This window comes from Marinobacter sp. M5B, assembly GCF_042604615.1.
Taxonomy (GTDB): Bacteria; Pseudomonadota; Gammaproteobacteria; order Pseudomonadales; family Oleiphilaceae; genus Marinobacter; species Marinobacter salarius.
In genome coordinates this window covers 864,444-1,095,129 of record NZ_CP156894.1, presented here as the reverse complement: position 1 = coordinate 1,095,129, position 230,686 = coordinate 864,444, and the positions used below count along the sequence as shown (strand labels likewise).

Annotated in this window: 207 protein-coding genes, 8 tRNA genes, 3 rRNA genes and 1 riboswitch (2 of these 219 only partly in view); of the genes, 65 read left to right on the top strand and 153 right to left on the bottom strand. The window is 56.7% G+C overall.

Going from position 1 to position 230,686, the window contains the following annotated elements; genetic code table 11:
• The 4 genes from proB to rplU form a co-directional block, all read right to left on the bottom strand.
• On the bottom strand, nucleotides 1-1,080 hold the 5' portion of the coding sequence (proB, locus tag AAGD24_RS04945) for a glutamate 5-kinase (RefSeq protein ID WP_075195678.1). Its footprint begins 45 nt before the window's first position; only the first 1,080 of its 1,125 coding nucleotides appear in the window; the start codon lies at nucleotides 1,078-1,080; its stop codon lies off the left edge, out of view.
• A gap of 164 nt (nucleotides 1,081-1,244) precedes the next feature.
• Nucleotides 1,245-2,432, bottom strand: a complete 1,188-nt coding sequence (gene cgtA, locus AAGD24_RS04940; RefSeq protein ID WP_075195677.1) for an Obg family GTPase CgtA — start codon at nucleotides 2,430-2,432, stop codon at nucleotides 1,245-1,247.
• Between the two features lie 137 nt (nucleotides 2,433-2,569).
• Nucleotides 2,570-2,830, bottom strand: coding sequence for a 50S ribosomal protein L27 (gene rpmA, locus AAGD24_RS04935; RefSeq protein WP_007155544.1), 261 nt, complete (start codon nucleotides 2,828-2,830; stop codon nucleotides 2,570-2,572).
• Nucleotides 2,831-2,866: 36 nt separating this feature from the next.
• On the bottom strand, nucleotides 2,867-3,178 hold the full coding sequence (gene rplU, locus AAGD24_RS04930; RefSeq protein ID WP_036203642.1) for a 50S ribosomal protein L21: 312 nt from the start codon (nucleotides 3,176-3,178) through the stop codon (nucleotides 2,867-2,869).
• Nucleotides 3,179-3,408: 230 nt separating this feature from the next.
• Here rplU and ispB point away from each other — a divergent pair, with 230 nt between their 5' ends.
• The gene (ispB, locus tag AAGD24_RS04925; protein ID WP_036203639.1) at nucleotides 3,409-4,377 is read left to right on the top strand and encodes an octaprenyl diphosphate synthase; all 969 of its coding nucleotides are present in this window, start codon (nucleotides 3,409-3,411) and stop codon (nucleotides 4,375-4,377) included.
• A 16-nt stretch (nucleotides 4,378-4,393) separates the two neighbouring features.
• Here ispB and AAGD24_RS04920 read toward each other — a convergent pair whose 3' ends face one another.
• Nucleotides 4,394-5,395, bottom strand: a complete 1,002-nt coding sequence (locus tag AAGD24_RS04920; protein ID WP_136634066.1) for a glutathione S-transferase family protein — start codon at nucleotides 5,393-5,395, stop codon at nucleotides 4,394-4,396.
• A gap of 278 nt (nucleotides 5,396-5,673) precedes the next feature.
• Here AAGD24_RS04920 and AAGD24_RS04915 point away from each other — a divergent pair, with 278 nt between their 5' ends.
• Nucleotides 5,674-6,585, top strand: coding sequence for a LysR substrate-binding domain-containing protein (locus AAGD24_RS04915; protein WP_075195674.1), 912 nt, complete (start codon nucleotides 5,674-5,676; stop codon nucleotides 6,583-6,585).
• A 121-nt stretch (nucleotides 6,586-6,706) separates the two neighbouring features.
• Nucleotides 6,707-8,233: a wax ester/triacylglycerol synthase family O-acyltransferase gene (locus AAGD24_RS04910; protein ID WP_136633156.1), complete on the top strand. Its 1,527-nt coding sequence runs from the start codon at nucleotides 6,707-6,709 to the stop codon at nucleotides 8,231-8,233.
• Between the two features lie 49 nt (nucleotides 8,234-8,282).
• Here the strand turns inward: AAGD24_RS04910 and AAGD24_RS04905 are convergent, their stop codons facing one another.
• Nucleotides 8,283-8,966, bottom strand: a complete 684-nt coding sequence (locus AAGD24_RS04905; protein ID WP_075195672.1) for a DUF2057 family protein — start codon at nucleotides 8,964-8,966, stop codon at nucleotides 8,283-8,285.
• Nucleotides 8,967-9,235: 269 nt separating this feature from the next.
• Between AAGD24_RS04905 and AAGD24_RS04900 the strand changes: the two genes are divergently transcribed.
• Nucleotides 9,236-9,439, top strand: coding sequence for a DUF6316 family protein (locus AAGD24_RS04900; protein ID WP_027830997.1), 204 nt, complete (start codon nucleotides 9,236-9,238; stop codon nucleotides 9,437-9,439).
• A gap of 31 nt (nucleotides 9,440-9,470) precedes the next feature.
• On the opposite strand, the gene AAGD24_RS04895 is transcribed toward AAGD24_RS04900, so the two are convergent.
• The 8 genes from AAGD24_RS04895 to glyA form a co-directional block, all read right to left on the bottom strand.
• Nucleotides 9,471-9,998 (bottom strand): phosphatidylglycerophosphatase A, encoded by a 528-nt coding sequence (locus tag AAGD24_RS04895; RefSeq protein ID WP_036203625.1) that lies wholly within the window; start codon nucleotides 9,996-9,998, stop codon nucleotides 9,471-9,473.
• A 3-nt stretch (nucleotides 9,999-10,001) separates the two neighbouring features.
• Nucleotides 10,002-10,952: a thiamine-phosphate kinase gene (thiL, locus tag AAGD24_RS04890; protein ID WP_379866717.1), complete on the bottom strand. Its 951-nt coding sequence runs from the start codon at nucleotides 10,950-10,952 to the stop codon at nucleotides 10,002-10,004.
• Nucleotides 10,953-10,955: 3 nt separating this feature from the next.
• Complete coding sequence (gene nusB / locus AAGD24_RS04885; protein WP_036203620.1) at nucleotides 10,956-11,432, bottom strand: transcription antitermination factor NusB; 477 nt, start codon at nucleotides 11,430-11,432, stop codon at nucleotides 10,956-10,958.
• Nucleotides 11,432-11,908, bottom strand: coding sequence for a 6,7-dimethyl-8-ribityllumazine synthase (ribE, locus tag AAGD24_RS04880; RefSeq protein WP_007155554.1), 477 nt, complete (start codon nucleotides 11,906-11,908; stop codon nucleotides 11,432-11,434). Before ribE ends, nusB begins: the two co-directional genes overlap by 1 nt.
• 54 nt (nucleotides 11,909-11,962) lie before the next feature.
• Nucleotides 11,963-13,078: a bifunctional 3,4-dihydroxy-2-butanone-4-phosphate synthase/GTP cyclohydrolase II gene (gene ribBA / locus AAGD24_RS04875; protein WP_007155555.1), complete on the bottom strand. Its 1,116-nt coding sequence runs from the start codon at nucleotides 13,076-13,078 to the stop codon at nucleotides 11,963-11,965.
• A gap of 68 nt (nucleotides 13,079-13,146) precedes the next feature.
• Entirely contained in the window at nucleotides 13,147-14,262 is a 1,116-nt protein-coding gene (gene ribD / locus AAGD24_RS04870) for a bifunctional diaminohydroxyphosphoribosylaminopyrimidine deaminase/5-amino-6-(5-phosphoribosylamino)uracil reductase RibD (protein WP_036203617.1), read from the bottom strand.
• Nucleotides 14,259-14,777, bottom strand: coding sequence for a transcriptional regulator NrdR (gene nrdR / locus AAGD24_RS04865; protein WP_007155557.1), 519 nt, complete (start codon nucleotides 14,775-14,777; stop codon nucleotides 14,259-14,261). Before nrdR ends, ribD begins: the two co-directional genes overlap by 4 nt.
• Before the next feature lie 66 nt (nucleotides 14,778-14,843).
• Nucleotides 14,844-16,100: a serine hydroxymethyltransferase gene (gene glyA, locus AAGD24_RS04860; RefSeq protein WP_036203614.1), complete on the bottom strand. Its 1,257-nt coding sequence runs from the start codon at nucleotides 16,098-16,100 to the stop codon at nucleotides 14,844-14,846.
• 366 nt (nucleotides 16,101-16,466) lie between these two features.
• Here glyA and ettA point away from each other — a divergent pair, with 366 nt between their 5' ends.
• Together ettA and radA are read left to right on the top strand one after the other, a co-directional pair.
• Nucleotides 16,467-18,128: an energy-dependent translational throttle protein EttA gene (gene ettA, locus AAGD24_RS04855; RefSeq protein ID WP_036203610.1), complete on the top strand. Its 1,662-nt coding sequence runs from the start codon at nucleotides 16,467-16,469 to the stop codon at nucleotides 18,126-18,128.
• Nucleotides 18,128-19,507, top strand: coding sequence for a DNA repair protein RadA (gene radA / locus AAGD24_RS04850; RefSeq protein WP_036203607.1), 1,380 nt, complete (start codon nucleotides 18,128-18,130; stop codon nucleotides 19,505-19,507). The genes ettA and radA overlap by 1 nt, the downstream gene beginning before the upstream one ends.
• A 178-nt stretch (nucleotides 19,508-19,685) precedes the next feature.
• On the opposite strand, the gene AAGD24_RS04845 is transcribed toward radA, so the two are convergent.
• The 13 genes from AAGD24_RS04845 to AAGD24_RS04785 form a co-directional block, all read right to left on the bottom strand.
• Nucleotides 19,686-20,054: a PilZ domain-containing protein gene (locus AAGD24_RS04845; RefSeq protein WP_036203604.1), complete on the bottom strand. Its 369-nt coding sequence runs from the start codon at nucleotides 20,052-20,054 to the stop codon at nucleotides 19,686-19,688.
• A gap of 243 nt (nucleotides 20,055-20,297) precedes the next feature.
• Entirely contained in the window at nucleotides 20,298-21,362 is a 1,065-nt protein-coding gene (gene hemE, locus AAGD24_RS04840) for a uroporphyrinogen decarboxylase (RefSeq protein ID WP_136633842.1), read from the bottom strand.
• Between the two features lie 122 nt (nucleotides 21,363-21,484).
• Nucleotides 21,485-22,903 carry a glutamate synthase subunit beta gene (locus tag AAGD24_RS04835; protein ID WP_007154607.1) on the bottom strand — a complete coding sequence of 473 codons (1,419 nt, stop codon included), beginning with the start codon at nucleotides 22,901-22,903 and terminating at the stop codon, nucleotides 21,485-21,487.
• Nucleotides 22,904-22,980: 77 nt separating this feature from the next.
• Entirely contained in the window at nucleotides 22,981-27,429 is a 4,449-nt protein-coding gene (gene gltB / locus AAGD24_RS04830) for a glutamate synthase large subunit (RefSeq protein WP_199480878.1), read from the bottom strand.
• Nucleotides 27,430-27,684: 255 nt separating this feature from the next.
• Entirely contained in the window at nucleotides 27,685-27,879 is a 195-nt protein-coding gene (locus AAGD24_RS04825; protein ID WP_379866712.1) for an SPOR domain-containing protein, read from the bottom strand.
• A gap of 61 nt (nucleotides 27,880-27,940) precedes the next feature.
• Nucleotides 27,941-29,323: an AAA family ATPase gene (locus tag AAGD24_RS04820; protein WP_379866710.1), complete on the bottom strand. Its 1,383-nt coding sequence runs from the start codon at nucleotides 29,321-29,323 to the stop codon at nucleotides 27,941-27,943.
• A gap of 29 nt (nucleotides 29,324-29,352) precedes the next feature.
• On the bottom strand, nucleotides 29,353-30,447 hold the full coding sequence (gene aroB, locus AAGD24_RS04815; RefSeq protein ID WP_075195818.1) for a 3-dehydroquinate synthase: 1,095 nt from the start codon (nucleotides 30,445-30,447) through the stop codon (nucleotides 29,353-29,355).
• Nucleotides 30,440-31,006: a shikimate kinase AroK gene (gene aroK, locus AAGD24_RS04810; RefSeq protein WP_036203590.1), complete on the bottom strand. Its 567-nt coding sequence runs from the start codon at nucleotides 31,004-31,006 to the stop codon at nucleotides 30,440-30,442. The genes aroB and aroK overlap by 8 nt, the downstream gene beginning before the upstream one ends.
• A 130-nt stretch (nucleotides 31,007-31,136) precedes the next feature.
• Nucleotides 31,137-33,218 (bottom strand): type IV pilus secretin PilQ, encoded by a 2,082-nt coding sequence (gene pilQ, locus AAGD24_RS04805; RefSeq protein WP_177190642.1) that lies wholly within the window; start codon nucleotides 33,216-33,218, stop codon nucleotides 31,137-31,139.
• Between the two features lie 66 nt (nucleotides 33,219-33,284).
• The gene (locus tag AAGD24_RS04800; RefSeq protein ID WP_036203584.1) at nucleotides 33,285-33,833 is read right to left on the bottom strand and encodes a pilus assembly protein PilP; all 549 of its coding nucleotides are present in this window, start codon (nucleotides 33,831-33,833) and stop codon (nucleotides 33,285-33,287) included.
• Between the two features lie 2 nt (nucleotides 33,834-33,835).
• Complete coding sequence (locus tag AAGD24_RS04795) at nucleotides 33,836-34,447, bottom strand: type 4a pilus biogenesis protein PilO (protein WP_379866708.1); 612 nt, start codon at nucleotides 34,445-34,447, stop codon at nucleotides 33,836-33,838.
• Nucleotides 34,447-35,010, bottom strand: a complete 564-nt coding sequence (locus AAGD24_RS04790) for a PilN domain-containing protein (protein WP_041335802.1) — start codon at nucleotides 35,008-35,010, stop codon at nucleotides 34,447-34,449. The genes AAGD24_RS04795 and AAGD24_RS04790 overlap by 1 nt, the downstream gene beginning before the upstream one ends.
• Nucleotides 35,010-36,074 (bottom strand): pilus assembly protein PilM, encoded by a 1,065-nt coding sequence (locus AAGD24_RS04785; RefSeq protein WP_036203576.1) that lies wholly within the window; start codon nucleotides 36,072-36,074, stop codon nucleotides 35,010-35,012. Before AAGD24_RS04785 ends, AAGD24_RS04790 begins: the two co-directional genes overlap by 1 nt.
• Nucleotides 36,075-36,288: 214 nt before the next feature.
• Here AAGD24_RS04785 and AAGD24_RS04780 point away from each other — a divergent pair, with 214 nt between their 5' ends.
• Nucleotides 36,289-38,775 carry a penicillin-binding protein 1A gene (locus AAGD24_RS04780; protein ID WP_036203572.1) on the top strand — a complete coding sequence of 829 codons (2,487 nt, stop codon included), beginning with the start codon at nucleotides 36,289-36,291 and terminating at the stop codon, nucleotides 38,773-38,775.
• A 93-nt stretch (nucleotides 38,776-38,868) separates the two neighbouring features.
• Here the strand turns inward: AAGD24_RS04780 and AAGD24_RS04775 are convergent, their stop codons facing one another.
• Nucleotides 38,869-40,134, bottom strand: a complete 1,266-nt coding sequence (locus AAGD24_RS04775) for a malic enzyme-like NAD(P)-binding protein (protein ID WP_036203569.1) — start codon at nucleotides 40,132-40,134, stop codon at nucleotides 38,869-38,871.
• A gap of 232 nt (nucleotides 40,135-40,366) precedes the next feature.
• On the bottom strand, nucleotides 40,367-40,588 hold the full coding sequence (gene rpmE, locus AAGD24_RS04770; protein WP_007154619.1) for a 50S ribosomal protein L31: 222 nt from the start codon (nucleotides 40,586-40,588) through the stop codon (nucleotides 40,367-40,369).
• A gap of 260 nt (nucleotides 40,589-40,848) precedes the next feature.
• Here rpmE and AAGD24_RS04765 point away from each other — a divergent pair, with 260 nt between their 5' ends.
• The 6 genes from AAGD24_RS04765 (at nucleotide 40,849) to hslU (ending at nucleotide 49,638) form a co-directional block, all read left to right on the top strand.
• Nucleotides 40,849-43,029, top strand: coding sequence for a primosomal protein N' (locus AAGD24_RS04765; protein WP_199480809.1), 2,181 nt, complete (start codon nucleotides 40,849-40,851; stop codon nucleotides 43,027-43,029).
• 209 nt (nucleotides 43,030-43,238) lie between these two features.
• Nucleotides 43,239-45,128, top strand: a complete 1,890-nt coding sequence (locus AAGD24_RS04760; RefSeq protein WP_157665621.1) for an Ig-like domain-containing protein — start codon at nucleotides 43,239-43,241, stop codon at nucleotides 45,126-45,128.
• 167 nt (nucleotides 45,129-45,295) lie between these two features.
• The gene (gene argS, locus AAGD24_RS04755; RefSeq protein WP_136633767.1) at nucleotides 45,296-46,981 is read left to right on the top strand and encodes an arginine--tRNA ligase; all 1,686 of its coding nucleotides are present in this window, start codon (nucleotides 45,296-45,298) and stop codon (nucleotides 46,979-46,981) included.
• Nucleotides 46,982-47,036: 55 nt separating this feature from the next.
• A complete protein-coding gene (locus AAGD24_RS04750) occupies nucleotides 47,037-47,669 on the top strand; it encodes an SPOR domain-containing protein (protein ID WP_228210926.1) in 633 nt (210 codons plus the stop codon).
• 97 nt (nucleotides 47,670-47,766) lie between these two features.
• A complete protein-coding gene (hslV, locus tag AAGD24_RS04745) occupies nucleotides 47,767-48,297 on the top strand; it encodes an ATP-dependent protease subunit HslV (protein WP_007154624.1) in 531 nt (176 codons plus the stop codon).
• Nucleotides 48,298-48,309: 12 nt separating this feature from the next.
• On the top strand, nucleotides 48,310-49,638 hold the full coding sequence (gene hslU / locus AAGD24_RS04740) for an ATP-dependent protease ATPase subunit HslU (RefSeq protein WP_228210927.1): 1,329 nt from the start codon (nucleotides 48,310-48,312) through the stop codon (nucleotides 49,636-49,638).
• A 58-nt stretch (nucleotides 49,639-49,696) separates the two neighbouring features.
• Here hslU and AAGD24_RS04735 read toward each other — a convergent pair whose 3' ends face one another.
• From AAGD24_RS04735 to AAGD24_RS04725, 3 genes are all read right to left on the bottom strand, one after another.
• Nucleotides 49,697-50,941 (bottom strand): patatin-like phospholipase family protein, encoded by a 1,245-nt coding sequence (locus AAGD24_RS04735; protein ID WP_136633764.1) that lies wholly within the window; start codon nucleotides 50,939-50,941, stop codon nucleotides 49,697-49,699.
• A gap of 97 nt (nucleotides 50,942-51,038) precedes the next feature.
• A complete protein-coding gene (gene ptsP, locus AAGD24_RS04730) occupies nucleotides 51,039-53,345 on the bottom strand; it encodes a phosphoenolpyruvate--protein phosphotransferase (protein ID WP_199480858.1) in 2,307 nt (768 codons plus the stop codon).
• A gap of 15 nt (nucleotides 53,346-53,360) precedes the next feature.
• The gene (locus tag AAGD24_RS04725) at nucleotides 53,361-53,891 is read right to left on the bottom strand and encodes an RNA pyrophosphohydrolase (RefSeq protein ID WP_036203550.1); all 531 of its coding nucleotides are present in this window, start codon (nucleotides 53,889-53,891) and stop codon (nucleotides 53,361-53,363) included.
• A 174-nt stretch (nucleotides 53,892-54,065) separates the two neighbouring features.
• Between AAGD24_RS04725 and AAGD24_RS04720 the strand changes: the two genes are divergently transcribed.
• Nucleotides 54,066-54,722 (top strand): HAD family phosphatase, encoded by a 657-nt coding sequence (locus AAGD24_RS04720; RefSeq protein WP_136633319.1) that lies wholly within the window; start codon nucleotides 54,066-54,068, stop codon nucleotides 54,720-54,722.
• 215 nt (nucleotides 54,723-54,937) lie between these two features.
• Here the strand turns inward: AAGD24_RS04720 and AAGD24_RS04715 are convergent, their stop codons facing one another.
• The 3 genes from AAGD24_RS04715 to AAGD24_RS04705 all read right to left on the bottom strand — a co-directional run bounded on the left by AAGD24_RS04715 (nucleotide 54,938) and on the right by AAGD24_RS04705 (nucleotide 57,715).
• Complete coding sequence (locus AAGD24_RS04715; protein WP_085681604.1) at nucleotides 54,938-56,134, bottom strand: class I SAM-dependent rRNA methyltransferase; 1,197 nt, start codon at nucleotides 56,132-56,134, stop codon at nucleotides 54,938-54,940.
• Nucleotides 56,135-56,332: 198 nt separating this feature from the next.
• A complete protein-coding gene (gene gcvH / locus AAGD24_RS04710) occupies nucleotides 56,333-56,725 on the bottom strand; it encodes a glycine cleavage system protein GcvH (RefSeq protein WP_036203540.1) in 393 nt (130 codons plus the stop codon).
• Between the two features lie 93 nt (nucleotides 56,726-56,818).
• On the bottom strand, nucleotides 56,819-57,715 hold the full coding sequence (locus AAGD24_RS04705; RefSeq protein ID WP_036203537.1) for a LysR family transcriptional regulator: 897 nt from the start codon (nucleotides 57,713-57,715) through the stop codon (nucleotides 56,819-56,821).
• Between the two features lie 109 nt (nucleotides 57,716-57,824).
• Here AAGD24_RS04705 and metE point away from each other — a divergent pair, with 109 nt between their 5' ends.
• Complete coding sequence (gene metE / locus AAGD24_RS04700) at nucleotides 57,825-60,098, top strand: 5-methyltetrahydropteroyltriglutamate--homocysteine S-methyltransferase (protein ID WP_379866703.1); 2,274 nt, start codon at nucleotides 57,825-57,827, stop codon at nucleotides 60,096-60,098.
• 31 nt (nucleotides 60,099-60,129) lie between these two features.
• Here the strand turns inward: metE and AAGD24_RS04695 are convergent, their stop codons facing one another.
• The 7 genes from AAGD24_RS04695 to thiC all read right to left on the bottom strand — a co-directional run bounded on the left by AAGD24_RS04695 (nucleotide 60,130) and on the right by thiC (nucleotide 71,267).
• A complete protein-coding gene (locus AAGD24_RS04695) occupies nucleotides 60,130-61,218 on the bottom strand; it encodes a hypothetical protein (protein WP_126810594.1) in 1,089 nt (362 codons plus the stop codon).
• A complete protein-coding gene (locus tag AAGD24_RS04690) occupies nucleotides 61,215-64,565 on the bottom strand; it encodes a toxin VasX (protein ID WP_379866701.1) in 3,351 nt (1,116 codons plus the stop codon). The genes AAGD24_RS04695 and AAGD24_RS04690 overlap by 4 nt, the downstream gene beginning before the upstream one ends.
• Nucleotides 64,562-66,763: a type VI secretion system Vgr family protein gene (locus tag AAGD24_RS04685; protein WP_379866699.1), complete on the bottom strand. Its 2,202-nt coding sequence runs from the start codon at nucleotides 66,761-66,763 to the stop codon at nucleotides 64,562-64,564. Before AAGD24_RS04685 ends, AAGD24_RS04690 begins: the two co-directional genes overlap by 4 nt.
• Before the next feature lie 108 nt (nucleotides 66,764-66,871).
• Complete coding sequence (gene cpdA / locus AAGD24_RS04680; protein ID WP_075195815.1) at nucleotides 66,872-67,678, bottom strand: 3',5'-cyclic-AMP phosphodiesterase; 807 nt, start codon at nucleotides 67,676-67,678, stop codon at nucleotides 66,872-66,874.
• Between the two features lie 195 nt (nucleotides 67,679-67,873).
• Nucleotides 67,874-68,359 carry a DUF1249 domain-containing protein gene (locus AAGD24_RS04675; protein WP_036203520.1) on the bottom strand — a complete coding sequence of 162 codons (486 nt, stop codon included), beginning with the start codon at nucleotides 68,357-68,359 and terminating at the stop codon, nucleotides 67,874-67,876.
• A gap of 1 nt (nucleotide 68,360) precedes the next feature.
• Nucleotides 68,361-68,978, bottom strand: coding sequence for an NUDIX domain-containing protein (locus AAGD24_RS04670; protein ID WP_228210935.1), 618 nt, complete (start codon nucleotides 68,976-68,978; stop codon nucleotides 68,361-68,363).
• 411 nt (nucleotides 68,979-69,389) lie between these two features.
• Nucleotides 69,390-71,267: a phosphomethylpyrimidine synthase ThiC gene (gene thiC, locus AAGD24_RS04665; protein ID WP_085681608.1), complete on the bottom strand. Its 1,878-nt coding sequence runs from the start codon at nucleotides 71,265-71,267 to the stop codon at nucleotides 69,390-69,392.
• A 74-nt stretch (nucleotides 71,268-71,341) separates the two neighbouring features.
• Nucleotides 71,342-71,456: riboswitch (TPP riboswitch) on the bottom strand.
• 158 nt (nucleotides 71,457-71,614) lie between these two features.
• Here thiC and AAGD24_RS04660 point away from each other — a divergent pair.
• Nucleotides 71,615-72,994, top strand: a complete 1,380-nt coding sequence (locus AAGD24_RS04660; protein ID WP_228210936.1) for a TolC family outer membrane protein — start codon at nucleotides 71,615-71,617, stop codon at nucleotides 72,992-72,994.
• 61 nt (nucleotides 72,995-73,055) lie between these two features.
• Here AAGD24_RS04660 and waaA read toward each other — a convergent pair whose 3' ends face one another.
• Nucleotides 73,056-74,324 (bottom strand): lipid IV(A) 3-deoxy-D-manno-octulosonic acid transferase, encoded by a 1,269-nt coding sequence (gene waaA, locus AAGD24_RS04655; RefSeq protein ID WP_126810596.1) that lies wholly within the window; start codon nucleotides 74,322-74,324, stop codon nucleotides 73,056-73,058.
• A 172-nt stretch (nucleotides 74,325-74,496) separates the two neighbouring features.
• Between waaA and lpxL the strand changes: the two genes are divergently transcribed.
• Genes lpxL through AAGD24_RS04635 form a run of 4 tightly spaced genes read left to right on the top strand, consistent with a single transcriptional unit; the run spans nucleotide 74,497 to nucleotide 78,562 of the window.
• Nucleotides 74,497-75,447, top strand: coding sequence for an LpxL/LpxP family Kdo(2)-lipid IV(A) lauroyl/palmitoleoyl acyltransferase (gene lpxL / locus AAGD24_RS04650; protein ID WP_085681611.1), 951 nt, complete (start codon nucleotides 74,497-74,499; stop codon nucleotides 75,445-75,447).
• Entirely contained in the window at nucleotides 75,448-76,395 is a 948-nt protein-coding gene (locus AAGD24_RS04645; RefSeq protein ID WP_085681612.1) for a mitochondrial fission ELM1 family protein, read from the top strand.
• A complete protein-coding gene (locus AAGD24_RS04640) occupies nucleotides 76,392-77,507 on the top strand; it encodes a glycosyltransferase family 4 protein (RefSeq protein WP_136634094.1) in 1,116 nt (371 codons plus the stop codon). Before AAGD24_RS04645 ends, AAGD24_RS04640 begins: the two co-directional genes overlap by 4 nt.
• Nucleotides 77,504-78,562 (top strand): glycosyltransferase, encoded by a 1,059-nt coding sequence (locus AAGD24_RS04635; RefSeq protein ID WP_136634095.1) that lies wholly within the window; start codon nucleotides 77,504-77,506, stop codon nucleotides 78,560-78,562. Before AAGD24_RS04640 ends, AAGD24_RS04635 begins: the two co-directional genes overlap by 4 nt.
• Here the strand turns inward: AAGD24_RS04635 and AAGD24_RS04630 are convergent.
• Nucleotides 78,486-79,196: an SGNH/GDSL hydrolase family protein gene (locus tag AAGD24_RS04630; protein WP_136634096.1), complete on the bottom strand. Its 711-nt coding sequence runs from the start codon at nucleotides 79,194-79,196 to the stop codon at nucleotides 78,486-78,488. The genes AAGD24_RS04635 and AAGD24_RS04630 overlap by 77 nt on opposite strands.
• Nucleotides 79,197-79,256: 60 nt before the next feature.
• On the opposite strand from AAGD24_RS04630, the gene AAGD24_RS04625 reads away from it, so the two are divergent.
• The 5 genes from AAGD24_RS04625 (at nucleotide 79,257) to AAGD24_RS04605 (ending at nucleotide 83,970) form a co-directional block, all read left to right on the top strand.
• Nucleotides 79,257-79,925 carry a YrbL family protein gene (locus AAGD24_RS04625; protein ID WP_136634097.1) on the top strand — a complete coding sequence of 223 codons (669 nt, stop codon included), beginning with the start codon at nucleotides 79,257-79,259 and terminating at the stop codon, nucleotides 79,923-79,925.
• 91 nt (nucleotides 79,926-80,016) lie between these two features.
• Nucleotides 80,017-80,925 (top strand): lysophospholipid acyltransferase family protein, encoded by a 909-nt coding sequence (locus tag AAGD24_RS04620; protein WP_379866695.1) that lies wholly within the window; start codon nucleotides 80,017-80,019, stop codon nucleotides 80,923-80,925.
• Between the two features lie 111 nt (nucleotides 80,926-81,036).
• Nucleotides 81,037-81,867 (top strand): glycosyltransferase family 2 protein, encoded by an 831-nt coding sequence (locus AAGD24_RS04615; RefSeq protein WP_085681618.1) that lies wholly within the window; start codon nucleotides 81,037-81,039, stop codon nucleotides 81,865-81,867.
• A complete protein-coding gene (locus AAGD24_RS04610; RefSeq protein ID WP_136634099.1) occupies nucleotides 81,864-83,045 on the top strand; it encodes a glycosyltransferase in 1,182 nt (393 codons plus the stop codon). The genes AAGD24_RS04615 and AAGD24_RS04610 overlap by 4 nt, the downstream gene beginning before the upstream one ends.
• Complete coding sequence (locus tag AAGD24_RS04605; RefSeq protein ID WP_379866694.1) at nucleotides 83,038-83,970, top strand: sulfotransferase family protein; 933 nt, start codon at nucleotides 83,038-83,040, stop codon at nucleotides 83,968-83,970. The genes AAGD24_RS04610 and AAGD24_RS04605 overlap by 8 nt, the downstream gene beginning before the upstream one ends.
• On the opposite strand, the gene AAGD24_RS04600 is transcribed toward AAGD24_RS04605, so the two are convergent.
• Genes AAGD24_RS04600 through AAGD24_RS04590 form a run of 3 tightly spaced genes read right to left on the bottom strand, consistent with a single transcriptional unit; the run spans nucleotide 83,949 to nucleotide 88,451 of the window.
• Nucleotides 83,949-84,731, bottom strand: coding sequence for an NTP transferase domain-containing protein (locus AAGD24_RS04600; RefSeq protein WP_136634101.1), 783 nt, complete (start codon nucleotides 84,729-84,731; stop codon nucleotides 83,949-83,951). The two genes, AAGD24_RS04605 and AAGD24_RS04600, sit on opposite strands and share 22 nt — an antisense overlap.
• On the bottom strand, nucleotides 84,719-85,366 hold the full coding sequence (locus AAGD24_RS04595; RefSeq protein ID WP_228210938.1) for a gamma-glutamyl-gamma-aminobutyrate hydrolase family protein: 648 nt from the start codon (nucleotides 85,364-85,366) through the stop codon (nucleotides 84,719-84,721). Before AAGD24_RS04595 ends, AAGD24_RS04600 begins: the two co-directional genes overlap by 13 nt.
• Nucleotide 85,367: 1 nt before the next feature.
• A complete protein-coding gene (locus AAGD24_RS04590; RefSeq protein ID WP_228210939.1) occupies nucleotides 85,368-88,451 on the bottom strand; it encodes a PEP/pyruvate-binding domain-containing protein in 3,084 nt (1,027 codons plus the stop codon).
• 105 nt (nucleotides 88,452-88,556) lie between these two features.
• Between AAGD24_RS04590 and AAGD24_RS04585 the strand changes: the two genes are divergently transcribed.
• Entirely contained in the window at nucleotides 88,557-89,222 is a 666-nt protein-coding gene (locus AAGD24_RS04585; protein WP_228210940.1) for a hypothetical protein, read from the top strand.
• A 5-nt stretch (nucleotides 89,223-89,227) separates the two neighbouring features.
• On the opposite strand, the gene AAGD24_RS04580 is transcribed toward AAGD24_RS04585, so the two are convergent.
• Nucleotides 89,228-90,121: a glycosyltransferase family A protein gene (locus AAGD24_RS04580; protein WP_228210941.1), complete on the bottom strand. Its 894-nt coding sequence runs from the start codon at nucleotides 90,119-90,121 to the stop codon at nucleotides 89,228-89,230.
• A 156-nt stretch (nucleotides 90,122-90,277) separates the two neighbouring features.
• Here AAGD24_RS04580 and AAGD24_RS04575 point away from each other — a divergent pair, with 156 nt between their 5' ends.
• Nucleotides 90,278-90,958 carry a sulfotransferase family 2 domain-containing protein gene (locus AAGD24_RS04575; RefSeq protein WP_085681625.1) on the top strand — a complete coding sequence of 227 codons (681 nt, stop codon included), beginning with the start codon at nucleotides 90,278-90,280 and terminating at the stop codon, nucleotides 90,956-90,958.
• A gap of 31 nt (nucleotides 90,959-90,989) precedes the next feature.
• A complete protein-coding gene (locus tag AAGD24_RS04570) occupies nucleotides 90,990-91,778 on the top strand; it encodes a glycosyltransferase family 25 protein (protein WP_379866691.1) in 789 nt (262 codons plus the stop codon).
• A 13-nt stretch (nucleotides 91,779-91,791) separates the two neighbouring features.
• Here the strand turns inward: AAGD24_RS04570 and AAGD24_RS04565 are convergent, their stop codons facing one another.
• From AAGD24_RS04565 to AAGD24_RS04555, 3 genes are read right to left on the bottom strand one after another with little or no spacing between them, the layout of a single operon-like run.
• Nucleotides 91,792-93,156: an O-antigen ligase family protein gene (locus AAGD24_RS04565; protein WP_379866689.1), complete on the bottom strand. Its 1,365-nt coding sequence runs from the start codon at nucleotides 93,154-93,156 to the stop codon at nucleotides 91,792-91,794.
• Between the two features lie 48 nt (nucleotides 93,157-93,204).
• Nucleotides 93,205-93,888 carry a hypothetical protein gene (locus tag AAGD24_RS04560; protein ID WP_085681628.1) on the bottom strand — a complete coding sequence of 228 codons (684 nt, stop codon included), beginning with the start codon at nucleotides 93,886-93,888 and terminating at the stop codon, nucleotides 93,205-93,207.
• A gap of 27 nt (nucleotides 93,889-93,915) precedes the next feature.
• Nucleotides 93,916-94,650 carry a 3-deoxy-D-manno-octulosonic acid kinase gene (locus tag AAGD24_RS04555; protein WP_379866688.1) on the bottom strand — a complete coding sequence of 245 codons (735 nt, stop codon included), beginning with the start codon at nucleotides 94,648-94,650 and terminating at the stop codon, nucleotides 93,916-93,918.
• 146 nt (nucleotides 94,651-94,796) lie between these two features.
• On the opposite strand from AAGD24_RS04555, the gene AAGD24_RS04550 reads away from it, so the two are divergent.
• Nucleotides 94,797-95,825 (top strand): glycosyltransferase family 9 protein, encoded by a 1,029-nt coding sequence (locus AAGD24_RS04550; protein WP_126813035.1) that lies wholly within the window; start codon nucleotides 94,797-94,799, stop codon nucleotides 95,823-95,825.
• 96 nt (nucleotides 95,826-95,921) lie between these two features.
• On the opposite strand, the gene AAGD24_RS04545 is transcribed toward AAGD24_RS04550, so the two are convergent.
• From AAGD24_RS04545 to glnE, 3 genes are all read right to left on the bottom strand, one after another.
• Complete coding sequence (locus AAGD24_RS04545; RefSeq protein ID WP_126810614.1) at nucleotides 95,922-96,326, bottom strand: DUF6165 family protein; 405 nt, start codon at nucleotides 96,324-96,326, stop codon at nucleotides 95,922-95,924.
• A gap of 37 nt (nucleotides 96,327-96,363) precedes the next feature.
• A complete protein-coding gene (locus AAGD24_RS04540; protein ID WP_041336053.1) occupies nucleotides 96,364-97,290 on the bottom strand; it encodes a branched-chain amino acid transaminase in 927 nt (308 codons plus the stop codon).
• Between the two features lie 98 nt (nucleotides 97,291-97,388).
• Entirely contained in the window at nucleotides 97,389-100,295 is a 2,907-nt protein-coding gene (gene glnE / locus AAGD24_RS04535; RefSeq protein ID WP_379866686.1) for a bifunctional [glutamate--ammonia ligase]-adenylyl-L-tyrosine phosphorylase/[glutamate--ammonia-ligase] adenylyltransferase, read from the bottom strand.
• An 81-nt stretch (nucleotides 100,296-100,376) separates the two neighbouring features.
• Between glnE and AAGD24_RS04530 the strand changes: the two genes are divergently transcribed.
• On the top strand, nucleotides 100,377-101,555 hold the full coding sequence (locus AAGD24_RS04530) for a potassium channel family protein (RefSeq protein ID WP_085681632.1): 1,179 nt from the start codon (nucleotides 100,377-100,379) through the stop codon (nucleotides 101,553-101,555).
• Nucleotide 101,556: 1 nt separating this feature from the next.
• On the opposite strand, the gene AAGD24_RS04525 is transcribed toward AAGD24_RS04530, so the two are convergent.
• The 5 genes from AAGD24_RS04525 to typA form a co-directional block, all read right to left on the bottom strand.
• Nucleotides 101,557-102,414 carry a CYTH domain-containing protein gene (locus AAGD24_RS04525; protein ID WP_085681633.1) on the bottom strand — a complete coding sequence of 286 codons (858 nt, stop codon included), beginning with the start codon at nucleotides 102,412-102,414 and terminating at the stop codon, nucleotides 101,557-101,559.
• A gap of 103 nt (nucleotides 102,415-102,517) precedes the next feature.
• The gene (locus tag AAGD24_RS04520; protein WP_085681634.1) at nucleotides 102,518-103,525 is read right to left on the bottom strand and encodes a porin; all 1,008 of its coding nucleotides are present in this window, start codon (nucleotides 103,523-103,525) and stop codon (nucleotides 102,518-102,520) included.
• Nucleotides 103,526-104,023: 498 nt separating this feature from the next.
• Nucleotides 104,024-104,488, bottom strand: coding sequence for a D-aminoacyl-tRNA deacylase (gene dtd, locus AAGD24_RS04515; protein ID WP_085681635.1), 465 nt, complete (start codon nucleotides 104,486-104,488; stop codon nucleotides 104,024-104,026).
• A gap of 81 nt (nucleotides 104,489-104,569) precedes the next feature.
• Nucleotides 104,570-105,532 carry a prolyl aminopeptidase gene (gene pip / locus AAGD24_RS04510; protein ID WP_379866683.1) on the bottom strand — a complete coding sequence of 321 codons (963 nt, stop codon included), beginning with the start codon at nucleotides 105,530-105,532 and terminating at the stop codon, nucleotides 104,570-104,572.
• 99 nt (nucleotides 105,533-105,631) lie between these two features.
• Complete coding sequence (typA, locus tag AAGD24_RS04505) at nucleotides 105,632-107,443, bottom strand: translational GTPase TypA (protein ID WP_036203432.1); 1,812 nt, start codon at nucleotides 107,441-107,443, stop codon at nucleotides 105,632-105,634.
• A gap of 558 nt (nucleotides 107,444-108,001) precedes the next feature.
• Between typA and glnA the strand changes: the two genes are divergently transcribed.
• The 4 genes from glnA (at nucleotide 108,002) to ntrC (ending at nucleotide 112,946) form a co-directional block, all read left to right on the top strand.
• Complete coding sequence (gene glnA / locus AAGD24_RS04500) at nucleotides 108,002-109,405, top strand: glutamate--ammonia ligase (RefSeq protein WP_036203429.1); 1,404 nt, start codon at nucleotides 108,002-108,004, stop codon at nucleotides 109,403-109,405.
• 175 nt (nucleotides 109,406-109,580) lie between these two features.
• Entirely contained in the window at nucleotides 109,581-110,111 is a 531-nt protein-coding gene (locus tag AAGD24_RS04495) for a DUF4124 domain-containing protein (protein WP_036203426.1), read from the top strand.
• A gap of 328 nt (nucleotides 110,112-110,439) precedes the next feature.
• Complete coding sequence (gene glnL, locus AAGD24_RS04490; protein WP_036203423.1) at nucleotides 110,440-111,522, top strand: nitrogen regulation protein NR(II); 1,083 nt, start codon at nucleotides 110,440-110,442, stop codon at nucleotides 111,520-111,522.
• A complete protein-coding gene (ntrC, locus tag AAGD24_RS04485; RefSeq protein WP_305937482.1) occupies nucleotides 111,519-112,946 on the top strand; it encodes a nitrogen regulation protein NR(I) in 1,428 nt (475 codons plus the stop codon). The genes glnL and ntrC overlap by 4 nt, the downstream gene beginning before the upstream one ends.
• Nucleotides 112,947-112,957: 11 nt before the next feature.
• Here the strand turns inward: ntrC and AAGD24_RS04480 are convergent, their stop codons facing one another.
• The 19 genes from AAGD24_RS04480 to AAGD24_RS04390 all read right to left on the bottom strand — a co-directional run bounded on the left by AAGD24_RS04480 (nucleotide 112,958) and on the right by AAGD24_RS04390 (nucleotide 132,002).
• Nucleotides 112,958-116,731, bottom strand: coding sequence for a DUF6701 domain-containing protein (locus AAGD24_RS04480; protein WP_379866680.1), 3,774 nt, complete (start codon nucleotides 116,729-116,731; stop codon nucleotides 112,958-112,960).
• Nucleotides 116,728-117,141 (bottom strand): hypothetical protein, encoded by a 414-nt coding sequence (locus AAGD24_RS04475; protein ID WP_379866679.1) that lies wholly within the window; start codon nucleotides 117,139-117,141, stop codon nucleotides 116,728-116,730. The genes AAGD24_RS04480 and AAGD24_RS04475 overlap by 4 nt, the downstream gene beginning before the upstream one ends.
• On the bottom strand, nucleotides 117,131-117,910 hold the full coding sequence (locus AAGD24_RS04470) for a type II secretion system protein J (protein ID WP_379866677.1): 780 nt from the start codon (nucleotides 117,908-117,910) through the stop codon (nucleotides 117,131-117,133). Before AAGD24_RS04470 ends, AAGD24_RS04475 begins: the two co-directional genes overlap by 11 nt.
• Nucleotides 117,910-118,410 (bottom strand): type II secretion system protein, encoded by a 501-nt coding sequence (locus tag AAGD24_RS04465; protein WP_085681641.1) that lies wholly within the window; start codon nucleotides 118,408-118,410, stop codon nucleotides 117,910-117,912. The genes AAGD24_RS04470 and AAGD24_RS04465 overlap by 1 nt, the downstream gene beginning before the upstream one ends.
• On the bottom strand, nucleotides 118,410-118,856 hold the full coding sequence (locus AAGD24_RS04460) for a type IV pilin protein (RefSeq protein ID WP_305937486.1): 447 nt from the start codon (nucleotides 118,854-118,856) through the stop codon (nucleotides 118,410-118,412). Before AAGD24_RS04460 ends, AAGD24_RS04465 begins: the two co-directional genes overlap by 1 nt.
• A 99-nt stretch (nucleotides 118,857-118,955) precedes the next feature.
• Nucleotides 118,956-119,426 (bottom strand): type II secretion system protein, encoded by a 471-nt coding sequence (locus AAGD24_RS04455; protein WP_085681643.1) that lies wholly within the window; start codon nucleotides 119,424-119,426, stop codon nucleotides 118,956-118,958.
• Between the two features lie 33 nt (nucleotides 119,427-119,459).
• On the bottom strand, nucleotides 119,460-119,969 hold the full coding sequence (locus AAGD24_RS04450; RefSeq protein WP_379866675.1) for a Tfp pilus assembly protein FimT/FimU: 510 nt from the start codon (nucleotides 119,967-119,969) through the stop codon (nucleotides 119,460-119,462).
• A gap of 34 nt (nucleotides 119,970-120,003) precedes the next feature.
• Nucleotides 120,004-120,585, bottom strand: a complete 582-nt coding sequence (locus tag AAGD24_RS04445; protein ID WP_051946555.1) for a hypothetical protein — start codon at nucleotides 120,583-120,585, stop codon at nucleotides 120,004-120,006.
• Nucleotides 120,586-121,815, bottom strand: coding sequence for a type II secretion system F family protein (locus AAGD24_RS04440; protein ID WP_379866673.1), 1,230 nt, complete (start codon nucleotides 121,813-121,815; stop codon nucleotides 120,586-120,588).
• Complete coding sequence (locus AAGD24_RS04435; protein ID WP_036203396.1) at nucleotides 121,815-123,611, bottom strand: GspE/PulE family protein; 1,797 nt, start codon at nucleotides 123,609-123,611, stop codon at nucleotides 121,815-121,817. The genes AAGD24_RS04440 and AAGD24_RS04435 overlap by 1 nt, the downstream gene beginning before the upstream one ends.
• Before the next feature lie 3 nt (nucleotides 123,612-123,614).
• A complete protein-coding gene (locus AAGD24_RS04430; RefSeq protein ID WP_085681644.1) occupies nucleotides 123,615-124,793 on the bottom strand; it encodes a tetratricopeptide repeat protein in 1,179 nt (392 codons plus the stop codon).
• Nucleotides 124,790-125,629, bottom strand: coding sequence for an ExeA family protein (locus AAGD24_RS04425; RefSeq protein ID WP_036203392.1), 840 nt, complete (start codon nucleotides 125,627-125,629; stop codon nucleotides 124,790-124,792). The genes AAGD24_RS04430 and AAGD24_RS04425 overlap by 4 nt, the downstream gene beginning before the upstream one ends.
• A gap of 1 nt (nucleotide 125,630) precedes the next feature.
• Nucleotides 125,631-127,367, bottom strand: a complete 1,737-nt coding sequence (gene mshL, locus AAGD24_RS04420; RefSeq protein ID WP_379866671.1) for a pilus (MSHA type) biogenesis protein MshL — start codon at nucleotides 127,365-127,367, stop codon at nucleotides 125,631-125,633.
• Nucleotides 127,364-127,675: a hypothetical protein gene (locus AAGD24_RS04415; protein ID WP_085681645.1), complete on the bottom strand. Its 312-nt coding sequence runs from the start codon at nucleotides 127,673-127,675 to the stop codon at nucleotides 127,364-127,366. Before AAGD24_RS04415 ends, mshL begins: the two co-directional genes overlap by 4 nt.
• Before the next feature lies 1 nt (nucleotide 127,676).
• Entirely contained in the window at nucleotides 127,677-128,375 is a 699-nt protein-coding gene (gene gspM, locus AAGD24_RS04410) for a type II secretion system protein GspM (protein WP_379866669.1), read from the bottom strand.
• Nucleotides 128,372-128,980, bottom strand: a complete 609-nt coding sequence (locus AAGD24_RS04405; protein ID WP_036203379.1) for a PilN domain-containing protein — start codon at nucleotides 128,978-128,980, stop codon at nucleotides 128,372-128,374. The genes gspM and AAGD24_RS04405 overlap by 4 nt, the downstream gene beginning before the upstream one ends.
• Nucleotides 128,977-129,885 (bottom strand): biogenesis protein MshI, encoded by a 909-nt coding sequence (locus AAGD24_RS04400; protein WP_199480604.1) that lies wholly within the window; start codon nucleotides 129,883-129,885, stop codon nucleotides 128,977-128,979. The genes AAGD24_RS04405 and AAGD24_RS04400 overlap by 4 nt, the downstream gene beginning before the upstream one ends.
• Before the next feature lie 160 nt (nucleotides 129,886-130,045).
• Entirely contained in the window at nucleotides 130,046-130,573 is a 528-nt protein-coding gene (ssb, locus tag AAGD24_RS04395; RefSeq protein WP_075195655.1) for a single-stranded DNA-binding protein, read from the bottom strand.
• Nucleotides 130,574-130,631: 58 nt separating this feature from the next.
• Entirely contained in the window at nucleotides 130,632-132,002 is a 1,371-nt protein-coding gene (locus tag AAGD24_RS04390; RefSeq protein WP_379866667.1) for an MFS transporter, read from the bottom strand.
• A 195-nt stretch (nucleotides 132,003-132,197) separates the two neighbouring features.
• Here AAGD24_RS04390 and uvrA point away from each other — a divergent pair, with 195 nt between their 5' ends.
• Nucleotides 132,198-135,029, top strand: coding sequence for an excinuclease ABC subunit UvrA (gene uvrA, locus AAGD24_RS04385; protein WP_085681647.1), 2,832 nt, complete (start codon nucleotides 132,198-132,200; stop codon nucleotides 135,027-135,029).
• 73 nt (nucleotides 135,030-135,102) lie between these two features.
• Here the strand turns inward: uvrA and rplQ are convergent, their stop codons facing one another.
• The 59 genes from rplQ to tyrS form a co-directional block, all read right to left on the bottom strand.
• A complete protein-coding gene (gene rplQ / locus AAGD24_RS04380) occupies nucleotides 135,103-135,501 on the bottom strand; it encodes a 50S ribosomal protein L17 (protein ID WP_007153989.1) in 399 nt (132 codons plus the stop codon).
• A gap of 33 nt (nucleotides 135,502-135,534) precedes the next feature.
• Entirely contained in the window at nucleotides 135,535-136,539 is a 1,005-nt protein-coding gene (locus AAGD24_RS04375) for a DNA-directed RNA polymerase subunit alpha (protein WP_036203352.1), read from the bottom strand.
• Between the two features lie 35 nt (nucleotides 136,540-136,574).
• Nucleotides 136,575-137,195 (bottom strand): 30S ribosomal protein S4, encoded by a 621-nt coding sequence (rpsD, locus tag AAGD24_RS04370; RefSeq protein ID WP_007153991.1) that lies wholly within the window; start codon nucleotides 137,193-137,195, stop codon nucleotides 136,575-136,577.
• Nucleotides 137,196-137,213: 18 nt separating this feature from the next.
• Complete coding sequence (rpsK, locus tag AAGD24_RS04365) at nucleotides 137,214-137,603, bottom strand: 30S ribosomal protein S11 (RefSeq protein ID WP_007153992.1); 390 nt, start codon at nucleotides 137,601-137,603, stop codon at nucleotides 137,214-137,216.
• A gap of 13 nt (nucleotides 137,604-137,616) precedes the next feature.
• Nucleotides 137,617-137,973, bottom strand: a complete 357-nt coding sequence (gene rpsM, locus AAGD24_RS04360) for a 30S ribosomal protein S13 (protein ID WP_007153993.1) — start codon at nucleotides 137,971-137,973, stop codon at nucleotides 137,617-137,619.
• Nucleotides 137,974-138,114: 141 nt separating this feature from the next.
• Nucleotides 138,115-138,228, bottom strand: coding sequence for a 50S ribosomal protein L36 (gene rpmJ, locus AAGD24_RS04355; RefSeq protein ID WP_008174902.1), 114 nt, complete (start codon nucleotides 138,226-138,228; stop codon nucleotides 138,115-138,117).
• A gap of 30 nt (nucleotides 138,229-138,258) precedes the next feature.
• Nucleotides 138,259-139,581 carry a preprotein translocase subunit SecY gene (secY, locus tag AAGD24_RS04350; protein ID WP_379866663.1) on the bottom strand — a complete coding sequence of 441 codons (1,323 nt, stop codon included), beginning with the start codon at nucleotides 139,579-139,581 and terminating at the stop codon, nucleotides 138,259-138,261.
• A 17-nt stretch (nucleotides 139,582-139,598) separates the two neighbouring features.
• On the bottom strand, nucleotides 139,599-140,033 hold the full coding sequence (gene rplO, locus AAGD24_RS04345; protein ID WP_007153996.1) for a 50S ribosomal protein L15: 435 nt from the start codon (nucleotides 140,031-140,033) through the stop codon (nucleotides 139,599-139,601).
• A 1-nt stretch (nucleotide 140,034) separates the two neighbouring features.
• Nucleotides 140,035-140,223 (bottom strand): 50S ribosomal protein L30, encoded by a 189-nt coding sequence (rpmD, locus tag AAGD24_RS04340; protein WP_007153997.1) that lies wholly within the window; start codon nucleotides 140,221-140,223, stop codon nucleotides 140,035-140,037.
• 4 nt (nucleotides 140,224-140,227) lie between these two features.
• Nucleotides 140,228-140,728: a 30S ribosomal protein S5 gene (rpsE, locus tag AAGD24_RS04335; RefSeq protein ID WP_007153998.1), complete on the bottom strand. Its 501-nt coding sequence runs from the start codon at nucleotides 140,726-140,728 to the stop codon at nucleotides 140,228-140,230.
• Between the two features lie 12 nt (nucleotides 140,729-140,740).
• Complete coding sequence (rplR, locus tag AAGD24_RS04330; protein ID WP_007153999.1) at nucleotides 140,741-141,088, bottom strand: 50S ribosomal protein L18; 348 nt, start codon at nucleotides 141,086-141,088, stop codon at nucleotides 140,741-140,743.
• 9 nt (nucleotides 141,089-141,097) lie between these two features.
• Nucleotides 141,098-141,631 carry a 50S ribosomal protein L6 gene (gene rplF, locus AAGD24_RS04325; protein WP_379866661.1) on the bottom strand — a complete coding sequence of 178 codons (534 nt, stop codon included), beginning with the start codon at nucleotides 141,629-141,631 and terminating at the stop codon, nucleotides 141,098-141,100.
• A gap of 9 nt (nucleotides 141,632-141,640) precedes the next feature.
• Entirely contained in the window at nucleotides 141,641-142,033 is a 393-nt protein-coding gene (rpsH, locus tag AAGD24_RS04320; RefSeq protein ID WP_007154001.1) for a 30S ribosomal protein S8, read from the bottom strand.
• A gap of 89 nt (nucleotides 142,034-142,122) precedes the next feature.
• On the bottom strand, nucleotides 142,123-142,428 hold the full coding sequence (gene rpsN / locus AAGD24_RS04315) for a 30S ribosomal protein S14 (protein ID WP_007154002.1): 306 nt from the start codon (nucleotides 142,426-142,428) through the stop codon (nucleotides 142,123-142,125).
• A 12-nt stretch (nucleotides 142,429-142,440) separates the two neighbouring features.
• Nucleotides 142,441-142,980: a 50S ribosomal protein L5 gene (gene rplE / locus AAGD24_RS04310; RefSeq protein WP_036203346.1), complete on the bottom strand. Its 540-nt coding sequence runs from the start codon at nucleotides 142,978-142,980 to the stop codon at nucleotides 142,441-142,443.
• Nucleotides 142,981-142,995: 15 nt separating this feature from the next.
• Nucleotides 142,996-143,316, bottom strand: a complete 321-nt coding sequence (rplX, locus tag AAGD24_RS04305; protein ID WP_007154004.1) for a 50S ribosomal protein L24 — start codon at nucleotides 143,314-143,316, stop codon at nucleotides 142,996-142,998.
• A gap of 16 nt (nucleotides 143,317-143,332) precedes the next feature.
• Complete coding sequence (gene rplN, locus AAGD24_RS04300) at nucleotides 143,333-143,701, bottom strand: 50S ribosomal protein L14 (RefSeq protein WP_007154005.1); 369 nt, start codon at nucleotides 143,699-143,701, stop codon at nucleotides 143,333-143,335.
• A 58-nt stretch (nucleotides 143,702-143,759) separates the two neighbouring features.
• Nucleotides 143,760-144,026, bottom strand: a complete 267-nt coding sequence (gene rpsQ, locus AAGD24_RS04295) for a 30S ribosomal protein S17 (protein WP_007154006.1) — start codon at nucleotides 144,024-144,026, stop codon at nucleotides 143,760-143,762.
• A 1-nt stretch (nucleotide 144,027) separates the two neighbouring features.
• Entirely contained in the window at nucleotides 144,028-144,219 is a 192-nt protein-coding gene (gene rpmC / locus AAGD24_RS04290) for a 50S ribosomal protein L29 (protein ID WP_007154007.1), read from the bottom strand.
• Nucleotides 144,219-144,632, bottom strand: a complete 414-nt coding sequence (rplP, locus tag AAGD24_RS04285; protein WP_007154008.1) for a 50S ribosomal protein L16 — start codon at nucleotides 144,630-144,632, stop codon at nucleotides 144,219-144,221. The genes rpmC and rplP overlap by 1 nt, the downstream gene beginning before the upstream one ends.
• 12 nt (nucleotides 144,633-144,644) lie before the next feature.
• The gene (gene rpsC, locus AAGD24_RS04280; protein WP_007154009.1) at nucleotides 144,645-145,328 is read right to left on the bottom strand and encodes a 30S ribosomal protein S3; all 684 of its coding nucleotides are present in this window, start codon (nucleotides 145,326-145,328) and stop codon (nucleotides 144,645-144,647) included.
• A gap of 11 nt (nucleotides 145,329-145,339) precedes the next feature.
• Nucleotides 145,340-145,672 (bottom strand): 50S ribosomal protein L22, encoded by a 333-nt coding sequence (gene rplV, locus AAGD24_RS04275; RefSeq protein ID WP_007154010.1) that lies wholly within the window; start codon nucleotides 145,670-145,672, stop codon nucleotides 145,340-145,342.
• Nucleotides 145,673-145,688: 16 nt separating this feature from the next.
• Entirely contained in the window at nucleotides 145,689-145,964 is a 276-nt protein-coding gene (rpsS, locus tag AAGD24_RS04270) for a 30S ribosomal protein S19 (RefSeq protein WP_007154011.1), read from the bottom strand.
• A 23-nt stretch (nucleotides 145,965-145,987) separates the two neighbouring features.
• Nucleotides 145,988-146,815 carry a 50S ribosomal protein L2 gene (gene rplB / locus AAGD24_RS04265; protein ID WP_007154012.1) on the bottom strand — a complete coding sequence of 276 codons (828 nt, stop codon included), beginning with the start codon at nucleotides 146,813-146,815 and terminating at the stop codon, nucleotides 145,988-145,990.
• A gap of 17 nt (nucleotides 146,816-146,832) precedes the next feature.
• A complete protein-coding gene (rplW, locus tag AAGD24_RS04260) occupies nucleotides 146,833-147,126 on the bottom strand; it encodes a 50S ribosomal protein L23 (RefSeq protein ID WP_007154014.1) in 294 nt (97 codons plus the stop codon).
• Entirely contained in the window at nucleotides 147,123-147,728 is a 606-nt protein-coding gene (gene rplD / locus AAGD24_RS04255; protein ID WP_379866656.1) for a 50S ribosomal protein L4, read from the bottom strand. The genes rplW and rplD overlap by 4 nt, the downstream gene beginning before the upstream one ends.
• 11 nt (nucleotides 147,729-147,739) lie before the next feature.
• Entirely contained in the window at nucleotides 147,740-148,378 is a 639-nt protein-coding gene (gene rplC, locus AAGD24_RS04250; protein WP_007154017.1) for a 50S ribosomal protein L3, read from the bottom strand.
• A gap of 73 nt (nucleotides 148,379-148,451) precedes the next feature.
• Entirely contained in the window at nucleotides 148,452-148,763 is a 312-nt protein-coding gene (rpsJ, locus tag AAGD24_RS04245; RefSeq protein ID WP_004580743.1) for a 30S ribosomal protein S10, read from the bottom strand.
• A gap of 187 nt (nucleotides 148,764-148,950) precedes the next feature.
• Entirely contained in the window at nucleotides 148,951-150,147 is a 1,197-nt protein-coding gene (gene tuf / locus AAGD24_RS04240) for an elongation factor Tu (RefSeq protein WP_085681648.1), read from the bottom strand.
• Between the two features lie 35 nt (nucleotides 150,148-150,182).
• Complete coding sequence (gene fusA / locus AAGD24_RS04235; RefSeq protein ID WP_036203343.1) at nucleotides 150,183-152,288, bottom strand: elongation factor G; 2,106 nt, start codon at nucleotides 152,286-152,288, stop codon at nucleotides 150,183-150,185.
• Between the two features lie 18 nt (nucleotides 152,289-152,306).
• A complete protein-coding gene (gene rpsG, locus AAGD24_RS04230; protein WP_036203340.1) occupies nucleotides 152,307-152,777 on the bottom strand; it encodes a 30S ribosomal protein S7 in 471 nt (156 codons plus the stop codon).
• A 113-nt stretch (nucleotides 152,778-152,890) separates the two neighbouring features.
• Nucleotides 152,891-153,265, bottom strand: coding sequence for a 30S ribosomal protein S12 (gene rpsL, locus AAGD24_RS04225; RefSeq protein WP_007154021.1), 375 nt, complete (start codon nucleotides 153,263-153,265; stop codon nucleotides 152,891-152,893).
• Between the two features lie 168 nt (nucleotides 153,266-153,433).
• The gene (gene rpoC / locus AAGD24_RS04220; RefSeq protein ID WP_036203337.1) at nucleotides 153,434-157,648 is read right to left on the bottom strand and encodes a DNA-directed RNA polymerase subunit beta'; all 4,215 of its coding nucleotides are present in this window, start codon (nucleotides 157,646-157,648) and stop codon (nucleotides 153,434-153,436) included.
• A gap of 77 nt (nucleotides 157,649-157,725) precedes the next feature.
• The gene (gene rpoB / locus AAGD24_RS04215; RefSeq protein WP_036205627.1) at nucleotides 157,726-161,802 is read right to left on the bottom strand and encodes a DNA-directed RNA polymerase subunit beta; all 4,077 of its coding nucleotides are present in this window, start codon (nucleotides 161,800-161,802) and stop codon (nucleotides 157,726-157,728) included.
• A gap of 242 nt (nucleotides 161,803-162,044) precedes the next feature.
• Nucleotides 162,045-162,422, bottom strand: a complete 378-nt coding sequence (gene rplL / locus AAGD24_RS04210; RefSeq protein ID WP_007154024.1) for a 50S ribosomal protein L7/L12 — start codon at nucleotides 162,420-162,422, stop codon at nucleotides 162,045-162,047.
• A gap of 39 nt (nucleotides 162,423-162,461) precedes the next feature.
• On the bottom strand, nucleotides 162,462-162,992 hold the full coding sequence (rplJ, locus tag AAGD24_RS04205; RefSeq protein ID WP_007154025.1) for a 50S ribosomal protein L10: 531 nt from the start codon (nucleotides 162,990-162,992) through the stop codon (nucleotides 162,462-162,464).
• Between the two features lie 226 nt (nucleotides 162,993-163,218).
• On the bottom strand, nucleotides 163,219-163,917 hold the full coding sequence (gene rplA / locus AAGD24_RS04200) for a 50S ribosomal protein L1 (protein WP_036203334.1): 699 nt from the start codon (nucleotides 163,915-163,917) through the stop codon (nucleotides 163,219-163,221).
• 1 nt (nucleotide 163,918) lies between these two features.
• Nucleotides 163,919-164,350: a 50S ribosomal protein L11 gene (gene rplK / locus AAGD24_RS04195; protein ID WP_007154027.1), complete on the bottom strand. Its 432-nt coding sequence runs from the start codon at nucleotides 164,348-164,350 to the stop codon at nucleotides 163,919-163,921.
• Between the two features lie 119 nt (nucleotides 164,351-164,469).
• The gene (gene nusG / locus AAGD24_RS04190; protein ID WP_036203331.1) at nucleotides 164,470-165,003 is read right to left on the bottom strand and encodes a transcription termination/antitermination protein NusG; all 534 of its coding nucleotides are present in this window, start codon (nucleotides 165,001-165,003) and stop codon (nucleotides 164,470-164,472) included.
• A 12-nt stretch (nucleotides 165,004-165,015) separates the two neighbouring features.
• Complete coding sequence (gene secE, locus AAGD24_RS04185; RefSeq protein ID WP_007154029.1) at nucleotides 165,016-165,384, bottom strand: preprotein translocase subunit SecE; 369 nt, start codon at nucleotides 165,382-165,384, stop codon at nucleotides 165,016-165,018.
• Nucleotides 165,385-165,417: 33 nt separating this feature from the next.
• A tRNA-Trp gene (locus AAGD24_RS04180) sits at nucleotides 165,418-165,493 on the bottom strand.
• A gap of 52 nt (nucleotides 165,494-165,545) precedes the next feature.
• On the bottom strand, nucleotides 165,546-166,742 hold the full coding sequence (tuf, locus tag AAGD24_RS04175) for an elongation factor Tu (RefSeq protein ID WP_007154018.1): 1,197 nt from the start codon (nucleotides 166,740-166,742) through the stop codon (nucleotides 165,546-165,548).
• 50 nt (nucleotides 166,743-166,792) lie between these two features.
• Nucleotides 166,793-166,868 (bottom strand) — tRNA-Thr (locus AAGD24_RS04170).
• Between the two features lie 18 nt (nucleotides 166,869-166,886).
• Nucleotides 166,887-166,961 (bottom strand) — tRNA-Gly (locus tag AAGD24_RS04165).
• A gap of 10 nt (nucleotides 166,962-166,971) precedes the next feature.
• Nucleotides 166,972-167,055: transfer RNA gene (locus AAGD24_RS04160), tRNA-Tyr, on the bottom strand.
• A gap of 40 nt (nucleotides 167,056-167,095) precedes the next feature.
• Nucleotides 167,096-167,171 (bottom strand) — tRNA-Thr (locus AAGD24_RS04155).
• Between the two features lie 31 nt (nucleotides 167,172-167,202).
• Nucleotides 167,203-167,937, bottom strand: a complete 735-nt coding sequence (locus tag AAGD24_RS04150; RefSeq protein WP_379866652.1) for a hypothetical protein — start codon at nucleotides 167,935-167,937, stop codon at nucleotides 167,203-167,205.
• Nucleotides 167,934-168,668: a type III pantothenate kinase gene (locus tag AAGD24_RS04145; RefSeq protein WP_379866650.1), complete on the bottom strand. Its 735-nt coding sequence runs from the start codon at nucleotides 168,666-168,668 to the stop codon at nucleotides 167,934-167,936. Before AAGD24_RS04145 ends, AAGD24_RS04150 begins: the two co-directional genes overlap by 4 nt.
• Nucleotides 168,665-169,633 (bottom strand): biotin--[acetyl-CoA-carboxylase] ligase, encoded by a 969-nt coding sequence (locus AAGD24_RS04140; RefSeq protein ID WP_036203322.1) that lies wholly within the window; start codon nucleotides 169,631-169,633, stop codon nucleotides 168,665-168,667. Before AAGD24_RS04140 ends, AAGD24_RS04145 begins: the two co-directional genes overlap by 4 nt.
• 109 nt (nucleotides 169,634-169,742) lie before the next feature.
• Nucleotides 169,743-172,142: a DUF6160 family protein gene (locus AAGD24_RS04135; RefSeq protein ID WP_379866648.1), complete on the bottom strand. Its 2,400-nt coding sequence runs from the start codon at nucleotides 172,140-172,142 to the stop codon at nucleotides 169,743-169,745.
• A gap of 9 nt (nucleotides 172,143-172,151) precedes the next feature.
• Nucleotides 172,152-172,700, bottom strand: coding sequence for a hypothetical protein (locus tag AAGD24_RS04130; protein ID WP_379866646.1), 549 nt, complete (start codon nucleotides 172,698-172,700; stop codon nucleotides 172,152-172,154).
• The gene (locus tag AAGD24_RS04125; protein ID WP_379866645.1) at nucleotides 172,697-173,788 is read right to left on the bottom strand and encodes a hypothetical protein; all 1,092 of its coding nucleotides are present in this window, start codon (nucleotides 173,786-173,788) and stop codon (nucleotides 172,697-172,699) included. Before AAGD24_RS04125 ends, AAGD24_RS04130 begins: the two co-directional genes overlap by 4 nt.
• Nucleotides 173,788-174,987, bottom strand: coding sequence for a hypothetical protein (locus AAGD24_RS04120; RefSeq protein WP_379866643.1), 1,200 nt, complete (start codon nucleotides 174,985-174,987; stop codon nucleotides 173,788-173,790). Before AAGD24_RS04120 ends, AAGD24_RS04125 begins: the two co-directional genes overlap by 1 nt.
• 253 nt (nucleotides 174,988-175,240) lie before the next feature.
• Nucleotides 175,241-175,356, bottom strand: a 5S ribosomal RNA gene (gene rrf / locus AAGD24_RS04115).
• Nucleotides 175,357-175,457: 101 nt separating this feature from the next.
• Nucleotides 175,458-178,353, bottom strand: a 23S ribosomal RNA gene (locus AAGD24_RS04110).
• A 359-nt stretch (nucleotides 178,354-178,712) separates the two neighbouring features.
• Nucleotides 178,713-178,788, bottom strand: a tRNA-Ala gene (locus AAGD24_RS04105).
• A 96-nt stretch (nucleotides 178,789-178,884) separates the two neighbouring features.
• Nucleotides 178,885-178,961: transfer RNA gene (locus AAGD24_RS04100), tRNA-Ile, on the bottom strand.
• A gap of 111 nt (nucleotides 178,962-179,072) precedes the next feature.
• Nucleotides 179,073-180,612, bottom strand: a 16S ribosomal RNA gene (locus tag AAGD24_RS04095).
• Together the 16S, 23S and 5S rRNA genes with 2 tRNA genes alongside form the textbook arrangement of a ribosomal RNA operon.
• Nucleotides 180,613-180,979: 367 nt before the next feature.
• Nucleotides 180,980-182,182, bottom strand: a complete 1,203-nt coding sequence (gene tyrS / locus AAGD24_RS04090) for a tyrosine--tRNA ligase (RefSeq protein ID WP_085681652.1) — start codon at nucleotides 182,180-182,182, stop codon at nucleotides 180,980-180,982.
• 306 nt (nucleotides 182,183-182,488) lie between these two features.
• Between tyrS and AAGD24_RS04085 the strand changes: the two genes are divergently transcribed.
• Nucleotides 182,489-183,910 (top strand): peptidoglycan DD-metalloendopeptidase family protein, encoded by a 1,422-nt coding sequence (locus tag AAGD24_RS04085; RefSeq protein WP_075195723.1) that lies wholly within the window; start codon nucleotides 182,489-182,491, stop codon nucleotides 183,908-183,910.
• A gap of 5 nt (nucleotides 183,911-183,915) precedes the next feature.
• Nucleotides 183,916-185,013 carry an anhydro-N-acetylmuramic acid kinase gene (locus AAGD24_RS04080; RefSeq protein ID WP_036203304.1) on the top strand — a complete coding sequence of 366 codons (1,098 nt, stop codon included), beginning with the start codon at nucleotides 183,916-183,918 and terminating at the stop codon, nucleotides 185,011-185,013.
• A gap of 9 nt (nucleotides 185,014-185,022) precedes the next feature.
• On the opposite strand, the gene erpA is transcribed toward AAGD24_RS04080, so the two are convergent.
• The 4 genes from erpA to argC all read right to left on the bottom strand — a co-directional run bounded on the left by erpA (nucleotide 185,023) and on the right by argC (nucleotide 187,703).
• Nucleotides 185,023-185,376, bottom strand: a complete 354-nt coding sequence (gene erpA / locus AAGD24_RS04075) for an iron-sulfur cluster insertion protein ErpA (protein ID WP_036203301.1) — start codon at nucleotides 185,374-185,376, stop codon at nucleotides 185,023-185,025.
• A 61-nt stretch (nucleotides 185,377-185,437) separates the two neighbouring features.
• A complete protein-coding gene (locus AAGD24_RS04070) occupies nucleotides 185,438-185,914 on the bottom strand; it encodes a polymer-forming cytoskeletal protein (protein WP_036203298.1) in 477 nt (158 codons plus the stop codon).
• A gap of 1 nt (nucleotide 185,915) precedes the next feature.
• Nucleotides 185,916-186,656, bottom strand: a complete 741-nt coding sequence (locus tag AAGD24_RS04065; protein WP_036203295.1) for a DUF6776 family protein — start codon at nucleotides 186,654-186,656, stop codon at nucleotides 185,916-185,918.
• A gap of 9 nt (nucleotides 186,657-186,665) precedes the next feature.
• Nucleotides 186,666-187,703, bottom strand: a complete 1,038-nt coding sequence (gene argC, locus AAGD24_RS04060) for an N-acetyl-gamma-glutamyl-phosphate reductase (protein WP_379866640.1) — start codon at nucleotides 187,701-187,703, stop codon at nucleotides 186,666-186,668.
• A gap of 133 nt (nucleotides 187,704-187,836) precedes the next feature.
• Between argC and AAGD24_RS04055 the strand changes: the two genes are divergently transcribed.
• The 6 genes from AAGD24_RS04055 to AAGD24_RS04030 all read left to right on the top strand — a co-directional run bounded on the left by AAGD24_RS04055 (nucleotide 187,837) and on the right by AAGD24_RS04030 (nucleotide 194,078).
• Nucleotides 187,837-189,615 (top strand): chloride channel protein, encoded by a 1,779-nt coding sequence (locus tag AAGD24_RS04055; RefSeq protein ID WP_075195698.1) that lies wholly within the window; start codon nucleotides 187,837-187,839, stop codon nucleotides 189,613-189,615.
• 3 nt (nucleotides 189,616-189,618) lie between these two features.
• A complete protein-coding gene (hemJ, locus tag AAGD24_RS04050; protein WP_151982850.1) occupies nucleotides 189,619-190,041 on the top strand; it encodes a protoporphyrinogen oxidase HemJ in 423 nt (140 codons plus the stop codon).
• A 98-nt stretch (nucleotides 190,042-190,139) separates the two neighbouring features.
• Nucleotides 190,140-190,841 (top strand): hydroxymethylpyrimidine/phosphomethylpyrimidine kinase, encoded by a 702-nt coding sequence (locus AAGD24_RS04045; protein WP_379866638.1) that lies wholly within the window; start codon nucleotides 190,140-190,142, stop codon nucleotides 190,839-190,841.
• On the top strand, nucleotides 190,829-191,542 hold the full coding sequence (gene thiE, locus AAGD24_RS04040) for a thiamine phosphate synthase (protein ID WP_178380786.1): 714 nt from the start codon (nucleotides 190,829-190,831) through the stop codon (nucleotides 191,540-191,542). Before AAGD24_RS04045 ends, thiE begins: the two co-directional genes overlap by 13 nt.
• A gap of 3 nt (nucleotides 191,543-191,545) precedes the next feature.
• Complete coding sequence (gene hemL, locus AAGD24_RS04035) at nucleotides 191,546-192,826, top strand: glutamate-1-semialdehyde 2,1-aminomutase (RefSeq protein WP_075195701.1); 1,281 nt, start codon at nucleotides 191,546-191,548, stop codon at nucleotides 192,824-192,826.
• 331 nt (nucleotides 192,827-193,157) lie between these two features.
• On the top strand, nucleotides 193,158-194,078 hold the full coding sequence (locus AAGD24_RS04030) for a triacylglycerol lipase (protein WP_151982854.1): 921 nt from the start codon (nucleotides 193,158-193,160) through the stop codon (nucleotides 194,076-194,078).
• Between the two features lie 41 nt (nucleotides 194,079-194,119).
• On the opposite strand, the gene AAGD24_RS04025 is transcribed toward AAGD24_RS04030, so the two are convergent.
• The 4 genes from AAGD24_RS04025 to AAGD24_RS04010 all read right to left on the bottom strand — a co-directional run bounded on the left by AAGD24_RS04025 (nucleotide 194,120) and on the right by AAGD24_RS04010 (nucleotide 197,200).
• Complete coding sequence (locus AAGD24_RS04025; RefSeq protein WP_036203273.1) at nucleotides 194,120-195,436, bottom strand: tetratricopeptide repeat protein; 1,317 nt, start codon at nucleotides 195,434-195,436, stop codon at nucleotides 194,120-194,122.
• Nucleotides 195,437-195,577: 141 nt separating this feature from the next.
• Nucleotides 195,578-195,976: a hypothetical protein gene (locus AAGD24_RS04020; RefSeq protein WP_051946549.1), complete on the bottom strand. Its 399-nt coding sequence runs from the start codon at nucleotides 195,974-195,976 to the stop codon at nucleotides 195,578-195,580.
• Nucleotides 195,973-196,680 (bottom strand): zf-HC2 domain-containing protein, encoded by a 708-nt coding sequence (locus tag AAGD24_RS04015; RefSeq protein ID WP_379866635.1) that lies wholly within the window; start codon nucleotides 196,678-196,680, stop codon nucleotides 195,973-195,975. The genes AAGD24_RS04020 and AAGD24_RS04015 overlap by 4 nt, the downstream gene beginning before the upstream one ends.
• A gap of 4 nt (nucleotides 196,681-196,684) precedes the next feature.
• Complete coding sequence (locus AAGD24_RS04010; protein ID WP_036203271.1) at nucleotides 196,685-197,200, bottom strand: RNA polymerase sigma factor; 516 nt, start codon at nucleotides 197,198-197,200, stop codon at nucleotides 196,685-196,687.
• A 307-nt stretch (nucleotides 197,201-197,507) separates the two neighbouring features.
• On the opposite strand from AAGD24_RS04010, the gene AAGD24_RS04005 reads away from it, so the two are divergent.
• Nucleotides 197,508-198,434: a DUF4382 domain-containing protein gene (locus AAGD24_RS04005; RefSeq protein WP_036203268.1), complete on the top strand. Its 927-nt coding sequence runs from the start codon at nucleotides 197,508-197,510 to the stop codon at nucleotides 198,432-198,434.
• Between the two features lie 56 nt (nucleotides 198,435-198,490).
• Here AAGD24_RS04005 and AAGD24_RS04000 read toward each other — a convergent pair whose 3' ends face one another.
• Both AAGD24_RS04000 and mrcB read right to left on the bottom strand, forming a co-directional pair.
• Nucleotides 198,491-199,066, bottom strand: a complete 576-nt coding sequence (locus AAGD24_RS04000) for a tetratricopeptide repeat protein (RefSeq protein ID WP_151982856.1) — start codon at nucleotides 199,064-199,066, stop codon at nucleotides 198,491-198,493.
• Entirely contained in the window at nucleotides 199,063-201,387 is a 2,325-nt protein-coding gene (mrcB, locus tag AAGD24_RS03995) for a penicillin-binding protein 1B (RefSeq protein WP_036205614.1), read from the bottom strand. The genes AAGD24_RS04000 and mrcB overlap by 4 nt, the downstream gene beginning before the upstream one ends.
• 80 nt (nucleotides 201,388-201,467) lie before the next feature.
• On the opposite strand from mrcB, the gene AAGD24_RS03990 reads away from it, so the two are divergent.
• Both AAGD24_RS03990 and AAGD24_RS03985 read left to right on the top strand, forming a co-directional pair.
• Entirely contained in the window at nucleotides 201,468-203,096 is a 1,629-nt protein-coding gene (locus AAGD24_RS03990) for an AAA family ATPase (RefSeq protein WP_379866633.1), read from the top strand.
• Nucleotides 203,097-203,163: 67 nt separating this feature from the next.
• Entirely contained in the window at nucleotides 203,164-203,520 is a 357-nt protein-coding gene (locus tag AAGD24_RS03985) for a pentapeptide repeat-containing protein (RefSeq protein ID WP_036203251.1), read from the top strand.
• A gap of 5 nt (nucleotides 203,521-203,525) precedes the next feature.
• Here AAGD24_RS03985 and sfsA read toward each other — a convergent pair whose 3' ends face one another.
• Entirely contained in the window at nucleotides 203,526-204,254 is a 729-nt protein-coding gene (sfsA, locus tag AAGD24_RS03980) for a DNA/RNA nuclease SfsA (protein ID WP_199480626.1), read from the bottom strand.
• 176 nt (nucleotides 204,255-204,430) lie between these two features.
• Between sfsA and dksA the strand changes: the two genes are divergently transcribed.
• The 10 genes from dksA to pgi all read left to right on the top strand — a co-directional run bounded on the left by dksA (nucleotide 204,431) and on the right by pgi (nucleotide 216,454).
• Nucleotides 204,431-204,871, top strand: coding sequence for an RNA polymerase-binding protein DksA (gene dksA, locus AAGD24_RS03975; RefSeq protein WP_036203245.1), 441 nt, complete (start codon nucleotides 204,431-204,433; stop codon nucleotides 204,869-204,871).
• A gap of 54 nt (nucleotides 204,872-204,925) precedes the next feature.
• The gene (gene gluQRS, locus AAGD24_RS03970) at nucleotides 204,926-205,798 is read left to right on the top strand and encodes a tRNA glutamyl-Q(34) synthetase GluQRS (protein WP_126810635.1); all 873 of its coding nucleotides are present in this window, start codon (nucleotides 204,926-204,928) and stop codon (nucleotides 205,796-205,798) included.
• 50 nt (nucleotides 205,799-205,848) lie between these two features.
• Nucleotides 205,849-206,025 carry a hypothetical protein gene (locus AAGD24_RS03965; RefSeq protein ID WP_007153470.1) on the top strand — a complete coding sequence of 59 codons (177 nt, stop codon included), beginning with the start codon at nucleotides 205,849-205,851 and terminating at the stop codon, nucleotides 206,023-206,025.
• Nucleotides 206,015-208,975: an ATP-binding protein gene (locus AAGD24_RS03960; protein ID WP_036203238.1), complete on the top strand. Its 2,961-nt coding sequence runs from the start codon at nucleotides 206,015-206,017 to the stop codon at nucleotides 208,973-208,975. The genes AAGD24_RS03965 and AAGD24_RS03960 overlap by 11 nt, the downstream gene beginning before the upstream one ends.
• A gap of 7 nt (nucleotides 208,976-208,982) precedes the next feature.
• The gene (locus AAGD24_RS03955) at nucleotides 208,983-210,392 is read left to right on the top strand and encodes a sigma-54 dependent transcriptional regulator (RefSeq protein WP_036203235.1); all 1,410 of its coding nucleotides are present in this window, start codon (nucleotides 208,983-208,985) and stop codon (nucleotides 210,390-210,392) included.
• A 745-nt stretch (nucleotides 210,393-211,137) separates the two neighbouring features.
• Nucleotides 211,138-212,481 (top strand): polynucleotide adenylyltransferase PcnB, encoded by a 1,344-nt coding sequence (gene pcnB, locus AAGD24_RS03950; RefSeq protein WP_041332651.1) that lies wholly within the window; start codon nucleotides 211,138-211,140, stop codon nucleotides 212,479-212,481.
• A 3-nt stretch (nucleotides 212,482-212,484) separates the two neighbouring features.
• Nucleotides 212,485-213,000: a 2-amino-4-hydroxy-6-hydroxymethyldihydropteridine diphosphokinase gene (gene folK / locus AAGD24_RS03945; protein WP_379866630.1), complete on the top strand. Its 516-nt coding sequence runs from the start codon at nucleotides 212,485-212,487 to the stop codon at nucleotides 212,998-213,000.
• Nucleotides 213,001-213,118: 118 nt separating this feature from the next.
• Nucleotides 213,119-213,913, top strand: coding sequence for a 3-methyl-2-oxobutanoate hydroxymethyltransferase (gene panB, locus AAGD24_RS03940; protein WP_041332649.1), 795 nt, complete (start codon nucleotides 213,119-213,121; stop codon nucleotides 213,911-213,913).
• On the top strand, nucleotides 213,910-214,758 hold the full coding sequence (gene panC / locus AAGD24_RS03935; protein ID WP_036203225.1) for a pantoate--beta-alanine ligase: 849 nt from the start codon (nucleotides 213,910-213,912) through the stop codon (nucleotides 214,756-214,758). Before panB ends, panC begins: the two co-directional genes overlap by 4 nt.
• Nucleotides 214,759-214,789: 31 nt before the next feature.
• Nucleotides 214,790-216,454 (top strand): glucose-6-phosphate isomerase, encoded by a 1,665-nt coding sequence (gene pgi, locus AAGD24_RS03930; RefSeq protein WP_228210382.1) that lies wholly within the window; start codon nucleotides 214,790-214,792, stop codon nucleotides 216,452-216,454.
• Between the two features lie 7 nt (nucleotides 216,455-216,461).
• Here pgi and folK (AAGD24_RS03925) read toward each other — a convergent pair whose 3' ends face one another.
• Both folK (AAGD24_RS03925) and folB read right to left on the bottom strand, forming a co-directional pair.
• Nucleotides 216,462-216,980, bottom strand: coding sequence for a 2-amino-4-hydroxy-6-hydroxymethyldihydropteridine diphosphokinase (gene folK / locus AAGD24_RS03925; protein ID WP_075195712.1), 519 nt, complete (start codon nucleotides 216,978-216,980; stop codon nucleotides 216,462-216,464).
• Complete coding sequence (gene folB, locus AAGD24_RS03920) at nucleotides 216,980-217,336, bottom strand: dihydroneopterin aldolase (protein ID WP_036203216.1); 357 nt, start codon at nucleotides 217,334-217,336, stop codon at nucleotides 216,980-216,982. The genes folK (AAGD24_RS03925) and folB overlap by 1 nt, the downstream gene beginning before the upstream one ends.
• A gap of 159 nt (nucleotides 217,337-217,495) precedes the next feature.
• On the opposite strand from folB, the gene plsY reads away from it, so the two are divergent.
• Complete coding sequence (plsY, locus tag AAGD24_RS03915) at nucleotides 217,496-218,089, top strand: glycerol-3-phosphate 1-O-acyltransferase PlsY (RefSeq protein ID WP_036203213.1); 594 nt, start codon at nucleotides 217,496-217,498, stop codon at nucleotides 218,087-218,089.
• Here plsY and tsaD read toward each other — a convergent pair.
• Nucleotides 218,086-219,141, bottom strand: a complete 1,056-nt coding sequence (gene tsaD / locus AAGD24_RS03910; RefSeq protein ID WP_228210381.1) for a tRNA (adenosine(37)-N6)-threonylcarbamoyltransferase complex transferase subunit TsaD — start codon at nucleotides 219,139-219,141, stop codon at nucleotides 218,086-218,088. The two genes, plsY and tsaD, sit on opposite strands and share 4 nt — an antisense overlap.
• Nucleotides 219,142-219,380: 239 nt before the next feature.
• On the opposite strand from tsaD, the gene rpsU reads away from it, so the two are divergent.
• From rpsU to AAGD24_RS03890, 4 genes are all read left to right on the top strand, one after another.
• Complete coding sequence (gene rpsU, locus AAGD24_RS03905; protein WP_007153483.1) at nucleotides 219,381-219,596, top strand: 30S ribosomal protein S21; 216 nt, start codon at nucleotides 219,381-219,383, stop codon at nucleotides 219,594-219,596.
• Between the two features lie 152 nt (nucleotides 219,597-219,748).
• On the top strand, nucleotides 219,749-221,482 hold the full coding sequence (gene dnaG / locus AAGD24_RS03900; RefSeq protein ID WP_228210380.1) for a DNA primase: 1,734 nt from the start codon (nucleotides 219,749-219,751) through the stop codon (nucleotides 221,480-221,482).
• Nucleotides 221,483-221,662: 180 nt separating this feature from the next.
• Nucleotides 221,663-223,513 (top strand): RNA polymerase sigma factor RpoD, encoded by a 1,851-nt coding sequence (gene rpoD / locus AAGD24_RS03895; protein WP_036203209.1) that lies wholly within the window; start codon nucleotides 221,663-221,665, stop codon nucleotides 223,511-223,513.
• Nucleotides 223,514-223,627: 114 nt separating this feature from the next.
• Nucleotides 223,628-223,704: transfer RNA gene (locus AAGD24_RS03890), tRNA-Ile, on the top strand.
• Nucleotides 223,705-223,721: 17 nt separating this feature from the next.
• On the opposite strand, the gene AAGD24_RS03885 is transcribed toward AAGD24_RS03890, so the two are convergent.
• Both AAGD24_RS03885 and AAGD24_RS03880 read right to left on the bottom strand, forming a co-directional pair.
• Nucleotides 223,722-224,054: a tRNA-binding protein gene (locus tag AAGD24_RS03885; protein ID WP_228210358.1), complete on the bottom strand. Its 333-nt coding sequence runs from the start codon at nucleotides 224,052-224,054 to the stop codon at nucleotides 223,722-223,724.
• A gap of 34 nt (nucleotides 224,055-224,088) precedes the next feature.
• The gene (locus AAGD24_RS03880) at nucleotides 224,089-224,769 is read right to left on the bottom strand and encodes a glutathione S-transferase family protein (protein ID WP_379866627.1); all 681 of its coding nucleotides are present in this window, start codon (nucleotides 224,767-224,769) and stop codon (nucleotides 224,089-224,091) included.
• Nucleotides 224,770-224,879: 110 nt separating this feature from the next.
• Here AAGD24_RS03880 and AAGD24_RS03875 point away from each other — a divergent pair, with 110 nt between their 5' ends.
• The 4 genes from AAGD24_RS03875 to AAGD24_RS03860 form a co-directional block, all read left to right on the top strand.
• Complete coding sequence (locus AAGD24_RS03875) at nucleotides 224,880-225,116, top strand: TIGR02647 family protein (RefSeq protein WP_036203201.1); 237 nt, start codon at nucleotides 224,880-224,882, stop codon at nucleotides 225,114-225,116.
• Between the two features lie 162 nt (nucleotides 225,117-225,278).
• Nucleotides 225,279-225,869, top strand: a complete 591-nt coding sequence (locus AAGD24_RS03870) for a PEP-CTERM sorting domain-containing protein (protein WP_379866625.1) — start codon at nucleotides 225,279-225,281, stop codon at nucleotides 225,867-225,869.
• 343 nt (nucleotides 225,870-226,212) lie between these two features.
• On the top strand, nucleotides 226,213-227,550 hold the full coding sequence (gene aupA, locus AAGD24_RS03865; RefSeq protein ID WP_041332641.1) for an alkane uptake protein AupA: 1,338 nt from the start codon (nucleotides 226,213-226,215) through the stop codon (nucleotides 227,548-227,550).
• Nucleotides 227,551-227,563: 13 nt separating this feature from the next.
• A protein-coding gene (locus AAGD24_RS03860) for an Ig-like domain-containing protein (protein WP_379866623.1) crosses the window boundary here: on the top strand, nucleotides 227,564-230,686 show its 5' portion. It continues 33 nt past the right edge of the window; only the first 3,123 of its 3,156 coding nucleotides appear in the window; its start codon is at nucleotides 227,564-227,566; the stop codon falls past the right edge of the window.

Here is a 230,686-nt window from a genome sequence, read left to right as displayed (position 1 = left end):
GATGTAACCCAGAACCTCTGTTATACGGTTGCTGGAGCGGCCAGCGATGGCTCTGGCTTCGTCAGCATCGTAATTGACCAGGCCGCGGGCGATTTCTTTGCCGCTTTCGTCGACGCAGGAGACCATTTCACCCCGACGGAACTGACCGGAAACGCTTTTTACGCCAACCGGTAAAAGACTGCGACCACCGCGGCAGAGGACGTTGACCGCGCCCTGATCAAGGGTGAGCTTGCCGCGGGTCTGGAGATGGCTGGCGAGCCACTGCTTGCGGGCGGCGATTCGACCCTGTTCGGGGAGCAGCAGGGTGCCGATGCTGTCGCCGTCGCGCAGGCGAGAGATGGCTTTTTCGATTCTGCCGCCGACGATGACGGTGAAGGCGCCGGATCGGGCAGCCAGGCGGGCGGCACGGACCTTTGTTTGCATTCCGCCGCGGCCCAGCACGCCAGCACCACCACCCGCCATGGCATCGAGCTCGGTGTCGCTGGCGCGCCGTTCGTCGACCAGCTGGGCATCGGGATTTTTGCGGGGGTCTTTGTCGAACAGGCCGAGCTGGTCGGTGAGGATGATCAATCCGTCGGCTTCGATCAGGTTGGCCACCAGCGCGCCCAAGGTGTCGTTGTCGCCAAAACGGATTTCGTCGGTGACAACGGTGTCGTTTTCGTTAACGATGGGCACCACGCCGAAATCGAGCAGCGCTCTCAAGGTGCTACGGGCATTGAGGTAGCGCTTGCGATCAGAAAGGTCATCGTGGGTCAGCAGGACTTGTGCGGTGTGCAAATCATGTCGTTTGAACTGGGCTTCCCAGGTCTGCACCAGCCCCATCTGACCAACGGCGGCTGCAGCCTGAAGTTCATGCAGTTGCTCAGGGCGAACTGTCCAACCCAGCCGGCTCATGCCTTCAGCCACAGAACCCGACGACACCACCACCACTTCAACGCCAGCAGTGACCAGCTCTGCAATCTGGTCCACCCACAACCCGAGAGCAGCAACATCCAGACCTCTGCCATCGTTGGTTAGCAAGGCGCTTCCGATTTTTATTACCAGGCGACGGGCATGACGTAATTGGGTGCGTGTACTCATTACATTCCAGCTCAGGGAGCGGACAGGCGGGGGCCTTGCTGGCGGATACGCGGTGAATACGTCCATGTACGCTCGACAAAAACATCCATGTTTTTGTCGATCCACCAGCAAGGCCCCCGCCTGTCCGACAATACTTTGGCAGTTAACTCTGACGACATAACCCGCTACTCAGGCGCGTAGACCACTTCTACATCGTAATCATCGTCATCGAAGTCGTCGTCATCCTGACGGGCTTCGCGGCGGATCTGCCGCTCGGCTTCAATTCTCGCTCGCGCCTCTTCGTCCATTTTCCGGCGGCGCGCAGCTTCGCGCTCGGCAAACTCGGGGTTCTCCGCTTCTTCCTGGGCCTGATCTTCTATCCAGCGCATGACAGCTTGAGTCAACGGCTTGGTGCCTTCGCCGCTGAGTGCGGAGATGCTGAATACAGGACCTTTCCAGTCAAGTTCATCGATGATGGCCCGACAGTGCGCCTCACGGTCTTCTTCAGAGACCATATCTACTTTGTTCAGAACCAGCCAACGCTCGCGACTGGCGAGGGTTTCGCTGAATTTTTCCAGCTCGTGCTCAATCGCACGTACGCTTTCTACTGGCGAAGACCCGTCGTAAGGCGCCACGTCCACGAGATGCAGCAGCAAGCGTGTGCGCACCAGGTGCTTGAGGAAACGGATTCCCAGCCCTGCGCCTTCCGCCGCACCTTCAATCAAGCCCGGAATATCAGCAATAACGAAACTCTGATGAGCCTGCACGCTGACCACACCAAGATTGGGCACCAGGGTGGTGAACGGATAGTCCGCCACCTTGGGGCGGGCAGCTGACACGGAACGGATAAAGGTAGACTTACCGGCATTGGGCATACCCAGAAGACCGACATCCGCCAGTACCTTCAGCTCCAGCCTCAGGTTGCGAAGCTCACCCTCGGAGCCTTTTGTAGTCTGACGCGGGGCGCGGTTGACCGAGGACTTGAAGCGAGTGTTACCCAGCCCGTGAAAACCGGCCTGGGCCACCTTCAGGCGCTCCCCGGCACGAGTCAGATCCCCCAGCACTTCGTGGGTATCCATATCCACAACCGTAGTGCCTACCGGCACCGGCAACACCAAGTCGTCGCCCTTGATGCCAGTGCAGTTGCGGCCTGAGCCCGGCTGGCCATTCTCGGCTTTGTGTTTACGCTGGAACCGGTAATCGATCAGTGTATTGAGCGCACTGTCGGCCTCCAGATACACAGAGCCACCGTCGCCACCGTCACCACCATCGGGTCCGCCTTTGGGCACGTATTTTTCACGACGGAAACTCAGGCAACCATGGCCGCCCTTGCCCGCTTCTACAATGATGGTGGCTTCGTCTACGAACTTCATCAATCAACCCTTTGCGCCCTGCGCATAAACTAAAAAGCCCCGCAGCCTCATGGAAGCTATGCGGGGCTCCAGGTGGCTCTGATATCAAATCATATCAGGGCCACCGAAGGTTCGACAGAACCCGAGATCGCCGCTGCTTACGCAGCCGGAACGATGCTCACGAACTTACGGTTCTCCGGACCCTTTACCTCAAACACGACCTGTCCGTTTGCAGTTGCAAACAGCGTGTGGTCCTTGCCAAGGCCAACGTTGTGACCCGGGTGGAAACGGGTGCCGCGCTGACGAACGATGATGCTGCCCGCGGATACAGTCTCGCCGCCGAAGCGCTTCACACCAAGTCGTTTCGACTCGGAATCGCGACCGTTACGGGTACTACCTGCTGCCTTTTTATGAGCCATTACAAGCCTCCTTATCTAAGGGGTTACTCGAGGGTCTTAGCCCTGGATACCCGTGATCTTGACTTCAGTAAACCACTGACGGTGGCCCTGACGCTTCATGGAATGCTTCCGACGACGGAACTTGATGATCTGGATCTTGTCGTGACGGCCGTGGCTAACCACTTCCGCAGTCACTTTGGCACCATCAACAACCGGTGCACCAACCTGAACCTTCTCACCATCAGCGATCAGCAGGACGCGGTCAAACTCGACGTTGCCGCCTGTTTCCACTTCCAGCTTTTCCAGCTTCAGAGTTTCGCCTTCTTTTACACGGTGCTGTTTACCACCGCTAACAATAACTGCGTACATTAACGTTCTCCGCGATTGACCCATCCCTGCTCTTATCCACCTGGTTCTAAGGGAAGCGCTTCGGCAACCCTATAGCAGGGAGCGCAGGTTGGGATGAGTTGGGCGCGTGATTGTACGAAAACCGCCGCCGCTTTACAAGCCAAGTTGACACCGATCACAGCAATACCTAGCATTGCGGCACCCGCCTATTTTTCCAACGAAAACACCAGACAAGGGATCGGACCAGCCGCATGACAGCCCAGCGTATTTACGACACCGTCGCGGACGACTTCAGCCGCGTCAACGACCTGATCATCAAACGGCTGTCATCCGACGTTCCCCTGGTGGAGAAAATCGCCCAATACATTATTGAAAGTGGTGGTAAGCGCCTGAGGCCATTACTGGTTTTACTCTCAAGCCGAGCCCTGGGCTATGAAAGGGACGATCACCTGAAACTCGCTGCGGTCATCGAGTTCCTGCACACCGCGACGCTCCTGCACGATGATGTGGTGGACACCTCGGACATGCGTCGCGGCCGCAGTACCGCCAATGCGCGCTGGGGGAACGCACCCAGCGTACTGGTAGGTGATTTCCTCTACGCCCGGGCCTTCGAGATGATGGTGGAGCTCCAGAATCTGAAAATCATGGATGTGCTGTCTCACGCCACGGCTGTAATTGCCGAAGGGGAAGTCCTTCAATTGATGAACGTTAAAAACCCGGACGTTAGCGAAGACAAGTACATGGAAGTGATTCACAACAAGACCGCCATGCTGTTCGAAGCAGCCTCCCACACCGGCGCGCTGCTCGCCGGTGCAAATGACGATCAGGAGCGGGCTATGAGCGCCTATGGCAAACACCTGGGCCTAGCGTTCCAACTGGTGGATGATGTACTGGATTACCGCGGCGATGCGGAAGCCATGGGCAAGAATGTTGGCGACGACCTGGCCGAGGGCAAACCCACCCTGCCACTGATTTACGCTATGGCCAACGGCAGTAATGATGAGAAGCAGCTCATACGCCAGGCTGTCCGCAAAGGTGGACTGGAGGACCTACCCAGTATCCTCGATATCGTGAACCGTTCGGGCGCACTGGAATACACCATGGAACGCGCGAAAGCAGAAGCCCAGGCAGCCCTCGACTGCCTGAAAGACATTCCCGAATCTGATCACCGGGATGCGCTTACGCTACTGACCGAAGTTGCGGTCGCTCGGGTCAGCTGATCATCCCCAAACAGCCCTAGCCCTCAAAATCAGGCCCCAGCGCTTCCCGCTTGTGGGCCGATGTAAAATCCAACCTTGGCCCCTCCGGCACAATCTGTGTCGGATTGATCGTACGCTGACTCACGTAGTAGTGCCGCTTGATCTGCCGTATATCGACCGTATCTGCCACACCGGGTACTTGATAAAGATCCCGGACATAACCGGAAAGTGCCGGAAAGTCCGCAATTCTCTGACGATTGCACTTGAAGTGACTGAAATACACAGCATCGAATCGAATCAACGTGGTAAACAACCGCCAATCCGCTTCCGTTAAGCGGTTACCAGCCAGATAACGCTGCCCCGAGAGGCGCTCCTCCAGCCAGTCGAGAGACTCAAACAACGCCCCGTATGCCTCCTCGTATTTATCCTGGGCAGTCGCAAATCCAGCCTTATAAACACCGTTGTTCACCGTGTGATAAACCCGCTCGTTCACCCCATCGATCTCATCGTGAAGTTCTTCCGGGTGAAAGTCCAAGTCACTCCGGACACCATCCAGCCCATCGAATGCCGAGTTAAACATGCGGATAATATCCGCCGATTCATTACTGACAATTGTCTGCTTTTGCTTGTCCCACAGCGTCGGTACCGTCACCCGCCCGGAATAATCGGGCGCCGCTTTCAGATACACCTCGTACATGAAGCGCTTACCATTGGCCGAGTCCCGATGCGCCTCTTCATCCGGTCGGAACTCCCAGCCATTCTCCAGCATATCCGGATGCACAACCGACACCGAGATATGCTTCTCCAGCCCCTTCAGTGCCCGGAAAATCAACGTCCGATGGGCCCAGGGACACGCCATCGACACATACAGGTGATACCGGCCTGACTCCGCCGGAAAACCGCCCTCCCCGGCGGGCCCCGGCGAGCCATCCGCCGTGACCCAGTTCCGGAACCGGGCGGCCTCACGCTCAAACTTGCCGCCGGTTTTCGAGGTGTCGTACCACTGATCATGCCATTTGCCGTCGACGAGAAGTCCCATAACCCTATACTCCTGAACCTTATGTTTTGAGAAGGCGGCTGCGATAGTTTGTGATCGCGTCAGGGATGGGTTGTAAAAACCGTGCATTGCCAAGGATGGCAATGCCGATCCCCCAGGGATGGGTTTACGGCGTGTTTTTACGACGCATCCCTGGCGTGATCTGACTCCGAGCCTTCAAATTTCTGAATAAGCCTTACATCTTTAACAGGAAGAATACCGGCCACCCTGCTACGCTCTCAAACAATCAATTCTGGCCAACACATTCAGATAATTCGAACATGCACACAGCCATCACCATAGACGCCCTCAAAGTCCTCGATGCCATCGACCGCAAAGGCAGCTTTGCCGGCGCCGCCAACGAACTCTTCCGCGTCCCTTCGGCAATCAGCTACACCGTCCAGAAACTCGAAGAAGACCTCAACGTCGCCATCTTCGACCGCACCGGCCACCGAGCAGCCCTCACCCCAGCCGGGCGCTATTTGCTGGAAGAGGGCCGCACCCTGCTGGAAGCTGCTGAAAACCTGGCCCACACCACCCGCCAGGTGGCCCAGGGCTGGGAAACCCGACTGCGAATCGGATTCAACTCCCTGCTACCGGCCGAGTGCCTGTTTCCCGCCGTAAAAGAGTTTTACGAACTCGGCGTGCCGGTGGAAGTGCAACTGGTGGAAGAAGTCTTCGCCGGCTCCTGGGATGCGCTGCAAAGCCGACGAATTGATCTGGTTGTTGGCGCCGATCAGGTGAGCAAACCTGCAGGCTCTTTCACCACAAAACCATTGGGAAACATGACGTTCGTCTACGCAGTAGCACCGGACCACCCTCTGACAAGGGCCTCTCAGCCATTAAAGGAGGAGGATATTGCTCGCTTCCCCGCAGCAGTAGCTGCAGATACTTCCCGCTCCTTGCCCCCCGGCCACGCCGGCATATTCCGCCGCCAGCGAACCGTGACCGTTGCCAATATCGACCAGAAGATCGCCGTACAAGAAACCGGCCTTGCCGTCGGTTGGCTCCCGGAAGCACGGGTGCGAGATCAACTGGCGAATGGCCGTTTGATAGCACTCAAAGTCCACGAACCCAGGCAGGCTATCCAGCTTCACCTGGCCCGCCACGCCGAGGACCAGGGCAAGGCTCTGATGTGGTTCTGGGAAAAGCTGGGAGACTCTCCAGACATTGCTGCCTGGCTGCAGCCCTGAATGATCGCCCAAAATAGTCCTGACTTCACAACACAGGCCTCCGGGGCAAAACGGCCAACAGAATAGTGGCGCAGTCGTTTATACTGCCCCCACGCAAGAACCTGTGAACGGAGCTCAAACCATGCGGCAGCTGTCGGAGCTGGATGCCTCATTCCTGTATCTGGAGTCGGAAACCGCCCCCATGCACATTGGCGGCATCTATCTTTTTGATGCCCGAGAACGCGACAAACCCCTGGCCTTCAGCACCTTCGTCGCCTATCTGCGAAGCCGGCTCCACGTGGTCCCCCTCTTCCGCCAGCGCCTGAAGGAAATACCCTTGCGGCTGGGGCGCCCCTACTGGATTGACGATCCAGACTTCAGTATTGAGCGGCACCTGGCTTATGTGAACCTCGGCAACCACGGCAAAGTCGACAGCCTGATGGGGCTGGCCTCGCGAATTCTGGAAGAACCGCTCAAACGGGATCGCCCGTTATGGCACATCACGTTCGTCGACGGATTCCAACTCGACGACGATGTAGACAGCAAGAGTTTCGCGCTCATCGTAAAACTGCATCATGCCGCCATTGATGCGTTCAGTGGCGAGGAAATCATTGGCAAACTTCTGGAATATTCACCGAAGGCGAGAGCGATAGAAACACCGCGACCCTGGTACCCACAGCCGGAACCGTCCGAAGAAAGGGTCATTCTCCAGACCGGTGCAAATCTGCTACGCAAACCCTTGCAAATGACGTCCCTCGCCATAAGTGCGGCCGAAGCCACTGCTCGCGGGCTTATACAAAAGCAGATGCGAAAGCTGCCGTTGCCGTTCCCCCTGTTTTCCGCACCTCACAGCCCGTTTAACCGCCAGATTACCGCCAACCGCAAGATCGTTTCCGCCAGCCTGGACCTGTCCAGGCTCAAGGCCATCAAGGCAACACTCGGTGATGTAACCCTGAACGACGTCGTCCTCGGCCTATGCGCTGAAACCTTAAGTCGATACCTGGACAAGAGCAATGCCACAACGGAACGCTCTCTGGTAGCGATGACACCCATTTCCGTGCGTTCAAGCAGCCTTCGCAAGGCCACCGGCAACCAGATGTCCGCCATGTTACTGGACCTGGCCACCACCGAGCCCAATCCCGCTGAGCGAATTCGGCGGATACACTGGAATGCGGTGGAATCCGAACCCTACCGTGAAGCCATTGCGGCAGACAGGCTGACAGAGCTCCTGCCCTCCACCATGCTGGCACTCTCCGCAAGACTGTATTCCGAACTGCAGATTGCGCAACGATACCAGCCGGTATTCAACCTCCCGATCACCAACGTACCCGGGCCACAAGTGCCGCTGTACTTACAAGGTTCACGGTTGGTGCGGCAGTTCAACTCCGCCCCCCTGTTCGACAGCATGGGATTGGTGATTGTTGCAGTGAGCTATCAGGGCAGTCTGACGATCAATTTCACCCTGTGCCCCGACGTAGTGGCTGACGGCGACTCACTGCCGGAACTGCTTGAAAACAGCCTGAAATCAATCGAATCGGCGGCTGAGACTTTGCCGCCGTATGAAGAAGACACGCGCGAATACCCCGACAGTCACCCGACTCTGACTGACGAGGCACTGAACGTCATGGAAGGTGCTCTGCGGAAAACGTTCAGGCGATTTCGTAACTGAACGGCAATGGCGAGCGGCAGGCGGAGCCGCCGCCCGTCAGGATTGCGGGTTACTCGAAGGCCCAACGCAGGAACGCCCGTCGCTCTTCCTCATTGGCCTGACCCCAAAGCGACTTGAGCTCACCCAGAGTACCCATCGAGTCGGCGCTCGCGCCTCCGACACTTTCTCCTTCGCCACCAGAGCCGACCGGCGCCCTTGCAGCAGTTCGAGTGCCGGCAGGTTGGCCATCCCAGGCGCTGGCGGTGGCTACAACATTACCGGACCCATCAACCACATCAGCAGTGAAATTATTGGCGAAAGCCTCGGCATCGCTTTTGTTGGCGGGAGGCTCGAAACTGAAACGGTAGGTATCACCCGCTTGCGCATTGATCATCACTGCCTGGGGCGCAGTTTCAACAACGTGCACTTTGGATTCGCCATTGCGGACCACGCCGCTCTTGGCCCAGATGGTCTTATAGGTAAACACAACCTGATTTTCGCCCGGTAAAAGCTCGTAATTCAGGGCCAGGTCATCCATTAGAAAGTTACCGAGTTTGCGACCATTCACCTGCTGCACCCGGATTTCACCCGGGGACTCGAGGACGGCGGCCTGCGAGGAATCCACGGCGTCCCCCTCCCAGGTTTGGACGTTGCTCATGGTAGAGCTGCATCCCGCCAGCAAAACCATGGCAACAAGGGCCATTGCACTGAATCGTACTTTCTTGAAAAAGACTAAAACGTGATAGATACTCATGCTATATCCTTGTGCTGTTCGCCAGCTTTCACCGGCGGATAATCACTTGTGGTTGAAAGGCATTTTGAAGAGTGGCCGAGCCAAGGGCAAGACATGCAGCCTGTTTACAGTAACCCGATGACACTCCGGTTACGGGGAAGGCATCAAGTCTACCCAAAAAATGTAAAAAAATGTTGAATTCGGCAGGAATTGATTTAATTTTAAACAGTCATAGAATTGAAATAGCGCCCACACGTGTCACAAATGCACTGAAGGGCTCAGGAGACAACATGGATACCCAACGTCGGTCCGGAGAAAACGGCCCCGCACCGTTCCGAAGCAGTCGGTTCTTCTGCGTCGGGAGCAAGTGGTATTTCACCACCCGGGAGGGCTTCGACAGCGGTCCTTTTGCCTCCCGGCAACGCGCAGAAACTGGCCTCAGGCGTTTCCTGCATGTAGTGCGACTTCTTCCGGAAGAGCAACAGGTCCACTGATAGGGACTGTCCTCCAGTCTCATAGCGATGCTCAGACAATGATCGGCATCAACCACCGGTCAATGGCGAGCAGGCACAGTAACGCCATGAAACCCGCCACGACATCGTCCACCATGATACCCAGCCCGCCCGGCAAGTACTCATCCAACCAACTAATCGGCCAGGGTTTGAGCACATCGAAAAGCCGAAACAACGTGAAAGCCATCAGAATGCCGTAAATGTTGTCCGGGATGAGTCCCAGCGCGATCCACATGCCCACAAACTCGTCCCAAACGATCCCCCCATGATCGTGGACCTTGAGATCGGCTGCCGTCTTGCCACACAACCAGATCCCAATCACGAAGGCCAGCAGGACAATTCCCCAGTAAGCCACGGGTGGCAACCAGGCAAAACAGAACCAGGCGGGAATCGCTGCAAGACTGCCCCAGGTACCAGGCGCCCTGGCCGCTGTACCGCTGCCAAACCCAAACGCCAACAGGTGGACCGGATTACGGAGAAACCCTGGCGGCAGCAGTGCTTCAGTGAGCTCGGGTTCCTGGAGGTTATCGTCGCTGCTCATGAATCAGTTCCTGAAATGGTCGTATCCTCCCGCTGACAGGCTCTCGATATGGTCACCCCAGTCAATGGTTACACCCTCCCCGGCAACGACCTCGCCAATAACGGTCAACTCCCGCCGGACATCCTCGGGGAGACTAGCCCAAACCTGCGGAGGCAGGGTAACGCATAACTCGTAATCGTCCCCGGCGTTCAACGCCAGGCCGGCAGCATTCTGACCCACAAGGCGCTTCAGGTGTTGCGACAGTGGCAACCGACTCGCATCGATACTGCCTGCAACTCCAGAGGCCTCGAGGATATGTCCCAGGTCTGCCACCAGACCGTCAGATACATCCACCGCTGCAGTGGCGTATCCCCGAAGAGCCCTGCCAAGCACAAGCCTGGGCTCTGGAAAATGGTACCTTCGCAGAGCCGCCTGCACGTCCGGCCCGGGATCATTATTCTCAAGGTGATCCAATGCCGCTCCAGCCTCTCCCAGCATACCGGAAACACAAATGTAATCTCCCACCTGGGCTCCAGACCTCAAGATGGCCCCACCTTTCGGTACCGTACCGTGAACCTGCACGCTCAGGGTCAGTGGGCCACGCGTGGTGTCGCCGCCAGCCAGCGACAGCCCAAAGCGTCTGGCCGCACTTGCCAATCCGTAGGCATAGGCGCTCAGCCAGTCTGGATCAGCATCGGGAAGGGTCAACGCGAGGGTAAAACACACCGGATCGGCCCCCATGGCGGCGAGATCACTCGCAGCCACGGCAAGGCTTCGCCAGCCCAGCTTTTCAGGATCGTAGTGGTGGGGAAAATGCACGCCCTCGACCAGGGCGTCCACCGAAAAGACCAGGTCCAGGCCTGGCTCAACACGCTGAATGGCGCAGTCGTCACCGGGGCCCAGCAGAACCGAGGAGGCATTTCCGACCTCGGCGATGGGGAAGAAATAACGGCGGATCAGCTCGAATTCACCCATCACTTAGCGGGGACGGGTCTCAGCCAGTCGCAGTCGGTGACTGAGCTTGTCCAGAAGGCTGTTGACGAACTTATGACCTTCGGTGCCACCAAACCTCTTGGCCATCTCGATGCCTTCGTTGATCACCACCTTGTATGGAACGTCCAGGCGATGTTTGAGCTCGTACGCGCCCAGGCGTACGATCGCCAGCTCAATGGCATCCACCTCATGGATCGGGCGATCGAGGAATGGCTCCAGTAGACGGTCTAACTCAGCCTGCTCCCGGTGAACCCCCCGGAGGAGATCGCGGAAATAGGCCGCATCTACCTTCGACATGTCGTTGTCGACGATGAATTCGGATTCGATATCGGTGATCGAGCTCTTGCTGAAGTGGCGCTGGTAAAGGCCTTGCATCGCAAGAGCCCGGGCTCTGCGTCTATCGCCTGCCTTAGGTTGGCCCGCGGGGGCCGGTTGCGCGGCACTGTCTTCCGATGCGCTCATTATTCACCCAGCTTTTTGAAGAGGCTGACCATTTCCAGGGCCGTAATCGCCGCTTCGGCGCCTTTGTTACCGGCTTTGGTACCGGCCCGCTCGATTGCCTGCTCGATGGAATCGACCGTTAACACGCCGAACGTCACCGGCACATCCGTTTCGAGACTAACCGCACCCAGACCGCTGGAGGCTTCGCCTGCCACATAGTCGAAATGTGGTGTACCACCCCGAATAACCGCACCCAGCGCAACAATCGCATCGTGGTTGCCGGTTTCCGCCACACGCTTGACCGCAAGCGGCATCTCATAGGCGCCGGGAACCCGTACAATCGTGATATCGGAATCGGCGATACCGTGACGACGCAGGGTATCAACCGCACCCTCCACCAGGCTCTCAACCACAAAACCGTTGAAACGACCGACAACCAGTGCGTATTTACCGCTGCAGTGAGTGAAATCGCCTTCTATTACTTTAATGTCTGCCATGCATGGCTCCTTCTTGGCAGCCCCGCCGTTACGATACGGGCCTGCCGGGGTTCATTATTCGGGTGTGTAGGGCACGTATTCCACAACTTCCAGCTCGAACCCGGAAATGGCAGAAAACTTGATGGGCGGGCTCAGCAGGCGCATTTTGCCAACACCGAGATCCCTCAGAATCTGTGAGCCGGTACCAACGGTAAAATAGACACCGGAGCTGCCCTTACCCGCGGACTTTTTATCCTGCTCGAAAAATTCGTGGATACGATCTTCAAGATTGTAGCTGTCTTCGGCGCTATTGAGCAGGACAACGACGCCGCGACCTTCACTCGCCACCTTCTCCAGAGCATGATGCAATGGCCAGCTACGGGAATCGGCGCGGCGGGCACCAAGCAGGTCACGCAGAGTATCGGTGATGTGCACACGCACCAGCACCGGGTCCTCGGCCGCAATATCCCCCATCACCATGGCCAGATGGGTGGAACCCTGGATATTGTCGCGATAGGTGCGCAAGTTGAATACACCGTACTCGGTATCCAGGTCGTACTGCTCAACGCACTCAATGGTGCGCTCGTTCAATGTCCGATAGTGGATCAGATCCGCAATCGTGCCGATCTTCAGGTCGTGAGTTTCGGCAAATTTTTCCAGATCTTCACGGCGGGCCATGGACCCATCGTCATTCATGATTTCGCAGATCACGCCGGCAGGCTCGCAGCCGGCGAGGGCTGCCAGATCACAGGATGCTTCGGTATGGCCGGCTCGGCTGAGCACCCCGCCCGGGTCCGACATCAGTGGGAAAATATGGCCTGGCTGAACCAGGTCAGACGCTTTTGCATCGCGGGCAACAGCAGCCTGGACAGTTCGCGCACGGTCGGCGGCAGAGATACCCGTCGTTACGCCTTCAGTCGCCTCAATGGAAAGGGTGAACTTGGTGCCAAAACCCGATGCATTCTGCTGCACCATCAACGGCAGGCCAAGCTGTTCGCAACGATGGCGCGTCATCGGCATGCAAATCAGCCCACGACCGAAGCGGGCCATGAAGTTGATAGCCTCTGGCGTACAGTGCTCTGCGGCCATCACCAGGTCACCTTCGTTTTCCCGGTCCTCATCGTCCATCAGGATAACCATCTTGCCCTGACGGATATCGTCGATAATGTCTTTAATGCTATTCAGTGCCATACCGTATTTGCATCCTGTTGGCCTGCCCGCCCGAGTGTCGGTGCCGGCAGCCATGAATTTAGTAACCGTTACCCCGGCGCGAGGATCAATCGCTGGTCCTCGCCCAGCTGACGGCGATCCAGCACTTTCCATTGCACCTTATCCGCCATGGATTCCAGTGGCAGATTGGCCGTGGGCCGGCCAGTGCTGCCCAGGAACACCGGCGCCTGGTAGAGCCATAGCTCATCTACCAGACGCTCGCTGATAAATGTACCGGCCAGCGTTGGACCAGCTTCCACCAACAATTCGTTGATGCCCAACTCCCCCAGTGAGTCGAGCAACTCGCGAACATCAATTCCATTATCCTTCCAGGCCACACCCGTCAGGCCCACGCCCAACGCGGCAAGGTCCTGTGCCGGCGCGGTTGCCAGTGTTGGGGAGGCGCAATACACCTGGACATTGCCACCCTGCAGGATCGTAGCGCCCGGGGGCGTACGCGCGTCCCGGTCCGCGATCACGCGCAGGGGCTGGCGGGACGGCTCCGTGGCGTCACCAATGTCACCCAATTCAGTCCGACGAACGGTCAGTGAAGGATTGTCAGCGAGAACCGTCCCCACCCCTGTCAGAATGGCATCGCTGATGGCCCTGAGACGCTGGACATCGCGGCGGGACTCCGAGCCGGTAATCCACTGACTTTCGCCGGAGGCCATGGCCGTCCTGCCGTCAAGGCTCGCAGCCATTTTAAGCCGGACATAGGGCCTGCCAACGTTCATTCGCTTCATAAAGCCGGGATTCAATCGCACGGCCTCTTCCGCCAGTAGGCCTTCCGTTACACGAATGCCTGCCTCACGGAGCATATCCAGGCCGCGACCGGATACCGAGGGATTGGGATCCTTGGTCGCCGCAAACACATGGGCGATGCCCGCTTCTATCAGCGCTTTGGCACAAGGCGGTGTACGGCCAAAATGACTGCAGGGCTCCAGCGTGACATAGGCCGTTGCGCCACGGGCATCCGGCCCAGCCAGGCTGAGTGCACGCGCTTCTGCGTGAGCCTCGCCCGCTCGCTCATGCCAGCCTTCGCCCAAAATCTTGCTGCCTCGGGCGATGACGCACCCCACCCGCGGGTTGGGATGCGTCGAATAGCGACCACGCCATGCAAGCTGCACCGCCCGTGCCATAAACGCCGTGTCCTGAGCGTCGATCATGCCTGCCCTTCGGAAGAATGGTTATCCGCCAGGGCCTTGGCTACATCCACCGGGTCTTCGCCCGAGGTCGCTGAAAGGCGCTCGATCTCTTCCTTGAACTCGTTGACGTCCTGAAAGCTGCGGTACACCGACGCGAAGCGCACGTAGGCCACTTTGTCCAATTGACGCAACTCCGTCATCACTTCTTCACCGAGTTGCATGGACTTGACCTCACGCTCGCCGGTCGCCCGCAACCGGAATCGGATGCGATTCAGTGCCGCCTCAATTTCCTCGATGCTCACCGGACGCTTCTCCAGGGCTTTCATCAGACCGGCCCGGAGCTTTTCCTCATCGAAAGGCTGACGGGTGCCGTCCTGCTTGACCACTCGAGGCATCACAAGCTCAGCCGACTCGAACGTTGTAAAACGCTCACGGCAGGACAGACACTCCCTGCGGCGACGCACCTGATCACCCTCGGCCACCAGCCGGGAGTCGATTACCTTGGTATCCGCTTCACCACAGAAAGGACAATGCATACTCAGAAGCTCCTGCAAACCATCGGGCCAGGCAAAAAGGCCTGCCCGAGGGCGCAATCAGGCTATTTAGCCGGCGTAAACCGGGAACCGCGAACACAGGCCTTCAACCTGCTCACGAACCCGGTCATTAACGGATTCATCTTCCAGGCTATCCAGGATATCGCACATCCAGCCAGCCAGATCACGACACTCGGACTCCCCGAAACCACGAGTGGTCACCGCGGGCGTACCGATGCGCAGGCCGGAGGTTACGAACGGCGAACGCGGATCGTTAGGTACTGCGTTCTTGTTCACGGTGATGTGCGCTCGGCCCAGGGCTGCGTCTGCATCCTTACCGGTGATGTCCTGCTTGATCAGGCTGACCAGGAACAGGTGATTCTCTGTACCACCGGAAATCACATCGAATCCGCGGGAGACAAACACCTCAGCCATGGCCTTGGCATTCTTGATCACCTGTTTCTGATACACCTTGAACTCGTCGCTCATGGCTTCCTTGAAACAAATCGCCTTGGCAGCAATAACGTGCATCAAGGGGCCGCCCTGGCCGCCAGGGAATACAGCGGAGTTAAGTTTCTTCTGCAAGTCGGCATCGTCACAGGCCAGGATCAAACCACCACGGGGGCCACGCAGGGTCTTATGGGTAGTCGTCGCAACCACGTGGGCATGAGGTATCGGGTCTGGATAAACACCAGCAGCCACTAGACCTGCCACGTGGGCCATGTCCACAAACAGGTAGGCGCCAACCTTATCGGCAATCGCGCGGAATCGGGCAAAGTCCAGCTCCTGGGAGTAGGCTGAGAAACCGGCGATGATCATCTTGGGTTTGTGCTCAACGGCAAGGCTTTCCACCTCATCGTAATCGATCAGCCCCGTGTCCGGGTTAAGGCCATACTGGACGGCGTTGTAGATCTTGCCGGAGAAGTTGACGCTGGCACCATGGGTCAGGTGCCCACCATGGGCCAGGCTCATGCCCAGAACCGTATCACCCGGCTTGAGCAGCGCCATGAATACGGCAGAGTTGGCCTGTGAGCCGGAATGCGGCTGCACATTGGCGTAGGCAGCACCAAACAGTTCTTTGGCCCGGCTGATGGCCAGGTCCTCGGCGATGTCGACAAACTCACAGCCGCCGTAATAACGTTTGCCGGGATAGCCTTCGGCATACTTATTGGTCAGCGCACTACCCTGGGCTTCCATCACCCGGGGACTGGTATAGTTCTCAGACGCGATCAGCTCGATATGAGCCTCCTGGCGTTTCTCTTCCGCCTGAATGGCGTTCCAGAGCTCGTCGTCAAAACCGGCGATTTTCATATCACGATTAAACATGGATGCGCTGCCCCTATGTGCTTAGCTGCCCGAAAAAATGGGCCGCTATTCTATCTTACAAATGGGTAAAAAATCACCCTTTATGCCGTCCGCAGATACCGACACGCCGCCGCCTGCGCTTTTTGCTCAATTGCTATCCCCGGTTGGTTTCGATACCTTACTCGGTCAATATTCATTGGTTGCGGCTACTAGCTATTGGCGTTACGGCCATCGGTCAGGGCGATCCGGGATACGCTGTGAATACGTCCCTGTACGCTCGACAAAATCATCCTTGATTTTGACGATCCCGGATCGCCCTGACCGACGGCCTTAGTCAGACACCATCAGTAATTCCGACACTTACACTCGCAAGAAGGATTCCGACACATGGCGCAATACGTATACACCATGAACCGCGTGGGCAAGGTGGTTCCGCCCAAGCGTGAAATCCTCAAAGACATTTCCCTGAGCTTTTTCCCAGGCGCGAAAATCGGCGTACTGGGCCTGAACGGCGCTGGTAAATCTACGTTGCTACGTATTATGGCCGGTATCGACCAGGATTACATTGGTGAGGCCCGCCCCCAACCCGGCATCAACGTCGGCTACCTGCCCCAGGAACCGGAACTGGACGACGCCAAGACCGTCAAGGAAATCGTCGATGAGGCGGTCTCGGGCGTCCATGACGCACTGGCGGAGCTGGATCAGGTCTATGCCGCCTATGCCGAGCCGGATGCCGACTTTGATGCCCTCGCCAAGAAACAGGGCGAACTGGAAGCCTTTATACAGGCTTCCGACGGCCACGATATTGAGCGCAAGATGGAAGTGGCGGCCGATGCCCTTCGCCTGCCGGCCTGGGACGCCATGGTAAAAAACCTCTCCGGCGGTGAGCGCCGCCGCGTGGCGCTTTGCCGTCTGCTGCTGTCCAGCCCGGACATGCTGTTGCTGGACGAGCCCACCAACCACCTGGATGCCGAATCTGTAGCCTGGTTGGAACGCTTCCTGCACGACTACACCGGCACCGTGGTTGCCATCACCCACGACCGCTACTTCCTGGACAACGTGGCCGGCTGGATTCTGGAGCTGGATCGTGGTCAGGGCATTCCGTTTGAGGGCAACTACAGCCAATGGCTGGAGAACAAGGAAAAACGCCTGGAAGTTGAAGCCAAACAGGAAGCGTCTCGCCAGAAGACCATCAAGCACGAGCTGGAATGGGTGCGCAGTAACGCCAAGGGCCGCCAGTCCAAGAGCAAGGCCCGCCTGGCCCGCTTCGAAGAAATGAGCTCCCAGGAATTCCAGAAGCGCAACGAAACTAACGAACTATACATCCCACCTGGCCCTCGCCTGGGTGACAAGGTGATTGAGATCGATGGCATCAGCAAGTCCTTCGATGACCGCCTGCTCTACGAAGACGTCTCGCTCAGTGTGCCCCCGGGTGCGATCGTTGGCATCATCGGTGGCAACGGCGCGGGCAAGTCCACGCTGTTCCGGATGATCGGCGACTACGACAAGCCCGATTCCGGCACCATCACAGTCGGTGAAACCGTAAAACTGGCCTACGTGGACCAGATGCGGGACCTGAACGGCGACAACACCGTCTGGGAAGAGCTCAGCGACGGCAACGATATTATCAAGATCGGTAACTACGAAACCCCGTCACGAGCCTATGTAGGTCGTTTCAACTTCAAGGGCTCCGACCAGCAGAAGCGTGTGGCCGACTTGTCGGGCGGTGAACGCAACCGCCTGCACCTGGCGAAACTGCTCAAGGAAGGTGGCAACGTGCTGCTGTTGGACGAACCGACCAACGATCTCGACGTGGAAACCCTGCGTGCCCTGGAGGAAGCCCTGCTCAACTTCCCAGGCTCCGCTTTGGTGATCTCGCACGACCGCTGGTTCCTGGACCGTGTGGCCACTCACATCCTGGCGTTTGAGGACGACGGTGAAGTGGTCTACTTCGAAGGCAACTTCAGCGAATACGATGAGGATCACAAGAAGCGGAAGGGCGACTCTGCCATGGTGCCCCAGCGCATGAAGTATAAGAAGCTGGCCTGATGGCAAAAGCAAAAACCGCCTATGTCTGCTCCGAATGCGGCGCAGATTATTCAAAGTGGCAGGGGCAATGCACCGCCTGCCAGGCCTGGAATACGATCAGCGAGGTCCGCGGCATCAGTGGCGGCAACGCCAAGGGTGCCCGCGGCGCCCGCTTTGAGGGCTTTGCGGGCAGTCTCTCAGAGGTAAAAAGCCTTGACGACGTCAGCCTTGCCGAACAGCCGCGCATCAGCTCCGGCATGCAGGAGTTTGACCGCGTTCTGGGCGGCGGGCTTGTGGAAGGTTCCGCCATCCTGATGGGCGGCCATCCTGGCGCTGGTAAGAGCACCCTCTTGCTTCAGGCGGTCTGCCACCTGGCGTCCAGCGTTCCAGCCCTGTACGTCACAGGCGAGGAATCGCTGCAACAGGTCGCCATGCGCGCCAAGCGCCTGGGGCTGCCCACCAAAGACCTGAAGATGCTCTCGGAAACGAGTGTCGAGCGGGTCATGCAGGTTGCCGAGGCTGAAAAGCCGCGCATTTTGGTGGTGGACAGTATCCAGGTTATGCATGTCGCCGAGTCGGAATCCGCTCCAGGCAGTGTCTCCCAGGTTCGCGAAAGCGCAGCTTACCTGACCCGCTTTGCCAAGCAGACCGGCACTATTCTATTCCTGGTGGGCCACGTTACCAAGGATGGCAGCCTGGCTGGGCCGAAAGTACTGGAGCATATGATCGACTGCTCCATCCTGCTGGAAGGCTCCAGCGATAGCCGTTACCGCACCCTGAGGGGCATCAAGAACCGCTTTGGCGCGGTTAACGAGTTGGGCGTGTTTGCGATGCTGGAACAGGGCCTGAAGGAAGTGAAGAACCCCAGTGCCATCTTCCTGAACCGCGGCGAGGAGGCAGCTCCCGGCAGCGTGGTGATGGTGGTCTGGGAAGGCACTCGGCCTATGCTGGTGGAGATTCAGGCGCTGGTGGATATGGCCCAGGGGGGATATCCGAGACGCGTTGCTGTGGGCCTGGATCAGAACCGGCTGGCGATGCTGCTGGCGGTGCTGCATCGCCATGGTGGCATGCATGTGTCGGATCAGGATGTGTTTGTGAATGTGGTGGGCGGCGTGAAGGTTAACGAGACCAGTGCGGATTTGGCGCTGCTTGCGGCCATCGTGTCGTCCTTCCGCGACCGTGCCCTGCCTCAGGATCTGGTGATCTTCGGTGAGGTTGGCCTTTCTGGTGAGATTCGGCCGGTGCCCAGTGGCCAAGAGCGCATTTACGAAGCTGCCAAGCATGGGTTTACCCGCGCTTTGGTGCCTAAGTCTAATGCGCCTCGTAAGGCTATTGAGGGGATGAAGGTTATTCCCGTGACCAAGCTTAGTGATGCGTTGTCGGCTTTGGAGGAGCTTTGAGACTTGGTTTCTAGCCTGGTTTTTTGGTGCCAGGCAGGATTGGAAGGGCCTTTCCAAAAAACGCTTCAAGCACATCCATGTGCGCTTGGGCTCCGCCATCCATGGCTCCGCACATTTTTGGAAAGGCCCTTCCAATCCTGCCTACCAGCTTCGCAGTTACCTCCGGAAATCCCTAGCCTCAATCAATCAGATGTGCAAACTCCCTCTCCAATAACGCTTGGTCCCCCAGATTCAGTTCCACCAGGCGTTTTAGGTGGGTCGCACTTTCAAGATCGATATATTGGCATTTGAACCCCAACCGCTCTTCCTCAATGTGCCGTAACTCCACCGCCATCACGATCCCGGTTTCGTGATCGTCGAGATGGATGATCACTTCGCAAGGCTGCTTCAGCGGAACCCTCCACTCCAACGGCCGCTTTACCAGTACGCCCTTCAGTGAAATATCCAACACCTCACTCACCCACACTTCGTCCTGCCAATGCAGTTCGCATTCGGCATCGAAGGAGATTCTGTGGAAGCGGCGTTTTTCGGGGGCTTTGGTTGGCAAGGGTTACTCCTGTTGACCGGTCTCGTCTGTTATGACTATAGACCGCACAGAAGCTTCTATCTAGCGCTAACACCAAACAGTGGCTCTGCGGAGCGTTAACGCAGAAGCCGGACAGAGGGCGGTTGTTGGGGCTTTCCAAAACCGTTGAGCGCCAGGGATGGCGCGACCGAGCCCTACATGGACGTATTTACGGGCGTGTTTTGGAAAGGCCCAACAACCGCCCGAAACCCCAAGATATCAATCTTACTGGTGATACTCCGGACTCAGCTCAGTCACCGCGCGAATAAACGCTCCGGCATGCTCCGGATCAACGTCCGGGGTAATGCCGTGCCCGAGGTTGAAGATATGGCCCGGGCCGGTGCCGTAGCGGGACAGGATATCGGCCACTTCCTGGCGAATCCGCTCCGGCGGCGCGTAAAGCATGGCCGGATCCATGTTGCCCTGCAGGGCAACCTGATCGCCAATGCGAGCACGGGCTTTGCCAATGTCCGTTGTCCAGTCCAGACCGACCGCGTCAGCACCGGATTCCGCTATCGACTCCAGCCACTGGCCGCCATTCTTTGTGAACAGGATAACGGGTACGCGACGCCCGTCGTTCTCTCGAATCAGGCCGGCGACGATTTTTTTCATGTAGTTGAGGGAAAACTCCTGATACGCCCAACTACTCAGCACGCCGCCCCAGGTATCGAAGATCTGGACCGCCTGGGCGCCGGCTCGAATCTGTCCGTTCAGGTAATCAATCACCGAATCCGCCAAATGGTCCAGCAACTGATGCATCACCTCCGGCTGGCCGTACATCAGCTTCTTGGCCTCGCGGAAGTCCTTGGAGGAACCACCTTCAATCATGTACGTGGCAAGCGTCCAGGGACTGCCAGAGAAGCCGATCAGCGGAACGCTGCCATTAAGTGCGCCACGGATGGTGGACACGGCATTCATCACGTAGTCCAGGTCTACTTCCGCATTGATTTTGGGCAACGCGGCTACGTCGGCAGCGGAGCGGACAGTGTTACGGAATTTCGGGCCCTCGCCAGTTTCGAAGTACAGGCCAAGCCCCAGCGCATCAGGAATGGTGAGGATGTCTGAAAACAGGATGGCAGCGTCCAGCGGGAACCGCTCCAACGGCTGTAACGTCACTTCACAGGCCAGCGGTGTGTTTTTGCACAGACTGAGAAAGTCTCCGGCTTTGGCCCGAGTCGCTCGGTATTCCGGCAGGTATCGACCTGCCTGGCGCATCATCCACACTGGCGTGCGATCAACGGGCTGACGCATCAGCGCACGCAGGAAACGGTCATTTTTCAGCTCGGTCATAGCATTCCCAGTCTGCTGTCTGTCAAAGTTTAGGAGGGCAATGATACCCGGTTTGTGGCAATAAAAAAGGGCGGCCCGCCGTCCGCAAGCCGCCCTTCCAACCCGGATGAAACCGGGGGCTGTCAGATATCCAGGTAATCCATGATACCTTCCGCCGCCTGGCGACCCTCCCAGATAGCCGTTACGACCAGATCCGAACCACGGACCATATCGCCACCGGCAAATATCTTGGGATTGCTGGTCTGGAAGCCGAACTCCACTTCCTCCGGAGCGCTGACACGGCCAGAGTCGTCGGTGTTTACCTTCAACTCGTCAAACCAGTCGGCCGGGCTCGGACGGAATCCGAAGGCCACCAGAACTGCATCGGCCGGAATCACTTCCTCACTGCCAGCGACCACTTCCGGACGACGGCGGCCGTTTTCGTCGGGCTCGCCGAGGCGAGTCTGAACCACCTTGACTCCCTCAACCCGGTCTTCGCCAATAATGGCGATCGGTTGACGGTTGAACATGAACTTAACGCCTTCTTCCTTGGCGTTGGACACTTCCCGGCGCGAGCCCGGCATGTTCTGTTCGTCACGACGGTAGGCACAGGTAACACTCGCTGCCTGTTGACGAATCGAGGTGCGGTTACAGTCCATGGCGGTATCGCCGCCGCCGAGCACAACCACTCGCTTGCCTTTCATGTCGATAAAATCGTCGGCGTCTTTCTCAAACCCAAGACGACGATTCACATTCGAGACCAGGAAGGGCAGTGCATCATGGACGCCTGGCAGATCTTCGCCCGGGAAACCGCCTTTCATGTAGGTGTAGGTTCCCATCCCCATAAAGACAGCGTCGTACTCCTCGAGGATGTCGGCCATCATCACGTCCTTGCCCACCTCCGTGGACAGGCGGAATTCTACGCCCATTTCCTCGAACACTTTGCGGCGACGGGTCATGACCGACTTCTCAAGCTTGAACTCGGGGATCCCGAAGGTCAGAAGGCCGCCAATTTCCGGGTAAATATCAAACACCACCGGCTTTACACCGTTGCGTACCAGAACGTCAGCACAGCCAAGGCCGGCCGGACCAGCACCGATCACTGCCACTTTTTTGTCGGTCCATTTGACGGCGGACATATCCGGCTTCCAGCCCAGAGCAAAGGCTGTATCGGTAATGTATTTTTCCACCGACCCGATGGTTACTGCGCCATAGCCGTCGTTCAGGGTACAGGCCCCTTCACACAGACGATCCTGGGGGCAAACGCGGCCACAGACTTCCGGCAGGGAGTTGGTCTGGTGACAGAGCTCAACTGCCCTCATGATGTTGCCTTCCGACACCAGCTTCAGCCAGTTCGGGATGTAGTTGTGTACCGGGCACTTCCACTCACAATACGGATTGCCGCATTCCAGGCAACGGTGCGATTGCGACGCGGCATTATCCTGGGTGAATGGATGGTAAATTTCACCAAACTCTTTTTTGCGCTTCTTTGCCGGTACTTTTTTCGGGTCGACACGCCCTACTTCGACAAACTGGAAGTCGTTACTCAGTCGTTCTTTCATTGTGACGCTCTCATCAGACTCAATTTCGACGCGGGCACAGCCTCTCCAGCAATGCCCTCTACCTGTTTCAACCGCCTTTACTCGGGACGCGCCCGGGTGCTGGCCAGCAGGCTGCGAAGGTTCGCCGCCTTGGGTTTGACCAGCCAGAAGCGGCCAATGTAGTCATCGAAATTGTCAAGAATATGCTCTGCCCACTCGCTCGCGGTTTCAGAAATATGCTCGCGGACCACACCGCGCAGGTGATTACGGTAGGACTCCATTTCCTCGCTGGATATCCGCTGAATCTCGACCAACTCATGGTTGTACTTGTCCACGAAGGTGTTGTTCAAGTCCAGCACGTAGGCAAAACCACCCGTCATGCCAGCACCGAAGTTGTGACCGGTGCTGCCAAGAACTGTGACCAAACCACCCGTCATGTATTCGCAGCAGTGATCGCCCACACCTTCTATCACCGCATGGGCGCCGGAGTTACGAACACCGAAGCGTTCACCGGCGGTGCCAGCGGCAAACAGTTTGCCACCGGTTGCACCATAGAGGCAGGTGTTACCTACGATCGAGGTATCCTGGGTTTTAAAGTCGCTTCCGGACGGTGGCCGGATAACCAACTTGCCACCGGTCATGCCTTTGCCGACATAGTCGTTGGCATCGCCTTCCAGAAGCAGGTTGAGACCGCCCACGTTCCAGACACCGAAGCTCTGGCCGGCGGTGCCAGTCAGATCCAGAGTGATGGGCGCCGAGACCATGCCCTGGTTGCCGTGCAACTGGGCAATCTCTCCGGACAGGCGAGCACCAATCGACCGGTCACAGTTGGTAACCCTGTAGGACCAGGTACCACCAGCCTTGCTGGCTATCGTATCCGCTGTGTCTTTCACCATCTGCTCGGCAAGCTTACCTTCATCAAACGGATGATTGCGCTCCACCTGACAGGTGTTGGGCTTGTCTGCCGGAATGTGGTCGTTAGACAACAGACGCGTCAGATCCAGCTTCTTCTGGCGCGGGGTGTCGCCGGGCAGACGCTCCAGCAGATCAACACGCCCTACTAGTTCTTCCAGGTTGCGAACGCCCAGCTTGGCCATCCACTCTCGGGTCTCGGTCGCAACGAACCGGAAGAAGTTCATCGCCATTTCAACGGTGCCTTTGAAGTGTTCTTCCCGCAGGTGCTCGTTTTGGGTCGCGACGCCGGTGGCACAGTTGTTCAGGTGACAGATACGCAGATACTTACAACCCAGAGCCACCATTGGCGTGGTGCCGAAACCGAAGCTTTCAGCGCCCAGAATAGCGCCCTTGACCACATCCAGACCGGTCTTGATACCGCCGTCCGTCTGCAAACGGATCTTGCCCCTCAGGTCGTTAGCGCGCAGCGCTTGCTGGGTTTCACTCAGGCCCAGTTCCCAGGGCGAGCCGGCGTAACGGATGGAGGTTAACGGGCTGGCCGCTGTACCACCGTCGTAGCCCGAAACCGTGATCAGATCGGCATAGGCTTTGGCCACACCAGCAGCGATGGTGCCTACACCAGGCTCCGACACCAGCTTTACAGACACCAGTGCGCTCGGGTTAACTTGCTTGAGATCGAAAATCAGCTGCGCCAGATCCTCGATCGAATAAATATCGTGGTGCGGTGGTGGCGAAATCAGCGTCACACCGGGCACTGAGTAGCGCAGGCGGGCAATCAGGTCATTGACCTTGCCACCGGGTAGCTGACCGCCCTCACCGGGCTTGGCACCCTGGGCCACCTTGATCTGCATGACATCGGCACTGCGCAGGTACTCAGCGGTGACGCCGAAGCGGCCAGACGCCACCTGTTTGATCTTGGAACGTTTCTCCGTGCCATAACGGGCCGGATCTTCCCCGCCTTCACCGGAGTTGGAACGACCACCCAAGGTGTTCATTGCTACCGCCAGGGCTTCGTGAGCCTCCGGAGACAACGCACCCAAGGACATGGCCGCCGAGTCGAAGCGCGGGAAGATATTCTCCACTGGCTCCACCTCGGACAGATCAATCGCCTTGATATCCTTGCGGAACCCAAGAAGGTCCCTAAGCGTGGACACCGGGCGCTCGTTTACCAGCCCGGCGTACTCCATGTACTGCCCGTAATCACCACTGGTCACGGCTTCCTGGAGCTTACCCACTACATCCGGGTTGAAAGCGTGGTACTCCTGACCGTGGACATACTTCAACAGGCCACCCTGGGTGATGGGCTTGCGATGCTTCCAGGCCACCGCCGCCAGCTGTTCCTGATCCTGCTGGAAATCAAAGAAGCCGGCGCCCTGGATACGGCTGGGAACACCTTTGAAACACAGGTCCACCACATCATCTGCCAGGCCAATCGCCTCAAATAGCTGCGCCCCCCGGTAGGAGGTGATGGTGGAGATCCCCATCTTGGACAGGATCTTCAGCAGGCCCTTGTTGACACCCTTGCGATAGTTGTTCTTCGCATCAATGGGGTCCATCATCAGTTCGCCGGTGCGAATCAGGTCGTTAAGCACCTGGTAGGCCAGGTACGGATAGACCGCCGTAGCGCCAAAGCCAAACAACACAGCAAACTGGTGCGGGTCGCGGGCCCAACCGGTTTCAACCAGGATGTTGGAGTCACACCGGAGGCCTTTCTTGACCAGGTGATGGTGAACGGCGCCCGTTGCCATCATGGCATTGACCGGCAGCTCACCCTCTTTCAGATCCTTGTCGGTCAGGATCAGGATCACCTTGCCGTTGCGGACTGCCTGCTCAGCCTCGTCGCACACGTTACGCACAGCCTGCTCAAGCCCCATTTCCGGGCTGTAGCTCATGTTGATCCGAGCAACTTCGAATCCGGGCCGATCATTGTTGGCGATCTTCAGGTACTTGGCCGGCGAGAGCACCGGCGTTGTCAGGATGATGCGGTTAGCGTGCTCCGGCGTTTCCTCGAACACGTTACGCTCCGCGCCAATACACGTCTCCAGGGACATCACGATGGACTCCCGAAGCGGATCGATGGCCGGGTTGGTCACCTGGGCAAATTTCTGACGGAAGTAGTCAGCCACGTGCCTGACACGGCTCGAGAGCACGGCCATGGGCGTATCGTCCCCCATCGACCCTACTGCTTCCTGGCCGTTCTCAGCCAGAGGGCGCAGAACCTGGTCACGCTCCTCGTAGGAGACCATGAACATTTTCTGGTGTATATGGAGCTCGTCGGACTGCATCAGCTTGAAGTCAGGTGTGTCCTGATTCAGCGTGGTTTCAACCCGCAGGGAGTTCTCCCGCAGCCAGCGCTTGTAGGGCTGGGCCGACTTCAGGCGATTATCCACGTCTTTCGTATGCAGGACTTCGCCGGACTCGGTATCAATAGCAAGCATTTGCCCCGGACCGACACGTCCCTTGGCCACCACGTCTTCGGGCTTATAGTCGTAAGTGCCGATCTCGGACGCCAGGGTAATGAAGTCGTCTTTGGTGATTACCCAACGAGCCGGGCGAAGTCCGTTCCGATCCAGCATACAGACGGCGTAGCGACCGTCGGAGAGAACCAGGCCGGCTGGCCCATCCCACGGTTCCATATGCATGGAGTTGTACTCATAGAATGCCCGCAACTCGGAATCCATGGTATCCACATTCTGCCAGGCAGGCGGGATCATCATTCTCACGGCACGGAACAGGTCGACACCACCGGCCAGCAGTACTTCCAGCATATTGTCCATGCTGGAGGAATCTGAGCCCGTCAGGTTAACCAGCGGCTGCAGCGTCTGTAGGTCCGGCAATTCCGGTGCGCTGAATTTGGCGGCACGGGCAATCGCCCAGTTACGGTTGCCGTCAACGGTATTGATCTCGCCATTGTGGGCGAGATAGCGGAACGGCTGCGCCAGCGGCCAACGCGGCATGGTGTTTGTGGAAAAGCGCTGGTGGAAGACACAGATAGCGGTCTGCAGGTCCGGATCGCCCAGATCCTTGTAGAAGTTCGCCAGGTCCGCCGGCATCATCAGGCCCTTGTAAGCCAATGTTCGGTGAGACAGGCTACAGATATAGAATTCGGAGTCATCGGCCATGTCCCGCTCAGCGTGGCGGCGCCCAACAAACAGCGAGATGGCGAATTCCTGCTCGGTTTTACCGGCGGGAACCACAAACACCTGCTCAATCCAGGGCAAACAGTCGAGCGCCATCGGCCCAAGGCAGCTGTCGTCCGTTGGCACCTTCCGCCAACCCATGATTTCCAGGCCCTGCTCTGCGAGGCGCTTTTCCACGGCAGCACGGCCGGCAGCGGCCTTGTTCTCGTCCGGGTTAAGGAATACCTGGCCCACAGCGAACAGCTCTTCAGGCTCCTTGCCAAATTCCGCTTTGGCGGCCTTGCGCAAAAAGGCATCCGGGCTCTGGATCAGGAGGCCACAACCATCGCCGGTCTTTCCGTCTGCAGCGATACCACCACGGTGGGTCATGCAGGTCAGTGACTCGATGGCAGTTTGCAACAACTTGTGGCTGGCCTCGCCCTTCATATGGGCGATCAGACCGAAGCCGCAGTTGTCCCTGAATTCGTCGGGATGATACAAACCTGTCATCATAAGCGTTCTCTCGCGTAGAAATGCTTTTCAATCAAAGGGTTATTTGCATACAGACAATTAACTCACCCTTCGACACTGAAAATGGGGGCTGGCTATTTTACACGCGTAGAAATACGTACTCAAACCAAAGCGTTTTTATTTTAGGGGGCAAGCACGTTCAATACGAATGCTGCGCCAGACAGCGCACACCATAAAACAGAGAGTCAGGTTATTGTTTTTATAGAATAAAGCACGAAAAAAGGCAGGCACAGAAAATCAGAAATCGCGTGATTGCCTGATCCAGGGAGACTGGTCCCGCAGGGCCTGGGGAAGACGCTCAACTGCTTTTCGGGCCTCATCACGCGAGGAAAACTCGCCGTAGAAGCCAACAAACCAGTCCTGCCCCTGCCTTTGGGTCTGGGTGTAGAGTATACCGGAAATGGATTCGTACTGATCCATCAGATTCAGCACCGTTTGTTCCTGATTCCCAGCAATTAACTGAACTGTCCAGCCTTCACGCGCCCTTACGCTCTCAAGATCCACAAATGCAAATGGACGGGAGGGAGAGAAGCCGGGCTCTGGCTCTGGCTCTGGCTCTGGCTCTGGCTCTGGCTCTGGCTCTGGCTCTGGCTCTGGCTCTGGCTCTGGCTCTGGCTCTGGCTCTGGCTCTGGCTCTGGCTCTGGCTCTGGCTCTGGCTCTGGCTCTGGCTCTGGCTCTGGGCTCTGGCTCTGGCTCTGGCTCTGGCTCTGGCTCTGGCTCTGGCTCTGGCTCTGGCTCTGGCTCTGGCTCTGGCTCTGGCTCTGGCTCTGGCTCTGGCTCTGGCTCTGGCTCTGGCTCTGGCTCTGGCTCTGGCTCTGGAACAGCCTGATCAGATTCTTCCACGCTGGGCAACTTGGTCTCGACGACCGGTTCCGACAACTCTACATCGGTCTCAATCGGTTCAATATCCGGACTGTCAGGGCCGATGGTGATGCTTTTGCGTACGGTTTCCGGCTCAGGTTCTGACTGCTCCCTTGCAACAGAGTCGTCATACTGCTGCGATACAAGCCACCAGGAACCAGCGAGTATGACCAAGGCCAGCGCGGGCCAACGCAGATTAATCGGCATCGAAAACGTCCGCTTGGCGCCACCTCCGGTCGATGCCATATCCAACCATACGGCTGGTGTTACACGCTTGAGACGGGAAAAACTCCCCTGACTCAAACTGTGTAATTGTGACAATTTCCCTGGCGACAGCAACTCCTTGGGCTTACCACCAGCTCGGTGAATTCGGGGCTCGAGATAAGCGGCGACTTCTTCTTTTGTCAGTGGGCGAAGATGAACCTGATGCACGCCGGCACCGTCCCCTGACAACCCAAGCATCTCAATCAACCGCCCGCTGCCACTGAACACAGGAACCGCCGCCGCAGATCGATCTGCGGATTCAAAAGCAGAAAACAACAATCTCAGTAGCTCGGTGGGTGCACGATCCGCATCATCGATCAGCAGGACCATCCGCTGCCCCTTCCGAGCCCTGATTTCAGACCATCGGAAAAAGCCGTAAATGGCGTCACGCGCACCCTCGCCAGGATTCAACCCCTTGTGCGCAATACCGAGCAGCGCCCGTGACAGCGCCTGAGTACTCGTCAGCGCCGCAGCTGGCACCCGATGAAAATCCAGACGGGAAGACTCACTTCTCACCAGTTCCGCAAGCAACCGACTTTTGCCCGCCCCCACATCACCAGTGAGAAGCAAAGCGAGGTCACCAAAACCACAGAGGTGACGAAGCGTTTCCAGGGCGTGGTGGCGAGAGGCATCCGGAAAGAAGGGTGTTTCCATATCCAACGGATCGGCCCTTAACCCATAACGCTCCTGGAGTCGCGGAAACAAACCACCACCGTCATGACTATTGAGTCCTTCGTTGTTCACCGTCATTCCCTGCTTTATCCCAGATCAATACCTGTTCAGACTTCTCTACAAAAGCCCCGAAGCGTGGCATCCAGTTCTCGCCTATCCACCGCATCCGTCACCACAGCATCCCCGAGCCTGCGAAGGAGGACCAAGCGCAACGAACCATCCACATTCTTCTTGTCGACTGCCATCAATCGCAGAAAATCATCGGGAGACATCCCCGTGGGTGCAAGCGCCGGAAGCTTGGCTCTCTCGATAATGCGCACAACCCTGGCACGATCCTCTTCGGTGATCATACCCTGGCGCAAGGAAAGATCCGCAGCCATCATCATGCCAGTACCAACAGCCTCGCCGTGCAGCCAGTTGCCGTATCCAGCGAAGGTCTCAATGGCATGACCAAACGTGTGCCCAAGGTTGAGTATTGCCCGTAAACCACCTTCTCTTTCATCTTTTGCTACAACGTCCGCCTTGCAGGCGCATGAGCGATAGATAGCTTCCACCAGGGCTGTTGTTTCCAGATCAATGAGCGACGTAATTTCTTTCTCAAGCCAGGCCAGAAAATCGGTGTCCCGAATCAGGCCATACTTGATAACTTCCGCAAGGCCAGCAGACACCTCCCTTGGAGAAAGGCTCCTCAGACTGTCGGTATCGATCAGTACAACTTCCGGTTGGTGGAAGGCACCGATCATATTCTTGCCCAACGGGTGATTGATACCGGTCTTTCCTCCGACCGAGGAGTCCACCTGCGACAACAATGTCGTCGGGATCTGGATAAAAGAGACACCACGCTGGTAGGAAGCGGCGGCAAACCCGGTCATATCCCCAACCACGCCACCCCCCAAAGCAACCAGCGTGGTTTTGCGGGAGTGACGCTTCCCCAGCAAACCGTCGAAGATACGGTTTAGCGTCTGCCAATCCTTGTATTTTTCACCGTCTGGAAGCACAACCGTATCTACCTGCTTTCCAGGGAAACAGGCTCGGGCTGACTCAAGATACAAGGGCGCAACCGTTTCGTTGGTGACGATCATGACTTGTGAACCAGAGACAAAGGGACTCAGATCATAGCTACCCAGCAGCCCCTGACCGATAACGATTGGGTAACTTCGATCGCCCAGCTCAACCGTCAACTCCCGCAGTGAGTCACGCATGATTTCTGCCTTCCTTACGTATTTGCCTTTTGTGGCGAGGTGTCCTCGGATTAATCCGGTTCACCAATTGCCGTACGACCAGTCTGGGGCTCTTGCGGTCAGTAAACATGACGACATCGGCCAAGAGCGAATAGATAGGGTCCCGCACGGCAAACAGATTTCTAAGGACCGCCTCGGGGTCGTCATTCTGCAACAGGGGACGATTGCGATCCCGCCTCGTTCTTTCAACTTGCTGCTCAATCGAGGTTTTCAGGTACACCACGACGGAATCGCGTTTAAGATGCGCGTGATTCTCTTCTTTCATCACCGCGCCACCGCCCGTCGCCAGCACTGTCTGTGGATATTCCGACAGTTCAGCCAACATGGCCGTTTCACGATGCCGAAAGCCGTCTTCCCCTTCTACGTCGAAGATCCAGGGAATATTGGCGCCGCACCGCTCTTCAATAATCCGATCGGAATCGAGAAAGCGATAGCCCAGCTCTTTGGCCAGCATGCGACCAATTGTGCTTTTTCCCGCACCCATTGGGCCGACCAGGACAACTCGTTTTGGCAAGGACATAACTTCCGCTCATCTACATTCCGGCGCGTGAGAATATCACAGGGTAACGTTTTCCATAAGTTTCAGGAAATGAACCGACAAAAAAACCGCCGTGCGGAACACGGCGGTTTTTTTGTCGGATGCAACCCGATTACTGAATCAGGTCGCTCTTGATGATCTTCGGTGTGATGAAGATCAACAGCTCGCTACGCTCATCAACATGCTCGGTGCGCTTGAAGAGGCGGCCGAGGTAGGGAATATCACCCAGGAACGGAGTCTTGGTAGTCGTCGTAGTAACCTCTGACTGGAAAATACCGCCCAGAACGACGGTTTCGCCATTTCCAACCAACACCTGAGTGGTTACCTCATTAGTGTTGATGGCAGGAATACCGGCGGTCACTTCACCACGGGAGTCCTGATTAACCACCAGATCCATGATGATTTTGTCATCCGGGGTGATCTGAGGGGTTACTTCAAGAGCCAACGCCGCTTCCTTGAAAGATACTGACGTCGCACCGCTGGAAGAAGCCTCTTGATAAGGGATCTCCTCACCGGACTTAATCTTGGCGGTCTGGCGATCGGCAGTAACAACGCGGGGCTGGGAAACAACTTCCGCCTGCCCGTCACTCTCCAGTGCAGAGAGTTCCAGGTCCACAAGAAAATCATCACTGCCCAAACCGATGGCAAATGAGGAAGCACCTTGGCCGGTGACACCCAAATCTACCGCCAGAGCGTCCGGGAAAGTGATCGTGTTGTTGGTACCACCAGCGGCTTGACGCGCCTCCTCAACCGCGTTCTGCGAACCACCCACTGAGAAAACGTTATCACCACTGACATCGTAGGCGGCACCACCCCAACGAACACCGAGATTTTCGGCAACGTTGGTTTGCGCTCTTACAATTCGAGCCTCAATGGAAACCTGACGAACAGGAACATCCCAGGTCGAAACCAGGCGGCGAATTTCATCAAGCTTTTCCGAAGTTTCACGAACACTGATCGTGTTGGTACGCGCATCTGAAGAGACGAATCCCCGAGAGGAGATAAGTTCTTCATCCGCCCTAATCAGTTCAACGACATCGGCAGCCTTGGCGTAATTCACCTGAATGATATCCAGGCGAACCGGTGCGAGCTCAGCGATCTGCTTGGACGTCTCCAGCTCAAGCTTTTCACGGGCGGCGATTTCATCGGCCGGAGCAACCAGCAGTACGTTACCAATCTGACGCTTGTCCAATCCCTTGGTCTTAAGGATCAGGTCCAGAGCCTGGTCCCAGGGCACATTCTGCAAACGCAGCGTGATGCTGCCACTGACCGTATCGCTGGCAACAAGGTTCAGACCAGTAAAGTCGGCAATCAACTGCAATACCGAACGAACTTCGATGTCCTGGAAGTTGAGAGAGAGCTTGTCGCCGGTGTACGGGAACTTCTCCTCTCGACGAGACTCAGCTTCCTCTTCTGTCAGCCTTTCCACGCTGACGGTAAACTGCGAACCGGACTGGTAGGCAATGTAGTCGTAGTTGCCTTCCGGACGAATTTCCACAACCGCATTACCATCTTCCGTGTAGGTATCAACCCGGGTTACCGGTGTCGCGAAATCGGTAACATCAAGGCGGCGACGAAGATTGTCCGGCACACTGGTACCGTCCATCGTCAAGCGAATCTTGCCCCCGAGCTCGGACAGATCCACGGATGCATTGGCACTACCCAGATCTACAATCACGCGTCCTTCGCCATTCTGCCCACGCCTAAAATCGACTCCCGCCAGGTCGTTGCCTGCCGATGAGACCGACTGTCCTCCCGATGCAGTAGTCATCGGTGTAGAGGAAGAAGTCGAGCCTGACGCTGCGACACCACTACCCTGACTGCCGATTGTGACGACCAGGCTGTTCTGGGTACGCACCGTCTCATAGGGAGCCAGCTCTGCCAGGTTGAAGATCAGGCGAGTGCGATCCTTGGTTTCGACAACCGTCATGCTCTGGGCGTTACCTCCCCCGAGCGAGATGTTGCGACTGTCGAGACCGCTGGTCGTGTCCCGGAGGTCCACTGCGATTCTGGCAGGTCGCTCGATCGTGTACCCGGTCGGTTCTGGTGGCTGGCCGTCAAACGCCAGCGTCACCTCGACCCGATCCCCGGACAGCGACGAAAACGACACGTCTTCCAGCGTGACCGCATTGGCCAGGCCGGATAACAACCCAAAAGCAATCACGCCGACGTATACATTGAGTTTTCTGAACATCGCTAGCCTCGACCCCAAACTTTTTTGTTCATGCATGTTTCTTTCAATAATCATAATGCCGCTCCCTTAGCCCTCATTCTCATCCAGCGACAGCGAGCGTGGACGCTCGACCCACCCGCCCCGGCCATTGGGAACGATTTCAATCAGTTCAACCCGGGTTTCATTGACGCCAATAATCCGGCCGTAATTCTGCCCTACATAGTTTCCGGTGCGCACCCTATGAATGCCGCCCATACCATCCTTGATCAGGGCAAAAAGGCTCCCGGATGCGTCACTTAAAGTGCCTACCATAGAGAGTTCCTTCAAATCGAAATTTTCGAGAACCTCTCTCGGCCGATCCAGATCCGGCTCGATATCGCTTTCCGGTTCCTGATCAACCATTGTGAGCTGGATATCAATCGGCGGTTCGAAGGGCGCTCTGCGATCCGCTGCCGAATAGCTGAAAGCCTCATACGCCTTGAACTCTGGTAAGGGTTCGACATGCCCCCGAGGCTTAGCCCGAGTGTCCGCCATAAACTTGTCAAGATCGGAAAAACCACTTCCCTGGGAGCACGCAGTCAGGAAAGATACCAGACAAATACTCATCCAGGCTTTTATTGCATGCTGTCTCGCCATGCTCATTCTCCAGCCCGGTAGCGGTAGGTACGTGCAAGAACCTGCATATTCAGCTGCTCTCCATCACCGCCTGTTGGTGTTATCGTTAGGTCGTGCAACGTCACGATGCGAGGCAGACTTGCCACACTGCTCACAAACGTCGCCAATTCATGATAGGAGCCTGTAACCCGAATATTGATCGGTAGCTCTGCATAAAAGTCGCGCCGCTGCTCGCCTTGCAACTTAACCTCTTGAAGCTCAAGACCGCTGCCCAACGCTGTGTTGGTGATATCTTCAAGAAGTCCTGGCACCTCGGTTTCACTCGGCAACTGACGTACCAGTGCCCCGAAGGTCTCTTCCATTTCTTCCATTTGCGCCTTGAACACTTCCAGATTTGCTACTTGGTATGCCTTGTCTTCATAGCGTTTCCGTAACTCCTGCTCCGTCTTTTCGACTCGCTCCAGTTGAGCGTATTGGTCCTTGATGAAGAACCAATAACCACCGCCGAGAATCAGGCCAAAGATGATGATCGCCACGATGGCCTTGACTGGCGCAGGCCAGATGCCGGCATTATTGACATCCAAGTCGTTAATATCGAATTCATTGAGGCTTTTCAGTGAGTCCGCGAGGCTCATTACTTATCCCCCCCTTCGGGCTCTGGTGTTTGCTGCTTTACCGAAAGATTGAACTGACTGTACCCGGCACGTTGGTTATCGGCAGCAGACACATTTGACAGATTGGGATCAGTGAACCAGTCAGATTCCTCAAAACGCCTCATCAGCGCTGAAATCCGACTGTTGGATTCCGACATCCCAACAATCTCAACCCGCTCACTCTTTTTGGTAAGGCTAGTGTAGAAAAGCCCGTCCGGCAGCGTACGAACCAACTCATCAAAGACCCGCACGATAATCGGACGCTTACCCTGGAGATCCTGAATAACCTGCATCCGCGAAAGAAGCTCATCACGCTTGCGTTTAAGGTTTTCAATCTCCTTGATCTGCTTATCCAGCTGTTTGGTCGCGGTCTCGATGTAGGCGTTCCTGGATTCCTGGTAGGCAATACGGTTATCCATATCGGTTTTCCAGAGAAAGGTCAGACCAGCAGCAATAAAGGCCGCCCCCAGAATCATCACCACAAACTGTTTTTGCTTCTCCGCCCGGAGTTCTTCGCGCCAGGGTCTGAGGTTAATCTTTGCCATCAGTCAAAGCTCCTCATTGCCAGCCCACAGGCAATCATGAGTGAAGGCGCATCATTGCTCAGCGAAGACGCATTCACCCTTGATCCCACTGCCATGTCCGCGAACGGATTTGCAACCAGCGTGGGTGTGCCCGTTTTTTCCTCGACCATTTCTGTCAGCCCCTGGATAGATGCCGTGCCGCCAGCCAGAACTACGTAGTCAACCGCATTGTACTGGCTTGCGCCGAAGAAGAACTGCAGCGCCCTCGCAACCTGCTGAACTACCGCTTCCCGGAAAGGCGTCAGCACTTCGGAGTCGTAGTCATCGGGGAGGCCACCCTGCTTCTTGGCAAGGCCGGCCTCTTCAAGGGACAGACCATAACGACGCTGAATTTCCTCGGTGAGTTGTTTCCCCCCGAAAATCTGCTCGCGAGTGTAAACCGTCTTGCCTTCAGCCAACACGCTCAGTGTGGTCATGGTTGCGCCGATATCGACGATCGCCACAACGAGTTCTTCACCCTGGGAATCAAGCTGAGGCTCGATGAGGGCGTATGCCCGCTCGAGTGCGTATGCTTCGACGTCCACAATCTTGGTGGTCAAGGAAGCAATCTCCAGAGCGTCTTCCCGAATATCGACGTTTTCTTTGCGACACGCAGCCAGAAGTACATCGACCTGATCCGGGTTAGCCTCAGAGGGCCCCTGAACCTCGAAGTCGATTGCCACTTCATCCAACGGATAGGGAATATACTGATCGGCCTCGAGCGTGATCTGGTCTTCCATCTCAAACTCGTTAAGACCACCGTCCATCTGGATCAGCTTGGTAATAACGGCGGAACCGGAGACGGCCACAGCCACCTGCTTGACGCTCGTACGTGATTTGGACGCGACACGTTTGAGCACTTCGCCCACCGCCTCGACATCCGTGATGTTTTTCTCTACCACAGCATTGGCCGGTAGCGGCTCCACTGCGTAGCTCTCGACCTTGTAACGGTCGCCCTGCTTCGATAGTTCCAGTAACTTGACCGAGCTGGAACTGATATCCACGCCCAGCACCGAACTGGATTTTTTTCCTAACAATCCGAACACGCGCTCACCCTATACCTGGTTACATGCACCGGGTTATGAAAACTCCCGACGGAGTTCTTTCATATGTGTTTTTTATTTAAGAGAATTTCTTTAGTTTTCCGTCTACAATGCTCGTTCTTCTTTAATTGAGAAGCATTGCACCCGGGAAGCGGCTAGCCCTTCCTAAAGCAATTTCTCAAATGATAGACCTATATCCAACAGTTGTCAGAAAAAAATGTCTCATTTGTTGCGTACATCTCGCCTGTTTGCATGGCTCTTTCTCACTGGACTCAGTCTCGCCACAATCGTGGCGTCAGGATTTTACCTATATCTCCGCCCCGGATTGCCTCCTGTTGAGCAACTCCTGGACATCAAGTTGCAGACCCCATTGAGGGTCTACAGCGCAGACGACAAATTAATAGCAGAATTCGGTGAAAAGAGAAGGGCACCGGTCACAATAGAACAGATCCCTACAATTCAGTTACATGCCTTTATGGCAGCGGAGGACGCCCGTTTTTACGAACACTTCGGGGTCGACTTTAAAGGCCTGATGCGGGCTGCCATCGAACTGGTCTCCACCGGCGAGATCCAGTCCGGCGGCAGTACCATCACAATGCAGGTTGCAAAAAATTACTTTTTGTCACGCGATCGGACGTTTATTCGCAAGTTCAACGAGATACTTCTGGCTCTTCAGATCGAGCGTGAACTGGACAAAAACCGCATCATGGAGCTCTATCTCAACAAAATTTACCTGGGCAATCGAGCTTACGGCATTGCCGCCGCCGCCCAGGTTTATTACGACAAACCCGTGACCGAGCTTTCTCTGGCAGAAATGGCCATGCTTGCCGGGCTACCAAAAGCTCCCTCAGCCTATAATCCCCTGGCAAACCCCGAACGGGCACAGATCCGTCGTGACTGGATACTCGGTCGCATGCGCGACCTTCAATACATCACCAACGATGCCTATGAACTGGCGACCAACGCTCCGCTGACTGCAAGTTTTAACGCACCGTCCACTGAAGTTGATGCGGACCACGTTGCGGAAATGGCCCGGGCTGAGCTGGTCCGGCGGTTTGGCGATGCCGCCTACACCGACGGCTACGAAGTCAGACTGACTGTCGAGAGCGAGAAACAGCAGGAGGCGACCAGGGCACTCAGGGCCGGACTGGAAGCGTATGACCGGCGGCATGGCTTTCGCGGCCCCATTGGACAGGTGGATGAAGATCAGCTGAAACCGGACAACCTCGGCAACCTGATGGCGAATTACCCCCGCGTAGCCGAACTCGTGCCTGCAGTTGTAACCCGGGTAAGAGACAAAGACAGCGAAGTTGATCTTTACGCCCGCCAGCTTGGCGAGTCCGTAATGGCATTCTCCACAATGACCTGGGCCAAACGATACAAAACCGAAAACCTGACCGGGCCCGAACCAGAAAAGCCATCTGACGTGGTCACTGTGGGTGACATCGTTTATGTAAAGCCCATGGTGGTGATGACCCCAGAGCAGCCAAATGAATCTGACACCCAGGAGCAAAGCGATGAACAGCAAGCCCTGGATATCGCCGACGTCAGGCGCGTTGCCCTCTCCCAGGTACCCGAGGTGCAGGGCGCACTAATCTCCCTTGACGCAAAAACCGGCGCCATTGAAGCACTCGCCGGCGGATACAGCTTCAGCCAGAACAAATACAATCGCGCCACCCAGGCGAGAAGGCAGCCAGGCTCAACCTTCAAGCCATTCCTGTACCTGAGTGCGCTTGAAAGCGGCATGACACCCGCAACCATCTACAACGATGCACCTATAGTGTTTGACGACTCCGAACTGGAGACCACATGGCGCCCCCAGAACTCATCAGGACAGTTTTACGGCCCTACTCGCCTGAGAGAAGCCCTGTACCGGTCCCGCAACCTGGTGTCAGTACGCTTGCTTCGGGACCTGGGCATCCAGAACACCATAGACTACCTTGAGCAGCTTCAGATCCCCACGGAAGACATGCAAAAAGACCTGTCACTCTCATTGGGCAGCGGACTTCTGACACCAATGGACCTGGCCCGAGGGTTCGCAGTAATCGCCAACGGCGGCTACGATGTCGAGCCCTACCTCATCAGCCAGATTTCGGACATCAACAACGAAACAATCTTCGAAGCACCGGACGTCAAACTCTGCGATGAAAACTGCACAGAGAAACAGGAGAACAACTCCGACGACGAGAAAGAAGTTCGCATTGCCAGGCGTCTGGCCGATGAACGCTCGGTATACATCCTGCATTCCATGATGCGGGATGTAATCAGACGAGGCACCGGCCGACGCGCTCAGGCCCTGGGACGGGATGACATCAGCGGCAAAACCGGCACCACCAATGAACAGAGAGACACCTGGTTCGGCGGCTTCAACCATGACGTAGCCACCACAGTATGGGTTGGCTTTGATCAACCACAACCTCTTGGCCGCCGAGAGTTCGGCGCCAGCACTGCCCTGCCCGTCTGGCTTGATTACATGAAAGTGGCACTAAATGGCGAGCCATCGTCATTGATGGCGAGACCCAATGGCATCGTTAACATCCGCATCGACCCTGAAACAGGCCGGCGTGCAAGACCGGGACAAGAAGGCGCCATGTTCGAAATATTCCGCGAGGAAGATGCCCCGCCACCACTTGACCCACAAGATGATTCATCGGGTGGCAGTAACAATGGCAGCAGCGATGACCTGTCGAGACAGATCTTCTGACACCAGCAAGCTGGACGGGGAATTCCACCGACAAAAAAACCGGCGATTCAACAATCGCCGGTTTTTTTGTTTCCGAAACTCGATTGGGCTATATCAGATGATATCGTCCATCGATTTCAGTGGATAATGGGCCGGGTAGCCGTTACGAGCAACGCCTGAGTCAACCGCCGCGCGTGCGACTGCCGCCGGAACAACTTCCAGCAGGCGCACGTCCATCGGCTTGGGAATGATGTACTCCCGCCCAAACTCGAAACTTGCAACGTCATAGGCTTCACAGATTTCCTGCGGAACCGGCTCTTTCGCCAACTCGCGAATCGCATGAACCGCCGCCACTTTCATTTCTTCGTTGATCGCGGTCGCCCTCACGTCCAGAGCACCACGGAAAATGAACGGGAAGCCAAGCACGTTGTTCACCTGGTTCGGGTAGTCCGAGCGGCCCGTAGCCATGATCAGATCATCACGAGTAGCCAATGCCACTTCAGGACTGATCTCAGGATCCGGATTGGAACAGGCGAACACAATCGGATTCGGCGCCATGAGTTTTAGCTGCTCAGCACTCAACAGATCCGGGCCGGACAGACCAAGAAATACATCGGCACCGTCCATAGCGTCATCAAGCGTACGCTTGTCGGTCTCGTTGGCAAACATTGCCTTGTACTGGTTCAGGTCATCGCGACCGGAATGAATCACACCCTTGCGGTCCAGCATGTAGATGTTTTCGGACCGAACGCCACAGCTGATCAGCAGCTTCATGCAAGCGATAGCCGCTGCGCCAGCTCCGAGGCAAACCACTTTGGCTTCATCGATTTTCTTACCCTGCAACTCCAGGGCATTGATCATGCCCGCAGCTGTTACGATCGCGGTGCCATGCTGGTCATCATGGAAGATGGGTACACTGCACTTTTCGATCAGCGCGCGTTCGATTTCAAAGCACTCAGGGGCCTTAATGTCCTCAAGATTGATACCGCCGAAGGTATCAGCAATACGCTCGACCGTTTCAATGAATGCCTGGGGGCTTTCGGAATTGACTTCGATATCGAACACATCAATTCCAGCAAAGCGCTTGAACAGTACGCCTTTGCCTTCCATAACCGGCTTGCTCGCCAGCGGACCGAGGTTACCCAGACCGAGGATTGCAGTGCCGTCTGAAATCACGGCTACCAGGTTACCCTTGGCGGTATATTTGTATGCGTTCTCGGGGTCCTTAGCGATCTCGCGGACCGGCTCGGCAACCCCGGGGCTGTACGCCAGCGAAAGGTCGCGGGAGGTCTTGGTGGGCTTGGTGATTTCCACACTCAGCTTACCAGGCCGCGGCTTGGCGTGGTATTCAAGGGCTGCTTCTTTCAGATCTTGAGACATTGCCACTGTTCCGTTTGTCACGTTTAAGAGGTAATAAGCCACCGGGCCTTGCCCAGCGGAGCGCGACATTATGGCGCGAAGGACTGCATCAGACAAGGCCAGTTTGACCACTCGCTAATCAGTCAATACGGCTTTTTGCGTATACATTCGCATCAGACGCGCCCTTCAGGACGAGCCTGCAGATACAAAAAAAGCGCCTCGCAAGGCGCTTTTTTCATTATCAACATTCGAATCAGGCTTTCTTGCCACCGATGCGACCACCGAAACGCTTCTGGAAACGGTCGATACGGCCACCGGTATCCATCACTTTTTGCTTGCCTGTGTAGAACGGGTGACACTGGGAGCATACATCCAGAGTCAGGTCCTGAGTGAACGTGGAACGTGTCTTGAGAACATTACCGCAGGAACAGGTAGCGGTAATCTCGGCATACTTGGGGTGAATACCTTCTTTCATGGCGAACCTCTATCGGTCATGCCGCTACCAGATCACGGGACTGCCTGGTTTTCATAGCAATCCGGGTGTCGGGCACCGCATGTTTGAATCAATTGAGAAGACGGGGCACAATCATGCCCTGCCGGAAACAGACCGCGAATCTTACTTGCAAATGCGGTATCAGGCAAGCCCCGGACCGTCATATCATCCCGCCCGACACGGGACACGCCGGTTTTCAGCTCCTTAAAAGGATAGGCAGATACCGTGACACCTTCATCGCCATGGAGCCACATGTGCCCCGAACTGCGCGTATAGCATTGAACCGCCCTATCCGGCGGCTGTTCGATTATCTGGTGCCAGATCACATTGCACTGCAACCAGGCCAGCGTGTAACGGTCCCCTTCGGACGTCAATCGGCTACCGGGCTGGTGGTCGAAACAGACGCAAAACCACCGGAGGGCATCACCCTTAAACCCGTCCGGTCCGCTGCCGAGGCGTGGCCAGCACTGCCCCCGGAAACCTTTCGCCTTCTTAGCTGGGCATCTGATTACTATCAGCACCCACTAGGAGAGTGCCTTTTTACCGCACTACCACCAGCGCTCCGTCGCGGCAGACCTGCCGTGGAGAATGCCGATCCCTACTGGCAAGCCTGCGGCGATCCTGCGCTGCTGCCCGGCAACGCAACACGACAGAGAGAACTGCTGGCGTGGCTAAACCGCCAACCCGGCGGCGCAGGCAGCAAGCAGATTGTGCGGGCCGGTTTCACGCAGTCGCAAATCCGAAGCCTTCAGGAAAAAGAACTGATCCGCGAGATCACGCCACCCACCCCAGATGGCGTAACAGAGGAAACCCGGAATCGTATCCCCGTGCTGTCTCCAGCCCAACAAGAAGCCGCCAACCAACTTCCATCGCCAGACAACGGTTTCGCGACAGCGCTCCTATTTGGCATTACAGGCAGCGGGAAGACCGAGCTCTACCTTCATTACCTGAAGACTCACCTGGACGACCGGCACCAGGCGCTCGTCCTGGTACCTGAGATCAATCTGACACCGCAGACCGTAGCCCGCTTCCAGTTCTATTTCGGACCACGTATCGCAGTATGGCACTCGGCTCTAAAAGACAGCGAGCGGCTCTCGACCTGGCTGAGAATCCGCAATGGCGAGCCGGTCATCCTGATCGGCACTCGCTCAGCGGTATTGCTCCCCTTTACCGATCTGAAAACCATCGTCGTGGATGAGGAACACGACAGCTCCTATAAACAGGGGGAAGGGTTCCGCTATTCCGGCAGGGACACCGCGGTCTATCGCGCCCACCTGAACAATTGCCCCGTCATCCTCGGCTCGGCGACACCCTCCATGGAGTCATACCACAATGCCCTGTCTGGCAAATACGCCCTGATCCGACTCGAAGAAAGGGCCGGAAACGCCAGACCCCCAACCATCAAATTGCTGGATATCCGCAGCCGCCCCTTGGAAGGTGGCCTTTCCCGCCCTGCCCTGCAAGCCATCGAGAAATGCCTCAGCAATGGGCAACAGGCGTTGGTATTCGTGAATCGGAGAGGATTCGCTCCGGTCATGATGTGTTTCGACTGCGGCCATATGGTGGAGTGCCCCCACTGCGACACACGCTTGACTTACCACCGCCGCGACCGGGCCATGCGCTGCCACCACTGCGACTTCCAGACCGCCGCAACAGACCACTGCCCCAAATGTGACGGCGAGGCGTTCAAGCCCGTCGGCCAGGGCACTGAACGCACCGAGGACATTCTAACCTCACAGTTCCCAGACACGCCTGTTGTGCGGGTCGACCGGGATAGCACCCAGCGCAAAGGCAGCATCCAGGGCATCCTCGAAAAAGTAAACAGTGGGCGCCCTTGCATCTTGGTTGGTACACAAATGCTGGCCAAAGGCCATGACTTCCCGAACGTGACGCTGGTGATTGTCGTCAATGCCGATGGCGGACTGTTCAGCGTGGACTTCCGGGCTCCGGAACAGCTGATCCAGACCCTACTGCAAGTGAGCGGACGGGCCGGCCGAGGGAAAAAGTCTGGCGAGGTACTGGTTCAGACTTGCCATAGCGACCACCCCCTGCTGCACTCCCTGGCCGAGGGGCACTATCTCCCCGTTGCCGATCAACTGCTCACGGAACGCGAAACGGGGCAACTCCCCCCCTTTCGTGCAATGGCGATTTTCAGGGCAGAGGCTGAGACGATGGAAAAAAGCCTGCAGTTACTGGACACCATAAAACAACAAGCCCGCTACCAGCAGATAGAGATCTGGGGCCCCCTGCCCGCGCTGATTGCTCGCCGCGCTGATCGCCTTAGAGCTCAACTGGTTCTGCTTTGCAGTAATCGAAAGTACCTCAACCACACGCTCGGCGTTCTGTGTGAAACGCTGGACCAGAGCCGGCTTCCAGCCGGACTAAAATGGGCCATTGACGTAGACCCGCAGGAAACCGGTTAACTTACTCACCTCCCCTTTACTGAAGCCACGCATCAGATTACAAAGTTTTTCAAAAATGAATACCGATCAACATTGCATAGACGCATCCTGTGCTATGATTTTCAGCAAACTAATAATCAAACTTGTGAAAATACTTAAACTTGCGCATTTCAAGCAGGGAATGTGCTTCGAACTGGCCTTTGCTGTAACGGGAACTGGAGAAAATGATAATGTCAGGGAAACTCCTTGCACGTGCGTGCGCTATATTTTTAGCGCTAATATTGACGGCCTGCGGTGGCGACGATAATTCTAGCCCGCTCGCCGGCTCACCTGATGGAAGCGGCGGAAGCGGCGACCCCACGACACCTTCAGAGGATGCTGATGTCGGCACCGTTGAACTCATAGCCAACCCGGTTCGTCTGGACACATCCACCAACGCCAGCTCAAGCATTACCGCGCGAATCAAAGACTCGAACGGCATTCTTCTGCAGGATGTTCCAGTGAGTTTCAGTGCTAATAACGGCGGAACTCTGGAGGTAACCCAACAAATCACCGATCAGGCTGGCGTCGCATCCGCAACCCTAACGACCGACAGTGACCCAAGAAACAGAACAGTGACTGTGACCGCGCAGGCAGGAAGCGTCTCCCGATCACTCAACGTCGAAATATCGGGCACTTCGATTTCAATCTCAGGTCCCTCGTCTATTTCTCTCGGCGGCTCAGCCAATTACAGAGTGACGCTAGCAGACGCAGATGGCAGCGGCATTTCTGGACAACCGATAGCCCTTTCAACCAATCGGGGCACCCTGTCTGCATCCAACCTGACATCCTCCAGCAATGGCTCAGTTGACGTGCAACTGTCCGGCGGCAACACCGGAGGCACTGCAACCATTACAGCCTCAGCCTATAGCGGTAGCAGTCAGGTTTCTGCTACGCAGAATGTGGTCATTGCGGGAGACAGCTTCGCATTCACGGCCCCCGATACGGCTACCGAAGTAGACCTAGGAGTTGAGCAACAAGTCACAATTGAATGGCAGGTAGATGGAAATCCTGTAGCTGACGGAACTCAAGTACAGTTCTCCGCCACACGAGGCACTCTCAACCCACCAACTGGCCTTGTAACCACCAGCGGTGGAGAGGCGAGCATTGGCATTACCTCAACCAACTCTGGGACGACTACCGTAACGGCAACAGACCCAAACTCCGGCCTTTCTGCTGACCTTTCATTTGAATTTATCGCCAACACGCCGGACTCGATAAATCTTCAAGCATCGAAAACCCAGCTTGATCTGGGGGAAACCAGCGAGATTATCGCTGTAATTCGCGATGCATCTAACAACTTGGTAAAAAATCAGGAAATCAGCTTCCGCATCCTTGAAGACGGAAGCGGGGGCAACCTAAGCTCTAGCCTCGACGTAACTGACTCTCAGGGCCGTGCTTCCACAATCTATACCGCAGGATCAAACACCAGCGGTAGAGATGGCGTAGAAATTGAAGCTGTAGTGGATGGATCTATTTCAGATACTGTAACACTGACAGTAGCCCGGCAAGCACTTCGACTGGCTATCGGCACCGGCAATGAAATTGAAGAGCCTGACTCCGTTCGATACGTGAAAGAATATGTTGCAATCGTGACAGATGCCAATGGTGCACCGGTCGAAAACGCCAACATCGAATTGAGTGCGCTGCCGGTTGGTTATCGGAAAGGATCATATGCCGTCTCAACTGACGACAACTGGGTACTGTCCCCTTCAGACCCACAGTTTTGTGAGGCAGAGGACACAAATCAAAATGGTCAGCTCGACCCCGGCGAAGATGTCAATGGGAGCGAAAAACTTGAGCCCACCAACTCTGCAGCCACTAGCTCATCATCAATCACGTCTGCCAGTGATGGCTCCGCCAGCTTCTCTCTTCTCTACCCACAAAGCCATTGTAACTGGGTACAGATAGAACTGACGGCGACTGTTCGCGTAGGCGGATCGGAGAGTGTTGAAACATCCAGGTTCTACCTTTCATGCCTTGCTAGCGATCTCAGTAACACCGACATTTCGCCTCCCGGCGGCACTGAGGGCCTATATGGCGTAGCACAGGACTGTTCGGTAGACGACTTCACCAATTAAGAAGACACAGCCACTCTGGGGCCCAGGCTTGACTGAAAGCTGGGCCGGGCCCCAGAGCCACAATCATATTTGAGTCCCTCCACCCTTTCCTTGATAATACGTCTCTTCAGTTTCAGAGGGCGTCCCGCCCCGTAACCCACTCTCCGTATATCGAGTCATCCGACAGCATGAAAGAGACCGTATCCGAACTGCTCCAGTCTGCGCTGGCGACCCTGCAATCTGAAGGCACCTTGCCAGCAGATCAGACCTTCACACCACAGGTAGGCAACACCAAGGACAAATCTCACGGTGACTACGCCTGCAATATTGCTCTGGTCGCATCGAAGGCGGCGGGTTGCCCGCCACGAAAGCTGGCAGAGGCATTGGTGGAACGGTTGCCGGACAGCAGCGCTGTCGAGAAAGTTGAGATTGCAGGCCCCGGCTTTATCAACTTTTTCATGAGCACGGCCAGTGCCTTTGAGGTGGTTAACACCATTCTCGACAACGCCGGGCAGTACGGTCGTAACAACAACGGCAAGGGCGAGAAGGTCCAGGTGGAGTTTGTCTCCGCCAACCCCACCGGCCCCCTGCACGTGGGCCATGGCCGTGGTGCGGCTATTGGCGACTGCCTGAGTCGTTTGCTGGAAGCCAATGGTTACGAAGTCACCCGCGAGTTTTACTACAACGATGCAGGCGCGCAGATCAGCAATCTGGCGCTTTCAGTGCAGTCACGGGTGAAAGGGCTGACACCGGACGACGAAAACTGGCCGGCCGATGGCTACCGCGGTGACTACATCACCGATGTGGCCAATGCCTATCTCGCCGGCGAAACCGTTACCGCGGACGACCGGGAAGTCACCGGTAAAGCCGATCCGGACGATCAACAAGCCATCCAGGAGTTTGCGGTTGCCTACCTGCGTCGTGAGCAGGACCTGGACCTGAAAGCTTTTGGCGTGGAGTTCGACGTGTATTTCCTCGAGTCATCGCTGTACGAAGATGGCAAGGTAGAGGAAACCGTCGAGCGCCTGCAGGAAAACGGCTATACCTACGAACACGACGGCGCCATGTGGCTGAAAACCACCGAATTCGGCGACGACAAAGACCGCGTGATGCGCAAGAAGGATGGCGGCTATACCTATTTCCTGCCGGACGTGGCCTACCACCTGAACAAGTGGCAACGGGGTTTCACCACGGTTATCAATGAGCAGGGTGCCGACCACCACTCCACCGTCACACGGGTTCGTGCCGGCCTGCAAGCACTGAACGCCGACATCCCCCAGGATTGGCCAGATTACGTGCTTCACCAGATGGTGATGGTGACCCGGTCCGGGCAGGAAGTGAAGATTTCCAAGCGCGCAGGCAGTTACGTGACGGTCCGTGACCTGATCGACGAAGTGGGCCGCGACGCCACCCGTTTTTTCCTTGCGGCTCGCAGAGTCGACTCCCAGTTGACTTTCGATATCGATCTGGCCCGCTCCCAGACCAATGAAAACCCGGTCTATTACATTCAGTATGCCCATGCACGTATTTGCAGTGTGCTCAGAAAACTGAAAGAGGAAGGGGTTGAGCGCGGCCTGAACGAGTGCGTGGGAGATCTGTCCTTACTGACGCTCGACGAGGAAAAGGATCTCGCTAACCAGTTGGCCAAGTACCCCGAGCTTATAGAAAGTTCAGCCAAATTGCGGGAACCACATCACCTGACGCACTATCTCAGGGATCTTGCCGGGCAGTTCCACACCTACTACAACGCCCACAAAGTTCTGATCGAGGATACTGCTGTCCGGGACGCTCGCGTTTCCCTGTATCTTGCCGTGCGGCAGGTGATTGCCAATGGTCTCGATCTGCTTGGCGTGAGCGCTCCCGACGAAATGTAGCAAGTCAGGCTTCATGATCTGAATATTCAGGCACGCAACAGGAACTAACCCGGCCATGTCCCGAGACTATGCCCGCAAATCAAGAACGGCCAGCAAACCGGCAACATCAACAAAATCCGCGAGGCCTGCGCGTAAACAAAAGCAGTCCCCAAAACGCCCTGCTGCGGCCAAGTCACAGCGGGGCGGCTTGTCATTGAAGTGGATTCTGTCACTGGCAGCCGTGGGTGGTTTTATCGGCTTTATTGCCTATCTCAACTCACTTCCTACATCCGAGCCTCGCCAGGGTGAAAAAGCCACAACAGCCGAACCACCTGCGGTAAAGGAGAAGCCTTCGGAAACCGCCGCAAAAGAAAAACCCGGCTTTCGCTTTTACGACATGCTTCCTGACTCGGAGGTGGTTCCTCCCGAGGTCGAGGAATATACCCCTGGGCCAGGACAGCAAACGTTTGATTACCTGGTGCAGACGGGCTCTTTCCGACAACAGCAAGATGCAGAGAGGCAGCGGGCCGAAATCGCGTTCCAGGGCCTCCGTGCAAAGGTCAAACGCATCGACCTCGACAGCGGAAGCATCTGGTACCGCGTCAATGTAGGCCCCTTCACCTCTCGCAGCCAGATGAATGCGGCTATCGACAAGCTGGTCAATCTCAACATTCAGCCTCTGGTCAGGAAGATTCCCAAGGAGGGCTGAGCTGCCCTCCCGACTCTCTTTCCTCCCGCCCTTGAAAACCGCCCCCTCGCCTCCATAACTGCTGAATACCGTTTTCTATCAGGCAAATGGAGCCAGAATGACTACCATACTCTCTGTCAGGCGTGACGATGAAGTTGCCATGGGTGGCGACGGCCAGGTCTCCCTCGGCAATACCGTAATGAAGGGCAATGCCCGCAAGGTTCGCCGGCTCTATAACGACAAGGTGCTGGCCGGTTTTGCGGGTGGTACCGCCGACGCATTCACCCTGTTCGAGCGTTTTGAAGCCCAACTCGAGAAACACCAGGGCAACCTTACCCGCGCCGCTGTCGAACTGGCCAAAGACTGGCGAACGGACCGAGCTCTCCGCCGGCTGGAGGCCCTGCTGGCCGTTGCCGACAAAACCGCATCCCTCATCATTACCGGCAACGGCGATGTTATCGAACCAGAACAGGGATTGATCGCGATCGGCTCCGGCGGTCCGTTTGCACAGGCTTCCGCAAGAGCCCTGTTGGAAAACACTGACCTGAAAGCCAACGAGATTGTGGAGAAGGGCCTGGATATCGCGGCCGACATCTGCATCTACACCAACCACAATCGCACCCTCGAAGTGCTCTCAGCCAACGATTGATCCGGAGCTAGCATGTCTGCAATGACCCCCCATGAGATTGTCCACGAGCTCAACAAACACATCGTGGGCCAGGAAGAGGCCAAGCGTTCCGTAGCCATCGCCCTGCGCAACCGCTGGCGCAGGATGCAGCTGGACAGTGGTCTGCGCGAAGAGATCACACCAAAAAACATCCTTATGATCGGCCCCACCGGTGTGGGTAAAACTGAAATCGCACGCCGTCTTGCCAAACTGGCCGACGCCCCCTTTCTGAAAGTGGAAGCGACCAAGTTTACCGAAGTGGGCTATGTGGGCCGGGACGTCGAGTCCATTATCCGTGACCTGGCGGACATGGCCATCAAGATGCTGCGCGAGAAGGAAATGAAGCGCCACGAGCATCGCGCCATGGACGCCGCCGAGGAACGCATTCTGGATGCCCTGATCCCGCCACCCCGGGACTTCAAGGAAGACAGCCAGAAAACCGAAGACTCTTCCACCCGCCAGCTGTTCCGCAAGAAACTGCGCGAGGGCGAGCTGGACGACAAGGAAATCGAAATCGACCTGCGTAACAGCGGCGCCGGCGTTGAAATCATGGCACCTCCAGGCATGGAGGAGATGACCAGCCAGCTACAGAACATGTTCTCGAGCATGTCCTCTGATAAACGCAAGACCCGCAAGATGAAGGTCGCTGACGCCATGAAGCACGTTCGCGACGAGGAAGCCGCCAAACTGGTCAATGAAGAGGAAATCAAGCAGAAAGCCATCCAGACCGTCGAGCAGAATGGCATCGTCTTCATCGACGAAATCGACAAGGTGGCCAAGCGCTCCGAGAACACCTCATCCGATGTTTCCCGGGAAGGTGTGCAACGGGACCTACTGCCCCTGATCGAAGGCAGCACCGTCAGCACCAAGTATGGCTCCGTACGAACGGATCACATCCTGTTTATCGCGTCCGGCGCGTTTCACCTGTCGAAGCCGTCTGACCTGATCCCGGAATTACAGGGCCGCCTGCCGATCCGTGTTGAGCTGCAGGCACTGACCCCGGATGACTTCAAACGCATCCTCACGGAGCCAGATGCCTCTCTGGTACAGCAGTACGAGGCCCTGATGGGCACCGAGGGTGTCAAACTGACCTTCACAGAGGAGGCCATTGCCCGTATTGCGGAAGTCGCCTACAAGGTCAACGAAACCACGGAAAATATCGGTGCAAGACGCCTGCATACTGTGCTGGAACGACTGCTGGAGAGTCTGTCTTACGAGGCAGGTGATCAGGTCACCGACAGCTTCGAGGTTACCGCGGCGTTTGTGGACGAAAAACTGGGTGAGTTGGCTGAAGACGAAGATCTGAGCCGCTATATCCTGTGACCCGCAAGGGCAGGAAGGCCCGAACGTATCCTATTGGGGCGCGCGTTCTTCGCGCCCCCTACAAGGCCTTACTGAACAGCTCCGACACATTATCAAAGCCGGTTGCCAACTTTCCTTTCTGAGCCCGTTTCTTACGGCCTTTTGCCACATAAAGGGGCAGCATCTCACCGTACAGGCTGGTACTGATGGTGCGCTGCTCGTCTTCTAGTCGATCCCGACGCAGACGAATACCATACTTCGCAAGTTTAGGCTCCAACTCATCCGCACGGTTCAGCAGATCACGCCGCGTCATCTGGTAGGCATGCTCACACACCATCCGGCGGGACTGGAAACTGAACACATTGGAGAAGAACAGCTTGGCATCATCGCGGGTCGGCTCGAACAGCAGAATATCCTTGTCCGGGTAATCCCGGGTGTACTGCGCAATGCCCGATTGCATTCGGGAGTACACCATAGTGCGGAACATCTGGGACAGCAGGTTTGGCATACCCGACCGGGTCAGATCACCCGGCCCCATGGTACCGGCTCGCACAGCTGAGCTCGCATCAATGGGAACCTGTGGATTGACCGCGAAAACCAGATCCGCACCGTCCTCAAACGCCACGGAGGCATGCAACCCCTTTCTCAGAGTACCGTCCACGTAGTAACGCCCGTCGATAGTGACCGGAACATAGATGCCCGGAGACGAGGTACTCGCCTGAATCGCTTTTGATATGGGCACGTGATCAAAACCGGGGGCACCAAAGCAGACCGCCTCAGTGCTTTCCACATCCGCCGCAACAATATAAAGACTGCGCTTAAGCTGCCGGAAATCGTTGGTGCGACCAAGCATGGTAAAGGCCCGCTGCAGATACTCGTGCAGGCCTTCGTTATCGAAAAGGCCCGCAGGCGCAGCCTGCGCAAGAATCGTCAGCGCTTCCAGCAAGCTCTGGTCATAAGGGTTATTTACGAACCGTCGCACAGCCGTCGTCACCAGACCCGGAACCGCCAGCAAGCGACTGCCCAGTTCCCGGAACGCCGGGCGATAGAATACTTCCGGATGGAAGGGGTGCACTTCCGCTTCATTGCGCACAAAAATCCGACACAACTGGGCGGTGGTCATCTGGTTGGCCAGATTGGCCGCAACAAAGGAGCCCGCGTTCACGCCGACGTAAACATCAATATTATTGAAATCAAGGCCTTCCAGCGCCTCATCGAGCGCGCGCAATGCCCCGATTTCGTAGATACCTCCCAACGGGCCACCGCCGCCGAGGGCCAGGCCGATACGAGGTTCGGGCTTAATCGCTGTTGTGGTTGCCGTCATTCAATATCCCCATGCGGGTGCGGTTGGCTATTGTTTTCAACATTAGCAGCCAGTTTTAGAGTACACACCCTATATAGGACCAATTGGCTATACGCCTTCACGAAAGGGCCCTTTCGGCATGGGCAATGGCACTGGACTTGCCCGGGCGCAGATAGCGGCCAAATCCGGCATTGCGCAGGGCCAGATCCACACAACTCTTGATAACGTGCGGCGAATCCAGCAACAGCACATCTTCCAGTAGCTGTGCCGACCATTCGCGGCTAACACTGCGAATGACCGACTTGACCTTGGGCAGGCTTGCCGCGTTCATGGAGAGCGAATCGTAACCCATCGCCATCAACAGCAGCGCGCCGCCAGGGTCACCCGCCAGTTCACCGCAGATACCGACAGGCTTGCCGACCGCATGGGCGTCCTGTGCTACGCGCACCAGCGCCTGCAACACGGCGGGATGATAGGAATGGTACAGCTGCGCAACCCTGGGGTTGTTGCGATCCACCGCCAGCAGGTACTGGGTCAGGTCGTTTGAGCCAACAGAGAGGAAATCCACGCGATCCGCCAACTCGCGAATCTGATACACCGCCGCCGGAATCTCCACCATTACCCCGACCTTGGGCATATGGATGTTGTAACCTTCCTCCCTGACCTCATGATAAACCCGGTAAATCAGGTGGAGGGATTCTTCCACTTCTGAAATATTGCTGATCATCGGCAGCATGATCTGCAGATTGTTCAGGCCCTCACTCGCCTTGAGCATCGCCCTCACCTGAACCAGGAATATCTCTGGATGATCCAGGGTTACCCGGATACCGCGCCAACCCAGAAACGGGTTCTCTTCCTGGATCGGGAAGTACGTCAGCGCCTTATCGCCGCCGATGTCCAGCGTACGCATGGTGACAGGATTCGGGGCAAAGGCTTCCAGTTGCTCGCGGTAGTATTCGCGCTGTTCCTGTTCTGACGGGAACCGGTCCTTGATCATGAACGGCACTTCGGTGCGGTACAGACCGATACCTTCGGCACCGTGGCTCAGAGAGCGCACCACATCGGTCATCAAACCGGTATTCACCAGCAGCGACACGCGGTGGTTGTCGGTGGTTTCGCAAGGCAGGTCCCGCAGGGCTTCCAGCCCTTTGACCAACTCGTCTTCCTCGTCACAGATTTCCTGGTAGAAGTTCCTCAGGTCCGTGGAGGGTGACGCAAAAATCTGCCCTTCAAAGCCATCAACAATCAGGTCCTTGCCATCCAGTTGGTTGACCGGAATATCTACCAGACCCATGACCGTGGGCACCCCCATGGCACGTGCCAGGATGGCAACGTGGGAGTTGCTGGAGCCCTTGACCGACACCAAACCGACCAGTTGCCCTTTGGGCACTTCCCCGAGCATGGCCGGTGTCAGTTCTTCACTGACCAGGACCGTGTTCTCAGGGTAGACCGTGTCCTTCTGCTCACCTTCCTGCAAGTGGGACAACAAACGGCGGCCGAGATCCCGGATGTCGACAGCCCGCTCCTGCAGGTAGTGGTCGTCCATCATTTCAAAGTGACGAACGTACTGCTGAACCACCTGTTTCAGCGCGCCCTGGGCCCAGAAACCTTCCTTGATCCGGTTGCCCACCTCACCGGGCATTGCGTCATCGCCCAGCATACGCAAATAGACATCGAACAGAGCCTGCTCTTCCGGGCGAAGCTGGGAAGCGAGCCGGGCCGCCACCCGCTCAATATCTTCCCGAACCGCAGTTACCGCGCCATCAAACAGCGACAGTTCCAATTCAATATCATCGGTGGGCTTCTCAGGCACTACGTCCAGGTCGGCGGCAGGGTACACCACCACACCCTTGCCAATGGCAACGCCCGGCGCACCAGGCACACCACTGAAACTGACATCGGTCGCTTCTTCACCGGTCAGGGAAAGACCGCTGATGGCGCCCGTTGCCTCGCTGTGGGCGATAACGCCGGCCAATTGAGCCGAAACGGTAACCAGGAAGGCTTCTTCACCCTCGTCAAAGCAGCGCGAACTTTCCCGTTGCTGAACAACAAGAACACCAAGAACCCGGCGATGGTGAATGATAGGAACACCCAGGAACGAGCGGAAACGCTCTTCGCCAGTCTCAGGAAAGTAACGATAGCGGGGGTGGGATGGAGCATCTTCAAGGTTGATAGGCTCCTCCCGGGAGCCAACCAGACCAATCAGGCCCTCGGAATAAGCCAGGCTGACCTGCCCTACTGCTTGCTGGTACAAGCCTTCCGTGGCCATTAATATGTAGCGATTTGTGGCTGGATCAAGCAAATAAACCGAGCAAACCTCGGTATCCATGGCTTTCTGCACCCGCGAAACAATGACATCCAGCGCCTCCTGCAAATCGCGGGCACTGTTTACCTCTTGTACAAGACTTCGCAGTATGCTCAGCATGGCGGGTTCAATCCGTCATTTCTGTGTGTCCTTCGCGCGTCGGGAAGGCTCGCTCTGGCGCCACTGTTCCATGTTGTAAAACAGCCGCGGCGCGAGCTCTCGCAGCGCACGTCGATAGACCTCGCGTTTAAACGATACGACCTGCCCAAGCGGGTACCAGTAGCTAACCCACTGCCAGCCGTCGAATTCCGGCGAGTCCGTGCCGTCCACGCGTACCTGCGCATCCGGCGAAAGCATCCTCAGCAGGAACCATTTCTGTTTTTGTCCCACGCAGACCGGGTGCGAATTGTGGCGCACCATCCTGCGAGGGAGGCGGTATCTCAGCCAGCCACGGGTACAGCTGATGATTTCCACATCGCCTGTACCGAGACCAATTTCCTCCGCCAGTTCCCTGTAAAGGGCCTCTTCCGGTGATTCGTCGTGCTTGATACCACCTTGAGGGAACTGCCAGGAGTCCTGCCCTATTCGCCTTGCCCAGAGGACTTCCCCCCTGTGATTGGCCAGAATGATTCCGACGTTGGGTCTGAAACCGTCCGAATCGATCACGGCACAGTCCTCTTAAAAGTCGGTTGGCCGGATTAAAAATTCACCGGCCGGATTTATCCAAGTTGCTCTCATTCTTACAGAATCCCAAGGCTTCGGCAAACGAAGCCGACGGCGGCGCGTCATGCTAGACTGTTGCGCCTGTGACAGTCGTCGTTTTTGCCGGAGGTATCCAAGTTGACGCTCGCGATTTTTGATCTCGATAACACCCTGCTCGCCGGAGACAGTGACCACGCCTGGGGGGAATTCCTGGTGGAAGAGTCGATTGTGGATGCGGAGGAATACCGGCAGGCAAACGACCGCTTCTATGAGGAGTATCTGAATGGCGAGCTGGACATCATGCGCTACCTGAGCTTTGCCCTTCAGCCTCTTGCACGGCATGACACGGAACAGCTGCTGGCCTGGCGCGAACAGTTTATGGCGAAGAAAATCCAGCCTATGATGCTCGAAAAAGCCAAGGCATTGCTGGATAGCCACCGGGCCGATGGCCATACCTTGATGATCATCACTGCAACCAACCGGTTCGTTACCGAGCCAGTGGCTAAGCTGCTGGACATTGATCACCTGATTGCCACTGAGCCAGAGATGGTCAATGGGCGCTATACGGGGGAGGTTGCAGGTATTCCCAGCTTTCAGGACGGGAAGGTAGCCCGCCTGAATGACTGGCTGGAATCAACTGGAGAAAGTCTCGAGGGCGCCTGGTTCTATAGCGACTCCCACAACGATGCCCCCTTACTGCGCAAAGTCGCAAATCCGGTAGCGGTAGACCCGGATCCGACGCTTGAAAACATTGCGAAAGAAAATGGCTGGAAGATTATGAGCCTTCGCGGATAACTATCTGCCTATGTGCCCGGGAAGGACGCAGGGAGGGAGTGCCCGGGATACGCTGTAGATACGTCCATGTACGCTCGACAAAAACATCCATGTTTTTGACGATCCCGGGCACTCCCTCCCTGCGTCCTTCCCTAGCTTCCTTCGTGCAAATCCGCTACTTCTGAGTTTCATTCTCGGAGGCCAGATAGATCGCAGCTAAATCCAGAACCCCGACCTCAAAGAAACCCTGTCAATGACCGAACAAAACAGCTTTTAATATAGTCCGTCTCCGGAATCCCCGGTACTACCGGATGATCCGGCGCTTGATGGCCTTGCTCCAATAATTGAACAAACCGGTCAATCTTGCGGCCACTGCTGCGAATAATATCCGTCAGCTTCTCTTGGGACAGATGCATGGAGCAGGAAGCCGACACCAGTAGTCCATCCCGATCAAGCAACCGAAGTCCCAACTGGTTCAGGCGCGCATAAGCCTCTTCCCCAGCCTTCTGGTCACGCCGCCGGGGGATCAGTGCCGGCGGGTCGAGGACGACGATGTCGAACTTTTCCTTCTCATCGCACAGCGCTTTCAGGGCGTCGAAGGCATCACCCTCTATCGTCTCGATGTTATCAAGGCCATTGATCTTCGCATTGTGATGAACAGAGTCGATGGCACCAGAGGAACTGTCCACACAGGTCACCTGCGTAGCCCCGGCACAGGCAGCCTGGATACCCCAGCCACCTACGTAACTGAACACATCCAGCACACGCTTGCCCGGCGCATAGGCCTGCAGCCGCTGCCGGTTCATGCGGTGATCATAGAACCATCCCGTTTTCTGCCCCCCTTCCATGGGCACCTCGAATCGCACGCCATTCTCCTCAACCGGCAGGAGATCAATCTCCGGGCCATGGGCCTGCTCAACGTAAGTATCCAGCCCTTCTACCTTCCGCATCTTGCCGTCGTTCTTGAGGATAATCGCCCGCGGATGCGCCAACCGCTGCACCGCACGAACAACCGACTCCTTCATCTGCTCCATGCCGGCCGTGGAAATCTGAACCACCACCACATCATCAAACCGGTCAATCACCAGCCCGGAAAGCCCGTCACTGTCGCCAAACACCCAGCGATAAAACGGCTTGTCAAACAACCGCTCCCGCAGAGCCAGCGCCGTCTCCACCCGCTCGGTAAGCCTTTGCGGCGTCATGCCATGAGCGGCATTCCGGCTGATCAAACGGCCGCAGATCAGCGCATGCGGATTCACAAACACCGTGCCCATGGGTTTATCGTTGGCCGCGCGCAGTTCAGCCTGGGCTCCGGCTTCAAACTCGGTCAGCGGGGAGCGATGGGTATCCACTTCATTGCTGTAGACCCAAAGATGACCAGCCCGGAGCCTGCGCTCTGCGCCTTTGCGGAGGTATAAAACCGGAAAATTCATAAATAAACGCCTGAAGAAATAATATAAGGAAGGCTTTTCGAGACGAGTCCAGCACACAGGTTCGGAGATTAAGCTGGGCAGGCTTTCCAAAACTGTGCGGAGCCATGGATGGCGGAGCCCAAGCCGCACAAGGACGTCTTGAGGCGTGTTTTGGAAGGCCCTCCCGGCTTGGTCCTAACTCCGAAGCAATCCGCGGGGTCACTCCTCGGCAGCCACATGCTCCGCATAGGCCACAGAATCCATCAGGCCATCCAGCTCACCGGCATCCGCCAACCGCACCCGGAACAACCAGCCATCGCCATAAGGATCCTCATTCACCTTCTCAGGCTCATCCTCAAGGCTCTCATTGACCTCAATCACCTCACCGGTCACCGGACTGAACACATCCGACGCCGACTTCACCGACTCGGCAACACCCGCCTCTTCAGCACCAGTTACCGTCGAACCCACATCCGGAACACCAATAAAAACGATATCCCCCAGTTGATCCTGGGCAAAATCCGTGATTCCGACGGTTGCGGTGCCGTCGTCGGCCACACGCACCCACTGGTGCGTTTCAATGTATTTCAGATCTGCGGGTGTTTCGCTCATGGTCACATGTCCCCGATGAATAATTTCGCGCATTTTAACCGAAGAACGACGCCCCCGCGAACATCTCAACCAAAGTTGCGACGGATTCTAGCTTCAATCCAGCCCCCAGGTCGTTTCCCGCGCCATCGTCATGAACGACTGAAGATAGGCCACATCCACATCCCGCTCACGGAGGCCCAGGAAAATCTGCTTATCAATACCCTCCCGCCCCAGCCGTACCGGGCTGATCGGCATCTGATGGGCGTACTCTTCCACCAGCCATCGGGGTAGTGCCGATACCCCCCGCCCTGCCGCGACCATTTGCAGCATGATGTCCGTGGTTTCAATGGTCTTATGCCGGGCCGGGCTGCTGTGGGCCGGCACCAGAAACCGGGTATAAATATCCAGCCGCTCGGCATCGACCGGATAGGTAATAAGGGTCTCACTTTCAAGGTCCGACGGCTCCGCCCAAGGCCTGGAGGCCAGTGGGTGATCGCTCGGCACTACGAGAACCTGCTCGTAATCAAAGACCGGCTCGTACACGAGCCCCTTGCGGTGCAATGGGTCCGGCGTCACCAACACATCGATGTCGTAGCCAAACAAAGCACCGATACCACCAAACTGGAAGCGTTGCTTCACATCCACATCCACGCCAGGCCATTGCTCAAGATACGGCCCAACCACCTTGAGCAGCCACTGGTAACAAGGATGACATTCCATACCGATTCGCAGGCTGCCCCGCTGCCCTCGGGCAATCTGACCCACCAATTCCTCGGCATGCTCGAACTGCGGCAACAAACGATTCGCTAGTGACAGCAAATACAACCCGGATTGAGTTGGCCGCAGTTTACGGCCTTCACGCACCCACACGGGCGTTCCCAGCTGCTGCTCCAGCTTCTTCATGGCATGACTGAGGGCAGACTGGGTGAGGCACAGCGCGTCCGCCGCCGCCGTCAATGAGCCGCTCCGATCCACTTCACGGACGATCTCCAGATGATTGCGTTCTATCATTGGCCGGCCTTACTTGAAAATAATTCATGGATTCATGAGATTTTACCATTATTTTTCATGGCAGTTCAGCACTAGCCTTGATGACCTGAATGACGACAGGAGATTCATCATGGTAACCACCCATAACCTAGGCTTTCCCAGGATTGGCCAACGTCGCGAACTCAAATTTGCCCTTGAGGGCTATTGGAAAGGCGAGTTAAGCGAAGACAACCTACAGCAAACCGCGGCAGGGCTTCGCGCCAGCAACTGGCGACACCAACGCCCGCTCACGCTGGCACCGGTCGGTGACTTCTCGCTCTATGACCAGGTGCTGGACATGAGCGCCACACTCGGTAACCTGCCACAGCGCGCCGGCACAGCCGATGACAACGAACTCAACCGCTACTTCCGCATTGCCCGTGGCCGGTCCCCGGCTGATGACGATTGCTGCGGCGTGCATGCCGGCGAAATGACCAAGTGGTTTGACACCAACTACCACTATATTGTGCCGGAATTCGAGGCGGACACGCGGTTCAGCCTGAATCCCACACGCTTGCTGGAACAGCTGGCTGAGGCCAGGGCCGTAGGCGTCAACGCCAAGCCGGTTATCATCGGCCCCGTCACCTATCTCTGGCTTGGTAAATCCAAGGACGACACAGACCGGCTCAGCCTGCTGGAAGACTTGCTACCGGTCTATGCGGAGCTGCTGCAGCTTCTTGCCGACAATGGCGCAGAGTGGGTGCAGATTGACGAGCCCATCCTGGTGACCGACCTGGGAGGCGATTGGCGGCACGCCCTGAACCTGGCTTACCACAACCTCAAGGCAAGCCCGGTAAAACTGTTGCTGACCACCTACTTCGGCCAACTGCGGGAAAACCTGCAACTGGCCTGTGAGCTGCCGGTTGCCGGCCTGCACCTGGATGCGACAAACGCCCGTGACGAAGTGTCCCGCGTGACGGACTGGCTGCCGGGGCACAAGGTTCTCTCACTGGGCGTGATCGACGGTCGCAATATCTGGAAAACCGACCTGGAAGCCACCCTCGACTGGCTGGAACCGGTTTATCAGAAGCTGCGTGAACGACTCTGGATTGCGCCATCCTGCTCACTTCTCCATGTGCCGGTAGACCTGGACAACGAAACCACCATGGACCCGGAGATACGCTCCTGGCTGGCCTTTGCGCGGCAAAAGCTGGAAGAACTGCAGCTGTTGGCCACGGCACTTACCGATGGCCAGGATGCGGTGGCCCGGGAACTGAAGAGCAATGCAGACGCCATACTCAGCCGCAGGAACTCAACCCGCGTGACGGACCCACAGGTTCGCGAGGCGGTCGCGGCGATCACGCCTGAGCTGGGTCAACGCAAGAGCAGCTACCAGCAGCGCTCGGCGATCCAGGCAAGCCACCTGAAGCTGCCGCGCTACCCCACAACCACTATCGGCTCGTTCCCCCAGACCAAGGATATCCGCCAAACACGGCTCAAATTTCGTAAGGGTGAGCTCGCACCCGAGGAATATCACGAGCGAATCCGCGCAGAAATCCGCCACTGCGTTGAGGAACAGGAACAGTTGGGGCTGGACGTGCTGGTCCACGGCGAGGCGGAACGTAACGACATGGTGGAGTACTTCGGCGAGCAACTGGAAGGCTACGTGTTCAGCCGCTTCGGCTGGGTACAGTCCTACGGTTCCCGCTGCGTGAAACCGCCCATCCTGTTCGGTGATATCTCCCGGCCCAAGGCCATGACCGTGGAATGGATTCGCTACGCCCAGTCCCTGACCGACAAACCCCTCAAAGGCATGCTCACCGGCCCGGTCACCATCCTCAACTGGTCCTTCGTGCGCGATGACCAGCCCCGGAAAGACACCTGCCTGCAACTGGCACTGGCGATCCGCGAGGAAGTACTGGACCTGGAACAGGCTGGCGTGAACATCATTCAGATTGACGAAGCCGCCCTTCGCGAAGGCCTGCCCCTGCGCCAGAGCGACTGGGAGACCTACCTGGACTGGGCCATCGAAGCCTTCCGGATTACTGCCAATGGCGTGAAGGACGAAACCCAGATACACACCCATATGTGCTATTCGGAATTCAACGACATCATCGAAGCCATCGCCCGCATGGATGCCGATGTCATCACCATAGAAACCTCCCGGTCTGACATGGAGCTGCTGGATGCTTTCAAGGGCTTCCAATATCCCAATGATATTGGACCGGGTGTCTACGATATTCACTCGCCCAACGTGCCTGGGACTGAACAGATCGTGTCGCTGATGAACAAGGCCGCGGAAAGAATCCCCGCCGAGCGGCTCTGGATCAACCCGGACTGCGGGTTGAAAACCCGGTCGTGGGAGGAGGTGATTCCGGCGTTGAGGGAAATGGTGGCTGCGGCCCGGGAGTTGCGGGAGGCTTAGGTGTACTGAGGCAGAGGCCCATGCCTCTGCCTTACATCACCGATTCCTTCAGTTCTCCATGGTTACTTGAGGAAGCCATCTTTGCCCTATAGGCCTCCATGGAAATCTTTCCAATCTGAGGTGTCAGCTTGCAGGTGCGTTTATCCCAAGGGTACTCCGCCTGGCGCTTCAGCCATTCGGCCCCTTCACCCTGCTTCCAGGCTTCCAGATCCAGGTCACGCCAGAACCGGGGATTCCGACCGGTGTGCTGGTCATGCTCCGCCGTTACCGGATCTAGGTGGCGGAAGGGCTCCAGCCTCGGCACATCCGGCAGCGGCTGGGATACATCCATATACCTCTGCAGCATATCCCACAGAGCCATGACTTCTTCTTTTGTTGGCTCAATCCGGCTAAAGGACGTCTGGCTGAACTGCTTGCCAGTGTAGCGGTGAACAAACATCAGGCGATAGAAGATGCCGCCATGCTGGACCACGCGCTCCACGTAGGCATCGAACTCCTCGAAGGGCGCGGTCAGTTTCTTACCTCCCGGTAGAGCGAAGCTGACCTCACCCGCCTCACGGTTGAAGGCGCTTTCGCCTGCATCCAGGCCACGATCCAGGAGCTTGCCCAGTAGTTTGTCGAATGGTCTCAGTAGCAGGGCGAAACCGCCCATGACCCAGGGCATTGTTTTTATCAGGATATAGAAAGAGGCTGCTATCCAGGCAAAGCCAGCAAAGAGAATCCAAAAAAACTTTAAAACTTTAGGTATATCTACCAAATCAGCGAAATATAACGCCAATATTCCGCCACCACCAACCAAAGCAGTGCCCCATACATAGGGAATAAATAGCAGCAAAGCCGAAAAACCAATAAATACTTTCCCGTTAAGGAAGCGAATCTGACGCTGGTCCCACCACCACTCTCCAGAGGAAAAGCCATCCGGGTCGTTCTGATCTTGGTGTTGGGTGGCACCTACATCTTCGCACACCCGGTGATAAGGCTCGATTCCTGCGTAATCACCGACAGGTTGAAGATCCTCACCTACCCGTTCACGTTTGGCTGGAGGCTCGGGTAAGCTTGGAACCTGACCGGCCCGAAAACCGGAATTCTCTTGGCTATTTACGCGACCATTCTCACTCACACGGCGACCTCTTTCACAATCCAGTAGGGTACTGGCTCATTTTTGAACGGGTTGAATACCTGGCGTTGTTTATCCGGCAACGCGCCGTGACGAATGGCATCAAACGCCTCGTAGTCATCAAGCACGGGCATAGGAAGTCTAAATGCGCCAATTTCACTTTCGACTCGAGCTTGCAGGACCACTCGCAAACTTATGGTTCGTCTTTCACTATGACCAAACCTCTTGGTTTCGCCGCCGGCAAGGTTTCGTTCGACGAGAAAATGTACCGAGTGATCTTCTGGCAAGGCGGCCCAGGTCGTGATCCGCTGCAATGGCATATTCTTGGTCAAGTTGAACTCATCGACTCGGCCAACGGAAGTCTGCATTGTGCTGTGGGTGTATTCCAGTTCCTGAATCCCAAGCCTCAAGTCTGGCTTCTTACTTCCAGATTTATCCTTAAGTGACTGGCCTAGTTTGAAACGACTGATGAGAGGGGAACTCACCGTCACCCTGTAGTCGTCTTGAGATGGGCTGTGGCCCACAAACATCGCTTGTTCCTCCTCATTCAAGTCACCATAGCGCTTGGCGGTTACCGTTACAGGGGAGATCTGGCTCAACAACTGCGGAAAATAGACGGAATCGTCCGCAGGAAGTCCCTCATGATCTGGCCCAAGGCCCAAAGGTCCCTGCTTCAATACGCGCTCTATCTCGCTGTCGGTAGCAATAGCTGCGAATACACTGCCGCCCAGTACAACCCCCAGTCCAAATAATGCCCAGCCCCAACCAGGCACTGCCAATAATCCGCTTAGCAGCGGGGACGCTAAAAAGACGCTACCTCCAGCCACCGCCAAGCCATGCCCGAAAGCTGCGTCCGAGTCGCCCCGACTTACACTGTTCCGATAATCCCAAGCGCTTGTGCCCACCATGAAGACACCAGCCATAAAATTAGCCAGCCCCATAGTCCGGACAATTGTGCCGGCTCCAACCTGAAAAAGCCGTTTCTGGATAAGAGGCCCTAGCAATGGCACGGATTTTATTTCGAAAAGCGGCCTCAGTATTATCCTCGAAACTACCTTGCCAGTTGCCGAAGATCCGACGACATGAAGCTTCATCAATGCTGCGGATAGATCTAAGAAGGCTCCGAAAGTCTTTGCATACGAAATCCTTGAACTTCCAGTCTTCGCGTTTATCAGGATCCATGCTTCCGAAGCAAGATTATACGCGGCCAATCCCACCAACACTCTCGATAACCCAGGCCCATCAGCAAACGACTTGGCCTTTTTCGCCCAATCAATTTTCAAGGCACTGAATTTCCGGGCTTCAGGATGATCGACGGGTAGAACAAACACCCAGGTATGAGCCGCTGCCTTAACAAGAGCTTCTCCACCTTCATCAACCAATCGACTCGGGCTGGTGGACGCCACCCGTTTACCCGCCGCGTCTGTCCTGTCTGCAAACAGATAATCATTGCGCCTTGTCAGGGCTTCGCTCTGGCGGTCTGCATCGGTTAAGCCAAAAGAAATTCCTTTTCCGTGAACGCCCACAATGCTGTAACGCGTGAGATCAACCTCACCTCGGCGCATTACCTGCAACTCCCCGCCCAGATTGGGGTCGGCGATATCGGCCACTGCTTTGACAGAAGTAAACACGCGGTCCAGTTTGATGGCCGCCAGGTCGTCGCTCTGACGTAAGTTTTCCACCGCTTTTAGAACGGCCGCACTCCAGCCTCCCAATGCTGTTTTAACCATTCCCGCAGCGGTGCCTGGAGCACTGCTGGGAAGGGCCTGCGAGCCATTGCCGCTGTCAGAACCTGAGCCATCTTCCTCCTGCGCCATTTGCTGGGCCAACGCGCTTATGGACGACAGGCCCGCGCCGTTCAAACGCTCCTCCGTCAGCGTGTCCTGGTCAACCGCGAGTTCCTTTAATTGCGCCAGCACAGGAGGAAAGTCGCTGCTTGCGTTTCCACCGTCAGCCAAAGTGTCAATGAGAGGGTTCTTTCCCAGCCCCTGCTTGAGCAGTCTTGACAGGATGCCCGGTGACTCCAGGCCATGGGCATTCAATACGCCCGGGAGTTGTTGGGTCAGATTTAACAGATCAGCCTGGAGCGCAAACGCTTCGCAGGGCCCCAACCCGTTGTGGTTGAGGTAATCATCACAGGCGATTTCGAAGTCACCGCTGTTGACCAGTGATTCCAGGGTTTGCAGGTGGATCGCGATTTCTTCAAGCACCTTTTTGCGCTCGGAATGATCCAGAGTCTTATGAAGCTTCTCTTGGTCCACCGCAGCTCGCAGGGTTTCGACTTGATCGCTGGAGTCTGAAACCTGCGGATCGAACAATGCCTGACGTATCAGTGTGGCGGAGTGAATCAGCGGTCGATCTTTAAGGGACAGGTCAATCGCATCAAGGTAATGCAAGGCCAGGTGCAGTTGTGTCAGGGCATGGCGCAGGCGGAACAGCGGGTCGGGGATGGCCACGCATACGATCGCGCTGTGCTCCCTGGCACCCACCAATGCGTCCCCTGATGCCTCGGCCTGCAAACTTAGATCCGGCAGTTCCCTACCAGGCTGCTCGTCATCGACGGGAATCCGCTTCCATCGCTCGACGACTCGGGAAATCAACTCACCACTGCCCGGCTCCCGGAACTCGGGCGTAAATCCGGCAGGGTCCCTGAGCATCAGTTCAATGCCCAGATCTCTGGGCCGCAAGGTGGGTACCGACGAAATGACCGAAGCCGGGAAACCGCCGTCGAAGTTCAGGCTATCGTCCGTCGCAGCGGCCCAGGCAGGCGCGATGGACAGGGCCCTCTTTTCCAGAACGGCTGGCGCGCTTTCCAGCTTCTCAATATAGGACCATGGCCACTGGATTTCACTATAGGCAATGCGGCAGTCCGTCAGTTCAAATCGATTCTGCAGCAATACTGGCACCAGAAAATCAGTCACTGGTTTGCCCGCCGCCAAACGGGCGGAGGCCTTATCCTGGCGCGCGGTCACGAGATCGACTTCGCTGAGAGTGCCTTCCGGACCAATTTCGAATTCGCGCCAAAGTGTCTGGTCCCTGAATACATAGAGGTAACCCGGGCGCATAAGGGACACCGCGCGGCCACCGAAGATCGTTACGCCACCGGACTCAATGGGGCGTTTGCTGTGAACTTCAGCAACGGGGCAAACACTCATCAAGGTATTGCCCAACTCACCTTCCGGCTTTTCTTCCGTGGATTGCCAGTCGTCCAGAACGGGAACCATGAAGGAACCGCCATCTTGAGTGGGGATGGCAAGCGCCATCCCCGCAGGCTCGCCCTTGTCATTTTCCGCCCTCAGGCGGACCGTTTTATCGAGAGGCTCACGTTTGAGGTTCAGGGGTTGATTCATACCGCGCCCTCCTTACCGGGTGCCAATGCGCTTTTCACTGTTTCATCGTCAGTTCCCCGACCACGAACGTCGACCAGCCGGCCAGATTCGTCGACAACAGGGGCTTCCTCTAAGACACCATCGGATTGCGTCGGAGAGGCGCTGAAAGGTGTAGGCCCGTTGCTGCCCCCGGACTTAGTCTTGGCTCCAGCAACACTACCTGGCTTTGCATTGATTCGTGTGCCCGTTTCGGCTAACGAATCCTGCGTCACATTGGCACCTGCCACTGGCTCGATGAGGTCGGGCTTTTCAGGCTTTTGTGCCCCAACGCCACTACCACTCCCAGGCCCGCCCCCGGAATTCATCTTCACCATAGGCCCGGACACAGTCACACCACTGGGGTCCACCTTCACAAAGCTGCCACCGGCCTTGAGGGTCACTTCCGCACCCGCTTCAATGACGATTTTCATGCCGGCCTTGTGATGGATTTCGCTGCCTGCTTCGATGAGCTGGTTCTTGCCCTGTTTGCTGTGGTGGCTGCCGTTGACGGTGAGGCTGGCGTCGCCGCCGATGGATTCGCGCTTCTCACCATCCACGGTGGCGTGGTCATTGCCCTTGATGTGGGCCTTGCGGTGGCGGTCCACGGTCAGGTGGCTGTCATTTTTGATGACTTCGGTGCGGTTGTTTTCCGTCAGCAGGTCCAGGTCTTTCTGGGCGTGGACGTAGATCTGTTCCTTGTCCGCTTCGTCCTCGAACCGCAGTTCGTTGCTGCCCTCACCCTTGTGGGTCTGGGTCTTGAGAGTGGTTCTGGTCTTGTGCTCTGGCAACGCGTACGGCGGCGTGTTGGTGGCGTGGTAGGTTCTTCCGGTAATGATCGGCTGGTCCGGGTCGCCGTCCAGGAAGCTGACGATGACTTCGTTGCCGATTCTCGGTAACGCCATAAAACCATACTGGCCACCGGCCCAGCCCTGGCTGACTCTGAGCCAGGCGCTGCTGTGTTCGTCGTTCTTTGAGTAGCGATCCCACGGGAATCGCACTTTGACGCGTCCGTGTTCGTCGCAGTGGATCTCTTCGCCTTTGGGGCCGGTGACGACGGCAACCTGGGGGCCGTCCATCAACGGGCGGTGTTCGACCTGGGGCCGCCAGGTGCGGTCCGCGGGGATGGCGTTGAAGGCGTTGTGGTAGGTGGTGGCGCCGTTGTTGCCATCCTCTTCCAGGGCCTGGGATTGTTCTCCGGTGTGGGTGATGCTGGTGAACAGCCATTCCCGGTTCAGGCGTGGGTTGTCGTGGTCGGTGAGTTCGACTTTGGCACCTACGGTGAAGTCGGGGCGGTTGCTCTGGCCATCGGCGATGGCGGTGTCGTTCCTGAGGGCATCGAGACGGCTTTCGGTAAAGGGCTGGCCACTGGCGTCCTGCTTGAAGCGGCCGGGGTAGTCGTAGTGCTGGTAGTCTTCCCGCTGGCCGTCCAGTTTGTCGCCCTGGTGTTCGTGCATCAGTGCGTAGGCGGGGTTCTTGAAGGTGTAGTCCTTCATGGCCACGGAGGCGGCTTTCACCCGTTCCCGGTAGTGGAACTGGAAGACGGTACTCTGGCGGGTGCTGCCACCAGCCTTGGCGTTGTATTCCACCGGGTCGAGCCTGGGGGCGTCGCCGTGGTGGTCGGCGATGATGAGAGCGGGTTGGTCGTTGCCTTCCACATCGCCGTGGCAATAGCGGTAATGCCAGCCTTCTTCGGCGGCCAGCCGTTCGACAAAGGCCAGGTCGCTTTCCCGGTGCTGGACGCAGTATTCCCGTTCTTCGGGGGGACGTTTCAAATCAAACACGGTGTCGATAAGGCCCCGCTCTTCCAGCAGGGTGCGCACGATGGCGTCGGTGGCCTGGGTCTGGAAGATGCGGCTGTTGTGCATCAGGTCGAGGCGCCACAGGGGGGGCTGAACGATGACGTCGTAACGGGTGCGGCGATGGCCGGAGTCGCCCCGGACAAATTCATTGATCACGCCGGTAAAGCGCCGCAGCGGTACACCGTCCTGCCACATCACCAGTTCCACGGGCTGTTCCAGCACGTCTTCGGGGGCGATGTCGGGCGAGGTGCTGGCCAGTTCCAGCTTGCAGTAGCAGAGCCTGGAAAGGTACTCGGTCAGCTCGAAACGGGCGACCACGAACAGGTCTTTGGGGAGTTGGCCAAGGGTGGCCGTGAACTGCAGTCCGGTTGCCTGGGGCATGTCTTCGATCCCTGAAGAAGTGAATGTCTCTTGCTCGTCCTGAGCGAAGCCTGAATTATATACGCAATAAGGTGGCCATTAACAGGCCGCCTACCGATCAGCAACCCGCTAATATCCGGTGCTGTTGCTATCCAGCTCGAACACAAAATCCGTCGCCCGGCTGACTTCGGTAGAAAACTCACCCGACGGCAACAATTCGAACCACCGATAGCCCGGCGCCTTATCCTCCACCGAAAACTCCACGGAGCCGGCTGTAAACTGTATGCAGGTCGACGGCGTCGCCAGCAGGCGCGCACTCTTGCGGGTTTGATCCAGTTCCTGATGAATATGGCCCCAGAGGACGATTTTTACCTGCGGGAAACGATCGATCACCTGCCAGAACGCGTCACGATTGCGAAGCCCGATCGGTGACATCCAGCGGGTATCGATTTCAACCGGATGGTGGTGAAGAGCGACCAGTGCTGGCAGGTCGGAATTCTCACTCAGGGTCTTCTCCAGGAACGCCAGCTCAGGCTCCGAAAGCTCACCGAACACCTTCCCGGGAACCGAGGTATCCAGCAGCACAAACTGCCACCCACCCTGGATAATATGGCGCTGATTGGCTCCTCGCTCGGCGGCGATACGGGATAGCAGTGGCGAATCGTCATGATTGCCGGCCATCCAGGCCGTGTCACACTGAAAGACCTCCAACTTGTCGCCAAACAGGCGGTAGGCTTCTTCGCTTGCATCCTGGGCAATATCACCCGTGGCGAGGATAAGGTCCGGCTGGCCATGGTCCCGGAAAACCTGAGCAATCACCGCATCCAGGCTGTCCCTCGTATTGACACCCAGCAGCCCACCCGCCGGATCGGCCATCAGGTGCGGGTCAGTCAGTTGTAGCACCCGGAGGGCACGCTGGTTGTCGTTCTCTGTCATGGCACTCGTGGTTCTTGCGTTTGCGCAACACACACCGGTGAAGCAGACCTACTGGCAGGTTATTGAGTTTTTCCGTCTGCATCCAGAATATTCATCACATTCTGTTCAGGCTTCCCCAGGCAATTGCCGGTTTTGACAACTCTCGCACAGTCTACGCGCACTCTATGTCATTGGATGCAGAGCAGACATACAACCTTAGTCCACGCCCTCTCCGGCAGACCAGGCGGCATGTTCCATCGGCAAGTGGCCGAAACGCAGGCAGTAATCCAGCCAGTCGGCCAGGAAACTGTTGACCTGAACTTTTTCGTCAGGGTGGTGCATGAAACGGTTCGGGTAGTCGTTCACCGGCGCAATCTGTCGATCGCGGTAACAACTGATAACCTCGGCCATGGTGGCATCGTGATAGACCCGAACCGTCAACTGGGGATTATTCAGCCAGCGCCCGGAGTTGTGTACCTGTTCAAGCAGCAGGGTTTCCGTAAACTTTGTGGTTTGCAGCACTTCGATGCGAACACGGCCCAGGTACTGGTCCTCACGATGAAGCTCGAATTCACAAATGGGGCGGCCCTTGGCTTCAAGCCTCCGCAGGCGGTGAAGCCGCATGTAATTGCCATCACACAGCGCGCCGAAACGTCTTAGATCCGGTACATAACGCCGGGGTTTCATTACCCACTCTGTCATATCAGCTCCAACCTTCCCGCAAGCGCGGGCGATTCAACTGCAACCACTGCAGCGCGATGATCGCGGCAGCGTTATTGATACGTCCATCATAAATCATTGCGATGGCTTCGTCGGCGCTGAATACATGAGCACGGATATCTTCGTGTTCATGCTCCATGCCAAACAAACCGCCGGCGGATTTGGTGCTGATGCGACCGCAGTATAGGTGGATCAGCTCCGTGCTTCCGCCGGGAGACACTAGATAGTCGCAGATTTTGTCCAGCGGTTTAAACGTCAGGCCGGCTTCTTCCTGGCCTTCTCGCTGGGCAACGTCTTCGGGCGACTCACCCTCCTCGTTCATGCCGGCCACGAGTTCCAGTAACCAGGGGGACTGCTTCCGGCCGAGAGCGCCGAGGCGAAATTGTTCGAGCAGAACAACCTCGTCACGATCCGGATCGTAGGGTAGTACGCAGGTGGCGTCGCCACGGATGAAGAGCTCGCGGGTGAAGGTTGGCATTTGCCTGCCGTCAAAGCGCGGGTGCGTCAGCCAGAGCTTGTCCATACGGAAGAAGCCATGGAAAACGGTTTCGCGTTTTTCGATTTTTACGTCGTGGTCTTTAAACTGGAACGGTTCGGTCATTACAAGAGTTCAGATCCGTTTTTGAGAACGATTCTGAACGATAGCCGGATTTACAGGGCTACTGCAAGCTTGGGCCCCAGCCTTAAATCACGGGGAAGCAGCTATTGGGACTCTCTTTCCAAAACACGCTCAAGCCCATCCATGGGGCGCTTGGGCTCCGCCATCCATGGCTCCGCACAGTTTTGGAAAGAGAGTCCCAATAACTGCTCCGGGCACTTGTGCGATCCTCAAGGACGGATTATCGGCGCGATTACTGCCAAAGCCAGATTGAGCCAGGGTGGTGGCCCCGTTCAGAAACGTGCGGAGCCAGGGATGGCGGAGCCCGAGACGCACAGGGACGTCTCGAGTCGTTTTCTGAACGGGGCCACCACCCTGGCTCACACTCCAGTCATCGCAGGCTGGGAGCCCAAACTAGACCTTGTCATAAAGCTTGGACCCAGCCTCCACAAACTCCCGGGATTTCTCCTTCATGCCAGCATCCACCGCCGACACCTCGTCGAGGCCATTTTCCTTGGCATACTCCCGAACTTCCTGGGAAATCTGCATGGAACAGAACTTCGGGCCGCACATGGAGCAGAAGTGGGCCACCTTGGCGGAGTCCTTCGGCAGGGTTTCATCGTGGAAGGCACGAGCGGTGTCCGGGTCGAGGCCGAGGTTGAACTGATCTTCCCAGCGGAACTCGAAGCGGGCTTTGGACAGCGCGTTGTCGCGGATCTGGGCACCGGGGTGGCCTTTTGCCAGGTCAGCGGCATGAGCTGCGATTTTGTAGGTGATGATGCCGGTCTTTACATCGTCCTTGTTGGGCAGGCCCAGATGCTCCTTCGGGGTAACGTAGCAAAGCATGGCGCAGCCGTACCAGCCGATCATTGCCGCGCCGATACCGGACGTAATGTGGTCGTAGCCAGGGGCAATGTCCGTGGTCAGTGGCCCGAGTGTGTAAAATGGTGCCTCATCACAGCATTCCAGCTGCTTGTCCATGTTTTCCTTGATCAGCTGCATGGGCACATGGCCCGGCCCTTCGATCATTACCTGAACATCGTGCTTCCAGGCAATCTTGGTGAGCTCACCCAGGGTTTCGAGCTCGCCGAACTGGGCTTCGTCGTTGGCATCGGCAATGGAGCCGGGACGCAGGCCGTCACCGAGACTGAAAGCCACGTCATAGGCTTTCATAATTTCGCAGATGTCTTCGAAGTGCTCGTACAGGAAGCTCTCCTGATGATGGGCCAAACACCACTTGGCCATGATGGAGCCGCCACGGGACACAATGCCAGTGGTACGCTTGGCCGTCATTGGCACGTGATGCAGGCGTACGCCGGCATGGATGGTGAAGTAATCCACGCCCTGCTCTGCCTGTTCGATCAGCGTGTCGCGGAAAATTTCCCAAGTCAGGTCTTCGGCAGCGCCGCCGACTTTTTCCAATGCCTGGTAGATGGGCACGGTGCCGATGGGAACCGGCGAGTTGCGGATGATCCATTCGCGGGTTTCATGGATGTTCTTGCCGGTGGACAGATCCATGATGGTGTCAGAACCCCAACGGGTGCCCCAGGTAAGCTTTTCGACTTCTTCCTCGATGGAAGAGCTGACCGCTGAGTTGCCGATGTTGCCGTTGATCTTCACCAGGAAGTTGCGGCCGATGATCATCGGTTCTGTTTCCGGGTGGTTGATGTTGTTGGGAATAATAGCCCGGCCGCGAGCAACTTCGTCCCGTACAAACTCAGGGGTAATTTCCTGGGGCAGAGACGCTCCGAATGATTGGCCCGGATGCTGGTCTTTCAGGAGCCCCTGCTCCCGGGCTTCCTGCAGCTTCATATTCTCGCGAATGGCGATGAATTCCATTTCCGGCGTGATGATCCCCTGGCGGGCATAGTGCATCTGGCTGACGTTCTTGCCGGGCTTGGCCCTCAGCGGCTTGCGCTCGTCCATAAAACGGAGTGGGTCCAGCAGAGGGTCTTTCATCCGGCGACGCGTGAATTCAGAGGTGTAATCGGATAGCTGCTCTACATCTCCGCGCTCCTCAATCCAGGCGGAACGGATGGGCTTGAGTCCCTTACGCAGATCAATAGTGGCTTCAGGGTCGCTGTACGGACCGGAGGTGTCATAAACGGCGACGGGCGCATTTTTCTCGCCACCCATGTCGGTCGGCGTGTCGCCCACAGTAATTTCCCTCATGGGCACCCGAATATCAGGTCGGCTACCCTGTACGTAGATTTTTCGGGACTGGGGCAGCGGCTTGATGGCTGCAGAATCGACTTTTGCTGAATCGCTGAGATAGGAAGGTATTGTTGTCATAGTGCGTCCCCGGGTTGATTAGGTATACGGGTCGCGCATGACGGGCAGTGATCACAGAACGGTTCTGTGTCGTTGCAGCATATTGTCTCAAATCCCTACGCCGGTATTATCCGGATCAGGTTGCGGGTTCTGCATGGCAATCTCAGCCGGCGGTCAGATGTTCTGACGCCAGCACCCCGTCAAGACGCGAAATCAATGTAATTGACACTTACAATCAGTGCCGACTGCAAGTGTAGAGCTCAGGCCGATTATTGTCCATAATGGCGAGCCTGAAACGCTCAATGGCTATCTGAACATATGTGGCCAGGTATTCCAACACGCCGGGTGATTCACTAACAGGAGACATCATGAAGAAACGACTGCTTTCCGGGCTGATTGGACTGCTCGCAGCCCAGCCTGCACTATCCATGGATCTGGTTGAGACGTACGAGAAAGCACTCTCCTATGATTCCGGCATTGCAACCGCCCGCGCCACGTTTGAAGCTCAGCAAGCAGCAAGCGATGTCAGCCGAAGCAACCTGCTGCCGCAGATCGGTGCCTTTGGTGAAGCCAGCCACACCGACGTGGACGGCCCCAGCCAGGACGCGGCATATAAAACCTACGCCTACGGCGTCGAGCTGACCCAGCCATTGTTCCGAGCCGACACCTGGTTTGATTACGACGCCAGCAAATTCCAGACGGAAGCCGCGCAGGCCGAATACAACCTGGCTCAGCAGCAGCTGATTCTTGACGTCGCCACCGCCTATTTCAATGTCCTCAGGGCGGCAGACACCTTAACCACTGCCCGCGCTACCGAGGCGGCCATTCAGCGCCAATACGAGCAGGCACAGGAACGCTTTGATGTGGGACTGATTGCCATTACCGAAGTGTATGAGGCTCGTGCCAGCTATGACGACAGCAAGAGCCAGCGTATCGCTGCAGAGAGCGACCTGGATATCGCCCGCGAACAACTGGCACGATTGACCGGCGAGTACACTGAAGACCTGAACAACCTGCGCCGGAACTTCCCCCTCGGCCGCCCGGAGCCCATGGACCCTTCAGCCTGGGAAAACACCGCCCTGAGTCAGAACTGGCAGATCCAGTCAGCCCTCTATGACCTGAACACCAGCGAGGCCAACCTGAAGAGCGCGAAAGCCGGTCACCTGCCAACGCTTGACCTGAATGCGTCCTACGGCAACACGGAGATTGATGGGCTGGAGCAGCCAACTCTGACACAGGGCCAGCGCGATGGCACAACGACCGAGGGTCGCATCGCCCTTACCCTCAACGTTCCCCTGTATATGGGCGGCGGAACCCAGGCCGGCGTGCGACAGCAGCGCTCCCAGGTGACGGTGGCAGAGCAGTCGCTAGAGACAGTACGTCGGGATGTCCGGGTAAACACGCGCAGCCTGTTCCGTACCGTGAATACCAACATCGAGTCTGCCTCTGCGCTGGAACAAACCATCATTTCCCGCCGCAGTGCATTGGATGCCACCCGCGCCGGTTACGAAGTGGGTACACGGAACATCGTGGAAGTGCTGGATGCGGAACGGAACTATTACGTGGCATTGCGTGACTTTGCCAATGCCCGTTATGACTACGTGATTAACACCCTGAACCTGAAACAGGCGGCTGGCACCCTCAGCCCTCAGGATCTGGTAGACCTGAACAACTGGCTGAGCGCATCAGCACCGGGGATTGAAGCCATGGCTAACGAGCAGGAAACCATCGACAACCCCTCCCAGTAAACTGATGAAAATCAGGCCGGGGCACCATGCCCCGGCCAATACAAAACACCGGTATCACGCCTTAGACCCGCTCAACTATCCCATCAACCACTTTCTCGAGCGCACCACGGTTGGCATTCACAACCGCCAGCGCGTTGTGACCCGCGTTTTGCGCAGAAGCTCTGTCCGAAAAGAGATGAACAACGCACCGGGCAAGAGACTCCGCTGAATCCGTAATAAACAGACCCTGTCCTGAATCAAGGCGGTCGTAAATGTTTTCGAAATTGAATATGTGCGGCCCGGAAACAACGGGTATTCCCCAAGCGGCTGGCTCCAGCGGGTTGTGGCCGCCACGTTCAATCAGCGAGCCGCCCACAAAGGCCACATCGGAGGCGCCGTAAAGCATTAGCAATTCACCCATGGTGTCACCAAGATACACCTCGCGCCCTACCTTTCCGCCCCCGTCACTTCCTGACTGGGACCGACGGACAAGAGAGAGCCCCATGGCGTCAATGAGCCTGGCCACATCATCAAAACGCTCTGGATGCCGCGGCACAATCATCAGCAATGCGTTCGGGAAATGCTCGAGGATTTGTTGGTGAGCCTCCAATATCTGGCGATCCTCACCGTCGTGGGTACTGGCTGCAATCCAAACCGGACGGTCAGCGCCCAGCGCCGCCCTCAGCCCCGAAGATTCGGCGCGTACTTCGTCCGAGACCTCAACATCAAACTTGATACTGCCGGTCACCGACACCGATTCCGGCGTGGCCCCAATACGCAGGAACCGGCCAGCGTCTTCCTCTGCTTGCGCGGCTATCCAGCTAATACTGCGGAGCAGCGGGCGAACCAGTGACGCCACCCGCTCATATCCCCGCGCGGAACGGCTGGAAAGGCGCGCATTAATGAGGAAAATGGGCACTTGGCGTTGGCGACTAAGAGCAATCATATTGGGCCAAAGCTCAGTTTCCATAATCACAAGCGCCCGGGGCCTTACGCGGCCAACAAACCGGCGCACCGCACCGGGTGTGTCATATGGTGAGAAAGCATAGTGGACCCGGTCACCGAACAAAGCCCTGGCTCGGGCCGAGCCGGTCGGCGTCATCGCGGTCATCAATATGGGGATATCAGGATTACGCCTCAGCAAAGCTTTCACCAGGGGGGCGGCGGCAATGGTTTCACCCACCGATACGGCATGAACCCATATGACCGGCTCATCGAAGGCCTCCACGTACCCCAGGCGCTCCTGCCAGCGCACGAACGCTTCAGGATTGGTACGCCCGATCCACCACAATCGCAGCAACACAAACGGCAGCGCGATGCGGAAAAAAAGGGAGTAGAAAAAATGAAGCATGGTAACTCCGGCCGGGTCGATGCGGCGATCATTCTACATAAAGCGGTGGCCGGCGTCTGCGACCTGGAATTCATGATTTTCCGCAACTTGCGGATATTGCGGCTTTAGCCGGAGATAATGGCCCTGCTAAACTCCGGTTCTTGCCGTTAAAAATCATCAGGGACTGACACGAGTGAAGACCGCTAAACAGAGAACTCGCGACACCCGCTATACCAGCTACCTACATCCGCGCTGGTGGCCAACCTGGATCGGGGTCGCTGCCATGTGGCTGGGTGCCCAATTGCCACTGAAGTTACAATGGTGGCTGGGAAAACGGATTGGTGACATCGCCTATCGCTTTGCCGGCCATCGCAAGCAAATCACCGATGTGAATATTCGCCTGTGCTTTCCAGAGTTATCCGAAACGGAAAAGCAGACACTGGTGAAGGCGTCATTCCGCGCCAACGGCATCGGTGTCATGGAGATTGGGCTGGCCTGGTTCCGCAGTCCCACCAGCTTCATGCCCATTACAGAAGTCCACGGCCTTGAACATGTCGACGCTGCGCTTGCCAGAGGCAAGGGCATCCTGTTGCTGGGCGGTCACTACAGCACCCTTGACTTGGGGGGCGCCCTGGTCACCGAATACATTGAGGCCGACGTGATGCAGCGCGACCATAACAACCCATTGATGAACGCGGTGATGACCCGCGCCAGGGAACGTCGTTATGGGGTGGCACTGGACAGCCGGAACCTGCGCGGCCTGCTCAAACAGCTCAAAAACAACCGTATCGTCTGGTACGCCACAGATCAGGACTACGGCCGCAAAGGCATCGTTTTTGCCCCATTTTTCGGAGTGCCTGCGGGGTCCATCACCGCCACCTCGCGCATAGCCGACCGTAGCGGCTGTGCCGTGGTGCCGTTCAGCCATTTCCGACGGGAACACGCTCCAGGGTACGATATCTACTTCCATCCTCCACTGGAGAACTTTCCTTCCGGAGATGACATGGCGGACGCCACATTGGTAAACAAAACCATCGAAAACGAAATCCGAAAACACCCGGACCAGTACCTCTGGATGCATCGCCGCTTCAAGACCCGTCCTTCCAGGGAAGATCCCAACCTGTACAGCAAGGACGCAAACTGAATGCGCTCCCACACGGGTTCACCCGCCCCGGTTGTCTGGCTACTGACCGATAATAAGCCTGGCCATCACAACCAGCTGAAAGGGTTGGGCAACCGGCTTCGGGTGCTGGCTGGTGCCAGCGTGAGTGAAATTGATGCGACCGAAGCGCCCCCGCCCTTGTGGCGGGCGCTGCTTGGCGTTGCGCCGGCCATGGATAAAGCCCTGGGAAGACCAAACCTGATTATCGCAGCCGGCAGCGGTACTCATCGCCTGTTGTTATCCCTGCGGCGGCTCCGAAAGGTAAAAACCGTGGTTTTAATGAAACCGGGCTTCCCTCTCAGCTGGGTCGATGCGGCCATCATTCCAGAACACGATAAGGTCCCCCCAGCCAGACATGTCCTTGCCACCGAAGGTGTCATAAACGCAATCACGCCCCTGGCCAGAATTACCGACAAACCCGAAGGCCTTGTTCTCGTAGGCGGCCCCTCACCCCATTTCGACTGGGATGACGACGTTATTCTCGGACAGTTATCCCAGCTAATGGGTCGCTACCCGGAATGGCGCTGGACGATCAGCGGCTCTCGCCGTACGCCCGAAAACCTGTTGATGCAACTGAACGACCTGGCAGGCCCGAAGGTCACGGTCGTGGATTCCAAGCGAACGCACGCCAGCTGGCTTCCCCACCAACTCGCCGCCTCCCGCGCGGTGTGGGTCACACCAGACAGCGCCTCCATGGCCTGCGAAGCTGCCACCTCCGGCGTGCCTACGGGTCTGTTTGAGCTCGCGCCCAAGAATAACAGCCGGGTCGCCCGGGGCATGGCCAGCCTGGTAGAGAAAGGGTACGTTGCGCACTGGAGTGACCATGCCTCGGTTATGGCTGGAAAATTGCGCGGATCGCAGGAGCTTTGGGAGGCTGATAGGGCCGCAAGGTGGCTGATTGAACACTTTTTAAGGGGAGGCAAACGTTGAGGATTCTGCAGGCGTTACCCGCGCTATACAGTGGCGGGGTGGAACGAGGCACCGTGGAGTTCGCCGCCGACCTGGTGAAACGTGGGCACGAGTCCTATGTGGTTTCGAAAGGCGGCCCCATGGCGGAGCAGCTTCGTGGGCAAGGCTCGGAACACATTTTCATGCCAATACACCGGAAGAACCCGGCGTCATTCGGACAAATCCTGCCCATGCGCAAGCTGCTTCTGGAGCTGAAACCGGACATCATACATGTCCGCTCCCGTATGCCCGCCTGGATCATCTTCCTGGCTCTGAAGACCATTCCAGCCAACCAGCGCCCGGCCGTCGTCTCAACCTTTCACGGCATGTATTCCGTGACCCCCTACAGCGCCATCATGACCCGGGCTGATCACATCATCGCCGTGTCCGGTTGTGTTCGGGATTATGTGCTGAACAAATACCCGGTGCCGGAAGAAAAACTGACCGTCATCCAACGGGGCGTGGACGTGAGTGCTTTTCGACAACGGGAGCTCAGCCCACAATGGCTGGACCGCTGGTTCCGGCAGTACCCACAATTGGCCCAGAAAAAGATCATCATGATGCCCGGGCGCATTTCCCGCTGGAAAGGCCAACTGGACTTCCTGGCCATGATGGCGCAGCTGGTGCAAAAACGACCGGACTGCCACGGCATCATTGTCGGCGGCGCTGAACCTGGCAAGGAGCAGTTTCTGGAGGAGCTGGAAAAGGAACGTGCCCGCCTGAACCTGACCGACAAGGTGAGTTTCCTCGGCCAGCGCAACGATATGACCACCCTCTACCTTCTGGCGGACGTGGTCTGCCACATGTCCACGAAACCAGAACCTTTCGGTCGCACCGTTACCGAAGCCCTGGCCTCCGGCACACCGGTGGCCGCCTTTGACCGAGGTGGCGCAGCCGAAACACTGCGCGCTTGTTTCTCCGACGGATTGGTACCGCCAGACAATATAGAAGCGTTTGCCCAGACCGCGCTCGCCCTCCTCGACAATCCCCGACCTGAGATAGAGATACCGTGGCGATTCCAACTGGAAGCACAGACCGAAACTACGCTGAAGGTCTATGAGAACCTTCTTGCGCGGAGGCCTGCGCACCAATGAATGCGCAAGGCCCGCTGACAATCGCGCTGATCATCGCCACACCCGGCACAGGCTGGGGCGGTATGGAAACGCACACAGCCGACCTCGCGAACGCCCTCTCGACAAGAGGCCACACCGTTCACGTTCTGGCACACAGCCACTACAGCGAACGCTTCGCCTCGCCGGTTTGTTTCCATCCACTGCCCGTGCAGCTCGGCCGACGCAACCCCTGGCTGCACTACCGCCTGCGGCGACAGCTTCGCTCCATCCACCCGGATATCGTTCATGCCCAGGGCAACAAGGCCGCTAACCTGGTCAGTTCAGTCCGTCATCTGAACAGTGCAACAGTGGGTACGCTTCATGGCACCAAGCGCTCCCATAAGGGATTTGAGCGGCTAGATGGCGTGATTGGTGTCAGCCGTGATATTACCGACACCATTGCCCACGCCAATGCTCGGCTGATCCACAATGGCTTACCGCCTGTGGACACCTCCGGCGAAGAAAAGATGGAGGCCCCGACCTTCGAAATTCCTGCAGATCGCCCTCTCCTGTTAGCCGCAGGCCGTCTGGAACCAGTCAAACAGTTCGACCGGCTGATTCGCGCCTGGGCCAGGGCCGACTGCGGTGGCAGTCTGGTTATCCTGGGTGATGGTAGCCAGCGTGCTCAACTAGGTACCCTGATTCAGGAGCTGGACGTCTCAGACCACGTACTGCTTCCAGGCCATGAGCTCCATATGAAGCCCTGGCTCCAGGCCGCCACCGCCTGCATCATCAGCTCCAGCCGCGAAGGTTTTCCTTATATCATGGTGGAAGCGCTGATGGCGGGTTGCCCGGTACTGTCAACGCCAGTCAGCGGAGTGGGGGAATTCCTGCCTGAACAGAGTATTGCCGCGTCTGACCGCGTTGAGGATATCGCCACACTGGTTCGCACCAATCTCCGCAACCCGATGGTTATGAGGGATTCCCAAAACAGCAGTTTCCTGTGGGCCCGGGAGCAACTCAGCCTTGAGGCGATGGTATCGAAGACGGAGGCTTTCTATCGGGACCTGTTGACCAGTATGTCGACAGCGCACTAATCACCGTATCCGCCAGGAGTCGATGCCCTGTTTCGGTAAGGTGAGTTCCATCTGCCATCAAGGACTCGGCTTTCTGCTGCCATAATGGGCGGTAGGCATCAGCAAGAAACGCATTTGGCTCACGTTCGGCTAACTCTCGCAGGCCCTCATTGTAGCGCTCAATGCGCGGGTTCCGGGGTTCGTCGAGGTTCGGCGGCGTGGACACCAACGCGAACAGGGTGTCGGGGGCCGAGCGCAACACACGCTCAATATTGCCCAGATACTCGTCCAGCGGCACCTGCTCCACCGCGCCCCAACGATCCTGCAGGTGGAGACGCCGGGCCCATTTCTTCAGCTTTTTGACGAGCTTCCGGGCAAGCTTCCTGCGGGGGCTGTCCGGGTAATAAAGCACGTAGGGCGCACCACGAAAGGTGAGCCAGGAATCAACGAGCCCATACTGAATAAACACCAATTGATAATTCCTGGGCGGGAAGGCCTCAGCATACTGAAGCAGCTCACGGGTTGTGCTCATGGTATGACCACAATTGGTGAGCGAAAGGCCCAATTGCTTCGCAACGATCTGCGGCCAGACCGGTTCATGATAGTCTTTCAGGCCCTCGGTATTACAATCACCGTAGGCAATACAACCGTTCATAACGTGGCTTCCCGAGGCTTCCGTTGCACAAGGCAATAAAACGAGATTCGGATACGATCCATGATTGACCTGTCAGGCATTGAGCCATTCGCCTCTGGCTACAACCGACACTGCTACCGGCATCCGGATGATCCGGCATTGTGTCTCAAAGTACTGCGGCCTGAAAACATCGAAGTGCGTTTCCAGCGCCAGTCCTGGCCAAAGAAAATGCTCGGCAGAGCGAGGATTGATGACAACCGCCAGGAACTCCGGGCGCATCAACAGCAAGCCATCCGGGCGCTGATCAACGATGGCCACGACGAACTGGTCTGGGCGCACCTGCCGCAATTTCATGGCGCGGTGGAAACCTCGCTCGGCCTGGCAAACATGAGTGAGCTCCTCTTCGATGACCACGGCCTACCGGGCGAAACGCTCGAACACTACCTGAAACACCGGGGGTTTGATCAACCGATTCGGGACGCTGCAGACCGCTTCTGCAACTGGTTACTCGAAACCGGAATCCTCACCCGGAACCTGCTGCCCCACAACTTGGTGATCGCCGACAGGGGCGGACAACCGGAGCTGTTTCTGGTTGACGGGCTCGGCGCCCCCACCATCCCCGACAAATTGGCCACCCTCTCCGCTTGGCGAAAGCGATACATTAGCCGCCGTATCCGGCGCTTTTACCTGAGAATTGGCTGGGAAACCGGCGACCGAAGCACCAGCTGGGAAGCCTCACAGAGGCTGTAATGGCCAGCGGTGACATTCATCAACCTTGCCGCCCACGCCGGATGGTGGTAGCTTCCGCTCATCCTGTTTCCTGTTGATAGTCCTCTGGATTATGGCGTTTTCCAAAGCAACGTTTCTGATTATCGCTCTCCGGCTTGCCGGTAAACTCCCCCTGCGTGGCGCCCAGCTTATCGGGCGCTTCCTTGGCATGATCAGCTGGATGTCCAGATCCCAGTACCGTAAGGTTACCGACATCAACCTGAAAATCTGCCTGCCGGAGCTGACGGACGACCAGCATGATCGAATGGTGCGCTCCAGCCTGCGGCACACCGGCCAGACCATGATGGAAATCCCCCTGATGTGGGAGTGGCCAGTGGAACGCTGCCTGGGCCTGATCCGCGAGATCGAAGGCGAAGAACTGCTCGCAGAGGCAAAAAAGGACGGCCGGGGGCTGTTGCTGCTGGCACCGCATCTCGGCAACTGGGAGCTCACCGGGCTTTACTTTTCCTCACGGTACCGCATGGCAGCCCTCTACAGCCCGCCCCATATCCGGGAATTCGAGGATTACATGATCCAGGTTCGCGGGCGCATGGGCTCGGAGCTGGTTCGAGGTGACCGTCGCGGGCTGGCAAGACTGATCACCCTGCTGCGGGAAGGTGAGGTCGCCGGTATCCTCCCGGACCAGAGTCCAAGGGGCAAAGGCAACGCGTATGCCCCCTTCTTCGGCATGGAAGTGCGCACCATGACCCTGGTCTCGAAGTTGTTGCAGAAGTCCGGCGCCAAACCCCTGGTCACCTACTCCGAACGCCTGAAAGACGGCGAAGGTTTCCGGCTGGTGATTCGCGAGTGCGAGCCTGGCATTGCCGACCCGGACCCGGTGACCGCCACAACTGCCCTGAACAAATCCATTGAAGATGTGGTACGGGAAGTGCCGGAACAATACCAGTGGGAATACAAACGCTTTCGCCATCGACCACCCGGCCTCCCCCACCCTTACCGGCCCGGTAGAGTGTGTAAGTAATTCCCCCCTCACACAGCCGGTGCCCGCGGAGTACTAAAACTGTATAATCCGCGTACCGAAGCAGTCTCCAAGACTGTCTTGTTTTACCTGAATAAAGGCCGGGCCGGATCCATGTCACCAGAACGCATTGGCGTAGTCATCACTACCTACAATTCCCCACTATGGCTGAGCAAGGTTCTGACGGGCTATGAAAACCAGAGCCAGCCGGACTTTCGGGTGATCATTGCTGATGACGGGTCAACCAACGAGACCCGCGACCTCATCGACCGGTTCCGCGAGCGCGGTATCCTGCAGATCGACCACGTGTGGCACGAGGACGACGGCTTTCGCAAGTGCCAGATCCTCAACAAGGCCATCCGGGAAACCGACTGCGACTATCTGATCTTCACGGACGGCGACTGCATCCCGGAACCGGACTTCATCGCCACCCATCAACGGCTGGCCGAACCAGGAGTTTTCCTGTCCGGCGGATACATCAAACTCACCATGCCGGTTTCAGAAGCGATTTCCGACGACGATATCCGCAGCGGTGTCATCTTTGACCCCCAGTGGCTGGTCAGTAAGGGCCAACCGAAGAACCACAAGCTCTGGAAGCTGTCCAGCTCATCCCTGAAGAAGACATTCCTGAATGCCATCACGCCGGCAGCCGCCAGTTGGAATGGCATGAACAGCTCCACCTGGACCAAAGACCTGATTGCCGTTAATGGCTTCAACGAAGACATGCAATACGGTGGCCTGGACCGCGAACTTGGCGAGCGCCTCTGGAACTTTGGTCACAAATCCCGGCAGATTCGCTACAGCACCGTGTGCCTGCATCTGGACCATGCCCGCGGTTACTCCAAGCCGGAAATCTGGGCAAAGAACCGGGCTATCCGCAAGGCCGTTAAGGACAACCGCACCTTCTGGGCCGAAAACGGCATTGAGAAGAGCCGCACTGCATGACCGAGCAAGGAAGCATGAGAACCCTGGTTGTGATCCACAGCCTGAAAATGGGCGGCATGGAACGGGTGGCCGTTAACCTGGCGGATGCCTTTGCGGACGAGGGCCACGAGAGTCACCTGCTGTCCTGCCGCAATCGCCCCAATGATCTCAGCCCTGCCAATTCTGCCGTTCACCTGCATCACTTCGATCAGTTCCAGGCGTTGATGAAATCGGTTATCGGTATTCCAGTTTTCCTGTTATCCCGCCTTCTACTGGGTGTACTGTTGCCGAAATCCCACTTTATGTGGGTTGGCTGGCTAAGCGGGTGGCTGCTGAAGAGACACATTCGCGGCCTGGAAAAGCGCTTCGGGCGTTTCGACCGCATTGTTTTCCGAGGCCTGGGTACCTTCAAGTATTTCTGGTCGTTCCGGGATGACCGCAATGTGTACGTGCTCGAAAACGTTATTCATTATGATCGCCCTCTGTGGCAGAAAAAGCTGGAATGGCAACTGGTCTTCAATAACCGACACCTGGCTTGCGTTTCCTCTGGTGTGCTGGACTCCGCTCAGGAGGCGTTCAAAAAGGGGGAGATTGAACCGAAAAGCCAGCGGGTGATCACCAACCCCTGCCCGGTGGAGCAGATTAACGCGTTGGCGCAAGAGGCCGACCCGGACATTCCAGCGGAGCCCTATATCCTCAATGTCGCTCGGCTCGTGCCTCAGAAAGGCCACGCCTTGCTGCTGGAAGCCTACAAGCAATCAGGAATCGCTCACAAGCTGGTCATTGTAGGCGAGGGTCCGTTGAAAAACGATTTGGAGGAGAAAGCGAAGGCCCTAGGCATCGCTGACCGCGTCTTCTTCGCGGGCAAACGCAGAAACCCCTACCCCTGGATGAAGCAGGCGGAACTGTTTGTGCTGGCCTCAGAATATGAGGGCCTGGGCATCGTATTGACCGAGGCCCTGGCCTGCAACACGCCGATCATGGCTGTAGAGAGCCGCGGTGGCGTACGGGATGTGTTCCGTGGCGAATTGGAGGATTTCCTGACGCCACGCACCGTGGATGGTCTGGCAAGCGGGCTCGCAACCGTGGTTAACCGCCTACCGGTCACCGTGAAACCGGAGTGGCTTGCGCCTTTCCGCAGCCGGGTGGTGGTGAGCGACTTTCTCGAATCCCCGGAAAAGCAAAGCCAACATGACTGAGCACGCCCAACCTCTCAATATTCTGGTAGCGGGCATTTATTGGTCCGGTTCCGGTGCTGTAGTGGATTACCTCAAGGGACACCCGGACTGCGTCGTGCCCCGGGGTGAATTTACCGACTTCAAACGGAGTGGACGAATCGGCAGCCTTCTGGAGGCGGACTCACCCTTCAAGGCAAAATGGCTTGCCAGGATGATGTGGTTCGAAACCGCCATGGGCAAACTGCCTGCAGCACAGCTTAAAAAAGCGCGAGGCGCAGACCAGGCCAAGCTTGCTCCAAAGGAGCAGGTGAGACACAACCAGTTGAAGCTTGAATACCTTGGCCGCTATCGGAAACATTTAGCCAAAGGCGGTGCGCCCTCGGATAGCCGGATATGGAACGATTGGATGCACGCCGTCGGCCAGGCGTACGCTGCTAGGGAAAAGGCCATCGTCTGGAACCAGCCGATCTGGGTCGGCAAACACGAAGGGACCTGGCCCGCTGTCTTTACCCCCTTCAAACTGATCGTGGTTCACCGAGATCCAGTGGACCAGTTTGCCGAAGTCGTCCGCCAGGGCAAGATCGGCAAGCGTAAATCCGACCCCGCGTTCAATGATAGCGAGAACGACGACATTGCCTATGTGCTCAAAGGCATCGCCGCAAAAATGGAAAGCCTGATGGCGCTTCAGGCGCAGTTGGGCGAAAGTTATATGCTTGCAGTGAGCTTTGAACGCTTCGTGAAAGACCACAAAACGGAAGCCCGGAGAGTCTGTGACTTCCTGGATTTCCCGGAAGCGCAACTGCCGTCAGCGCCGTTCAATCCTTCCTACTCCATCCGCAATGTCGGCATCGGAGACACGGACCAAATCCGCGGCATGGTCAAGGATCACCAGCCCCTTGTCGACCGACTATATGACCTGAGAACTCAGTTCGATAACGCGCAGTAGGATGCCAACTCACCTTTTTCCGCCATCGAGGAATAGGCTTCCAGCTCATCCGCGGTATCCACTTCCAGCCAACCGTTGTCCACCAGGCAGGCCTTCACCGGCCAGCCGGTGTCAATCAGGTGCTGGATAAAGCTCGTCATGTACATGTTATCGAAGTCCTTGCCATCGTAGGTGGCGCTACGGTCCAGTCTATCGAAAACATCGAGAAACGCCTGCACCTGATCGCCCCGGATCTTGATCAGCCCCATGTATTGAGCCTGGACCTGGCTGTAATCACTGGGCTTCTTGCCAAGCTCAGTCACAAAACCGGATTCGTTCATAACGAAGGTTTCCGCGTCATCCAACGGCTCCTCCATTCTTAATTGCCACAGGCGCTTCCACTTACGGTCCGCAGCCAGACAAACCGGCGCATCGCAGTCCAGAACGATTTTCAGAACCGTAGGCTCATAGACGATATCCCCGTAACTGATCAGCAGATCCTCGCCGGGCTTCATCTTCTCGCGCGCGCAAAAGAGCGTGCGGACCATGTTGGTGGTTGCGTACTCGGGATTGAGGACGAGATCACCGCCTAGAGTGTCCAGGTCATCCGACCGATAGCCGCCGATGACGGTAATGCCATTGCTCACTCCGCAAGCTGCCATCGCCGCCATCTGACGATGAAGCAGAGGCTTGCCCGCCAGCGCCACCATGCATTTGGGGCGGTCGTTGGTGTAGGGGCGAAGTCGGGTGCCCTGCCCGGCGGCCAGTATCAGTGTTTGCATGGGGTACCTCTGAAAATACAGTTGAAAAGTTGTTTGTCGCGCTCAGTGAACGGCGCCTCCCGCTCCGGGTGCCACATGATGCCAGCCCAAGGCAGGCTACGATGCACATACGCCTCGATATCGCCTTCCGGGCTCAGCAACTGGGGGATGAGTTCCGCCGCCAGACCCTCCGGGGCAATCCCCCAGTTATGGAAACTGTTGACGTCCTGGTAGGGGCGAAACCAGCTATTTGTCTGTTCAGTTGGTGTCACCGCGTGTCGCACGGCGGTATGACCGGAGACCGGGGTAAGCTGCCCGCCCAGCCAGACGTTCATCATCTGCAGTCCCCGACAGACTCCGATAACTGGCCACCCCCGCTCGCGTGCAAGCGAAAGCAGGGTTCGTTCCGTCTCATCTCGCTCTGCCGACGTGTTGATGGCATCAGGCAGGTGAGTGAGATCATTGCCACCCGACAGGATCAGCCCCTCAATTCCCGTCGATGCCAGCCATTCGTTGAGATTGGACAGCGAGTTGGGAATGGGCACGGGCGTGAACCCCTGTGCCTCAAGAAACCGGAACCATTGCTGATCCAGGCAATCCCGGTGCTCACCATAAGACGCAACCACTTCCACGCGCTGACTGATTCCAATGCGCATCTTAACGGATGACCTCAATTCGCTTGTTGACGGGGTCCAGTTCCAGCACGGTTGCCCTCGCCAATGCCTCATACTTCCCCTCGCCTACGCCAATGGCGGCAGGTAGTCCAAACTCTGCGGCCCGTATGGCCATGTGGGAATTGGCACCGCCATACATGGTAACCAACCCGGCAATGCCATGGCCAAACAGCCAGTCATAACCGGGGTCGGCCTGGGGAATCATGGCAATTTTGCCGGACAGGTTACTCCGCTCGTCAGTGGCTCGTTTTTGCAGATCGACGCACTCGGCGGAGATCTTCCCGGCACCCACGAAATTCGCGTGGCTATCAGTGTACAGGAAGGCGTAAAAGTCACTTTCTGACAGCAGCAAGGGGGGTAATTCAACCATAGCCGCTGCCCGGCTGGCCTCATAACCTTCGGTAGCCTGGTCTGCCAGCCAGGAGGCCTCATCGGCCACCGCCACGGTTCCTGACCTCAACGCGGACAGGGCTTCAACGGAAATACACGCCATCTGCTCCCGCGTTACCCCATGACGCTCTCCGTAACCCGCCAGGCAATTCAGGGCCAGAGAAAGATGCCGGGTAAACACAAACTTGGCGTACTCACGGCCCTCGATGGCATTACGCATAAAACGCTCAAGCTGCTCAATGTCACCGGGCAAACCGGCATCTGAAACCGCCTGCGCGAACGTCTGCCTCTCATTTTCCCACGCGTCCAGAGCGATATGGGAACCCGAGTCGGCGTGCAACTCCGACGCTGAACGCTCAATCACCGGAACCAGGAAATGCTCAGGGTTATCGCCATAACAGGGCGAGGTTATGTCGTAGGTACCTGGCCGCAAGTGCCCATATTGTTGGGTGAAGGCGGCCATGGACAATTCTTGACGAGCCACCTTCGCAGCATCGTCGGTAAACCGGTGGGAAACCGTGCGGATAGAGTTGAGGAACGCATCCATGGCGCCCTGGGACAACACACCTTTTTCGACGGCCGACCGAAGCAATGTGATCGCAACAAAGGCACTGCGGGCAAGATGGGCAAACGCCAGGGTTCCGTATCGCCGACACTCTTCAAGCAGCGACAGTGCATCGTCCAGACTGGAGGCATCAGTGTTCCGGAAACACGCCAGCCGCTCTTCGAAGCGGTCAATTACTTGCAGATCCGCGTCGGTTCGAGCGATGGCGCAGGCAGTGATGGTTTTCAATCCCACGCCAAGCCGATCTGCCTCATCGGCATTAAAACCACCCTCGTGGATCAAACGTTCCCGCCAGCGCTCAAAATCCAGCGCGTAGCAGGTAGGCACCACATCAAACTCAACTTTGTCGTGTAGATGCGGGTGGCGACGTAACCACTCCATGTAGAAGTCCACCAGCCGCCCTGCCAAGCCGTCATCCAGGGATTGCGGAATGAAAGAGTTGAAGCTGGCGCGAATATCCACGTAAGGGTGCCCGGCAAACATCCTGAGCAACGGCTGGGGGCGAACGTCCCGATAACCGTATTCCGCTCTCTGGGCTGCCCACACGTCGTCCATGATCAGATAGCGATACAGGCTGGATGCCAGTCGTCCCGGCCGGGTGCCGATGATTTCAGCCGGGTTCCAGTCCGGCATCACACCGAAATAGGCACGCTTGCCGACAACAAATGGCGCTGGAGCCTGCCACTGCCGAAATCGATCCACGGCGTTCGTCAGCAAGCTCTCTGCCGCATCACTCTGAGTGAGCTCGTGCTGAACCGCAATCGGGCGCACCTGAAGGATATGGATCAGTCCGCCCTCAGTGATAGCGAATTCCATATCGAGAGAATCGAAATCCAACAGGTCCTCGACTTCCCTCAGCGCTGGCATCAGTCCCGCCAGGTTCTCCGGCACCCGTACCAGCTTCTCCGGAGCATCCCGATGAACAAAGAGGGTTTTGTGATCCCGGCTGGCACCGCTGGTGATGGACTCGGTGCTATTCGTAGTATCGTCGTAATTCACGACATAATACGGAGCCCCCGAGGACAGGGTTTTGGTGAACGCCACACCACTGGCAATCACCTGTTCCAGCATCGGCTGCACCAGAACCTGATTGTCGGGGTGGCCATCGGGATAGGAGGCAATGACCTTCTCAATGGCGGCTCTAAGCTCGCCTTCACTCTGGCGACTGACATTGAGAACACTGGTGTAAGCGCCAGCGTTGGATACCCCGAACCCGTCCTCTGACAAGGCACTGCTGCGGACAACCAGTTTTTCCGTTTCCGATAGGCGCGCCCCGATCCGGGCGAGTACTTCTGTGTCCAAGTCCTGCCATTCGGCAACCGTAAAGCTGACCTGGTCTTCAATACGACTTCTCGTAACCACGCCCTGCAAACGATGGAGCGTCTGCGCCTTGGTGCCCAGGATAAACCGACTGAGATCGTTCGGCTCGTTCAGTTCTGCCCATCCACCGGCCACATCCACCGCAGCCACACTGAACCCACGAACCCGCAACAGCTCAAGAAGCTGGGTGAGGCTGCCCTTGCGTATGGCTTCCGGAAAATCCGACTGCCCCGCCAGAAAACCCGCAACCTTGGGCTGCAGCCGAACCAGACCAACGAATTCGGCATCGGCCAGTTCGGGAAGGATATCCCGCCCCAAACGGGTGATCCGGCCGCCGTGCACGTTCACTTTTTCACATCGCTGTAAATCCTCTTCAGAGCGCCCCTCAAACCGGTGACGCCAATTGCTATCCACCAAAACGGCTATATCCGCCTCACTGGAGGATAAAGATTGCACCGCGGAATCCCGAAACAGCACGTCGGAATAGGACACGTAGTGAACGACGCGATCATTCAGTGGCGCTTCCAGCAACGACGCCGCCGCACCGGTGGATTGCCAATGAGGGTTCACCGAATAGTGAAGCTCGGGATAACGCTCGGCAATTTCATCCAGCTGGTATCCGCCCACGAAATGAACGTCGGGCTCTACTGCGCGCATGGAGTGCAATACCCAGTCCAGTACCCGCCTGCGACCGGTTGTGCCCCGGAGCACACTATGCTGTTCGCCGCTGAACGGCTTGCCAGCGCCGAGGATGATGAGGCGTGTCTGGTGTGCTCGCTCCGTTGTTCCCATGAATCAACAATCACTCATTCAATTGACGACAAATCCCCAGATTCCACGAGGGACAAAACCTGATGTAAACTCCGTAGTTTACATCATAGGCGAGCAGACGGCGGCATGGGTATTACCGAAAAATCCAGATTCGAGCAGCTACGAAGGAACTGGAACAGCCGCCTCCGAGCGTGGCAAACGGATCGACAGAACAAGGCATTATATGGGGAAGACGCGCCGAGGTTTGCCGAACAACTGTGGGTGCCGATTTCCGAGCTTGAATTTGCCGTCAAGGCGGGAAGCTCAAAACAAAGCGGACAAATCATCCGTTCCTGGCCCACCGGGGGGCTGGGGCGCGTCGATCAAACCGTCGCCATAAAGGCGTGTGTAGCCCACTGGCGGGGCGGGTTGTCGTGGGAAGAAACGGGCATTTACGACGCAATGATGGATCAGATACGGAAGCACGGAAAGGTAGACCGCCTCAGGACACTTGAAGACGTTAAACTCCGGTACCGGCAGCTTGATGCCCTATACGAAAGCGTGCGACAAGCAGGGCGCCTGAGCCCCAGAGATGAGCTGATCCCTGGGAACTTCCGGGAAGAGGGAGGGATACTCGTCAACATTGGTCCAGACGGCAAGCCCTACTTCGGCAGGAAAGGCAATCATCGTTTAGCGATGGCGATCGCGGCAGGCATTGACCGCATTCCTGCGCAGCTTGGGGTTGTTCATATCGAGGGTCTACCTGCACTTCCTGATTATCGAAATGCGCCACCGAATGAAACAGCCAACTAACAGAATCAAGATCCGCCAGCTTTCGACGACAAGAAAAGCGATAGCATAAGCCTCTTAAGAGCTCTGACATCCAAAGGACTGATTCGCAGAAGCCGCAATAGCGTCGAGCGGTAGTCAGCAATCAGACCCGCATCTTTTTGCCTGCGCGCGAGTAAATTCAGGTAACGGGAGGCCAACTTGGGATGCTGGGCAATGAAACCTGCATGCCGGTCCGCAATCAGGGTGTCGCACTTCGCCTGCTTGAGTAGATTATCGCTGGTACTCAGGCGCGGGCCAGAGTGAATGAAAAAGTTCACCAATGGAGCCTGAACGGAACCACAACCACTCCCCTCACTTAACATTCGAAAAACCAGCTCCCGATCTTCGGAAACCGTCAGGGATTCGTCAAAACCTCCAATTCGGCGTATTGATTCTGCTCTGAACATCATGCCCGTCGTACGGGTGTATGCTGTCGCGGCATACGCGACTTCATCGGCCTTGTGGTGACGACGGATAAGGCAAGAATGCTGCTGGGCCTCCGAGGTGTCACCCGAGGAAACATCCAACACGCGCAGAGCCGGCCAGGCAAAGTCGATTTCGTCACCGTATTGTTCGAATAACTCGAGCATTTTGCCAGCATAATCCGGAAGCAAGGTGTCATCATCGTCCAGAAAAGCGATGTACTCCCCATTCGCCAGAGACAGCCCAGCATTGCGGGCTGCAGATACACCCTGGGCGATTGAATGGCGATGCACACGAACCCGCTCATCCTCGCCTTCGTAGTCAACTGGCACGCTGCTGCCATCATCAACCACAATTACCTCCAGATCGGAAAGCGACTGGTCGACCGCCGACTCGATGGCCTTTGCGAGCATGTCAGGGCGATTGTGGGTCGGGATAATGATCGATAGTTTAGTCATATACCTTGAAGCGTCGAACGTTAAGGAACAGATTGTAGCGGAACTCCTCGATGGATTCAGATTCCGCCAGGCACGAATTCTGTACCCAACCATGTTGTTTTGTTGCGCAACGACTGGGATCATGGGTCGCGAACCGCCAAAGTAACGGAACCTGCCATGCCACGACCAAAAACCAAAGCCAGAACCCAGATCAAACATCTTCTTAGACTTCGGTATCACAAGGCAATTCAGCGCTCGTATCGCCTTGAAAAATTCAATGAATACAACATGATATTCATACATATACCAAAGGCGGCAGGCACCGCCATTAATCAGGGGCTTTTTGGTCGATTAGCCGGACTGGGGCACGTGTCTTGCCAAAAATATCTACAGATATATGGCAATGCGAACTTCAACTCGATGTTCAAGTTCACCTTCACACGCAACCCTTATGATCGTTTCGTTTCGGCCTACGAATATCTAAGAACCGGAGGGAACAATTCCCACGACCTCCTTTTTAAGAGAGAGGCCATTGATAAGTATAAAGATTTCGATGACTTCGTGTTGAATGGGTTTGCTAAAAACGAAAAGATGCAGAGGCACATCCACTTCAAAAAGCAAGCCGACTTTCTTTACATTGACAACAAGATTGCAGTTGATTTTGTTGGTCGCCACGAAAATATCCAGAAGGATTACCAATACATCGCGAGTATGATCCATGACGCTAAGGACCTCGGGACCAAGAATACGAGTACTCGAGAAAAAGACTTCGAAGAGTACTTCCTGAATAGCACAGTTAAAGACGTCATCTGTGATTTCTACGAACCTGACTTCAGGTTATTGAAGTACGACTTCTAATACATCTATGACATTGACTCGAGACAAGTGAATGAAGCCTGGAACATACCCAATTTACCTGGTTTCTTTGGATCAGGATTCAGCGAAGCGGAAAACACTCGAAGATCGCTTTCCCCGTCATTTCCCTAGAATGACAAGGATTAACGCAGTCGACGGCAGAAAACTCAGCGCAAAAGAATTCTTCGAATATATTGCCACTCCGATGGCACAAGGTCATCGTCTGATGCTTCCTGGAGAGGTTGGGTGCAGCTTAAGCCATGTACACGCGCTGGAGTCGTTCCTTAGCTCGGGGGCTGACGCGGCACTGATTCTGGAGGACGATGTAATTGGTAATGATGGCAACATAGACGCCATCATGGAGTTGGTCGCGACGCTTCCGCCCGAATCATTGCTTATTTGCGGTGGGCAGCAAGGAATGCCTGCACGAAAATATGTCTTCGGAAAGCCGACGAGCACCGACGGTCTATTTCGTCTTCCGCCGTACTCCAACAGCCATATATTTCGCACCTGTTGTTACGTGGTAACTCCAGTAAGTGCAAAACAAATTCTCGACATTCAGAAACGATCTTTACGATTGGCCGATGCGTGGGGAACATTCTTTCGTGGATCTGAAACGCACATATATTATGTCGATCAACTCGAGCACCCCAAAGAACTCTCCGGCAGCCACCTTGAGCAAGAGCGCTCCCAGTTGGGATACAAGTCAGCTTTTGGTGTCCGACGAACTGTCGCCCTCGTAAAACGACGCTTTTCCCGTATAGCTCGTAAACTGGGAGCTTTGATGTGCTTAGCCCAAGGCTACAGGCGGATTGTCAGATGACATCCGCCTTCCTTCAGGGTTCCACAGATGAGGCTTGCATGCTCTCAGACCTCTTTGCCTGGAGATCTTTATAGATAAAGGAAACAGGAACGCCCAACAAGAGAGTCATTATATGCAGACCGTAAACGTCGTCGAAAAACAGACCATAGAAGTTGGCTGCGAGCATAAACAGGGCAACGGAAGTAAAGGTGAAGTTCCGAAGCTCTTTTGACATATTCCCTCGTTTGCATGCCTGGTGAGATTGATATAGCACCCAGAGAAACAGAGAAAGAATGATAGCCAGCCCGCCGACCCCATAGCGAACAGTCAACTCAAGATAGGAATTATGTAACTGACGATAGTCTTTGAACTTTTCATTGGTCTTCGATTCCTGCCCTAACACATACCGCCCAGCTCGGTAGCCCCAGCCAGAAAACGGGCGCTCAGAAATCCACTTTGCGCCGACTAGCCAGAACTGTGCTCGCAACCCCCAACTGCTATTCGGAAGAGAGTCCAAGTCACCCTCGAAGATGGTTTGGACCGTTGATAGCTCCCTCTCAAACTTGTCATAATTCTTACCCGCCAGATCAGTCTGAATGCCGACAAAAAGAATTAGAAGAAATGACAGCAGCGCTATTCCGGTATAGCGCTTGTTTCGCAGAAGAACCCTTCGCTTCTTCAATGCGCCATGTAAGCCAAAGACGAAAACGACCAATAGCAGGCATGCCAAAACCCCGCGCGTTTGCGTCATAAGAAGTGTGCCAATACACAGAAGGAATAGAGCTGCCCAAATCAACGCCCCTAAAGACACAATGGAGTGAATTCCAAAAAAACGTTTTCTAAAAGCAAGCAACCCAAGTACGACGAGAGAAAGATACAACGCTGTCCTGATTGGGTTAAGCCCAAGACCTTCTCGCCCCCCACTCAAACCATGGAAGAAATCGTCCAATCCATCCCCCAGAACCCAAGGAATCATAAATATCAATGCGGCCATCAAGAAAACCAATGCCGTGAGATTACTGGTACGCCCTCCAAGAGCAATTGCAACGATCAGAAAAGCAAACTTATCCAGATAGTCCTCGATTGAAGGGCCACTTCGGGCAATCTCCGGATGGTCAATCAGCAAAGAAACCCACGTGAATGTCATTTGCACTATAACTAATAGCATCAGCCAAACCGGGTAGGATGACCTGGCAACAGCAGAATAACGAAATAGGACAAAGGCGCCGCATAGATAGAACGGGATCTTGATTGATTCAAACCAATCAACCGAAAGCAATGGGGTAGCCAAAAAAGCTACTGCGAACAGCAGTACGAGCCACCGATAAGGCGGGGGAGAGATTATTAATGGATTATCAACAGCTTTGTGTAGCTGCATAACTCCTTCTGGCGGCTTCATTCATGCTCCAGTCATCAGGAAACCCGATATAGTCAATTGCGTATAGATTTAATCAAACTGCCGGGGTCGAATATTTCGACTAGCCCGCTTGGCTTCCAGTGTGGCCCTCCAGCCCTTAACACCCGCCCAGAAAGCTCCGTCATCCCACTCGGACCCTTTCCCTACAAAGGCGACATCGAGGTATGCCATCAGCAGGCTCTCCACCAAGTCTTCATCTGGCAAACGAGCCGCGACGTTGGCCAAATTGGATACAGCTACTCCGAGTGGGAGCATGCGTGAGTATATTCGGACGTCATCCTCATCAACCATGCAAATCGTATCGCTCTCCCCCATCAGGAAATTTGTCAAATTTCCATCCGGCTGTTCGATTCCCCGCCTGTGCAAATCGGCGATGGTGATACCCAACAAACGAATTATCTCGACTTGTCTGACGCGGGACGACTCGCCCAACAGGACAGCTCGGAGCGGACGATACCCCTCCAGAAAAGCCGTTCCGTATCCAAAGCACCTTTCAGAAGCCAGCCAGCCAGCAAATACAATAGGCGGTACCGGCCCACCCACGCGCCGAATTTTCTTGCCACGGCGCAACGCACGAATCCAATGAACCAACCCGAAAAGCGGCTTACGGTAACACTTGATCGCCGCCACCCGGCCATCCACCAGCCCCCGATAGGTAATCCGGGTTCTACGAGTATTGGAGTGAAGCTCTTCTTCGAGTTTGACGGTGGTCATTAACGTGAATCGGGCCTGATTGGAAATTTAGTGGGAGGGCTGGCGATGATAGGCTTGGAGCAGATGCTGCCAGAGGTTTTCCCGCTGGGATGGGGATAAACCTGGGCACCGCTTCCTGACAGAACGCTGGAGTCGTTCCAGGTTTCGCTGCTTCCATGCTGAATCTGTTTCATTTTCGCTCTCTGGGACCAGTTTGCAACGGTCAAAGTCGATCAGATAAAGCTGATCCCCCGTCACGAGTATGTTATCGCAGTTCAAATCAACGTGATTGAGGCCGTTGTCGTGAAAGCGTCGGATGACCTGCCCCAACTGAGCCCACAGAGACTCATCGCTTAAGCGATCGCTGTCGGAAAACGTGACGGAATTCGGTATCCGCTCTACCAGTATAGCGGCCCGATACCAGAAAAGCCGGTATTTCCAGGCAATGGCGGCAACGGCTTCCGGCACCGGCAGACCCAGCGAGCGAAGTTGGCCCAGCAACCGGAACTCGGCCACAGACCGGGTCTGTTCAAAGCCGGTAAACAAATACGTCTTTTCCGCGAAACGGGCCATCATGCCGCCACGTCTGTAATGACGAAGCACCATACCCGGCGGTTCCATATCAACAAACCAGGCACCGCCACGTCCACCAGAGGAGACCGGTTTCGCCCTTCCCTTCCAGAAGTCAGGGGAAAACCAGGACGCAGTCACCCCCTCATACCTCGGTGAGACCAGCAGCAATGACGTTCCGGAATCTGAATGAGTGCCCGTTGCCAATGTCAAAAGATCGTTACCCTCGGCCCGGCAAACCATAGGTTTGCGGGTAAAGACGTTAAAAGCCCAGTAGGCTAGAATGGCGCTCAGTTTACCAACGAGCCCCGCCCGGCTCCACATCCGGCAGTGAAAGATTGGAAACGGACCGTAACTTGATTAACTCCATCTGTATATTGCGCCTGTCCGCCATTGGCGACGTCACCCATGTCATTCCCGTGGTATTGAGCCTTCAGGAACAGGTGCCCGGCATTAAAATCACCTGGGTAATCGGCAAGATTGAAGCAAAGCTGATTGGCGACCTGCCCGGTGTCGAGTTTGTCGTTTTCGACAAGAAAGCCGGTCGAAAAGGTTATGCGGACTTGCATGACACCCTGAAAAACAGAAAATTTGATGCCTTGCTGCATATGCAGGTGGCCTTCAGGGCCAATCTGGCGGCGGCGATGATTCCGGCAAAGGTGAAAGTGGGGTACGACCGTGCCCGTAGCAAAGACCTTCACAGCCTGTTTATAAACCGGAAAATTGCTCCGGCAGCGCAACAGCACGTGCGGGATTGCCTGGCGAGTTTCCTGGAGCCACTTGGCCTGAAGCCCGCCGCACCAAAATGGGTCATCCCATTAACCTCCGAAGATCATGAGTTTGCCGGGCAACACCTCGCAACGGACCGCAGGAACCTCGTGATCAGCCCCTGTGCCAGCCACACCCTTCGCAACTGGCCTGCCGAGCGCTATGCGCGTCTGGCTGATCACGCCATCCGCACTCACGGCATGAAGGTGATTCTGGTGGGCAGTCCCGCCCCTTTTGAAGCGGAATTTTGCACAGACATCGAAAACGCTATGGCGGAACAAGCGCACAACATCTGTGGCAAGGATACACTGAAACAGCTCACCGCTCTGTTGGAACGCGCCGATCTAGTCGTCGCACCGGATACCGGGCCGGCCCACATTGCCAGCTCAATGGGCACGGATGTGCTGGGTATTTTCGCGGCCAGCAATCCCAACCGTTCCGGCCCTTACAACTCGCTGCAATGGTGCGTGAATCGATATCCGGAAGCGTTGAAGCGGTTCACCGGCAAGACGGTTGAGCAGGCTCGCTGGGGCGCAAAGGCGGAGTTCGAGGGGGCGATGGAACTGGTGACGGTGGAGGACGTGACGGGGATGCTGGATCAGTGGGTTGCTCAGCACTGATGCCGCGCCACTGTCTACGGCTCTCTTGGGCCTTCTCTTTAACCCTCTCCCGCGATGGGAGAGGGTATGACAATCCAGGCGAGTGAAAGCACCGCTTTACTTGCGGGCGGTGTAATCCTGATAGGACTTTTCTTCCACAAATCGTGACCCCAGGGCCAGGTTCACGTCCTTCTTGATAGCGGCGCGCTTGTCGTTGGTGACATAGACGGCACGAGCCAGTTCAATAAACTTTGCGCCGAAATCCTGAGCAGCTTCCTGATCACGAATGTCGTCTTCGATTTCCCAGAGCGCCTCGTTCACTTCCTTAAGCTGCCTGCGCAGGTCTGCGATGGCTGCCTGATCCTGAACGGCCTCGCTCCAAGTGGCGCTCAGTTCGTCCAGCTCGAGCCGAACATTTTTGACCTTTTCCGCGTCTGCTATGCGTTCAGACTTGATCTCCAGAATGGTGATCTTGTCCAGCACTTCGCCGAAGGAGACCGGCACTTTGATAACGTCTGCCATTTGCTCTTCCTGCAGGTGTTGTTAGTGGACCACGGCGTTAGCCGTTAACCGCTGTCAGCCAGTGTGAATGCGCAGGACTCTTGCCCTTCACAGCATCGAAATACATACCCTGCAACTTCTCGGTCAGCGGGCCGCGCTTGCCAGCGCCGATCAAACGGCCATCCAGCTCACGGATCGGCAGCACTTCTGCAGCGGTGCCAGTAAAGAAGGCTTCATCCGCAATATAGACCTCATCCCGGGTGATACGGCGCTCTTTCACCGGAATGTTCAGCTCTTTCGCGAAATCCAGGATGGTCTGGCGGGTGATGCCTTCCAGGCAGGACGTCAGTTCCGGTGTATGGAGCACGCCATCACGCATAATGAAGATGTTTTCACCGGAACCTTCAGCCACGTAGCCTTCATTATCCAGCAACAGGGCTTCTTCGCAGCCACTGGCAATGGCTTCATTCAGGGCCAGCATGGAGTTGATGTAGTTACCGTTGGCCTTGGCCTTACACATGGTGATGTTGACGTGATGCCGCGTGTAGGAAGAGGTGCGAACCTTGATGCCCAACTCCTTCGCTTCCGGTGACATGTAGGACGGCCAGCTCCAGGCGGCGACCATCACATGAACCTTGAGGTTGTCGGCACGCAGCCCCATACCTTCAGAGCCGAGAAACACCATCGGGCGCAGGTAGGCTTCGTCCAGGTTATTCTCCCGCACGGCGGCGGTCTGTGCCGCATTCAACTCGTCCTTGCTGAACGGCATGGTCATGTTGAGGATATGCGCGGAACGGAAAAGACGATTGGTGTGATCTTCCAGCCGAAAAATCGCAGCACCCTTTTCAGTGCTGTAGGCGCGGACACCCTCGAAACAACCCAGACCATAGTGCAGGGTGTGGGTCAGCACGTGAGTTTTGGCTTCCCGCCAGGGAACCATTTCACCATCCAGCCAGATCAGGCCATCGCGATCAGCCATCGACATTGTTTCTGCTCCTAAAGCACTCTATTCGGGAAACCGGCATTCTAGCAGGAAAACTCGGGCTTACGAAGGGGCGCAATCACTCTTCCATCACCTCTCAATCACCCCAACATAACCCGATTCCACATACTTTGGATGTAATCACGCTCTTCGGGAAACGCGTCACCCGCCACCTGGCTATTCAGGTTCTGCAGTGCCCGCCGGTGTATCGTAGAGCGCAGGGTAATAAATGTTTCCCTGAGTTTCTCAGTGTCTTCCACCGGCAATACCCCCGCCCGGCCCAGCTCCTCCATCTGGCGAATATTATCGGACCACTGCGTCAATTCCGGATGCTCGGAACAACAGGCCAGCATCAGGTACTGCACCATGAACTCGATATCGATAATGCCGCCATAGTCGTGTTTGATATGGAAAACCTCTGGCACCTTGCCTTCGATTTGCGGGGTGCCCAGGGCGGTGCGCATCTTCTCTCGCATGCCGACCACTTCTTCCCTCAGCTTTCCCCGATCCCTTTGCTGACACAGGATGTCTGCACGTAGCTTTTCAAAGGCTTCCAACGTTTCCGGACAGCCTGCCACACCACGGGCGCGGGCCAGCGCTTGGTGTTCCCAGGTCCAGGCATCGCTACGCTGGTACTTCTCGAAGGCGGGCAGCGTACTGACCAACAACCCCGAGCTGCCCGAGGGTCGCAGGCGCATATCCACTTCGTAAAGCTGGCCGGACGGCGTCTGGGTGTTGAGAATGTGCACAATTCGCTGCCCGAGCCGGGTGTAGAAAACGGCGTTGTCGATGGGCTTGTCACCATCCGTTGACTGCTCCGGATCGGCATCGTGGATAAAGACCAGGTCGAGGTCCGAGGTGTAGCCAAGCTCGATACCCCCCAACTTGCCATAGCCAACGACGGCAAAATCGGTGTCACAGGCTGAGCCATCCTTGCGTCGTGGGTAGCCATGGCGGCTGACCAGATTAGCGAACGCCACGTCCACCACATGGTCCAGCACCACTTCGGCAATCCACGTCAAATAGTCACTGACCTTCATCAATGGCAGGGTTTCCCGTATCTCCGAGGCGGCCACTCGCAGTATGTGGGCTTTCTTGAAGTGCCGCAGAGTCTCCATCTGCTCCTCAAGATCCTCATAGGGAATCCGCAGCATCTGCTGGCGCAGGTCATCCTGAAGTTCGGTTTTTGCCGGCGGGCTGTACAGACTCTCTGCGTTCAAAAGCTCGTCGAGCAGCAAGGGCGTTTCCGCCAGTTGGCTTGCGATCCAAGGGCTTTCACTGCACAGGCGGACCAGCTGGGTCCTGGCTCCCGGATTCTCCAACAGCAACACCATGTAGGCGGTTCTGCGCAGAATCGCTTCAACCAGTTGAAGAACCCGCACCAGCGTCTGGGACGGCCCCTCCACGTGAGTAAGCGCTTCCAACAATACCGGTATGAACTTGTTTAACCGCTGTCGCCCTTGGGTCTGCAGCGTCTGCAATGTGCGGGTTTCGCGCAGGTCGCTGAGGGCAGCATAGCTGCCTTCGGCGTCCTCAAAACCATGTTCATCGAGCCAGGCGGTCGCCGCCTCCTCGTCCATTTCACCCAGCCAAAGTTCCTGCCAGCCTTCATCAAGCGCCGCCACCTCGTGTTCTTCATCTTCGATGGCGATGATATCCGCAAAATGCGTGGCCACCCGTTCGCGGTGCTTCTCTAGTTCCGCAACGCAGGCTGGCCAATCATCAAACCCCATGATCAGCGCTACACGAGCTTGCGACAGACCATCGTCCGGCAGCAGTTGGGTCTGTTTGTCTTCCATGCCCTGAAGGGCATGCTCAAGATTGCGAAGGAAGACATAGGCCTCCTTCAGCTCCTTTACCACCGGTGATGGCAACAACTCCAATTCTTCCAGCTCCTTCAGGATTACCAACAGCTTCCGCTGTTGTAATTCCCTATCACGGCCGCCCCGGATCAACTGGAAGGCCTGTACCACGAACTCAATCTCGCGGATGCCTCCATTGCCGAGCTTGATGTTATTTTCCAGGCCTTTACGGCGCACTTCCCGGCCGATCATGGACTTCATGGCACGCAGGGACTCAAACGCACTGAAGTCGATATACTTGCGATAGACAAAGGGCTTCAGGCTATCCATCAGCACTTGCCCCGCCTGCTGGTCACCAGCCACAACCCGCGCTTTTACCATGGCATAGCGCTCCCAGTCCCGCCCCTGATCCTGGTAATAGGTCTCCAGCGCAGCGAAACTCAGCACCAATGCCCCACTCTGACCATAGGGGCGCAGGCGCATATCCACGCGGAAAACGAAGCCGTCGGCGGTGATCTGGTCCAGCGCCTGGATCAACCTCTGACCCAGGCGGATAAAAAACTGCTGGTTGTCGATGGATCGGCGCCCGCCACGAGTTTCGCCCTTCCCCGGGAACGCGAAGATGAGATCAATATCAGAAGAGACGTTAAGCTCGTGCCCTCCCAACTTCCCCATACCCAGAACAATCAGGGGTTGCGGGCCTTCCTTACCCGTCGCAGGATTAACTCCCCACGGCGTTCCAGATTGTTCGCAAGTGTCTTCGTACAACCATTCCAGGGCACCCTGGATACAGGTATCGGCGAAATCACTTGTGGCCGCCATGGTTTCAGCAAGATCAGCCCACCGCATCAAATCCCGCCAGATAATCCGGAACTGTATTTCCGTCCTGAATCGCCGCAAAGCCGACTGTAGACTGCCTTCATCAACCACTTCTGAAAGAAACTCCTGCCAGCGCTGATGAAGGTAATCCGAGGTTGTGGGCTCAGCCAGGGGGCGGGACTGACATAGCGCCGCGACCTGCTCCGGATGGCGCTCAAGGGTGCGCCTGACAAACAGGCTGCGCGCGACGGCCTGGGCTACATCCTCATCGGACACACCACCCTGAGCGCCCAAAAAGCTGGGCACTCCCTCGGGAAACACCGAAGACCAGGCACCACCAACCTCATCTGCCAGACTCTTCGGTAAGGAGCGCCACGGCTCGGACATAATGCAAACCCCTGTGTCTCTGTTATATTTCCCGTACTGTATAACGAACGCTCCCCCGACTGAACCGTTGTAAGGAAACCGATGCAGAGGAATCGCCGTCCGCTGAACCCGGAACACCAGCTTTCTCACTTGCCCATGTCTGGCATTATCCGGTCACGCATCAAGCGGCTTTTTACCATTCTTGGCGGGCTGTTGATCACCCAGGTGGTGATCATTTGGGCGGCCGAGGACCTCACACTCTTCGAGTCTGCGTGGATGACCATGACAACGCTGGTTACCGTGGGCTACGGTGATTTTGCGCCGCAAACCATCATCGGACGGCTCAGCACCGTTTTCCTGATGTTCATTGCCGCCATCACGCTGCTGACACTTATCGTCAGTGATTACATCGAATACCGGTTCTACCGCCGGGAACGCATTTTAACCGGACGTTGGATATACGCCATGAAAGACCACATCGTTATCATCAACACACCGCAGACGGGTGGGGAACAGTATTTTTCCCGCTTTGCCTCCCAGATGCGGGCCGTACCCGGCTATGAAACCGTTCCCATCATCATACTGACCAGCCAGTTTCCGAACGGGCTTCCGCCCGAACTGGCAGACAACGGACTGGTTCACTTCCATGGCTCCGGCAGCGATCCGGAAGCTCTCAAGGCGGTGCACGCGGGTGCGGCCCGACATATTATCGTGCTGGCCGCCGACGAATCCGACCCAACCTCCGACAGCCTGACTTTCGATATCGCCCACAGGCTGAGTGAGTCCAACCTTGGCCAGAAAGTCACGGTGGAGTGCGTACGGGATGAAAATCGGGATCGCTTTACTTCTGTGGGTGTCCGCACCGTTATCCGACCGGTTAGAACCTATCCGGAGATCATGGTGCGCTCGGTCATTGCACCAGGCTCAGAGAAGGTCCTTGAGGACTTGTTTAATTATCAACACGACCACCCCCACCGCTACGAAATTGAACTGGACGACCTGAACTGGGCGGATATCGTCAGCGCGCTGATTCGGCATGGCATCGGCACCGCACTCGCCTATATTGACGACAACAACGAAGTCGTTTGCCACCCGCCCACCGACAAGGAAATTGAAGGTAAGGGCCTGATCGTTCTGGTGAAGTCCAGTGAGACCCCGGACGTGGAAGTGGTGAAAGAAGCCTTGTCCCATTATCGCGATTTCATTAACAAATGGCACAACCTGCAAAAACAGGCCACTCAAGAGGATAGCAACGTCCCCAAAGCGGCCGATCAGCCATAAGCTATGCCGCTGCGATGGCCAGTTGCAGCTGGCCGAGTTCCTTGCTGGTTGTCATATCGCCGATGGACCTCCCCTCTGCCAGCATACGGAACACACACTGGCAAAACTCCTCGGCGCCGCGCTCGCGAGCCATCCGAGCTATCGCTCGAAAATCGTCTTCCTTCACGGGAGCGGGCTGCCCGATGAGCCATGACACGCTGAGGAGCGAGAGAAACTCATTCACCGACAACTCGGCATCCCGCTCTGCTTTCGGAACCGGTTGATAGAGCCCCGCGAGGTAGTACCCTTGCTCCGCCTTGCTGACAAGGTTCAGAAACACCGGCACTTCATCCGCCAGACGTCGCGCCCACGCTAGTAACAACGAGGCATCTCCGGCCTTAAGCTCAAATTCAACTTCACTGAGCGGGCGGGACTGCCCACCCGCCACGATTTCCCCGGAATCAATGGCCACTTCAACCAGGCTTTCCCCTTGCTCAATCATGACCACACGACGCTGAAAGTTGGTCTCAAACACCGGTTGCAGTTCGGCAAGGTTCACGCTCTGCCCCACAGGGGTGTCCGCGATGAGCCCCATATTGAGCGTGGTACCGATCAGCGGCCACTCCCACTCCTGGCGACGATGAGCACCATCAACGAACTCACCGCGGGTTTTCAGGGTCTGGATGTGCCTGTCACCCAACTTCCGGATTCGCAGGGCAATCTTCTGGCGGTTGAGATCCCCGTCGGGCGTGTCGTAGTAGGTGTTTCCCAACTGTAGGGTCCCGGACTCATAAGTGTTTGGCTGACCCAAAAGCCAGTCAACGGCTCGGTCCAGATCAGGCTGCGCCACGCTGAGTTTGATTTCCAGTTCCTGAGCCATCCGCCCTCCTGCCGTGTGAATTCTGATTTCAGCATACATAAAAAAACCGGCAGCCCGAAGGCTGCCGGTTTTCGACTACTTAATAGATTAGCTGGTTAGCTGATCAGAAGTAGTAAACACCACCAACGGCCAGCGCAGAACGCTCGCTTTCGTCGGCAACACCGTAAACGCCGTCGTCACCGTCACCCAGGTAACCTTCAACGTAAACGTACATGTGGTCAGACAGGTTGTGCAGCGCCTGCAGAGTAATGGTGCTACGCTCGGTGTCGTCTGAATCATCAGCTACGTCAAGCTCATAAGTCGCGGCGAACTGGTTCGGACCAACAGCGTATACAGCGTGAACGCCGTAGCGATCGCCAACGTCTTTACGAGTCTGGTACTGACCAGTCAGGCTCAGGGCGTCCAGGCCAACAGTGGCACGCAGGCCGTAGGTGTTTTCGTTGTTCGGGCCACCAGCGCTATCGTTGGAGTCCATGGCGACAGCCAGCTCTACGTTGTCAACAGCGTAGGTAGCGGCCAGCTGATAGGGATAAGACTTGTCGCTCCCCTTATCAGGCAGGCTAGCGTCATCAAGATCACCATTGATCTGTACAGCAGCGCCCAGGGTCAGACCACCGAAAGACGGAGTCATGTACTGAACCAGATCGCCTTCGCCAGTTTCGTAGCCGCCACCGAAGTTATAGGCAGCAAACTCGTAGAAGTTGGCAATCTTGTCGATAGAGCTTTCGTATGTGGAGTCGTCAGAACCAACCCAAACCTGGCCGAAGCTGTCGCCTTTCACACCGATGTAAGCCTCATCAACGTCTTCCAGACCGCTCTCGCGATCCTTATCGTCAGCGGCCAGGCCTTCAAGTTCCAGCTTGAAGAAGCCAGTGATACCCGGAGCAATTTCGTGGTCGTGCTTCACACCGATGGTTGAACCATTGTCGGCGTGCTCAAGGCCGTTTTCACCGCCTTTAACGTCCGCATGGTAAACAACATATTGGATGTTACCGTAAACTTCCGGCATGGAGTCCATACGGGCTGCCAGTTCAGAAGCACTCTCCATAGCCAGCGCGGAACCAGAGAAGGTCGCTGCGGCGATTGCAGATGCGAGGAGCGTTTTTTTCATGTTGCGTCTTCCTTTTGAGTTAACTCAGGTTTTAGCGTCGGGTTAGTTTCCCGCTCTTTAGACTTCACCAGTCGGGCTGGTTGAGCCCTATTCTGTTTATTAACCATGTCAGTTTTGTGACAAGGCCATAACAATTCATTTTTCTTCTTGTCGGTAAAGAGCTCATCAGGCTCTTTACAGCTCAGTCACTTACATTGCTTTTTTAAAGCACTGAGTGATGAACCTGTTTTAATACAATGATGTCGAATTTGCAAATTTTTAATCGAGACTTTTTAGCTCAATTAAGCTTAAAAGGGAAACTATTTATGCCATGAACTGTCATCTGCTTTCGCGAAACTTTCTCTTCAAATCCGGGGCCAGAAACCATTAATTTATTTAAAATCAGAAAATTAATGGCCAAAAATCGCTTCACGGGCGAACTAGGAACCCAGCCTGCTGGCTACTGCCGCACCAGAAAAGAACAACCACCGTTGCAATGCCTCGCAATAGGGCGACATCTCAACCCCGCCCTGGCACACCCGACACCTCCAGAAGAAACGTGACCGGCCCATCGTTTACCAAGGCCACCTTCATGTCCGCACCGAACTGCCCCTGCCCAACCCGATCTGCGCCCAACCGCGACTCACACGACGCCACAAATTCATGAAACAGGGCTTCGGCGGATTCCGGACGCGCAGCCACCGAAAATCCCGGGCGAGACCCGGACCGGGTATCAGCAGCAAGCGTAAACTGGGGAACAACGAGGAGGGAGCCGCCCATATCGAGCAGGCTGCGATTCATCCGTCCCTGGTCGTCGGGAAATACCCGGTAGGCGAGTAGTTTTCGACACAGTTCCCGCACCGTGCTGGAGTCGTCTGACTTCTCAACTCCGAGCAACAACAACAGCCCCGAACCAATCTCGGAGATGACCTCATTGTCGACGGTGACGCTGGCGTGGGTAACCCGCTGTATCAGCCCTTTCATCAAGCTCCCTGCACAAGGACTCAAAATTCGGAACGAAGTTTATCCACGCACCAGGCTCGCCGCAACCTTCTTCATGTGACTTTACGTATCCCTACCTTCAAGCTTCGCGGCGACCTCATCGACCCCACGCATCAGGGCATCAATGATGGCGGGCTCGGACGCTGAGTGTCCTGCGTCCCGTATGATCCTCAAGTCGGCTTCTGGCCAGGCCTGGCTCAAAGCCAGAGCATTGTCCAGCGGGCACACCATGTCGTAACGGCCATGGACAATGATGCCTGGAATATCTTTGAGTAACGCCGCGTCACGTACGATCTGATTATCGTCCAGAAACGCATTATTCATGAAGTAATGGCATTCGATTCGTGCCAGGGCAATAGCCACATGGGGGTGCCCGAAGTGCTCAACCACACGAGGGTTCGGATGCAGGGTTGCACACCGCCCCTCCCAGATGGACCACGCCTTGGCGGCCTGTATCTGCTCCAGTTCGTTGCTGCTCGTCAGGCGACGGTAGTAGGCCGTCACGAGATCGCCACGTTCATCCTCAGGAATGGGTGCCAGGAAATCGCGCCAGTAATCAGGGAACACGCGGCTCGCACCTTCCTGGTAGAACCAGTGGATATCCCTGGGCCGGCAAAGAAAAATCCCCCTCAGCACCAGGCCAAGCACCCTGTCCGGGTGCGACTGGGCATACACCAGGCTCAATGTAGATCCCCAACTACCGCCAAACAGTATCCATCGGTCTACCCCAAGAAAGGCCCGCACCGTTTCCATATCGTCCACCAGTCTTTGCGTGGTGTTTCCTGAAAACTCGGCCAGCGGGCTCGAACGGCCGGCGCCCCGCTGATCCATAAGAATAACCCGGTAGCGCTCGGCGTCGAAAAAACGGCGGTGATAGTCCTCACATCCGCCGCCGGGCCCGCCATGGACAACCAGAACGGGAATACCATTCGGATTGCCGCTTTCTTCAACATACAGTTCATGGGGCGGATCAACCGCAATGCGATGCTGGGCGTTGGGCTTGATATCAGGGAACAGGGTGAGCATGAGGCGCTCCGGACAAAGGATTTAACCGGAGTTTAGCTGAAGACAACAAAAAAGGGGCGGGCCACATTGGCACCGCCCCTTAATATCACGTACTGAAGATTACTTCTTATGAGCGCGCTTACGCTCATTCTCGGTCAGAAGCTTCTTGCGCAGGCGGATCGACTTGGGCGTCACTTCCACCAATTCATCTTCATCGATGAACTCCAGAGCCTGCTCAAGGGTATGCTTGATCGGCGGCACCAGGCCGATGACCTCGTCCTTGCCGGACGCACGCATATTGTCCAGCTTCTTCCCCTTGGTGGGGTTAATTACCAGATCGTTGTCACGACTGTGAATACCACACAACTGACCTTCGTACACTTCCTGGCCGGGATCCAGAAACAACTTGCCCCGGCTCTGTAGTGTTTCCAGCGAATAAGTCAGCGCGGCACCAGTTGCCATTGACACCAGCACACCGTTCTGACGACTGGTCACATCACCGCTCTTAATAGGGCCGTAATGGCTGAAGGTTGAAGTCAGAATACCCGAACCGGAGGTCATGGTCAGGAAGGCGTTACGGAAACCGATCAGCCCGCGCGCCGGAATCGTATACTCAAGACGCATACGGCCCTTTCCGTCCGGCACCATGTTGGTCATTTCACCCTTGCGGAGCCCCATCTGATCCATAAGCGCACCCTGGTGCTGCTCTTCGATGTCGATGATGACGTTTTCGTACGGCTCCTGTTTAACACCATCGATCTCACGGATAACCACTTCCGGACGACCCACGGCGAGCTCAAAGTTCTCGCGACGCATGTTTTCGATCAACACTGAGAGGTGCAGCTCGCCACGGCCGGATACCTTGAACTTATCTGCCGACTCACCTTCTTCAACTCGCAGAGCAACGTTGTGCAGCAGCTCTTTTTCCAAACGCTCTTTGATGTTGCGGCTGGTGACAAACTTACCTTCCTTGCCACAAAACGGTGAGTCGTTGACCTGGAACGTCATGGAAACCGTCGGCTCATCCACCGTCAACGGCGGCAAGGCTTCAACATTGGCCTGGTCACACAAGGTGTCAGAGATGTACAGCTCATCCATGCCGCTGACGCAAATAATGTCGCCCGCCTGCGCTTCGTCGACTTCAACACGCTGCAGCCCGGAATGGCCCATGATCTTGAGAATACGGCCCTGGCGCTTTTTGCCGTTGGCACCAATGGCCGTAACCGGAGAGTTGGTTTTAATCTTGCCGCGCATAATGCGGCCGATGCCAATGACGCCCAGGAAGCTGTTGTAGTCCAGCTGGGAAATCTGCATCTGGAACGGACCATCCCGGTCGACGTTGGGTGCAGGTACGTGATCAACGATGGCCTGGAAAACCGCGTCCATGTTGTCGTCCAGCTTTTCGTGATCCATTCCGGCAATGCCGTTCAGGGCACTGGCGTAGACAATCGGAAAATCCAGTTGCTCATCGCTGGCGCCAAGGTTGTCGAACAAGTCGAACACCTGATCCACTACCCAGTCCGGGCGAGCTCCAGGGCGGTCAATCTTGTTCACGACGACAATCGGGTGCAGGCCCGCATCAAACGCTTTCTGGGTGACAAACCGGGTTTGTGGCATCGGGCCATCAATAGAGTCAACCACGAGCAACACGCAATCGACCATACTCATGACACGCTCGACTTCACCCCCGAAATCGGCGTGACCCGGGGTGTCCACGATATTGATGTCGTAGTCGTGCCACTTCAGCGCCGTGTTCTTGGCCAGAATGGTAATACCACGTTCTTTTTCCTGGTCATTGGAGTCCATGACACGCTCGTTTTCGAGCTCTTTGCGATCCAGAGTGCCGGACTGGCGAAGAAGCTGGTCAACCAGTGTGGTCTTGCCATGGTCAACGTGGGCGATGATGGCGATATTACGAAGTTTATCAATCACAACTATAATCCTGCAGCATGCACTGAATGACCTGAGAGGTCTTCAGTAGGCGCAAAGCCCCTTACATGCCGTCTCAAATCCGTAAAATGAATTTCATTTGTCGGGCCGGGAAGCCCGAATACCCCCTGAAGAAACTCAGCGTCTGTGCTGAATACCTGAGGCAAAAATGAAGTGGCGCGCAGTATATAGCAAACTCACTTGCGTTTATATGAAGAAAAACGCTTATCGAAGCAACAACCCATCTGCATCATTTTGGTGCATTATTTCAGCTATCGCACCGTTTTAACGCACCACGAAAGAGCGATAGGGCCACCCAATCAGCACATATCGCTCCAAAACAGCCCGAACGCCTTGGTATTGCGCACTTGTGGCGCATGCATCAAAAACTGGCAAGGCTATTGCTAAACCTTAAGCAGCCGAATTTGCAGGTAACTCGCAACAGCTTTTGTTAAGCTGCCCTACCTGAAAGAAAGATCGGGAGTCAGCACTGCTGAACGATCCGGCAACAATGTACACAGAAATCGCCCGCACGGCGGGATAACAGACGGAGCATGCACAATGTCCAAGACGATTGATCTGATCAAGGAACACGAAGTCAAATGGATCGACCTGAGATTCACTGACAGCCGTGGCAAAGAACAACACGTAACGCTGCCGGCCACCGAGGTGGACGAGGACTTTTTCAGCGACGGCAAGATGTTCGACGGCTCTTCAATCTCCGGCTGGAAAGGCATCAATGAATCCGACATGATTCTGATGCCGGACGACAGCACCTCCGTGCTGGACCCGTTCACCGAAGAAACCACACTGAACATTACCTGTGACATCGTAGAGCCTTCCACCATGCAGGGCTATGAGCGTGACCCACGCTCCGTTGCCCGCCGTGCGGAAGAGTACCTCAAGTCCACGGGCATCGCTGACGGTGCCCTGTTTGGTCCGGAACCTGAGTTCTTTGTTTTCGATTCTGTTAAATGGAATGTGGATATGCAGGGCGCTTCCTACCACATCCACTCTGAAGAAGCCGCCTGGGTATCCGGCGAAGACTTCGATCGCAACAACATCGGTCACCGCCCGGGTGTTAAAGGTGGTTACTTCCCGGTTCCGCCAGTGGATAGCCTGCACGACCTGCGTGGCGCCATGTGTGCCGCTATGGAATCCATGGGCCTGGAAATTGAGGTTCATCACCACGAAGTCGGCACCGCTGGCCAGTGTGAAATCGGCGTTGGCGCCAACACCCTGACCCGCAAGGCTGACGAAGTGCAGATTCTCAAGTACTGCGTACACAACGTGGCCCACGCCTACGGTAAAACCGCCACCTTCATGCCCAAGCCTGTGGTTGGTGATAACGGCTCCGGCATGCACGTACACATGTCCCTGAGCAAAGACGGCAAGAACCTGTTCGCAGGTGACAGCTATGCCGGCCTGAGCGAAGCAGCGCTTTACTATATCGGTGGTGTCGTCAAGCACGCCAAGGCCATCAACGCCTTTACCAACCCTGCAACCAATAGCTACAAGCGTCTGGTTCCGGGCTACGAAGCACCGGTTATGCTGGCCTACTCCGCCCGTAACCGTTCGGCCTCCATCCGTATTCCATACGTGAACAGCCCGAAAGCACGTCGTATCGAAGTGCGTTTCCCTGACCCGGCGGCCAACCCGTACCTGGCGTTCGCTGCATTGATGATGGCCGGCCTGGATGGTATCCAGAACAAGATCCACCCGGGCGATGCCATGGACAAGGATCTGTACGACCTGCCGAAGGAAGAAGCGCTGAACATTCCGAAGGTTGCTGAAACCCTGTCCGAAGCTCTGGATTGCCTGGCTGAAGATCATGAATTCCTGACCCGCGGCGGCGTGTTCACCGAGGACATGATTGCCGGCTACATCGATCTGAAGCGCGGTGAAGTTGAGAAACTGAACATGACCACACATCCGGTCGAGTTCCAGCTCTACTACTCCTGCTAATCCGTTCGTAAGGATCAGCAACCCAGAAAAGCCCCGCCTCGTGCGGGGCTTTTTCGTGTACGACCGCACATTTCGGCCAGCCTTAACGGAATGTAACCAAGCTACCGGGTAATGGCGTTGAAATACTCATGACTGGCGCTGATAATCGGATAAAACAATCAAACAGGTTGTCTCTATGAATGCACGGTTCGCACTACTCTCAGGCATTGTCGCTCTCGCGGCGTTTCCGGTTTCCGCCGAGGTCTATCGCCAGGTGGATGCTCAGGGCAACGTTACCTATACCGACGAACCCTCGGAAGGCACGCCTGCTGAGGAGATCAAAGTGAAACCGGTCACCACGGTCACCCTGCCAAAACTCGAAGCGGTTCGTGAGCCAGAGCGGTTGCGGGAAAAAGTGCAACAGGAAGGCTCCGTCTACGACAGCGTCCGTTTCCTCGCGCCGGGCGATGACCAGGCCTTCCACAGTGGCAGCGGCGACGTGGAATTCCGCGTGACCAGTTCACCTGGCCTTCGGGGCAGCCACAAGTACGAAGTGACACTCGACGGCCAACCGGTTGGCCAGAGCGCGTCCGGGACAGTGATGGTGCGCAATGTGTTTCGCGGCACCCACGATGCAGGCGTCAATATCGTCGACAGCAACGGTGTTACCGTCAAGAGCGGCGAAACCATTACCTTCACCATCCACCGGCCCAGCGTCAACAACTGATGCACCCTTCCGGGGCCCCGACCGCTTCGAGCCGGGGCGCCATACAAACGCAGACCTGTAGCGGTTAGCGAACCACCACGCCATTCTTGATTGCACCACTTTAGTGCGATCGCACCATAAAAAAGCCATACTCTGACCATTCCCAGGGCGGATATCCGCGGGCAGGCTTTACGCAATGATATTTCTGCACTACACCACGCCGTGTTCACAGGCCTGTAACCCGCATGCCCGCTAAATGCGCACTGTCATAGCCACGAACAGCCAATGTGGTTCGTTTTTTGCAAAACTGCCTTAGCAACCCGCAAGGCCCATCAAAAGGGACAAACGAATGGCAATACCGGCCGGATACAAAAGCATACTGGACAGCCTGACCACAGCCGTACTGGTGCTGAGTGACGGGTTGCGGGTCCAGTACCTGAATCCGGCGGCCGAAAGTCTGTTTGAAACCAGCGTAACCAGAAGTAAGGGAGCCCCGATCAACGACATCCTGATCGACTCTGAAGATGCCCTGCAAACACTGTATGCGGCAGCCGAGAATGGCCAGTCGTACACCAGACGCGAAGCGGAGTTCATACTGACAAGCGGATTGCGGCTAACGGTTGATTATTCCGTGTCCCCCATAAGCCTTGAGCCAACGGAACTGTTGATCGAAATCCAGCCCAGGGACCGCTTGCTACGGATCAGCCGGGAAGAAGACATCATCTCCCAGCAGGAAACCACCCGGATACTGGTCCGGGGCATGGCCCATGAAATCAAAAACCCTCTTGGAGGTATTCGCGGGGCCGCCCAGTTGCTGGACCGCGAGCTGCACAACGAAGACCAGAAAGAATACACCCAGGTGATCATTGCAGAAGCGGACCGCCTGCGAACCCTGGTGGACCGCATGCTCGGCCCGAACAAAGCCCCAAAAATGGCGTCCACCAATATTCATGAGGTTCTGGAGCGCGTCAAAACCCTTTTGGAAGCTGAGAGCCGCGGCCGCCTGAACTTCCGAAGAGATTACGATCCCAGCCTGCCCGAGTTCCAGGGCGACAAGGAACAGCTGATTCAGGCTTTCCTTAACATCGCCCGCAACGCCATGGAAGCCGCGTTCGAGAACCAGGCGGAGATGACCGGCGACGAACAGCCGACGATCACCTTCCGCACACGCGCATTGCGACAGTTCACCATCGGCCACAAACGCCATCGCCTGGTGTGCCGCGTGGATGTGATTGATAACGGCCCGGGCATACCACCGGATCTGTTGCAAAACGTTTTCTACCCGATGATCAGTGGGCGAGCCAGCGGCACAGGCCTCGGCCTGTCCATCACCCAAAGCATCATCGGGCAACATCACGGGCTTGTTGAATGCGAGAGCGAGCCCGGAAAAACCGACTTCATCATCTTCCTGCCTCTGGAGGAAAACCAATGAGCCAACCGGCAAACGTCTGGATAATTGACGACGATCGCAGTATACGTTGGGTGCTGGAGCGCGCCCTGAACCAGGCCGGTATGCAGCCCCGGGTGTTTGAAAGTGGCGAAAGCATCATGATGAGGCTGGAGCACGAACAGCCCGATGCCATCATCAGCGACATCCGTATGCCCGGCGTCGACGGCATCACCTTGCTCTCACAGATTGTTGATTCACATCCGGATCTGCCGGTGATCATCATGACCGCCCATTCCGACCTGGAAAGCGCGGTGACCAGCTACCAGACGGGCGCCTTCGAGTACCTTCCGAAACCGTTTGACGTGGATGATGCCGTCGCCCTGGCGAAGCGGGCCGTTGCTCACAGCCACGAACGCCGGGCCACCTCGGAGCCGCAAGCCGAAAGCGCACAGAGAAATGCCGAAATCATTGGTGAAGCGCCTGCGATGCAGGAGGTGTTCAGGGCCATCGGCCGATTGTCCCACTCCAACATCACCGTACTGATCAATGGCGAAAGTGGTACCGGTAAGGAACTGGTTGCCCAGGCCCTTCACAACCACAGCCCCCGGGCCAGCCACCCTTTTATCGCACTCAACATGGCCGCGATTCCAAAGGACCTGATTGAGTCCGAGCTGTTTGGCCATGAGAAAGGCGCCTTCACCGGAGCGGCTGCCGCCAGGCAGGGTCGCTTCGAGCAATCCAACGGAGGCACTCTGTTCCTCGACGAGATCGGAGATATGCCCGCCGACACCCAGACACGGCTATTGCGGGTACTCGCGGATGGGGAGTTCTATCGGGTGGGCGGCACCACGCCTATCAAAGTGGACGTTCGCATCATCGCGGCTACACACCAGGACCTTGAAAAACTCGTCCAGGCGGGCACCTTCCGGGAAGATTTGTTCCATCGCCTGAATGTTATCCGGGTGCACCTGCCAAAACTCGCGGAGCGCCGCGAGGACATCCCGCGGTTAATGGAACATTTCCTCAAGCGGGCTGCCCGGGAACTGGCCGTGGAAACCAAAATACTGCGCCCGGAAGCCGAGGAATACCTCACCACCCTGCCCTGGCCCGGCAACGTCCGCCAGCTTGAGAACACCTGCCGCTGGCTGACGGTGATGGCCAGTGGCCGCGAGGTTCACGTCGATGACCTGCCGCCCGAGCTTATGCAGCAGGCCGAAGCGCCGGCCACCGGTCAGACCTGGCAGGAAGGCCTGCGCAACTGGTCGGAACAGGAGCTCAAACGCGGCCACAAAGGCATTCTGGATACCGCCGTGCCGGAGTTTGAGCGCATCATGATCGAGACCGCATTGAAGCACACCGGCGGGCGCCGGCGTGATGCCTCCATCCTGCTAGGCTGGGGACGGAATACCTTGACCCGCAAGATTAATGAACTCGGGATGGATCACCCGGAGGGGGAGGAGGACTGACCCCCTTCCCGCTATTTTTCCTGCCAATAGATAACGCGGTCGTGGCCACGGTAGACGCCGAAGGTGGCCAGGGCTGAGGGCGCTTCGGCAGTACCATCCTCGTCTGAATCCTCCCGGAGCCATTCGTCAACTGTCCATGTCAGTCGATCTGTACCTTGGGAGCCGGTCGCCTGAAGCCGTAGTGGTCCGGCCTCACCCGCGGTAAACGTGCCCGAATCCGAAACGAGTGTGTGGTGATTGGCAGCGCTCGAAATGGTGGCTGTCGTCCAGCTGGTGCAGTTATCGACCGTATTGGTTACGTACCGCGAGCCATTCCAGTATTCCAGCCTGAAAGGCATCCGTAGCTCTTGCACATTTTCAGGACCATACACGTTGTCCATGGACAACCGGCCAAAACGGATGTCGAAAGTCGCTGCCGGTGAAAATTTATACGGCGCACCGTCGGCACTGACGCCATCAGCGTCGGTGATATCAGTCACACCATAGGTCAGAAGATGATTCGATGGGCCGGGAAGGCCGGGTGGGGAAGGTGGCGGCGTAAGGGGGGCAACCCTCGCTTCAGGGACCTTCAGGTAACGAACGGTATCACCAGCGGCATAGTTGAACTGCAGAAGACCGGACTCGGGCTCGGCCACCAACAGCTCCCCTGCGGATACGTTGGTACTGACGTCAATGCTCTCATTCTCACGGTTCACTGCCGAGCTGTCTTCGACGGGAAAAGTTCGAATCACGTCCTCCTTGACCAGCTTCTGGAATCCGGGCTCGGTGTAGTTCCTGGTACGAGCTCCATCCATCGACAGGGCTTCAATTGTCAGTGTTGGCGCCAATAACCATGAAATGTCCTGCCCGGTGTAATTGAAAGGCGTTGGTGCACCGCAATGAGCGCCCAGTGCACCTTCGTCAATGGTGACGTTAAAACGATCGGGGTAAAAACGCCCCGTAGGTGCACTGGTGCCCTTAGGCACCGTTTTACCAAGATACCCACCGGTTACCGGCGTCGCTGTAAAACGGAACACGCCAACCTCTGACATCTTTACGCTGACCGTTTCAGTCGCATCCAATGACCGGGAATGGGAATAGCTAGAGGGCGACACAGTGCCATTGACACCACCCGAGGGCGCAACCAGTTCCGAGGCAATGGGGACCGTCAACATCCGGAAGTTAGGAGTAACAGGGTTTGCATCACATAGATCGGTGTCAGTGTCGCTCTGCCAGCCAACAGCGGTGATCGACAGATCAAAAGGCTCATCGGCCCTGACGAATACGTCACAAGAAGAATCGCCCGCCGCACACGCTCCTGCGCTACTGACACAAAACCCCGCCGGGGTGCTGACAAAGGCATCTGAGCCTGGCATCGACAAGCCTTCGTCGTTATTCGCAGGTGATCCGTCATATCTGGCACCGAGGTCCAGACGCCCCGCATCCGGGTAGCTGACTTCAATCTCGGCGATACCGTCATCACCAAATGAGAGGTTCAGAGGTGTAGGCGCACTCTCGTCCCCACTGATATCCGTGTTGTTCACCGACAAGGGGCGATCAACAGGACGGCCTCCCGGGCCGGGATCCACATACGTTGACCAGAAATGGACTTCCCGCTCAACATTTTCAAACGCCGGAACACACGCCTGGCTCGCATCGTCCTGCCGTACGGCTTGAACCTGTATCGGGCCCGACGGCTTATGGGATGTCAGGTCAGGAATATCAAAGGCCAGCCCCGACGCAAAAAACTCCAACTTGCAGTTTTCAGAAGACAGAGGGCCGTTGCCGCTCTGACAAAGCGTTACGGATTGAGGACGAGTTGATGGCTGCGAGCCCACCACATCAAGGACGACCTCACCGGCGACTGTGTTCTGCAATACGAACTCGCCCGTCCCACCAACAATCGTCACCGGATTGCCGCCCTGCCAGCCTTCAGTAGGCTCAAGCGTTGCCTCAACCGGGTCGGTAAAGAGTTCGTTGTCGTTACACCCTGCAGTGGCACAGGCGCGGATGGTGACCGTTTCTGGCTGGCAGGTCAGCGCCACGCCATCATGAAGGATTTCAAAATGATCAACCTGGGCGCCCACCGGGTTCAGCTTGAGGGCGCACAACTGGAAGCCGTCCAGTTCATGGATATTGTTAGAACCGCCGGTGGAGCCCGTCAACGACAACAGGAAATTTTCTGGCACAGCGGGCTGCCCAGGTTCGTTCAGCGCATTAAAACTTTCCACAAGGATCTGGTAATTGTCACCAGTACCGGACACATCACGCTCCACCGATACCAGGGCCTCGCCGGAAACACGTGAATCTACGGTGACCCGGTAACGATGGGCAGACGGATTGTTTCCCGGCTGGTCAATACCCGGAGATACACTGCCGGTTCCCCGCAAATACCGGTACCCACCCTGCTCTGCTCCCCTGACGGCGACTGCATCCCGTCTGAATCCCGCCCCTCCAACACGGCCTTCGTTGGAGTTAGAAAAATTACCAAACTCATCAAGACCTATACCAAGCCACCCGCCGGCAAATCCCGGATCTCCATTACTCCTCTGGGCGTACCCCAGGGACCCGCCATAACTTCCAGGCTGAGGCGTCACCCTCGCATCAGAAAGTACGACTGCCAGACCATCCGCGCCATTTCCCCCATAGGCGTAGTAATCGAATTCAATGATCACCAGATTTTCCGCACCCGGAATCTCGCGCTGAATAGTTGCAGCCGTGGCCTGGTTAGAACGGGCTTCTGTCATACGAAGACGACCGTTCACAATACTTGGCGTGAAATTTCCTCTCGACACGGATGTCACCCAATCGTCTGCAGACAGGCTGCCATCAAGATAATCATCAGTGAAGCAGGTGAGCGCATCGTCGTCGCTCACATCCATAGTGATCGTGTCGCCACCATGCTCCTGCCACCCACCACAAAAGAAGCCTAAAAAACAGTTCCGGTACTCAACCGTTAACAGGACCGCGTACTGTCCTTCCGTATCGAACGTATCTGTCCGGATAAGCGGCGACCTTGAGCAGCTGGATGATCCAGATACAGACTGAGCCACCTGCTGTCCATCGACCAACCATGTTTCACGCCAGTCCTGAGTCGAGAGAGTCGGCACTGGAGGGCAACCTGCCACATCAGCAGAAAACGAAACGCTATCGTCGACGCCTATCGACACTGGGCCCACTGACTCACCGTTGGCCGACAAATCCACGGGCCCCGCTGCTCCTGAATCACACAGCCCTTCCAACAGGTCCGTATTGACGTCAGAGTCAGAAAACTCTACGTCTCTGTTTCCAGTGGAAATCGCCCCTCCGGCGGCTACAGCACCGTCGATGTAGACGTTGTTCCCAATCGACGCCGAGCCAGCTGCGTATATCAGACCATTAATCACAACCCGGTTGTTTGCACTATTCCCGCCACCTGCAATGCTGAGGCTTCCGCGCACAACAATAAGCAGTTGGTCCGGAGAGCCGGATTCGTTCAACCGAGTGCCGCGATCAATTGTCAGGTTGCCGTTGACGAATATGACCTTTTGCGCCCCGGGCTGAAGCACAAGCTCATAGCTAGGTCCTGGCTGAGAGGAGACATATTCCTCACCTCCCAATTGGGGAACTCCTGAGGGAGGCCAGGTTCCGTTGGCCCAGTTCACACCGGTAAGGTCAAGGGTGTTTCCCGATGCCTGCAGGTTGTCATTGACACCATCCGGTTGACTGAACACATCGCTACATTGTGCCGCATACGCCAATGGAGCAATCATCGAACACAGAACAATAACCACGATCCGTGGTAACTCGCGCAGAACAGACATCATCGCACACGCACCTCTACCACCCTGGTTGATTCATCCGGCCCAGCACCGCATTGCCCGGTACTGGTTATGGTATACACCGTGTTGCCACCGGAACCGCCAATATTGGCCGTTACCGACTCGCAGGTCATGCGGGAACGACAGCTTTGCAGTCCATCTGCATCATTAAAAACCAGTGGGCTGTTCAGCCCGGCACAGTCGGATGCCTCGAGCACGTCACGAACCGCGACCTGCGCACCGCTTTCAGCCGCAAAGAATGCCCGCTGTGACTGAATCTGCAGGCTGACTGACTCACCGCTGATCTGCTGCATCTGAGACATGCCCAAAACCAGCAGCGACAGCACGGTGATAACAAAGAGGGCAACGGGCAGGCCTGCACCAGCCTGATGCTGTCGAGATCTGTCAGGGAACATTGCGGATCTGTACCTCCTGACTGATGGCGGTGGACTCTCCGGTTTCAGTATCTTCCAGCACCAGACGGAAGGACACTACCGCACCACGCTGCAAGGTAGGGGGCGTAACCTCAAACAACAGTGATGCCGCCTCAAGGTTGGCTGCCAGCACCTCACGCCCCGGATACGCGGTTGGCAAGCCGGACGCCACCGGCTCGTTGATACCGTAGTTTCTGTATCGGTATAGCCAGCGGCCAGACTGGCAGAGTGCTACCGGGTCACCAACAACATAAAATCGCTTCTCAGGCGATTTAGCGGAAAAACGATGGGGCGAGTCCAGAGTGACCGTCACCGGTGAAGCACCGGCAGGCATAGTCGCCAACGGCGACACCGGGCCGGGATTGGTCACATCGTAGAGATTACTGCCGTATCCATAGACCACAACCCGGCCCCTTGCGGAACCTCCATCCGGAAGCGGCACCGCTTCAAACGAATCAGGAGTCGGCCCGCCGGGCAAATTCTCGTAGTTCGACGCAGCAATGATCGGCATCCATTCAATACAGGAACCGCTCGAATTGGTCCGAACCGAAGTCGGCAGGGCTTCCCTCAGCCCCCGGCTGATATGCTCGCTGACAACCACGCCAGTAAGCGCCCGCTGCTGACGAGATCCCACATCAATGGCACCACGGGTGGAGAGTGCTACAAACTGCACCGAAATCGTAGCAACAATAGCGAGCAGAACGATCACGATGACCAGCTCCACAAGGGTAAACCCTGCCACACGCCTCATCAGAAATTTGCCCTGTAGGCCGAAAATGAAAACGATTGCCCTCCCGGAGCAAGAACCGTTAGATCGACCCTTTTGGCCTCAGAACCGGGGAGTCCCACATCAGCACCAGCACAAACCACCGAAACTGAAACAGAAAAGCCCGCATAGCCATCAAGAACTTCACCATCGTTATCGCGGGCGTTTTTCGGCGGGCTATCCGTCAAGTCGTTGTAGTCATCGACGTCATCGTAGGTACCGCGTTCTTCACCAGGTTCTGCTCCTATATTGCAGCCGCCTGAATATTTCGGCATACCTCCCTGAGGCACTGAGTCGTCGTACTTCCGGGTAATGATTTCATCCATGTACAGCTGTGCAAGCTCTACGGCCCGGGTCTGGTTCAAGGGATCAGCGCTGCGACCACTGATAAGGGCGAACGCTCCCACCACTCCGGCAATGGCCACACTGATAATGACAATGGTCATCACCAGCTCCACCAGGGTGGCACCGCGCTGGTCAGACATCACAGCTGACAACTCCCACGATAGACCGCACCGAGGGAACTCAGGCAGGATTCAAAGGTGCTGTCGCCAGTAAAGGTAAACTCGATATTGGTCCCGGCCCCTGGTGAACCGTCTGCTCCGAATGTCACCGTCAGTGGCAAGCCACTAGCAACAGACAAAGACGTTTCCGCCCGTGGCAGCTCAAACGTCCTCGCCCCGACGGTAAACCGGAAGTGCTCTGCACTCTGTGAAATGGTCAGACTGTTAGAAGAGTTGCCTGCCAACGCTGCTTGTTGGGCAAGCAGCGTTGCAGAGGCAAGTTGTTGGGTAGCCAACAAGGGAGAAAAGGCGGAGCGGCTGGCAAACAGGCCAACACCCAGAGCGGAGAGAACCCCGATCAGGATGATGACCATGACCAACTCAACAAGGGTGAACCCCGATGACATCGGGGCGATTCTTTTTCTCATGCCCCACTCCCGGATTGCCCGTATCCCCAGCGCAGCACGCAGGTCGGGTTAGTAAAAGCGTAATCCGACCTATGATGCGTGTCTAAACAACGTCTGTAGTTAACAACCGTCCGCATCAAAGCCAGACGTCTGGCCGGTCGTCGGATCATACGAGAAGATGCATGAAGCTGCGGTGGTTGCCCCGACAGGAGAAACTGTCGCAGGATCGGCCGCCACGTCAGTGCCGTCTGTCAACGTATAGTCTTCGGTTGACAATTGTGCTGCAGCGCCAATACCAGCCGCATCCGATGTCGGATATCCTTCTGGAGACATGGTCACAGTTGTCGACCCTTCCAACTCGACGCTGCCTGTACTGCCCTGAGCAAGCCATTTTGAATGAGCAATGGCCGCAGCAGATTTCACACTGCCCTGCGCACCTTCCAATGTCGCCCTCCTTGCGTCACTCCCCAAATCCGCAAACCTAGGCAACGCAAACGCCGCCAAAATACCCAGAATTACAATCACCATTACCAGTTCAATAAGGGTGAAACCTTTCTCTTTTCTTGCGGCCATCTGGTTCATCATATTCATGGTCTTCTCCTGCTTTTGCTGCTTTAAAATGGATTAATTGATAACCCGAATTACTTCGCCGCTGTCGGCGTCGTATTGAATGTTGTCCGTGCCACCATTGAGGTTGTACTCGTAGGTACAAACGGACCCGCTTGCGGTTACTGTGTAATCCGTTGTGTCGCCGGAGGTTGCCACGGTCGGCGCGTTTGACTGCATCAGGGCCAGCCAGAGGTTTTGGCACTCTGTGGCACTCATGGCCGTCGGGTCAGTGTTGCCACCTACGCCCGTTGGCCAACCGTCAGCACTCACGTCGACGTTTTCCTCGCCAAAGCCGGGCAGATTAGTTTGTGCGCCAGCGGCGCCACGGGCGGTCCACTGGGCACGAACCAGTGCAACAGCAGCGGCGTAGGCGCCCGAAGTGCCCTGGATGCTTGCCCGGTGGGCCTCGTCCGACAGTTCGGCGAACCTTGGCAACGCAAAGGCTGCAAGAATGGCGAGTATGGAGATCACCACCACCAGCTCAATCAGGGTAAACCCCTTTGTCTGGTGCGCTTTTAGTGTCATTGCCCTCATAGCGTGGCCTCCCTGAGGCTTGTTATCAATGTTCGGCACGATCATTCTGCGTCTCCACCGGCTGCAACCTCAGCCCGGACTGGAGATCCTGTCCATCGAGGCGTCCGTTGCCGTTCCTGTCCGTGAACTCGACCGCCACAACCCAGGCCATGGGTGTGTCGCCGCTTCCCTGCCTGTCTCCAAGGGTTATCGGCTGGCGTGGTTGAAATATAACCTGTCCCTGCGCGCCTGCCGTGTCTTTTTTGTAGCCTTTATCGCCGGTTTGTAACGGCTTGAAACACCACCTGCCGGGCTCCGGCAGCCCGTCATGACAAATCCCATCATACCGGGCCGGTTCTGATCCAAACCATTCGAAAGGGTTTCCGCCCGACCAGGCCCTGAAGTCGGCCCCTTCCTGCAGGCGAATCTCTGCCCCTTTTACGACCAGCACACTTCTGATCTGGTTGATCATCAGCCGTGTACCTTGTTGTTCCGCCCTGCCGGCTTCCCGCTCTACAACTCCCAGTAATACCCACCAGAGGGTAAAAAGGATGCACAGGGCCACCAGAAACCTCAGGCGATGTGAATTGGTCAGCACCGACATCGCCGAATACTTCTGGCCGGTCATTCACCCACGCCCCATGGCGGCCGCTCCCAGGTCCCATATGGGCAGGAACACGCCCAGTGCAAGAATGAGAACCAGGATACCCATGGCCACGATCAGTATCGGTTCGATGGATTCCGCCAGCCGCTTGAGGCCGTAGTCCACGTCTTCATCGTAAAAGTCCGCCACGTTCACGAGCATGTCGTCCACCGAACCGGTTTCCTCACCCACCGCAATCATCTGCAAGATCAGCGGCGTGAACATATCGCTCTGCCGGGCTGTCCGCAGCAGGCTTTCACCGCGTTCGATACCGATCCGCATCTCCTTGATGTGCTTGGATATCCAGGCGTTATCCGTGGCGTCTGCAACCACGGTCAACGCATGGGTCACGGGCATACCCGCAGACAGCATACTGGCGAAGTTACGGGCAAACCGGCTTAGGGTAATCAACTCCAGCAGCGGTCCGATAGTAGGCATTTTCAGTTTGTAGCGGTCCCAGGTCAGGCGTCCCTGGTCGGTGTTTTTCCACTGCCTCACCAAAAGCGCCGTTGCAGCCATACCGAACAACACGATGTACCAGTAGCCCAACAGGAAGTTTGAGGTACCAACAAGTACCTGGGTCAGGAATGGCAGGTCGGCGCCCAGTTTGTTGAAGACCGCCGAAAACTTCGGGATCACCAGAAAGTTCACCACCATCAGCGCCGCAAACAGGGCAATCACCACGAAGGTGGGATAACGCATGGCTTGTTTGAGACGCCGCTTGGTGTCCCGCTCCAGCTCGAGGATCTCAGACAGCCGTTTGAAGGCATCGTCCAGTTGCCCGGTGTTCTCTCCCACGTGGATCATGGCGATAAACAGATCCGGAAACACCTTGGGATGCGCCTGCATGGCGGTAGCCATCGTGGAGCCAGCCTCAAGGCGATCCGTTACGTCGTCCAGCACTTCGCTGAGCGCGGGCGAGCGCGTCGTGTCCGCCAGGCCACGCATGGTTCGTATCAACGGGATGCCCGCCTTGGTCAACGCATGCATCTGACGGCAGAACACGATCAGTTCGTCCAGGGTGATTTTCTTGCGGAACAGCGGCAAGTTGTTCAGCCGGTCGCCGATGGATTCGCCTTGTGCCTGCTCATGGATCGCCAGGGGTGTGATGCCCCGCCGCATGAGTTCGGACGCTGCCGCCTCGGGGCTCGGCGCAGCCAGCGCACCCTGTTGCACGGTTCCTCTGCTGTCCTTACCCCGGTACGTAAACTGCATCAGACACCTCCCTCATTGGGAGCAGGGTTGTCGGCGCCGCTATCACCAGAGGATTGAGAGAGCACCGGCACCTCATCCAGGGACACGTCGCCCTCAGAGGTCGCCGCCACCCGGGCCACTTCTTCCAGAGTGGTCACGCCCTGCAGTGCAAAATCCATGGCACAAAGACCAAGCGGCCGGTAAAGGTGGCTCCTGCGCGCTTCCCGGGTGAAACCGGCGATGTCCTGGCGGCGCAGTGCGTCCAGCATCGCCTCGTTCATTTCCAGCATTTCGTACACACCCAGACGCCCCCGGTAACCACTGTTGCTGCACTGGTAGCAACCGCGACCATGTACAAACCCGGCCTCCAGGTCGAGCGGATCAAGATCGAACTGGTTCAGCCAGACTTTTTCCTGACTGGTGGGCTCGTAGGCCTCGCGACAGTTCTCACAAACCTTGCGCACCAGCCGCTGGGCAACAACGCCAAGCAGGGAACTGGCCACCAGGAAAGGCTCCACGCCCATATCAATCAGTCGCATGGCGCTGCTGATGGAGTCGTTGGTGTGCAGCGTCGAGAGCACCAGATGGCCGGTCATCGCCGCACGCAGGCCAATCTCGGCGGTTTCATGGTCCCGCATCTCGCCCACCAGGATCACGTCCGGGTCCTGGCGCAGCGCGGCGCGTAGTACACTGGCGAATTCCAGGCCGATTTTCGGGTTTACCTGCACCTGGGTAATGCGCGGCAGCCGGTACTCCACCGGGTCTTCTGCGGTGATGATTTTGACTTCCGGACGGTTGAGTTCGGTTAGCGCGCCATAAAGGGTTGTGGTCTTACCGCTACCGGTCGGGCCGGTGACCAGGATCATGCCATGGGGCTTCTTGATCATACGGCGGAAGTTTTCGAGCAGCGTTTCCGGCATGCCGGTGACGTCCAGATTCAGCATGCCCTGGCTCTGGTCCAGCAAACGCATGACCACCGACTCGCCGTACTGAACCGGCATGGTGGAAACCCGCACATCGATGCTGCGGCCCTTTACGCGGATATTGAAGCGGCCATCCTGGGGAATCCGCTTCTCGGAAATGTTCAGGCCAGCCATCAGTTTAAGGCGTAGCACCAGAGCGGAGTTAACCCGCTTTTCCTTCATCACCTGTTCCTGCAGCACGCCATCCACCCGTTGGCGAATACGTACCACGGTCTCGTCAGGTTCAATGTGAATGTCGGAGCTGCGGGCCTGCACGGCATCTTCAAACAGCGTCTGCAGAAGCTTTACCACAGGTGCTTCCGCGCTTTCAGACTCGGCGCTGAGGTCCGCCAGGTCAAAGGCGTCGTCGCCCAGTTCGTCTTCCAGTTCTTCCGCCAGCGAGGCAATTTCGTCAGTACGGCGATACACCAGATCGAGGGTATTCAGCAGTTCGCTTTCCCGCACAACGGCCTGCTTGATCGGCTGTTTCAGCACCCGCACCAGTTCGTCGTAGGCGAAGATGTCGAGCGGGTCGGCCATACCTACCAGCAATTCGCCGCTCTGTTCCGCCAATACGATGCTGCGGAAACGGCGGGCCATGGCTTCCGGCAGCTTCTTGACCAGCTCGTTGTTGAACTGGAAGTGGCGCAACTGAACGAATGGCACATCCAGTTGGCGTGACAGGATGTTGAGGAGGTTGTCCTCTTCCACATAGCCCAGATCGATCAGGGTACGGCCCAGCTTGCGTCCGGTATTTTTCTGCTCACGCAAGGCGGTCATCAACTGTTGCTCAGTGATGACGTCGTTCTGGACCAGCAGGTCGCCTATGCGGATTTTTTTCTTTGCTTCAGCCATGGATCATCCTGCCCGCAATGCCTGCAGGCGTTGCTGTACGTAGTCGGCCAACGACCGGGGCAGCCCCGGAAGTTCGGCTGCCTGCTGGTAGGCCCTGGCCGCTCCGGCCTGCTCGCCCTGTGTCTCGAGGGAAATTGCCAGCCCCACCCACCATGGAGCCTGGCTGTCATCCCAGGCAATCAGTGCCGCCCAGTGCCGGGCGGCTTCTGCACTGTCACCCTGTTGTTGCAGCAACGTTGCCAGCGTAACGCGGTATTCGGCATGTCCTTCCACAGGCGGAATGCTCGACGTCAGTGTGTTGAGGGCCGCACCCAGATCATTGTTGGCGTGCAGGGCCCTTGCTCTCAGCAAACGCAAAGCCGTGTTTTGTGCGGTAACCTCCGCGGGCAGCCAGCCAAGGGCCTGATCCTGTTTGCCATCAACCAGCAATGCCCTGGCAACCACATAGCGGCTGCGGGGGGCGTCCTGCTCCCGGGTCAGGGCCGCAAGACGGCGCTCTGCGTCGGTAATACGGCCCTGCGCCACCAATTTTTCCAGCTCCCTCGCAGTGCTGCGATCGGTCGCAGCCGGCGTTTCCGGCACCTGTTTCACGTCAGCAATGGCAGTCTTTTCTGGTTCCGTTTCCTTAGCTTCTGTTTCTGCCTCTTTCTCTGGCTCCGTCGATGACGGTTCAACCTTTTCCCTTTTCGCCACCGAGGCAGGGGGCGACTGGGCTGGCTCCTGCTCCGTGGTATCAGGTTCCGTGGTTTCCGGTGACAACGGCTCTGGTGCCGGGTTTTGAGACGCGGGTGTTCGCGGTGTGGATGCTTGTATTTGAACCGGTTCCGGCTCAGCCATTGCGGGCGACGACACGGCCTTCACCGCTTCTGCTGGTTCTTCGGGCTCCGCTCGCGAAACGTCAGCGGCAACATCGCTTACCTTGGCTTGACTTGGTTCATCTGCCGAGGGCGCAGTATCGGTAGAGGGAACTGACGCGAGTTCTGCGGGGGCAGAAGAGGAGTCGATGGAGAGCAGCCAGTAGCCGCCAAGGCCAGCGACTACGATCGCCAGAACCACCAACACGCTCACCAACGCACGCTTGCGATTGCCAGCCTGCGCCTGACCTCCCGCATAGACTCCGGGCGCCACAGGCCGATCCTGGCGCTGTTCGGCGGCCCGCAGAGCATCATTGAGCAAACTCATAGCCACCTCACCAGAAGGTTGGGCACGCGGGCGCTGTCAGTGTCCCTGACTGCTTGCATCACGTGCCAGCGGCTGACCTGTTGGTCGCCCCGGCCCCACGCTGACAACAGGGACTTATGGGCGATAATATTGACCAACCGCGGGATACCGCCGGATGAGCGGGAAATCAAACGCAGTGCGGAGGGTGCAAACAGGTCACCGCCGTTGTACCCGGCCTGGGACAGGCGGTGCCTGAGGTACTGTGCTACCGACACCTTATCCAATGGTGCCAGGCGATACTGAAAGGTAATCCGCTGCCGTAGCTGCCTCATGCTGTCTCGTTGGAGTATCTGGTCCAGTTCCGGTTGTCCGAATAGCACCACTTGCAATAGCCGGGTACTTTCGGTTTCCAGATTGGTCAACAGACGCAGCGCCTCGATGGTTTCCTCGGGCATGGCCTGGGCTTCATCAATCACCAGCACCACCTGGCGTTGCTCCATGGCCAGCGCAATCAGGCGCTCGTTCAGAGCTTTCAGTATCTGGTGGGTGTTGGCGCAACTCGCAACGTCCACACCCAGCTCCTCCGCCACAGCCTCATAGAGGGTCTCCGGTGTCAGGTGCGGGTTGGGAATGTAGGCCGTATGGGCGTCCTGCTCCAGCTCATTGAGCAACAACCGGCACAGCAGGGTTTTGCCGGTACCAACCTCGCCGGTGATTTTTATAAAGCCTTCCCGTTCACGCAAGGCCACCAACAGCAGTTCCAGCGCATCGCTGTGGCTACGTGCCCGGAGGAAATACCGGGTGTTGGGCGTCAATGCAAACGGTGCTTCCTGCAGTCCGAAATGAGCTTCGTACATGCTAGCGCCTGGCTTTCTCCGGTTGGGGTTTCACAGATTCGGAAGACTCCAGCAGTTCCCGCAGAACCCGCATCCGGTCGCGACTGGCCGATACATCCGCATTCATCTGCTGGCTGCCGGCAACCACGGGGCGCAACAGGATGACCAGCTCGCTCTTGCGAGACTGGAACCGTCGCTGTTTAAACAATTCTCCCAACAAGGGAATTTCACTGAAGAAGGGCACTGCCGAGTTGTTGTCCTCGCTGGTGTTCTGGATCAACCCGCCGATCACTACAATCTGGCCACTTTCGGCACGGATCACACTGTCGGTCTCGCGAACCGTGCTGAGCGCCAAAGGCAGTGTGACGTCCCGGTCGCCCACCGTGATCACCTTCTCCTGATCATTCACCTCGCTCACGGAGGGGTGCACATGCAGGGTAATGGCGCCGTCTTCTGAAATCTGTGGGGTAACGTCGAGCGAAATCCCGGAGAAAAACGGGGTCAGTTCCACTGAGGTGGAGGTCCGGTCAGTGGCTGTCACTGCCGAGTTGTTGTCGTCGAAGTCGATGTCCGTTACGAAAAACTCGTCGGTGCCAACCTTGATCACCGCTTTTTGATTATTGATGGTCGAAATTCGGGGGCTGGAGAGAATCTGCACATTGCCCTGCTCGCCCAAAAGTTCAATAAGCGCCGTGAAGGTTCCTTCCCGGAAGGTCGCCGAAAACAAGCCCCCAATATCGGAGGTCCGTATCGCCTGCCCCGCCAGCGATTGGGCAGTGAACTCGGCCGGCAAGCCATCGCTCGCTGTTACCGAGGAGGCACTCTGAATATCAGACCAGTTAACCCCTTGCTGATAGCCTTCATTCAGACCAATCTCCAGAATCTTGGCTTCCAGCACCACCTGCCGCTGCATAATCAACTGAGTTCGGCGAAGGTACTCTTCCACCTGCGCCAGGGACTTTCCATCGGAGCGCACCATCACCAGCCCCGCGCCGGGATTGATGATCACCTGATTGCCATTCTCCGATCCTACGATCATTTGCAGCGCGCGCTGAATATCGGTCCAGAAATCGGACTCGGTCTCGGTGGAGATGCGAGTGCCAACGAGATTCGCTGTTGAAGTGTTGTCGGAATTGTCCTGCGACGCGCCCGCACCGGTTGAATTGTCACGTGAACTGCTGACCTGCCCTGAACTGACACGGGTTTCGGAGCCGCCACTGCGCTTGAAGTGCAGGTAGTCGATCGGGAACATCCGAGTCTGGACGCTTTCAGCCTTTACCTGAAACAGTCGCCCGTTGCGCTGAATATCCAGGCCATAGAGGTCACTGGCGATATCCATAACTTCGGGAACAGTCACGTCCCGGAGCCTCAGGTCAACAACCGCGTCAACACCGGGGTGAACCACCACGTTATACCGGCTACCCTCCACCAGCGCTTCGAAGAACGGGCCGGCGGCAAGGCCACGGGCATCGACATCGAACCGTTCCTCATCATCCGTGTCAGCAGACAGCGACGGCATCAGGGCCGCACTGATTTCTTCCGGAACACCTGCCCGTGCGGCCTGTTCCCGCTCGGCACGCTGCAACGCGGATTTGGCTTCGGCCTCCGCCAGCGCGTCATCAATCGACTGGGCAGCGTCCGTCGAGGTGGCCTGGCTGGTGCGCATCAGCGGGTTATTGCTGCAGGCGGCCAGTGACGTTGCCAGCAGCACGGTCAAAAACGTTCGATTCAGTGTCATAGCAGCTCGTTTGTCTGTCATTGCGAACTCCGCACTTGCGGAAGGGGGTCCAGGCGTAGAACGCGCACTCTTCCCTGATCAACCAGCTCAACCCGGTCGGGGTAAATACGCCGAATGCGAACCCCCTCAAACGCCTGCCCTTCCCTGCGGGCCTCTCCATCGATAACCGCCAACCTGCGATTATTGCCAATAAATATCGACGCCAGTGAAAACTCCCTCGCCGGTTCTGACTGTGGCGCACTGCCTGAAAAGCCGCTCGGCCGGGTTGGATCCTCAAGGGCAAAGGCATACCCTGCAGCCAACATCAATACGATCAGCAACACCCTCATTTCAGACTCCCAACCATGCACGGTCCAGGCTCAGTGTCCTGACCCGAACCCGGATCTCGTTGTGCGGATACTCACTGACATCATAGTCAAGCAGCACCCAACCGAGGCGGGCGTCCATGGCTTCAAGGGTCTCGAGGTAAGACAGCACGTCCATATAGCCTCCACGAATGGCAATTTCCGCATCGTGTGCGAACAGCAGCGGCTCACGGGTTTCATTGTCGTCATTGCTGTTAGTATCTTCTGGCGTGCCAGGACCGTCCTCAAATACGGGCACAGGCGGCATCAATTCAACACCCAGCAGCTCAAGTTCTTCCTGGGCCGCCAGGATGTCCCGCAATAATCCCACCATGGCCCTCGGCGCGATCAGCCGTCCGGTGGTTTCGGCCAGTTTCTCATCGAGTTGGTCAAGACGCTGCTGGCGCGACGCGAGCCTGTCGCGAATTTGTTGGGACGGGTCGGAGGACAAGCGCGCAGTCAACACCTGTTGTTGCTCAAGCAACGACGCCTGAGTGTTGGCCAAAGAATCCAGGCGGGACTGGAGCTGGTCGTTGCGGCCCATCACAGGCGCTACACACAATTCCCAGCCAACAAAAAGAACCAGGACCACGGCGGTTACAGTAATCATTGCCCGCTCGCGAACAGGACGGTCATCGAACCAGGCTATGCCTCTATCAAACTGCTGACGAAAAGCCTGATTCATTCAGCACCCTCCCAGTTCCTGTCCGTGGCAACCTGAAACTCAATCCAGCGCCCGTCTTCCTCTCGGTCAAGCCGAAAGCTGCCGAAGGTCTTGCCCACGAAGGCGGGCTCCCCGCTAAGCTTTTCGAGGTATATCGGCACAAGCCGTCCAGACTGCGACCTGCCTGCCAAAGCAACATTCCCCTGATGACCGTCCAGACGGATGTGCGTCAGCCAGAGTCCTTGCGGCACCTGTCGGGCTAATGCCGACAGCTGCGTTGAAAATCCCGCTGCTTCGCTGGCCACCAGGTCCTCCACACGACTCAGCAATCGCTGCCTTCGTGCCAACGTCGCGGTTACACGCTCAAGGGCGGCTTCAACCTCAGGGTTGGGTTGGCGGGCTTCCGCCTCAGTGGTCAATTGTTCCACCGCACGCTGTAGCTGATCATTCTGTGCCTGCCGAGAATCGACCTGCGCCTGCAAGTGCGACGCCTGATATCGGACACCCCCTGCGGAAACCACGATCACAACCAGCGCCAGGGCCAGAATGGACAACGCCATCCGGGCCTGCAGTTTTTCCTTTCGGGGACGCAGTTCATCGGTATAGAGGTTGACCTGCTGGATCATTTTGCCCCCTTGCCGGTCGGTACCAGACTTGCGCCCCAGGCAACCAGGCAGCGGCTGTCCAAGGGTTGATCAAGACCGTAAGGCGACCAATCCAGCGTTTCAACGGTGGCGGCCACATAGGAGGCAAGCATGGAGGGCAATGGCATGAGGTTGTCACGCGCCACCAGGCGAATGACGGCAGGGGGCACTTGCCCCAACTGGCTTTCGTAATAATCGAGGGAGCGTTGCATCTCAAGGGCCAAAGACTGCACGGCATTTTCCTGCCGCGCTGCATCCCGGAGGTCATCCGAAGTCACGTCCAGCCGTCGCGACAGGTACAGTGTTTCGCCTTTACAGACGATCATCTGCCCGAACCGCTCGCGCATGTGCACCACGGCCGCCCCCCGATGATCGGGATCAATACGGGGCACCAGGTTACGCAGAGCCAACTCGGCGATATCAATGGAAATCAACGCCAGATCGCATGCCTCGACCAGTGCAACCAGCTCACTAATGAGAGACTTTCTGGCGGCAACCACGTTAACCAGGTCCCCGCGGCCACGGGAAGCATCTTCCGGAAACGGAAATACATCGCAGACTGCATCGGACGGATTGAAATCGAGAATGTCCTTGAGTTTCCACTTCAGGGCATCACCAAGCTCCGAGTCTTCAACGCCCTCAGGGCGCTCCAACTGGAACACCTGGTATTGATCCATCGGTAAAACCAGAGTGGTATCGACACCGGCCCAGGCGCGCTCGCCGACTAATGCACGGAGAACAGACTCCCGCTTTGCCGGCAAGCAATCGGCAAAAGCCGCGCTACCTCCGGATTCCGCCCACGCGATGCCGTCAGGACGAATTTCCAGATAGATCTGCTGCCGTTTATCGGAACGATTCAGAAAGCTTTTAATAAAGCTCAGGGCCACTCGAAAGCCTCGATGCCTAAAAAATGGACGATTCTTATAGTGACTTTAATAGTAGTTGAAAAAGTAAACGTAATTCCATGTTTTATTGTTCTATTTCACTGCTTTTTGCAACTCGTTAACAGAAAAGCCCCCGCTTGGCGGGGGCTTTTTGTAACTAACCCTAGAAGGGTATGTCGTCGTCGAAGTCATCAACCGGTTCCGGCATGCTGCCTTGTGACGGCTGACTGTAGCCCCCGCCTCCGGATTGCTGCCCAGACGGGCCCGCGGCTGCTGGCGCGGCATTGCCCGCTTGCTGCGGACGGCCAGCGGGAGCACCTTGGCTCATGCCGCCGCCTTCGCCACCACGACTGTCGAGCATCTGCATCTGGCCGTTGATGTCCACCACTACCTCGGTGGTGTAGCGATCCTGACCATCCTGCCCCTGCCACTTGCGCGTCTGTAACTTACCCTCGATGTAGACCTTTGAGCCCTTACGCAGGTACTGACCAGCCACCTCGGCAATCTTGCCGAACATCACAATCCGGTGCCACTCGGTTTTCGGCACCAACTGGCCTGTTTGCCTGTCCTTGTAACTTTCATCGGTTGCAAGGTTGAGGTTCACCACCGCATTGCCATTCGGGGTATAGCGGGTTTCCGGGTCCTGCCCCAGATTCCCAATCAGAATAACCTTGTTTACGCCTCGTGCCATGATCTGCTCCTGACTCTGTTTTCAGGGATGGCCTGCCTTCCCTGCAGACCTCCGAATTTCAAGATTGGCTGCCCTGCCGGACAAATGAAAAGCCCGCAAGCGACAGTTCATCAAATGTTTGACGATCCACCTTCAGGTAGGCAGTTTCCGCCTCCTCCAGGATGACAACATCCTGCACCCCGGGGATGCTTCTCAGCGTGTCATCAATCTCATCAAACTGACTGTAAACCACAGGCTGCAACTGTACCACGAAACTGGTGGTATGGCCCGGGGTCGACATCGTCAACGCCACCGCGAGCCATATCAGCAGCGCACCTACCATAAACCAAAGCACGCCCTGAAGACCCAACTGCTCGAGCAGAATACCACCAACCGCCCCACCCAGAAATGCCCCAAAAAATTGCGACGTGGAATAGACCCCCATAGCAGTGCCTTTTGCCGCTGCCGGCGATTCTTTGCTGACCAGAGACGGCAAACTGGCCTCCAGCAGGTTAAACGCCATAAAGAAGAAGAACAGCACCCCCCAGGCCATCGCAAGCCCACCACCAAGCGCGCCAACACAACCGGTTGATAGGGCAAGCAGCGCGATGGCACCACAAAAAACAGGTTTCATCCGGCGCTTTTTCTCCCCAACGATAATGAACGGCACCATGGCAAAGAAAGAGGCCACCATAACCGTCAGGTAGAACCACCAATGTGACGAAGCGGGAAGCCCCAGCCGATTCTGAAGCAGGGTTGGAAACACCAGGAACATCGCGGTCAACACCAGGTGTAATGCAAAAATTCCGAAATCCAGCCTCAGCAGTCGGCCATCAGACAGGACGGTTTGCAACATTGCCCTGGCCGGATGGGTATCCGCACTGGACTTGTGCTCATGGGGTGTTGGCACCACGCGATTGACGATCATTATTGCCACCAACGCGAGTACGGCAGTGGCATAAAAAATGCCGGACAAACCAGAGACAGACCCCAGCAAGGGCCCCAGAACCAGCGATACAGAAAATGACAGGCCGATGGAGATGCCGACCGTTGCCATAGCCTTGGTCCGCTCCTCCTCCCGCGTCAGATCACTCAATAACGCCATCAAAACACTGGCGATGGCGCCCGCGCCCTGAAGAATCCGACCAGCGATTACAACGTATATGGAGTCTGTGGAGGCTGCCAGCAAACTGCCTGCGGCGAAAAGTACCAGCCCGATGTAGATCATCCGTTTACGGCCAACGCGATCAGACAGCATGCCAAACGGAATCTGCAGCAGCGCCTGGCTCAGACCATAGGCACCGATGGCCAGACCAATCAGCGCCGGTGTTGCGCCGTCAAGATCACTGCCAAGAAGCACGAACACTGGCATCACCATAAAGAGCCCAAGCATCCGCATGGCATACACAGATGCCAGTGCTGCAACAGAGCGTCTTTCCAGTGAATTCATGAGATGCCTGACCTGTTACGGTGTCCGGAAACGAGGGTTCAGAAGGGGCACATGCCCTTCAGGAAATCGCCGCGCATTGTAACAGAAGCCATGCAGGCAGGGCATTGTGCATTTACCTGCTTAAAAGTCCCGGGCACTTGGCCGGCCGGGGGCCAAACACGGTATAATTTGCGTTTTTTCCGACTGCGAGGTGTTATGGACCATATCCAGATCAAAGGGGCACGAACCCACAATCTGAAGAACATTGACCTGGATATGCCGAGGGACAAGCTGATCGTTATCACCGGGCTGTCCGGCTCTGGCAAATCTTCTTTGGCGTTTGACACGCTTTACGCCGAGGGACAGCGTCGGTACGTGGAATCACTGTCCACCTACGCAAGGCAGTTTCTGTCGATGATGGAAAAGCCAGACGTGGATCATATTGAAGGCCTGTCGCCGGCCATTTCGATCGAGCAGAAGAGCACCTCCCACAACCCCCGTTCTACCGTCGGTACCATCACCGAAATCTACGACTACCTTCGCCTGCTGTTTGCCCGCGCTGGCGAGCCCCGCTGCCCGGATCACGATCTGCCACTAGAGGCCCAGACTGTAAGCCAGATGGTGGATCAGGTGTTGGCCATGCCCGATGACAGCAAGCTGATGATCCTCGCTCCGGTCATCCGTGACCGCAAGGGGGAGCACCTGCAGGTCATCGACACGATGCGCAGCCAGGGCTTTATCCGCCTGCGGGTGGACGGCCGTGTTTACGATATCGATGACGTTCCAACACTGGACAAGAAACGGAAGCACCAGATTGACGTGGTGGTCGACCGCTTCAAGGTCAAACCGGGGCTTGAGCAACGGCTTGCCGAGAGTTTTGAAACCGCTCTGGGCCTGGCTGATGGCATCGCGCTCGTTGCCCCCATGGATAATGAGGGAAACGAACATACGTTTTCTGCCCGCTACGCGTGTACCCAGTGCGGATACGCCATCAGCGAGCTGGAACCGAGACTGTTTTCCTTCAACAACCCTGCCGGCGCCTGCCCGACTTGCGATGGCCTGGGCGTCAAGCAATTCTTCGATGCCGAAAAGATCGTCCAGCACCCAGAGGCCACCCTTGCCGAGGGCGCCATCAAGGGCTGGGACCGCAGGGCCGTGTACTATTTCCAGATGCTGACCAGTGTGGCCGAACATTACGACATCAACATGGACACTCCCTGGGAGGACCTGCCGGAGGATTTTCGTCAGGCGCTGCTCTACGGCACGGGAACCGAAGACGTCCCATTCCGCTATGTAAACTCGCGCGGCCACATCATGGAGAAGGCCCATCCTTTTGAGGGCATCCTGCCAAACCTCGAGCGCCGCTACCGGGAAACCGAATCACAGAGCATGCGAGAGGAACTGGCCCGCAACCTCAGCACGCAGCCCTGCAAAGAGTGCGGCGGCTCACGACTGCGACGCAGCGCCCGGCATGTGTTTGTTGAGAAGAACAACATCTCGGACGTCACCCACATGCCTGTCGGCGACGCCCATGACTATTTCGGACAACTTGCCCTTCCTGGCCGCAAGGGCGAAATTGCCGAAAAAATCCTCAAGGAAGTTCGTCAGCGACTGCAATTCCTCGTTAACGTTGGCCTGGAATACCTGACCCTTGAACGCAGCGCCGATACACTCTCCGGCGGCGAAGCCCAGCGCATACGGCTGGCGAGCCAGATCGGTGCCGGCCTTGTGGGCGTCATGTACATTCTCGATGAACCATCCATTGGCCTGCACCAACGGGATAACGATCGCCTACTGGCCACACTGTTCCATCTGCGGGATCTGGGCAATACCGTTATCGTTGTCGAGCACGACGAAGACGCCATCCGGGCTGCAGATCACGTGATCGATATCGGGCCGGGTGCAGGCGTGCACGGTGGCCACATCATTGCCCAAGGCACGCCCGAAGACATCATCGCCTCCAAGGACTCCCTCACCGGGCAGTACTTGTGCGGCGAAAAAGAGATCGCGATCCCTGAACAACGCCATACCCGGAAGGGTAAACCACTGGTACTGGCAGGCGCGACCGGAAACAACCTGCAAGGCGTCACATTAACCTTACCGCTGGGTGTTATGACGTGTGTCACCGGCGTTTCGGGCTCCGGCAAGTCCACGCTGATCAACAGCACCCTGTATCCGGTGTGTGCTGCAAAGCTCAACAAAGCCACGAGCCTGAGCCACGCGCCCTATGAATCCCTGAAAGGGCTGGACCAGCTCGACAAAGTCATCGACATCGACCAGAGCCCCATAGGCCGGACACCCCGCTCTAACCCGGCGACCTACACCGGACTGTTCACTCCGATACGTGAACTGTTTGCCGGCACCCAGGAAGCCCGTTCCCGCGGATACAAACCAGGCCGTTTCAGCTTCAACGTTAAGGGCGGTCGTTGTGAGGCCTGTCAGGGCGACGGCGTGATCAAGGTGGAAATGCACTTCCTGCCGGACGTGTATGTCCCCTGCGATGTCTGCAAGGGTAAGCGCTACAACCGCGAAACTCTGGAGGTCCGATACAAGGGCAAGAGCATTCACGAAGTGCTGGAGATGACCGTAGAAGAAGCCCGCGAATTTTTCGACCCGGTTCCGTTCCTCGCCCGCAAACTGCAAACGCTGATGGACGTCGGGCTATCGTATATCCGCCTCGGGCAAAGTGCAGTCACCCTTTCCGGAGGCGAGGCCCAGCGCGTCAAACTGGCCAAGGAACTGTCCAAGCGCGATACCGGCAAGACACTCTACATTCTTGATGAGCCCACTACCGGCCTGCACTTCTACGACATCCAGCAACTACTGACCGTACTGCAGCGACTTCGGGATCATGGCAACACCATCGTGGTGATCGAGCACAACCTGGATGTGATCAAGACGGCGGACTGGATCATTGACCTTGGGCCCGAAGGCGGCTCCGGTGGCGGTCAGATCATTGCGGAAGGGACGCCAGAGCATGTTGCCGCAGAGACGGGGTCACATACCGGGCGGTACCTGAAGGGCGTCTTGGCCCAGAATCGGAAATAAACACTACAAGTGATGAGACATAAAAAAACCGGAGGGATTAACCTCCGGTTTTTTTATGGGCTTGGCGAAAAACTTAATCTTCGCTTTCGTCCACTTCTTCTGCTTCGATGTCCAGCGGACGACCAACCAGCTCTACAAATGCCATGGGGGCATTGTCGCCGGCACGGAAGCCACACTTCAGGATACGAAGGTAACCACCCGGACGCTCGTTGTAACGGGGACCAAGCTCATTGAACAGCTTGGCAACCGCCGCATCGTCACGCAGGCGAGAAAACGCCAGACGACGATTCGCAACCGAATCATTCTTTGACAGCGTGATCAAAGGCTCCGCTACCCGGCGAAGTTCTTTCGCTTTCGGGAGCGTAGTTTTGATCAGCTCGTGTTCAACCAGTGACGCAGTCATGTTACGGAACATGGCCTTGCGATGCGCACTGGTCCTGCTGAACTTACGACCACTCTTACGATGACGCATTGCTCTGATTCCTTACCTTAAACTAATCGGCGATTAACCGCCCAGGACCCGATCGTCGCCACGAAGGCTAGCCGGCGGCCAGTTATCAAGACGCATACCCAGTGACAGACCGCGGGACGCGAGCACGTCCTTGATCTCAGTAAGCGACTTTTTACCAAGGTTAGGCGTCTTCAGCAGCTCAACTTCAGTGCGCTGAATCAGATCGCCGATGTAGTAAATATTCTCAGCTTTCAAGCAGTTAGCTGAACGCACTGTCAATTCCAGATCATCAACCGGACGCAGGAGAATCGGATCAATTTCTTCCTCTTCCTCAACACGCTCGGGTTCTTTCTCGTGATCGAAATCAACAAACACGGCCAGTTGTTGCTGGAGGATGGTCGCGGCCCGGCGAATCGCTTCTTCCGGGTCGATCGTACCATTGGTTTCCAGATCAATAACCAGCTTGTCCAGGTCGGTGCGCTGTTCTACCCGTGCACTTTCCACGGCGTAGGCAACACGGCGGACCGGACTGAAAGTTGCGTCCAGTTGCAGGCGTCCAATGGCGCGAGTTTCGTCCTCGTCCAGACCCCGCTGATCAGCAGGCTCATAGCCGCGACCACGGGCAACCTTCAGACGCATGTTCACTTCACCATTGGCACTCAGGTGACAGATCACATGTTCCGGGTTGGTGATCTCGACATCGTGATCCAGCTTGATATCACCGGCAGTGACAACGCCCGGGCCTTTCTTGCTGAGGGTTACCTCGGCATCGTCCCGGCCGCCCATTTTCACGGCCACGCCTTTAAGATTCAGAAGAATCTCAATGACGTCTTCCTGAACACCTTCGATCGCGCTGTACTCGTGCAACACGCCGTCGATCTGTGCCTCGGTAATGGCACAGCCCGGCATTGAGGACAAGAGTATCCGACGCAGTGCGCTACCAAGAGTATGACCGAAGCCCCTTTCCAGAGGCTCCAGGGTCACTTTGGCGCGCATGGCGCTTGATTCTTTCACGTCAATGGTACGAGGTGTCAATAACTCATGTACTGAACGCTGCATAGACGCCCCTAATTGCTCTCGTTGCTAACTGGGCTTTACTTGGAGTAAAGCTCGACGATGAGGTTCTCGTTGATGTCGGCCGGCAATTCAGTGCGCTCGGGCACTGACCTGTAAACGCCGGACATCTTGCTGGCGTCGACCTCTACCCAGCTCACCGGTGCGCGGCTGGAAGACAGATCCAGCGCGCCTTTAACGCGAAGCTGGTTTTTTGCCTTCTCACGCACACTCACAACATCACCCGGACGGACCTGATAAGACGGGATGTTCACCAACTTATCGTTGACCAGGATCGCTTTGTGAGAAACGAGCTGACGGGACTCAGCACGGGTAGAACCAAAACCCATGCGATAGACAACGTTATCAAGACGGCCTTCCAGCAGCTGCAACAGGTTCTCACCGGTTGCACCCTTGATGCGGGCGGCCTCTTTGTAATAGTTGCGGAATTGCTTCTCCAGCACGCCGTAGATACGACGAACTTTCTGTTTTTCACGAAGCTGTACGCCATATTCGGACAGACGACCGCGACGCGCGCCGTGCATACCCGGCGGAGTCTCGATGTTGCACTTTGAATCGAGCGCGCGAACACCGCTCTTCAGAAAAAGATCTGTCCCTTCACGACGAGACAGCTTGCACTTCGGGCCTATGTAACGAGCCATAATTCACTGTCTCCTGTGTTAGACGCGGCGCTTTTTGGGCGGACGACAACCGTTATGGGGAATCGGCGTCACATCAGTGATGTTAGTGATCTTGTAGCCGCACGCGTTCAGCGCACGAACCGCAGATTCACGTCCGGGCCCCGGACCTTTAACCTCTACGTCCAGGTTTTTAAGGCCGTATTCAGCAGCCGCATTACCGGCTCTTTCAGCTGCTACCTGCGCAGCAAAAGGTGTACTCTTGCGTGACCCACGGAAACCGGACCCACCAGAAGTGGCCCAGGACAATACGTTGCCCTGACGGTCAGAAATGGTCACGATAGTGTTGTTGAAGGACGCGTGAATGTGCGCGACGCCATCAACAACCGTCTTTTTCACCTTTTTACGGGTACGTGTACCTGGCTTTGCCATGTTTGCCTACCTGTTACTTACGAATAGGTTTGCGAGGACCTTTACGGGTGCGGGCGTTGGTCTTTGTGCGCTGGCCACGGACAGGGAGTCCATGACGGTGGCGCAGACCACGGTGGCAACCGAGATCCTTCAAACGCTTAATGTTCATCTGAACTTCACGACGCAGATCGCCTTCAACGGCCAGCTTGCCTACTTCTGTACGAAGTGATTCAAGCTGCTCGTCGGACAGGTCCTTGACCTTGACGTCCGGCTTAACACCGGTTGCATCGCAAAGCTTCTGGGCTGCTGTCTTACCGACTCCAAAAATGTAAGTCAGAGAGATAACAGCATGTTTGTGATCGGGTATATTGACACCGGCTATACGTGCCATCCAAATTACTCCGCGTTCAAAGCTTTGCTGTGTGAATTTTCCGCCACTATAAAAGGGCGCGAAATAATAGCGCCTGACCCCACCTGAGGTCAAGCGCCATTAATCGTACCCTTTACAATGTCAGTGCTGAATCCGTAAGGATTAACCCTGACGCTGCTTGTGGCGAGGCTCCGAGCAAATGACTCGTACTGAGCCATTGCGACGAATTACTTTGCAGTTACGGCAAATTTTCTTTACCGAAGCGCGTACTTTCATTGTCGACTCCAGTTTTCAAGGGGAACGAAATTATCCGTTCCGACCATAGCCCTTGAGATTGGACTTCTTCATCAACGAATCATATTGATGAGACATCAGGTGCGACTGAACCTGAGCCATGAAATCCATCACCACGACTACAACAATCAGCAGAGACGTGCCGCCCAGATAGAACGGTACATTCCCGGCAACCATCAGAAACTGAGGGAACAGGGACACTGCTGCAATGTACATTGCACCGAACAGAGTCAGGCGGGTCAGCACACCATCAATATACTTGGCAGTCTGATCGCCCGGACGAATGCCCGGAATAAACGCGCCTGAGCGCTTGAGGTTATCCGCAACTTCTTTCGGGTTATACATCAACGCTGTATAGAAGAAGCAGAAGAAAACGACTGCTGCTGCGAACAGAATGATGTATAGCGGCTGGCTAGGTGCCAATGCCTGGGAAATATCACTCAGCCATTCCATGCCCTCGCCCTGACCGAACCACTGCCCCAGCGACGCCGGGAACAGCAGAATGGAGGAAGCGAAGATCGGCGGAATAACGCCTGCCATATTCACTTTTAAAGGCAAATGGCTGGACTGCTGAGCAAATACCCGCCGGCCTTGCTGGCGCTTCGCGTAATTGATGGTCAGTCGACGCTGACCACGCTCCATAAACACCACGAAGCCAATTACAGCAACCGCCAGGATACCAATACCCAGAACCACCAACAGACTCATCTCGCCGTTACGCGCTTGCTCCAGGGTCTGCCCTATGGCACCTGGAAGGCCAGCAACAATACCGGCAAAAATCAGCAGGGAAATCCCGTTGCCGACGCCGCGCTCGGTGATCTGCTCACCCAACCACATCATGAACACGGCACCACTGACAAAGGATACCACAGCCACAAAGTGGAAGCTGAAGCTGTCGTTGAAGGTCACACCCTGGGATGCCAGCCCGACAGAAATACCAAAGCCCTGAACCAGGGCCAGGATAACCGTACCATACCGCGTGTACTGGCTTATCTTGCGACGGCCAGCTTCACCCTCCTTCTTCAGTTGCTCCAGCGTCGGACTGACCGCTGTCATCAACTGCATAATAATAGAGGCTGAAATATACGGCATGATACCAAGTGCGAAGATACTCATCCGCTCAAGCGCACCACCGGAAAACATGTTGAACATGCTCAGGATTGTGGCCTGGTTCTGTTCAAACAGTGCCGCCAGACGGTCGGGGTTAATACCCGGCACCGGGATGTGGGCACCGATCCGGTACACCAGCAATGCCAGGAAGACGAACCAGAGCCGCGATCGCAGCTCTGCCAGTCCTTTACCCGCGCCCGCAGGCAATGATGCGTTCTTGGCCATTTAGTCCTCGACTCGCCTTAGTCTTCGACTTTACCGCCCGCGGCAGTGATCGCCTCGCGTGCGCCTTTGGTCACCTTCAGACCCTTGACAGTCACTGCGCGGCTCAGTTCGCCGGACAGAATAACCTTCGCTTCACGAATTTCTTCGCGAACGATGTCAGCCTTCTTCAGGGCCTCGAGATCAGCTACGTCACCGTCGACTTTCGCCAGTTCGTTCAGACGAATTTCAGCCACATAGCGCTGCTGGCGCGAGGTGAAACCGAATTTCGGCAGACGACGGGCCAACGGCTGCTGGCCGCCCTCGAAACCAGGCGCGACACTGCCGCCGGAACGGGCCTTAAGACCCTTGTGACCACGACCACCGGTCTTGCCGAGGCCGCTACCGATACCGCGACCCACGCGCTTGGCGGCAGGACGTGAACCAGGCTCCGGACTAAGTTCGTTCAGACGCATCTTAGTTCTCCTCTACCTGCACCAGGTAGTTAACCCGGTTGATCATCCCACGGATGGAAGGGGTATCTTCCACTTCCACGGTGTGACCGATTTTACGGAGACCCAGGCCCTTGACGCACAGCTTGTGCTTGGGCTGACAGCCGATGGGGCTGCGGGTCAGTGTTACTTTGATCGTTTTTGCGTTCGCCATGACTTCAACCCAGAATCTCTTCCACGGATTTACCGCGCTTGGCTGCAATATCTTCAGGCGCTTGAGTTGCCTGGAGACCCTTGATGGTGGAACGTACCACGTTCACCGGGTTGGTGGACCCGTAACACTTGGACAGTACGTTCTGCACACCCGCTACTTCCAGTACGGCACGCATAGCGCCGCCGGCGATGATACCGGTACCTTCTGATGCAGGCTGCATGTAGACCTTGGAACCACCATGCTGCGCTTTAACCGCGTACTGCAGGGTATTTCCGTCAAGCGGGATGTCGACCATGTTCTTGCGTGCAGCTTCCATCGCTTTCTGGATCGCAACCGGCACTTCACGCGCCTTGCCACGACCGAAACCAACGCGTCCTTTACCATCACCCACTACAGTCAGTGCAGTGAAGGCAAAAATACGACCGCCCTTAACAACCTTGGCGACGCGATTGACCTGAACCAGCTTCTCCTGGAGCTCAGGCGCCTTCTGTTCGTTAACGCTCATCTTCTCCACCTCTTAGAATTGCAAGCCAGCTTCACGGGCTGCGTCGGCCAGAGCCTGGACGCGACCATGATAACGGTAACCGGAGCGGTCAAAAGCGACCTGCTCTACACCTGCCGCCTTGGCACGCTCAGCAATCAACTGACCGACCTTTTTGGCAGCGTCCACGTTACCGGTTGCACCCTGGCGCAGGTCCTTATCCAACGTGGAGGCAGCCGCCAGCACCTTGCTGCCGTCTGCAGTGGTAACCTGGGCGTACATGTGCCGGGGTGTACGATGTACACACAGGCGGTTGGTGCCCAGCTTACGGATCTTCATGCGCACTTTGCGTGCGCGACGCAATCTTTCGTTATTCGCGCTCATAGTCCCGCCTTATTTCTTCTTGGCTTCTTTGCGTCTGACCTGCTCATCCGCATAACGCACACCCTTGCCTTTGTAAGGCTCTGGCGGACGGAATGCGCGGACTTCTGCAGCGACCTGGCCAACCTGTTGCTTGTCGATTCCGCGAATCACAACTTCCGTATTGGACGGAGTTTCAGCGGTAATCCCCTCGGGCAGCTCATACTCAACCGGGTGTGAAAAACCCAGCGTCAGATTGAGCTTCTTACCTTGCGCCTGGGCACGGTAGCCTACGCCCGTCAGCGCGAGCTTGCGCTCAAAGCCTGTAGACACACCGGTCACCATATTGTTGACCAATGCGCGGGTAGTACCAGCAAGAGCGCGGGACTGTTTGGCTCCATCACGGGGTGCGAAGCGCAGAACGTTTTCTTCCTGCGCGACCTCTACCACATGGTGGATGGTGAATTGAAGCGATCCTTTGGACCCCTTCACATTAATTTCCTGTCCGTTCAGCTTAACCTCAACACCGGAAGGCAGCACGACAGGATTATTGGCAACCCTGGACATGTGTATCTCCTAAAATACGGTGCAGATGACTTCGCCACCCACGCCGGCAGCACGTGCAGCGCGGTCTGTCATTACGCCCTTGGACGTAGAGACAATCGCGACTCCCAGACCACCGGATACCTTCGGCAGCTCCCCAGCGCCCTTGTACTGGCGCAGACTCGGACGGCTGACCCGCTTGATTTCCTCAATAACCGGCTTGCCACCGAAGTATTTGAGGTTAATGGTCAGCTCGGGTTTCGCGTCAGCTGAGACGGAAAAATCGGCTACGTAACCTTCGTCCTTAAGGACCTGGGCTACGGAGATCTTCATCTTTGAAGACGGCATGGCCACATCGGCCTTCTGTGCCATCTGTGCATTACGGATACGGGTAAACATATCCGCAAGCGTATCTTGCATACTCATTGGTATGAGACTCCTGATCTTTTTAGTTGTGCAGCGGCGCGCCGCACCGCTTACCAACGGGCACCTGACCTGCGGTCAGTGTACCTGCCTTACCAGCTTGCTTTGGTCAGGCCCGGGACGTCGCCGCGCATGCCAGCTTCACGCAACTTAATACGTGATAGCTTGAACTTGCGCAGAACGCCGTGGGGACGACCTGTAACCTGGCAACGATTACGAAGACGCGAGGGAGACGCATCACGAGGAAGCTGTTGCAGCTTCATCTGTGCATCCCAACGGTCATCATCGCTGGTATTCGGGTTCTTGATAATCGCCTTGAGTTCGGCGCGCTTCGCTGCGTACTTCGCAACGGTTTTTTCGCGCTTGAACTCGCGGTTCTTCATGGAAACCTTAGCCATTACACTCGTTCCTTATTTCTTGAACGGAAAGCCGAAGGCTTTCAACAGTTCGCGACCTTCATCGTCGGTACCGGCAGTGGTGGTAATGGTGATATCAAGTCCACGGATCTTGTCGACTCTGTCGTACTCGATCTCGGGGAAAATGATCTGCTCACGCACACCCATGCTGTAGTTACCGCGACCATCGAAGGACTTGGGATTCAGACCGCGGAAGTCACGAATGCGGGGTACCGCAATGTGAACCAGACGATCAAAGAAATCCCACATACGCTCACCGCGCAGGGTAACTTTACAACCGATCGGCCAACCTTCACGGATTTTAAAGCCCGCTACGGATTTACGTGCCAAAGTGACAACGGCTTTTTGACCTGCCAGGCGCTCAAGATCCGCCACGGCATTTTCAATCAGCTTCTTGTCACCGACCGCTTCGCCGACACCCATATTCAGGGTGATCTTTTCGATACGCGGCACCTGCATGATGTTCTTGTAGCTGAACTCTTTCTGCAGGGCGGGTACCACTTCCTTACTGTACTGCTCTTTCATGTTAAGCATCGTAACCACCACCGCTTACTGGTTATCGACGACTTCTTTCGTGGACTTAAAGATCCGCACTTTAGCGCCGTCTTCCTTGATCTGGAAGCCTACGCGATCGGCTTTGCCGGTCTGCGGATTAAAAATAGCCACGTTGGAAGCCTGGATAGGTGCTTCTTTTTCGACGATGCCACCTGGGGTGCCGAGCATCGGGTTTGGCTTGGTGTGCTTCTTGATCATATTGATCCCAGAAACAACAACCCGGCCATCGTCCTGAACCTTCAGGACTTTACCACGTTTGCCTTGGTCTTTCCCCGTAGTGACGATTACTTCGTCATCTCGTTTGATCTTTTTCATAACCGGCCTCTGGTCCTTAAAGTACTTCGGGTGCCAGTGAAATAATTTTCATGAACTTCTCATTTCGCAGTTCACGGGTAACCGGTCCGAAGATACGGGTACCAATGGGTGCGTCCTGATTGTTCAGAAGTACTGCCGCGTTTCCGTCGAAACGAATAAGCGACCCGTCGGGACGACGCACACCTTTACGGGTACGTACAACGACAGCTTTCAGGACCTGGCCTTTTTTCACTTTACCGCGGGGGATGGCTTCCTTAACGGTTACCTTGATGATATCCCCAACGCTGGCATAACGCCGATGTGAACCGCCCAGGACCTTGATGCACATCACCTGACGTGCACCACTGTTGTCCGCGACTTCAAGCATTGTTTGAGTCTGAATCATGGTTATTCTCCAGCAGAAACCACTTTGCCGTTACGACAAGACTCACCGTCCGGGCGAGTTACACCTTCGATGCGCGTTCGGTGACTTCCACCAGAGCCCAGCTTTTGGTCTTGGAGACCGGGCGGGTTTCCTGGATTGTAACGGTGTCACCGATGTTGCACTGATTGCTCTCGTCGTGAGCATGAATTTTGGATGAACGCTTCATGTACTTACCGTACAGAGGATGCTTAACCTGGCGCTCAACCAGAACCACAATGGATTTCTCCATTTTGTTGCTCACGACCTTGCCGCTCAGGGTTCTGGCAGTTTGGGTAGCTTCAGTCATGTTACTGTCCTGCCTTTTCATTCATAACTGTTTTCACGCGAGCAATGTCACGCTTCACCTTCGGAAGAAGATGAGACTGATTCAGCTGACCTGTCGCCTTACGCATGCGCAGGTTGAACTGCTCCTTCAGGAGGTCGATCAGCTCTTTGTTCAGCTCCTCGACTGACTTGTCACGCAGCTCTGTTGCTTTCATCACATCACCGTCCTCGTTACAAAGGTGGTCTGTACGGGCAGCTTGGCCGCAGCAAGAGTGAACGCGTCACGAGCGATTTCCTCGGAAACACCTTCCATCTCATACAGCATCCGGCCTGGCTGAATTTCAGCCACCCAGTACTCGACAGAACCCTTACCTTTACCCATTCGTACTTCGAGCGGCTTGCTGGAGATCGGCTTGTCCGGGAAAATCCGGATCCAGATCTTACCGCCCCGCTTGATGCGGCGAGTCATGGTACGACGCGCTGCCTCAATCTGGCGCGCAGTTATACGTCCACGGCTTGTCGCCTTCAATCCGTATTCACCGAAGCTCACCTTGTTAGCACGGTGCGCAAGACCGGTGTTACGGCCTTTCATTACCTTGCGAAATTTGGTGCGTTTTGGTTGCAGCATTTGAGTGCCCCTTTACTTAGAACCTTTCTTCCCAGAGGCTTTCTTGTCAGCACGGACCTGCTCCATACCACCAAGAATCTCACCTTTGAAGATCCATACCTTGACGCCGATAATGCCGTAAGTGGTTTTCGCTTCGTAGGTCGAGTAATCAATGTCTGCACGCAGTGTGTGCAGCGGTACACGACCTTCGCGATACCACTCGGAACGGGCAATTTCAGCACCCCCGAGACGACCGCCTACCTGAATCTTGATGCCTTTCGCACCCTGGCGCATGGCGTTCTGTACCGCACGCTTCATAGCGCGACGGAACATCACACGACGCTCCAGCTGACCGGCAACGTTCTGCGCGACCAGGCGGGCATCCAGGTCCGGCTTGCGGACTTCTTCGATGTTGATGTGCACGGGCACACCCATCATGTCGCTGACTTCGCGACGCAGACGGTCAACATCTTCACCCTTCTTACCGATAACAATACCGGGACGGGCTGTATGGATCGTGATACGGGCGTTCTGAGCAGGGCGCTCGATCACAATCTTGCTGACAGACGCCTTTACCAGACGCTTGTCCAGGAATTCGCGAACCTGAATATCATTCAACAGGTTGTTCGCGTATTCCGCCTTTTCGGCGTACCACACTGAGTTGTGCTCTTTGATCACACCCAGGCGCATGCCGGTTGGATTTACTTTATGACCCATCTGAGCATCTCCTACTTGTCGGCGACCTTGACGGTGATATGACAGGTGCGCTTGAAAATCCGGTCAGCGCGCCCCTTGGCTCGAGCTTTGATTCGCTTGAGCGTCGGACCCTCATCCACCATAACGGTGGAAACCCGCAAATCATCTACGTCCAGACCTTCGTTGTGCTCAGCGTTAGCGATGGCAGACTCAAGGGCTTTCTTGAGAATGACCGCCGCCTTCTTCGGGCTGAAAGTCAGAATGTTCAGGGCGTCCTCAACAGCCTTGCCGCGTACTTGGTCAGCGACAAGACGCGCTTTCTGAGCTGAGAGGCGAGCGCCCTTGTACTTGGCTGCTACTTCCATTTCTATTACCTCACAATCAGCGTTTAGCTTTCTTGTCGGCCGCATGACCACGATAAGTACGCGTCGCCGCGAACTCACCCAGCTTATGCCCGACCATATCTTCGGTGACATAAACCGGCACGTGCTGCTTGCCGTTGTGGACTGCAATGGTCAGGCCTACCATCTCCGGAAACACTGTCGACCGGCGGGACCAGGTTTTGATCGGCCGCTTGTCGTTAGCTTCCAGAGCTGCCTCGACCTTCTTCAACAGATGCAGGTCTATAAAAGGACCTTTCTTCAAAGAACGTGGCACAGCATTTACCTCTATGTAGTCGTTTACTTGGCTGAACGACGACGTACTATCATCTTATCAGTACGTTTGTTCTTACGAGTCTTATGCCCTTTGGTCGGAACACCCCACGGAGTAACCGGGTGACGCCCGCCAGAGGTACGCCCTTCACCACCACCATGTGGGTGGTCAACTGGGTTCATAGCAACACCACGTACTGTTGGACGTTTACCGCGCCAACGTGATGCACCCGCTTTACCAAGCTGCTTGAGGCTGTGTTCGCTGTTGGACACTTCGCCCAACGTTGCGCGACAGTCAACAAGCACCTTACGCATTTCACCTGAGCGCAGGCGGATGGTGGCATAAGCCCCTTCCCGAGCAACCAGCTGTACGGATGCGCCCGCAGAGCGAGCCAGCTGAGCACCTTTGCCAGGCTTGATTTCGACGCAGTGAATCACAGAACCGACCGGAATATTCCGGAGCGGAAGTGTGCTTCCTACTTTAATCGGCGCGTCGATGCCGGAGCGCACAGGGTCACCAATCTGCATACCTTTGGGAGCGATAATGTAGCGACGCTCGCCATCGGCGTACTTGATCAGCGCAATGTGCGCAGAGCGGTTAGGATCGTATTCCAGGCGCTCGATAGTCGCCGGGATACCATCTTTGGTCCGCTTAAAGTCAATGACACGGTAGTGTTTTTTATGTCCACCACCAATGTGACGGGTAGTGATGCGACCAAAATGGTTACGACCACCCGATTTACTAAGAGTTTCTACCAACGGCTCGTAAGGGCGCCCCTTGTGAAGATCAGGGTTAAAGAGCTTAACAACGTGACGGCGGCCGGCAGATGTTGGCTTGGTTTTGACGATCGGCATTTTACGACCCCTTTACCTTATTCCACATCCAGAAAATCAATGTCCTGACCGTCCGCAAGCTTAACGTAAGCCTTACGAATGTCAGCACGCTTGCCGAAGCCGCGAACGGTACGCTTGAGCTTACCCTTACGGTTCAGAACCTGAACACCTTCGACGGTGACGTTGAACAGCTGCTCAACGGCTTTCTTGATCTCGGGCTTGGTTGCGTCAGGGGCTACACGGAATACCACCTGACCACTTTCCGCGACCAGAGAGGCTTTCTCTGATACGTGAGGCCCAAGAAGAACCTTGTAAATACGTTCCTGATTCATCCCAGCATCTCCTCGATTTTCTTCAGAGCGGGAACAGTCACAACCACTTTGTCGAAGGCGACAAGGCTAACCGGGTCAAGGCCGGCGACATCACGCACATCAACGTGCGGGATATTGCGCGAGGCCAGGTGCAGGTTCTGCTCGACGTTGTCGGACAGAATCAGCGCGTTACTGACACCGATATCGCTCAGCTTGGCAGTGAAGGCCTTGGTCTTGGGCATTTCGACATTCATGTCGTCGACCACAACCAGGCGCTCCTGACGGACCAGCTCGGAAAAAATGGAGCGCATCGCTGCGCGGTACATTTTGCGGTTTACCTTCTGCTCAAAACTCTGAGGCTTGGCAGCGAAGGTAACACCACCGGACCGCCACAGCGGACTGCGGATGGTACCGGCACGGGCACGACCCGTACCCTTCTGACGCCAGGGCTTCTTACCACCACCAGCGACTTCCGAACGTGTTTTCTGAGCACGGGTACCCTGGCGCGCACCGGACATATACGCGGTGACAACCTGGTGAACCAGTGACTCATTAAAATCTTTGGCGAATGCAGCGTCGGAAACCGAGATTCCCTTGCCGCTACCTGTAATAGTCAATTCCATCGCACCGCTCCTCAGGCTTTAACTGCAGGCTTGATGACAACATTTCCGCCGGTCGCGCCCGGAACGGCACCACGAATCAGCAGAAGGTTGCGCTCGGCGTCGACACGGACGACTTGCAGGTTCTGCACGGTCACCTGCGCATTGCCCATCTGGCCCGCCATCTTTTTGCCCTTGAATACCTTGCCCGGAGTCTGGTTCTGACCGATGGAACCCGGAGCACGATGAGAAAGGGAGTTACCGTGTGTGGCGTCCTGCATGGAGAAGTTCCAGCGCTTTACGCCGCCCTGGAAACCTTTACCCTTGGACTGACCAACAGCATCAACGACCTGGCCATCTTCAAAGATGGAAGCGGTAATCTCTCCGCCTGCAGCCAGCTCTTCGCCTTCGCCATCAGCGAGACGGAATTCCCACAGACCACGACCAGCCTCGACTCCGGCTTTGGCGTAATGGCCCGCTTCGCTTTTAGTCACACGAGAGGAACGACGCTTACCAACGGTTACCTGAACCGCGCGATAGCCATCGCTTTCAAGAGTTTTCAGCTGGGTAATGCGGTTGGGCTCAACCTCAATTACCGTTACGGACACTGCTTGCCCGTCTTCCGTAAAAATACGGGTCATACCGGCCTTGCGACCGACAATTCCAATTGCCATGTTTCACCTCTTAAGTGTACGGGGCTCTCACCCTCTATGGCCTTATGACAGTTACACAGACTAACGCTTGGCGTTAGCCGAGGCTGATCTGAACGTCTACACCTGCTGCCAGATCCAGCTTCATCAAAGCATCTACTGTCTTTTCCGTCGGCTCGACGATATCCAGCAAACGCTTGTGTGTACGAATCTCGTACTGATCGCGCGCGTCTTTGTTGACGTGCGGCGAAATCAGAACGGTGTACTTTTCCTTCCGCGTCGGCAGAGGGATTGGTCCACGCACTTGAGCGCCGGTCCGCTTCGCGGTATCGACAATCTCCTGCGTTGACTGGTCGATCAGGCGATAATCAAACGCCTTCAACCGGATTCGAATTTTTTGGCTTTGCATGATGCACCAAACTCCACTCGTAGCAGCTACTAGTTAGCCGACCTTCAAAAAAAGGAGCCGCATTGTATGCATAATACCCAGCAGTGTCAACTGCGATGAGCAGCGACTCTACCAGGTCAGATTGTGCGGCTGAAACAGAAAAAGGGGCTGACTTTCAGCCCCTTTTTCCTTAGATCATTCGAATAATTTATTCGATGATCTTTGAGACTACGCCGGCACCAACGGTACGACCACCTTCACGAATCGCGAAGCGCAGGCCATCTTCCATGGCGATCGGAGCAATCAGGGTAACACTCATCTTCACGTTGTCACCCGGCATAACCATTTCCACACCTTCCGGCAGCTCACAGGAACCTGTGACGTCGGTGGTACGGAAGTAAAACTGCGGACGGTAACCCTTAAAGAACGGGGTATGACGACCACCTTCTTCTTTGCTCAGCACGTACACTTCGCACTCGAACTTGGTGTGCGGAGTGATCGAGCCCGGAACCGCCAGTACCTGACCACGCTCAACGTCGTCACGCTTGGTACCACGCAGAAGAACACCAACGTTCTCACCAGCACGGCCTTCGTCCAGCAGCTTGCGGAACATCTCAACACCGGTACAAACGGTCTTCACGGTATCTTTGATACCAATGATTTCCACTTCGTCACCAACCTTGATGATGCCACGCTCTACACGACCGGTTACAACCGTACCGCGACCAGAGATGGAGAACACGTCTTCAATCGGCATCAGGAACGGCTGATCAATCGCACGCTCCGGATCCGGGATGTACTCGTCCAGGGCTTCTACCAGCTTCTTAACAGCGGTAGTACCCATTTCGTTATCATCCTTACCTTCCAGCGCCATCAGCGCGGAACCGGTAACGATCGGCGTGTCGTCGCCCGGGAAGTCGTACTGGCTCAGCAGTTCGCGAACTTCCATCTCGACCAGCTCCAGCAGCTCCTCGTCATCAACCATGTCCGCCTTGTTCAGGAACACAACGATGAAAGGAACGCCAACCTGGCGGGACAGCAGGATGTGCTCGCGAGTCTGCGGCATGGGGCCGTCAGCTGCGGAACAAACCAGGATCGCGCCGTCCATCTGCGCCGCACCCGTGATCATGTTCTTCACGTAGTCAGCGTGGCCCGGGCAGTCAACGTGCGCATAGTGACGCGCCGGCGAATCGTACTCAACGTGAGAGGTCGCGATGGTGATACCACGCGCCTTCTCTTCCGGTGCGTTATCGATCTGGTCGAATGCGCTTGCACTACCAGTACCCCACACTTCGTGACACACACGAGTCAGCGCGGCTGTCAGCGTGGTCTTGCCATGGTCTACGTGACCAATGGTGCCCACGTTTACGTGCGGCTTATTACGCTCAAATTTTGCTTTAGACACGGTTACACCTCTTCCTGTTTCTTAAGTCCTGGGGATCAACCCTTTTTAATGATCGCTTCGGCAATGTTCGAGGGAGCTTCCATATAGCGGGAGAACTCCATCGCATAAGACGCCCGACCCTGCGTTGCAGAACGCAGATCGGTGGCGTAACCGAACATCTCCGACAACGGAACCTCGGCACGGATTGTCTTGCCCGATGGGCCGTCTTCCATACCCTGAACCAGACCACGACGGCGGTTCAGATCACCAACGACGTCACCCATATACTCTTCAGGGGTAACGCACTCGACCTTCATGAGCGGCTCAAGAAGGGCCGGACTAGCCTCCAACGCGCCTTTCTTCATCGCCATGGATCCGGCGACCTTGAACGCCATCTCGTTGGAGTCAACGTCATGGTAGGAACCATCGTACAGCGTGGCCTTGATCCGCAGCAGAGGATAACCGGCCAGACAGCCGTTCTTCATCTGCTCTTCAATGCCCTGCTGAACAGCGGGAATGTATTCCTTGGGAACCACACCACCAACGATTTCGTTTACGAAGATGAAGTTCTCGCCATCCTCCTCGTCGAGAGGCAGCGGCTCAAGCTTGAGCTTGACATGACCATACTGACCACGACCGCCAGACTGACGTACGAACTTACCTTCCACATCCACGTTCTTACGGATGCATTCACGATAAGCCACCTGCGGCTTACCAATGTTCGCTTCAACCTTGAACTCGCGACGCATTCGGTCAACGATGATGTCCAGGTGAAGCTCACCCATACCGGAGATGATGGTCTGGCCAGATTCTTCATCAGTACGAACCTGGAAAGACGGATCTTCCTGAGCAAGCTTGCCCAGAGCAACACCCATTTTCTCCTGGTCAGCCTTGGACTTCGGCTCAACGGCTACAGAAATAACCGGCTCAGGGAACTCCATGCGTTCCAGGATAATTTTATGATTCTCATCACAAAGGGTATCACCGGTGGTGACACTCTTCAGGCCGATTGCCGCAGCAATATCACCCGCGAGAACTTCCTTGATCTCCTGACGCTCTTTGGAGTGCATCTGAACCATACGGCCGACGCGTTCCTTCTTGCTCTTTACGGAGTTGTAGACTGCATTACCAGATTCGAGCTTACCGGAGTAAACCCGGAAGAAGGTTAGCGTGCCAACAAACGGATCGGTGGCGATTTTGAACGCGAGAGCCGAGAAAGGCGCGTCGTCGTCAGCCTGACGGGTTTCTTCAGTACCGTCTTCATCGACCTCACCACGGATGGCTTTGACTTCGTCCGGAGCCGGCAGGAATTCGATCACCGAATCCAGCACCGCCTGAACACCCTTGTTCTTAAAGGCAGAACCACATGTCGCGACAACAATCTCGTTGGCGAGCGTACGGATACGCAGACCTTTCTTGATGTCTTCAATGCTGAGCTCGCCCTCTTCAAGGTAGCGCTCCATCAGCTCTTCATTAGCTTCAGCAGCCGCTTCCATCATTTCTTCGCGGTACTTCGCTACTTCGTCAGCCATTTCGGCAGGAACGTCGCGCTGGTCATAGGTAGCACCGGCATCATCTTCGTTCCAGTAAATCGCCTTGTTACGAATCAGGTCAACCAGACCAGCGAACTCGTCTTCGGCACCGATCGGCAACTGAATGGGAACGGCAGTCGCACCCAGACGGTTCTTAATCTGATTCACAACGCGCAGGAAGTTGGCACCGGCACGGTCCATCTTGTTGACGAACACCATGCGGGGCACTTCGTACTTGTTGGCCTGACGCCAAACAGTCTCAGACTGCGGCTCAACACCTGAGGAGCCACAGAACACGACAACCGCACCGTCGAGCACACGCAGGGAACGCTCTACCTCGATGGTAAAGTCGACGTGCCCCGGGGTGTCGATGATATTGATGCGGTGTTCGGGATACTGCTTATCCATGCCCTGCCAGAAACAGGTGGTTGCAGCAGACGTGATGGTAATACCACGCTCCTGCTCCTGCTCCATCCAGTCCATGGTCGCCGCGCCATCATGAACCTCACCGATTTTGTGGGAAATGCCTGTGTAGAACAGAACCCGCTCGGTGGTTGTGGTCTTGCCCGCATCAACGTGCGCACAAATACCAATGTTTCTGTATCTCTTGATCGGAGTCTTGCGTGCCACTGTATGAACCTCGGCTGATTAGAAACGGAAGTGAGAGAACGCCTTGTTGGCTTCTGCCATGCGATGAACGTCTTCGCGCTTCTTAACAGCGGAGCCCTTGCTATCAGCGGCATCCAGGATTTCACCTGCCAGACGCTGCGCCATGGACTTTTCACCACGCTTCCGTGAAAATTCTACGAGCCAGCGCATGGCCAGCGCGTTCTGACGGGAAGGCCGTACTTCGACAGGCACCTGGTAGGTAGCACCACCCACACGACGGGATTTAACTTCAACCATCGGCTGGATGTTTTCCAGGGCCTTCTCGAACATGTCGATCGGCTCTTCCTTGGACTTGTCGGCAACGATATCGAGCGCGCCATAAACAATGCGCTCAGCAACAGCTTTTTTGCCGCTTTCCATCACATGGTTGATGAACTTGGCCAGCCGTGCACTGCCGAATTTGGGATCCGGGATAATTTCCCGTTTTGCTGCAACTCTTCTTCTAGGCATCGATAAGCCCTTATCTATTAAAAGGTCTTCAGGAACCCCTGAGATAGCATCAGCTACTCAGCCTTACTCTTACCGTTCTACGTAGCAACGATAAAAGACACCCGTGTGGGACATCAGGACTTGGGTCGTTTTGCACCGTACTTGGAGCGGCCCTGCTTACGGTTCTGCACACCCTGGGTGTCCAGTGTTCCGCGAACAGTGTGATAGCGCACACCCGGAAGGTCTTTTACTCGACCGCCACGGATCAGCACAACACTGTGCTCCTGAAGGTTGTGACCTTCACCACCAATGTATGAGGAAACCTCGTAGCCGTTGGTCAGGCGAACACGGCACACTTTACGCAGTGCTGAGTTCGGCTTCTTCGGCGTTGTGGTGTACACACGAGTACAAACACCACGGCGCTGCGGGCAAGCCTGCAGAGCAGGAACGTCGCTCTTGGCCGCTTTGCGTTTACGAGGCTTACGCACCAACTGATTAATCGTTGCCATGTAAGCAAACTCCAAAAAACCGTATCAATGAAACTTACCCCCGACAGGCGGGGGTAAAATTTGAGGGTCGCAAGTTTAAGCCTGCGACCCTGAACAGTCAAGATGACTGATCTCTTTTTGACCACCCGTCGGGTAAGTAACTACCGGCGGGTGGCGTTACCGGTCAACTCAGCTTTCGCGGTTGAGCTCGGCACTCAGAGCTTCTTCGACATCCGCTGCCGTTACGCCCTGCTCTTCCAGATCACGCTTGCGACGACGCTCTGCGTGGTATGCCAGACCGGTACCAGCCGGAATCAGGCGACCAACGACAACGTTCTCTTTCAGGCCGCGGAGGTAATCCCGCTTGCCGGTGACGGCGCCTTCGGTCAGAACCCGCGTGGTTTCCTGGAACGATGCCGCTGAAATGAACGACTCCGTCGCCAGAGATGCCTTGGTAATACCCAGCAACAAGCGCTCACAACGTGCGGTTTCCTTGTCTGCCGCTTCCGCTTTCTCATTCTCTTCCATGAACTGGGTAATTTCTACCTGATCGCCAGCCAGCAGGCTGGTATCACCGGCATCAGTGATCTCCACCTTACGCAGCATCTGTCGAACGATAACCTCAATATGCTTATCGTTGATGACAACACCCTGCAGACGGTAAACGTCCTGGATTTCGTTGGTGATGTACTTGGCCAACGCAACCACACCCAGAAGACGAAGGATGTCGTGCGGATTGGACGGGCCATCAGAGATAACCTCACCCTTCTCGACCGTTTCACCCTCGAACACGTTCATCTGGCGATGCTTGGGAATCAGAACCTCATACGGATCCGCATCCTTCGGCGTAATCACCAGACGTTTCTTGCCCTTGGTTTCCTTGCCGAAGGACACCACACCACTGACTTCAGCCAGGATGGACGATTCTTTCGGACGACGGGCCTCGAACAGGTCGGCAACACGCGGCAGACCACCGGTGATATCCCGGGTCTTCGAGCTTTCCTGCGGAATACGGGCAACCACGTCACCCAGCTCAATCTTGGCGCCATTGGCCATGGTCACCAGCGCGTTGGCCGGCAGGAAGAAGATCGCGGTACCACCACCTGGCAACTCAACATCGTTACCCTTGTCGTCGATCAGCTGAATGGCAGGACGAATGTCCTTACCAGCCGCCGGACGCTCTTTCGGGTCGATAACCTCCATCGTGGAAAGACCCGTCAGCTCATCAGTCTGGGTACGGACGGTAATGCCCTGATCCATGTTGACGAACTTGGCGGTACCTTCCGCTTCAGCGATGATTGGGTGCGTGTGCGGATCCCACTTGGCAACCGCAACCCCTGCTTCCACGGCGTCGCCGTGCTTGACAGACAGCACCGCACCATAGGGCAGCTTGTACCACTCGCGCTCACGACCCTGCTCATCGGCAATGGCCAGCGCTGAGGAACGGGACACAACAACCAGACTGCCGTCGCTCTTCTCGATCGATTTCAGGTTGTGCAGACGAACGGTGCCGCCGTGCTTGACCTGGATATTGTCAACCGCTGATGCCCGGCTTGCCGCACCACCAATGTGGAAGGTACGCATGGTCAGCTGGGTACCCGGCTCACCGATGGACTGTGCAGCGATAACACCGACAGCCTCGCCCACATTGACCTCGTGGCCACGGGCAAGATCACGACCATAACACTTGGAGCAGATACCGTGGCGAGTCTCACAGGTGATCGCAGAGCGAACCCAGACTTCGTCCACACCGGCACGCTCAAGGGATTCAACCGCTTTCTCGTCCAGCAGGACGCCGGCCTCGACAACGGCATTGTCCTTGTCCGTTGGCGTAAAGGCTGCACGGGCCGTAACACGACCAAGCACACGATCACCCAGCGGTACAACAACGTCGCCACCCTCGATGTGCGGCGTCATCAACAGACCTTCTTCGGTACCACAGTCGGTTTCGGTAACGACCAGATCCTGGGAAACGTCTACCAGACGGCGAGTCAGGTAACCTGAGTTCGCGGTCTTCAGTGCCGTATCCGCCAGACCCTTACGGGCACCGTGGGTGGATATGAAGTACTGGAGTACGTTCAGACCCTCACGGAAGTTCGCAGTGATCGGCGTCTCGATGATGGAGCCGTCCGGCTTCGCCATCAGGCCCCGCATACCAGCCAGCTGGCGAATCTGAGCCGCGGAACCCCGGGCGCCCGAATCAGCCATCATGTAAACCGAGTTGAACGACTCCTGCATCAAGTCTTCGCCGTCCTCACCTTTAACTGGCTTGCCGTCTGGCCCGATAACCTGCTCCTTCGAGAGCCGATCCATCATCGCCTTCGACACTTTGTCGTTGGCACGGGACCAGATATCGATAACCTTGTTGTACTTCTCACCCTGGGTCAGCAGACCGGATGCGTACTGGGTCTCGATGTCCTTGACTTCCTCGGAGGCAGCATCCACCAACTCGTATTTCTCGGGAGGAATCTCGAAGTCGTTGAAGCCGATCGAGATACCGGAAACCGTCGCATAGTGGTAGCCCATGTACATGAGCTGGTCAGCAAAGATAACGGTATCCTTGAGGCCGGCATCACGGTAACAGGTGTTGATCAGATTCGAGATCGACTTCTTGACCATCGGCTTGTTGACCAGCTCATAGGACAGGCCGTCAGGAACGATATCGAACAACAGCGCACGACCGACCGTGGTGTCAACGATCTTGTACTCTTCGGTACGCTCGCCGTCTTCCTGGATCGTGACTTCCTTGACCCGGACCTTGACGATCGCCTGAAGGTCAACCTTGCCAGCACCATAGGCACGGTGCGCTTCTTTAACATCGGCAAACACCATGCCTTCACCGACGGCACTCTTGCGCTCGCGAGTCATGTAGTAAAGACCCAGCACCACGTCCTGGGACGGCACGATGATCGGCTCGCCGTTGGCCGGCGACAGCACGTTGTTGGTGGACATCATCAACGCACGGGCTTCGAGCTGGGCTTCCAGGGTCAGCGGTACGTGTACCGCCATCTGGTCACCGTCGAAGTCGGCGTTGTAGGCCGCACACACCAGCGGATGCAGCTGAATGGCCTTGCCTTCGATCAGTACCGGCTCGAACGCCTGGATACCCAGACGGTGAAGAGTCGGTGCCCGGTTCAGCATGATCGGATGCTCACGGATGACCTCGTCCAGGATATCCCAGACCACGCCTTCCTCACGCTCGACCATCTTCTTGGCGGCCTTGATGGTGGTCGCCAAGCCACGGTGCTCAAGCTTTGAGAAGATGAACGGCTTGAACAGCTCCAACGCCATCTTCTTGGGCAGACCACACTGATGCAAACGCAGGTACGGACCAACCACGATCACGGAACGACCGGAGTAGTCCACACGCTTACCGAGCAGGTTCTGACGGAAGCGACCTTGCTTACCCTTGATCATGTCGGCCAGGGACTTCAGCGGACGCTTGTTGGTACCAGTGATGGCGCGACCACGACGGCCGTTATCCAACAGCGCATCAACCGCTTCCTGTAGCATCCGCTTCTCGTTGCGCACAATAATGTCCGGAGCATTCAGCTCCAACAGGCGCTTGAGGCGGTTGTTACGGTTGATCACCCGGCGATACAGGTCGTTCAGGTCAGAGGTGGCAAAACGGCCACCATCCAGCGGCACCAGCGGACGAAGATCCGGCGGCAGAACCGGCAGAACGGTCATGACCATGTCGCCCGGCTTGTTGCCGGAATACAGGAAAGCCTCAAGAATCTTCAGGCGCTTGCTGAACTTCTTGATCTTGGTCTCGGAGTTGGTCTGGGGAATCTCTTCCCGCAAGGCCTCAACCTCGGCCTGCAGATCAATACCTTCCAGCAGCTCCTGGACGGCTTCGGCACCCATGCGGGCATCGAATTCGTCACCGAACTCTTCAAGGGCTTCGTAATACTGCTCGTCGTTCAGCAATTGACCGCGCTCAAGCGTCGTCATGCCCGGCTCGATCACGATGAACGACTCAAAATACAGGACCCGCTCGATATCGCGCAGGGTCATGTCCAGCATCAGGCCGATGCGGGACGGCAGTGATTTCAGGAACCAGATGTGGGCGACCGGGCTGGCGAGCTCGATGTGACCCATGCGCTCACGGCGCACACTGGCCAGTGCCACTTCAACACCGCACTTCTCGCAGATGACACCACGGTGCTTGAGCCGTTTGTACTTGCCGCACAGGCACTCGTAATCCTTGATCGGGCCGAAGATCTTGGCACAGAAAAGACCGTCACGCTCAGGCTTGAACGTACGGTAGTTGATGGTCTCAGGCTTTTTGACCTCACCAAAAGACCATGAACGGATCATGTCAGGCGACGCCAGGCCAATACGGATGGCGTCAAATTCCTGCTTCTGGTTCTGGTTTTTGAGAAGATTCAGCAAATCTTTCATCAGTAACAGCTCCGGATGGCGTTATTCTCGGGCGGGTACCGACCGGTACCCGCTCACGCTGCCAAAAACAATTCGGCTCAGTCGGATTCCAGCTCGATGTCGATACCCAGCGAGCGGATTTCCTTGACCAGAACATTGAAGGACTCGGGCATGCCCGGCTCCATACGATGATCGCCATCGACAATGTTCTTGTACATCTTGGTCCGACCATTCACATCATCAGACTTCACGGTAAGCATTTCCTGCAGCGTATACGCCGCACCGTAGGCCTCGAGTGCCCACACTTCCATCTCACCGAAGCGCTGACCACCGAACTGCGCCTTACCACCCAGCGGCTGCTGGGTAACCAGGCTGTACGAACCGGTGGAACGAGCGTGCATCTTGTCGTCGATCAAGTGGTTCAGCTTGAGGATGTACATGTAGCCAACCGTTACCGGGCGGTCAAATTCATCACCCGTACGGCCGTCATACAACACAGTCTGGCCAGTCGTACTCAGACCTGCCAGCTCAAGCATACGCTTGACCTCTGCTTCCTTGGCACCGTCGAAGACCGGCGTTGCCATGGGGACACCTGCGCGCAGATTGTTAGCCAGGGCCAGGATCTCTTTGTCACTCAGCGAATCCAGGTCCACCTTGGTGACCTCGTCCGAGTGGTTATAGATCTCGTCCAGCAAATTGCGGAGCTCAGCGATCTTACGCTGCTCATCCAGCATCTGGCTGATGCGCTCACCCAGCCCTTTGGCTGCTGCACCCAGGTGCGTTTCAAGAACCTGACCGACGTTCATCCGCGACGGAACACCCAAGGGGTTGAGAACCACGTCAACTGTGTTGCCATGTTCATCATAAGGCATGTCCTCAATCGGCATGACCGATGAAATAACACCCTTGTTACCATGACGTCCGGCCATCTTGTCGCCCGGCTGAATCCGACGCTTGATCGCGAGGTACACCTTGACGATCTTGAGAACACCCGGGGCAAGGTCATCACCCTGCTGAAGCTTGCCTTTCTTATCGTCAAAGCGCGCTTCGTGCTCTTTTTTGCGATCTTCAAGACCCTGCTCGGATTTTTCAAGCAGCTCATTCAGCGCCTCATCTTTCATCCGTAGCTTGAACCAGTCGTCGCGCGGCAACTCTGCCAGGTACGATTCGTCCAACTTGGCGCCTTTCTTGAGACCAGGACCACTGATGACTTCCTGCCCCTTGAGGGCATTGGTCAAACGCTCGAAGGTGGCACCTTCTACAATGCGATACTCGTCCTTCAGGTCCTTGCGATACTCGTCCAACTGCTCTTTTTCGATGGACTGGGCACGCGTGTCCTTTTCGATGCCGTCACGGGTAAAGACCTGAACGTCGATAACCGTGCCACGGGTGCCAGTGGGCACACGTGAGGACGTGTCCTTCACGTCCGAAGCCTTCTCGCCGAAGATGGCCCTCAGCAGCTTCTCCTCCGGGGTCAACTGGGTTTCACCTTTCGGTGTTACCTTGCCAACCAGGATATCGCCAGGACCTACTTCCGCACCGATATACACGATGCCGGACTCATCCAGCTTGGACAGCGCACTTTCACCAACGTTCGGAATATCCGCGGTGATTTCCTCGCTACCCAGTTTGGTATCCCGAGCCACACAGGTCAGTTCCTGAATGTGGATGGTAGTCAGGCGGTCTTCCTGAACCACTTTCTCGGAAATGAGGATCGAGTCCTCAAAGTTGTAACCGTTCCAGGGCATGAACGCGATACGCATGTTCTGCCCCAGAGCCAGCTCACCCAGATCCACGGACGGGCCGTCAGCCAGCACGTCACCACGGGCAATTTCATCGCCCTGGTTAACAATGGAGCGCTGGTTGATACAGGTGTTCTGGTTCGAACGGGTGTACTTGGTGAGGTTGTAGATATCCACACCAGCATCACCGGCTTCAGTCTCATCGTCGTTGACACGTACCACGATACGGGCCGCATCGACGCTCTCGATCACACCACCGCGACGAGCGGTTACGCAAACGCCAGAGTCCTGGGCCACGGTACGCTCAACACCAGTACCTACCAAGGGCACCTGCGAACGCAACGTCGGAACCGCCTGGCGCTGCATGTTGGAGCCCATCAGTGCACGGTTGGCGTCGTCGTGTTCCAGGAACGGAATCAGCGAGGCTGCTACCGACACTACCTGGCGCGGTGAAACGTCCATGAAGTTGACGTTTTCCGGCGGCGTTACCGTGAACTCGTTCTGATGACGAACCGTTACCAGCTCATCAGACAGACGCTTGTTCTCGTCCATTGCCGCACTGGCCTGGGCGATGATGTAGTTGCTCTCTTCAATGGCCGACAGATAAACCACTTCATCGGTCACCTCGCCGTCAACCACCTTCCGGTACGGACTCTCAAGGAAACCGTAAGAGTTGGAGCGGGCGTAGGTTGCCAGCGAGTTGATCAGACCGATGTTCGGGCCTTCCGGCGTCTCGATCGGACACACACGACCATAGTGAGTCGGATGTACGTCACGAACCTCAAAGCCGGCACGCTCACGGGTCAGACCACCTGGACCGAGAGCGGAGATACGACGCTTGTGAGTCACTTCCGACAGCGGGTTGTTCTGGTCCATGAACTGGGACAGCTGGCTGGAGCCAAAGAATTCCTTCACCGCAGCCGCTACCGGCTTGGCGTTGATCAGATCCTGAGGCATCAGGCCTTCGCTTTCCGCCAGACTCAAACGCTCGCGCACAGCACGCTCAACACGCACCAGGCCAACGCGGAACTGGTTCTCCGCCATCTCACCGACACAACGAACTCGACGGTTGCCCAGGTTATCAATGTCGTCGACATTGCCCTGACCGTTACGAATATCGATCAGCGTCTTGAGGACGTCGATGATGTCGTCATGGGTCAACGTGCCTTCGCCGGTGCTTTCTTCGCGACGCAGGCGACGGTTCAGCTTCATGCGGCCAACGGAGGACAGGTCATACCGCTCTTCAGAGAAGAACAGGTTGTTGAACAGGTTCTCGGCCGACTCTTTGGTGGGCGGCTCACCCGGGCGCATCATGCGATAGATCTCAACCAGCGCCTCGAGGGGCGTGCGGGTTGGGTCGATGCGCAGCGTATCCGACATGAACGGACCACAATCCAAGTCGTTGGTGTACAGAGTTTCAATTTCTGTAACGCCAGCGTCGAGAATCTTGGTGACAACTTCTTCGGTCAGCTCGGTATTACACTCAACCAGAACCTCTCCGGACTTGGTGTCCACCATGTCTTTCGAGAGTACACGGCCGTAAAGGTATTCCGTCGGCACTTCCAGCTCGGTCAAGCCCGCTTTTTCAAGCTGCTTGATATGACGAGCGGTGATCCGGCGACCCTCTTCAACGATGACGGAGCCCTTCTTGTCCTTGATGTCGAACGTCGCAATGTCACCGCGCAGGCGACTTGGAACCAGCTCGAGCTTGCACACCTCAGGACCGATACTGAACTTACTGGTATCAAAGAACATCTCCAGCATCTGCTCTGAGTTATAACCCAGGGCACGCAGGAGAATAGACGCGGGCAGCTTGCGGCGACGGTCGATACGGACAAAGACCGAGTCCTTAGCGTCGAACTCGAAGTCCAGCCAGGAACCACGGTAAGGAATCACCCGCGCCGAATACAACAGCTTACCTGACGAGTGGGTCTTACCCTTGTCATGATCGAAGAACACACCGGGTGAACGGTGGAGCTGGGAAACGATAACACGCTCGGTACCGTTGATAACGAAGGTACCGTTCTCGGTCATCAGGGGCATTTCGCCCATGTAGACTTCCTGCTCTTTAATATCCTTGATCGCCTTGTTGGACGATTCCTTATCATAAATGATAAGTCTTACTTTCACCCGCAGCGGTGCTGCGTAGGTGACGCCCCTAAGCTGGCATTCCTTGACGTCAAATACCGGCTCGCCGATGCGGTAACTCACGTATTCGAGTGCGGCGTTGCCAGAATAACTGACAATCGGGAATACGGATTTGAATGCTGCGTGGAGACCGGTTTCCCGACGATTTTCGGGCGCGGCTTCACTTTGGAGGAAGTCCCGGAACGAATCCAGCTGTATAGACAGCAAATAGGGAACATCCATCACGGACGGCAATTTACTAAAATCTTTGCGAATCCGCTTTTTCTCAGTATAGGAGTAAGTCATCTGCATTCCCCAGCTTTAGACCTGATACCTGGTATCAAGAAGCAACCATTTTCATGCTTCGGGGCCGAATTGCTCGGCTTACTGCGCCGTCTTGAACAAGACTCTCGCTGTAGGTTATAGATTCTGACAGCACCACTGAAACGGCGTTCAGAGTCTATAGCATATACAACAGAAAAAGGCCGGTGGCACATGGCCACCAGCCTGTCCATGCTTAACGCACGGTTTCGATCAAAAGCCAACTCTTACTTGAGCTCAACAGAAGCGCCTGCTTCCTCAAGCTTCTTCTTGGCTTCTTCAGCGTCGTCTTTGCTCGCTGCTTCCTTGATAACGGAAGGAGCGCTGTCGACCATTTCTTTCGCTTCTTTCAGACCCAGGCCAGTCAGTTCACGAACGGCCTTGATGACGTTAACTTTCTTCTCACCAGGACCGGTAAGAACAACGTCAAATTCAGTCTGCTCTTCAGCAGCAGCGGCTTCGCCACCGGCGGCAGCCGGAGCAGCAGCTACAGCAGCAGCGGCGGATACGCCGAATTTTTCTTCCATTGCTTCAACCAGCGCAACAACGTCCATTACGCTCATTTCGGCAATTGCGTTCAAAATGTCTTCGTTAGACAGAGCCATGACTTTCTCCCAAAAATATAAAAATGGTGTTCAACAGAATCAAGCAGCTTCTTGCTTCTGGTCTCGAACTGCCGCAACAGCACGGGTCACTTTCGTTGGAACTTCGTTCAGTGTCCGCGCAAGCTTGGTGATTGGTGCCTGTGTTACAGCGGCCAGCATCGTCAACGCCTCGTGGCGTGTCGGTAGCTTGGCAAGGCGATCAATCTGGTCTGCGCCCATCAGCTCACCGCCGACAGCCAGGCCCTTGATCTCGAATGCCTCTTTCTCTTTGGCAAAATCCTTCAGCAGGCGCGCAGCCGCACCCGGATCTTCCATAGAGAACGCCAGAATTGTCGGGCCGACCAGCGCCGCATCAATACACTCGAACTCAGTACCGCGGATTGCGATCTTCGCCAGGTTGTTACGAACAACCTTTAGATGAACGCTCTCAGCACGGGCCTTCGCTCGCAGCGCCGTCATATCACCTGAGGTGATACCACGGTAGTCAGCCAGAACAACAGACAGAGCACCACCGGCAGTCTCGTTGACTTCAGCGACGATCGCTTTCTTGTCTTCGAGTCTAATTGCCACTGGATTTCTCCTCGATTTCGCCGGGCATATTCCCGGCAAACCCACATATACCCCTCGCGGGGCTCCCAACGGTGTTTGGGTTCAGAGAGAACGTCTTCACACCGTCTGCGCAGGCGTTGCTTTAACCCTTCCAGCATCTCTTCTATAAAAAGAGCGCTTCAGGGGCCTGCGGTCTTTGACAGCCTTGGCTTCCGCCCAGACTACAAAGTAACTACCGAACAAAACCTCAGATGCTCAGAGCGCTCTGATCGATAGTCAGGCCAGGCCCCATCGTCGACGACAGGGTTACCTTCTTGAGGTAAACACCTTTCGAAGAAGACGGCTTGGCCTTTTTCAGGTCCGCGATCAGAGCTTCAAGGTTTTCCTTGATGTTCTGCGCAGAGAATTCCACATTACCCATCGGCGCATGGATGATACCGTTCTTATCAGTACGGTAACGCACCTGACCTGCCTTGGCGTTCTTTACAGCAGTCTCAACATCCGGGGTAACAGTGCCGACTTTCGGGTTCGGCATCAGGCCGCGGGGACCAAGGATCTGGCCCAGCTGACCAACAACACGCATGGCGTCCGGAGTGGCGATAACCACATCGAAATCCATGTTGCCTTTTTTGACTTCTTCCGCCAGGTCATCCATACCAACAATATCAGCACCGGCAGCGGTGGCTTTCTCGGCGTTGGCGCCCTGGGTGAATACCGCCACACGAACGGTCTTGCCAGTACCGTGAGGCAGAACCGTGCTGCTGCGCACAACCTGGTCTGATTTACGCGCATCGACGCCCAAATTGACGGCAACGTCCACGGACTCCTTGAACTTGACGTTACCGCCCAGCTCAACCAGCAACGCTACCGCTTCGTCAACGGAATATGCGCGGGTGGAATCGACTTTTTCACGAATCAGCTTCTGACGCTTGCTAAGCTTTGCCATGTTACAGGCCCTCCACGTTCAGGCCCATGCTACGGGCAGTTCCGGCAATGGTACGAACCGCAGCATCCATGTCGGCTGCAGTCAGGTCCGGCTCTTTGGTCTTGGCAATTTCTTCCAACTGGTCACGAGTTACCGTGCCAACTTTGTCGGTATTGGGACGACCAGAGCCGCTCTTGATGCCGGCTGCCTTCTTCAGCAGCACCGGTGCGGGCGGAGTCTTGGTGATAAAGGTAAAGCTGCGATCACTGTAAACGGTGATAACAGTAGGAATCGGCAGGCCCGGCTCCATATCCTGGGTCTGTGCGTTGAACGCCTTACAGAACTCCATGATATTTACGCCACGCTGACCCAGCGCGGGACCAACGGGAGGACTCGGGTTGGCCTTGCCGGCAGCAACCTGAAGCTTGATGTACGCTTCAATCTTCTTAGCCATGATATTTCTCCTGTGGGTTCGAACGCCTCTCGGCTCCCCTGTATTTACAACTGCCAGTAGCAGACACAAAAAGCCCGCGTCGCCATAGCGCGCGAGCTCTCAGCATGTAAGGCTGCCGCTCAGTCTTTTTCGACTTGCCCAAACTCCAGCTCTACTGGAGTTGAACGACCGAAAATCAACACAGCAACCTTGACTCGACTCTTGTCGTAGTCAACTTCTTCAACCACGCCATTGAAGTCCGCAAACGGCCCTTCAGTGACGCGAACAATTTCGCCTGGCTCGAACAGAGTCTTCGGCTTGGGCTTGTCAGCACCGCTCTCAACACGGCGAAGAATGGCCTCTGCCTCACGCTCTGTAATTGGGGCCGGCTTATCCTTGGTACCACCAATGAAACCAAGAACCCTGGGCGTATTCTTGACCAGATGCCAGGTGCCGTCATCCATTTCCATCTGCACCAGAACGTAGCCGGGATAGAACTTGCGCTCACTCTTGCGCTTCTTCCCGTCACGCATCTCAACGACTTCTTCAGTCGGCACAAGGATTTCGCCGAACTTCTCTTCCAAGTCATTGAGAGCAACACGCTCCCTGAGAGTGCGCATTACGTGCTTTTCAAAGCCAGAATACGCATGAACGACGTACCAGCGCTTAGCCATTGCCCACTCCTGTTACCCGATAACTCCGGAGACCAGCCAACTGATCAACGAATCCATACCCCACAGCATCAACGCCACAACCAATACAAACACAACGACGATGGCTGTGGTCTGGATCAGCTCCGGCCTGGTGGGCCATACGACCTTCCGGATTTCAACCCTGGCTTCCTTGAGCAGAGTCGCAAAACGCCGACCACGCTCGGTTTGGAGCGCCACAAAAGCAGCGACCAGAGCAAGAGCTACGAGAGCCAGCACCCGATACAGCAGTGACTCGGCATTAAAATACTGATTGCCAACGACGCCCGCTGCAATCAGAACAAATACGACCAGCCACTTTACTGCATCGAAGCTACTGGTCGAACGATCGGCTTTTGACTCCATAGGAATCAGCTTATGTATCCGGATGTTAAAAAATGGCAGGCCAGGAGGGAATCGAACCCCCAACCTGCGGTTTTGGAGACCGCTGCTCTGCCAATTGAGCTACTGGCCTGCACCGAAACAACTCAGCGCACTTACTTCAAGTTCTTACTCAAAAAGAGCAATTACTCGATGATCTTTGAGACTACGCCGGCACCAACGGTACGGCCGCCTTCACGAATCGCGAAGCGCAGACCATCTTCCATGGCGATCGGAGCAATCAGGGTAACACTCATCTTCACGTTGTCACCCGGCATAACCATTTCCACACCTTCCGGCAGCTCACAGGAACCTGTAACGTCGGTGGTACGGAAGTAAAACTGCGGACGGTAACCCTTAAAGAACGGGGTATGACGACCACCTTCTTCTTTGCTCAGCACGTACACTTCGCACTCGAACTTGGTGTGCGGCTTGATGGAGCCCGGCACACACAGAACCTGACCACGCTCAACGTCGTCACGCTTGGTACCACGCAGCAGAACACCAACGTTCTCACCAGCACGACCTTCGTCCAGCAGCTTGCGGAACATCTCAACACCGGTACAAACGGTCTTCACGGTATCTTTGATACCGACGATTTCCACTTCGTCACCAACCTTGATGATGCCACGCTCAACACGACCGGTTACAACCGTACCGCGACCAGAGATGGAGAACACGTCCTCGATCGGCATCAGGAACGGCTGATCAATCGCACGCTCCGGATCCGGGATGTACTCGTCCAGGGCTTCTACCAGCTTCTTAACAGCGGTAGTACCCATTTCGTTGTCATCCTTACCTTCCAGCGCCATCAGCGCGGAACCGGTAACGATCGGCGTATCATCGCCCGGGAAGTCGTACTGGCTCAGCAGTTCGCGAACTTCCATCTCGACCAGCTCCAGCAGCTCCTCGTCATCAACCATGTCCGCCTTGTTCAGGAACACAACGATGAAAGGAACGCCAACCTGGCGGGACAGCAGGATGTGCTCGCGAGTCTGCGGCATGGGGCCGTCAGCTGCGGAACAAACCAGGATCGCGCCGTCCATCTGCGCCGCACCCGTGATCATGTTCTTCACGTAGTCAGCGTGGCCCGGGCAGTCAACGTGCGCATAGTGACGCGCCGGCGAATCGTACTCAACGTGAGAGGTCGCGATGGTGATACCACGCGCCTTCTCTTCCGGTGCGTTATCGATCTGGTCGAATGCGCTTGCACTACCAGTACCCCACACTTCGTGACACACACGAGTCAGCGCGGCTGTCAGCGTGGTCTTGCCATGGTCTACGTGACCAATGGTGCCCACGTTTACGTGCGGCTTATTACGCTCAAATTTTGCTTTAGACATTCGACCTATCTCCCTAATCAACTGGACCGTAACGTTGACCGGACAAATAATGGAGCTCATGACCGGAATTGAACCGGTGACCTCATCCTTACCAAGGATGTGCTCTACCGACTGAGCTACATGAGCGCTTTCAACACTACAAATTGGAGCGGGCAGCGGGAATCGAACCCGCGTCATCAGCTTGGAAGGCTGAGGTAATAGCCACTATACGATGCCCGCGAGCAATAAGTGGTGGAGGGGGCAGGATTCGAACCTGCGAAGCTTTCGCGTCAGATTTACAGTCTGATCCCTTTGGCCACTCGGGAACCCCTCCGAGTCAGGCCTGCCAACGGCAAACCTGCCTAAACTTAAAGTGGAGCTGGCGGACGGAATCGAACCCCCGACCTGCTGATTACAAGTCAGCTGCTCTACCAACTGAGCTACGCCAGCTCACATTCGCCTCTTCAGCGAGGGCGGTATACTACGGATTTTCAGAACGCGTTGCAACACCTTCACAACGCCTGATTTCGACCATTTCGAAATTCTCACTGTAATCCGTTTCCGCCGCCCCAACCGCACCGGAATCCGGTACCAGTTGGTCTTCAAAAACGAGCGCGTAGCTTAGCTGATTTCGGGGGAAGTTGGCCAGTATTGCATTGAGATTCTGGCGTTTTTTTTCAGCCAGGACATTTTCGGCGGCCTGTCGGGACTCGAACAGCCCAAGAGAAATGGCATTTTTATTCTCGCCCCGGGTTACCAGGTAGGAGTCGATCCCCCTCTGCTGGAGATCGCGAAACAGATCCAGTGCCCGATCTTCCGGTTGAGGAGGTATGATCACCCAATGCAGTGGCGCCAGTTCCCGCTCTTCCTGAGTAACGTCATAGTCGGTTCCAGGCCGCCCCAGGGAACGATAAGCCTGCCGCGCACTCTGCTCCGAGTCGAACCACCCCAACCGAACGCAGAAACTCAGGGGAACCGCTTCCCTCTCTGGCGGAGCCTCAACATCAACGGCTGGCTGAGTGGCTTCGCCCTCGGCCAGCGTTACATCATCCCTGGCGGCTTCGGGTTCAACCTCTGGCGACAGCGGTTTCAGATCAGCCACCCGCGGCAATGCCTGGCGTTCAGTTACAACGGCAACGGGCTTTGGTCCGAGCTTGTCCCCGTATAACCAAAGCGCCCCATTGATCAGAATCAGGGCAACAGCAAACCACCTCATTCGCGTTCACTCTCCCCATCAACAGCCGCAAGCCCCTTGAGCACCAATGAAGGCTCGTGGTGGGCCGAAAGCCCGGCATCAAGCAGGCCTTCGGCGTCGCCTCCCGTCACCAGGACGCGACCAAGACCAAGACGACGGCAATCCGCCTCAATCCGTGCAGCCATTGATGCCCAGAGCCAGACCAGTCCATGCTGGACGCATGCGGTTGTCGACGCCCCAGGCTCCGCAGCCTGCACATCACTGGCATCAAAACCAATTCTCGCAGCGTCCTGTCTCAAGGACCTGAGCATCATCTGCTTACCCGGGAGAATATAGCCGCCCAGGTGCGCCCCCGTATCGGCAACATAATCAATCGTAATAGCACTGCCGGCATCAACAACGGCAAAACCACCCTCATCGGCCTGCCATGCAGCGTACATGGCGTGCCAGCGATCGGCCCCCATCCTGTCGGTTTCGGTGTAGGCATTCACCAAACCACCTCGACGGGGCTCAGCCCAATGAAACACAATCGGAGCACGACAGAACGCTTCCAACTGCACCTGCAAATGTTGGCGCCTTTCTTCCGAGATCACAGTGGATACTGCAACTCGCCTGATATGGGCGGACTGACAACGGATGCCGCAGAATGGGTCGTCGGCGTCCAGAATGGCGGAACCGGTGCCAACCAAATGACCATCGCCGACCAGCAGCCACTTCAGCCGGGTATTCCCGGCATCCACCAATAGCTTCATGGGCGGACCCGCAGGCTTATCTCGCCGGCACGAACCCTGACCAACTCTTTGCCGTCGTCGATCAGGTAATTACCGGTATCATCGATTCCACGCCCGTTCCCGGCGAGTCCACCCTGGCTGGCAACCAGGGACTTACCGGAAAATATATCTCGACCCTGCCAACGTGAACGGAACCCGGTAAACCCCTGACTGGCGAACTCGTCCACGGAGTCAAGGACGGAATTAACGAGTGACGCCGCAAGCTCGCTACGATTCCAGCGACGTTCAGGCACGGCTATGTCAAGACTGCTCCAGGATTGATCCACCTCCGCAGACTCTTTCATATGCACGTTCAGACCAATACCTGCAACAACCTGAACCACCCCCTCTTCAAGTTCGCCCTGAAGCTCAACCAGAATACCAGCCAGCTTGCTACCGCCGAGAAAAATATCGTTGGGCCACTTCAGCCCCACATCTGCAACACCATGCTGCTCCAGGGCTTCGGCGACCGCCACACCCAGAACCAGGCTTAAACCATCCAGCATGGCGAAGCTGCCTCGAAACGTCAGCCCCAGGCTCAGGTACAGGTTCTGTCCCCGCGGGCTTTGCCAGGGCCGGCCGCGCCTGCCACGGCCAGCGGTCTGACAGTCAGAGATGCACACGGGAATGCGACCGGAATCGGAGCCCGCACGGCGTCGTACAATTTCAGCATTGGTCGAATCTACCTCGTCCATTACGATCAGTTCGACCCTGGTGCGACAATCCGGCGCCAGACTCTGCGTTATCCGTTCCGCATCAAGCAAGTCCATGTCGCTCAACAGACGATAGCCCTTGCCACGAATGGTTTCTATGCGGACACCCTCCTCCGCTGCACGACGAACCTGCTTCCAAATTGCCGTGCGACTGATGCCAAGACTGCTGGCAAGGGACTCACCGGAATGAAACTGGCCGTCTGCCAGGAGGCCAAGAAGTGCTTTGGATTTCATCAAGGAACGCCCGCGTATTTGAATGGGATCAGGGCGGGATTAAACAACACGTCGAACCAAAAGACAAAGGACGACGCCGCGGCACGTCCAAAATTTGCCGCCTGAGACCTCAGGGTATGGGCGTTGCAGTCAGATTGGCCTCAATATTGAAGTTCTGCATTTTCACGCCATAGACTGCTGTTTGTGGACCACCGGAGGGATGGACCAGATCAATGTTGTTGATGGAGAGTTCCTTGAACTGGCTCCTCGCCCGAACGGCGAACCCCAGCGGGCGATTATCCAGGTCAGCCGCAGTGGGCGATGATACATAGCGGTACCCCGCCCCTGCGGCCGGGTCCATTATTTTTTCGTCACCCCTTGCGCCGACCACTCCCAAAGCATCTTCGCCATCTGTCTTCTTGACCACCTTGGTCTGGTAGACATCGACAGACAGGTCCGTGCGTATCCCGAAGGTATTGTCGTCTACACCGTCACCGTCGAAGTCACCGCCATCGCTGGTATGAATATCGTCAAGTACGAGCCTGGAGCCTGTGTTGTTGATCGGCTTGCCACTGGAATCCACCTGACGATTGGTTTCCCAGGTAAATGCATTCTTTCGCGCCTCACTGACTTCCCTTGCGAGTATCTGTTTGAGCTGGATCGTGATTCCTTCTTCACCACGAGCCTCCCAGATTCCGCCCGATGCAGCACAGGCCGACTCAGAGTCCCCCGAACCGCCGGCGCAGACATTGCCAGCCCCACCCGGGACAATGGTCATGCTACTTCCGGTTTCGTATTTCTGAACCACAAATCGGCCAAAGCTTGATCCCGCCGCCTTATCGCCAACCCGCAGGTTGCCAACATCCATAAGGCTCCAGGCCTCCCCCTTGATGAGGGCCAGCCCGTCTTCGGTCACATCCAGGGTCATATCCCGAACATGGGCATCGTAGCTGAGATCGCTGATCCACAAACCCTTCTGAGAAATCTCCCCCGAACCTTCATCGTAAGGCGCGGCGATGATAGCAGCCCGGCCATTCCGTATACGGATATCCGAGTTGATGGTTAGGCCCTCACCACTGGCACCGCCCGCTCCAAGCGTCACCTGGCCATCCATATCGAATTCGTAAGCCGGGTAGAAGCCAAGCGCCAGAAGCAGCTCCGTACCACCCTGAAGCGGGGCATCCTCGCTGCCTACTCGTAAGCCATTAATCCTGTAGCCGGCCGACACATCCTCAAAGCCAATCCGGAGCCCGTCATAAAAACGCGTTCCATTAAGCTCACCATCCCGCGTAACGTTAACTGTGACATCCCCTTGCCCCCAGGACTGCAGCCCGCTGAAGATAACGCGGTTGCCATCCTCGGTATAACTCAGGTCGGCCAACTGCAGACTCCACTCAGTGGACAACCTGAGCCCTTGAGAGCCGGCATCTGGGTGCCCCCCACCTTGCAGGTAAACCGCGTTGGTGTAGCTGCGCCCATTGTAGACGTGGTCCTGCAGCATGAAGCTGACATTCACTTCGCCAATACTTTGCCCGCCGGCGCCCATTTCAATGCGACCAATGTTAAATTCCCCGTTCAGTGACCCCAGCGTGAACCCCAGGGCGTCGCGTCCGTATCGGTCCGCTGTCACGTCCACCCGGAGATCATCCAGCCGGTATTGGCCTGTAATCTCGCGGAACGCAAGCGCGTGGTCGTCGTCAAGATAGATAAAGGATGCACTGTTAATCGTGGTTTCGTTATCCAACCGAAAACCCTCCCCTTCGCGCCCACCGGCTGTAATGCCGGTTTTCGACGAGAGGTCGAAGGAACCGCTGAGCCCGCCGTAACTGGGCAGGGCCTGGCCAGTTGCGACGTCGTAGGTGTTGCCATGATTGGCAGGGTTATTACTGTATCGGATTGCCCCCACATCGTAGGAACCGGATACGCGGGGGGCGTTCAGCTCCAGAGTATTGCCAACTACATCCAGGGTGACACCCAGGGCCTCTACACTGAGGGTGATATCATCCAGGAAGACTTCATTACCGTTGGTTCGATAGCCCAGGCGGCCGCCGGTCATGGTGTAGGCGGTGTCGAATGTGTAACCCGATGCGCCAAACGCACCTCCCGGGCTGATGCGCAGGTTTCCCTGCAGGCTGTGATCAAAGAAAATGCCACCCATGCCAATCCCCGGGGCACCAGCCAACCGTATATCGCCGAACTCGATCCGCCGATCCTCAACCAGGTAGTCCAGATTCAACGACGCCTCATCGGTGATGTCGACCCTTATGACATGAGCAGCCGACTCACTTGGCTGGCTTGCTGAACCAACCCGGAAATCCTCAAGGTAGATACCGCGATCATCATCGAAATACGTTAAACGGTCCGCGGTCATACCCAGCTCCATTTCCAGGGTAATACCGCTTTGGCCACTGATATCCGCCATATCTTCGTCGCCCAGGAGCTGCATATCCGCCATCGCGGGTGCCGACAACGCCAACACTACCCCCCTCACAGACTGCGTGACCACGATGTGCTTTCTGATCCCGGCCATACCCGCTCCCTATGGATTTCCCGTAGGGAAAACCAATAGGTTTCCCTCCATGATGACGTCACCCTGCATTTCCACCGCAAAGATGTCTGTTTGCTGGAATCCCGGGTCTGTTGGCCTGGATGTGTTGCTCCCGGCGATTTTGAACCGCACATCGTTGTAGCGAACGGTATCCGGCAGACCAATCTCTACAACGTCACCGTTGAACGCCTCGCCGTCACCGCCAAATCCGGAATCAATCGAACGAACACGGAGGGTCAGTCCTTCGAAGGCAAAGTTCCCCCTGATCTCATCCAGCACCATCCAGCCGCCATCCTCTTTCAATCGGTAGGCCAGCCTGGCACCGCACTTCTTACCGGCATCATCACAACGGCCGAAATAGCCGTTCTCAATAGGCCCGCCCATTTCATTAATGCTGATATCCCCTGATAGATATATGCCGCCCTGACCGGATACCTCAGAGAGTGCCTCATCGTTCAGACGATCAAGTTCACCCACCGCATGTTTTGAGCTGGACAATGCGAGGGCCAATAACAGGGCATGCGCGTACCGTCTATTCATGGCGCCAGATCCTTGGTTCGGATATCAAGGTGCTGAATCAGCATGCCCTCGACCCGTGCCGACCCGAAATCCCGGTCACCCACGGAAAAATTTCCGATGTGCAGGTTACTGCGATAATCGGGATTGGTGTAATAGTCCTCATAGAAATCCCAGGTTGGCGCGTCACTGCTACCTCGCAGCCCATCAGCGCCAATCGATCCCGGAGCTGGCGGCTCGATGGCCGCGACTTCCACCACAAAATTGCCAGTGCCATCAACGTCGAAAAATACCGGCTGCAACTGGTTGCCAATCGCCAGCTCCAGCGCAAAGTTGGTCATGGTGATTCTTGAACCGCAGGATTGGCCATCCTGAGAACAGGCATTGATCGACAATTCCGGTGTTTGGAAATTGAGCTTGAACTGCCCCACCATCTGTCGACGATCGTCATCGCCCCAAAGGCGAAGATAGCTACCATCAATAACTGCGCTTTTCGCATGAATGTTGATATTGGCCGAACGGTCTTCTCCCACAGCCACATTCATCTGCAGCCCGATATCAGGGCGCTCACCTACAAAATCCGCCGTCGCCGGCCGACTGGAGCAAACGCCACTACCCGCAATAGCACCCGAGCTCATACAGTCGTACCCTTGGGCAGCGTCCACCAAAGCTGGCGCCGCGAACTCGAGAACGGCCTTGTCCCGGATGCCGATACTATTGCCGTCGACCACGTCAATCCGATAGGGATTCACCAGCCGACCAATATTTACCGGGCTTAGGTTCTGCCCGTAGTTGCTGCCGGTTCCGGAGATGTACAAGTGATTCACCACGATCTCGACATCGCGGCCGTCCGTACTCTTAAGGCCGCCAATCTTGAAAATCCGGGCCTGGTTACCATTGGCATCGGGCGTGTCCGTGCCATGGGAAAACGTGAAGTCTTCCAACACGACTCCAATGCCAGCGCCATCGATCTCCGACAGTTCCTGCTCTGACAGGTCCTGAAGTTCCGCGTTTGCTGTGCACGTTCCGAGTAACAGTCCCAGGACAGCGCAAACTCGCGTGGGGCAGAACGACCAGACAGTGGGGGTTAGAAGGCGCCTTCTGGATAACATCAAAACAACCCCCTGCCCCGATCGATGTATTCCGTTCGGTAACGGTCGGTGCCGTAAAGGGCCTCGTTAAGATTGACCTCGGTTGCACCGTTCGGAATATTGAAGAAGGCCCCGGAAGTCGCCCGAATGAAATCCTCCGGCGTCGGGTTGGTGTTCTTGACGTCTTCCAGCCAGTCAAGGTCTTTGGTCTGGAATGAAATAAACGCTCCGTCGGCCGGTCCTGTAATCCTCCGCTGATTACCAACTTCTTCCACCGTGCCGATTGGAAAGCTGTTGTAAATATCGAGATCAAAGCAGGAATCGATACCCAGGACCAGGCAGTCCTGGGCGTAGACATAAATATCTCCACTGCCACAACTGAAGAAAGAGCAATCAGGCACATCAATACGGGAACTGGAGCCCCAACCAATAAGGTTCTTTACTGACCAGCGAGTGAACCCGCCCGCATCCTCGAGCACGAAGCGTTCTCCATTGGGGATGCCAATATGTTCCGCCCGAATGGGATCAAGCTCACCGATATCAGGATGCCCTTCCTCGCCGTACACCAGTTGCGCCTTGGTCTGGAGCGGACTACCGCCTTCAAGCAACGGGGTAAGCAGAACGATGACCTGATCGAAGAAGTTGCCGTTGGAGCTGGCCTGACTCAAACCTTCACCGCGATCAATGATGTCTACATTGACGTTGCCGGTGAGAGTTTCAATCTTGCCAGAGAGGATGCCCATGGACTCTCCGAAGCCCAGCCGAAAACCAACGATCTCCTGAGCGTCCTCGTCGAACGCAAATTCCAGATAGGGGTTCTCGATGTTAAACGGGACGATTTCGCCTTCTCCATAGGCCGAGCCATCCGGCTTGAGCTGGCGGGGCGCCTTGGAGTTGCGCTCGAAGTACGCTTGGTTATTGATATATCCGAGCGCAAAGTCCTCTATATAGACATCGGACGTTCCGGCTTTTTCACCATCCCGCTCGTAGCGCCCCAACTCGAGTACGTCAACATTGGTCTGGATATCAATGTCCATTCCCAGGTTAACGCGTGTATAAGAGGTATTGTCGGTCTCGTCGGGGTGATATTGGCGATCAACCGAAATGAATGCTTGACCAGTTACTTCCGACATATCGCTATCGGAGATTGGCTGCAGGTCCGCAAACGCAGGAGGGGTCACTGACAGCACCGCTAACAAATGCCAAACGACACGATTCATAGACAGATCTCACCATTAACCGCATTCTGAAAAGCGGTTTATTGTTATTTTCGATGAGTGTCTCTGAACACTAATGCTGCTTTCGCTGGCAATTTTTATTTTGGCCAGTTCTTGTACAGATCCTAACCTCGTTTACAGTTTGTCACTGTGAGCAAGGTCATAGATTTGAAAAATGAGTCGACGCTGAAGGTACTTTTTTACAGGCAATAAAAAACCCCCGTCGGCGAAGCCGCGGGGGTTTTTGGTATTAGGAGCCTGACGATGACCTACTCTCACATGGGCAGAAGCCACACTACCATCGGCGCTGGTCTGTTTCACGGCTGAGTTCGGGATGGGATCAGGTGGTTCCAGACCGCTATGGTCGTCAGGCAAAACGGTTGATCACTGGGTGGACGAGGTAGAACGATGTGATGTTGATTTCGATTGAGCGCGATGGCTCTTGCGTTATCCGCAATTGTCTTGGGTGTTATATAGTCAAGCCTCACGAGCAATTAGTATCGGTTAGCTCAACGCCTCGCAGCGCTTACACACCCGACCTATCAACGTCCTGGTCTTGAACGGCTCTTCAGGGACCTCAAGGGTCCAGGGAGATCTCATCTTGGAAGGGGCTTCCCGCTTAGATGCTTTCAGCGGTTATCCTATCCGAACATAGCTACCGGGCAATGCGTCTGGCGACACAACCCGAACACCAGCGGTTCGTCCACTCCGGTCCTCTCGTACTAGGAGCAGCTTTCCTCAAATCTCCAACGTCCACGGCAGATAGGGACCGAACTGTCTCACGACGTTCTAAACCCAGCTCGCGTACCACTTTAAATGGCGAACAGCCATACCCTTGGGACCGGCTTCAGCCCCAGGATGTGATGAGCCGACATCGAGGTGCCAAACACCGCCGTCGATGTGAACTCTTGGGCGGTATCAGCCTGTTATCCCCGGAGTACCTTTTATCCGTTGAGCGATGGCCCTTCCATACAGAACCACCGGATCACTATGACCTACTTTCGTACCTGCTCGACGTGTCTGTCTCGCAGTTAAGCGGGCTTGTGCCATTACACTAACCGCATGATGTCCGACCATGCTTAGCCCACCTTTGTGCTCCTCCGTTACGCTTTGGGAGGAGACCGCCCCAGTCAAACTACCCACCACACAGTGTCCTTAACCCCGATAAGGGGTCGAAGTTAGAACCTCAAACAGGTCAGGCTGGTATTTCAAGGTTGGCTCCACCAGAACTGGCGTCCTGGTTTCAAAGCCTCCCAGCTATCCTACACAAACATGCTCAAAGTTCACTGTGAAGCTATAGTAAAGGTTCACGGGGTCTTTCCGTCTAGCCGCGGATACACCGCATCTTCACGGCGATTTCAATTTCACTGAGTCTCGGGTAGAGACAGCGCCCCCATCGTTACGCCATTCGTGCAGGTCGGAACTTACCCGACAAGGAATTTCGCTACCTTAGGACCGTTATAGTTACGGCCGCCGTTTACCGGGGCTTCGATCAAGAGCTTCGCGCAAGCGCTAACCCCATCAATTAACCTTCCGGCACCGGGCAGGCGTCACACCGTATACGTCCACTTTCGTGTTTGCACAGTGCTGTGTTTTTAATAAACAGTCGCAGGGGCCTGGTATCTTCGACCGGCTTCTGCTCAACCCGCGAAGGGCGTCACATACCACCGGCGTGCCTTCTCCCGAAGTTACGGCACCATTTTGCCTAGTTCCTTTACCCGAGTTCTCTCAAGCGCCTTGGTATTCTCTACCTGACCACCTGTGTCGGTTTGGGGTACGGTCTCGAATAGCCTGAAGCTTAGAAGATTTTCCTGGAAGCAGGGCATCAATGACTTCCCGCCCTAAAAGGGCAGTCGTCGTCGCGTCTCGGCATTGTGGGACCGGATTTGCCTAATCCCACTGCCTACATGCTTAAACCGGGACAACCGTCGCCCGGCTCACCTAGCCTTCTCCGTCTCTCCATCGCAGCTATCCAAGGTACGGAAATATTAATCCGTTTCCCATCGACTACACCTTTCGGTCTCGCCTTAGGGGCCGACTCACCCTGCGCCGATTAGCGTTGCGCAGGAACCCTTGGTCTTCCGGCGTGGGGGTTTTTCACCCCCATTGTCGTTACTCATGTCAGCATTCGCACTTCTGATACCTCCAGCATGCCTCTCGACACACCTTCGCAGGCTTACAGAACGCTCCCCTACCCCGTGCACTTGCGTGCACAGCCGCAGCTTCGGTAACCAGTTTGAGCCCCGTTACATCTTCCGCGCAGGCCGACTCGACTAGTGAGCTATTACGCTTTCTTTAAAGGATGGCTGCTTCTAAGCCAACCTCCTAGCTGTCTGAGCCTTCCCACATCGTTTCCCACTTAACTGGTATTTGGGGACCTTAGCTGGCGGTCTGGGTTGTTTCCCTCTTCACGATGGACGTTAGCACCCACCGTGTGTCTCCCGGATAGTACTCACAGGTATTCGGAGTTTGCATCGGGTTGGTAAGTCGGGATGACCCCCTAGCCGAAACAGTGCTCTACCCCCTGTGGTATTCGTCCGAGGCGCTACCTAAATAGCTTTCGGGGAGAACCAGCTATCTCCGGGCTTGATTAGCCTTTCACTCCGATCCACAAGTCATCCCCTGGCTTTTCAACGACAGTGGGTTCGGTCCTCCAGTTGATGTTACTCAACCTTCAACCTGCTCATGGATAGATCGCCCGGTTTCGGGTCTATGCCCAGCGACTAAATCGCCCTATTCAGACTCGGTTTCCCTACGGCTCCCCTAAACGGTTAACCTCGCCACTGAACATAAGTCGCTGACCCATTATACAAAAGGTACGCCGTCACGGAACAAGTCCGCTCCGACTGCTTGTACGCATACGGTTTCAGGATCTATTTCACTCCCCTCACAGGGGTTCTTTTCGCCTTTCCCTCACGGTACTGGTTCACTATCGGTCAGTCAGGAGTATTTAGCCTTGGAGGATGGTCCCCCCATGTTCAGACAGGATGTCTCGTGTCCCGTCCTACTCGATTTCACTGGACTCAGGTTTCGGATACGGGGCTATCACCCACTATGGCGGCTCTTTCCAGGGCCTTCTCCTACCAGTTGTCCAGCTTAAGGGCTGGTCCCCGTTCGCTCGCCGCTACTGAGGGAATCTCGGTTGATTTCTTTTCCTTCGGGTACTTAGATGTTTCAGTTCCCCGAGTTCGCCCCGTACGGCTATGTATTCACCGTACGGTACCGGCCCGAAGACCGGTGGGTTTCCCCATTCAGAGATGCCCGGATCACAGCTTGTTTGCCAGCTCCCCGAGCCTTATCGCAGGCTTCCACGTCTTTCATCGCCTCTGACTGCCAAGGCATCCACCGTATGCGCTTAGTTGCTTGACTATATAACCCCAAGACAACTGATCCGTTTCTCACACTCAACCAGAACGTCGGACCCACCGAAGTGAACACAACCTTCTCATTCAGAGATGAGATTCAGAGACAGTCACTCGAAGTCATATACAACCACTTCAACGACAACACCGGATAACGCTTGAAATCGCTATCACATTGAACACTTTCTCTCGGAGATAATGAGAAAAAGTATTCGTGTTCTATCTCGTCCAATTTGTTAAAGAGCAAATCTGACCCAGTGATCAGAAAGAAGGTCTTCAGTCACAACCCTCAATCGAGTCATAACACTGAAAAACTTGTTTCTGTACACTGACCGAAGCCAGGCATTCATCGATCTGTCCAGGTATTGGTGGAGCTGAGCGGGATCGAACCGCTGACCTCCTGCGTGCAAGGCAGGCGCTCTCCCAACTGAGCTACAGCCCCTAAAAGCTATTTACAAGAATTGTGTAGATCTAGGCGTGTTCGGGCGCCGCATAGCCTGCTATGCAAGTCCGGACACAACGACGAGCTACGCAATTCTGGTGGGTCTGGGTGGACTTGAACCACCGACCTCACCCTTATCAGGGGTGCGCTCTAACCACCTGAGCTACAGACCCGGTTTTGCTTGTCCTGAAACAAGCCAAGTCGGGCCTGCATAGACCCTTTGCTCTCTTCTTAAGCTAACCAAGTAATTCGTGTGGACTCTGACCGAAGCTTTCGGCTTCGTTTAAGGAGGTGATCCAGCCGCAGGTTCCCCTACGGCTACCTTGTTACGACTTCACCCCAGTCATGAACCACACCGTGGTGATCGTCCTCCCGAAGGTTAGACTAACCACTTCTGGTGCAATCCACTCCCATGGTGTGACGGGCGGTGTGTACAAGGCCCGGGAACGTATTCACCGCGACATTCTGATTCGCGATTACTAGCGATTCCGACTTCACGGAGTCGAGTTGCAGACTCCGATCCGGACTACGATGCGTTTTGTGAGATTAGCTCCCCCTCGCGGGTTTGCAGCCCTCTGTACGCACCATTGTAGCACGTGTGTAGCCCTGGCCGTAAGGGCCATGATGACCTGACGTCATCCCCACCTTCCTCCGGTTTGTCACCGGCAGTCTCCCTAGAGTTCTCAGCCGAACTGCTAGCAACTAGGGATAGGGGTTGCGCTCGTTACGGGACTTAACCCAACATCTCACGACACGAGCTGACGACGGCCATGCAGCACCTGTGTCAGAGTTCCCGAAGGCACCAATCCATCTCTGGAAAGTTCTCTGCATGTCAAGGCCAGGTAAGGTTCTTCGCGTTGCGTCGAATTAAACCACATGCTCCACCGCTTGTGCGGGCCCCCGTCAATTCATTTGAGTTTTAACCTTGCGGCCGTACTCCCCAGGCGGTCAACTTAGTGCGTTAGCTGCGCCACTAAGACTTCAAGAGTCCCAACGGCTAGTTGACATCGTTTACAGCGTGGACTACCAGGGTATCTAATCCTGTTTGCTCCCCACGCTTTCGCACCTCAGTGTCAGTATTGGTCCAGAGTGCCGCCTTCGCCACTGGTGTTCCTTCCTATATCTACGCATTTCACCGCTACACAGGAAATTCCACACTCCTCTACCATACTCTAGCCTGACAGTTCGAAATGCCGTTCCCAGGTTGAGCCCGGGGCTTTCACATCTCGCTTATCAAACCACCTACGCGCGCTTTACGCCCAGTAATTCCGATTAACGCTTGCACCCTCCGTATTACCGCGGCTGCTGGCACGGAGTTAGCCGGTGCTTCTTCTGTGAGTAACGTCAAGCCTCACGAGTATTAGTCGTAAGGTTTTCCTCCTCACTGAAAGTGCTTTACAACCCGAAAGCCTTCTTCACACACGCGGCATGGCTGGATCAGGGTTGCCCCCATTGTCCAATATTCCCCACTGCTGCCTCCCGTAGGAGTTCGGGCCGTGTCTCAGTCCCGATGTGGCTGATCATCCTCTCAGACCAGCTACGGATCGTCGCCTTGGTAGGCTCTTACCCCACCAACTAGCTAATCCGACATAGGCACATCCAATAGCGCAAGGTCCGAAGATCCCCTGCTTTCCCCCGAAGGGCGTATGCGGTATTAATCCGGGTTTCCCCGGGCTATCCCCCACTACTGGGCAGTTTCCTATGCATTACTCACCCGTCCGCCGCTCGTCAGCGGGGAGCAAGCTCCCCCTGTTACCGCTCGACTTGCATGTGTTAAGCCTGCCGCCAGCGTTCAATCTGAGCCATGATCAAACTCTTCAGTTTAAATCATACAAGAATCCGAAGATTCTCTATTCTTGCTCAAGACAAAACTCAATTTCGACGAGTCACTGTCCTGATATTTCGTATCCGAAATACCTCGGCCAGCGCCCACACGAATTACTTGGTTAACTTTTTAAAGAGCGCTCGGGGCTTGCCCGATCAAGGTGGCGTATTCTACATCGAATCGCTGCCTTGTCAACCGCTTTCTGAAGAATTTTGAAACTCGAAATCTTCAATTAATTCAAACGGTTGTCTTTCAATTTCTGACCCGCCTCAGTGGCGTGCCCCTCGAAAGAGATGCGTATTCTACAGAGCTCACTCCGACTGTCAACGCGGTTTTCAATATTTTCTCAAAAACCTTACTTTTCGATCAATCCGTGATCACTACGCGAGCAATTTTCTTCTTACCCGCCTGCACAACGCAGTCGTCGCCCAGATTAAAGAAGCGATCACCCTCGTGCTTTTCACCATCAATAAAGACAGCGCCACGCCCAAGTACGTCTCTGGCAGCGGCCCCATTCTTCACCAACCCTGCGAGGCGAAGCACTGTAGCAACGGGCAACTGCTCCTGCCCGGAGAGGGAAACCTCGATAGTCGGCACGTTCTCGGGTATTTCACCCAGGCCCACCCGGTTACCCGCGGACTTGTGCGCTGTCGCCGCCGCTTCAGCGTCATGGAAGCGAGTGATAATCTCTTCTGCCAGCAGCTTTTTGTAGTCCTGCGGATTTGCACCTCCGGACACTGCAGCACGAAACTCATCCACTTCCGCCAACGGCCGGAAGCTCAGCAATTCAAAATAACGCCACAGGAGGTCATCCGGCATGGACAACAGCTTGGTGTACATTTCACCGGGCGAATCATTAACGCCGACATAGTTGCCCAACGACTTTGACATCTTCTGGACACCATCCAGCCCTTCCAGCAACGGCATGGTCAATACAGCCTGCGGCTTCTGACCATAGTGCTTCTGGAGAATCCGCCCCATCAAGAGGTTGAACTTCTGATCTGTCCCGCCCAGCTCCACATCAGCCTCAAGGGCGACCGAGTCATACCCCTGAACCAGTGGATACAGGAACTCATGAATGGCGATGGGCTGCTCGGCACGGTAGCGCTTGGTGAAATCATCGCGCTCGAGCATACGGGCAACCGTATACTGCCCCGCCAGACGAATCATGTCAGCCGCAGAAAGCTTGCTCATCCAGTCGGAGTTAAACACCACACGTGTCTTTTCCTTATCCAGGATCTTGAACACCTGCTCTTTATAGGTAATGGCGTTGGCAGCAACCTGCGCTTCCGTCAGAGGCGGGCGAGTTGCACTCTTGCCGGTGGGATCACCGATCATTCCGGTGAAATCCCCTATAAGGAAGATCACTTCATGCCCCAGGTCCTGGAACTGTCGCAGCTTGTTGATCAGAACCGTATGGCCCAAGTGAAGATCTGGGGCCGTAGGATCGAATCCGGCCTTTATCCTGAGAGGGCGCCCCTCCCGGAGCTTCTCAATCAACCCTTCCTCGGGGATCAACTCATCCATGCCGCGTTTGATAACGGCCAGCGCCTCATCAATAGATGCCATGTACCACACACCCTCAATTCTGATCATTTGGGCCGGACGACAGTTACAGAGATCTACAAAAGAAATCTGTGCGTTACCAGCACCCCTGTTAAAGTGTACCTGCTCAGTTTTTGAACAAAGCCGCGTATTTAAGGCCGGGTATTATAACAATCCCGGCCTCAGAAATCCGGCCAGTATGCCAGTAACGGTAATGTTTGATGCTGTCCTGAGCGCATTTTATACGGTAATCTGTTGGACTATACTTGAACAACAGCTTTAATTAGGTAGTACAACCTACCGGAATACCGATTAAAACGGATGCGACACGTGCTGAAAATGTTTCCGAAAACCCATATCACCATTGCCGCTGCGACCAGTGTTGTCGTTGCAGCCGCTATTCTGATGAGCCCCAGCGCCGATGTAGAAGCCAATAGAATGGCTTACTCGCTGGATCTCGACGAAGGCACCGTCAAGTCGTCAGGCAAGCCGACTCCCCGCATGAACGAACAGCCCGCTGCCGACAAGATGCCAGAAGAAGACGCAACAGTAGCACCTGAACTGGCATCCATCAGCGACGAGCCTCAGCTACCCGAAGCACTGGACACCGCTGCGGCCATGGCTGAGGTCAGCGAGCCAGAGCTGCAATGGCAGGAATACAAGATCAAGTCCGGCGACACACTTTCATCCCTGTTCGGCAAGGCCGGCTTCAACGACGGCATCATGCTGTCTGTGATCCACGGCTCTGGCGAAGCCGATAAGCTTCAGCGGCTCTATGCTGGCGAAACCATCGCGTTTGCAACCAATGACGCCGGCGAACTCGCTGCCATAGACCTCCAGCGCAACCTGCTGGAAACCCTTCACGTTGAAAAAACCGAAGAAGGTTTTACCGGCGAAACCGTGGTCCGCGAGCCTGACGTTAAACCGGCATTTGCGTCAGGCGTTATTGACGGCTCCCTCTATGTGGCGGCGCGCGAAGCCGGCATGAGCGACAGACTGGCCATGGAAATGGCGGGCATCTTCGGGTGGAACATCGACTTCGTATACGACGTTCGCAAGGGTGACCGGTTCGAAGTGGTGTATGAGGAGCTGTATCTGGACGGCGAGAAATTCGACACTGGCAACATTCTGTCTGCTCGCTTTATCAATCGGGGCAAAGAGGTTATTGCCCTGCAGTACACTGACAGCAACGGTGATACTGACTATTACAGCCCGGACGGCAGCAGCATGCGCAAGGCGTTCCTGCGCACACCCATCAACGCCCGCGTCTCTTCTTCCTTCAACCTTCAGCGTCGTCACCCGGTGCTGGACGTCGTTCGCCCGCATGAGGGCACTGACTACGCCGCGCCTCCAGGCACTCCCATTAAGGCGGCTGGACATGGCAGGGTACAGTTTGCCGGATGGAAAGGCGGCTATGGCCGCACGGTCATTCTCAAGCACGGCGACAACATTACCACTCTCTATGCCCACATGAGCCGTCTCGGCAAAGGCATCAAGACCGGCACCAAGGTCAAGCAGGGCGACACCGTTGGCCATGTTGGCTCTTCCGGCATGGTGACCGGACCCCACCTGCATTATGAATTCCGGGTCAACGGCTCTCCGAGAAACTCGCGAACGGTCAAGCTCCCTGATGCGAAACCGGTACCCAAGTCAGAAATGGCTCGCTTCAAGGGATTTGCGGAACAGCAAGTTGCCAAGTTCGAACTGTTCCGCCAAAACTACCAGCATCTAGCCCTGGCCGCTGACGAGTGAACTGAATGAAAGCCTGGATTGGATTGATGTCAGGCACCAGCATGGACGGCATTGACGCCATACTGGTGTCGTTCAACGGTCAAACAATCCAGGTGCATGCCACCCACACCACCGCCTACCCGGACGACATACGCAGACGGCTGGTCAATCTCGGCCAGAACCGGGGAACGCCGGATGATGTCGGCGAGCTTGATCACGCCGTCGGCTCACTGTTCGCCCTCGCGGCGGAAACTGTGATCGGGAAGTCCGGTTTCCCGGCCTCATCCATCAACGCCATCGGCAGTCACGGCCAGACCCTACGTCACCACCCTGATAGTTCAGCACCTTTTTCCCTGCAGATTGGCGATCCCACTGTTATCACTGAACGAACCGGCATCACGACCGTGGCAGACTTCAGGCGGCGCGACCTGGCAGCAGGCGGTCAAGGAGCGCCACTGGTGCCGGCATTCCACAAAGCCTTCTTTAGCGCTGAAGGCGAGAGCCGGTGCATCCTTAATCTTGGCGGCATCGCCAATATCACCCACCTTCCAGCGGGCGCCAATGAGCCGATCACCGGTTTTGATACAGGCCCTGCGAACGCGCTGATGGATGCCTGGTGCATGGATCAGACTGGCCGGGCGTTTGACGAGGATGGCGCATGGGCCGAGGAAGGGGAGATCAATCAGGCACTGCTAAGCGACCTGCTTTCGGATGCCTACTTTTCGCGACAGCCACCCAAGAGTACGGGTACCGAAAAGTTCAATATTGAGTGGATCAGGACTCAATTACGTCGTCACCCGGACCTTTCCGGCGCCGACGTACAACGCACCCTGCTCGAATTAACTGCAGTATCCGTCGCGCAGCAGTTGCCGCAATCGCCGGGAATGACAATATTTGCGTGTGGGGGCGGTGCTAAAAACAGGATTCTGATGCGGGCTCTGCAGCGAACCTGTAGCCCGGCCCGCCTCGCGTCAACAGATGACCTGGGCCTAGACCCGCAATGGGTAGAACCGGCGGCCTTTGCCTGGCTCGCAAGCCAGACACTCGCCGGCAAGCCCGGCAATGTTCCGGAAGTTACAGGCGCAGAGGGGAAAAGAATACTTGGGGCGGTGTACTACGCCTGAACACGCACGTCAGATCGAGAAGGAGCTACCACAGCCACAGGTGGAGCTGGCATTGGGGTTCTGAACGACAAATTGCGACCCCTGCAACCCTTCCTGATAATCCACGGTTGCCCCGACCAGATACTGGTAACTCATAGGATCCACAAGCAACATCACGCCATCCCTTTCGATGACCGTGTCTTCCTCATCCTGCGCTTCATCGAATGAGAAACCATACTGGAAACCGGAACAGCCGCCACCGGTCACAAACACGCGAAGCTTGAGGTCGGAGTTGCCCTCCTCATCCACCAGCTCCCGTACTTTGGATACCGCGCTGTCACTGAAAAACAGCGGTGTGATTGCCTGTTGCTGAACTACACTCAAGTCCGCCTCCGGTTACAGAAAAATCTGACCTGATTATCATATTCCTGACTAAAACAATCAACTATTCCTTGCCAGGTACCTCTACCGACTCTTCCTCCGCCTGCTTCTCTTCAGGAATGACTCTGCCGGCAGCATCAGATTGCTTGTCCCTGCTCAACAAACCCGCGGGCTCGTTCTGGTGAACCAGGCTCCCGTTAACGGACGCGCCCATAGCCATCTCGATCAGATTGTAATAGACATTGCCATGGATGGAGGCTTTTTCGGCCAGTTCAAGGTGCGTTGACGCGTACACATCGCCGTGAACCGTGCCGTTTACGATCACATGAGGGGCGACAATGTCACCCTCCACGGAACCCACCTCAGACACCCTTAACACCGCGTCGCCGCCTTCTTCGGCAACGACCCGGCCGCGGATAGTGCCATCCACATGCAGTCCGCCGGAGAAATGCACATCCCCCTTAACCGTCGTGCGGGACGAAACCAGGGTATCGAAGTGCCCAGCGGGGCGCCTAGGTTTCTGTTTCTTTTTGCCAAGCATTTTAGTTCTCCGTTAATTCATCCCAATCAAAAGTTCGTTCGGCCTGGGACGATTTACTGCCTTCTGCACGGGCGACCACCTGCAGCTCAACCGGCTCGAAACCGTCCGGCACTCGTAAAAGCCCCTCTATATCCTGAAAATACCGGAAGCGGAACTTGACGCCCAGATCGTCGATATCGTCCGACAGGTCCCTCAGCGCGATCACTTCTTTCTCTTCATTTCGCATACCAATGACGTTCACCGCGACCACGCCCGATATATAACTCTTGTTGTCACCGATCTGGGTGAGCACCAGCTTAAAACCATAGGTGTCGTCCTGGCGCCCCTGCTGCATCGTGAACCGATCCACCTGCAGCCCTTTGCTGGTTTCCGAAGGTGCCATGATGTTTTTATAGAAAGTCAGATCCGCTTTCAGTGACGCGATCCGGGTTTCCAGATCAACAATGCTCCTTCTCGCCTGATTCAGGGCTTGTGCATCTATGGTTCGCCCCCGCTCCAGGTTGACCAGTTGCTGGCTGGCCTCGCGGTTTTGCTCTCGAAGGTCTTCAACCTGCTCTTCCAGCAGGTCGCGGGACTCTTCGGCAGTTGAAAAACGGAATCCACCCTGCGCCATACCGGTCACATACCCCAGCACCGCAGCGAGGATGGAAAACGTCAGCAATATCAAGCTTCGGCGCAGCCGGTACCCCGGGCGATGCCGGATGACAACGTATTCTTCAGCGGGTTTTCTGTGTTCGCTCACCGGTCAGACCTATGGTAGCAGCGCGGGCGCTTCCAGCCCGAGGGTTTCCTTGAGGTCAAACATGATGTTCATGTTCTGGACCGCCTGCCCTGCCGCACCTTTTACCAGGTTATCAATGACCGATGAAACGATCACAATATTGCTCTGCTCCTGCCGGTGAAGAGCCATACGGCAGTTGTTGGCACCACGGACACTGCGGGTTTCCGGATGACTGCCAAATGGCATCACGTCCACAAAACGCTCATCCCGGAAGCGGTCTTCGAACAGCGACTGGAGACGGTCAAAATCAGCAGGGTTCCGAAGCTCTGCGTATAGCGTTGCCTCGATCCCCCGGACCATCGGAATCAGGTGTGGCACGAAGGTAACACCGACATCACCACCCGCCGCCTGGGACAGGCCCTGACGAATTTCCGGGAGATGGCGATGGCCAGATGCGCCATAGGCCTTGAAGCTCTCGCCCACCTCACCGTGCAGCATACCGATCTTGCCCTGACGTCCGGCACCGCTGGCGCCCGACTTGGCGTCCGCGATCAGTCGTGACGGATCGACCAGCCCGCTCTCCAGCAATGGCAGAAAGCCCAACTGGACAGCTGTGGGATAACAGCCCGGGTTAGCCACCAGTTGTGCTGTACGGATCTTGTTCCGCACCACTTCCGGCAGGCCATAAACCGCTTTCTCCGCCCATTCGGGACTTTCATGAGGCATGCCGTACCACTCGGCCCAGACATCCAGATCCCGGAGGCGGAAGTCCGCTGATAGATCCACAACACGGGTTCCGGCAGCCATCAATTCCGGCATCATCCGCATGGCCACACCGTGGGGCGTGGCGAAAAAGACCAGATCACAGGCTGCCAGCGTTTTTACGTCCGGCTCGGAAAAGGCAAGGTCGTAGTGGCCGCGAAGGTTCGGATACATATCTGCGACCGGCATGCCGGCCTCGGAACGCGAGGTGATGCAACTCACCGTCACGTCCGGATGAACCGCAAGAATCCTCAGAAGCTCAACACCGGTATAACCGGTTCCACCTACAATGCCTACTTTTATCACCTGTTTCTCCAGCTGAAATCGGGTTCATAACACACCCATAGTCTAACATGATAAACCAATGACTTATTGCAGCCCGAGCGGCGCTGGTTACAATATCGTCAAGAAACCACTCGTCCCTGGAAAACCGGCGTTCATGCGTAAACTGAGAAACAAGATCACTGGAAACTTGATCCCGGTTTTCCGGCGCCGGCTGTCCGGTGTCGACGCATTGCCACAACTGGCGGTTCTCGGATTGCTATCCGGCCTGTTTACCGGTGGCGTGATTCTGGTTTTTCGCCTGGCCATCGAATGGCCACTCGAGTACTTCCTGCCTGGCGACGGCTCCGAGTCGTTTGAAGAGCTGGACATTCTTACCCGCGCCATCCTGCCGTTGGCCGGCGCCATTGCGCTGGGCCTGCTGATGCACAACCTAGCAACCCACGACCGCAAGGTTGGCATCGTGCACGTCATGGAACGCCTGAACTACCATCAGGGCTATATTTCCGTTCGCAGCGCCCTCGTCCAGTTCGCCACCGGTGTCAGCACCGTTGTTACCGGCCAATCCGCCGGCCGGGAAGGCCCCGCCGTACATCTTGGGGCAGCCATCTCCAGCTTGATGGGGCAATGGATGCGGCTACCCAACAACAGCATCCGGACATTGGTTGCCTGCGGCTGCGCGGCCGCTATTTCCGCGTCGTTCAACACCCCGATTTCCGGCGTTATTTTTGCCATGGAAGTGGTGATGATGGAATACACCATCGCCGGTTTCACCCCCATCATCCTGGCATCCGTGACCGCGGCGGTGGTTACCCAGGCCGCGTACGGCTCGGAGCCAGCGTTCAGTGTGCCGCCGCTGACCATGAACTCCCTGCTGGAAATCCCTTGGATCATCGCCATTGCAATCATTATCGGGGTCGCGGCGGCGGCCTTTATACAACTGATCGACACCACCGGCCGCCACCACCATCGCCCGGTATTACTGCGACTCACCATCGCCGGACTTCTCATGGTGCCCTTTGCCATCGTTGTACCGGAAGTGATGGGGATCGGGTACGACACGGTGCAGTTCACGATCGACAACCAACTGCCCTTCTGGCTATTGCTGGGCGCCGGCATCGCCAAGTTGTTGATCACTTCGGTCACCCTCGGCCTTGGCATGCCCAGCGGCGTGATTGGCCCCACCCTGTTCATGGGAGCCACACTGGGAGGAGCCATGGGATTGATTGGCGCCCAGATACTGCCGGATATGGCATCGTCCGTGGGCTTTTACGCCATGCTGGGCATGGGCGCCATGATGGGGGCCGTGCTGCAGGCGCCACTGGCAGCGCTCATGGCGCTGATGGAACTTACCAGGAATCCCCACATTATTCTGCCAGGCATGCTGATCATTACGACCTCGAGCCTGGTAACCAGCGAAGCCTTTGGCAAGAAATCTTTGTTCCTGACCATACTCAAGAGCCAGGGCCTGAGTTACCAGAACTCGCCGGTTATCCAGGCTTTACGGCGCGTGTCCGTTGGCGCCATCATGGACAGGAACATCCTGCGCACCGAACGCTTCCTGTCGCGTGAAGAAGCCAGAAAAATCCTCAAATCCGAACCAAAATGGCTGGTGGTGGAAGGCAGTAGCGGCCCCACTGGCCTGCTGCCGGCGGTGGATCTTGCTCGCTACATGGAAGACACCAAAGCGCCGGCAACGGACAGCGAAGAAGACACAACACCTGAGCAGATTGACCTGATGGACATTCCCGCCAATCGCCGGGACATCGCACCGGTGCAGTACCAGGCGACCCTGGAAGAAGCACTGAACGAATTTGACCAGACCAGCGTAGAAGCCCTCTACGTGCAGCGTCATGTTGCCCCGATGATCCAGCGCGTCTATGGCGTTGTGCTGAAATCGGATATCGAGAGCTACTACCAATACCGACGGAGTTGATGAATGTTGTGGGTCAAAGCCCTGCATATTGTGTCCATGGTGTGCTGGCTCGCCGGCCTTTTCTACCTGCCAAGACTGTTCGTCTATCACGCCGCCTGTGAGGACGAACCTGGCCGCCAGCGCTTCAAGATCATGGAGCGCAAGCTCTATCGGGGAATCACCACACCGTCTATGGTAGCAACGGTTGTTTTTGGTCTCTGGCTCATCGGTTACAATGTCGAAGGTTATATGAGCCAGGGCTGGATTCACGCCAAACTGTTGTTGGTGGTCCTGCTGATCGGCTACCACTTCTACTGCGGACATCTGGTGAAGGTGTTCCGCGATGACCAGAACACCCGTAGCCACGTGTTCTACCGCTGGTTTAACGAGATGCCCGTTCTGGCACTGGTCGCCATCGTCATTCTCGCTGTCGTCAAACCCTTCTGAGGAGCCCGACTATCAACCTTAACAGCCGTCCTCACGTTCTGATTATTTCTGGCCTGGATCCCTCCGGCGGCGCCGGCATCCAGGCTGATATTCAGGCAGTGACCGCCCTGGGCTGTCACCCGCTGCCTGTGTTGTCCTGCCTGACCGTGCAAGACACCCGAAACGTCTACAACGCCACCGCAACGGATCCGGACATCGTCCGCCAACAACTGGAATGCCTGGCCGGGGACACCCCCATTCATGCCATCAAAACCGGAGCCCTCGGCAACGTCGATGTGGTGGATGTACTGGTGGATTTTCTCGCCAACCACCCGGACATCCCTCTGATTACCGATCCGGTGATCAAGGCCGCCGGTGGCGGCGACCTCGCCGACGAAGCGCTGATTGCACGCATGAAGGAACGCCTGTTCCGACACGCAGAGATGATTACGCCCAACAGCATTGAATTGGCCCTGCTGGGCGAGAACGAAGATCCGGCGCAAGCGGCCCGCAAGCTGCTAAACGCTGGTTGCCAGTCCGTACTGGCCACGGGGGGGCATGGCGAAGGCGAGGACATCATCAACACTCTCTACCACCAGTCTGAAGAACCGTCCCATTTTTACGTTGAGCGGGTTGGTGGTGAGTATCACGGCACCGGGTGCACCCTGGCGGCCTCGATCGCCGCTGGCAGGGCATCAGGCCTCTCAGCCGGGGCAGCGATTGACCAGGCGCAGGACTATGTCCTCCGTGCGATCCGGCACGCACTGCGAGTCGGCAAAGGGCAACCGGTACCCGACCGGGGCATTCCATGGCAGAGCTAACGCCTTCCGGCACTTTCAGTGCCCAGGCCATCGCCAAGGGCCTGAAGCCAGGCCTCTACGCCATTACCGACAGCCAACTGTTACCGGAAGACCGACTGCTGGTCGCGGTTGAGGCGGCCCTTCGAGGCGGGGCCGTGTTGGTACAGTACCGTGAAAAAAAGGCGCCGGAGCCAGAACGGCTGAAACAGGCGCAGGACCTGGCGGCCCTTTGCCACAATGCCCGCGTGCCGCTGATCATCAACGATGATCCTGAACTGGCCCGTCGCTGCGGAGCCGCCGGTGTGCACTTGGGTCAGTCCGATGGCTCCCTGGCCCTGGCCAGACGGCAGCTTGGTGACCATGCCATCGTCGGTGCAACCTGCCATGCCGACCTGGCACTGGCGTCCCGGGCGGATGCGGACGGCGCCGACTACCTGGCCTTCGGCCGCTTCTTTAACTCAACCACCAAGCCTGACGCCCCCGTTGCCGAGCCTTCAGTTCTGACCAAGTCACGGCAGTTTGGCAAACCCGTAACCGCCATTGGGGGCATTACTATAGATAACGGCGAAGGCCTGATCCGCGCCGGCGCCGACCTGCTGGCCGTGGTCGGCGGCCTGTTCGATGGTGACGTTGCCACCATTGAAGAGCGCGCACGCCGATTTAGCCAGCTGTTTGCGCAACATCACCCACTTTTTTCATCGTCCGTATCTCAGGAGTCCTGAACCATGACCCAGTCCGAAACCCTATTCGAACAGGCTCAGAAATACATCCCTGGAGGCGTCAACTCTCCAGTCCGGGCCTTCCGGGGAGTCGGCGGTACCCCGCTGTTTTTCAAGCACGCCGACGGCGCCTACCTGTACGACGAAGACGATCGCCGCTACATCGATTACATCGGTTCCTGGGGGCCCATGATCCTTGGCCACGGCAACCAGATCATCAAGGATGCGCTCCATGCCCAGGTCGATCAGGGCATCGGTTACGGAGCACCGACAGCGATCGAAACCGAAATGGCCAAGAAGGTCTGCGAACTGGTCCCTTCCATTGACCTGGTGCGCATGGTTAATTCCGGCACCGAGGCCACCATGAGCACGGTTCGACTCGCCCGCGGCTATACCGGCCGAGACAAGATCGTGAAGTTCGAAGGCTGCTATCACGGCCACGTGGATTCACTGCTGGTGAAAGCCGGCTCCGGCGCGCTGACCCTGGGTGTCCCCAACTCACCGGGCATTCCCGCCAGCCTCGCGGAACATACGTTGACCCTGGCGTTCAACGATATTGAAAGTGTTCGGGAAACCTTCGCAAAAATGGGCGATGAAATCGCAGCCATCATCGTTGAGCCAGTGGCGGGCAACATGAACTGCATACCGCCTGTCCCCGGTTTCCTTGAAGCGTTGCGGGAGGTATGCGACGAGCACGGCACGGTATTGATTTTCGATGAGGTCATGACCGGCTTCCGTGTCTCCCTCGGTGGCGCTCAGGAACTCTACAGTGTCACACCGGACCTGACCGCCCTGGGCAAAGTGATTGGCGGCGGCCTGCCTGTTGGCGCGTTTGGCGGCAAGCGGGAGATCATGGAACACATTTCGCCACTGGGGCCGGTCTACCAGGCCGGAACTCTGAGTGGCAACCCGCTGGCCATGTGTGCCGGGCTGGCTACATTGAACGCCATTTCAGAGCCGGGCTTCCATGACCGGTTGACGGAAAAGACCAATGCCGTGCGCGATGGGTTAAAGGAGGCTGCGGACAGCACCGGCGTCCCATTGGCAGTGCAAAGTGCTGGCGCCATGTTCGGCTTCTTCTTTACCGACGCCCCCAGGATCACACGCTTCGACCAGGTCATGGCCTGCGACGTAGAGCGGTTCAAAAAATTCTTCCAGGGGATGCTCAAGGAAGGTGTTTACCTGGCGCCTTCAGCCTTTGAGGCCGGCTTTACCAGCGCAGCCCTGACCGATGACGACATCCGACAGACAACGGAAGCGGCACGCCGTGTCATGAAAACGCTCTGAACGCGACCGATTGATCCCTGACCCCGAAAGCCTGTCAGCAACAGGGACATGTCTTTCGGGGCCCCAGGGGTGACCCGCATCACACTTCTGACCGCCCAAACCGCCCCGGCCCCTCCTGCCGTTGACTTCACTCACCCTATGATCAAATTATGGTCAGATCTCGGACAAGAGATGCACTGACTGCGACCATCTAACAATCACAAGACAGAAGTCAGCGCATGGACGCCACGCAGTACTGCCTTGGACTGCCCCAAAATGCAGTAGTCGGCACAACCTGTTAGGTCGAGCCGCAGTTTGACAATAAATACAACAGCAAACTGTAGGTGCAACAATGAAACAATGGATCAAGGTATTCGCCATGCTGGCGGCACTGGCATGGTCGGCGCCATCAATGGCCTGGTGGTGGAATTCCACGCCATCCAACTACACCGACACCCGCTATCCGGTGGTGTTGGTTCACGGTATGTTCGGATTCGATTCAATTGCGGGGGTAGACTACTGGTATGGCATTGCCGAAGACCTGCGCAAGTACGGTGCCGATGTCTACACCACCCAGGTACCCGCTCTGGACAGCACCATCGCCAGGGGTGAGGCACTGCTACCACAGATCGCCTCAATCGCAGCGGTTCATGGCAAGGTAAACCTGATTGGCCACAGCCATGGCGGGCCCACCGCTCGATACGTCGCACGGGTAAGGCCGGATCTGGTGGCCTCGGTAACCTCCGTGGGCTCCCCCCACAAAGGCTCACCGGTTGCAGACCTGATCCACGGATCTCCGGCGGACGGTCTTGCGGCATCACTGGGTAACGCACTGGGCAGCCTGATCGACCTGCTCTCCGGTGGCGGCTACAATCAGGACCTCCAGTCCAGCCTCTACTCACTCACCACCGAAGGCAGCGCCGAGTTCAACAACTTCGCCCCCGCCGGCGTTCCGGCCAGTGCCTGTGGTGAAGGTGCCTATTCCAGCAACGGCGTGCGCTTTTATTCATGGGGTGGCACTGGCGTACTGACCAACGTGCTGGACCCATCCGACGTACTTTTGGGCACCACCAGCCTGGCGTTTACGTTCAGCCCCAACGATGGATTGGTAGGCCGCTGCAGCAGCCATTTTGGCAAAGTGATTCGTGATAACTATTTCATGAACCACCTGGATGAGGTGAATCAGGCTCTTGGACTGCATAGTCTGTTCGAGACTGATCCAAAAACCGTCTTCCGGCAGCAGGCCAACCGCCTCCGGAACGCCGGCCTCTGATTCAGGCCAATTCCCGGCCGGGAACACTCCCGACCGGGAAATCAAAAGCCCATTTCAACGCCGACCATCACCTCGCGACGACTGTAATCATAACGTTCGATGGAGCTGCGATTGTTCATCATGCTCCACTCCGCCAGCATCAGCCATTGGCTCGTAACACGGTACTCTGCCAGCAAAATACCTCGCAGACGGTTATCTGTACGACGCTCGGAAGCCACACCAGAGCCGGATAGCAGCCGATGTTTATCCATGTATCGGGAATGGCGGATGTCCCCTCTGCCTCCCACGGAAAACCGGTCCGAGATTCTATAACGCGCCTCGGCCGACACCAGATTTCGTAGTGGCGACACACTGAAAAACTCCTGCTGGGTTTCCAGGTCCTGCCGGTCGTTGACCTCAAGCTGATACCGGCCACTGACAACCCAGCGCCCAATGCCTTTTTCAGCGCTTGCCCCGATCCGTAACATTTCCCCGTCATAGGCGCTAAAGCCGCTCCCGCCCTTAGTGGTGGTAACCGACCCGCTCAGGGCGCAATCAAACCCGGTTCCCCCGACACCGACAACGCAATAGCCGGGTTGATAAGCTGTTTCCAGCTGGACCTGCCGTTCCAGAGCATCGCCACCAAACCAGGAGTTCGCCAGGCTAAGAGTGGAAGTTAACTCCCCCGCGCCCACACCCTGCAACCAGGATATGCCAGTACTGAGGTAACTGTTGTCAAATTCAGAATTCTGGAAGTACTCACGGGTATAGGCGACGCCATGCAGGCTGAAATCACTGGCCCCCAGGTTAACGCTTCCCGCTGCAAGCAGATCCGCGAAGCCGCCGGCCTGGTTGCTTGAAGCGTCATCCGGGGTTCCAGCGATGTTGTCGTCATAACCACCGGCAGCGGCAAGGTAGCCACTGCCATTCAAACCTTCGACCTGGACGGACTGTTCCGATTCATCAAGTTGACGACGAGCCAAGACTCGGACTTTCTCCGGCGAATCCGGCCCCGCGGCCAGCTCAAACCATTTCTGTGCAGCCCGTTGTTGACCCGATGCCAACTTGACCAACCCCAGGTTATACCGGGCCAAAGCCGCATGGGGTGTGTCCAGCAGTTCCTGGAAAACGGATTCAGCCAGTTCATGCCGTCCGAGCCGGAAATACACAACGCCCATATTATAAAGGAGAGGGGGAGTATTCATGCCAACGGCCCTGGCCTGCTCGAAAAGCGCCAGGGCCTTCGTCAACTCACCCTCGCTGAATGCGTCCACGCCGGCTTCGAAATCAGAACGTCCGGCTGGCTCTGTCTTCGCCATCAAACCACTGGTAGCAACTACCAGTAGCGTGAAGAACGTGATCAATATTGAACGTCGCAAACGTCACTCCGGGAATACGGTTTTGTGTACGATGCCCACACCTGAAAAACGTCAGGCGAGGTTTCGGCAAAGTCCGGAGTATAACAAGGGACGAAGGGATCCGTCGTTGCGGGGGAGCATTACAATCTGTTGAGACCCGAGTCAGGGCAACTCGGGTCGTTCAAGGCGATTTGGCGGCTCCGGCCGTTCGGGTTTCTCGGAGCGCCCACGCTGCCTGTTCTGTTCGCGGACTTCCCGGGCACGCTCGGCCGCAGACCGGGCTGCCCCGCGCGCTTTTTCACGTGCCTCACGGGCACGGCTAGCACCTGGCGCCTCCTCAAGCCCATCGCTGGGCTTAGCCGTCTCGTTCTTGCGACGCTCAAGGGCTACCGGCTCGCTGAGCTCTATCTCGCGGACAACGGATTCGGTCAGCTCTTCGTTGTCGAGAACCATTCGCATGGTTACATCAAGGTCATCGGATGCCATGACAGTTACGGGAGTTGCCAGCAACAACCCCAGGCAACTGCCAACAGCAACTCTCTGCCAGAAGCTCGGCTTCATGACGAAGGCTCCTGAGCAGCTTTACCCTCAGCACGGTCAAGACTGGTGCGGAACGTCTTCGTTCGCCGACCGTCGTCAAGATGGGCAACCAGATCACCCTCGCCTGAAAACAGAATATTGAGCGGCAGGTTCACTACATTTTCGCCTTTATCCAAATCCACTTTCCAACTGAGTTTCTGATGCCCAGGATAACTGGCAACCTCCACGTGCGGAGGCAATTCCACCGTAAGGGTAACGCCATCCAAAGCTTCCCTGGAGCTGAAAGCAAGCCGAACATTACGCGCCACAGGCTCCGCGACCAGACTCTTCTCACCGCCCGTTTGCGGGGCACTGGAAGCCACGTCAGTCTCAGGCTCTCGGTCCGAATTCCAACCAAAACCCAATGCGATGCCAACAACCAAAGCCGCGGCGATGGCGCCACCGGCTGCAGACGTGCTCCAGCGATGGGGCAAAGCCTCCGTTCGTGACTGCCCACCCTGCCCTGTGGCGGCTGCCAACATCCGCTCCTCAAAACCATTCGAGGGCGCCGGCACCGACTGGCTGGCCCGCAAAGAGTCCAGGATTACTTTTTCATTATGTGCGGCAATGGAACAGCTTTTACACACGGCAATGTGCTGCTCAACACGGCTGGCCTGCGCCGCGGATAGTTCGCTCCTGAGCCAGGAACGCAGATTGTTTTTGCACTCAATACACAACATTTCCATCACCTCATTGCTCCACACGCCCGGCCTGCTGGAAAAGTTCCGGCCTTTCAAGCAATTTTTTCTTCAGCGATGCCCGGCAACGGTGAACCCTGGATTTCACGGTACCCACGGGTATTTCCAGTACGCAAGCGATTTCTTCCTGACTCCAGCCATCCACATCGTGCAACAACATGAGTGTGCGCAGCTCCGGTGAGAGCTCCTGAATGACAGAGTCCATGACGGGTTTCAGGCGTTCAGCGCTGATCTGTTCGGACAGTTCCGGCACATCCGAGGCGTAGGAGTCAAGGAAGCTGGCCTGTTGATCCGGTTCGACCACGTCACTCACGGGCCTATCCGCACGGCGGCCCTTGCGGCGCACCTGGTCAATAAAGTGACGGTACAGGACCCGATTAAGCCACGGACGAAGCTGCTCAATGCCCTCTAACTCTTCAAGGCGGGGATAAAGTTTGACCACCACATCCTGCACCAGGTCCTCAGCATCATGCTGCTGGCCCGACAACCGGAAAGCAAAACGGTACATCGCCTCCAGGTTGGGCTGGACCAGCTGCTCAAAGCGTGCGGGCTTTGCAGCCCTCCTGAAAGGTATTAACGCCAAAATACTAACCCTTGGACATCCATTTAAATCGGCTTTTAACGGAGCGAGCTGAGCTCACCTGCTGATGCGAAACGTCAATATGTACACTCTGTAATACGCCAACCCGGAACTTTTGGCGGAACCCGAGCGTTGTACCCCCACGCATCGGGTTCCGCAAGAGGGTAACGGAAGCCGGCTATCATACCAACAAAGTTGGGCAACGAGCTCACCGAAAAAGTACCGGAGATAACTTATGAACCATGCATTGATCAAAGGTTTTGGCATTACCGCACTGGCTGCAGCCATTGCTGCCTGTGGAGGAAGCGGTAGCGACAGCAGTGACGGTGAGGCAACCGGCACTGCCTCGTTTGGCGTAACAGATGCCCCAACCGCGCAGTTCTCAGAAGTCATTATTACTTTCACAGGACTTTCCGTGAAACCGGCCGATGGTGAAGCCTTGGTGTTTACCTTTGATGAGCCCAAGACACTGGACCTTCTGACCCTCCAGGGCGGTAACCAGGCGCCGCTACTGGAAGATGAGGAGCTCCCCGCAGGTGACTACGAGTGGATCCGATTGGCCCTGGATGTCGACAACTCCTATGTCTCAGAAGAGGGTGGCGGTCGCAAAACACTGTTCATCCCCTCCGGAGCTCAGACCGGCCTGAAGCTCGTCAGCGGATTTGGTATCGCCCAAGGTGGCGACCACAACTTTACCGTGGACTTCGACGTTCGTAAGTCAATCGTAGACCCTCAGGGTGGGCAGGCTGATTACTACCTCAAACCGGCGCTGCGTCTGATTGACAATCTGGAAGTGGGCTCCATCAGCGGCCAGGTGGATTACGCTCTCATCAACTCCACCCGCCTGAACGACGAGACGCTCGCAGACTGCGCCTATGAAGGTTCTGCGTACATATACGAAGGCGCGGATGTAACACCAACCGACCTAAACGTGAACGAAGAAGGTGGACCGCTAATGGTCGTGCCGGTGACGGCTAACGAGAATGACGGCCTGTACAGTTACACCGCTGCGTTCCTGACCGCGGGGAACTACACCGTCAGTTACTCCTGCCAGTTGGATGACAACGAGATGTCCGATGCGCTGGAGTTCGACGGCACACAGAACGTAACCGTGGAAGCCAGTACGGAGGCGCAAGCGGAAACCATCCCACTAGCCCCGTAAGCAACGCTGATTGGCAACCCAAAGCCCCACCGGACTTCCGCTGGGGCTTTTCTCGCTTACAGGCTTGCCGCCCGGGCTTCCGCCTGATCCGCCCCAGCCACATTCCCCCTGGCACGCCGGATATCCGCCAGCAGCAGCCATCCCGAGCGCTGCAATGACGAATTGCTGCCCGCCAAAGACAACCCTTTCAACGTGAACTGCTCCGCCGAACCCAGTTGATCCAGTGCCACGTAGGCTTGTGAGAGCTTGAAGTACACCTGCGCCGAGCGTGGGGCGATTCGCTGTGCCCGCTCCAGTTGCGCCACGGCGGCCTGGGTCTCGCCGGACGCCATCAGGCTGTCCGCCCGCTGGATAAGGCTTCGTGCTGCCGGCGACAGAGCGTCACCCTCATCCTGGTAGCTGGGGGCCGTGCGCTCTGGCTGCCGCACAGGTTGATCAAGCTGCTCGCTTTTACGCTCAACCCGCGGTTCGTCACGAGGCTCACCGGTTTGTGGCGGCTGGGGCGCCTCGTCAGGGGATGACCGATCACCGGCTGGCACATAAATGGAGCCACCGCCCGGGCCAGAGGCGCAACCGGCCACCGTCAGCGACAGGGCCAATAAACCAGCGCATGTAAACGTGTTCGATTTCATTGGAAAAGTCCTTCAAACCAGCCCCGTATCCGCCGCTCGATATTACCTCCGCAGGAAACCTCCACATCAGGCTCACTGCCGGTGATGAACGGTACGAGGCGTGCATTGTCACAATGTTCTTCTGTCAGGGCGACTTCGTCGGGATTGACCCAGAGGTACTCTACCCCATCCGGCACCACCGGCGAGAAGCCGTGCTGCGGTACCTGGCTCATAAACCGGGACCACACCGGTAAGGCGCCGGTGGCGCCTGTCAGAGACGTTGGGCCGTTGTCGTCCCGGCCAACCCAGGTCACCGCCAGCAGGTCGCCGCTGAAACCGGCGAACCAGGAATCGCGGCCATCATCGGTGGTTCCGGTCTTACCTGCAAGCGTGAGCTCTCGTGGCACGGTCCGGTACGCGGAACGCCCGGTACCTTCCTGCATGGTTTCCTGCATAACATACTGGACAAGATGTACCGCGGCGGGATCCGCTACCTGGTCCACTTTCAGGCTATAGCGAGACAGGGCCTCGCCTTCGGCATCGGTGACCTGCCGAATGGTTCTCAGGGGCGTATTGAAACCGGACGTAGCCAGCCCCTGATAGATCTGGGCGACCGTTACCGGCGTCATGGAGACTGAGCCCAACAACATTGATGGGTACTCCGAAATACCCCCGGGAACGCCAAATCCCTGCAAGGTAGACTTCACAGCGCCGATACCCACATCCAGCCCTACACGCACAGTAGGTAGGTTATACGAGTGGGAGAGCGCCTTGTGCAGGGGCACCTCGCCGCGCTGTTCCTTATCGTAGTTTTCAGGCTCCCAGCGGCGTCCGTCGTCGAACACCAGGGAGAAGCCCTTGTCCTCGACAGGTGTAATCAGGGTATACCGATCCGGGTTCTGCAACGCCGTCAGGTAAACGAACGGCTTGACCAGGGAACCGATAGGACGGCTCGCATCCACGGCGCGATTGAAACCGGCGTATTTCGGATCACGCCCACCAACCAGGGCCAACACCTCTCCACTGTCCCGCGAGGTCACCACCATGGCGGACTCCAGCGTGGTATCGGAGCTCCCCTCCATTCGCCCGAGCATATCCTTGACGGCAAATTCCGCCGCATACTGGATCGCGGGGTTCAGGGTGGTGAAGATGCGAAGCCCCTCACTCTGCAGGTCTTCCTGCTTGTAATCCCGGGCCAGGTGACGACGAACCAGATCGATGTAGGCCGGGTACCGGTTTTCAGAGTATGAAGCCTGGTTCGTAACACCCAGCGGCTGGGCACGGGCCCTGGCGGCATCCTCTTCGCTGATAAGATCGGTTTCAGCCATCACATCAATGACCAGGTTGCGACGGGACAGGGCACGGTCCGGATGGCGTCGGGGATTATAGTAGCTCGGCCCCTTCACCAGGCCGACCAACAAGGCAATCTGATGGGTTTGAAGATCACGAATCGACTCGCCGAAATAGAACTGGCTTGCCAGCCCGAATCCGTGAATGGCTCGTGTGCCGGCCTGCCCCACGTACACCTCGTTGACGTAGGTTTCCAGTATGTCGTTCTTCTCGTAATGGAGCTCCAGAAGCAGCGACATCAGGGCTTCGTTGCCCTTGCGCAACAAGGTTTGATCCCGGGTCAGGAAGAAGTTCTTCACCAACTGCTGGGTCAGCGTGCTGCCCCCCTGCACGATCTGCCCGGCCCGGATATTAGCCAGCATTGCCCGGCCAATCGATAGCGGGGCGATCCCGACATGGTCATGGAAATTGCGGTCCTCAACGGCCAATAGCGTATCGGTGAAAAGTTCGGGTACATCCGCCAGCTGCACCAACACCCGGTCTTCCTTGTGGGCGGGATAGATACCGCCGATCTGGGCCGGTTCCAGGCGCACAATCGGCGAAGGGTCGCCCGACAGTACCCGGAAATCCTGCACCTGGTCGCTGTATATGTTAAGCGACAGGCGTCTACGAGGTTCCAACCCGTCGGTAAACAGAAAGCCCCGAGTGCTGATAATAAAGTGGCCGCCATTGCGACGATAGGTACCTGCCCGGCTGCCATCCCCGGCACGGTAGCCGGACAGCTCAAGCTCCCGCTGCAGAGCCCCCGAACTGACGCTCGCGCCGTCATACAGCTCCAGTGGTCTCGCGTAGACTCGAGAAGGCACTTCAAATCGACGGCCTTCAAAGCGGGAGGTGACCACCGCATCCAGGTAAACCATCCAACCGGCGAGCAGCACCACACCGATAAAAAAGACGCGCAAAAACAGGCGCCAGAACCAGGGCCGGCGGGCAGACTTTCCCTTGCGGGTGTTTTTCTTGGGCGATTTCCGGGGGGAAGCAGATTTTTTCATGGCGGGATTATAACGAATCCGGGCATCGGTACGGCAGGTCATCCGTGTGTTATTTCTGTAATCTGCCCGTTTTGCTCGTTATGATGGGGGCGATAAAAATCAACGAGTTCAAGGAACCCAAGGAGAGAGCCGTGAGCGATGCACCTTCCGACAACCTGATTCTGGCACTGCAGGATCCGGCGCTGTATGACCACCCGGTGAAAGACTTTCAGGTTATCGAAACGCACATCTCATGGGTCATCCTGACCGGCGACTATGCCTACAAAATCAAGAAGCCGATGGACTTCGGCTTTCTCGACTTTTCGACCCTGGCACGGCGCAAACACTTTTGCGAAGAGGAGTTGCGCCTGAATCGGCGTCTCGCCAACAATCTATACCTCGACGTATTGCCCATCACCGGCTCGGCCGAGGCTCCGGCACTCGGTGGCGAGGGGGACGCGTTCGAGTACGCCATCCGCATGCGCCAGTTCGACCAGAACGAGCTGTTCGACGTGCGACAGGAAAACAGCAAACTCACGCCTGAACTGCTCACCAGCCTCGCCCGGCAGGCCGCGAACTTCCACGACAGCCAACCACCGGTTGAACCCGGCAAACCACTGGGAACGCCAGAAGCGGTCTTCGCTGCAATGCAGGAAAACTTCGACCAGATCCGCCCGATGATTGACGATGACGTGCTCCTGCTTCAGCTCGACAACCTGGAGCAATGGACCCGCAGCACCTTTGAGCGCCAATCGGCCCTGATTTCCGAGCGCTACGAGGGCGGATTTGTACGGGAGTGTCATGGCGACCTGCATCTGGCAAATATCACAATCTATGACGGCGACGTGACCGTATTCGATTGCATCGAGTTCAGTGAGCCGTTCCGCTGGATTGACGTGATCAACGACCTGGCGTTCCTGTTGATGGACCTGGAGTCCCGCCGTGAGCCCGAGCTGGCGAACCTGGTATTGAATACCTACCTGGAATACCGCGGCGACTTCGAGGCCCTGCCGCTGCTGCCCCTCTACAAGGCGTACCGGGCCATGGTCCGCGCCAAAATCGCCCTGTTTACCCTGGGCAACCCATCGCTGACCGATGCTGAGCGACAGGGGCTGATGCAGCGCTATCGCGATTACGCCCAACTGGCGGAAGACTACAGCGCCATACCCAACCCTTATCTACTGGCCACCACCGGGCTCTCCGCCAGTGGAAAATCCTGTGTCAGCGGTTCCATGGCGGCGGAGTTGGGGCTGATTCGGCTGCGTTCGGACGTAGAGCGCAAGCGGCTCTTTGGCCTGGGCCCGCTGGACCAGAGCAAATCCCCGACCGGCGAAAAGCTGTACACCGAAGAAGCCAACCAGCGCACCTATGAGCGCCTGGCCGAGTTGGCCGGCGCCTTGCTGACCAGCGGCCTGCCGGTCATCGTAGACTCTGCCTGCCTGAAACAGTCCGAGCGGGAGATGATGGCGGACGTGGCGGAGAGCCGGGGCATGCCGTTCGCTCTGTTGCACTGCGAAGCGCCCCTGGAAAGCCGTAAGGAATGGGCTCGCAACCGCTCAGGCGATGCCTCCGAAGCCACTGAAGAATTCCTGGAAGAACAGGAAGCGTGGCTTGAGCCCCTTACCACCGAGGAAAAAACCCACACCATTCATCTGTACACCGACCAGGAGCATGTGGGGGAAGCGGTCGCAGACCGAATCCGCCAGCATTTTGGCCTTCCCGGGATGTAAAACGTCTACACTGAACAGTGCCCGGCCCCTGGCCGGGCCACTGTGAATAGATTCCTGGAGCTCCACAATGGATACCGATGCCGTTCGCCACATCAATGACCCGCTTTACGAAAAGCTTCGTAGCGAAGACATTGACGCTTTCAATACCGCAAAAAGCAGACTGACCGAACTCCCGAGCCTGGCGCACGGTGATTTCCGGGGACTGGACCTTCGCGGGATGGACGCAAGAGGGCTGGACCTCAGCCACGCCTACTTTCGTGGCGCGGACCTGCGCGGTATCGATTTCAGCCAGACCAACCTGGAAGGTGCGAGCATCGCTGGTGCCAAGATTTCGGGCTGCTACTTTCCTTCACAGCTGCATTCGGACGAAATCATCCTGTCGCTCAATCACGGCACCCGAATGCGCTACAACATCCTGAAGTAACCGACTCACGCGCCCAAGACAACCGGCACAGCCTCCCCTAGCGAGATATCCCCATCCGGCCCTTGCGGGCCGGAAAGCCCCGCCCGGTATGCCAGCACCTCCACGCCCGCGGCCTTTGCCTCACGCAGCAGCACACCGTAGGCGCTGTCGATATGATCAGCCGGCCGCACACTGTCGATACCGGTGTGGTTGACCACAAAAAACAGCACCGCACGCTCGCCGGCCCTGGCCTGGGCCATCAACTCCCGCAGGTGCTTCTGGCCACGAGTGGTTACGGCATCGGGGAAAAAGCCCTGCCCGTCCTCGCACAGGGTCACATTTTTCACCTCCACCCAGGCATCCGGATGATGCTCGTGACCTGACAGATGTAGATCAATCCGGCTTTTTTCAGTGCCGTAACGCACCTCTGCCCTGCAGGTCTGGTACGCGGCCAGCTCCGGAACATCCCCACTTTCAATGGCTTCACGGGCCTGCGCATTCGGTCGCGCCGTGTTGATACAGGCCACCTCACCCGGCGCGGTTTCGACCAGCTCCCAGGTATACTTCAACTTGCGTTTGGGATTGTCACTGGTACTCAGCCATACTCTGGCATCCTCGGGCTGACACCCCAGCATGGAGCCCGTGTTGGGGCAATGGGCAATGACCTCGCTGCCATCCGGCAACCGGACATCAGCCAGGAACCGCTTGTAGCGCCGTATTAGCCGGCCTTCGATCAATGGTACGGGCAACTTCATTTTGGTCTCCGTGCAAAAGTAGGCATCACAAGGCTGGCACCCCTGTGACTAATCTGCTATTTTCCGCAAATTCCCGTTTCAGGACGAATGCTTTTTCCAGGGTAATGGCCGGCCAGTATTCGCTGGCCGCCGGAAATAAAGCGTTCTTGCGAAGTACAAACATGAGGCCGGGTTCAATGGCAAAGACTGCAGAACAACCACGCGAACGTTTCACCAACTTCACCCCCTATGAAATGAAGAAGGGTGAAGAGTACATGAGTGCGGAAATGCTGGAGCACTTCAAGGATCTGCTGCTGCAATGGAAGCAGGAGCTGATGGAAGAAGTGGACCGCACGATGCACCACATGCAGGAAGATGCGGCAAATTACGCGGATCCCAGTGACCGTGCAACCCAGGAAGAGGAATTCAGCCTGGAACTGCGCACCCGCGACCGCGAGCGCAAGCTGATCAAGAAAATTGACCAGACCATCGACCGCATCGACAAGGACGACTACGGCTTCTGCGACCAGTGTGGCGTTGAGATCGGTATCCGTCGCCTTGAGGCACGGCCAACCGCGACATTGTGCATTGACTGCAAGACTCTCGCTGAAATTCGCGAGCGCCAGACTGGCATCTGACCCCACGCCTCTGAATATGCTGGCCCCTGAACCCGGGGCCGGTGTTCACCAGCCATGACTGATTCCCACTATCGCGGCCGGTTTGCGCCGTCTCCAACCGGGCCTCTGCATTTTGGCTCCCTGGTCACCGCGGTTGCCAGTTACCTTGAGGCGCGCAGTCATAAAGGCACCTGGCTGGTGCGGATTGAAGACCTTGATCCTCTCCGGGAATCCCCTGAAGCCACCCAGCGGATACTGGATAGCCTGAACGCCCACGGCCTGCATTCCGACGAACCCGTGCGCTTTCAGTCAGAACGCCACGCCCATTACCACGCATTGATTGATCGTTTACTCACCCAAAGGCTGGCCTATCGCTGTGCCTGTTCACGAAAGCAACTGCGGGAAAACAATGGGCGCCACCCGGAGCATTGCCGTGAAGGGAAGGCCGAACCGGGCGAACGCCCGTTCGCTGTCCGTTTTGCCCTTCACGACGAACACAGCGAGTGGCACGATCAATTACTGGGGCCGCAAGTGCAGCAGGTACACGCTGAACTGGACGATCCGGTCATCCTCCGCAAGGAAGGCTTCTACGCCTACCAACTGGCGGTGGTTGCCGACGACATCGACCAGGGCATCAGCCACGTCGTCAGGGGCTCAGACCTGTTGGACATGACCGCACAGCAACAGCAGATCTATCGTTCACTGGGCGCGCCACCACCTCAGTGGATGCACATTCCGGTTATTCTCAACGCCGAAGGCCAGAAGCTCAGCAAGCAAAACCACGCACCAGCCCTGGATGACCGAAAAGCAATAGACAACCTGAAACGGGCCCTCGTCGCATTGGGACAGGAACAACGTTTGTTGGCAGAGGCATCAGACATCGGTACCCTGCTTGCCCGGGCCGCTGCCAACTGGGCGCCGGAGCGGATTCACCTGACAGCCCGGTGAACGACGTGTTATAAACCTTTTCACAAGCGACAGTGCGGATATCATGCCTGATGTATATCTACCGTCTGGTCTTCCTTCTGGTTCTGGCCATCTACATATTCTCTCCCAACATTCTTGACTGGTGGACGTCGCCAGGGAATGCCTGGTACAGCCCCTACGTAATCTGGGCCGGCCTGATTGCCATCGGCTTCTGGCTGGAGTGGCGACGGGATCCCAATGAGTTTTAGCGCTCCCAGCCTATTACTGGCCAGCCTGTTGTATCTGGTCCTGCTTTTCGGCATTGCGTGGGTGACCGAAAAAGGCGCGCTGCCCCGCAGCTGGATCAGGCACCCTCTGGTCTACACGCTTAGCCTTGGCGTCTACGCCGGCATCTGGGCCGTGTACGCCGCGGTGGGCATGGCCGCTGAATCGGGGTTTGGCTTCCTGGCCTACTACCTGGGCATCAGCGGCGCCTTTCTGCTGGCACCGGTTCTGCTCAACCCGGTGATGCGGATTGGCCGCGCCTACCAGCTCACCTCCCTTGCCGACCTGTTCGCCTACCGGTATCGAAGCCAGTGGGCGGGCACGCTGGTAACCATCTGTTCCGGCACCGCCATATTGGCCTTGCTGAGCATGCAGATCCAGGCGGTATCCACGTCTGCCAGCCTGTTGGCGCCAGACACGTCGCCCCAGCTCATCAGTGTGCTTTTCAGCATTATCGTGGTTTTGTTTGCCATGCTGTTCGGCACTCGTCGCAGCCAGGGTTCCGAGAACCACCAGGGCCTGGTACTGGCCATTGCCTTCGACTCCCTGGTGAAACTCTTCTCACTGCTGATTCTTGGCGGAGTCATCCTGTTTGGCGTATTCGATGGTATGGCAGGACTGGAAACCTGGCTGGCGGACCAGAGCACTCCGGTTAGCACCATGACCATGAGCATCGATGACGGCAGTTGGCGCGCCTTGATGCTGATGTCCTTCGCCGGTGCCCTGGTACTGCCCCACATGTACCACATGACCTTCAGTGAAAACCCGTCGCCCAAAGCACTGGCAAAGGCCAGTTGGGGACTGCCCCTCTACCTGCTGCTGCTCGGCCTGCCGATTCCACTGATTCTCTGGGGCGGCCAGGCGTTGGCTGCCACCACGGGACCGAACTTCTACGCCATCGGCACCGCCCAGGCCCTCGGCAGTCCGGCGCTAACATTGATGATGTACATTGCCGGCCTGTCCGCCGCCAGCGGCCTGATGATCGTCAGCACCCTGGCTCTGGCGGGCATGGTGCTGAACCATGCGGTTCTTCCACTACGAACCCCCAAGGACCACGGTGACATCTACCACTGGCTGAAATGGGTCAAGCGCCTGCTTATCGCGGCCATCATCTTCGCTGCGCTGCTGTTCCATGAAACCCTGGGCAAAAACCTGGACCTGTCAATCCTCGGCGCCATTTCACTATCAGGCATGCTCCAGCTACTCCCCGGCGCCCTTGGTGTGATCTACTGGCCAGAAGGCAATCGCCGTGGCCTGATCGCCGGGCTGGTCTCCGGCCTGGTCATTTGGGTGATTACCCTGGTGTTGCCCTTCTCCCATACCGCCAACCTGCTGGATTTCATCGGTGCCCCGCTGGTACCGGACTACAGCAACTGGCACATCTTCACCTTCGTTAGCCTGACGGTGAATGTCACCATATTCACCCTGATTTCAGTACTGAGCACCAGTTCCGCCGAAGAAGCCGGGGCTGCCCAGGCATGTTCTCTGGGCGCGCTTTCCCGCCCCCAGCGCAGAGAGTTACTGGCAACCTCGTCTGCGGACTTCACCCGCCAGCTTGCGGTTCCATTAGGGTTGGGGGTTGCAAGACGGGAAGTGGAAAAAGCCCTTACCCAGCTCAAGCTGCCCAACGTGGAATACCGGCCCTACCAACTTCGGCGCTTGCGCGACCGAGTGGAGGTAAACCTTTCGGGATTGCTGGGCCCCGCTGTCGCTCGTGATCTGGTTAAACGGCACCTGGGCTATAAACCCATGGCCAGCGGCGGCACCGCACAGGATATACGCTATGTCGAACGGGCCCTCGGGGATTACCAGAATCGCCTGACCGGGCTCGCCGGGGAACTGGACAACCTGCGCCGCCACTATCGCCAGACCCTTCAGAACCTTCCGATTCCCGCTTGCTCTGTTGGCGAAGACGGCGAAATACTCATGTGGAACAACGCCATGGAAGCCCTCACCGGCATTACAGCCGACGATGTGGTGGGTGCCCGACTGATGGCCCTGCCCGAGCACTGGCACCTGCTGCTGGATGATTTCAACAGCGGTGAGGACCTGCACCGGTACAAGCACCGCCTGGATCTGAAAGGCCGCCCCCACTGGCTTAACCTGCACAAAGCAGCCTTGAGCGGCCCCGATCACACCGAGGGCGGCAGCATTATCCTGGTGGAAGATCAGACGGAAACCCGCCTGCTGGAAGACGAACTGATGCACAGCGAGCGCCTGGCCTCCGTGGGCCGGCTCGCGGCCGGTGTCGCCCACGAAATTGGCAATCCGGTCACCGGTATCTCCTCCCTGGCCCAGAACCTGAAGCTGGAAACCGACGACCCGGACATTCTGTCCACCGCGGATCAGATCCAACAGCAGACCCGGCGGATCTCCACCATCCTGCAGTCGCTGATGAACTTTGCCCGTACCGGAAACCATGCCCACGCCAACCGCTACGAACCGGTGGACATACACCGTTGTGTGGACGAGTCCATCAACCTGCTGTCCCTCAGTGACAAGGGCATGGGCATTCACTACCGCAACGAATGTCCGAATGAGCTGACCATCCTGGGGGATGAACAACGGCTGGTGCAGGTGTTTATCAACCTGCTGGCCAATGCCCGGGACGCCTCACCCATCGGTGGAGAAGTGCGTATCAGTGGAAACCGTGATGGCTACTCCGCTATTATCGAGGTCACCGATGACGGCTCCGGCATACCGAAAGACCAGCTGGACCATATCTTCGAGCCTTTTTACACCACCAAGGCCCCCAACAAAGGAACGGGCCTGGGCCTGTCGCTGGTGTACAGCATCATTGAAGAGCATTACGGCAACATTCAAGTGGACAGCCCGGCTGATGCTGACACTAGCCGCGGCACCTGTGTGCGCATGAGGTTGCCGGCCTACGAGCCGGACACCGGTACCACCATCAGCCAGAACGAAGGGTCGTAAACGCGTTATGCCTCGCATTCTGATTGTAGAAGACGAAGAGATCATCCGTTCAGCTGTTCGCAAGCTGCTTCAGCACGCCGGTTACGAGGTTGCCGATGCTGGCTCCGTTGAAGAAGCCGAAGACAACCACGACCCCGGCGAATTTGACCTGATCATCTCCGACCTTCGACTGCCCGGCGCAGCCGGAACGGAACTGATACGGCGCGCACCGGACACTCCGGTGCTGATCATGACCAGCTATGCCAGCCTCCGCTCCGCCGTGGACTCCATGAAAATGGGCGCCGTGGAGTACATTGCCAAACCCTTCGATCACGATGAAATGCTGGAAGCGGTCGAGGGCATTCTCGCCAGAAAGCCGCAGATTTCTTCCTCGAATGCCCAGTCATCATCGAATCAGGCAGATGCAGCTGCACCGGACAGCGACCCGGCCAGCATCATGTTTGGTCACTGCGATGCCATGCAGAAGGTGTTCACCCTGATACGCAAAGTGGCGCCGACAGAGACCACAGTGCTGATCCAGGGCGAATCCGGAACCGGCAAGGAGCTGGCTGCTCGCGCGCTTCACCTGATGAGCCCCCGGGCCGCCAGACCTCTTATTTCCGTGAACTGCGCCGCGATTCCGGAAAGCCTGATCGAGTCGGAACTGTTCGGCCATGAAAAGGGGTCGTTTACCGGGGCGGTATCGGCCCGGACCGGCCTGATCGAAGCAGCCGACGGCGGCAGCCTGTTTCTGGACGAAATCGGCGAATTGCCCGCTGAGGCTCAGGCCCGTCTGCTGCGGGTGTTGCAGGAAGGCGAGATTCGCAAGGTGGGCTCCACCCAGAGCCGCCAGGTGGACGTGCGCATGATTGCAGCCACCCATCGTAACCTGAAGGCCATGACACGAACCGGTGGGTTCCGCGAAGACTTGTTTTACCGACTGAACGTCATGCAGGTTCGCATACCGCCGCTGCGGGAAAGGCAGTCGGATATTCTTGGCCTGGCCCAGCGATTCCTGCAACGCCAGGGCGAAAAGATGAGTAAACCCGGCCTGAACCTGACACCAGAGGCCATGCGTGCGCTGGAACGACACCGCTGGCCCGGCAACGTCAGGGAGCTGGAAAACGCCATCGAGCGCGCCACCATCCTCTGTGACAGCGACCTGATCACCCCGTCCCTGCTGGATCTGGACGGCGAAGGCGGCGACGTCAACATCCCCGAAACCCTGGTGGACGGCAACAACGAGCAGGCGCCCTCCCGGGAAGCCGAGGCCACCAGTGACCTCTCCCTTGAAGATTACTTCCAACACTTTGTGCTGGAAAACCAGGATCGTATGAGTGAAACCGAGCTGGCCCAAAAGTTGGGGATCAGCCGTAAATCTCTGTGGGAGCGGCGGCAACGCCTGGGCATCCCACGAAAGAAAAGTTCGGGGAACTGATACTTTTCCGGTACCCCTCAGAAAGCGTTGTTACCGGGAAAGTGTGAACCTGAGCTCAGTTGTTACCCAGTGTTCCTGACGGTAACACCCCAGATCTAAAAAACGCGACCTCAGTAACACTTAAGTCTTACGATCCACCTTCTCAAATAGACCGATAATACTAACCTACTGTTAATAAACAGTTTTCAAAAACTGGCACACGGACTGCAGTCTATAGGGCGCACAACAACAAAAACAACAGTGACAACGCAGCGCCAACAACAAGAACAAAAAGCTGTAGAAGACGTTCGGTAACAAAAACAAAAACAGAACGTGAGCGAACTGAGTGTTTTGGGTACTTTGCTTTTTAGTGGTCCCACGGCACGTGCGAGTTGTAGATGTAGAGAAGAATCGTCTTCCAGGCGGCACTGCATTTACCCAATGACTTGCCCGATGTCTCTGACTGCTCTGTGTATTCAAAGCTTTCCGTTTGCACTCCTGGAATCCCTAAGCTTGGGGATTGACAGTGGGGTAGAAAAACGAAGAAAAATCCCGGTAAAAACAAAAACAATGCAGATCGTCAACGCTTTCAGGGCGGGTTCGTGTAAACGAATCCGCCTTTTGATTATCTGGCCCAACCGTTTTTTCGAACTGACCATTTGCGCCCTTCCCTTGGTTGTTTTCACCAGCTTGTGTCGCCAAACGTGTGCAAATCCCGCCCAAACCGTTAAACTCTCGCTTTTGCTCAGCGCAATAACGGAATTCAATGCTTAAACGACTATTGTCATACGTGTCAGGAAACGGGAAGAAAAAAGCCCGAACCTATCAACGTCAGGATATACCCCGGGACCAGCATAACGTCTCCCGCTCATTCATCAGCGAGCCCGCCAAGAAAGTGCTCAGCCGGCTGAACAATGCCGGTTACGAAGCGTATCTGGTGGGCGGTGGTGTTCGCGACATACTCCTTGGCGGCAAACCCAAGGATTTTGATATCGCCACCAACGCCACGCCGGAAGAGGTGCATGACCTGTTCCGCAACTCCAGGCTGATTGGCCGGCGCTTCCGCATTGTTCACGTCCTGTTCGGCCGGGAAGTCATTGAGGTCACCACCTTTCGCGGAAATGCGGCAGAAGCGCAGGAAGATGACGACGACGATGACCGCAGAACCAGCGAGCATGGCCTGCTGCTGCGGGATAACGTCTACGGCAATCTGGAAGAAGACGCCTTGCGCAGGGACTTCACCGTGAATGCCCTCTATTACTGCATCCGCGACTTCACCGTGGTGGATTTCGCGAACGGCATTGAAGACCTGGAAAACCGTCAGATGCGCCTGATTGGTGACCCGGAAACCCGCTACCGGGAAGACCCGGTACGTATGCTCCGCGCCGTACGCTTCGCCGCCAAGCTGGGCTTCGATATCGAACCCGACACCGAAGCCCCGATCCGGGAACTGGCACCACTGCTCACGCACATTCCGCCAGCTCGCCTGTTCGAAGAAGTGCTTAAGCTGTTCTCCGCAGGTTTCGGTGAAGCCACTTACGACCTGCTCAGCGAATACAACCTGCTGGCGCCTTTGTTCCCGGAGACGGTGCAGGCCATCAACAACGGCGAGCCGGATGAACTGATCCGCAAGGCCCTGCGAAATACCGATGCCCGCATCGCTCAGGGCAAGTCAGTAACGCCCTACTTCCTGTTTGCAGCCATGCTCTGGCCAGCCCTGCAGGCGGAATGGCGGAAACGCCAGGATAATGGGGAGCCGGTACAACCGGCATTGCACATGGCCATCGCCAAGGTGATCGGCCGACAGGTTCAGGCCACCTCGATCCCCAAGCGCTTCTCCGGCCCGATGAAGGAGATCTGGGAACTGCAGATGCGCCTGCCACGTCGCCAGGGTAAGCGCGCATTCGCCACCATGTCCCATCCCCGCTTCCGGGCCGCCTATGACTTCCTGCTAGTAAGGGAAGCCTCGGGCGAAATCGAACCCGGACTGGGCCAGTGGTGGACGGAATTCCAGGAAACGGACGAGCGCGGCCAGGAACGTATGTTGACACAACTGGGCAGTGACGGCCCCAAGAAACGCCGCCGCAAGAAGCCCGCGAAAAAGGCCTGACCGATGACGGCCACGGATGTTTTTATCGGGCTCGGCAGCAACCAGGCTGACCCTTCCGCGCAACTGGCCGGTGCCGTGGCCCGGCTGGCTGCGCTGTCGGAAACTGAACTGGTGGCCCAGTCCCCTTTTTATCGCAGTAAGCCGGTGGGCCCGCAGGACCAGCCCGATTTCGTAAACGGCGCAGCCTGGTTACGCACGGAACTTTCCGCCCTGGAACTGCTGGACCAGCTGCAGGCCATTGAACAGGCTCATGGCCGCGAACGCATACAGCACTGGGGGCCGAGAACCCTGGATCTGGACCTGCTCCTCTATGGCAATGAAACCATCACCAGCGAACGCCTGACCGTACCCCACGCCGAACTCGCCAACCGCGACTTTGTCTTGCAGCCGTTACTGGACCTGGAGCCCGGACTGGCACTGCCAGACAGCCGCACCATCGCGCAACTGCGACAACAATGCCCTGATAACAACCTGCAAAAACTCAATCCGGTGGAACGGGCACCTTTCCCGCCCGGCTGAGACCAACGGCTCGGCGTGCGGCTATTGCCACAAACACACCCCCGGATTACCCTAAAGGCCTGGATGCCGGCATACACCCGGCCCGGTCTGGCCCATCCACCCACAAGGCAAGGATTCTATGGCTGTTACCATCAATACTCTGCGCGATTACAAGCAGAAGGGCGAAGCTTTCTCCGTTCTGACATCCTACGATGCCACCTTTGCTCAAATCGTCAGTGAGGCCGGCGTTGATGTTATCCTGATTGGCGACTCTCTTGGCATGGTGCTTCAGGGGCACGACAGCACACTCCCCGTGACCATGGATCAGATGGTGTACCACGTGTCGTCCGTAGCCAAAGGCAACCGGGGCTCGCTGATCATGGCCGACATGCCGTTCATGACCTACGGTACTACCGAGGCCGCCCTGGAGAACGCCGCCGAGCTGATGCGCGCCGGTGCTCACATGGTCAAGCTGGAAGGCACCGACTGGATGAAGGACACCATTCACGCCCTGAGCGAACGCGGCGTGCCGGTATGCGCCCATCTGGGCCTGACCCCGCAGTTCGTCAACAAGTTTGGCGGCTACAAGGTCCAGGGCCGGGACGAAAAGCACGCCGAGCTTATGATTGAACACGCCTGTGAACTGGTGGCCGCGGGCGCCGATGCCATCCTGCTGGAATGCGTACCTGCGCCGCTGGCAGCCAGGATCACCCAGGCCGTACAAGCGCCGGTGATCGGCATTGGTGCCGGCGCAGACACCGACGGTCAGGTACTGGTGGTCCACGATATGCTGGGCATGGTCACCGGCCGAAAACCACGCTTTGTGAAGGACTTCCTGGCGGAGTCCGGCTCCATCAAAGGTGCCATCGAAGCCTATGTGGCCGCAGTTCGCGACCGCTCATTCCCCGCCGAGGAGCATACGTTCAAGGCATGAGAACCGTACATACGCTTAAAGAACTCCGTGCCATGCTGCGCAGCTATCGCCAGCAAGGGAAACGTATTGGGCTGGTTCCCACCATGGGCAACCTGCATGACGGGCATATTTCATTGGTCAGAAAGGCCCGTGAAGCAGCCGACATCGTCGTGACCAGTATCTTCGTGAACCCGATGCAGTTCGGCGCTACGGAAGACCTGGACACCTATCCCCGCACACTGATTGAAGATCAGGAGCGGCTTGAGGCTGCAGGCAGCACCCTGGTGTTCGCCCCCTCCAATGAAGAAATCTATCCCGAGGGACTGGCCAGGCACACCCGTATTATTGTTCCGGAAGTCAGTGAGGGCCATTGCGGCGCCAGCCGGCCCGGACACTTTGAGGGCGTAGCCACGGTCGTCACCATGCTGTTCAATATGGTTCAGCCGGATATCGCGGTGTTTGGCGAGAAGGATTACCAACAATTGGCAGTCATTCGCAAACTTACCCAGGATCTGATGATACCGGTGGAAGTCATCGGCGGCCCGACCGTTCGCGAAGAGGACGGTCTGGCGAAAAGCTCCCGCAACGGGTTCCTTACCGAGGACGAACGCGCCATTGCACCGACTCTCTATCAGACACTGAAGAACACCGCAGAACAGATTCACGAAGGCCGGACCGATTTCACAGTGCTGTCCCAAGAGGCCAACGATGCCCTCAGTAAAGCGGGGTTACGCCCGGATTACTTCAACATCGCCAACAGCCTGACCCTGAAACCGGCCAGCGCCGACGATACCGAACTGACTCTACTGGTGGCAGCGTTTCTGGGTACCACACGACTGATCGACAACCTGTCGATCACCCGCTGATCCGACATTCACTGACAGAAAGGATTCCACAATGTCCCAGGGCTCTGTACCACTCACCAGCCGGCCCGAGTGGCAGGCACTGAAGACACATCAGGCGGAACTGGAAAGCACCCACATGAGGGAGCTTTTCAACGGCGACCCGAACCGAGCCAGCCGTTTTTTCATTCGCGGCGGCGGCCTGTCGCTGGATTACTCCCGCAACCGCATGACCGATGACACCCTGGCGAAGCTGATGGCATTGGCCAGGAAATGCGGTGTACCGGAGCAAATCGAAGCCATGTTTCGTGGCGACCACATCAATGTCACTGAAAAGCGCCCGGCGCTGCACATCGCCCTGCGGGACACCAGCGGTGCTTCCATCCACGTTGACGGCACGGACATCACTCCGGAAGTGGAAGGCACGCTGAATCGCATGGCGCGGTTCGTAGACGACGTACTTAGCAAGCGCTGGCAGGGGCATACCGGCAAGGCCTTTACCGATGTGGTCAGTATTGGCATTGGCGGCTCCTTCCTCGGCCCCAAACTGGTATCGGAAGCTCTACGCCCTTACTGGCATGGCCAGTTGAAGGGCCACTACGTCGCCAACATCGACGGCACCCAGATAGCCGAGGTACTGCGCCGGGTCAATCCGGAAACCACCCTGTTCCTGATCCAGTCGAAATCCTTCCGTACCCAGGAAACCCTGGAGAACAGCAAGGTGGCCCGGGACTGGTTCCTGGACAATGGCGGCAGCGAAGACCAGATCGCGAAGCACTTCGTGGCGGTTACCGCCAATACCCCGGAAGCCGTTAAATTCGGCATCTCCGAAGACAACATCTTCCCCATGTGGGACTGGGTGGGCGGACGCTACTCGCTGTGGTCCGCCATCGGCCTGCCCGTGGCACTGACCATCGGCATAGAGAATTTCCGTGCCCTGCTCTCCGGCGCCAACGCCATGGACCAACATTTCCATACCGCGCCACTGGAGCAGAACCTGCCTGTGGTCATGGCCATGCTGGGGGTCTGGTACAACAACTTCTGGGGCGCGGAAACCTACACCATCCTGCCCTACGACCATTACCTCCGCAGCCTGCCCGCTCACCTGCAACAACTGGACATGGAAAGTAACGGCAAGAGCGTGACCCAGGGCGGTGAGCCGCTAACTTACCAAAGCGGCCCGGTGATCTGGGGCGGCGTGGGTGCCAACGGCCAACACGCCTTCCACCAACTACTGCATCAAGGCACGCGCCTGATTCCGGCGGACTTCATTATTCCTCTGGAGACCCACAACCCGGTCGCCAGTCACCACGTTACGCTGTTTGCCAACTGCCTGAGCCAGTCACGAGCTCTGATGTCCGGCAAGACCCTGGACGAAGCCAAAGCGGAACTGAAAGCCGAAGGCATGAGCTCTGGAGAGATCGACAAACTGGCGCCTCACAAGGTGATTCCCGGCAACAAACCCAGCAATACCCTGCTGATGGAGAAATCGACGCCGGAAACCGTCGGCGCGCTGATCGCTCTCTATGAACACCGTACCTTTGTGCAGGGCATTATCTGGGATGTGGATTCGTTCGATCAGTGGGGCGTGGAACTGGGGAAACAGATGGGCAAGGGCATACTGGACCGCCTGACCGGCGATACTGCCGAAGGCGACGAGGCCATCGACAGCTCAACGGCCAGCCTGATCCAGATATACCGCTCACATCACGGGGCGTAAAGTCCCTTTATCGGGCAGCGGCCTGCGAGATGCGCCGGCCCCGCCAGGTAAAGTCCACCGGCCACAATTTCTGGTCACGGTCATAGGCCTGCCACAGCGCCTGGTAACGCTCGCCGCAGACCGGATGAACGGCGGTCGGCGCAATTTCCGCCAGTGGCAACAGCACGAAGGCGTTTTTCAGGATCTCGCCCCGGGGCAGCTCGACACCATCGACCCGGCCCACCTCGTGATCGTAGGTGAGAATATCCAGGTCCAGTGTTCGGGGACTGAACTTTGGCACATCCCGCCGTCGACCATTGTCCGCCTCAAGTTGCTTGAAGCGGGCCGACAGCTCGGCCACGCTCAGGTCGGTATCGACGCCCACCACCAGATTGTAGAAGGGCGAGCCATCAAAACCGACCGACTCGCTCTCGTAGACAGATGAGATAAGCGGTTCGTCAAACCAGCCAGCCAGTGCATCCAGCGCCGCAGTGATATAGCGCTCGCGGTCAATGTTACTACCGATACTGATATACACCCGCGCCATCAGAGGCTCCCCCGTTCAATCCTTACACCCACGGCTGCTGCAGCCGGAACGGCGCCTGGCTTACGAAGGGTCAACCTGACCCAGCGCACGTTGAATTCACTCTGTAGCAAACCGGCAATGCCTTCCGCAGCGGTTTCCAGCAATTGGGGGCGAGCCTCGACAAGGTAGTCTGAGACCCGCTCACTGACCAAAGCGTAGTTCAGAGCATCACTGACATCATCCGACGCCGCCGGTGCCCTGTTATCCCAAGCCATCTCCAGGTCTACCAACAGTCGCTGACTGACTTCCCGCTCCCAGTCGTACACGCCGATGATTGCCTCAACGGCCAGACCTTCGATCAGTACACTATCTGTCAACGGAGGCACTCCTGGGCTTACACTCTTTGCTGATTGAATAACGCGCAGGCAGCGGATACTGTGTAAAATCTGACCTGCTTCGTCGCGGGGCCGGCATTTTCTCACAAATGACCAGTACGCGTCTTTGCGTCTTTTTCACTTTGCCAATGATCGCCACCGATGAGCTATCTGAGTGACCCGGTACTGACCGTTCTACTGTGCGCCCTGGCCTACCTGGCGGGCTCGATGCTGTTTGCACTGCCGGTCTGTCGCGCCTGGCATCTTCCAGACCCACGCGCCCAGGGCTCCGGGAACCCCGGCGCCACCAATGTCTACCGTACCGGCGGATGGCCGCCAGCGGCACTGACGTTATTCCTGGATGCCGCCAAGGGCTGGCTTCCGGTGTGGTTTGCCCACCAGGCAGACCTGACCATCCTTTCCCAGGCCATGGTGGCGCTGTGCGCGGTGACCGGGCACATGATTCCGTTGTTCTATCGATTCAAGGGTGGAAAAGGCGTGGCGACGGCACTGGGCGCCGGGCTTGCGCTGGCTCCAGCGACCACGCTTCTATTGGCCGCCATCTGGGCCCTGGTGATGTGGCGCTGGAAAATTTCGGCGCTGGCTTCGATTGTGGCCATTGTCAGCGGCCCCATCATCAGTGCCCTGATCGAACCCGACACCCTGCCACTGTTCGGCCTGCTGGCCATCCTGATTGTGGTACGTCACCGCAACAATCTGATCCGTATGGCCCAGGGCCGGGAACCGGGCTTCTAGTCCACCAGCCCATTCGTCCGTGGTTCGCCAACCGGTGGCAGTGTATTCATCGGCCAGCGCGGCACCGCCACAATCCGATCACCATCCTGCTGGCCTGCGTTCATGCGCTGGCAACCCGCGTAAGCAATCATGGCACCATTATCCGTACAAAACTCGGGGCGGGCGTAGAACACCGCGGCACGAAGTTTCTCTGTCATTTTCTCAAGCCCGGCACGCAACCGCTTATTGGCACTAACGCCGCCGGCAATCACCAAACGCTTGCAACCGGTCTGCTCCAGGGCACGGCGACATTTGATGGTCAGCGTATCCACCACCGCCGCCTCGAACGCCAGGGCGATATCGGCACGGGCCTGGTCATCCAACCCCCCATCACGTTCTGCCGCAGTTACCGTATTGAGGGTAAACGTCTTCAGGCCACTGAAACTGAAATCCAGCCCCGGCCGGTCGGTCATCGGGCGCGGGAACCGATACCGGCCCGACGTGCCCTTTTCAGCCAGCGCCGCTACCCTAGGCCCGCCGGGATAATCCAGCCCCAGCATCTTGGCGGTTTTGTCAAAGGCCTCGCCGGCGGCATCGTCCACCGACTCACCCAGCATTTCATACTCGCCAATGCCCTTAACCAGCACTAACTGGGTATGGCCGCCGGAAACCAGCAGGGCAACAAAAGGAAACGCCGGGGGATTGTCTTCCAGCATTGGTGCCAACAGATGCCCCTCCATGTGATGGACACCCAGCACCGGCACACCTAGAGCAAATCCCAGGGCATGGGCCACAGAACCACCTACCATCAGCGCTCCCACCAGACCGGGACCGGCGGTGTAGGCAATGCCTTCGATATCAGCGCGAACCCTGCCGGCATCGGCAAGCACCTGATCACACAGCGGCAGCAGTTTGCGGACATGGTCGCGGGAGGCCAGCTCCGGCACCACACCGCCGTAATCCGCGTGCATATCAATCTGGCTGAACAACGCATGCGCCAGCAGCCCGCGTTCGCTGTCATAGAGGGCAACGCCGGTTTCATCACAGGAGGTTTCAATACCGAGAATCAGCATAAATAAGGGCCACAACTCCGGGCTGGTGAACATCAGCGGAGCATTTTAGCAGAAACCCGAAACCCTCCGTCAGTTTCATCGAACAAACATTGACCTCGGCCATGGGCAGGCGCTATCATTGCCGGCCTTAAATACGCACTGGTCGAGTTTTAGCCAATCTGACCAGGTATCGAGTCGATCTGACAGACCGGTCGATCAGACAAAACAGAAACCGAATCAATCAGGTAGGTGATTTTCGAATGCCAGCTGTTAAAGTGAAAGAGAATGAACCGTTTGACGTAGCCCTTCGTCGCTTCAAGCGCTCCTGCGAGAAAGCAGGCGTTCTGTCGGAAGTACGTCGCCGTGAGCACTACGAGAAGCCGACAGCCGTGCGCAAGCGCAAGGCAGCCGCAGCCGTCAAGCGTCATCTCAAGAAGCTTCAGCGGGAACAGCGCAAGTTCGAGCGCCTGTACTAAGCTTTACCGGACGCCGCTTGACTGCAAGCCTATAATCGCCTGTATAGCCGCAGGTTGCACAGAGCGATACCAAAATGCCGCCGAGGCCTGGCTTCGGCGGCATTTTTGGCTGTACTTCCAGGCCCGGCACTTTCCGCGCGACCGGAGACATCATGAGTGGACTGATCCCGCAACGCTTTGTTGAAGACCTGCTCGACCGGATAGACCTGGCGGAGCTGATCGGATCACGTATCACCCTGAAAAAGGCCGGCGGCAACTACAAGGCCCGCTGCCCCTTCCATGATGAGAAAACGCCGTCTTTCAACGTTCGGCCGGACAAGGGCTTTTACCACTGCTTTGGCTGTGGCGCCCATGGCGATGCCATCAGTTTTGTCCGCGAATTCGATGGCCTGGGCTTTACCGACGCGGTAGAGGAACTGGCCCGCAGAGCCGGCATGGAAGTGCCCTACGACCAGAGCGCGCGCCAGGAAATGCAGCAGGCGCGAACACTGACGGACGCCCTGGATTACGCCAGCCGCTTCTATCAGTCCGCCCTGAAGGGCCAACAAGGTGAATTCGCCCGGGACTACCTCAAACAGAGGGGCTTGGACGACAGCATTATTGAACAGTACCAGCTGGGTTACGCCCCTGGCACCGGCACCGCCCTGTTCGACAGCGCCAGCAAGGACCTGCAGGGGCCATTGGTTGAAACCGGCGCCGTGTCCGACCGCTACGGGCGGCCCAGGGACCTGTTTCGCAACCGGGTGATGTTCCCGATCCGCAACAGTCGCGGGCGGACCATTGCATTCGGCGGGCGCACACTGGGTGATGACAAGGCCAAGTACATCAACTCTCCGGAGTCTGATGTGTTTCATAAAAGCCGCGAAATCTACGGCCTTTATGAAGCCAAGCAGTCGATCCGCCAACTCGACAGACTGCTGGTGGTGGAAGGCTACATGGATGTCATTGCGCTCGCGCAGAACGGCATCCACTTTGCCGTGGCCACGCTGGGCACAGCCACGAACCAGGACAGCCTGTCGGCACTGCTGAAGCAGGTACGGCATCTGGTGTTCTGTTTTGACGGCGACCAGGCCGGTTACCGGGCGGCCGACAAGGCCCTAGAGAATGCTCTGGAATTGCTGACTGACGGCCTTCATCTGCAGTTCCTGATGATGCCGGACGGTGAAGACCCGGACACACTGGTGCGCAAGGAGGGCCCCGACGCGTTCCAGGAACGCATCAACGGCGCCACGCCCCTGTCTCGCTACCTGTTCAACCGGCAAAGCGAGGGGCTGGACCTGACGCTGCCGGAAGACCGGGGTGAGCTGAAGGCACGGGTAGAACCGCTGCTGAAGAAAATGCCCAGGAGCACCCTCAGGGATGCCATGTGGCATGAAATGCTGCGGCTGTGCGGCAACAACCGGGGCGACTGGCAGAACCGCCGCCAGCCAAACGGCAAGGGCGGATACGGCGAACGCCGGGTGCAGGAACAACGGATTGACGTAAAACTCAGCAAGGATACCCAGCTTTGTCTGGCCCTGCTTGAAGCACCGGACATGGCCAGCGAAATTGCTGAACTTTGCCGCAGCAGCCGCCAATACCGGCAGGCAGGCCAGTTCGCCAGCTGGATCCTGGAGCACGCCATCAAAGACCGGCGCTCCCTGGTCCGCGAACTGGCAACGGATAACCGCGCCAGAGAACAGTTTTACAGCCTGTTCGATGGCATTGAACACATCCCCGCACGGGAACAGACCCTGGCTGGCGCCAGGGAAATGCTGAACCCGAACCGGGAAGTGGCGCGCAAGCAGCGGTTGGCGTCTCTGCTATCGGAAAAGCGTAGCCTGGCAGACCTTAGCGCTGAAGAGCGGCAGGAGCTGAAGGCACTGACCGGACAGAACGACGACTGACCAGCGCCAGGAAACAGAGCCGGCGGGCCAAAAAACGCAATAACTGCCGCCGGAAACGGCACTGCACTTGAAACTTGCAGTATTGATCACCATCTAACCATCCGGTGGCAGAGCAACCGCGCGACAGCTATAATGGCTGTTTCACTTTTTTCCTTTTACCAGCGAGTTCACAGGGTGTCTATGTCAGGCAATTCGCAGAAATCACGTCTTAAAGACCTCATTGCACGAGGCAAGGAACAAGGTTACCTGACTTACGCCGAGGTAAACGACCACCTCCCGGAAGACATTGCTGACCCGGACCAGGTCGAAGACATCATTCGCATGATCAACGACATGGGCATCCAGGTGTCTGAAGTGGCACCGGACGCGGACACGCTGCTGATGACCGACGGCGACTCCACCGCTGACGAAGCAGCGGCCGCTGAAGCCGCTGCGGCACTCGCAGCCGTGGAATCCGACGCTGGCCGCACCACGGACCCGGTCCGCATGTACATGCGCGAAATGGGCACCGTGGAGCTGCTGACCCGCGAAGGCGAAATTGTCATTGCCAAGCGCATCGAGGAAGGTATCCGCGATGTCATGGCCGCCGTGGCCCACTTTCCCGGCATCACCGGTACCGTTATCCAGGCCTACGACCGCATCATCGAGAACGAAGGCCGCCTCAGCGACATCGTCTCCGGCTTCCTCGACCCCGACGGCGCCGAGCCGTTCATGGAGGAAGACACTACCCCGGACACGTCCAGCACCTCGGACGATTCATCCGACGACGATGATGACGATGACGACAGCGAAGAAGAAACCGAAAGCGGTCCGGATCCGGAAGAAACCCGTCTACGTTTTGAGCTGCTGAAAGAAAAGCTCGATGCCGCCGACGCAAGCCTGGCCAAACACGGCCGCGGCCACAAGAAAACCCAGGAAGCCCTGAACGAACTGGGCCAGGTATTTGCCCCGTTCAAGCTGGGCAACAAGGCGTTTGACGAACTGGTGAACGTCGTTCGCTCCACCAACGATCTGGTGCGGGAGAACGAGCGGGCGATCATGAAAATCTGCGTACGCGAGTGCAAGATGCCGCGTAAGGATTTCATCAAGTCGTTCCCCGGTAACGAAACCAGCCTGGACTGGGCCGAGAAGATGTCCAAGGGCAAAAAGCCCTATGCACCGCTGATTGCTGAGCGCATCGACGAAATTGTCCGCCTGCAGAAGCGCATTGCCAATATCCAGACCGAAGTGGACCTGGACGTTTCCGACATCAAGGAAATCAACCGCCGCGTTTCCATTGGCGAAGCCAAGGCCCGCCGTGCCAAGAAGGAAATGGTGGAAGCCAACCTGCGTCTGGTTATCTCCATTGCCAAGAAGTACACCAACCGCGGCCTGCAGTTCCTCGATCTGATTCAGGAAGGCAACATCGGCCTGATGAAGGCGGTCGACAAATTCGAGTATCGCCGTGGCTACAAGTTCTCCACCTACGCCACCTGGTGGATTCGTCAGGCCATCACCCGCTCCATCGCGGACCAGGCACGCACCATCCGTATTCCGGTGCACATGATCGAAACCATCAACAAGCTCAACCGCATCTCCCGTCAGATGCTGCAGGAGATGGGCCGCGAGCCCACGCCGGAAGAGCTGGGCGAGCGCATGGAAATGCCCGAGGACAAGATCCGCAAGGTACTGAAGATCGCCAAGGAACCGATCTCCATGGAAACCCCGATCGGTGATGACGAAGACAGCCACCTGGGCGACTTCATTGAAGATATCCAGGCCCTGTCACCTGTTGACTCCGCTACCGCTGAGGGCCTGCGCGAAGCTACCCGCTCCGTGCTCTCCGGCCTGACCGCGCGCGAGTCCAAGGTGCTGCGCATGCGCTTCGGTATCGAAATGAACACCGACCACACCCTGGAAGAAGTGGGCAAGCAGTTTGACGTAACCCGCGAGCGAATCCGCCAGATCGAAGCCAAGGCCCTGCGCAAACTGCGCCATCCTTCCCGCTCCGATCACCTGCGCGGCTTCATTGACGATCAGGGCAACGGATAACACCACAACAGTAGCGGGCGCCATCCCTCACCGGTATAATGGCGCCCGCTTTGTTGCTCCCGCCCGGAAGCGACACCCCAAAAAGCAAACCTTTAAGCAGCATCCGCTGAAAAAGGGCCTATAGCTCAGTTGGTTAGAGCAGAGGACTCATAATCCTTTGGTCCCTGGTTCGAGTCCAGGTGGGCCCACCACTCCCCCAGTTTTACCTTCAGATAAGCCTCTGCCCATTACTCACCTTGTGATCCGTGCTTACCAGGGTTATCGCCCCCTCATCATTCTTGATCCCAGTCACCAAGCACTCGGACATAAATTTGCCAATCTGTTTTGGCGGGAAGTTTGTCACGGCGAGCACCTGTTTACCCAATAACGTCTCAGGATCGTACAGGTCGGTAATCTGCGCACTGGATTTTCGGATGCCCACTTCCGGGCCGAAATCGACTTTCAACTTGTACGCCGGCCTGCGGGCTTCCGGAAATTCGTTTACCTCGATGATGGTGCCGATGCGCAGCTCTACGCTCTCAAAGTCTTCCCAACTGATCATGCCTGGTGAGTCCTCTGTCTGTTAAAGAAAGTGGCTATTGTCTGTGGTCCGCGAGCAAGGTGCCGACGGTGAACGCGATGTCCTCGTGTTCGGTGTCTCGCCACGGTTCCGCGAGGGATTCGGCTTCCCACTGCTGCATACTGCCTAACGCCAGAACCCTCTCAACGTAGGCAGCGGCGCCTTCGCTCAGGTCCAGCCCGTAGGTGCGTACCCGATAGACGACAGGGGCAAAGAAGGCATCCACAGCGCTAAAGCGGTCACCGGCGAGGAACGGGCCACCGAACTGCTGCAGGCCATGGGACCACAGGCTGTCGAAGCGGTCGACATCCTTTTGCAGGCCCTCACTGACCGTGTTCATGCGGATACGCAGGCCCACGTTCATGCTGCAGATATCCCGTAGCGACTGGAACCCGGAATGCATTTCAGCAGCAGCACAGCGAGCCCAGGCGCGGGCATTTGCGTCTTTGGGCCAGACGCTCTCGTGACGCTCGGCCAGATACTCAATGATGGCCAGCGAGTCCCATACGGTTGTGCTTTCATCCGTGAGGCAGGGTACCTTGCCGCTGGGGCTCAGGCGCCTGTAAGCCTGCCAGGTGGGCTCGTCACCAAACACAATGAGCTGCTCATTAAACTCAATGCCCAGCTCCTTCATCAGGACCCAAGGGCGTAACGACCATGACGAGTAGTTCTTGTTCGCAATATGAAGGGTGTACATCCCTGTCTCCATCCAGGTGGGGTGGTTTATCCGGAAATCAGTTTTGCCGAATACCGTGGCTTCGTATACAACTACACTAAGACCATTAAAAATAACACAAGGAACGCACCATGCCTTTCTCTTCCGACCACATTGATGAACTCAACCTGCTGGCGATGTTCGATCTGTCTTCCGCGCAGGAGGGCATTAAGGTTCACCAGCATTCAGCTGCACCGGAGATGGTGACCGCGGCAGAACGTTTGCACCAGAAGGGGCTGATCACTCAGAAGGATGGCGGTTACCTGACAAGTCTGGGCAGTGAAATGGCGGAGCATGCGCAGAAGGTGCTATCGGTGCTGACCAGTTGACACTGACATCGTGACTCCAGGAATGTCAGCTTTGTTTACACTATCAAACCGAGTCGGAAACTGCGCTTTGCCTATGTATCGGTAACAACGATGATTTTGGACTGTGGCACCTTTAATGCTGTGATTCTCCCGTAGTAAGGAATATCACCGGGAGTAGCAAAAATGAACACGAGAACTAAGTTTTGGCCACTGGTGGCTGGAACGCTGACATCCGCATTACTGATGTCAGGTTATGCTGTCGCGGCACCCATCAAATGTGATGATGCCTATAACTATATGCAGATGGACGATTCGCAGGCCACAGCATGCCTGGCGTCCGGCAAGAACAACCCGAGCTTTACCGGCAACCCTGCCAATGACATTTTTCTTAACAACGCCGCAGGAACGGGTTATCAGTTTGTGGAGAAATCTGAAAACGCAGGGAACCCCACAGCACTTTACAATCTGGAGTACGGACAGACCGACAGCACCGGCACCTGGGAATTCGATAGCAGCCTTTGGGACTCATACAGCACTATTGCAATCGGCTTCAAATTTGGTGGCGGAAACAAGGCTGACAACTGGTTCGTTTATGAACTTAACTCCCTCGTCTCCTCTGGAGACTGGGCGTACTTCGGCAAGGGTAATGGCCTGTCTCACGTGAGCCTTTACGGCAAGGGCTCTGTTACTGTGCCCGAACCTGGCTCACTGGCGCTGCTGGGCGCTGGCATCATCGGCCTGACACTGGTTGGTCGAAAACGTCGCGCGAACTGAAACGTCGAGTTTCAATACACATTAGCGCAGTATTCAAAGGCTCCCGGAAGGGAGCCTTTTTTTATGCCCGCAGAAAACCTGCAACAGTTCACAACTCTTCGTTACAGAAATAAACACCTTCCGGCCCGATAAGACTCTGTATTTCCTTCATTTTTAAACCATCTTTAACTAGAGGGTGGTCGTTTCGACACCAAAAGCTGTCAAAGAAGCCAACGTCCCGATAAGACAAGAGCACTACACTGCTTTTCGAACAAATGTACCAACAATAATTGCCAGCCCTGTTACCCGACTCCGGGGGCACGGCAAAGGTCCATAACAAAGACAAACAAATGGAGTGTGTTTCATGGTTTCAACCTCCCGCTTTTCCCTGCGTGCGATGACACTCGCCGTTGCAGCCGCCTCGGCCGGTTTTTCATTGAATGCCTCTGCCAGTATGGGCAATATCGGTACAACCTATGGCGTGATGCCCGTGGACGTGGCTACCGCACAGTCCCTGTCGATGTTCAACGAGCATGTGTCAGCCACCTATTACAATCCGTCCTATCTGACCAGTGACGAGCGTGGCGAGCTGACCGGCGGCATCCTTCACGCGGAGCAGGAATTGCGCTCCAGCCGTTCCGATGCAGACGGCGATATCATTTCGGATTCGCCGAGCCAGCACGTCCTGATCGGTATGAAAACCAACCTGGCGTCCCTGACCCGCTTCGATCACCCGATTTACCTGGGCTTCATCGCAGGCGTTGAGAAGTATGGTAAGGAAATGCTGGCATTCTCCTCGGAAACCTCCGAAACCGGGCAGTACCTGCAATATGGCAAGGAACCCCTATTCCTGAACATTGGTGGTGCCACCCCCCTCTGGCGGGGCATCTCAGGCGGTTTTTCGGTGCGTGTCACTCTGGAAGCAGCCGCTCAACTGGATGCCGTTTCAACACTTGGCGGTGAAACCAGCCGCGAGCGACTGGCGGTTAACGCCGAGCCCTCGCTGAAGTCCATCCTTGGCACCACCATCAAGTGGGGCGATACTTTCTGTCCGGACAGTGACTGTTTCCTCGACGGCTGGGAAAGCGCGATCACCTATCGCACCAAGTCATCCGCTTCGACGTCTGTAGACTCCAACATTATCGTTACACAGACCATCCCCGACCCGGGCCTGAGCCTCGCGGTGGCTACTATCGATTCCTTCCAACCGGAAACCTTTGCCATCGGCACCCAGTACAAGGGTGACGGCTGGCGCATCGGCGGTAGCATTGAGCAGCAGAACTGGTCTGAACTGGAAGACGAGTTCGCCGGCGACACAATCAAGGATCAGGAGAATGTCAGTGCAGCCAATCGCATCCGTTTTGATGACATCCTGGTGCCTCGCATCGGCGCTGAATACCAGCTCAGCCGTCACTTTGCCGTCCGGGGCGGGCTGGCGTATGAGGAGTCTCCCCTCAAAACCACCCGTAACCCGGAGCTGAACTATCTGGACACCGACAAGATCGTGGCCGGGCTAGGCATCAGTGCAACCTATGAACGCACCCGTGTGCTGGCCTACCCGGTACGGTTGGATATCGGTTACCAATATCAGCAGCTGCAGGACCGGGATTTCACCATCGTCGACTATGACGGTAACGAACAGCAGGCAACCGCCGACGGTGACGTTCACGTTATCAGCGGCTCCATCACCCTGAAGTTCTGAGGAGAGGTTTGCCATGAAACACAACAATACATTGGCACTGATTCCCGCGATGTTCCTGGCAGCATGCGGCGGGGGTGATGATCAGACCATCGACGAGCCGACAACTCCGGGAGAAGTGGTTTACTCCTACCCGGCGGATGGCCAGAGCAACGTTAGCCCCAAGGCCGACATGGTGCTGCGCTTCTCCCATGCGCTGTCTGACAACGATGTTGCCAGCAAAATCCGCATCACCGATGGTAGCACCGACCTGAGCTTCACGGCCGAAAGCGTGGATGGTGGGCGCAGTCTGACATTGTCGCCACAGGGCGAACTCAGCCCGGGCGCCGACTACACCATTGAGTTTACCGAGGTATTGCAGGCAGAAGGCGGCCGTACGATTCCGACCCCCAATGCTTTTGGCCCGGAGGGCGTGCAGTTTTCAACACGGGGTGCATTCAGCGGCATCGCCGGGCTGGACAACCTGAGCCCCGAGTTCACAGTTGCGGAAATGATTCCCTCCGGGGGCAATGTATTCCAGCCCATGAACTTCTCAACGTTCCGACTGCAAATGACCCAGACCGTACACCCGGACTGGAAGGCACTCGGTGGTGTCATTGAAATCACTGACAGCAACGCGAACGTGGTGCCGGCCACCGTTCTTGTGAAAGGCCGGGACATCACCATCGACCCCTGCCTTGCAGACTCGAAAGAGCGCTGTGGCCGCGAGGAGGACATACTCACCTCGGGCGAGACCTACACCGTGTCAGTCCGCAACCTGCCGAGTCTCCATGGCGGCACGCTGGACGACTTCAGCGAAACTATCACCCCACGCGACACCGGCCCAACCGTTGTTCTGTCCCAGCAAGTGGTGGATTCCGGTCTGAACGCCGGCGAGAGTGCTGAGAACACCCGCAAGTCTCGGCTAAACGGGCAAATCATCAACGGAATTACTCTGAACTCCGTACTGCAGGGCAATGCCGGGCCGTCCCAGCAAACCGGCGATCTGTTTGCAGAGCTCGCTTACGCACCGGCATTTACGGCGGATGAGCCCCTGCCACTGCGAGTTCCGAAAGGCAGCGTGCTGACCAGCAGCAGCCTGGATGTCCGTGTCAACGGTGAGGTACCGGTTATAGATCCGGCAACCGGAAACATCCAGAAAACCGGTGACATCAAGGTGACCATGTTGTCGGACGCCACCGGTTACCTGATGCCAAACCCCTACACGGATAACATGAACGCGCCGCGCCACGTCAAACTGTTCATGGATGTTGCCATGAACACGGAAGAGGCGCAGCCCAATGCTTCGTTATCCCAGGACCTGCTTGGGGTGGAGCTGACCGGCATCGCGATCGTGGAAGACGGCGTTCTGACCATCGACGCCATCGGCATGGTGGAACCCAACCTGCTGGGCCAGGAATTCACCGATGCCACCATTGCGTTTCGCATCGAAGCCGCGACGGATTCCGAGTCCGCACTGGATGCCGCCGAACAACGGGACGAAGAACTGGCGGACAACACCGGCCCACAGTTAGTGAGCTGGATGCCAGGACCGGACGATGCCTTCCCGGGTGATCGTGATCAGATGCAGCGCCCTGGCGACCCGATCGTACTGAATTTTGACGAACCGCTGGACGCCGATACCATCGCCGATGGCATTGTGCTGGACGCGGCAGGCACACCGCTGACGGTTGGCGACAACACACTGGACGCCAAACTCGACGGAACCGCCCTGGTACTGAACCCGGTCGGAGGCCTGGAGCATGGTGTTGATTACACCGTGCAGATTGGCAACGCGTTGACCGACCTTGCAGGCAATGGTGTCACACCGCAGAACCTCAGCTTCGCCCTCCCTGACATTGGCGGCGGTTCAGTCCCACAGAGGTCACCTCTGGCGCTGACAACCTATCCCGGTTACCCATGCGTCACCACCGGGGTCAACCTAAGCCAAGATAGCCATGGGCAGTGTGTGGATAACGCACCTAATGGTCCTCGCGGGGACGAGTTGCCGGTAACTACCATGCCTACGGACCGCCCCATCGTGGTCGTGTTCTCCCAGTCCATGGATCTGGACTCCATCCGCAGCGGCGAGACGTTTGTGGTTGAGAGAGTGGACGAGAGCGGCGCTGCAATTGAAGCGGTATCCGGCCGGCTGGAGAAGAACAATCAACGGATTCGGTTTTACCCGGACGAGCCCTGGGAAATCGATAGCCTGTATCGTTATCGCATGAAATCCACTTCCGGAGGCCAATGCCAGACCGGAACCGAGGATTTCATCTGCGGTGCCAACGGCCTTGCCCTGCAAACCGATCTCCTGGTAAACCCTGAAGATGTTGGCGGGCCAAATATGGACATTTACTTCCGAGGTGGTGAAGCGCTAGATACAGTATTCACTCCCTTACGGAACCTGCCGATTCGGGATACAAACTCGAACTATGTGGTTGACTGCGACGCGCTGGGTTCCCAGGACTGCCTGGAGCCATTCGATCATGAAGTGGATCCAAACGATGCCAGCGAGTTCCTGCCGTCCGCCAATGCCGCAAAACTGAAATCAGCAGGCAACGCAACAATACTGCTAATGTCCACTCCGGCAAGAGTCGGGTGCCCGACCAACGGTGATGAATGCCCAGAGAATAAATTCATCTATCAGACCTATGGACTGAATACAGAGGTTATCGGCCCCTACATCGATCCGGACTCAGGAGAGCAGACCGGTGTAAGGGTACTCTTATACCCAACCATGCTCGCGACAACCTCTACCTCGGTTTACCTGCGGATTATCGGCTTAATCACGCTGGAAGAACCGACAGGCCCACAGATCCTTCGGATGCGATACAACACGGAAACTTCCGAGGACAATCCACAAGGCTTGGTGGAAGGCGTTATTGTCGAGAATGATGATGGCCAGACCGAGTTCAGAACCGAAGCCCGCCTTCAGCTCGACGCCCCGCTGCTGGAACCACCCATTGGCGGACCACACGACCTGTACAGCAAACCGTTCACTCTTGAACTGAAAGGCGACATCAATTTCTTTGATGATGGCAGGATGCAAATAGAGCAAAGAAACACCAATCGTGTGCCGCTGACAGTCAACATAGAAAGCTTGGGGAACATTCCTCTGGAAATTCCAGCTGGCGGCGTTTACCTGAACTTCCTGTCC

Bases quoted from the DNA above. Each gene is read 5' to 3' on its own strand.
- AAGD24_RS04565 (WP_379866689.1), bottom strand. From the start codon at position 93,156: ATGAAGCCGCCAGAAGGAGTTATGCAGCTACACAAAGCTGTTGATAAT.
- rplU (WP_036203642.1), bottom strand. From the start codon at position 3,178: ATGTACGCAGTTATTGTTAGCGGTGGTAAACAGCACCGTGTAAAAGAA.
- AAGD24_RS04570 (WP_379866691.1), top strand. From the start codon at position 90,990: ATGAAGCCTGGAACATACCCAATTTACCTGGTTTCTTTGGATCAGGAT.
- AAGD24_RS04630 (WP_136634096.1), bottom strand. From the start codon at position 79,196: ATGAACGGTTGTATTGCCTACGGTGATTGTAATACCGAGGGCCTGAAA.
- rplN (WP_007154005.1), bottom strand. From the start codon at position 143,701: ATGATTCAGACTCAAACAATGCTTGAAGTCGCGGACAACAGTGGTGCA.
- gltB (WP_199480878.1), bottom strand. From the start codon at position 27,429: ATGATGACAGGTTTGTATCATCCCGACGAATTCAGGGACAACTGCGGC.
- rpsC (WP_007154009.1), bottom strand. From the start codon at position 145,328: ATGGGTCATAAAGTAAATCCAACCGGCATGCGCCTGGGTGTGATCAAA.
- rpsL (WP_007154021.1), bottom strand. From the start codon at position 153,265: ATGGCAACGATTAATCAGTTGGTGCGTAAGCCTCGTAAACGCAAAGCG.
- AAGD24_RS04920 (WP_136634066.1), bottom strand. From the start codon at position 5,395: ATGGGACTTCTCGTCGACGGCAAATGGCATGATCAGTGGTACGACACC.
- AAGD24_RS04800 (WP_036203584.1), bottom strand. From the start codon at position 33,833: ATGGCGAGACAGCATGCAATAAAAGCCTGGATGAGTATTTGTCTGGTA.
- AAGD24_RS04910 (WP_136633156.1), top strand. From the start codon at position 6,707: ATGCGGCAGCTGTCGGAGCTGGATGCCTCATTCCTGTATCTGGAGTCG.
- AAGD24_RS03870 (WP_379866625.1), top strand. From the start codon at position 225,279: ATGAACACGAGAACTAAGTTTTGGCCACTGGTGGCTGGAACGCTGACA.
- AAGD24_RS03965 (WP_007153470.1), top strand. From the start codon at position 205,849: ATGTATATCTACCGTCTGGTCTTCCTTCTGGTTCTGGCCATCTACATA.
- nusG (WP_036203331.1), bottom strand. From the start codon at position 165,003: ATGGCTAAGCGCTGGTACGTCGTTCATGCGTATTCTGGCTTTGAAAAG.
- pgi (WP_228210382.1), top strand. From the start codon at position 214,790: ATGTCCCAGGGCTCTGTACCACTCACCAGCCGGCCCGAGTGGCAGGCA.
- cgtA (WP_075195677.1), bottom strand. From the start codon at position 2,432: ATGAAGTTCGTAGACGAAGCCACCATCATTGTAGAAGCGGGCAAGGGC.
- rpmE (WP_007154619.1), bottom strand. From the start codon at position 40,588: ATGAAAGAAGGTATTCACCCCAAGTATGCCGAGATTACCGCTACCTGT.
- AAGD24_RS04690 (WP_379866701.1), bottom strand. From the start codon at position 64,565: ATGAATCAACCCCTGAACCTCAAACGTGAGCCTCTCGATAAAACGGTC.
- AAGD24_RS03885 (WP_228210358.1), bottom strand. From the start codon at position 224,054: ATGATCAGTTGGGAAGACTTTGAGAGCGTAGAGCTGCGCATCGGCACC.
- secY (WP_379866663.1), bottom strand. From the start codon at position 139,581: ATGGCCAAGAACGCATCATTGCCTGCGGGCGCGGGTAAAGGACTGGCA.
- pcnB (WP_041332651.1), top strand. From the start codon at position 211,138: ATGCTTAAACGACTATTGTCATACGTGTCAGGAAACGGGAAGAAAAAA.
- rplD (WP_379866656.1), bottom strand. From the start codon at position 147,728: ATGGAATTGACTATTACAGGTAGCGGCAAGGGAATCTCGGTTTCCGAC.
- AAGD24_RS04020 (WP_051946549.1), bottom strand. From the start codon at position 195,976: ATGAAGCCGAGCTTCTGGCAGAGAGTTGCTGTTGGCAGTTGCCTGGGG.
- dnaG (WP_228210380.1), top strand. From the start codon at position 219,749: ATGAGTGGACTGATCCCGCAACGCTTTGTTGAAGACCTGCTCGACCGG.
- AAGD24_RS04615 (WP_085681618.1), top strand. From the start codon at position 81,037: ATGTCACCAGAACGCATTGGCGTAGTCATCACTACCTACAATTCCCCA.
- plsY (WP_036203213.1), top strand. From the start codon at position 217,496: ATGAGCTATCTGAGTGACCCGGTACTGACCGTTCTACTGTGCGCCCTG.
- rpmC (WP_007154007.1), bottom strand. From the start codon at position 144,219: ATGAAAGCAACAGAGCTGCGTGACAAGTCAGTCGAGGAGCTGAACAAA.
- tuf (WP_007154018.1), bottom strand. From the start codon at position 166,742: ATGTCTAAAGCAAAATTTGAGCGTAATAAGCCGCACGTAAACGTGGGC.
- uvrA (WP_085681647.1), top strand. From the start codon at position 132,198: ATGGACCATATCCAGATCAAAGGGGCACGAACCCACAATCTGAAGAAC.
- AAGD24_RS04835 (WP_007154607.1), bottom strand. From the start codon at position 22,903: ATGAAAGAACGACTGAGTAACGACTTCCAGTTTGTCGAAGTAGGGCGT.
- glnA (WP_036203429.1), top strand. From the start codon at position 108,002: ATGTCCAAGACGATTGATCTGATCAAGGAACACGAAGTCAAATGGATC.
- AAGD24_RS04465 (WP_085681641.1), bottom strand. From the start codon at position 118,410: ATGTCTGACCAGCGCGGTGCCACCCTGGTGGAGCTGGTGATGACCATT.
- rplB (WP_007154012.1), bottom strand. From the start codon at position 146,815: ATGCCGATCGTCAAAACCAAGCCAACATCTGCCGGCCGCCGTCACGTT.
- AAGD24_RS04820 (WP_379866710.1), bottom strand. From the start codon at position 29,323: ATGACGGTGAACAACGAAGGACTCAATAGTCATGACGGTGGTGGTTTG.
- AAGD24_RS04450 (WP_379866675.1), bottom strand. From the start codon at position 119,969: ATGACACTAAAAGCGCACCAGACAAAGGGGTTTACCCTGATTGAGCTG.
- AAGD24_RS04415 (WP_085681645.1), bottom strand. From the start codon at position 127,675: ATGAGGGTGTTGCTGATCGTATTGATGTTGGCTGCAGGGTATGCCTTT.
- AAGD24_RS04455 (WP_085681643.1), bottom strand. From the start codon at position 119,426: ATGAATATGATGAACCAGATGGCCGCAAGAAAAGAGAAAGGTTTCACC.
- rpsK (WP_007153992.1), bottom strand. From the start codon at position 137,603: ATGGCAAAGCCAGGTACACGTACCCGTAAAAAGGTGAAAAAGACGGTT.
- AAGD24_RS04530 (WP_085681632.1), top strand. From the start codon at position 100,377: ATGCAGAGGAATCGCCGTCCGCTGAACCCGGAACACCAGCTTTCTCAC.
- AAGD24_RS04405 (WP_036203379.1), bottom strand. From the start codon at position 128,980: ATGATCCAGCAGGTCAACCTCTATACCGATGAACTGCGTCCCCGAAAG.
- rplV (WP_007154010.1), bottom strand. From the start codon at position 145,672: ATGGAAGTAGCAGCCAAGTACAAGGGCGCTCGCCTCTCAGCTCAGAAA.
- rplX (WP_007154004.1), bottom strand. From the start codon at position 143,316: ATGAAAAAGATCAAACGAGATGACGAAGTAATCGTCACTACGGGGAAA.
- aupA (WP_041332641.1), top strand. From the start codon at position 226,213: ATGGTTTCAACCTCCCGCTTTTCCCTGCGTGCGATGACACTCGCCGTT.
- aroB (WP_075195818.1), bottom strand. From the start codon at position 30,447: ATGCGTGACTCACTGCGGGAGTTGACGGTTGAGCTGGGCGATCGAAGT.
- pip (WP_379866683.1), bottom strand. From the start codon at position 105,532: ATGCTCACCCTGTTCCCTGATATCAAGCCCAACGCCCAGCATCGCATT.
- rpsE (WP_007153998.1), bottom strand. From the start codon at position 140,728: ATGAGCGTTAACGAACAGAAGGCGCCTGAGCTCCAGGAGAAGCTGGTT.
- AAGD24_RS03875 (WP_036203201.1), top strand. From the start codon at position 224,880: ATGCCTTTCTCTTCCGACCACATTGATGAACTCAACCTGCTGGCGATG.
- AAGD24_RS04390 (WP_379866667.1), bottom strand. From the start codon at position 132,002: ATGAATTCACTGGAAAGACGCTCTGTTGCAGCACTGGCATCTGTGTAT.
- AAGD24_RS04120 (WP_379866643.1), bottom strand. From the start codon at position 174,987: ATGAATCGTGTCGTTTGGCATTTGTTAGCGGTGCTGTCAGTGACCCCT.
- AAGD24_RS04645 (WP_085681612.1), top strand. From the start codon at position 75,448: ATGCGCTCCCACACGGGTTCACCCGCCCCGGTTGTCTGGCTACTGACC.
- dtd (WP_085681635.1), bottom strand. From the start codon at position 104,488: ATGAAAGGGCTGATACAGCGGGTTACCCACGCCAGCGTCACCGTCGAC.
- aroK (WP_036203590.1), bottom strand. From the start codon at position 31,006: ATGTCCTTGCCAAAACGAGTTGTCCTGGTCGGCCCAATGGGTGCGGGA.
- AAGD24_RS04580 (WP_228210941.1), bottom strand. From the start codon at position 90,121: ATGACTAAACTATCGATCATTATCCCGACCCACAATCGCCCTGACATG.
- AAGD24_RS04475 (WP_379866679.1), bottom strand. From the start codon at position 117,141: ATGTTCCCTGACAGATCTCGACAGCATCAGGCTGGTGCAGGCCTGCCC.
- gluQRS (WP_126810635.1), top strand. From the start codon at position 204,926: ATGACTGATTCCCACTATCGCGGCCGGTTTGCGCCGTCTCCAACCGGG.
- AAGD24_RS03955 (WP_036203235.1), top strand. From the start codon at position 208,983: ATGCCTCGCATTCTGATTGTAGAAGACGAAGAGATCATCCGTTCAGCT.
- panB (WP_041332649.1), top strand. From the start codon at position 213,119: ATGGCTGTTACCATCAATACTCTGCGCGATTACAAGCAGAAGGGCGAA.
- AAGD24_RS04540 (WP_041336053.1), bottom strand. From the start codon at position 97,290: ATGTCGATGGCTGATCGCGATGGCCTGATCTGGCTGGATGGTGAAATG.
- ntrC (WP_305937482.1), top strand. From the start codon at position 111,519: ATGAGCCAACCGGCAAACGTCTGGATAATTGACGACGATCGCAGTATA.
- AAGD24_RS04080 (WP_036203304.1), top strand. From the start codon at position 183,916: ATGAAAGCCTGGATTGGATTGATGTCAGGCACCAGCATGGACGGCATT.
- AAGD24_RS04590 (WP_228210939.1), bottom strand. From the start codon at position 88,451: ATGGGAACAACGGAGCGAGCACACCAGACACGCCTCATCATCCTCGGC.
- AAGD24_RS04600 (WP_136634101.1), bottom strand. From the start codon at position 84,731: ATGCAAACACTGATACTGGCCGCCGGGCAGGGCACCCGACTTCGCCCC.
- pilQ (WP_177190642.1), bottom strand. From the start codon at position 33,218: ATGTTCAGAAAACTCAATGTATACGTCGGCGTGATTGCTTTTGGGTTG.
- AAGD24_RS04055 (WP_075195698.1), top strand. From the start codon at position 187,837: ATGCGTAAACTGAGAAACAAGATCACTGGAAACTTGATCCCGGTTTTC.
- AAGD24_RS04010 (WP_036203271.1), bottom strand. From the start codon at position 197,200: ATGTACCGTTTTGCTTTCCGGTTGTCGGGCCAGCAGCATGATGCTGAG.
- rplK (WP_007154027.1), bottom strand. From the start codon at position 164,350: ATGGCTAAGAAGATTGAAGCGTACATCAAGCTTCAGGTTGCTGCCGGC.
- AAGD24_RS04595 (WP_228210938.1), bottom strand. From the start codon at position 85,366: ATGCGCATTGGAATCAGTCAGCGCGTGGAAGTGGTTGCGTCTTATGGT.
- thiE (WP_178380786.1), top strand. From the start codon at position 190,829: ATGGCAGAGCTAACGCCTTCCGGCACTTTCAGTGCCCAGGCCATCGCC.
- AAGD24_RS04135 (WP_379866648.1), bottom strand. From the start codon at position 172,142: ATGGCCGGGATCAGAAAGCACATCGTGGTCACGCAGTCTGTGAGGGGG.
- gcvH (WP_036203540.1), bottom strand. From the start codon at position 56,725: ATGAGCGAAACACCCGCAGATCTGAAATACATTGAAACGCACCAGTGG.
- AAGD24_RS04605 (WP_379866694.1), top strand. From the start codon at position 83,038: ATGACTGAGCACGCCCAACCTCTCAATATTCTGGTAGCGGGCATTTAT.
- AAGD24_RS04685 (WP_379866699.1), bottom strand. From the start codon at position 66,763: ATGCCCCAGGCAACCGGACTGCAGTTCACGGCCACCCTTGGCCAACTC.
- AAGD24_RS04560 (WP_085681628.1), bottom strand. From the start codon at position 93,888: ATGACCACCGTCAAACTCGAAGAAGAGCTTCACTCCAATACTCGTAGA.
- rplE (WP_036203346.1), bottom strand. From the start codon at position 142,980: ATGCTTAACATGAAAGAGCAGTACAGTAAGGAAGTGGTACCCGCCCTG.
- AAGD24_RS04670 (WP_228210935.1), bottom strand. From the start codon at position 68,978: ATGACCGAACCGTTCCAGTTTAAAGACCACGACGTAAAAATCGAAAAA.
- nrdR (WP_007155557.1), bottom strand. From the start codon at position 14,777: ATGCATTGTCCTTTCTGTGGTGAAGCGGATACCAAGGTAATCGACTCC.
- AAGD24_RS04705 (WP_036203537.1), bottom strand. From the start codon at position 57,715: ATGATAGAACGCAATCATCTGGAGATCGTCCGTGAAGTGGATCGGAGC.
- tyrS (WP_085681652.1), bottom strand. From the start codon at position 182,182: ATGGCATCTATTGATGAGGCGCTGGCCGTTATCAAACGCGGCATGGAT.
- AAGD24_RS04545 (WP_126810614.1), bottom strand. From the start codon at position 96,326: ATGGCAGACGTTATCAAAGTGCCGGTCTCCTTCGGCGAAGTGCTGGAC.
- rpsG (WP_036203340.1), bottom strand. From the start codon at position 152,777: ATGCCTAGAAGAAGAGTTGCAGCAAAACGGGAAATTATCCCGGATCCC.
- AAGD24_RS04905 (WP_075195672.1), bottom strand. From the start codon at position 8,966: ATGAGTATCTATCACGTTTTAGTCTTTTTCAAGAAAGTACGATTCAGT.
- AAGD24_RS04480 (WP_379866680.1), bottom strand. From the start codon at position 116,731: ATGATGTCTGTTCTGCGCGAGTTACCACGGATCGTGGTTATTGTTCTG.
- AAGD24_RS04140 (WP_036203322.1), bottom strand. From the start codon at position 169,633: ATGAAATCCAAAGCACTTCTTGGCCTCCTGGCAGACGGCCAGTTTCAT.
- AAGD24_RS04735 (WP_136633764.1), bottom strand. From the start codon at position 50,941: ATGACGGCAACCACAACAGCGATTAAGCCCGAACCTCGTATCGGCCTG.
- AAGD24_RS04430 (WP_085681644.1), bottom strand. From the start codon at position 124,793: ATGAGTTTGCTCAATGATGCTCTGCGGGCCGCCGAACAGCGCCAGGAT.
- mshL (WP_379866671.1), bottom strand. From the start codon at position 127,367: ATGACAGACAAACGAGCTGCTATGACACTGAATCGAACGTTTTTGACC.
- AAGD24_RS04425 (WP_036203392.1), bottom strand. From the start codon at position 125,629: ATGTACGAAGCTCATTTCGGACTGCAGGAAGCACCGTTTGCATTGACG.
- rpsD (WP_007153991.1), bottom strand. From the start codon at position 137,195: ATGGCTCGTTACATAGGCCCGAAGTGCAAGCTGTCTCGTCGTGAAGGG.
- AAGD24_RS04715 (WP_085681604.1), bottom strand. From the start codon at position 56,134: ATGAATTTTCCGGTTTTATACCTCCGCAAAGGCGCAGAGCGCAGGCTC.
- glnL (WP_036203423.1), top strand. From the start codon at position 110,440: ATGGCAATACCGGCCGGATACAAAAGCATACTGGACAGCCTGACCACA.
- AAGD24_RS04895 (WP_036203625.1), bottom strand. From the start codon at position 9,998: ATGAGCAGCGACGATAACCTCCAGGAACCCGAGCTCACTGAAGCACTG.
- folK (WP_379866630.1), top strand. From the start codon at position 212,485: ATGACGGCCACGGATGTTTTTATCGGGCTCGGCAGCAACCAGGCTGAC.
- AAGD24_RS04675 (WP_036203520.1), bottom strand. From the start codon at position 68,359: ATGACAGAGTGGGTAATGAAACCCCGGCGTTATGTACCGGATCTAAGA.
- AAGD24_RS04375 (WP_036203352.1), bottom strand. From the start codon at position 136,539: ATGCAGCGTTCAGTACATGAGTTATTGACACCTCGTACCATTGACGTG.
- ribD (WP_036203617.1), bottom strand. From the start codon at position 14,262: ATGATCGACGCTCAGGACACGGCGTTTATGGCACGGGCGGTGCAGCTT.
- secE (WP_007154029.1), bottom strand. From the start codon at position 165,384: ATGGAGTCAAAAGCCGATCGTTCGACCAGTAGCTTCGATGCAGTAAAG.
- AAGD24_RS04795 (WP_379866708.1), bottom strand. From the start codon at position 34,447: ATGAGCCTCGCGGACTCACTGAAAAGCCTCAATGAATTCGATATTAAC.
- hslU (WP_228210927.1), top strand. From the start codon at position 48,310: ATGTCTGCAATGACCCCCCATGAGATTGTCCACGAGCTCAACAAACAC.
- AAGD24_RS04635 (WP_136634095.1), top strand. From the start codon at position 77,504: ATGAATGCGCAAGGCCCGCTGACAATCGCGCTGATCATCGCCACACCC.
- nusB (WP_036203620.1), bottom strand. From the start codon at position 11,432: ATGAGCGCATCGGAAGACAGTGCCGCGCAACCGGCCCCCGCGGGCCAA.
- AAGD24_RS04445 (WP_051946555.1), bottom strand. From the start codon at position 120,585: ATGACCGGCCAGAAGTATTCGGCGATGTCGGTGCTGACCAATTCACAT.
- AAGD24_RS04145 (WP_379866650.1), bottom strand. From the start codon at position 168,668: ATGAAGCTATTGGTGGATGCCGGGAATACCCGGCTGAAGTGGCTGCTG.
- AAGD24_RS04915 (WP_075195674.1), top strand. From the start codon at position 5,674: ATGCACACAGCCATCACCATAGACGCCCTCAAAGTCCTCGATGCCATC.
- tsaD (WP_228210381.1), bottom strand. From the start codon at position 219,141: ATGCTGATTCTCGGTATTGAAACCTCCTGTGATGAAACCGGCGTTGCC.
- AAGD24_RS04130 (WP_379866646.1), bottom strand. From the start codon at position 172,700: ATGAATAGACGGTACGCGCATGCCCTGTTATTGGCCCTCGCATTGTCC.
- AAGD24_RS04495 (WP_036203426.1), top strand. From the start codon at position 109,581: ATGAATGCACGGTTCGCACTACTCTCAGGCATTGTCGCTCTCGCGGCG.
- AAGD24_RS04765 (WP_199480809.1), top strand. From the start codon at position 40,849: ATGGAGCCACATGTGCCCCGAACTGCGCGTATAGCATTGAACCGCCCT.
- argS (WP_136633767.1), top strand. From the start codon at position 45,296: ATGAAAGAGACCGTATCCGAACTGCTCCAGTCTGCGCTGGCGACCCTG.
- folK (WP_075195712.1), bottom strand. From the start codon at position 216,980: ATGGCGCGGGTGTATATCAGTATCGGTAGTAACATTGACCGCGAGCGC.
- hemE (WP_136633842.1), bottom strand. From the start codon at position 21,362: ATGACCGAGCTGAAAAATGACCGTTTCCTGCGTGCGCTGATGCGTCAG.
- rplA (WP_036203334.1), bottom strand. From the start codon at position 163,917: ATGGCAAAGCTTAGCAAGCGTCAGAAGCTGATTCGTGAAAAAGTCGAT.
- thiL (WP_379866717.1), bottom strand. From the start codon at position 10,952: ATGGGTGAATTCGAGCTGATCCGCCGTTATTTCTTCCCCATCGCCGAG.
- AAGD24_RS04610 (WP_136634099.1), top strand. From the start codon at position 81,864: ATGACCGAGCAAGGAAGCATGAGAACCCTGGTTGTGATCCACAGCCTG.
- hemJ (WP_151982850.1), top strand. From the start codon at position 189,619: ATGTTGTGGGTCAAAGCCCTGCATATTGTGTCCATGGTGTGCTGGCTC.
- ribE (WP_007155554.1), bottom strand. From the start codon at position 11,908: ATGGCAGACATTAAAGTAATAGAAGGCGATTTCACTCACTGCAGCGGT.
- AAGD24_RS03960 (WP_036203238.1), top strand. From the start codon at position 206,015: ATGAGTTTTAGCGCTCCCAGCCTATTACTGGCCAGCCTGTTGTATCTG.
- rplR (WP_007153999.1), bottom strand. From the start codon at position 141,088: ATGAGCGCGAATAACGAAAGATTGCGTCGCGCACGCAAAGTGCGCATG.
- rplQ (WP_007153989.1), bottom strand. From the start codon at position 135,501: ATGCGTCATCGTAAGAGTGGTCGTAAGTTCAGCAGGACCAGTGCGCAT.
- AAGD24_RS03985 (WP_036203251.1), top strand. From the start codon at position 203,164: ATGGATACCGATGCCGTTCGCCACATCAATGACCCGCTTTACGAAAAG.
- AAGD24_RS03990 (WP_379866633.1), top strand. From the start codon at position 201,468: ATGATGGGGGCGATAAAAATCAACGAGTTCAAGGAACCCAAGGAGAGA.
- AAGD24_RS04525 (WP_085681633.1), bottom strand. From the start codon at position 102,414: ATGGCTCAGGAACTGGAAATCAAACTCAGCGTGGCGCAGCCTGATCTG.
- AAGD24_RS04750 (WP_228210926.1), top strand. From the start codon at position 47,037: ATGTCCCGAGACTATGCCCGCAAATCAAGAACGGCCAGCAAACCGGCA.
- ssb (WP_075195655.1), bottom strand. From the start codon at position 130,573: ATGGCACGAGGCGTAAACAAGGTTATTCTGATTGGGAATCTGGGGCAG.
- rpmA (WP_007155544.1), bottom strand. From the start codon at position 2,830: ATGGCTCATAAAAAGGCAGCAGGTAGTACCCGTAACGGTCGCGATTCC.
- rpsH (WP_007154001.1), bottom strand. From the start codon at position 142,033: ATGAGTATGCAAGATACGCTTGCGGATATGTTTACCCGTATCCGTAAT.
- AAGD24_RS04575 (WP_085681625.1), top strand. From the start codon at position 90,278: ATGCCACGACCAAAAACCAAAGCCAGAACCCAGATCAAACATCTTCTT.
- rplW (WP_007154014.1), bottom strand. From the start codon at position 147,126: ATGAATCAGGAACGTATTTACAAGGTTCTTCTTGGGCCTCACGTATCA.
- AAGD24_RS04005 (WP_036203268.1), top strand. From the start codon at position 197,508: ATGAACCATGCATTGATCAAAGGTTTTGGCATTACCGCACTGGCTGCA.
- AAGD24_RS04150 (WP_379866652.1), bottom strand. From the start codon at position 167,937: ATGAGGTGGTTTGCTGTTGCCCTGATTCTGATCAATGGGGCGCTTTGG.
- AAGD24_RS04620 (WP_379866695.1), top strand. From the start codon at position 80,017: ATGGCGTTTTCCAAAGCAACGTTTCTGATTATCGCTCTCCGGCTTGCC.
- AAGD24_RS04125 (WP_379866645.1), bottom strand. From the start codon at position 173,788: ATGTTATCCAGAAGGCGCCTTCTAACCCCCACTGTCTGGTCGTTCTGC.
- glnE (WP_379866686.1), bottom strand. From the start codon at position 100,295: ATGTCCGAGCCGTGGCGCTCCTTACCGAAGAGTCTGGCAGATGAGGTT.
- glyA (WP_036203614.1), bottom strand. From the start codon at position 16,100: ATGTTTAATCGTGATATGAAAATCGCCGGTTTTGACGACGAGCTCTGG.
- hslV (WP_007154624.1), top strand. From the start codon at position 47,767: ATGACTACCATACTCTCTGTCAGGCGTGACGATGAAGTTGCCATGGGT.
- rpmD (WP_007153997.1), bottom strand. From the start codon at position 140,223: ATGGCGAACGCAAAAACGATCAAAGTAACACTGACCCGCAGCCCCATC.
- AAGD24_RS04460 (WP_305937486.1), bottom strand. From the start codon at position 118,856: ATGAGAAAAAGAATCGCCCCGATGTCATCGGGGTTCACCCTTGTTGAG.
- AAGD24_RS04760 (WP_157665621.1), top strand. From the start codon at position 43,239: ATGTCAGGGAAACTCCTTGCACGTGCGTGCGCTATATTTTTAGCGCTA.
- AAGD24_RS04440 (WP_379866673.1), bottom strand. From the start codon at position 121,815: ATGCAGTTTACGTACCGGGGTAAGGACAGCAGAGGAACCGTGCAACAG.
- rpoC (WP_036203337.1), bottom strand. From the start codon at position 157,648: ATGAAAGATTTGCTGAATCTTCTCAAAAACCAGAACCAGAAGCAGGAA.
- sfsA (WP_199480626.1), bottom strand. From the start codon at position 204,254: ATGAAGTTGCCCGTACCATTGATCGAAGGCCGGCTAATACGGCGCTAC.
- rplO (WP_007153996.1), bottom strand. From the start codon at position 140,033: ATGCGTCTGAACGAACTTAGTCCGGAGCCTGGTTCACGTCCTGCCGCC.
- cpdA (WP_075195815.1), bottom strand. From the start codon at position 67,678: ATGACAGAGAACGACAACCAGCGTGCCCTCCGGGTGCTACAACTGACT.
- AAGD24_RS04780 (WP_036203572.1), top strand. From the start codon at position 36,289: ATGTCTCATTTGTTGCGTACATCTCGCCTGTTTGCATGGCTCTTTCTC.
- dksA (WP_036203245.1), top strand. From the start codon at position 204,431: ATGGCAAAGACTGCAGAACAACCACGCGAACGTTTCACCAACTTCACC.
- AAGD24_RS04435 (WP_036203396.1), bottom strand. From the start codon at position 123,611: ATGGCTGAAGCAAAGAAAAAAATCCGCATAGGCGACCTGCTGGTCCAG.
- AAGD24_RS04030 (WP_151982854.1), top strand. From the start codon at position 193,158: ATGAAACAATGGATCAAGGTATTCGCCATGCTGGCGGCACTGGCATGG.
- metE (WP_379866703.1), top strand. From the start codon at position 57,825: ATGGTAACCACCCATAACCTAGGCTTTCCCAGGATTGGCCAACGTCGC.
- AAGD24_RS04585 (WP_228210940.1), top strand. From the start codon at position 88,557: ATGGGTATTACCGAAAAATCCAGATTCGAGCAGCTACGAAGGAACTGG.
- panC (WP_036203225.1), top strand. From the start codon at position 213,910: ATGAGAACCGTACATACGCTTAAAGAACTCCGTGCCATGCTGCGCAGC.
- AAGD24_RS03880 (WP_379866627.1), bottom strand. From the start codon at position 224,769: ATGTACACCCTTCATATTGCGAACAAGAACTACTCGTCATGGTCGTTA.
- rpoB (WP_036205627.1), bottom strand. From the start codon at position 161,802: ATGACTTACTCCTATACTGAGAAAAAGCGGATTCGCAAAGATTTTAGT.
- AAGD24_RS04775 (WP_036203569.1), bottom strand. From the start codon at position 40,134: ATGTCTCAAGATCTGAAAGAAGCAGCCCTTGAATACCACGCCAAGCCG.
- rpsM (WP_007153993.1), bottom strand. From the start codon at position 137,973: ATGGCACGTATAGCCGGTGTCAATATACCCGATCACAAACATGCTGTT.
- AAGD24_RS04790 (WP_041335802.1), bottom strand. From the start codon at position 35,010: ATGGCAAAGATTAACCTCAGACCCTGGCGCGAAGAACTCCGGGCGGAG.
- rpsJ (WP_004580743.1), bottom strand. From the start codon at position 148,763: ATGCAAAGCCAAAAAATTCGAATCCGGTTGAAGGCGTTTGATTATCGC.
- mrcB (WP_036205614.1), bottom strand. From the start codon at position 201,387: ATGAAAAAATCTGCTTCCCCCCGGAAATCGCCCAAGAAAAACACCCGC.
- rpmJ (WP_008174902.1), bottom strand. From the start codon at position 138,228: ATGAAAGTACGCGCTTCGGTAAAGAAAATTTGCCGTAACTGCAAAGTA.
- ptsP (WP_199480858.1), bottom strand. From the start codon at position 53,345: ATGCTGAGCATACTGCGAAGTCTTGTACAAGAGGTAAACAGTGCCCGC.
- AAGD24_RS04000 (WP_151982856.1), bottom strand. From the start codon at position 199,066: ATGAAATCGAACACGTTTACATGCGCTGGTTTATTGGCCCTGTCGCTG.
- ispB (WP_036203639.1), top strand. From the start codon at position 3,409: ATGACAGCCCAGCGTATTTACGACACCGTCGCGGACGACTTCAGCCGC.
- gspM (WP_379866669.1), bottom strand. From the start codon at position 128,375: ATGAATCAGGCTTTTCGTCAGCAGTTTGATAGAGGCATAGCCTGGTTC.
- rpoD (WP_036203209.1), top strand. From the start codon at position 221,663: ATGTCAGGCAATTCGCAGAAATCACGTCTTAAAGACCTCATTGCACGA.
- ettA (WP_036203610.1), top strand. From the start codon at position 16,467: ATGGCGCAATACGTATACACCATGAACCGCGTGGGCAAGGTGGTTCCG.
- rplC (WP_007154017.1), bottom strand. From the start codon at position 148,378: ATGGCAATTGGAATTGTCGGTCGCAAGGCCGGTATGACCCGTATTTTT.
- rpsU (WP_007153483.1), top strand. From the start codon at position 219,381: ATGCCAGCTGTTAAAGTGAAAGAGAATGAACCGTTTGACGTAGCCCTT.
- rplF (WP_379866661.1), bottom strand. From the start codon at position 141,631: ATGTCCAGGGTTGCCAATAATCCTGTCGTGCTGCCTTCCGGTGTTGAG.
- rpsN (WP_007154002.1), bottom strand. From the start codon at position 142,428: ATGGCTAAGGTTTCCATGAAGAACCGCGAGTTCAAGCGCGAAAAAACC.
- ribBA (WP_007155555.1), bottom strand. From the start codon at position 13,078: ATGGCACTGAATAGCATTAAAGACATTATCGACGATATCCGTCAGGGC.
- rplL (WP_007154024.1), bottom strand. From the start codon at position 162,422: ATGGCTCTGTCTAACGAAGACATTTTGAACGCAATTGCCGAAATGAGC.
- rplP (WP_007154008.1), bottom strand. From the start codon at position 144,632: ATGCTGCAACCAAAACGCACCAAATTTCGCAAGGTAATGAAAGGCCGT.
- AAGD24_RS04660 (WP_228210936.1), top strand. From the start codon at position 71,615: ATGAAGAAACGACTGCTTTCCGGGCTGATTGGACTGCTCGCAGCCCAG.
- AAGD24_RS04070 (WP_036203298.1), bottom strand. From the start codon at position 185,914: ATGCTTGGCAAAAAGAAACAGAAACCTAGGCGCCCCGCTGGGCACTTC.
- AAGD24_RS04470 (WP_379866677.1), bottom strand. From the start codon at position 117,910: ATGAGGCGTGTGGCAGGGTTTACCCTTGTGGAGCTGGTCATCGTGATC.
- waaA (WP_126810596.1), bottom strand. From the start codon at position 74,324: ATGCTTCATTTTTTCTACTCCCTTTTTTTCCGCATCGCGCTGCCGTTT.
- AAGD24_RS04015 (WP_379866635.1), bottom strand. From the start codon at position 196,680: ATGGAAATGTTGTGTATTGAGTGCAAAAACAATCTGCGTTCCTGGCTC.
- rpsQ (WP_007154006.1), bottom strand. From the start codon at position 144,026: ATGACTGAAGCTACCCAAACTGCCAGAACCCTGAGCGGCAAGGTCGTG.
- AAGD24_RS04625 (WP_136634097.1), top strand. From the start codon at position 79,257: ATGATTGACCTGTCAGGCATTGAGCCATTCGCCTCTGGCTACAACCGA.
- AAGD24_RS04520 (WP_085681634.1), bottom strand. From the start codon at position 103,525: ATGAAAAAAACGCTCCTCGCATCTGCAATCGCCGCAGCGACCTTCTCT.
- AAGD24_RS04900 (WP_027830997.1), top strand. From the start codon at position 9,236: ATGGATACCCAACGTCGGTCCGGAGAAAACGGCCCCGCACCGTTCCGA.
- hemL (WP_075195701.1), top strand. From the start codon at position 191,546: ATGACCCAGTCCGAAACCCTATTCGAACAGGCTCAGAAATACATCCCT.
- thiC (WP_085681608.1), bottom strand. From the start codon at position 71,267: ATGACAACAATACCTTCCTATCTCAGCGATTCAGCAAAAGTCGATTCT.
- radA (WP_036203607.1), top strand. From the start codon at position 18,128: ATGGCAAAAGCAAAAACCGCCTATGTCTGCTCCGAATGCGGCGCAGAT.